General features: G+C 66.0%; 193 protein-coding genes, 2 tRNA genes, 3 rRNA genes and 1 riboswitch (1 of these 199 cut by a window edge). Of the genes, 111 read left to right on the top strand and 87 right to left on the bottom strand.

The window, feature by feature from the left end; all coding sequences use genetic code 11:
- From hpaD to AC1MB9_RS12365, 6 genes are all read right to left on the bottom strand, one after another.
- Positions 1-944, bottom strand: partial view of a 3,4-dihydroxyphenylacetate 2,3-dioxygenase gene (gene hpaD, locus AC1MB9_RS12390; RefSeq protein ID WP_479962251.1) — the 5' portion only. The gene continues 124 nt to the left of window position 1, outside the view; 944 of the gene's 1,068 nt are visible here — the first part of the coding sequence; its start codon is at positions 942-944; its stop codon lies off the left edge, out of view.
- 29 nt (positions 945-973) lie between these two features.
- The gene (gene hpaE, locus AC1MB9_RS12385; RefSeq protein ID WP_479962250.1) at positions 974-2,488 is read right to left on the bottom strand and encodes a 5-carboxymethyl-2-hydroxymuconate semialdehyde dehydrogenase; all 1,515 of its coding nucleotides are present in this window, start codon (positions 2,486-2,488) and stop codon (positions 974-976) included.
- The gene (dapA, locus tag AC1MB9_RS12380) at positions 2,485-3,435 is read right to left on the bottom strand and encodes a 4-hydroxy-tetrahydrodipicolinate synthase (protein WP_479962249.1); all 951 of its coding nucleotides are present in this window, start codon (positions 3,433-3,435) and stop codon (positions 2,485-2,487) included. The genes hpaE and dapA overlap by 4 nt, the downstream gene beginning before the upstream one ends.
- Before the next feature lie 49 nt (positions 3,436-3,484).
- Positions 3,485-4,171 (bottom strand): GntR family transcriptional regulator, encoded by a 687-nt coding sequence (locus AC1MB9_RS12375; protein ID WP_479962248.1) that lies wholly within the window; start codon positions 4,169-4,171, stop codon positions 3,485-3,487.
- On the bottom strand, positions 4,153-5,631 hold the full coding sequence (locus AC1MB9_RS12370; protein ID WP_479962247.1) for a fumarylacetoacetate hydrolase family protein: 1,479 nt from the start codon (positions 5,629-5,631) through the stop codon (positions 4,153-4,155). The genes AC1MB9_RS12375 and AC1MB9_RS12370 overlap by 19 nt, the downstream gene beginning before the upstream one ends.
- Positions 5,632-5,788: 157 nt before the next feature.
- Positions 5,789-7,129 (bottom strand): MFS transporter, encoded by a 1,341-nt coding sequence (locus AC1MB9_RS12365; protein ID WP_479962246.1) that lies wholly within the window; start codon positions 7,127-7,129, stop codon positions 5,789-5,791.
- 184 nt (positions 7,130-7,313) lie between these two features.
- Here AC1MB9_RS12365 and AC1MB9_RS12360 point away from each other — a divergent pair, with 184 nt between their 5' ends.
- The 6 genes from AC1MB9_RS12360 to AC1MB9_RS12335 all read left to right on the top strand — a co-directional run bounded on the left by AC1MB9_RS12360 (position 7,314) and on the right by AC1MB9_RS12335 (position 13,390).
- Positions 7,314-8,804 (top strand): NAD-dependent succinate-semialdehyde dehydrogenase, encoded by a 1,491-nt coding sequence (locus AC1MB9_RS12360; RefSeq protein ID WP_479962245.1) that lies wholly within the window; start codon positions 7,314-7,316, stop codon positions 8,802-8,804.
- A gap of 58 nt (positions 8,805-8,862) precedes the next feature.
- On the top strand, positions 8,863-9,669 hold the full coding sequence (locus tag AC1MB9_RS12355) for a TrmH family RNA methyltransferase (protein ID WP_479962244.1): 807 nt from the start codon (positions 8,863-8,865) through the stop codon (positions 9,667-9,669).
- Positions 9,670-9,860: 191 nt separating this feature from the next.
- A complete protein-coding gene (locus AC1MB9_RS12350; RefSeq protein WP_479962243.1) occupies positions 9,861-11,045 on the top strand; it encodes a thiolase family protein in 1,185 nt (394 codons plus the stop codon).
- Positions 11,046-11,837 carry an SDR family NAD(P)-dependent oxidoreductase gene (locus AC1MB9_RS12345; RefSeq protein WP_479962242.1) on the top strand — a complete coding sequence of 264 codons (792 nt, stop codon included), beginning with the start codon at positions 11,046-11,048 and terminating at the stop codon, positions 11,835-11,837. It begins immediately after the preceding gene.
- 69 nt (positions 11,838-11,906) lie between these two features.
- Entirely contained in the window at positions 11,907-12,221 is a 315-nt protein-coding gene (locus AC1MB9_RS12340; RefSeq protein ID WP_479962241.1) for a hypothetical protein, read from the top strand.
- Between the two features lie 185 nt (positions 12,222-12,406).
- The gene (locus tag AC1MB9_RS12335; RefSeq protein WP_479962240.1) at positions 12,407-13,390 is read left to right on the top strand and encodes a type IV toxin-antitoxin system AbiEi family antitoxin domain-containing protein; all 984 of its coding nucleotides are present in this window, start codon (positions 12,407-12,409) and stop codon (positions 13,388-13,390) included.
- A 104-nt stretch (positions 13,391-13,494) separates the two neighbouring features.
- Here AC1MB9_RS12335 and AC1MB9_RS12330 read toward each other — a convergent pair whose 3' ends face one another.
- On the bottom strand, positions 13,495-14,937 hold the full coding sequence (locus AC1MB9_RS12330) for a helix-turn-helix domain-containing protein (protein WP_479962239.1): 1,443 nt from the start codon (positions 14,935-14,937) through the stop codon (positions 13,495-13,497).
- Between the two features lie 156 nt (positions 14,938-15,093).
- Here AC1MB9_RS12330 and AC1MB9_RS12325 point away from each other — a divergent pair, with 156 nt between their 5' ends.
- Complete coding sequence (locus AC1MB9_RS12325) at positions 15,094-16,947, top strand: phosphoenolpyruvate carboxykinase (GTP) (RefSeq protein WP_479962238.1); 1,854 nt, start codon at positions 15,094-15,096, stop codon at positions 16,945-16,947.
- A gap of 79 nt (positions 16,948-17,026) precedes the next feature.
- A complete protein-coding gene (locus AC1MB9_RS12320) occupies positions 17,027-20,116 on the top strand; it encodes an alpha-mannosidase (RefSeq protein ID WP_479962237.1) in 3,090 nt (1,029 codons plus the stop codon).
- Here the strand turns inward: AC1MB9_RS12320 and AC1MB9_RS12315 are convergent.
- The 6 genes from AC1MB9_RS12315 to AC1MB9_RS12290 all read right to left on the bottom strand — a co-directional run bounded on the left by AC1MB9_RS12315 (position 20,113) and on the right by AC1MB9_RS12290 (position 26,855).
- Positions 20,113-22,083, bottom strand: coding sequence for an ABC transporter ATP-binding protein (locus AC1MB9_RS12315; protein ID WP_479964640.1), 1,971 nt, complete (start codon positions 22,081-22,083; stop codon positions 20,113-20,115). The two genes, AC1MB9_RS12320 and AC1MB9_RS12315, sit on opposite strands and share 4 nt — an antisense overlap.
- An 89-nt stretch (positions 22,084-22,172) precedes the next feature.
- Positions 22,173-22,643 (bottom strand): 6,7-dimethyl-8-ribityllumazine synthase, encoded by a 471-nt coding sequence (gene ribH / locus AC1MB9_RS12310; protein ID WP_479962236.1) that lies wholly within the window; start codon positions 22,641-22,643, stop codon positions 22,173-22,175.
- Complete coding sequence (gene ribA, locus AC1MB9_RS12305; protein WP_479962235.1) at positions 22,640-23,902, bottom strand: GTP cyclohydrolase II; 1,263 nt, start codon at positions 23,900-23,902, stop codon at positions 22,640-22,642. Before ribA ends, ribH begins: the two co-directional genes overlap by 4 nt.
- Positions 23,899-24,531: a riboflavin synthase gene (locus tag AC1MB9_RS12300; protein ID WP_479962234.1), complete on the bottom strand. Its 633-nt coding sequence runs from the start codon at positions 24,529-24,531 to the stop codon at positions 23,899-23,901. The genes ribA and AC1MB9_RS12300 overlap by 4 nt, the downstream gene beginning before the upstream one ends.
- A gap of 8 nt (positions 24,532-24,539) precedes the next feature.
- Entirely contained in the window at positions 24,540-25,559 is a 1,020-nt protein-coding gene (gene ribD / locus AC1MB9_RS12295) for a bifunctional diaminohydroxyphosphoribosylaminopyrimidine deaminase/5-amino-6-(5-phosphoribosylamino)uracil reductase RibD (protein ID WP_479962233.1), read from the bottom strand.
- A gap of 92 nt (positions 25,560-25,651) precedes the next feature.
- Positions 25,652-25,783, bottom strand: a riboswitch (FMN riboswitch).
- 82 nt (positions 25,784-25,865) lie between these two features.
- Complete coding sequence (locus AC1MB9_RS12290; RefSeq protein ID WP_479962232.1) at positions 25,866-26,855, bottom strand: sugar-binding transcriptional regulator; 990 nt, start codon at positions 26,853-26,855, stop codon at positions 25,866-25,868.
- Positions 26,856-26,953: 98 nt separating this feature from the next.
- Here AC1MB9_RS12290 and AC1MB9_RS12285 point away from each other — a divergent pair, with 98 nt between their 5' ends.
- From AC1MB9_RS12285 to AC1MB9_RS12270, 4 genes are all read left to right on the top strand, one after another.
- Entirely contained in the window at positions 26,954-28,690 is a 1,737-nt protein-coding gene (locus tag AC1MB9_RS12285) for a glycerol-3-phosphate dehydrogenase/oxidase (RefSeq protein ID WP_479962231.1), read from the top strand.
- Between the two features lie 180 nt (positions 28,691-28,870).
- Positions 28,871-29,629: an MIP/aquaporin family protein gene (locus AC1MB9_RS12280; RefSeq protein WP_479962230.1), complete on the top strand. Its 759-nt coding sequence runs from the start codon at positions 28,871-28,873 to the stop codon at positions 29,627-29,629.
- A gap of 44 nt (positions 29,630-29,673) precedes the next feature.
- Positions 29,674-31,188: a glycerol kinase GlpK gene (gene glpK, locus AC1MB9_RS12275; RefSeq protein WP_479962229.1), complete on the top strand. Its 1,515-nt coding sequence runs from the start codon at positions 29,674-29,676 to the stop codon at positions 31,186-31,188.
- A gap of 365 nt (positions 31,189-31,553) precedes the next feature.
- Positions 31,554-32,444: a hypothetical protein gene (locus AC1MB9_RS12270; protein WP_479962228.1), complete on the top strand. Its 891-nt coding sequence runs from the start codon at positions 31,554-31,556 to the stop codon at positions 32,442-32,444.
- A 117-nt stretch (positions 32,445-32,561) separates the two neighbouring features.
- Here the strand turns inward: AC1MB9_RS12270 and AC1MB9_RS12265 are convergent, their stop codons facing one another.
- The 9 genes from AC1MB9_RS12265 to AC1MB9_RS12225 form a co-directional block, all read right to left on the bottom strand.
- A complete protein-coding gene (locus AC1MB9_RS12265) occupies positions 32,562-33,308 on the bottom strand; it encodes an HAD family hydrolase (protein WP_479962227.1) in 747 nt (248 codons plus the stop codon).
- Between the two features lie 13 nt (positions 33,309-33,321).
- The gene (gene trpS, locus AC1MB9_RS12260; RefSeq protein WP_479962226.1) at positions 33,322-34,326 is read right to left on the bottom strand and encodes a tryptophan--tRNA ligase; all 1,005 of its coding nucleotides are present in this window, start codon (positions 34,324-34,326) and stop codon (positions 33,322-33,324) included.
- Between the two features lie 35 nt (positions 34,327-34,361).
- A complete protein-coding gene (locus tag AC1MB9_RS12255; protein ID WP_479962225.1) occupies positions 34,362-35,201 on the bottom strand; it encodes an exodeoxyribonuclease III in 840 nt (279 codons plus the stop codon).
- Positions 35,202-35,210: 9 nt separating this feature from the next.
- Positions 35,211-36,272 carry a YihY/virulence factor BrkB family protein gene (locus AC1MB9_RS12250; RefSeq protein ID WP_479962224.1) on the bottom strand — a complete coding sequence of 354 codons (1,062 nt, stop codon included), beginning with the start codon at positions 36,270-36,272 and terminating at the stop codon, positions 35,211-35,213.
- Positions 36,273-36,576: 304 nt separating this feature from the next.
- Positions 36,577-37,335: a succinate dehydrogenase iron-sulfur subunit gene (locus AC1MB9_RS12245; RefSeq protein WP_479962223.1), complete on the bottom strand. Its 759-nt coding sequence runs from the start codon at positions 37,333-37,335 to the stop codon at positions 36,577-36,579.
- A complete protein-coding gene (gene sdhA / locus AC1MB9_RS12240; RefSeq protein ID WP_479962222.1) occupies positions 37,335-39,152 on the bottom strand; it encodes a succinate dehydrogenase flavoprotein subunit in 1,818 nt (605 codons plus the stop codon). The genes AC1MB9_RS12245 and sdhA overlap by 1 nt, the downstream gene beginning before the upstream one ends.
- Before the next feature lie 17 nt (positions 39,153-39,169).
- Entirely contained in the window at positions 39,170-39,622 is a 453-nt protein-coding gene (locus tag AC1MB9_RS12235; protein ID WP_479962221.1) for a succinate dehydrogenase hydrophobic membrane anchor subunit, read from the bottom strand.
- Positions 39,623-39,632: 10 nt separating this feature from the next.
- Complete coding sequence (sdhC, locus tag AC1MB9_RS12230) at positions 39,633-40,052, bottom strand: succinate dehydrogenase, cytochrome b556 subunit (protein ID WP_479962220.1); 420 nt, start codon at positions 40,050-40,052, stop codon at positions 39,633-39,635.
- 113 nt (positions 40,053-40,165) lie between these two features.
- A complete protein-coding gene (locus AC1MB9_RS12225) occupies positions 40,166-41,320 on the bottom strand; it encodes a glycosyltransferase family 4 protein (RefSeq protein WP_479962219.1) in 1,155 nt (384 codons plus the stop codon).
- A 101-nt stretch (positions 41,321-41,421) separates the two neighbouring features.
- On the opposite strand from AC1MB9_RS12225, the gene AC1MB9_RS12220 reads away from it, so the two are divergent.
- From AC1MB9_RS12220 to AC1MB9_RS12190, 7 genes are all read left to right on the top strand, one after another.
- Complete coding sequence (locus AC1MB9_RS12220) at positions 41,422-42,543, top strand: mannose-1-phosphate guanylyltransferase (protein WP_479962218.1); 1,122 nt, start codon at positions 41,422-41,424, stop codon at positions 42,541-42,543.
- Between the two features lie 175 nt (positions 42,544-42,718).
- Positions 42,719-43,822 (top strand): BMP family lipoprotein, encoded by a 1,104-nt coding sequence (locus tag AC1MB9_RS12215; RefSeq protein WP_479962217.1) that lies wholly within the window; start codon positions 42,719-42,721, stop codon positions 43,820-43,822.
- 131 nt (positions 43,823-43,953) lie between these two features.
- A complete protein-coding gene (locus tag AC1MB9_RS12210; RefSeq protein ID WP_479962216.1) occupies positions 43,954-45,513 on the top strand; it encodes an ABC transporter ATP-binding protein in 1,560 nt (519 codons plus the stop codon).
- Positions 45,510-46,796, top strand: coding sequence for an ABC transporter permease (locus AC1MB9_RS12205; protein WP_479962215.1), 1,287 nt, complete (start codon positions 45,510-45,512; stop codon positions 46,794-46,796). Before AC1MB9_RS12210 ends, AC1MB9_RS12205 begins: the two co-directional genes overlap by 4 nt.
- Complete coding sequence (locus tag AC1MB9_RS12200) at positions 46,793-48,091, top strand: ABC transporter permease (RefSeq protein WP_479962214.1); 1,299 nt, start codon at positions 46,793-46,795, stop codon at positions 48,089-48,091. Before AC1MB9_RS12205 ends, AC1MB9_RS12200 begins: the two co-directional genes overlap by 4 nt.
- The gene (locus AC1MB9_RS12195) at positions 48,088-48,501 is read left to right on the top strand and encodes a cytidine deaminase (RefSeq protein ID WP_479962213.1); all 414 of its coding nucleotides are present in this window, start codon (positions 48,088-48,090) and stop codon (positions 48,499-48,501) included. Before AC1MB9_RS12200 ends, AC1MB9_RS12195 begins: the two co-directional genes overlap by 4 nt.
- Positions 48,498-49,802: a thymidine phosphorylase gene (locus AC1MB9_RS12190; protein WP_479962212.1), complete on the top strand. Its 1,305-nt coding sequence runs from the start codon at positions 48,498-48,500 to the stop codon at positions 49,800-49,802. Before AC1MB9_RS12195 ends, AC1MB9_RS12190 begins: the two co-directional genes overlap by 4 nt.
- Positions 49,803-50,166: 364 nt before the next feature.
- On the opposite strand, the gene AC1MB9_RS12185 is transcribed toward AC1MB9_RS12190, so the two are convergent.
- Positions 50,167-50,445, bottom strand: coding sequence for a hypothetical protein (locus AC1MB9_RS12185; protein ID WP_479962211.1), 279 nt, complete (start codon positions 50,443-50,445; stop codon positions 50,167-50,169).
- A 476-nt stretch (positions 50,446-50,921) separates the two neighbouring features.
- Between AC1MB9_RS12185 and AC1MB9_RS12180 the strand changes: the two genes are divergently transcribed.
- The 3 genes from AC1MB9_RS12180 to AC1MB9_RS12170 are packed head-to-tail and all read left to right on the top strand — an operon-like array spanning position 50,922 to position 52,775.
- Positions 50,922-52,016 carry an adenosine deaminase gene (locus AC1MB9_RS12180; RefSeq protein WP_479964639.1) on the top strand — a complete coding sequence of 365 codons (1,095 nt, stop codon included), beginning with the start codon at positions 50,922-50,924 and terminating at the stop codon, positions 52,014-52,016.
- Positions 52,017-52,050: 34 nt separating this feature from the next.
- A complete protein-coding gene (locus tag AC1MB9_RS12175; protein WP_479962210.1) occupies positions 52,051-52,503 on the top strand; it encodes a PTS sugar transporter subunit IIA in 453 nt (150 codons plus the stop codon).
- Positions 52,500-52,775, top strand: a complete 276-nt coding sequence (locus AC1MB9_RS12170; protein WP_479962209.1) for a PTS sugar transporter subunit IIB — start codon at positions 52,500-52,502, stop codon at positions 52,773-52,775. The genes AC1MB9_RS12175 and AC1MB9_RS12170 overlap by 4 nt, the downstream gene beginning before the upstream one ends.
- A gap of 78 nt (positions 52,776-52,853) precedes the next feature.
- Here the strand turns inward: AC1MB9_RS12170 and AC1MB9_RS12165 are convergent, their stop codons facing one another.
- A complete protein-coding gene (locus AC1MB9_RS12165; protein ID WP_479964638.1) occupies positions 52,854-54,629 on the bottom strand; it encodes a phospho-sugar mutase in 1,776 nt (591 codons plus the stop codon).
- A 341-nt stretch (positions 54,630-54,970) separates the two neighbouring features.
- Positions 54,971-55,804, bottom strand: a complete 834-nt coding sequence (locus tag AC1MB9_RS12160) for a purine-nucleoside phosphorylase (protein WP_479962208.1) — start codon at positions 55,802-55,804, stop codon at positions 54,971-54,973.
- A 143-nt stretch (positions 55,805-55,947) separates the two neighbouring features.
- Here AC1MB9_RS12160 and AC1MB9_RS12155 point away from each other — a divergent pair, with 143 nt between their 5' ends.
- Entirely contained in the window at positions 55,948-57,384 is a 1,437-nt protein-coding gene (locus AC1MB9_RS12155; RefSeq protein ID WP_479962207.1) for an NAD(P)H-quinone dehydrogenase, read from the top strand.
- Between the two features lie 94 nt (positions 57,385-57,478).
- On the opposite strand, the gene AC1MB9_RS12150 is transcribed toward AC1MB9_RS12155, so the two are convergent.
- Together AC1MB9_RS12150 and AC1MB9_RS12145 are read right to left on the bottom strand one after the other, a co-directional pair.
- Positions 57,479-59,266 carry an acetyl/propionyl/methylcrotonyl-CoA carboxylase subunit alpha gene (locus tag AC1MB9_RS12150; protein ID WP_479962206.1) on the bottom strand — a complete coding sequence of 596 codons (1,788 nt, stop codon included), beginning with the start codon at positions 59,264-59,266 and terminating at the stop codon, positions 57,479-57,481.
- Positions 59,267-59,395: 129 nt separating this feature from the next.
- Complete coding sequence (locus AC1MB9_RS12145; RefSeq protein ID WP_479962205.1) at positions 59,396-60,061, bottom strand: Maf family protein; 666 nt, start codon at positions 60,059-60,061, stop codon at positions 59,396-59,398.
- A 91-nt stretch (positions 60,062-60,152) separates the two neighbouring features.
- Here AC1MB9_RS12145 and AC1MB9_RS12140 point away from each other — a divergent pair, with 91 nt between their 5' ends.
- From AC1MB9_RS12140 to AC1MB9_RS12125, 4 genes are read left to right on the top strand one after another with little or no spacing between them, the layout of a single operon-like run.
- Entirely contained in the window at positions 60,153-61,469 is a 1,317-nt protein-coding gene (locus tag AC1MB9_RS12140; protein ID WP_479962204.1) for a class I SAM-dependent RNA methyltransferase, read from the top strand.
- Positions 61,470-61,505: 36 nt separating this feature from the next.
- On the top strand, positions 61,506-62,207 hold the full coding sequence (locus AC1MB9_RS12135) for a response regulator transcription factor (protein ID WP_479962203.1): 702 nt from the start codon (positions 61,506-61,508) through the stop codon (positions 62,205-62,207).
- Entirely contained in the window at positions 62,200-63,600 is a 1,401-nt protein-coding gene (locus AC1MB9_RS12130; protein WP_479962202.1) for a sensor histidine kinase, read from the top strand. Before AC1MB9_RS12135 ends, AC1MB9_RS12130 begins: the two co-directional genes overlap by 8 nt.
- Positions 63,597-64,631, top strand: coding sequence for a hypothetical protein (locus tag AC1MB9_RS12125; RefSeq protein WP_479962201.1), 1,035 nt, complete (start codon positions 63,597-63,599; stop codon positions 64,629-64,631). The genes AC1MB9_RS12130 and AC1MB9_RS12125 overlap by 4 nt, the downstream gene beginning before the upstream one ends.
- Positions 64,632-64,855: 224 nt before the next feature.
- On the opposite strand, the gene AC1MB9_RS12120 is transcribed toward AC1MB9_RS12125, so the two are convergent.
- Both AC1MB9_RS12120 and AC1MB9_RS12115 read right to left on the bottom strand, forming a co-directional pair.
- Positions 64,856-65,140: an acyl-CoA carboxylase epsilon subunit gene (locus AC1MB9_RS12120; protein ID WP_479962200.1), complete on the bottom strand. Its 285-nt coding sequence runs from the start codon at positions 65,138-65,140 to the stop codon at positions 64,856-64,858.
- 6 nt (positions 65,141-65,146) lie between these two features.
- Entirely contained in the window at positions 65,147-66,760 is a 1,614-nt protein-coding gene (locus tag AC1MB9_RS12115) for an acyl-CoA carboxylase subunit beta (protein ID WP_479962199.1), read from the bottom strand.
- Between the two features lie 218 nt (positions 66,761-66,978).
- Between AC1MB9_RS12115 and AC1MB9_RS12110 the strand changes: the two genes are divergently transcribed.
- Entirely contained in the window at positions 66,979-67,833 is an 855-nt protein-coding gene (locus tag AC1MB9_RS12110) for a biotin--[acetyl-CoA-carboxylase] ligase (protein WP_479962198.1), read from the top strand.
- A gap of 7 nt (positions 67,834-67,840) precedes the next feature.
- Positions 67,841-68,413: a PH domain-containing protein gene (locus AC1MB9_RS12105; RefSeq protein WP_479962197.1), complete on the top strand. Its 573-nt coding sequence runs from the start codon at positions 67,841-67,843 to the stop codon at positions 68,411-68,413.
- 14 nt (positions 68,414-68,427) lie between these two features.
- Here AC1MB9_RS12105 and AC1MB9_RS12100 read toward each other — a convergent pair whose 3' ends face one another.
- Positions 68,428-68,991 (bottom strand): GtrA family protein, encoded by a 564-nt coding sequence (locus AC1MB9_RS12100; RefSeq protein ID WP_479962196.1) that lies wholly within the window; start codon positions 68,989-68,991, stop codon positions 68,428-68,430.
- Positions 68,992-69,119: 128 nt separating this feature from the next.
- Here AC1MB9_RS12100 and AC1MB9_RS12095 point away from each other — a divergent pair, with 128 nt between their 5' ends.
- The 4 genes from AC1MB9_RS12095 to AC1MB9_RS12080 all read left to right on the top strand — a co-directional run bounded on the left by AC1MB9_RS12095 (position 69,120) and on the right by AC1MB9_RS12080 (position 73,981).
- Positions 69,120-70,256: a 5-(carboxyamino)imidazole ribonucleotide synthase gene (locus AC1MB9_RS12095; RefSeq protein ID WP_479962195.1), complete on the top strand. Its 1,137-nt coding sequence runs from the start codon at positions 69,120-69,122 to the stop codon at positions 70,254-70,256.
- A gap of 95 nt (positions 70,257-70,351) precedes the next feature.
- Entirely contained in the window at positions 70,352-70,819 is a 468-nt protein-coding gene (purE, locus tag AC1MB9_RS12090; RefSeq protein ID WP_479964637.1) for a 5-(carboxyamino)imidazole ribonucleotide mutase, read from the top strand.
- Positions 70,816-72,180 (top strand): LCP family protein, encoded by a 1,365-nt coding sequence (locus tag AC1MB9_RS12085; RefSeq protein WP_479962194.1) that lies wholly within the window; start codon positions 70,816-70,818, stop codon positions 72,178-72,180. The genes purE and AC1MB9_RS12085 overlap by 4 nt, the downstream gene beginning before the upstream one ends.
- Positions 72,181-72,385: 205 nt before the next feature.
- Positions 72,386-73,981 carry an ArnT family glycosyltransferase gene (locus tag AC1MB9_RS12080; protein WP_479962193.1) on the top strand — a complete coding sequence of 532 codons (1,596 nt, stop codon included), beginning with the start codon at positions 72,386-72,388 and terminating at the stop codon, positions 73,979-73,981.
- On the opposite strand, the gene AC1MB9_RS12075 is transcribed toward AC1MB9_RS12080, so the two are convergent.
- Entirely contained in the window at positions 73,954-74,391 is a 438-nt protein-coding gene (locus AC1MB9_RS12075) for a GtrA family protein (RefSeq protein ID WP_479962192.1), read from the bottom strand. The genes AC1MB9_RS12080 and AC1MB9_RS12075 overlap by 28 nt on opposite strands.
- 133 nt (positions 74,392-74,524) lie before the next feature.
- Between AC1MB9_RS12075 and AC1MB9_RS12070 the strand changes: the two genes are divergently transcribed.
- Both AC1MB9_RS12070 and AC1MB9_RS12065 read left to right on the top strand, forming a co-directional pair.
- Positions 74,525-75,541 (top strand): glycosyltransferase, encoded by a 1,017-nt coding sequence (locus AC1MB9_RS12070; protein ID WP_479962191.1) that lies wholly within the window; start codon positions 74,525-74,527, stop codon positions 75,539-75,541.
- Positions 75,538-76,503, top strand: a complete 966-nt coding sequence (locus tag AC1MB9_RS12065) for an NAD-dependent epimerase/dehydratase family protein (RefSeq protein ID WP_479962190.1) — start codon at positions 75,538-75,540, stop codon at positions 76,501-76,503. The genes AC1MB9_RS12070 and AC1MB9_RS12065 overlap by 4 nt, the downstream gene beginning before the upstream one ends.
- A 28-nt stretch (positions 76,504-76,531) precedes the next feature.
- On the opposite strand, the gene AC1MB9_RS12060 is transcribed toward AC1MB9_RS12065, so the two are convergent.
- The 3 genes from AC1MB9_RS12060 to rfbB all read right to left on the bottom strand — a co-directional run bounded on the left by AC1MB9_RS12060 (position 76,532) and on the right by rfbB (position 79,584).
- The gene (locus AC1MB9_RS12060) at positions 76,532-77,674 is read right to left on the bottom strand and encodes a glycosyltransferase family 4 protein (protein ID WP_479962189.1); all 1,143 of its coding nucleotides are present in this window, start codon (positions 77,672-77,674) and stop codon (positions 76,532-76,534) included.
- Positions 77,671-78,522 (bottom strand): dTDP-4-dehydrorhamnose reductase, encoded by an 852-nt coding sequence (gene rfbD, locus AC1MB9_RS12055; protein ID WP_479962188.1) that lies wholly within the window; start codon positions 78,520-78,522, stop codon positions 77,671-77,673. Before rfbD ends, AC1MB9_RS12060 begins: the two co-directional genes overlap by 4 nt.
- Positions 78,523-78,594: 72 nt before the next feature.
- Positions 78,595-79,584 (bottom strand): dTDP-glucose 4,6-dehydratase, encoded by a 990-nt coding sequence (gene rfbB, locus AC1MB9_RS12050; protein ID WP_479962187.1) that lies wholly within the window; start codon positions 79,582-79,584, stop codon positions 78,595-78,597.
- 329 nt (positions 79,585-79,913) lie between these two features.
- On the opposite strand from rfbB, the gene AC1MB9_RS12045 reads away from it, so the two are divergent.
- The 4 genes from AC1MB9_RS12045 to AC1MB9_RS12030 all read left to right on the top strand — a co-directional run bounded on the left by AC1MB9_RS12045 (position 79,914) and on the right by AC1MB9_RS12030 (position 84,862).
- Complete coding sequence (locus tag AC1MB9_RS12045; RefSeq protein WP_479962186.1) at positions 79,914-81,935, top strand: cell wall-binding repeat-containing protein; 2,022 nt, start codon at positions 79,914-79,916, stop codon at positions 81,933-81,935.
- 62 nt (positions 81,936-81,997) lie between these two features.
- A complete protein-coding gene (locus tag AC1MB9_RS12040) occupies positions 81,998-82,606 on the top strand; it encodes a dTDP-4-dehydrorhamnose 3,5-epimerase family protein (RefSeq protein WP_479962185.1) in 609 nt (202 codons plus the stop codon).
- 5 nt (positions 82,607-82,611) lie between these two features.
- Positions 82,612-83,481, top strand: a complete 870-nt coding sequence (rfbA, locus tag AC1MB9_RS12035) for a glucose-1-phosphate thymidylyltransferase RfbA (RefSeq protein WP_479962184.1) — start codon at positions 82,612-82,614, stop codon at positions 83,479-83,481.
- Positions 83,482-83,563: 82 nt separating this feature from the next.
- The gene (locus AC1MB9_RS12030; RefSeq protein WP_479962183.1) at positions 83,564-84,862 is read left to right on the top strand and encodes a hypothetical protein; all 1,299 of its coding nucleotides are present in this window, start codon (positions 83,564-83,566) and stop codon (positions 84,860-84,862) included.
- An 18-nt stretch (positions 84,863-84,880) separates the two neighbouring features.
- On the opposite strand, the gene AC1MB9_RS12025 is transcribed toward AC1MB9_RS12030, so the two are convergent.
- From AC1MB9_RS12025 to AC1MB9_RS12000, 6 genes are all read right to left on the bottom strand, one after another.
- Positions 84,881-85,804, bottom strand: a complete 924-nt coding sequence (locus AC1MB9_RS12025) for a hypothetical protein (protein WP_479962182.1) — start codon at positions 85,802-85,804, stop codon at positions 84,881-84,883.
- Entirely contained in the window at positions 85,801-86,646 is an 846-nt protein-coding gene (locus AC1MB9_RS12020; RefSeq protein ID WP_479962181.1) for a glycosyltransferase family 2 protein, read from the bottom strand. Before AC1MB9_RS12020 ends, AC1MB9_RS12025 begins: the two co-directional genes overlap by 4 nt.
- 48 nt (positions 86,647-86,694) lie before the next feature.
- Positions 86,695-87,927 carry an ABC transporter ATP-binding protein gene (locus AC1MB9_RS12015; RefSeq protein WP_479962180.1) on the bottom strand — a complete coding sequence of 411 codons (1,233 nt, stop codon included), beginning with the start codon at positions 87,925-87,927 and terminating at the stop codon, positions 86,695-86,697.
- 22 nt (positions 87,928-87,949) lie between these two features.
- A complete protein-coding gene (locus tag AC1MB9_RS12010; protein WP_479962179.1) occupies positions 87,950-88,852 on the bottom strand; it encodes an ABC transporter permease in 903 nt (300 codons plus the stop codon).
- A gap of 76 nt (positions 88,853-88,928) precedes the next feature.
- Positions 88,929-90,992: a glycosyltransferase gene (locus AC1MB9_RS12005; RefSeq protein ID WP_479962178.1), complete on the bottom strand. Its 2,064-nt coding sequence runs from the start codon at positions 90,990-90,992 to the stop codon at positions 88,929-88,931.
- Positions 90,993-91,054: 62 nt separating this feature from the next.
- Positions 91,055-92,392: a glycosyltransferase family 4 protein gene (locus AC1MB9_RS12000; RefSeq protein ID WP_479962177.1), complete on the bottom strand. Its 1,338-nt coding sequence runs from the start codon at positions 92,390-92,392 to the stop codon at positions 91,055-91,057.
- Positions 92,393-92,589: 197 nt separating this feature from the next.
- On the opposite strand from AC1MB9_RS12000, the gene AC1MB9_RS11995 reads away from it, so the two are divergent.
- Together AC1MB9_RS11995 and AC1MB9_RS11990 are read left to right on the top strand one after the other, a co-directional pair.
- Entirely contained in the window at positions 92,590-95,073 is a 2,484-nt protein-coding gene (locus AC1MB9_RS11995) for a glycosyltransferase (protein WP_479962176.1), read from the top strand.
- Positions 95,074-95,090: 17 nt separating this feature from the next.
- Positions 95,091-96,077 (top strand): glycosyltransferase family 2 protein, encoded by a 987-nt coding sequence (locus tag AC1MB9_RS11990; protein ID WP_479962175.1) that lies wholly within the window; start codon positions 95,091-95,093, stop codon positions 96,075-96,077.
- A 1,142-nt stretch (positions 96,078-97,219) separates the two neighbouring features.
- On the opposite strand, the gene AC1MB9_RS11985 is transcribed toward AC1MB9_RS11990, so the two are convergent.
- The 3 genes from AC1MB9_RS11985 to AC1MB9_RS11975 are packed head-to-tail and all read right to left on the bottom strand — an operon-like array spanning position 97,220 to position 99,956.
- Positions 97,220-98,845, bottom strand: a complete 1,626-nt coding sequence (locus AC1MB9_RS11985; protein ID WP_479962174.1) for a DUF2142 domain-containing protein — start codon at positions 98,843-98,845, stop codon at positions 97,220-97,222.
- The gene (locus tag AC1MB9_RS11980; RefSeq protein ID WP_479962173.1) at positions 98,842-99,222 is read right to left on the bottom strand and encodes a DUF2304 domain-containing protein; all 381 of its coding nucleotides are present in this window, start codon (positions 99,220-99,222) and stop codon (positions 98,842-98,844) included. The genes AC1MB9_RS11985 and AC1MB9_RS11980 overlap by 4 nt, the downstream gene beginning before the upstream one ends.
- Entirely contained in the window at positions 99,219-99,956 is a 738-nt protein-coding gene (locus tag AC1MB9_RS11975) for a glycosyltransferase family 2 protein (RefSeq protein WP_479962172.1), read from the bottom strand. Before AC1MB9_RS11975 ends, AC1MB9_RS11980 begins: the two co-directional genes overlap by 4 nt.
- Before the next feature lie 200 nt (positions 99,957-100,156).
- Between AC1MB9_RS11975 and AC1MB9_RS11970 the strand changes: the two genes are divergently transcribed.
- From AC1MB9_RS11970 to AC1MB9_RS11945, 6 genes are all read left to right on the top strand, one after another.
- A complete protein-coding gene (locus AC1MB9_RS11970; protein ID WP_479962171.1) occupies positions 100,157-100,927 on the top strand; it encodes a glycosyltransferase in 771 nt (256 codons plus the stop codon).
- A gap of 79 nt (positions 100,928-101,006) precedes the next feature.
- Positions 101,007-102,098: a glycosyltransferase family 4 protein gene (locus AC1MB9_RS11965; RefSeq protein WP_479962170.1), complete on the top strand. Its 1,092-nt coding sequence runs from the start codon at positions 101,007-101,009 to the stop codon at positions 102,096-102,098.
- Complete coding sequence (locus tag AC1MB9_RS11960) at positions 102,095-103,075, top strand: GDP-mannose 4,6-dehydratase (RefSeq protein WP_479962169.1); 981 nt, start codon at positions 102,095-102,097, stop codon at positions 103,073-103,075. Before AC1MB9_RS11965 ends, AC1MB9_RS11960 begins: the two co-directional genes overlap by 4 nt.
- A 108-nt stretch (positions 103,076-103,183) precedes the next feature.
- The gene (gmd, locus tag AC1MB9_RS11955; RefSeq protein ID WP_479962168.1) at positions 103,184-104,215 is read left to right on the top strand and encodes a GDP-mannose 4,6-dehydratase; all 1,032 of its coding nucleotides are present in this window, start codon (positions 103,184-103,186) and stop codon (positions 104,213-104,215) included.
- A gap of 2 nt (positions 104,216-104,217) precedes the next feature.
- Complete coding sequence (locus AC1MB9_RS11950; protein WP_479962167.1) at positions 104,218-105,207, top strand: GDP-L-fucose synthase family protein; 990 nt, start codon at positions 104,218-104,220, stop codon at positions 105,205-105,207.
- Positions 105,208-105,311: 104 nt separating this feature from the next.
- Complete coding sequence (locus tag AC1MB9_RS11945) at positions 105,312-107,105, top strand: cell wall-binding repeat-containing protein (protein WP_479962166.1); 1,794 nt, start codon at positions 105,312-105,314, stop codon at positions 107,103-107,105.
- 233 nt (positions 107,106-107,338) lie between these two features.
- Here AC1MB9_RS11945 and AC1MB9_RS11940 read toward each other — a convergent pair whose 3' ends face one another.
- From AC1MB9_RS11940 to AC1MB9_RS11920, 5 genes are all read right to left on the bottom strand, one after another.
- Positions 107,339-108,637, bottom strand: coding sequence for an O-antigen ligase family protein (locus tag AC1MB9_RS11940; protein WP_479962165.1), 1,299 nt, complete (start codon positions 108,635-108,637; stop codon positions 107,339-107,341).
- A 31-nt stretch (positions 108,638-108,668) separates the two neighbouring features.
- Entirely contained in the window at positions 108,669-109,970 is a 1,302-nt protein-coding gene (locus tag AC1MB9_RS11935) for an O-antigen ligase family protein (RefSeq protein WP_479962164.1), read from the bottom strand.
- Between the two features lie 100 nt (positions 109,971-110,070).
- Positions 110,071-110,505: an SRPBCC family protein gene (locus tag AC1MB9_RS11930; protein WP_479962163.1), complete on the bottom strand. Its 435-nt coding sequence runs from the start codon at positions 110,503-110,505 to the stop codon at positions 110,071-110,073.
- A gap of 13 nt (positions 110,506-110,518) precedes the next feature.
- Positions 110,519-111,982: a phytoene desaturase family protein gene (locus tag AC1MB9_RS11925; RefSeq protein WP_479962162.1), complete on the bottom strand. Its 1,464-nt coding sequence runs from the start codon at positions 111,980-111,982 to the stop codon at positions 110,519-110,521.
- 238 nt (positions 111,983-112,220) lie between these two features.
- Positions 112,221-113,387, bottom strand: a complete 1,167-nt coding sequence (locus AC1MB9_RS11920; protein WP_479962161.1) for an acyl-CoA dehydrogenase family protein — start codon at positions 113,385-113,387, stop codon at positions 112,221-112,223.
- A gap of 143 nt (positions 113,388-113,530) precedes the next feature.
- On the opposite strand from AC1MB9_RS11920, the gene manA reads away from it, so the two are divergent.
- The 7 genes from manA to AC1MB9_RS11885 all read left to right on the top strand — a co-directional run bounded on the left by manA (position 113,531) and on the right by AC1MB9_RS11885 (position 123,370).
- Positions 113,531-114,871 (top strand): mannose-6-phosphate isomerase, class I, encoded by a 1,341-nt coding sequence (manA, locus tag AC1MB9_RS11915; RefSeq protein ID WP_479962160.1) that lies wholly within the window; start codon positions 113,531-113,533, stop codon positions 114,869-114,871.
- Between the two features lie 100 nt (positions 114,872-114,971).
- Complete coding sequence (gene galE / locus AC1MB9_RS11910) at positions 114,972-115,994, top strand: UDP-glucose 4-epimerase GalE (protein ID WP_479962159.1); 1,023 nt, start codon at positions 114,972-114,974, stop codon at positions 115,992-115,994.
- Positions 115,995-116,148: 154 nt separating this feature from the next.
- Positions 116,149-116,466 carry a WhiB family transcriptional regulator gene (locus AC1MB9_RS11905; RefSeq protein WP_479962158.1) on the top strand — a complete coding sequence of 106 codons (318 nt, stop codon included), beginning with the start codon at positions 116,149-116,151 and terminating at the stop codon, positions 116,464-116,466.
- 131 nt (positions 116,467-116,597) lie between these two features.
- The gene (locus AC1MB9_RS11900; protein ID WP_479962157.1) at positions 116,598-120,353 is read left to right on the top strand and encodes a glycosyltransferase; all 3,756 of its coding nucleotides are present in this window, start codon (positions 116,598-116,600) and stop codon (positions 120,351-120,353) included.
- Positions 120,343-121,803, top strand: a complete 1,461-nt coding sequence (locus AC1MB9_RS11895) for a DUF5719 family protein (RefSeq protein ID WP_479962156.1) — start codon at positions 120,343-120,345, stop codon at positions 121,801-121,803. Before AC1MB9_RS11900 ends, AC1MB9_RS11895 begins: the two co-directional genes overlap by 11 nt.
- Positions 121,804-121,907: 104 nt before the next feature.
- The gene (locus AC1MB9_RS11890; RefSeq protein ID WP_479962155.1) at positions 121,908-122,474 is read left to right on the top strand and encodes a hypothetical protein; all 567 of its coding nucleotides are present in this window, start codon (positions 121,908-121,910) and stop codon (positions 122,472-122,474) included.
- Positions 122,475-122,896: 422 nt separating this feature from the next.
- Entirely contained in the window at positions 122,897-123,370 is a 474-nt protein-coding gene (locus AC1MB9_RS11885) for a PKD domain-containing protein (RefSeq protein ID WP_479962154.1), read from the top strand.
- A gap of 3 nt (positions 123,371-123,373) precedes the next feature.
- Here AC1MB9_RS11885 and AC1MB9_RS11880 read toward each other — a convergent pair whose 3' ends face one another.
- The gene (locus tag AC1MB9_RS11880) at positions 123,374-124,306 is read right to left on the bottom strand and encodes a DNA-3-methyladenine glycosylase family protein (RefSeq protein ID WP_479962153.1); all 933 of its coding nucleotides are present in this window, start codon (positions 124,304-124,306) and stop codon (positions 123,374-123,376) included.
- Between the two features lie 135 nt (positions 124,307-124,441).
- On the opposite strand from AC1MB9_RS11880, the gene AC1MB9_RS11875 reads away from it, so the two are divergent.
- Together AC1MB9_RS11875 and AC1MB9_RS11870 are read left to right on the top strand one after the other, a co-directional pair.
- Complete coding sequence (locus tag AC1MB9_RS11875; protein ID WP_479962152.1) at positions 124,442-125,311, top strand: MTAP family purine nucleoside phosphorylase; 870 nt, start codon at positions 124,442-124,444, stop codon at positions 125,309-125,311.
- Entirely contained in the window at positions 125,308-126,369 is a 1,062-nt protein-coding gene (locus AC1MB9_RS11870; RefSeq protein WP_479962151.1) for an NAD-dependent epimerase/dehydratase family protein, read from the top strand. The genes AC1MB9_RS11875 and AC1MB9_RS11870 overlap by 4 nt, the downstream gene beginning before the upstream one ends.
- Before the next feature lie 199 nt (positions 126,370-126,568).
- Here the strand turns inward: AC1MB9_RS11870 and AC1MB9_RS11865 are convergent, their stop codons facing one another.
- Positions 126,569-127,507 (bottom strand): sensor histidine kinase, encoded by a 939-nt coding sequence (locus tag AC1MB9_RS11865; protein ID WP_479962150.1) that lies wholly within the window; start codon positions 127,505-127,507, stop codon positions 126,569-126,571.
- Positions 127,504-128,298 (bottom strand): response regulator transcription factor, encoded by a 795-nt coding sequence (locus tag AC1MB9_RS11860; protein WP_479962149.1) that lies wholly within the window; start codon positions 128,296-128,298, stop codon positions 127,504-127,506. Before AC1MB9_RS11860 ends, AC1MB9_RS11865 begins: the two co-directional genes overlap by 4 nt.
- Before the next feature lie 102 nt (positions 128,299-128,400).
- Between AC1MB9_RS11860 and AC1MB9_RS11855 the strand changes: the two genes are divergently transcribed.
- From AC1MB9_RS11855 to AC1MB9_RS11845, 3 genes are read left to right on the top strand one after another with little or no spacing between them, the layout of a single operon-like run.
- Positions 128,401-129,069, top strand: a complete 669-nt coding sequence (locus AC1MB9_RS11855; RefSeq protein WP_479962148.1) for a glycosyltransferase family 2 protein — start codon at positions 128,401-128,403, stop codon at positions 129,067-129,069.
- Positions 129,066-129,737, top strand: a complete 672-nt coding sequence (locus AC1MB9_RS11850; protein ID WP_479962147.1) for a TIGR04282 family arsenosugar biosynthesis glycosyltransferase — start codon at positions 129,066-129,068, stop codon at positions 129,735-129,737. The genes AC1MB9_RS11855 and AC1MB9_RS11850 overlap by 4 nt, the downstream gene beginning before the upstream one ends.
- Positions 129,734-130,438 (top strand): class I SAM-dependent methyltransferase, encoded by a 705-nt coding sequence (locus AC1MB9_RS11845; protein ID WP_479962146.1) that lies wholly within the window; start codon positions 129,734-129,736, stop codon positions 130,436-130,438. Before AC1MB9_RS11850 ends, AC1MB9_RS11845 begins: the two co-directional genes overlap by 4 nt.
- On the opposite strand, the gene AC1MB9_RS11840 is transcribed toward AC1MB9_RS11845, so the two are convergent.
- Both AC1MB9_RS11840 and AC1MB9_RS11835 read right to left on the bottom strand, forming a co-directional pair.
- Positions 130,387-130,899: a hypothetical protein gene (locus tag AC1MB9_RS11840; RefSeq protein ID WP_479962145.1), complete on the bottom strand. Its 513-nt coding sequence runs from the start codon at positions 130,897-130,899 to the stop codon at positions 130,387-130,389. The two genes, AC1MB9_RS11845 and AC1MB9_RS11840, sit on opposite strands and share 52 nt — an antisense overlap.
- Positions 130,896-132,161: a molybdopterin-dependent oxidoreductase gene (locus AC1MB9_RS11835; RefSeq protein WP_479962144.1), complete on the bottom strand. Its 1,266-nt coding sequence runs from the start codon at positions 132,159-132,161 to the stop codon at positions 130,896-130,898. The genes AC1MB9_RS11840 and AC1MB9_RS11835 overlap by 4 nt, the downstream gene beginning before the upstream one ends.
- Before the next feature lie 120 nt (positions 132,162-132,281).
- On the opposite strand from AC1MB9_RS11835, the gene AC1MB9_RS11830 reads away from it, so the two are divergent.
- Entirely contained in the window at positions 132,282-133,703 is a 1,422-nt protein-coding gene (locus tag AC1MB9_RS11830) for a glycosyltransferase 87 family protein (protein WP_479962143.1), read from the top strand.
- Here AC1MB9_RS11830 and AC1MB9_RS11825 read toward each other — a convergent pair.
- From AC1MB9_RS11825 to AC1MB9_RS11815, 3 genes are all read right to left on the bottom strand, one after another.
- The gene (locus tag AC1MB9_RS11825) at positions 133,700-135,277 is read right to left on the bottom strand and encodes a glycosyltransferase family 39 protein (protein WP_479962142.1); all 1,578 of its coding nucleotides are present in this window, start codon (positions 135,275-135,277) and stop codon (positions 133,700-133,702) included. The two genes, AC1MB9_RS11830 and AC1MB9_RS11825, sit on opposite strands and share 4 nt — an antisense overlap.
- A 133-nt stretch (positions 135,278-135,410) precedes the next feature.
- The gene (locus AC1MB9_RS11820) at positions 135,411-136,091 is read right to left on the bottom strand and encodes a hypothetical protein (RefSeq protein ID WP_479962141.1); all 681 of its coding nucleotides are present in this window, start codon (positions 136,089-136,091) and stop codon (positions 135,411-135,413) included.
- A gap of 226 nt (positions 136,092-136,317) precedes the next feature.
- Positions 136,318-136,764, bottom strand: coding sequence for a metallopeptidase family protein (locus AC1MB9_RS11815; protein WP_479962140.1), 447 nt, complete (start codon positions 136,762-136,764; stop codon positions 136,318-136,320).
- A 124-nt stretch (positions 136,765-136,888) separates the two neighbouring features.
- Between AC1MB9_RS11815 and AC1MB9_RS11810 the strand changes: the two genes are divergently transcribed.
- Entirely contained in the window at positions 136,889-137,122 is a 234-nt protein-coding gene (locus AC1MB9_RS11810; RefSeq protein WP_479962139.1) for a DUF3499 family protein, read from the top strand.
- A 42-nt stretch (positions 137,123-137,164) separates the two neighbouring features.
- On the opposite strand, the gene AC1MB9_RS11805 is transcribed toward AC1MB9_RS11810, so the two are convergent.
- Entirely contained in the window at positions 137,165-137,608 is a 444-nt protein-coding gene (locus AC1MB9_RS11805) for a MarR family winged helix-turn-helix transcriptional regulator (protein ID WP_479962138.1), read from the bottom strand.
- Between the two features lie 115 nt (positions 137,609-137,723).
- Here AC1MB9_RS11805 and AC1MB9_RS11800 point away from each other — a divergent pair, with 115 nt between their 5' ends.
- The 5 genes from AC1MB9_RS11800 (at position 137,724) to rrf (ending at position 146,495) form a co-directional block, all read left to right on the top strand.
- Positions 137,724-138,914, top strand: a complete 1,191-nt coding sequence (locus AC1MB9_RS11800; RefSeq protein ID WP_479962137.1) for an MFS transporter — start codon at positions 137,724-137,726, stop codon at positions 138,912-138,914.
- 116 nt (positions 138,915-139,030) lie between these two features.
- Entirely contained in the window at positions 139,031-140,518 is a 1,488-nt protein-coding gene (ahcY, locus tag AC1MB9_RS11795) for an adenosylhomocysteinase (RefSeq protein ID WP_479962136.1), read from the top strand.
- Positions 140,519-141,161: 643 nt separating this feature from the next.
- Positions 141,162-142,695, top strand: a 16S ribosomal RNA gene (locus AC1MB9_RS11790).
- 432 nt (positions 142,696-143,127) lie between these two features.
- A 23S ribosomal RNA gene (locus tag AC1MB9_RS11785) occupies positions 143,128-146,255 on the top strand.
- Between the two features lie 123 nt (positions 146,256-146,378).
- A 5S ribosomal RNA gene (gene rrf / locus AC1MB9_RS11780) occupies positions 146,379-146,495 on the top strand.
- Together the 16S, 23S and 5S rRNA genes form the textbook arrangement of a ribosomal RNA operon.
- A 236-nt stretch (positions 146,496-146,731) precedes the next feature.
- Here the strand turns inward: rrf and AC1MB9_RS11775 are convergent.
- A complete protein-coding gene (locus AC1MB9_RS11775; protein ID WP_479962135.1) occupies positions 146,732-147,592 on the bottom strand; it encodes an RDD family protein in 861 nt (286 codons plus the stop codon).
- A gap of 17 nt (positions 147,593-147,609) precedes the next feature.
- Between AC1MB9_RS11775 and AC1MB9_RS11770 the strand changes: the two genes are divergently transcribed.
- On the top strand, positions 147,610-148,605 hold the full coding sequence (locus tag AC1MB9_RS11770) for a stage II sporulation protein M (protein ID WP_479962134.1): 996 nt from the start codon (positions 147,610-147,612) through the stop codon (positions 148,603-148,605).
- A 38-nt stretch (positions 148,606-148,643) separates the two neighbouring features.
- Here the strand turns inward: AC1MB9_RS11770 and AC1MB9_RS11765 are convergent, their stop codons facing one another.
- The 5 genes from AC1MB9_RS11765 to AC1MB9_RS11745 are packed head-to-tail and all read right to left on the bottom strand — an operon-like array spanning position 148,644 to position 154,115.
- Positions 148,644-149,951 carry a DUF58 domain-containing protein gene (locus tag AC1MB9_RS11765; protein ID WP_479962133.1) on the bottom strand — a complete coding sequence of 436 codons (1,308 nt, stop codon included), beginning with the start codon at positions 149,949-149,951 and terminating at the stop codon, positions 148,644-148,646.
- Positions 149,952-149,954: 3 nt separating this feature from the next.
- Positions 149,955-150,932 carry an AAA family ATPase gene (locus AC1MB9_RS11760; protein WP_479962132.1) on the bottom strand — a complete coding sequence of 326 codons (978 nt, stop codon included), beginning with the start codon at positions 150,930-150,932 and terminating at the stop codon, positions 149,955-149,957.
- Positions 150,929-152,230 carry a DUF4350 domain-containing protein gene (locus AC1MB9_RS11755; protein WP_479962131.1) on the bottom strand — a complete coding sequence of 434 codons (1,302 nt, stop codon included), beginning with the start codon at positions 152,228-152,230 and terminating at the stop codon, positions 150,929-150,931. Before AC1MB9_RS11755 ends, AC1MB9_RS11760 begins: the two co-directional genes overlap by 4 nt.
- A complete protein-coding gene (locus AC1MB9_RS11750; RefSeq protein ID WP_479962130.1) occupies positions 152,227-152,919 on the bottom strand; it encodes a DUF4129 domain-containing protein in 693 nt (230 codons plus the stop codon). Before AC1MB9_RS11750 ends, AC1MB9_RS11755 begins: the two co-directional genes overlap by 4 nt.
- Complete coding sequence (locus AC1MB9_RS11745; RefSeq protein WP_479962129.1) at positions 152,916-154,115, bottom strand: DUF7847 domain-containing protein; 1,200 nt, start codon at positions 154,113-154,115, stop codon at positions 152,916-152,918. Before AC1MB9_RS11745 ends, AC1MB9_RS11750 begins: the two co-directional genes overlap by 4 nt.
- A 156-nt stretch (positions 154,116-154,271) precedes the next feature.
- Here AC1MB9_RS11745 and mtrA point away from each other — a divergent pair, with 156 nt between their 5' ends.
- The 6 genes from mtrA (at position 154,272) to secA (ending at position 162,841) form a co-directional block, all read left to right on the top strand.
- Positions 154,272-154,952: an MtrAB system response regulator MtrA gene (mtrA, locus tag AC1MB9_RS11740; RefSeq protein ID WP_479962128.1), complete on the top strand. Its 681-nt coding sequence runs from the start codon at positions 154,272-154,274 to the stop codon at positions 154,950-154,952.
- An 8-nt stretch (positions 154,953-154,960) separates the two neighbouring features.
- Complete coding sequence (gene mtrB, locus AC1MB9_RS11735) at positions 154,961-156,631, top strand: MtrAB system histidine kinase MtrB (protein WP_479962127.1); 1,671 nt, start codon at positions 154,961-154,963, stop codon at positions 156,629-156,631.
- Positions 156,624-158,309, top strand: a complete 1,686-nt coding sequence (locus tag AC1MB9_RS11730; protein WP_479962126.1) for an LpqB family beta-propeller domain-containing protein — start codon at positions 156,624-156,626, stop codon at positions 158,307-158,309. Before mtrB ends, AC1MB9_RS11730 begins: the two co-directional genes overlap by 8 nt.
- Positions 158,310-158,389: 80 nt before the next feature.
- Positions 158,390-159,085 carry a ComF family protein gene (locus tag AC1MB9_RS11725; protein ID WP_479962125.1) on the top strand — a complete coding sequence of 232 codons (696 nt, stop codon included), beginning with the start codon at positions 158,390-158,392 and terminating at the stop codon, positions 159,083-159,085.
- Between the two features lie 100 nt (positions 159,086-159,185).
- Positions 159,186-159,908, top strand: a complete 723-nt coding sequence (gene hpf, locus AC1MB9_RS11720) for a ribosome hibernation-promoting factor, HPF/YfiA family (protein WP_479962124.1) — start codon at positions 159,186-159,188, stop codon at positions 159,906-159,908.
- Positions 159,909-160,033: 125 nt separating this feature from the next.
- Entirely contained in the window at positions 160,034-162,841 is a 2,808-nt protein-coding gene (secA, locus tag AC1MB9_RS11715; protein ID WP_479962123.1) for a preprotein translocase subunit SecA, read from the top strand.
- Between the two features lie 114 nt (positions 162,842-162,955).
- On the opposite strand, the gene AC1MB9_RS11710 is transcribed toward secA, so the two are convergent.
- A complete protein-coding gene (locus tag AC1MB9_RS11710) occupies positions 162,956-163,348 on the bottom strand; it encodes an Rv3235 family protein (protein WP_479962122.1) in 393 nt (130 codons plus the stop codon).
- A 136-nt stretch (positions 163,349-163,484) separates the two neighbouring features.
- Between AC1MB9_RS11710 and AC1MB9_RS11705 the strand changes: the two genes are divergently transcribed.
- A complete protein-coding gene (locus AC1MB9_RS11705) occupies positions 163,485-164,129 on the top strand; it encodes a hypothetical protein (protein WP_479962121.1) in 645 nt (214 codons plus the stop codon).
- Between the two features lie 23 nt (positions 164,130-164,152).
- Here AC1MB9_RS11705 and AC1MB9_RS11700 read toward each other — a convergent pair whose 3' ends face one another.
- The gene (locus tag AC1MB9_RS11700) at positions 164,153-164,455 is read right to left on the bottom strand and encodes a helix-turn-helix domain-containing protein (RefSeq protein ID WP_479962120.1); all 303 of its coding nucleotides are present in this window, start codon (positions 164,453-164,455) and stop codon (positions 164,153-164,155) included.
- A gap of 129 nt (positions 164,456-164,584) precedes the next feature.
- Between AC1MB9_RS11700 and AC1MB9_RS11695 the strand changes: the two genes are divergently transcribed.
- Together AC1MB9_RS11695 and AC1MB9_RS11690 are read left to right on the top strand one after the other, a co-directional pair.
- Entirely contained in the window at positions 164,585-165,298 is a 714-nt protein-coding gene (locus tag AC1MB9_RS11695) for a hypothetical protein (RefSeq protein ID WP_479962119.1), read from the top strand.
- Positions 165,299-165,300: 2 nt separating this feature from the next.
- Positions 165,301-166,560 (top strand): CpaE/TadZ family protein, encoded by a 1,260-nt coding sequence (locus tag AC1MB9_RS11690; protein WP_479962118.1) that lies wholly within the window; start codon positions 165,301-165,303, stop codon positions 166,558-166,560.
- 60 nt (positions 166,561-166,620) lie between these two features.
- Here the strand turns inward: AC1MB9_RS11690 and AC1MB9_RS11685 are convergent, their stop codons facing one another.
- Positions 166,621-168,318, bottom strand: coding sequence for a DUF5671 domain-containing protein (locus AC1MB9_RS11685; protein ID WP_479962117.1), 1,698 nt, complete (start codon positions 168,316-168,318; stop codon positions 166,621-166,623).
- On the bottom strand, positions 168,315-168,779 hold the full coding sequence (locus tag AC1MB9_RS11680) for an LpqB family beta-propeller domain-containing protein (RefSeq protein ID WP_479962116.1): 465 nt from the start codon (positions 168,777-168,779) through the stop codon (positions 168,315-168,317). The genes AC1MB9_RS11685 and AC1MB9_RS11680 overlap by 4 nt, the downstream gene beginning before the upstream one ends.
- A 69-nt stretch (positions 168,780-168,848) precedes the next feature.
- Here AC1MB9_RS11680 and AC1MB9_RS11675 point away from each other — a divergent pair, with 69 nt between their 5' ends.
- Positions 168,849-170,348, top strand: a complete 1,500-nt coding sequence (locus AC1MB9_RS11675; RefSeq protein ID WP_479962115.1) for a sensor histidine kinase — start codon at positions 168,849-168,851, stop codon at positions 170,346-170,348.
- Between the two features lie 243 nt (positions 170,349-170,591).
- Here the strand turns inward: AC1MB9_RS11675 and AC1MB9_RS11670 are convergent, their stop codons facing one another.
- On the bottom strand, positions 170,592-170,840 hold the full coding sequence (locus AC1MB9_RS11670) for a WhiB family transcriptional regulator (protein WP_035837005.1): 249 nt from the start codon (positions 170,838-170,840) through the stop codon (positions 170,592-170,594).
- Between the two features lie 185 nt (positions 170,841-171,025).
- Between AC1MB9_RS11670 and AC1MB9_RS11665 the strand changes: the two genes are divergently transcribed.
- Positions 171,026-171,475, top strand: coding sequence for a hypothetical protein (locus tag AC1MB9_RS11665; protein ID WP_479962114.1), 450 nt, complete (start codon positions 171,026-171,028; stop codon positions 171,473-171,475).
- Between the two features lie 2 nt (positions 171,476-171,477).
- On the opposite strand, the gene bcp is transcribed toward AC1MB9_RS11665, so the two are convergent.
- The 3 genes from bcp to aroA form a co-directional block, all read right to left on the bottom strand.
- The gene (bcp, locus tag AC1MB9_RS11660; protein ID WP_479962113.1) at positions 171,478-171,957 is read right to left on the bottom strand and encodes a thioredoxin-dependent thiol peroxidase; all 480 of its coding nucleotides are present in this window, start codon (positions 171,955-171,957) and stop codon (positions 171,478-171,480) included.
- A 104-nt stretch (positions 171,958-172,061) separates the two neighbouring features.
- Positions 172,062-173,123, bottom strand: a complete 1,062-nt coding sequence (gene rsgA, locus AC1MB9_RS11655) for a ribosome small subunit-dependent GTPase A (RefSeq protein ID WP_479962112.1) — start codon at positions 173,121-173,123, stop codon at positions 172,062-172,064.
- A complete protein-coding gene (gene aroA, locus AC1MB9_RS11650; protein WP_479962111.1) occupies positions 173,124-174,485 on the bottom strand; it encodes a 3-phosphoshikimate 1-carboxyvinyltransferase in 1,362 nt (453 codons plus the stop codon).
- Between the two features lie 109 nt (positions 174,486-174,594).
- Here aroA and AC1MB9_RS11645 point away from each other — a divergent pair, with 109 nt between their 5' ends.
- Positions 174,595-175,236, top strand: a complete 642-nt coding sequence (locus tag AC1MB9_RS11645; protein WP_479964636.1) for a sigma-70 family RNA polymerase sigma factor — start codon at positions 174,595-174,597, stop codon at positions 175,234-175,236.
- A complete protein-coding gene (locus tag AC1MB9_RS11640; RefSeq protein WP_479962110.1) occupies positions 175,236-175,478 on the top strand; it encodes a zf-HC2 domain-containing protein in 243 nt (80 codons plus the stop codon). Before AC1MB9_RS11645 ends, AC1MB9_RS11640 begins: the two co-directional genes overlap by 1 nt.
- A gap of 162 nt (positions 175,479-175,640) precedes the next feature.
- Here the strand turns inward: AC1MB9_RS11640 and AC1MB9_RS11635 are convergent, their stop codons facing one another.
- Positions 175,641-179,465 carry a multifunctional oxoglutarate decarboxylase/oxoglutarate dehydrogenase thiamine pyrophosphate-binding subunit/dihydrolipoyllysine-residue succinyltransferase subunit gene (locus AC1MB9_RS11635; protein ID WP_479962109.1) on the bottom strand — a complete coding sequence of 1,275 codons (3,825 nt, stop codon included), beginning with the start codon at positions 179,463-179,465 and terminating at the stop codon, positions 175,641-175,643.
- A 132-nt stretch (positions 179,466-179,597) separates the two neighbouring features.
- Here AC1MB9_RS11635 and guaB1 point away from each other — a divergent pair, with 132 nt between their 5' ends.
- From guaB1 to AC1MB9_RS11615, 4 genes are all read left to right on the top strand, one after another.
- Positions 179,598-181,037 (top strand): GMP reductase, encoded by a 1,440-nt coding sequence (gene guaB1 / locus AC1MB9_RS11630; RefSeq protein ID WP_479962108.1) that lies wholly within the window; start codon positions 179,598-179,600, stop codon positions 181,035-181,037.
- Between the two features lie 108 nt (positions 181,038-181,145).
- Entirely contained in the window at positions 181,146-182,528 is a 1,383-nt protein-coding gene (locus AC1MB9_RS11625; RefSeq protein WP_479964635.1) for a hemolysin family protein, read from the top strand.
- On the top strand, positions 182,525-183,562 hold the full coding sequence (locus AC1MB9_RS11620) for a hemolysin family protein (RefSeq protein ID WP_479962107.1): 1,038 nt from the start codon (positions 182,525-182,527) through the stop codon (positions 183,560-183,562). The genes AC1MB9_RS11625 and AC1MB9_RS11620 overlap by 4 nt, the downstream gene beginning before the upstream one ends.
- A gap of 23 nt (positions 183,563-183,585) precedes the next feature.
- Positions 183,586-184,467, top strand: a complete 882-nt coding sequence (locus tag AC1MB9_RS11615) for an ADP-dependent NAD(P)H-hydrate dehydratase (RefSeq protein WP_479962106.1) — start codon at positions 183,586-183,588, stop codon at positions 184,465-184,467.
- Between the two features lie 94 nt (positions 184,468-184,561).
- Here AC1MB9_RS11615 and AC1MB9_RS11610 read toward each other — a convergent pair whose 3' ends face one another.
- Positions 184,562-185,551, bottom strand: a complete 990-nt coding sequence (locus AC1MB9_RS11610; RefSeq protein WP_479962105.1) for an arsenic resistance protein — start codon at positions 185,549-185,551, stop codon at positions 184,562-184,564.
- A 79-nt stretch (positions 185,552-185,630) separates the two neighbouring features.
- Here AC1MB9_RS11610 and AC1MB9_RS11605 point away from each other — a divergent pair, with 79 nt between their 5' ends.
- The 4 genes from AC1MB9_RS11605 to AC1MB9_RS11590 all read left to right on the top strand — a co-directional run bounded on the left by AC1MB9_RS11605 (position 185,631) and on the right by AC1MB9_RS11590 (position 189,404).
- Positions 185,631-186,863, top strand: coding sequence for a glycosyltransferase 87 family protein (locus tag AC1MB9_RS11605; protein WP_479962104.1), 1,233 nt, complete (start codon positions 185,631-185,633; stop codon positions 186,861-186,863).
- Between the two features lie 10 nt (positions 186,864-186,873).
- Positions 186,874-187,182 carry a thiamine-binding protein gene (locus AC1MB9_RS11600; protein WP_479962103.1) on the top strand — a complete coding sequence of 103 codons (309 nt, stop codon included), beginning with the start codon at positions 186,874-186,876 and terminating at the stop codon, positions 187,180-187,182.
- 136 nt (positions 187,183-187,318) lie between these two features.
- Complete coding sequence (locus AC1MB9_RS11595) at positions 187,319-188,830, top strand: HNH endonuclease signature motif containing protein (protein ID WP_479962102.1); 1,512 nt, start codon at positions 187,319-187,321, stop codon at positions 188,828-188,830.
- Positions 188,831-188,840: 10 nt separating this feature from the next.
- The gene (locus tag AC1MB9_RS11590) at positions 188,841-189,404 is read left to right on the top strand and encodes a YdeI/OmpD-associated family protein (protein ID WP_479962101.1); all 564 of its coding nucleotides are present in this window, start codon (positions 188,841-188,843) and stop codon (positions 189,402-189,404) included.
- A 7-nt stretch (positions 189,405-189,411) separates the two neighbouring features.
- Here AC1MB9_RS11590 and AC1MB9_RS11585 read toward each other — a convergent pair whose 3' ends face one another.
- Entirely contained in the window at positions 189,412-189,903 is a 492-nt protein-coding gene (locus AC1MB9_RS11585; RefSeq protein ID WP_479962100.1) for a MarR family winged helix-turn-helix transcriptional regulator, read from the bottom strand.
- 91 nt (positions 189,904-189,994) lie between these two features.
- On the opposite strand from AC1MB9_RS11585, the gene AC1MB9_RS11580 reads away from it, so the two are divergent.
- The 3 genes from AC1MB9_RS11580 (at position 189,995) to AC1MB9_RS11570 (ending at position 192,560) form a co-directional block, all read left to right on the top strand.
- A tRNA-Gln gene (locus tag AC1MB9_RS11580) sits at positions 189,995-190,066 on the top strand.
- 55 nt (positions 190,067-190,121) lie between these two features.
- Positions 190,122-191,582, top strand: coding sequence for a bifunctional UDP-N-acetylglucosamine diphosphorylase/glucosamine-1-phosphate N-acetyltransferase GlmU (glmU, locus tag AC1MB9_RS11575; protein ID WP_479962099.1), 1,461 nt, complete (start codon positions 190,122-190,124; stop codon positions 191,580-191,582).
- Positions 191,583-192,560, top strand: a complete 978-nt coding sequence (locus AC1MB9_RS11570) for a ribose-phosphate diphosphokinase (RefSeq protein ID WP_479962098.1) — start codon at positions 191,583-191,585, stop codon at positions 192,558-192,560.
- A gap of 72 nt (positions 192,561-192,632) precedes the next feature.
- Here the strand turns inward: AC1MB9_RS11570 and AC1MB9_RS11565 are convergent, their stop codons facing one another.
- The 9 genes from AC1MB9_RS11565 to gndA form a co-directional block, all read right to left on the bottom strand.
- On the bottom strand, positions 192,633-193,970 hold the full coding sequence (locus tag AC1MB9_RS11565) for a patatin-like phospholipase family protein (protein ID WP_479962097.1): 1,338 nt from the start codon (positions 193,968-193,970) through the stop codon (positions 192,633-192,635).
- Positions 193,967-194,434: a hypothetical protein gene (locus AC1MB9_RS11560; RefSeq protein ID WP_479962096.1), complete on the bottom strand. Its 468-nt coding sequence runs from the start codon at positions 194,432-194,434 to the stop codon at positions 193,967-193,969. The genes AC1MB9_RS11565 and AC1MB9_RS11560 overlap by 4 nt, the downstream gene beginning before the upstream one ends.
- Complete coding sequence (locus tag AC1MB9_RS11555; RefSeq protein ID WP_479962095.1) at positions 194,431-194,931, bottom strand: hypothetical protein; 501 nt, start codon at positions 194,929-194,931, stop codon at positions 194,431-194,433. The genes AC1MB9_RS11560 and AC1MB9_RS11555 overlap by 4 nt, the downstream gene beginning before the upstream one ends.
- Positions 194,932-194,938: 7 nt before the next feature.
- A complete protein-coding gene (locus tag AC1MB9_RS11550; protein ID WP_479962094.1) occupies positions 194,939-195,919 on the bottom strand; it encodes an acetoacetate decarboxylase family protein in 981 nt (326 codons plus the stop codon).
- A complete protein-coding gene (locus tag AC1MB9_RS11545) occupies positions 195,916-196,986 on the bottom strand; it encodes an alpha/beta fold hydrolase (protein ID WP_479962093.1) in 1,071 nt (356 codons plus the stop codon). Before AC1MB9_RS11545 ends, AC1MB9_RS11550 begins: the two co-directional genes overlap by 4 nt.
- On the bottom strand, positions 196,983-198,848 hold the full coding sequence (locus tag AC1MB9_RS11540; protein ID WP_479962092.1) for a hypothetical protein: 1,866 nt from the start codon (positions 198,846-198,848) through the stop codon (positions 196,983-196,985). The genes AC1MB9_RS11545 and AC1MB9_RS11540 overlap by 4 nt, the downstream gene beginning before the upstream one ends.
- A 26-nt stretch (positions 198,849-198,874) precedes the next feature.
- Positions 198,875-201,319, bottom strand: a complete 2,445-nt coding sequence (locus AC1MB9_RS11535) for a GMC oxidoreductase (protein WP_479962091.1) — start codon at positions 201,317-201,319, stop codon at positions 198,875-198,877.
- A gap of 142 nt (positions 201,320-201,461) precedes the next feature.
- Positions 201,462-201,827, bottom strand: coding sequence for a hypothetical protein (locus tag AC1MB9_RS11530; RefSeq protein WP_479962090.1), 366 nt, complete (start codon positions 201,825-201,827; stop codon positions 201,462-201,464).
- A gap of 129 nt (positions 201,828-201,956) precedes the next feature.
- A complete protein-coding gene (gene gndA / locus AC1MB9_RS11525; protein ID WP_479964634.1) occupies positions 201,957-203,360 on the bottom strand; it encodes an NADP-dependent phosphogluconate dehydrogenase in 1,404 nt (467 codons plus the stop codon).
- 250 nt (positions 203,361-203,610) lie between these two features.
- Here gndA and AC1MB9_RS11520 point away from each other — a divergent pair, with 250 nt between their 5' ends.
- Both AC1MB9_RS11520 and AC1MB9_RS11515 read left to right on the top strand, forming a co-directional pair.
- Complete coding sequence (locus AC1MB9_RS11520; protein ID WP_479962089.1) at positions 203,611-204,150, top strand: gluconokinase; 540 nt, start codon at positions 203,611-203,613, stop codon at positions 204,148-204,150.
- 35 nt (positions 204,151-204,185) lie between these two features.
- On the top strand, positions 204,186-205,586 hold the full coding sequence (locus AC1MB9_RS11515) for a GntP family permease (RefSeq protein ID WP_479962088.1): 1,401 nt from the start codon (positions 204,186-204,188) through the stop codon (positions 205,584-205,586).
- Positions 205,587-205,593: 7 nt separating this feature from the next.
- Here the strand turns inward: AC1MB9_RS11515 and AC1MB9_RS11510 are convergent, their stop codons facing one another.
- A complete protein-coding gene (locus AC1MB9_RS11510; RefSeq protein ID WP_479962087.1) occupies positions 205,594-206,385 on the bottom strand; it encodes a FadR/GntR family transcriptional regulator in 792 nt (263 codons plus the stop codon).
- A gap of 137 nt (positions 206,386-206,522) precedes the next feature.
- Between AC1MB9_RS11510 and AC1MB9_RS11505 the strand changes: the two genes are divergently transcribed.
- The 7 genes from AC1MB9_RS11505 to mfd all read left to right on the top strand — a co-directional run bounded on the left by AC1MB9_RS11505 (position 206,523) and on the right by mfd (position 216,208).
- Positions 206,523-207,815: an ABC transporter substrate-binding protein gene (locus AC1MB9_RS11505; protein ID WP_479962086.1), complete on the top strand. Its 1,293-nt coding sequence runs from the start codon at positions 206,523-206,525 to the stop codon at positions 207,813-207,815.
- Between the two features lie 92 nt (positions 207,816-207,907).
- Complete coding sequence (locus AC1MB9_RS11500) at positions 207,908-208,831, top strand: carbohydrate ABC transporter permease (protein WP_479962085.1); 924 nt, start codon at positions 207,908-207,910, stop codon at positions 208,829-208,831.
- Positions 208,828-209,709, top strand: coding sequence for a carbohydrate ABC transporter permease (locus AC1MB9_RS11495; RefSeq protein WP_479962084.1), 882 nt, complete (start codon positions 208,828-208,830; stop codon positions 209,707-209,709). Before AC1MB9_RS11500 ends, AC1MB9_RS11495 begins: the two co-directional genes overlap by 4 nt.
- Before the next feature lie 73 nt (positions 209,710-209,782).
- Positions 209,783-211,039: a D-mannonate dehydratase ManD gene (manD, locus tag AC1MB9_RS11490; RefSeq protein ID WP_479964633.1), complete on the top strand. Its 1,257-nt coding sequence runs from the start codon at positions 209,783-209,785 to the stop codon at positions 211,037-211,039.
- 222 nt (positions 211,040-211,261) lie between these two features.
- Positions 211,262-211,870 (top strand): 50S ribosomal protein L25/general stress protein Ctc, encoded by a 609-nt coding sequence (locus tag AC1MB9_RS11485; RefSeq protein ID WP_479962083.1) that lies wholly within the window; start codon positions 211,262-211,264, stop codon positions 211,868-211,870.
- A gap of 38 nt (positions 211,871-211,908) precedes the next feature.
- Complete coding sequence (pth, locus tag AC1MB9_RS11480) at positions 211,909-212,493, top strand: aminoacyl-tRNA hydrolase (protein WP_479964632.1); 585 nt, start codon at positions 211,909-211,911, stop codon at positions 212,491-212,493.
- A 40-nt stretch (positions 212,494-212,533) separates the two neighbouring features.
- The gene (mfd, locus tag AC1MB9_RS11475) at positions 212,534-216,208 is read left to right on the top strand and encodes a transcription-repair coupling factor (protein ID WP_479962082.1); all 3,675 of its coding nucleotides are present in this window, start codon (positions 212,534-212,536) and stop codon (positions 216,206-216,208) included.
- Between the two features lie 80 nt (positions 216,209-216,288).
- Here mfd and nhaA read toward each other — a convergent pair whose 3' ends face one another.
- Positions 216,289-217,647, bottom strand: coding sequence for a Na+/H+ antiporter NhaA (nhaA, locus tag AC1MB9_RS11470; protein WP_479962081.1), 1,359 nt, complete (start codon positions 217,645-217,647; stop codon positions 216,289-216,291).
- A 157-nt stretch (positions 217,648-217,804) separates the two neighbouring features.
- On the opposite strand from nhaA, the gene AC1MB9_RS11465 reads away from it, so the two are divergent.
- From AC1MB9_RS11465 to AC1MB9_RS11425, 9 genes are all read left to right on the top strand, one after another.
- Positions 217,805-218,572, top strand: coding sequence for a nucleoside triphosphate pyrophosphohydrolase (locus tag AC1MB9_RS11465; protein WP_479962080.1), 768 nt, complete (start codon positions 217,805-217,807; stop codon positions 218,570-218,572).
- Positions 218,573-218,619: 47 nt separating this feature from the next.
- A complete protein-coding gene (locus tag AC1MB9_RS11460; RefSeq protein ID WP_479962079.1) occupies positions 218,620-219,153 on the top strand; it encodes a ferritin in 534 nt (177 codons plus the stop codon).
- A 51-nt stretch (positions 219,154-219,204) separates the two neighbouring features.
- A complete protein-coding gene (hisS, locus tag AC1MB9_RS11455; protein ID WP_479962078.1) occupies positions 219,205-220,467 on the top strand; it encodes a histidine--tRNA ligase in 1,263 nt (420 codons plus the stop codon).
- A gap of 80 nt (positions 220,468-220,547) precedes the next feature.
- On the top strand, positions 220,548-221,828 hold the full coding sequence (eno, locus tag AC1MB9_RS11450) for a phosphopyruvate hydratase (protein ID WP_479962077.1): 1,281 nt from the start codon (positions 220,548-220,550) through the stop codon (positions 221,826-221,828).
- Between the two features lie 72 nt (positions 221,829-221,900).
- Positions 221,901-222,380 (top strand): FtsB family cell division protein, encoded by a 480-nt coding sequence (locus AC1MB9_RS11445; protein ID WP_479962076.1) that lies wholly within the window; start codon positions 221,901-221,903, stop codon positions 222,378-222,380.
- Positions 222,377-222,907, top strand: coding sequence for a DUF501 domain-containing protein (locus AC1MB9_RS11440; RefSeq protein WP_479962075.1), 531 nt, complete (start codon positions 222,377-222,379; stop codon positions 222,905-222,907). Before AC1MB9_RS11445 ends, AC1MB9_RS11440 begins: the two co-directional genes overlap by 4 nt.
- The gene (locus AC1MB9_RS11435) at positions 222,868-224,187 is read left to right on the top strand and encodes a S8 family serine peptidase (RefSeq protein ID WP_479962074.1); all 1,320 of its coding nucleotides are present in this window, start codon (positions 222,868-222,870) and stop codon (positions 224,185-224,187) included. Before AC1MB9_RS11440 ends, AC1MB9_RS11435 begins: the two co-directional genes overlap by 40 nt.
- A 42-nt stretch (positions 224,188-224,229) precedes the next feature.
- On the top strand, positions 224,230-225,759 hold the full coding sequence (locus tag AC1MB9_RS11430) for an NAD(P)/FAD-dependent oxidoreductase (RefSeq protein WP_479962073.1): 1,530 nt from the start codon (positions 224,230-224,232) through the stop codon (positions 225,757-225,759).
- Between the two features lie 62 nt (positions 225,760-225,821).
- Positions 225,822-225,898, top strand: a tRNA-Leu gene (locus tag AC1MB9_RS11425).
- 14 nt (positions 225,899-225,912) lie between these two features.
- Here AC1MB9_RS11425 and AC1MB9_RS11420 read toward each other — a convergent pair.
- Positions 225,913-226,311: a MerR family transcriptional regulator gene (locus AC1MB9_RS11420; RefSeq protein ID WP_479962072.1), complete on the bottom strand. Its 399-nt coding sequence runs from the start codon at positions 226,309-226,311 to the stop codon at positions 225,913-225,915.
- Between the two features lie 189 nt (positions 226,312-226,500).
- Here AC1MB9_RS11420 and AC1MB9_RS11415 point away from each other — a divergent pair, with 189 nt between their 5' ends.
- Both AC1MB9_RS11415 and AC1MB9_RS11410 read left to right on the top strand, forming a co-directional pair.
- Positions 226,501-228,021 (top strand): SulP family inorganic anion transporter, encoded by a 1,521-nt coding sequence (locus AC1MB9_RS11415; RefSeq protein WP_479962071.1) that lies wholly within the window; start codon positions 226,501-226,503, stop codon positions 228,019-228,021.
- Positions 228,022-228,117: 96 nt separating this feature from the next.
- Positions 228,118-229,713 (top strand): ABC-F family ATP-binding cassette domain-containing protein, encoded by a 1,596-nt coding sequence (locus AC1MB9_RS11410; protein WP_479962070.1) that lies wholly within the window; start codon positions 228,118-228,120, stop codon positions 229,711-229,713.
- Between the two features lie 27 nt (positions 229,714-229,740).
- Here the strand turns inward: AC1MB9_RS11410 and AC1MB9_RS11405 are convergent, their stop codons facing one another.
- Positions 229,741-230,667 (bottom strand): Ppx/GppA phosphatase family protein, encoded by a 927-nt coding sequence (locus AC1MB9_RS11405; protein ID WP_479962069.1) that lies wholly within the window; start codon positions 230,665-230,667, stop codon positions 229,741-229,743.
- Positions 230,668-230,686 lie beyond the last annotated feature (19 nt).

Below are 230,686 nucleotides of genomic sequence, written 5' to 3'. Positions count from 1 at the left end.
GTGCCGTCGAGGTCGAGCACGAGGGAGGCATCCGTGTACCAGCTCGGCACGACGGGGTTGCCCCACCAGTCGCGACGCTGGTTGTCGTGTACGTCCCAGGTGACGACGGGGTTGTCGGGGTCGCCGGTGTAGTAGTCCTGGGTGTAGATCTCCACCCGGTGGCCGTCGGGGTCGCGAAGGTACAGGTAGAACGCGTTGGAGACGCCGTGCCGGCCCGGTCCGCGCTCTATCAGGTCGCTCTTGCGCAGCGCGCCGAGCTTGTCGCAGATATAGATGATGTTGTGCTTCTCGTGCGTCGCAAACGCGATGTGGTGCATCCGCGGCCCGTTGCCGCCGGTGAGGGCGGTGTCGTGCACGGTGTCCTTGCGCCGCAGCCACGCGGCGTAGGTGACGCCGTCGGAATCCTGGATGTCCTCGGTCACCCGAAAACCGAGGTCTTCGAGGTAGCCCCGGCCGAGGCCCACGTCGGGCGTGACCTGGTTGAAGTGGTCGAGTCGCACGAGCGCGCCCGGTCCCTGCAGGTCGTAGCGCCAGGCGAGACGTTCCACGTGCTCCACGGCGAAGAAGAACTCGTAGGGGAACCCGAGGGGGTCTTCGACGCGGACGCTGTCGCCGATGCCTTTCGTGAAACCGCCGCTGCGCCGTTCGGTGCGGCAGCCGAGCTGCTTGTAGTAGGCCTCGGCGAGGTCGACGTCTTCGGGGGAACGCACGCGGTAGGCGAACGCCGAGACCGCCGCGACCGGGCCGACGCGCAGCACGAGGTTGTGGTGGATGAATTCTTCAAAGCCGCGCAGGTAGATCTCGGTGTCGGTCTCCTCGGTGACGACGAGGCCGAGGATGTCGACGTAGAACTCGCGCGACTTCGCCAGGTCGGTCACGACAAGGTCCATGTAGGCGCAGCGGAGAATGTCCGGGGCCGGAACGGTGGGAGTGGGAATGGTCATTGTGTTCTCCTCGTTGAGATGTGGTGCGTTCAAGCGCCGAAGCGCGGGGTGTGTACCGGGCCGAGGCTGATGTGAACGGCCTGTTGGTCGGTGTAGAAGTCGATGGAACGGTACCCGCCCTCGTGCCCGAGCCCGGAGGCCTTCACACCGCCGAACGGGGTGCGCAGGTCGCGCACGTTATGCGAGTTGAGCCACACCATCCCGGCGTCGATGGACTGCGCGAACGTGTGCGCGCGCACGAGGTTGGTGGTCCAGATGTACGCGGCCAGCCCGTACTTCACACCGTTCGCGAGTTCGAGCGCCTCGGCATCCGTGTCGAAGGGGGTGATCGTCACGACGGGGCCGAAGATCTCCTCCTGGAACACCCGCGCCGTGGGCGGCACGTCGGCGAACACCGTCGGCGACACGTAGTTGCCCTCCGGCAGGTGCGACGGGCGGCCGCCGCCGGCAAGCAGGCGGCCCTCGGTCGCGCCGATCTCCACGTAGCTCATCACCTTGGCGTAGTGCTCCGGATGCACGAGCGCGCCCACCTCGGTCTTCGGGTCGTGCGGGTCGCCGACGACGATGTTGCGGGCGCGGGCGGCATAGCGGGCGCAGAAATCATCGTAGACGGAGCGCTCCACGAGAATCCGGCTGCCGGCCGTGCAGCGCTCGCCGTTGAGGGAGAACACGCCGAACAGGGTCGAGTCGATGGCGGCGTCGATGTCGGCGTCGGCGAACACGATCGCGGGTGACTTGCCGCCGAGCTCCATCGACATGCCCTTGAGGTTGACCGCGCAGTTGCGGTAAATCGTCTGGCCGGTGGTCGTTTCGCCCGTGAAGGAGATGAGCGGCACATCCGGATGCTTGACCAGCGCGTCGCCGGCCTCCTCGCCGATGCCGTTGACGAGGTTGAACACGCCGTCGGGCACCCCGGCGGCGGCGAAGATCCCCGCCCACAGGCTCGCCGACAGCGGCGTGAACTCGGCCGGCTTCAGCACCACGGTGCAACCGGACGCGAGCGCGGGTGCGAGCTTCCAGCTTTCGAGCATGAACGGGGTGTTCCACGGAGTGATCAGCCCGGCGACTCCGACCGGCTTGCGGTTGACGTAGTTGATCTGCCGGCCGGGCACCTTGTAGGTGTCGTCGGCCTGGGCCACGATCAGGTCGGCGAAGAAACGGAAGTTTTCGGCGGCGCGCTGCGCCTGGCCGAGCGCCTGTGTGATCGGCAGGCCGGTGTCGAAGGTTTCGAGCTCCGCGAGGCGGGCGTCTTGCGCTTCGACGGCGTCGGCGATGCGGTGCAGCACCCGGGCGCGGGCACGCGGCAGCATCCGGGGCCACGGCCCGTTGTCGAAAGCCTCTTTGGCCGCGGCGACGGCGAGGTCCACGTCGGCCTGCTGGCCGGCGGCCGCGGTGGCGTAGGTCTGGTTCGACACCGGGTCGAGCACGTCGAAGGTTTCGCCGTTGACGCTGTCGACGAATTGTCCGCCGATGAAATGACGGATGCTCGTGGGCAGGTCGGCGGGCACATAGTGCGCCTGGGTGGTCACGTCGTCGGCGCTCATTTGTGGGCTCCGGTGAGGGTGAAACCGGCCGTCGGCGTGAGGTACTCGGAACCGGCATTCATCAGTGTGCGGATCTTGTCGATGCCGCCCGGGGTGGGGTCAATCAGCGGGGGGCGCACGAAGCCGCTCTCGATCAGGCCGCGCTGCTGCATCACCCATTTGCCGGGGGCCGGGTTGGTCTCCACGAACAGCAGGTCGACGAGGGGGTGAAGGCCGTAGTGGATCTCGCGGGCACGGGCGAAGTCGCCCGATTCCCACGACTCGAACATCTCGGCGACGGCGGCCGGGGCGATGTTGGAGGTGGCGCTCACGAAGCCGGCGCCGCCGAGAGCCATCAGCGGCAGGCAGAGCAGTTCGAGGCCGCTCCACACGAGCAGCTCCGGGCCGCACAGGTGCAGCACGCGGGAGAAATGTTCGAAGTCCTTCGTGGTCTCCTTCACCCCCACGAAGTTGTCGAAGTCACGGAACAGGCGGTGCACGGTCTCGGGTGCGATGTCCACGGCCGTGCGGCTCGGCACGTTGTACGCCACGATCGGCAGGTCGGGGAACTCCTCGCAGACGGTCTTGTACCAGACGTACAGGGCCTCCTGGGTGGGGCGGGCGTAGTACGGCGTGATGATCAGGGCGGCATCGATGCCCGCGTCACGTCCGGCGGCGGTGAGTTCGAGCGTCTCGTCGAGCTTGGTCGACCCGGTGCCGGCCATGAAATGCACGCGCTCGTTGTTGGCGGCGGCGACGGTGCGGATCGCTTCGGCGCGTTCGGCGATCGTCTGCGAGCTCGGTTCGCCGGTTGATCCGCCGATGGAGAGACCGTGAGAACCGGATGCGATCTGCCAGTTCACGAGGTTGGTCAGCCCCGCGTGGTCGACGGCACCGTCCGCGGTGAAGGGGGTCATGAGCGCCGCGATGGATCCGCGGATCAGGCTCGGGTTGCTGCGAAACTTCATGGTGTTGTCCTTCCGGGGAGGGTGTCGGTTGCTGGTGCGGCGTGGCGGGTCATGGGGTCACCGGGGCGGCGTCACGTGAGGCGAGAAACGCGTCCAGGGTGGCGAGCCGGTGGTTGCGGGCGGCGAGTTCGATGTCGAGCGGGGGCGCACCGCGTTCAATCAGGTCAAGCAGATGTTCATGCTCGGCGACGGATTCCGCCGCCCGGCCGGGAACGAACCCGAACGTGGACTCGCGCAGCACCGTGAGCCGGTTCCAGCCGCGGTGCACGAGGTCGAGAATGTGCGGGTTGGGGCAGGCGCTGTACAGCTCGGCGTGGAACTCGCGGTTCAGGGCGGTGAACCGCACCGGGTCGAAGTGCGTGAGTGTCTCGGCGAGGTCGGCGTTGATGCGCCGGGCGCGAGCGAGGGCATCCGGGGTCAGCAGCGGGGCCGTCAGGGCCGTGGCCATGCCCTCGACGAGGCCGAGCGTCTGCATGGTGTGCTGGTATTCGGTGGGGTCGGGCATCGCGACCTGGGCGCCGACGTTGCGTACGAACGTCACGAGGCCCTCGGCCTCGAGTCGCCGGATGGCTTCGCGCACGGGCACGGGGCTCATGGAGATTTCACGGCCGATCTGGTCGAGCACCAGCCGGTAGCCGGGGCCGAACGTGCCGTCGTTGATGCGGGTGGTGAGCCAGTCGTAGGCGAGCTGCGCCTTGCCGACGACGGGCGGCGCCGTTATGACGTCGGGTGCCATGACCGGTACCGTTCCTTCCATGCCGCGTTCATCGGGTACAGGCCGTCGACGCCTTCGCCGCCGGCGACCATCTGGGCGATGAACGATTCTTCCCGCTCCTGTTCGATCGCGGCGGCCACGAGCTCCTCGACCAGGTGCGGCGGAATCACGAGCACTCCGTCCGCGTCGCCGACAATGACGTCGCCGGGCTGCACGGATGCCCCGCCGCACGCGATTGTCAGGTCGACGTCCCAGGGAACGTGCCGGCGGCCGAGAACGGCGGGGTGAGCGCCGGCGTGATACGCCGGCATCTCCAGGGCCTCAACCGCGGCGAGGTCGCGCACGCCGCCGTCGGTCACGATGCCGGCCGCACCGCGCACCTGCGCTCGGAGGGCGAGGATGTCGCCGACCGTGCCGGTGCCGGTCTCGCCGCGGGCCTCGATCACCAGCACGTCGTCGGGATTGAGGCCGTCGAACGCGCGCTTCTGCGCGTTGTAGCCGCCGCCGTGGGACGCGAACAGGTCTTCCCGGGTGGGGATGAAGCGCAGCGTGCGGGCCCGGCCCAACATCCGCTGGCCGGGATGGGTGGGGCGCAGACCATCGATGCTCATGTTGTTGAAGCCGCGTTTGCGCAGCTGGGCGCTCAGGGTCGCGGTTCCGACACTGTTGATTCGGGCCTTGGTCTCCGGCGTGAGCTGGAACGGCGCGGGGGCGTCGCCCGGTGCGGCAAGTCCCGCGGCCGCGGCCGAGCCCCAGGCCTCGGCGCGCTGGTGGTCGTCCACCCGGGGCCGGGCCCCCCAGGCGCCGAGCTCGACCTCACCCTCGACGACGGGAGTGACGAGTCGTCCGCTGCTGGGGGAGCCGGGCGCGTCGGGGGCGTCCACCTCCACCTCGACCACGTCGCCGGGCCGCACCACGGATGCACCGGCGGGGGTTCCGGTGAGGATCACATCACCGCGCTCCAGAGTGATGAGCTGGGCCAGGTCGGCCACCAGCTGGCCGAAGGGGAAGAACAGGTCGGCGCTCGTGTCGTTCTGCACGAGCTCACCGTTGACCCAGGTGCGCAGGCGCAGCGCAGTGGGATCGAGGGAATCCGCGGCGAGCACGAACGGGCCCACGGGGGTGAAGCCGTCGCCCCCCTTGGAGCGCAGGTTCGACCCTTTGTCGGCGTAGCGCAAGTCGTAGACGCCGAAATCGTTCGCGGCGGTGACGCCGGACACGGCGGCCCAGCCGTCTTCGGGGCGGATGCCGCGCACGCGGCTCCCGATGACCAGCGCGATCTCACCCTCGAAGGCGAGCAGTTCGCTGCCTTTCGGCCGCACGACGGCGGTGCCGGAGGAGGAGACGCTCGTGCCGGGCTTGAGAAAATAGGAGGGCTGCTCGGGAACCCGGCCGCGCTGGGCCGCGCGGGACGGATAGTTGACGTGCACGGCAATCACCTTGCCGGGCCGGCCGGTGAACGGATTCGGTTCGTCTGTCATGGCATCCTCTCGCAGCACTGCGGTTTATATATGAAACCATATACGATCCCCGGGGCGGTGTCGAGGTGTTAACGAAAGTCACCGCCCCCGATTTCGGTGGTCGCTACGCCGCTTACGGTAGCGACCGCCGAGAACGGGGGCGGTGAGGGTGGTGATGCTAGTCGTGACTGACGCCGAGCGGTATGCCGCGGGTCTCTTTCACGAGCGAGACCGCCACGAACGAGATCGCGGCGAGAACCATGAGGTAGATGCCGATCGACGTGCTCTGCCCGGTCTTGTCGAGCAGCAGCTGGGCGATCAGTGGCGCGAAAGCCCCGCCGAGGATGGCACCGATCGCGTAGCCGATGGAAACCCCCGAGTAGCGCACCTGGGCGGGGAACATCTCGGCGTACAGTGCGGCCTGCGGGCCGTACGAGAAGCCGAGTCCGCTGGCGAGCACGACCAGCGCCACGGCGAACCAGAGGATCTCACCGGTGTCGATGAGCAGGAACATCGGGATGGACCAGAGGAAGAGGAAGGCGTAGCCGAGCTGGAAGGTGCGGATGCGCCCGATCTTGTCCGAGAGGATGCCGCCGGCCATGGTGGAGGCGAGCCAGAAGACGGCGGCGACGGTGCTCGCCACGAGCACGGGTGAGCGGTCCATGCCCAGGCCGCCGACCTCGGCGGGCTTGGTGGCGTACGAGGCGAAGAAGGCGATCAGAATGTAGCCTGCCGCGTTGTTGGCGATGAAGATCAGGGCGGTGAGGATCACCTGACGCCAGTGTCCGCGGAACAGCTGCGCGAGCGGAGCGGCGGACTCCTTCTTGCGCGCCTGCATCTCCTTGAACACCGGGCTCTCGTCCACGGACTTGCGGATGACGTAGCCCACCAGGATGAGCAGCACGGAGACGAGGAACGGGATGCGCCAGCCCCAGCTGAGGAAGGCCTCCTCGCTCATCGACGTGGTCACGGCAAGCATCACGCCGGTGGCGAGGATCAGCCCGACCGGGACACCGATCTGCGGGTAGGCGCCGAAGAAGCCACGCTTGGTCACCGGGGCGTGCTCCACGCTCATCAGCGCGGCCCCGCCCCATTCGCCGCCGGCGGAGAAGCCCTGCACGATGCGCAGCACGATGAGCAGGATGGGGGCCCACACGCCGATCTGGTCGAACGTCGGAAGCAGTCCGATGAGTGCGGTGGCCGCACCCATCATGACGAGGGTGAAGACGAGCATGGCCTTGCGGCCGAGGCGGTCACCCAGGTGCCCGGCGACGACCGCGCCCAGCGGGCGGAACAGGAAGCTGATTCCGAGCGACGCCCAGGCGACGAGTTGCGCCAGCGGGGCATTGTCACCGGCGAGCGGGGCGAAGAAGAGCCCGGCGAGCACGAGACCGGCGGCCTGCGCATAGATGAAGAAGTCGTACCACTCGATCGTGGTGCCCACCATGGTGCCCGCGAGAACACGGCGCTCCTCGGAACGTTTGGCGCTCGTCGGCGCGAGTTCGGTCGTTAAGGCCATGGAATACTCCTATGTATTTCACTGGGGAACAAGGGGGGTGTTGTTGCAGCTCAAAGTCGTCCGGTGAAACCGGCACGTCGGCAGTATGGCACGCGCGGACCGAATTACCTACCCAACGGTAAGTATTGTTTTTGCGTACGGTCACACCCGGTAGATTTGAGTCACAGGATTTCGAGGAGGCAGAATGACACAGGTCACAGATTTGCGGGACGCCGAAGCAGAGCTGCTTGCGCACGTACCGAACAAATTGTTCATCAAGGGAGAATGGGTCGAGGCATCCGCCGGCCGCACCCTCGACGTCGTCGACCCGGCCACGGGCCGTGTCATCATGACGATCAGCGACGCGAGCGTGGCCGACGGCGCAGCCGCCCTCGATGCCGCCGTCGCGGCGCAGGCCGATTGGGCGGCAACGGCGCCGCGGGTGCGCGGCGAGATTCTGCGTCGCGCGTTCGACCTGTTGCAGGAGCGCAAGGAGCAATTCGCCCTGCTGATGACCATGGAGATGGGCAAGCCGCTCGCCGAAGCACGCGGCGAAGTCGCCTACGGCGGTGAGTTCCTGCGCTGGTTCAGCGAAGAGGCCGTGCGGATCAGCGGTCGTTACGGAGCGAACCCCGAGGGCACCGGTCGCATGATCGTGTCCCAGCAGCCCGTCGGCCCGTGCTTCCTGATCACCCCGTGGAACTTTCCGCTGGCCATGGCCACGCGCAAGATCGCCCCGGCTCTCGCCGCCGGCTGCACGGTCGTCGTGAAGCCCGCGGAGCTGACCCCGCTGACGACGCTGCTCTTCGTGGCGTTGCTCGAAGAAGCCGGGCTCCCCGCCGGCGTCGTGAACGTGATCACCACGTCGCAGTCGGCCGCCGTTTCCGGGCCGATCATCGCCGACCGTCGCCTGCGCAAGCTGAGCTTCACCGGGTCGACCCCGGTGGGCAAGGCACTCATCCGTCAGTCCGCCGAGAACGTGCTGCGCACCTCGATGGAACTCGGTGGAAACGCCCCGTTCCTGGTGTTTGCCGACGCCGACCTCGACAAGGCCGTCGAGGGCGCCATGGTCGCCAAGTTCCGCAACATCGGCCAGGCGTGCACGGCGGCGAACCGCTTCCTCGTGCACGAGTCCGTCGCCGACGAGTTCGCCCGCCGGGTGACCGAAAAGGTGAACGCGTTCGTTGTGGGCCGCGGCACGGAAGACGGCATCACGATCGGACCGCTGATCAACGCCGCGGCCGTCGACAAGTCCGACGCCCTCGTGCAGGACGCCCTGTCACGCGGCGCCGTGCTGCACACCGGCGGTGCCGCCATCGAGGGACCCGGGTCGTTCTACGCCCCGACCGTGATCAGCGGCGTCACCGCGGGCAGCGACATCCTCGAGGAGGAGATCTTCGGTCCCGTGCTCGCGATCACGACCTTCGCCGATGACGACGAGGCGGTGCGCCTGGCCAATGACAGTGACTTCGGCCTGATCGGTTACGTCTTCACCGCCGACTTCGCTCGTGGCCAGCGCATGATGGAGCGTCTGGAGACCGGGATGCTCGGGCTCAACACGGGCGTCGTGTCCAACGCGGCCGCACCGTTCGGCGGTGTCAAGCAGTCCGGGCTCGGCCGTGAGGGCGGCCTCGAGGGCATCCGCGAGTACCTCACCACGAAGTACACGCTCACGCCGGACCCCTTCCTGGGCTAGCCGTCGGTAGTACCGGCACCCTCCCGCGCGTCGGGAGGGTGCTCGGTAGACTGGGCGGATGCCCATAATCGAGATTGCCGACCTGAGCGATCCGCGGCTCGTGGACTATGCCCACCTCACCGATGTTGCCCTCAAAAAGGCGCGCGGCACCGAGCACGGGCTGTATATAGCCGAATCGGCATTGGTTCTGGAGCGCGCATTGCGCGCGGGGCATGAACCCCGTTCGGTGCTGGCCCTCGGCAACACCGCCGAAGAGGCCATGGCGGTGCTCGGGGACTGGGCGGACCGCGTGCCGGTGTTCGTCGGACCGGGCGATCTGCTCGCCGAACTCACCGGTTACATTCTGCACCGCGGCGTCATCGCCGCCATGCACCGCCCCGCGCTGCCAGACCCGGAGACGCTGCTGGCCGACGCCCGCCGCATCGTCATTCTCGAGAACGTGTCCGATCCCACCAATGTGGGCGCCATCTTCCGCTCCGCCGGGGCCATCGGTGCCGACGCCATCCTGGTGACGCCGCGCTGCTCCGACCCGTTCTATCGCCGGTCGATCCGGGTGTCGATGGGCACCGTGCTGCAGGTGCCGTGGACGCGTGTCGGTGACTGGGCATCCACCCGGGAACTGCTCAGCCGGCACGGTTTTCACGTGGCCGCGCTCGCCCTCACCGAGGATGCCGTGAGCCTGCGGGACTTCCACGGTCGCGACCACGAACGGCTGGCCCTGCTGCTCGGCGCCGAGGGCGACGGGCTCACCCCCGATGCCCTCGCGGCATCCGACAGCGTCGTGCAGATTCCGATGAAGCACGGCATCGACTCACTCAACGTGGCCGCGGCCAGCGCCGTCGCCATGTGGGCGCTCTCCGGCTGAGCATCCGTCTTCCGCGTTCCGGGTGGCTGCGTTCCGCGTGCCGAGTTCCGCGCGCGTTGCCCGTGTCCAACCGGTTCCGGGTACCTGGCACCGACGGGACAGCAGATCCCGCCGGTCGTCGCGACGGGGCCACCGAGGCCGACGGCACCGCCCCTGTTCGCGGACCGGCCTCACCGGCCTAGGCTGGTCGCATGAGCAACGAAGCTGTCATCGTCGATGTCGTTCGCACTCCCTCGGGCCGAGGCAAGCCGGGCGGTGCGCTCAGTACCGTGCATCCGGCCGACCTGCTCGCCGGAGTGCTCACCGACCTGCTGCACCGTAACAACCTCGACCCCGCCCTCGTCGACGACGTGATCGGCGGATGCGTCAGCCAGGTCGGCGAGCAGAGCTACAACGTGACCCGCACCGCCCTGCTGAGCGCGGGATTCCCCGATTCCGTGCCGGGAACGACCATCGACCGCCAGTGCGGATCCAGCCAGCAGGCCGCGACGTTCGCCGCGCAGGGCGTGATCGCCGGCGGCTACGACATCGTCATTGCGTGCGGCGTCGAATCCATGAGCCGCGTTCCCCTCGGCTCCTCGACGGGAGGGAACGACCCGTTCGGCACCCTGATGCACGAGCGGTATCCGTCCGGACTCGTGAACCAGGGCGTGTCCGCCGAGCTGATGAACGCCCGGTGGGGCCTCACCCGCGACGACCTCGACGCCTTCGCGGCACGGTCGCACCGGTTGGCCGCCGCCGCGGCGGCGCGGGGCGACTTCAGACGCGAAATCGTCGGCGTCACGACACCCGACGGGCGCACCATCACCGCCGACGAGACCATTCGTCCCGCCACGACAGTGGAGTCCCTCGCCGGCCTTAAACCGGCCTTCTACTCCGAGCACATGGCGGCCCGGTTCCCCGAACTCGACTGGCACATCACCGCCGGCAATTCCTCACCGCTCACGGACGGCGCATCCGCTGTGCTCATCATGAGCGCCAGCCGAGCAAAGGCGCTCGGCCTCACCCCGCGCGCCCGCTTTCATGCCGGCGTCGTCACGGGCAGCGACCCGCTCCTGATGCTCACCGGCGTCATCCCGGCGACCCAGCGCATTCTGCAGCGCACCGGCCTCGGCATCGACGACATCGACGTGTACGAAGTCAACGAGGCTTTCGCGTCGGTGCCGCTGATCTGGCAGAAGGAACTCGGCGCCGACCTGGAGCGGCTCAACCCGCGCGGCGGCGCCATCGCCCTCGGGCACGCGCTCGGCTCCTCCGGCACGCGCCTGCTCGGCACGCTGCTGAACGAACTTGAGGCCTCCGGCGGACGCTGGGGCCTGCAAACCATGTGCGAAGGCGGCGGCATGGCCAACGCAACGCTGATCGAAAGGTACTAAATGCAGATTGACGGATGCTCCGCTCTCGTTACCGGGGGCGCCTCCGGCCTCGGCCTGGCCACGGCCACTGCCCTGCACGCGGCCGGTGCCGCCGTGGTGCTGCTTGACCTGCCCGGGGCACCGGGGGAAGATATCGCCACCTCACTGAGCGAGACCGGACCCGCCGTGCGCTTCGTCGCCGGCGACGTGACGAGCGCCGGCGACGTGCAGACCGCCGTGGACGCGGCCTCCGCCCTCGCGCCGCTGCGCATCGTGGTGAACTGCGCCGGCATCGCTCCCGGCGCGCGCACCGTCGGACGCACCGGGCCGCTGCCGCTGCAGGATTTTGAACGTGCCATCCGCATCAACCTCGTGGGCACGTTCAATGTGATCCGGCTCGCCGCGGCGGCCATGCAGCTGACCGAGCCGATCGGTGGCACAGGTCAGCAGGGAACGGCCGAGCGCGGTGTCATCGTGAACACGGCATCCGTTGCCGCCTTCGATGGGCAGATCGGGCAGGCCGCGTACGCCGCGTCGAAGGGTGGCGTCGCGGCCCTCGCGCTGCCGCTCGCCCGGGAATTCGCGCAGACGCTCATTCGGGTGATGACGATTGCGCCCGGCATCTTCGACACCCCGATGCTGAAAGGCCTGCCGCAGCCGGTGCGCGATTCCCTCGGCGCGCAGGTGCCGCACCCGAGTCGCCTCGGGGAGCCCGACGAATACGCGGCCCTCGTGCGCCACATCGTCGAAAACTCCATGCTCAACGGGGAGACAATCCGCCTCGACGGCGCCATCCGCATGCAACCGAAATAGCCGCCCCGAGCGCCCGACCGGCGCGGCGAGGCCGGTTAGGCTCGGAGTAGCCGTTTAGAGGAGAAGTGCATGTTCATCGTGGGAATCATCATGATCGCGGCCAGCGCCGTGTGCTCGGTGGCCGCCGTGCGGCTGCTGTCGCGGGCGAACCCGGGCGCCCACATCCCGGTGTGGAGCAACCCGCCCACCCGCTCGCGGCTGGGCACCGGTCTCACGTTGGCGGCGGTCGCGCTGATGATCTGGGGCGGCAACCTCGCCGATGACGTGCTCGGCCCCTGGGTCTTCGTGACGTTGATCGTCGTCGTGATCGGTCCCTTCCTCGGGATGCGCGCCTGGCACAACCGCAAGGTCGCCTCCGCCGCCGCCGCCGCCGCCCACGTGTAGCCGCGCCTGTCTCGCCTCGTGCGCCCGAAACCGGCTCCTGCGGCCGGTATCGCGGCCGCACGTGCAGCTTTGGGCGCGCGTGCCGGGCCGCATCGCCAGTCCTCCATACGTGCCCGCGGCGGCAGTTCTGCACCGACGTCCCGCGCCCCGACGCCCGCGCGGCGACGCGGTGCGAACCTCGGGCCATGGATGACTTGCAGCGGGCACGTGAGTCCCTCATCTTCACGTGTGACATGGGGGCGCTCGGCCTCGACGACACCCGGCTGGGCCGCGCCGTGCGACGCGGCACCCTCGTTCGCCTGAAACACGGCGTCTACCTGGATCGCGGGGTCTGGGACGACCTGCGCGCGCCCGATCGCCATCGGATTCTGGCCACCATTGCCGAGCGCATGGCGGGTCCGGGCCTGGTGTTCTCGCACCACACCGCGGCCGCGCTGCTCGGGTTGCCGATTCTCGGCCGCTGGCCCGACCGGGCGCACGTGCTGCGCGATTGCGCGTCCGGCGGGCGGTCAACGACCGTTCTCTCCGTGCACACGGTCGGCCTCCGAGGGGTGCCCGTGCAAACCGTCGACGGCCTCACGGCGACCACGCCGCCCCGCACCGTGATCGATCTAGCCCTGACCCTGCCGTTCGATGCGGCCGTGGTGGCCACGGATGCCGCGGTGCTCGTCGATCGTCGCACCCGCCACTTCCTCACCACGGTCGACGACGTGCGTCACCTGCTCGAGGAGCTGTCCCCGCTTCGTGGAACGCGGCGTGTGCTGGCCGTGCTGGACGCCTCGACGCCGCTGTCGGAGTCGGTGGGTGAGACGCTCTGCCGGCTGATCATGGCCGAGCTCGGGTTCGCCCGTCCGGAGCTGCAGGTGGAGTTCCGGGATGCGGCCGGCCTGATCGGATTCGCCGATTTCAGTTGGGCCGGTCCCCGTCTCATCGTGGAGTTCGACGGCCTGGCCAAGTACAGCGATGAGCGGTTTCGACACGGGCTCAGCGCATCCGAGGTTGTGATCAGAGAGAAGCTGCGCGAGGACCGGCTGCGGGCGCTGGGCTATGGAGTCGTGCGCGTCATCTGGGAGCACTTGAAGGACCCGGCCCGGCTGTTCCAGCTGCTTATGAGGGCCGGGCTGGTGCCGGTGGGCCCGACCCGCATCGTCCGTCGCGGGTGGCTCTAACCGTGCCGACCGCTGGTGCGCCCGAAACCGGCTCGCGCGGGCGGTATCGCGGCGGCACGTGCAGGTTTGAGGCGCACGAGCCCCGCGGATGCCGCGGTGCCGCGCTACTCGGCGGCGTGGGCCTCCAGAAACTCGTAGACCTCCATGTCATCGACCCCGGGGAATGTGCCGGACGGCAGCGGGGACAGCACGTTCGCGTGCAGGCGCGCGCTCGGCCAGGCGCGTCCGGCCCAACGGGATGCCGCCTCCGAGTTGGGACGACGGCAACAGGATTCGTCGGGGCAGGTAGACACCGCCCGCTGCGTGGTTTCCCGCCCCCGGAACCACTTGGCGTGCGCGAAGGGCACGCCGACGCTGATGGAGAACTCACCGGCATCCGTCGCCCCGGTCTGCGTCGCCGACCAGAACGTTCCGGCCGGGGTGTCCGTGTATTGGTAGAACTCGGTCGTGCGGTTTGTGTGAGTGAACGCGCTGCGGCTCGACCACTGCTTGCAGACGAACTGGCCCTCGATTGAGCCGGTGACGTCGACCGGGAACGGCAGCCCGTCGTTTTCGTAGCCTTTCTGCAGCGCTCCGTCGTCGTTCACTCGCAGGAAGTGCAGCGGCATGTCGAGGTGTGAGCTGGCCAAGTTCGTGAGTCGCAGCGCCGCCGCCTCGTGGGTCACCCCGAATGCGTCCCGGAAGTCTTCGACCGAGAGCTCGCGTTCCGCCTTGGCGTGGGAGAGGAACGAGACGGCCGCGTCCCGCGGCATGAGGCACGCCGCCGCGAAGTAGTTGATTTCGAGGCGCTGCCACAGGAACTGGGCATAGCTGTCGGGGCGTTCGTGCCCGAGCAGCCGGTGCCCCATGGCCTGCAGCGCCATGGAGCGCAACCCATGGCCACCCGGGATCGAAGCCGGCGGCAGGTAGATGCGCCCGTTCACCAGGTCCGTCACCGACCGCGTGGAACTGGGCAGATCATTCACGTAGACCAGGCTGAAGCCCAGCTGTTCGGCCATCACGCTCACCTCGCGGTGGGTGAGGGCGCCGAACGTGTGACCGCTCATCTTCACCCGCTCCTCCACGAGCTCCTCAATCTCGGGCAGGTAGTTGCCGCGATCGCGCATGCGCTCGCGCAGTTCCGTGTTCGCGCGCCTGGCCTCCTCCGGTGTCGCGATGGCCTCGCTCGCGCGACGGGCGAGTTCGCGGTGCAATCCGAGCAGTGACTCGATTGCGGCCTGCGGCGTGCCCTTGGTGATCTTCACCTGCGGCAGCCCGAGCGCTCCGTAGAGGGGATTCTTCTGCGCGCGGTCGAGTTCGATCTCCATCGCCGCGCGGTTGTTGGGGGCCTCGCGGCTGAGCAGCTCGGCCAGATCAACGCTGAGCGCGGCGGCGAGGTCCTGCAGCGCCGAGAGTTTGGGTTCACGGCGCCCGTTTTCAATCAACGACAGCTGGCTGCCGGCGAGGTTCACGCGCTCGCCGAGCTGATCGAGGGTGAGGCCGCGTTGCGTGCGAAAGTGACGGATGCGATGGCCCAGGGTGACCAAATCGGATGCTTGAGGCGACATTCCTTAACAATAGCGAAAGAACACGTATTATTAACGCATGTTTTTCCGAATAGAAACAGAAAATGGGGGCAGTCTGGAGTCACGAGAGAAAATTACGCTCCCGAAGGCTTCCACTCGATCAATGTCGCTCGCAGGCGACATTGGAAAGGCCACACTATGACCCTGACCAGTTCATCCCCCCAGACCCACACGGAGACCGCAGTGAAGCGCACCGGAACCAGCGACCCCGCCCTTCAGTCCTGGGTACAGGAGATCGCCGCGCTCACGCAGCCCGACCGGATCGTCTGGTGTGACGGCTCGTCACGCGAGGCGCACCAGCTCTCCAAGGAACTCGTCGCCGCCGGTCAGCTCATTCACCTGAACCCGGAATGGCGCCCCAACAGCTTCCTCGCCCGCACCGACGCCAAGGACGTGGCCCGGGTCGAGGGACGCACGTTCATTTGTTCCACCGACGAAGCCGACGCCGGACCCACGAACAACTGGGCCGAGCCCACTGCGATGCGTAACGAACTCAAGGGTGTCTTCGACGGCAGCATGCGCGGTCGCACCATGTACGTCGTTCCGTTCTCGATGGGCCCGCTCGGCGGCCCCATCTCGCAGCTCGGCGTTGAGATCACCGACTCCGCCTACGTCGTACTGAACATGGGCATCATGACCCGCATGGGCGAGCAGATCATCAAGATGATCGAGGCCGGTGACCCCTGGGTTCACACCGTTCACAGCGTCGGATACCCGCTCGTCGACGCCAACGGCGTGTCGCGCCCTGAGGTGACGTGGCCCTGCAACGACACCAAGTACATCGTGCAGTTCCCTGAGGAGCGTGAGGTGTGGTCCTTCGGTTCGGGCTACGGCGGAAACGCTCTGCTGTCGAAGAAGACGTTCGCGCTGCGTATCGCGTCCGTCATGGGCCGGGAAGAGGGCTGGCTCGCCGAGCACATGCTGCTGATCAAGATCACCTCCCCGGAAGGCGGCACGTTCCACGTTGCCGCCGCCTTCCCGTCCGCGTGCGGCAAGACAAACCTGTCGATGTTGCAGCCGACCATTCCCGGCTGGAAGGTCGAGACCATCGGTGACGACATCGCCTGGCTGCGCAAGGGCGAAGACGGACGCCTGTGGGCGATCAACCCCGAGGCCGGCTTCTTCGGCGTCGCGCCCGGCACCGGCGAGCTCACCAACCCGACCGCCGTGAGCACCATGTGGGGCAACACGATCTTCACCAACGTGGCGCTGCGCGATGACGGAGACGTTTGGTGGGAGGGCCTCACCGAGAAGGCCCCCGATCACCTGATCGACTGGCAGGGCAAGGACTGGACACCGGCATCCGGTCGTCCGGCCGCGCACCCGAACTCTCGGTTCACGGTTGCCGCCTCGCAGTGCCCGTCCATCGCCGACGAGTGGGAAGCCGTCGACGGCGTGCCGATCGACGCGATCGTGTTCGGCGGGCGCCGGGCGACGAACGTTCCGCTGGTCGCGCAGGCGCGCAGCTGGAAGCACGGTGTGTTCATGGGCGCCACGATCTCGTCCGAGAAGACCGCGGCCGCCGATGGCATCGTGGGCGAGCTGCGCCGCGACCCGTTCGCGATGCTCCCGTTCTGCGGCTACAACATGGCCGACTACTGGTCACACTGGCTCAAGGTGGGCAAGTCCCTCGGCGCCAAGGCTCCCGCGATCTTCCAGGTGAACTGGTTCCGCAAGAGCGACGACGGTAGCTTCATCTGGCCCGGATTCGGCGAGAACGCCCGTGTTCTCGAGTGGATGGTTCGCCGCATGGAGGGTGACGCCGACGCCGTCGACACCCCCATCGGCCTGCTGCCCGCCGAGGACGGCCTCAACCTGGACGGTCTCGACCTGTCCGAGGAATCCCTGGAGCAGCTGTTCCACATCGACCGGACCAGCTGGTTGACCGAGTGCGACCTCACCGAGGAATACTTCGGCCAGTTCGGCGACCGGATGCCGCCGGCCCTGCTCGCCGAGCTGTCCAGCGTGCGCTACCAGCTCAAGAAGGACTAGCACCGCAGCACAAGGCCCCGTCACCTTCGTGACGGGGCCTTGTGCGCGCCCACGGGTGCGGCGGGCCTAGGATGCTGGCATGCACGACAACAGCGCGCTCGTTCTGCTCAGGATCACCCGTTTCGTCTCCGAGCGGCTGCATCCGGCCGTGTACCGCGACCGGATGCCGCTGCGCGTCGAGATCTGGGAGGCGCCGGGCGAGCCGGTGCCGTTCCCCGAGGCGGCGCACCAGCCCTTCCGACCGTTCCAGGCCGGCACGCCGTGGGGATCACCGTGGGGCACGACCTGGTTTCACCTGACCGGCACGGTTCCCGCGGACTGGGCCGGGCGGCCGGGCCTTCACCCCGAGCTGGTCGTGGACCTCGGCTTCAGTACCGCCGTTCCCGGGTTCCAGGCCGAGGGCCTCGTCTATACCTCGGATGGCGTCATCGTGAAGGCGGTCGAAGCCCGCAACCAGTCGGTCGGCCTGCGCGATTCCGCGGTCGATCTGTACGTGGAGGCCGCCTCGAACCCCAATATCGCCGCCGACTTCAGCTTCACACCGACCCTCCTCGGCGACCGGGCAACCGCGCCGACCGCCCCGCTGTACACGCTGCGCGCAGCGGATGCCGCCCTCAAAGACCAGGGCGTATGGGAACTCGCGCAAGACGTCGCCGCTTTGCGCGGGTTGCTGGGGGAGCTGTCGCCCACCTCGGCACGCTGGGGCGAGATCCTGCGCGCCCTGGAGCGGTGCATGGACACGGTCGACCCGCAGAATGTGGCCGGCACCGCGGCCGACGGCCGCGGTGCCCTCACCGGGGTGCTCTCCCGGCCGGCGAGCACCAGCGCGCACCGGGTACACGCGGTGGGGCATGCGCACATCGACAGCGCCTGGCTCTGGCCGGTGCGGGAGACCGTGCGCAAGGTGGCCCGCACGTTTTCGAATGTGCTCAGTCTCATGGACGAGAACGCGGACTTCGTCTTCGCCGCCTCATCCGCCCAGCAGTACGCCTGGCTCAAGGAGGCCTACCCGGAGCTGTTCGACCGGGTGAAGGCCGCCGTCGCCCGCGGCGCGTTCGTGCCCGTCGGGGGCATGTGGGTCGAGTCGGACACGAACATGCCCGGCGGCGAGGCGCTCGCCCGGCAGTTTGTGGCGGGCAAGCGCTTCTTCCAGCGCGAGTTCGGGGTGGAACCGCTCGAGGTGTGGTTGCCGGATTCGTTTGGGTACTCGGCCGCCCTGCCGCAGATCGTTCGGGCGGCCGGGTCGCGGTGGTTTCTCACCCAGAAGATCTCCTGGAGCGAAACGAACGTGTTTCCGCACCACACGTTTCTGTGGGAGGGCATCGACGGTACGCGCCTGTTCACGCATTTCCCGCCGGTGGCGGACTACAACGCCGAGCTCTCGGGCGCCGAGCTGGCGCGGGCCGAACGCAACTACGCGGAGAAGGGGCGCGCGAACACCTCCCTCGTGCCGTTCGGCTGGGGCGACGGCGGCGGCGGACCCACCGCGGAGATGATTGCGGCGGCCCGGCGCACGGCCGACCTGGAGGGCTCGCCGACCGTGCGGCTGTCCACTCCTCGCACGTTCTTCGAAACGGCGGAGGCGGAATACGCCGAGCCGCCGGTGTGGTCTGGCGAGCTCTATCTGGAGTTCCACCGGGGAACGTTCACCTCGCAGGCGCGCACCAAACGCGGCAATCGGCGCAGCGAGCACCTGCTGCGTGAGGCGGAGCTGTGGGCGACGACCGCCGCGGTGCGGGTCGGCGCCGAATACCCGTACACAGCGCTTGAGCAGGCCTGGCAGAGCGTGCTCTTGCAGCAGTTCCACGACATCCTGCCGGGCTCGTCGATCGCGTGGGTGCACCAGCAGGCCGAACACAACTACGCTGAGGTCGCTCGTGTGCTCACCGCGCTGATCGAGGCATCCGTGCACGCGCTGTGCGGCCGCGGCTCGGCCGCGGTCGACCTCAATGCCGGACCGTATGCCCTCGAGGGCGTCGCGGCCCTGGCCGGCGGCGCGGCCGTCCACGGGGACGAGGCGCGGATCACCCGCACCGCCGCGGGGATCGTGCTGCACAACGGGCTCGTCGCCGTGACGATCGACGCCGACGGGCTCTTCTCCTCGGTGCGGGACCTGGTGGCCGACCGCGAACTGATCCCCGCCGGTCGGCGCGGCAACCTGCTGCAGCTGCACCGGGACACCCCCACGCAGTGGGATGCCTGGGACATCGACGAGAACTATCGCCGCACCGTTGACGACCTCACGTCGGCCGACGAGGTCACGGTCGTGCTGGAATCCCCGGCGCGTGTCGTGGTGCGAGTGACCCGCACGTTCGGCTCGTCACGCCTGGAACAGCACGTGAGCGTCGCGGCCGGATCGCCCGCCATCGACATGCAGCTTGCAATCGACTGGCATGAGCGGCAGAAGCTGCTCAAACTCGGCTTCCCGCTCGACGTGCACGCCGACCGGGCCGCGTCCGAGATCCAGTTCGGCCACGTCTACCGGCCCACGCACGCCAACACGTCCTGGGACAGCGCCCGGTTCGAGACCTGCGCTCACCGCTGGGTGCACGTGGGAGAACCGGGCTACGGCGTGGCCGTCGCCAACGATTCCACCTACGGCCACGACATCGAACGCTCAACGGGCACCGGCGGCGCCACCCACACGACCGTGCGACTGTCGTTGCTGCGGGCACCGCTCTACCCCGACCCGTCCGCCGACCAGGGGGCACACACGATGACCGTGTCCCTGCGCGTCGGCGCCGGCATCGCCGACGCCGTCGCCGAGGGGTATCGGCTGAACCTCCCGCTCCGGCAGGTGACGGGCGTCGAGCGCACGTCGGTCGATCCTCTGCTGCTCGTCGACAACGCCGCCGTGGTCGTCGAGGCCGTGAAGCTGGCCGAAGACGGGAGCGGTGACGTGATCGTGCGGCTGTACGAGGCACACGGATCCCGCAGCCGCGCCCGGCTGCGATACCGGTTCCCGGCAACGGATGTCTACGCCACCGACCTGCTGGAACGTCGCCTCCCCGTCGCATCCGATGTCGCAGGCCACGATGCGGCGTACGCGGCACCGGCGCTCACCGCATCGGCGGACTCGCTCACCCTGGAGCTGCGACCGTTCCAGCTGGTGACCCTGCGGTTTCGCCGAGGCCAGGCGTCAGCTGCGCCGGTGCCCCCGGCGGGTTAGACGAGCAGTTGGTGCTTCGCGAGGTCCCGGTACAACGGGGTGGAGAGCACCAGTTCGGAGTGGGTGCCCGTGCCGATCACGGTCCCGTGGTCGAGCACCACGATCTGGTCGGAGTCGACCACGGTGGACAGCCGGTGCGCGATCACGATCAGGGTGCGGTCCTGCGCGACGGCATCGATCGCGGCGCGCATCTTCTGCTCGTTGGCGCCGTCGAGGCTCGAGGTGCTCTCATCCAGCAGCAAGATGGGCGGCGCCGAGAGCAGCGCGCGCGCAATGGCGAGTCGCTGGCGCTCTCCGCCGGAGAGCTTCACCCCGGACTCCCCGACGGTGGCACCGAGGCCGGCCGGGTCGCGATCGAGCACCTCGCCGAGGTTCACCGCGTGCAGCACCTCGATGCACTGCGCGTCGGTGGCGTTGGGGCTCGCGAGCGTGAGGTTGTCGCGCAGGGTGCCGGCGAGTACGGGGGCGTCCTGCTCGACGTAGCCGATCTGCGAGCGCAGCGAGGTGCGCTCGAGCGTGCGAATATCCAGGCCGCCCAGCCGCACGATCCCCGAATCGGCGTCGTAGAAACGTTCAATGAGCGCCAGGATCGTGCTCTTGCCGGCGCCGGACGGCCCGACGAGCGCCGTGCGCAGACCGCGCGGCGCCGCGAACGAGACGCCGTGCAGCACCGGGCGTGGCTCGGATGCGAGCGTCTCCGCGGATCCGGCGTCGGAGTCGACGGCAGAGTCCGCCGCGGCGTCGGCCGCCGCGGGGGGCACCTGATAGCCGAAGTGCACGTTTTCGAAGGAGATCGCCGGGGCATCGGGGAGCACCTTCGCGTTCGCGGCTCCCACGGTCATGGCGAGGGGGGCGATATCGCGGTCGAACTGGCTCTCGGACGGCAGTCCGATGATCTCTTCGATCCGGCCGAGCGCGCCGAGGGCCGAGTTCACGGAGGTGATCGCGCCGAAGAACTGGCCGAGCGGCATGATCATCATGAACAGGAAGAGGATGAACGCCACCAGATCCGCGATCGAGATCGCGCCGCTCGCCACCCGGAAACCGCCGACGCCGAGCACCACCAGGAAGGAAACCTGCATGGCAATCCCGGCGATCGGCACCACAAGGGCGGAGATCTTGGCGACCTTGATGCCCATGAGCCACGCGCCGCGGGCATCCGCTTCAATCACGGCCACCTCGCGTTCGGTGGCGTTGGAGGCGCGCACGGTGCGGATTGCGCTGATGGCCCGCTCGACACTGGCGGCGAGATCGCCGACCCTGGCCTGCGCGGCCTGGCTCGCGGTGCGGATGCGCCGTGACAGCAGCACGACGGTGACCACGGACACGGTGATCACGAGCACCGTCAGCCCCAGCAGCACCGGGTCGATCACGAGCATGGCGATGAGCGCGCCGAAGAAGGTCAGCGAACCGCCGATCGCTTCGACGAGCCCCTGGGTGAGCACGGCGCGCAGCAGCGTGGTGTCGCTCCCGACCCGGGAGACGAGATCCCCGGTGCGGCGGGCGTCGAATTCACTGATCGGCAGCCGCAGCAGCCGGCTCACGAGCTTGCGACGGCTGGAGAGCACGACGCCCTCGCCGGTGCGCTGCAACAGGTAGTGCTGGTAGCCGCTGATCAGACCCGAAACGACAACGAGGGCGATCAGGGCGATGACGAGCGAGTCAAGGGGAGTGTTCGCCTGAACCCGGGTGATCACCTGGCTCACCAGCAGCGGCTGGGCGAGGCTCGCGGCGGCGCCGAGCACGCTCAGCACGATGACGAAGCCGAGCACCTTCTTGTGCTCCAGCAGGTACGGCAGCAGCTGGCCGAAGCTCGCCCGCGGACCGGTGTCCGTGGGTGAGCCGCCGGGTCCGCGGCGTCCGGGGCGGGGGGTGCGAGCCTGGCGCGCGGCACGCGGCGGTCGTGCGGTGCGCCCGCCCCGCCCGGACCCGGGAGACCGTTCGCCGGGCGCCTGATCGTCGGACACGGGGCTGCTGGTGCTGCTGTTATGCGAAATGCTCACCCCACGATCTTAACCGCAGCGGATGCGCGCCGGCGCAGGGTTCCGGGGGCGGCTCAGTCGCGCAGGTCGCGCAGCAGCACGGCGGTGGCGAGCGCGGCGGAGGCGGCTTCCTCGCCCTTGTCTTCCTTCGAACCGGGCAGACCGGCACGGTCGAGTCCCTGCTGTTCATCGTCGAGGGTGAGAACGCCGAAGCCCACGGGTTTGCCGGTGTCGATGGCGACGCGAGTGAGGCCATCCGTTGCCGCGTTCGAGACGAACTCGAAGTGCGGGGTGCCGCCGCGAATGATCACGCCGAGCGCGACCGCCGCATCCGCGCCGTTCTCCAGCGCCGCCTTGCAGGCCACGGGCAGTTCGAAGCTGCCGGGAACGCGGATGACCGAGAATTCCGCACCGGATGCCTCCAGCACGCGAACAGCGCCCGCGATCAGGCCGTCGGTGATGACGTCGTGCCAGCGGCCGGCCACCACGACGACCCGCAGGCCCGTCCCGTCGACGGTGATGGTGGGGGAACCTTCGATGCTCATACGGTTGTGCCTTTCAGGAGGTCCTGCTCGTTGATGTGGTGGCCCATACGATCGCGTTTGGCCAGCAGGTATTCCACGTTGTGTGCGCCGATGCCGACGACGAGCGGTACCCGCTCGGTGACGGTCACGTTGTTGTCTTCGAGCTGGCGCACCTTCTCGGGGTTGTTGGTGAGCAGGCGCACCTCGGTGAGGCCGAGGTCGCGGAGAATGCCGGTCGCCGCCCCGTAGTCACGCGAGTCCGCGGGGAGTCCGAGAGCGAGGTTCGCGTCGAGGGTGTCGAGGCCGTCCTCCTGCAGGTGGTACGCGCGGAGCTTGTTGATGAGGCCGATGCCGCGCCCCTCCTGACCGCGCAGGTACACGACGACGCCGCCCTCCAACTGAATGGTGTCGAGCGCCGCGTCGAGCTGCGGCCCGCATTCGCACTTGAGCGAGCCGAACACCTCGCCGGTGAGGCATTCGGAGTGCACGCGCACGAGCGCGCCGTCCGTGGGGGTGCCGGAGATGATCGCCACGTGGTCGGCACCGGTCATCCGGTCGCGGTAGGCGCGCACCCGGAAGGAACCATGCCGGGTGGGGATGGTGGTCTCCACCTCGAAGTCCACGCGCGGGGCCTCGACGAGCGGCAGCACGGCCGGCAGCGGAGCCGTGCTGTGGTGCTCATCGAGGTACTCGATGAGGTCCTTGATCGTGATGACGGCGACGCCCTCGCGCTCGCCGAGCTCGAGCAGCCCGGGCAGACGCATCATCTCGCCGTCTTCGGCGACGATCTCGCTGATCGCGCCGACCGGAACCAGGCCGGCGAGTTTCATCAGGTCGACCGTGGCCTCGGTGTGGCCGGCGCGTTCGCGCACGCCGCCGTCGACCGCGCGCAACGGCAGAATGTGGCCCGGGCGGTGCAGGCTTCGTGGTGTGGATGCCGGGTCGGCGAGCGTGCGCAGGGTGTGGGCGCGGTCCGCCGCGCTGATCCCGGTGGTGACGCCGGCGGAGGCGTCGACGCTGACCGTGTAGTTCGTTCCCCGCGGGTCTTCGCTGTTGAGCACCATCACGGGCAGGTCGAGGGTGTCGGCGAGGTCGTTCGTCATCGGCGCGCAGATGAACCCGGAGGAATAGCGCACGGTCCACGCGAGCCACTGCTGGGTGGCGAGCTGGGCGGAGATGATCACGTCGCCCTCGTTCTCGCGGCCCTCGTCATCGGCGACGATGATGGGCTTGCCGAGCCGGAGCTCGGCGAGGGCGGTGGGGATATCGGCGAGGCTCATGCTGCACTCCTTGTGGATTCTGCGGAGGCCAGGGCGAGCATGCGCTCCACATGGCGGGCCAGAATGTCCGTTTCGATGTTGACGTGTTCGCCCACGGTGCGGGCGCCAAGCGTGGTGGCGGTGAGGGTTTCGGGGATGAGGGAGACCTCGAACCACTGGTCGACCTCGTCGGCCGGGCTGATGCTGCTCACGGTGAGGGACACGCCGTCGATGGCGATTGAACCCTTGCCCGTGACGAGCGGTGCGAGTTCGCGGGAGAGGCTGAACCGCAGCACACGCCAGGCCTCGCCGGGAACGACGGCGAGCACGGTGCTCGTGCCGTCGATGTGGCCCTGCACAATGTGTCCGCCGAGCCGGTCGCCGACGAGAGCGGCACGCTCGAGGTTCACCGGGGTGCCGGCCACGGCGTTCGAGAGCGTCGACATGCGCAGCGTCTCGGCCATGACATCCGCGGTGAACGTCTCGTCGGTGCGGTCCACGACGGTGAGGCAGACCCCGCTGACCGAGATCGAGTCGCCGTGGCGGGCGTCGGCGACGGCGAGCGGGGCTCGGATGGTGAACCGTGCGGCATCCGCGCTGCGGTCGATGCGCTCGACACTGCCGAGTTCCTCAATGATTCCGGTGAACATGCTGGTCCTTATCTGGGGCGGGCGACGACGAGGATGTCGTCGCCCAGCCGGTCGAGCGAATGGATGGAGAGGAGGCGTTGATCGTCGATGGTGTCGACGCCGATGTCACCGAGGGAGAGGCGGGAGCCGCCGAGAAGTGTGGGGGCGAGATAGACGAGGTATTCGTCGACAAGACCCGCCGCGACGAACGCGCTCGCGAGGGTGGGACCGCCCTCAATGAATGCGGTGCGGATGCCGCGGTCGTGCAACTCCGCGAGAACGGCCGGCAGGTCGTCGGTGGGCTGGAGGAGCGGGGCGTGCGGGTGGGAGTGCACGGCGGCATCCGTGGGGATGGGCCGCTCGCCGATGATCACGGGGAGCGGCTGGGCGGGGAGCAGGCTGCCGTCGTCGGCGCGAGCGGTGAGGGACGGGTCGTCGGCGAGTATGGTGCCGGTGCCCACCAGGATGGCGTCGGCGAGACCGCGGCGGCGGTGCACGTCGGCGCGGGCGGCGGGACCGGTGATCCATTGGCTGCTGCCGTCGGCGGCGGCGGCGCGGCCGTCGAGGCTGGATGCCCATTTGAGTGTCACGAAGGGTCGACCGAGTTGCGCGGCGACGAGCCAATCGCCGAGGAAGGCTGCACCCTCGTGTTCGAACAGCCCGCCGTCGACGTGGATTCCGGCCAGGCGCAGTCGGTCCGCGCCGCCGGAGGAGTGGAGCCCGGGGTCGTCGACGGCGTAGACGACGCGGGCGATTCCGGCCTCGATCAGCGCCGACGCGCACGGGCCGGTGCGCCCGGTGTGGTTGCAGGGCTCGAGGGTGACGACGGCGGTCGCGCCGCGGGCCTCGTCGGGGGCGAGGCGGGACAGGGCGTCGACTTCGGCGTGCGCGGTGCCGGTGCCGCGGTGCCAGCCCTCGCTGAGCGTGCGGCCGTCCGCGGCGAGGATGACGCATCCGACGCGGGGGTTGATGCCGGTCGCGGGGCCGTGGGCGGCCAGCGCGAACGCGCGCAGCATGGCGGCCTCGACGTCGTCGCGCGCTTCGCTCATGGTCACCCTCATTCGTCGATCGACAAACTCCGGGGACATTTTGGGTACCGCGCAAGCGAAAACCCGTCGGGGGACCGACTATGGTCACTCGACTCGTGCGCCTCTCATCCGGACTTTAACCGTCGGTGCTGGAATTTCACCAGCTCAACCGTTTCGTTCCGAGGAACTAACGGGTCGCGGACTTTCACCGCCGGTTCGGATTTTCACCGACCCCGGAGCACGTTTCTTACTTCTAGTATGACCCAACACGATGCTGCCCGCGTTATTCCCCTCCCGCCGGGGGCCGCTCGGGACCGCCCGGTGGCGTCAGGAGGCGGCGATGAGCGCTCGCGCGGTGCCTTCGTCGACGAAGAGGTCGGTGATCAGGTCGGCGCGCAACGCACCGTGCAGGCTGGCCAGCTTGGAGCTGCCGGCGACAACACAGATGCGCCGCGGTGTGCGCCGCAGCACCGTGAAGTCCGGGCCGGTGCCGCGCAGGTTGAGCGGGATACCGTCGGTCGAGCCGTCCGCGCGAAAGAACACGGTCGCCACATCGCCCACGGCGCCGGACTCGCTGAGCGACGCGTAGTCGGCCGGCTCGAGGTAGCCGCCCGCATATACGCGGCTGGGCACCTCGGAGAACGGGGAACCCAGACCGAACAGGGCCACGTCCATCCGCTTCTGCATCTCCAGCAGGCGGCTCACACTTCGCTCGCGCCAGAAGGCCTGCTTGGTGGCCGGATCGTCGAAGAACGCCGGAACGGGGAACTGCTGCACGTGCGCGCCGAAGGCGGTGCCGAAACGGCCGAGGATCTCACTCGCGTAGCCCAGACCGGTGGTGCTCATGTTGCCAGCGCCGTTGAGCTGCACGATCTGGGAATTGTGAGTGGCCTTGATCGTCACATGGCGGCTGATCGCGTTCATCGTCGATCCCCACGCGATGCCCATGGTCATATTCGAGTCGAAGTATTGGCCGAGCATTCGTGCAACCGACAGCGCCACGCGCTCCAACCGGTCCACGTCGCTCGCCCGGTCGGGAACCGGAACAACGTGCGCGGTGACCTGGAAACGGTCGAGGATCTCCCGCTCGATCCGGCCGGGGGCATCCATGGGCGAGTGGATGCGAATGTCGACGAGGCCGCTGGACCTGGCGTGGCTGAGCAGCCGGGAAACCGAGGAACGTGAGGTGTGGAGTTCGCGAGCGATCGCATCCATCGTGAGGTCCTGCATGTAATACAGGTGGGCCGCACGGAGCGCGTCGCGCGTGCGCTCGGACTGGCTCGGATCGTCGATCTGGAGAGCGTCTGGCTGGTGCACGTTTGTTCATTCCCGTTGAGAAATTGTGTCGGACTGTCAGGATTGATTCATTCACATCGCTTGCCGCGACGCAAGCCCCACACGACAGAGGTGACCGAATGGCGCAGTCCAATGCAGTGCAGGCTCAGGCAGCCCTCGTAGAACGTCCCCGTGCCCAGGTGCTTGTCATCGGAGCCGGAATCAACGGAATCGCGACCTTCCGCGACCTCGCCCTGCAGGGGGTGGACGTGGCCATCGTTGACCGCGGCGACTTCGTGTCCGGTGCGTCGGCGGCCAGCTCGCACATGATCCACGGCGGGGTACGGTACCTCGAAAACGGCGAGTTTCGGCTCGTCAAGGAATCCGTCGAGGAGCGCAACGGTCTGATCAAGATCGCGCCGCACTACGTGAAGCCGCTCCAGACGACCATTCCCATCTTTTCGACGTTCTCCGGGGTGTTGTCCGCGCCGATGCGCTTTCTCACACATAAGCAGGGCAACAAGCACGTTGAGCGTGGCGCGCTGCTGATCAAGCTCGGCATGGTGCTCTACGACTCCTTCTCCCGCGACGGCGGTACCGTGCCCCGTCACGTGTTCGCCGGTCGTAAGAAGGCCCTCGCCGCGCTGCCCCAGCTCAACCCGGGACTCAAGTACACGGCCACGTACTACGACGCGGCCATGCACGATCCGGAGCGCCTCGCCCTCGACGTGCTCCGTGACGGTCTCGAGGCCGGACGCAACGCCCGCGCCGCCAACTACGTCGAGGCCGTGGGCATGGACGAAGACGGCGTGCGCCTGCGCAACGCCGTCACGGGCGAAGAATTCAGTTTCGCGGCCGACGTCGTCGTCAACACCAGCGGCCCCTGGACCGACCTCACCAACGACGCCCTCGGCCAGCCGAGCGCGTTCATGGGCGGGACCAAGGGCTCGCACATCGTTCTGGACAGCCCGGAGCTGCTCGCCGCCACGGGCGGCCGCGAGATCTTCTTCGAGCACGAAGACGGCCGTATCGTCTTGATCTACCCGCTCAAGGGCCGAGTTCTGGTCGGAACAACCGACCTCGAACACGACATGACGAAGCCGATTCGTTGCACGGAGGCCGAGGTCGATTACTTCTTCGAACTCGTCGCGCACGTTTTCCCAACTGTCCCGGTCGATCGCTCCAACATCGTTTTCCGGTTCTCCGGGGTACGCCCGTTGCCGCGTCACGACGACGAGCAGCCTGGTTTCGTGTCCCGCGACTACCGCATCGAATCGCGCCCGCTGGAACGTCGTTCGGAGGACGGCCGCGCCGGCACCCTGTTGAGCCTCGTCGGCGGCAAATGGACCACGTTCCGTGCCCTCGCGGAGAACCTCAGCTCGCAGGTTCTTGAGCTGATCGGCATGCAGCGCACCGTCTCCACCGAGGGTCTCGCCATCGGCGGAGGTCGTTCCTGGCCCGCCACCGAGGCCGCCCACACGGTATGGGTCACCACGCACGGTGACGAGCTCGGCTCGGTGCGTGCCGAGCAGCTGCTGGCCCGCTATGGCACGCATGCGGCAGACGTGATCGACTTTCTGTCCCTCGAAGCGGATGCCCCGCTCGCCCACAACGCGGCCTACTCGCACCGCGAGATCGAGTACCTCGCGCAGACCGAATCCGTCGTGCGCCTGATCGACGTGCTGCTGCGGCGCACGAGCATGGCCTTCGTCGGTTCGGCCACCGGGCCGCTTGTGGACGAGCTCGCCGACATCGTGGCTCCCGTTCTCGGCTGGACGGCGCAACGCCGCGACCAGGAGGTGCTGCTCGCCGAGCAGATTCTGAGCGACGTTCACGGCGTGACGTTCGCGGCGCGGCCGGCACTCAGCCACGCGTAACCCGATGCCGTGGGCCCTCGCGGCCCCGCGGCATCCGCTGCCATTGTGGCGCAACTTGCACGAATGTGCAGCCAGATTCATGCCCACGGAGGTCCGTACCCGGATACGGTCTTAGCACGTACAGAGAAATCGTGCTGAAGCACGCTTTCGCTGAGTTTTTCTCCCATCAGAAAGGTCAATGTGGACAATCTCGGAGTTGTTTTTCTTTCGGAGGTAGTGGGAACTGCCATCCTCGTCTTGCTCGGTTGTGGAGTGGTCGCCAACGTTGCCCTGGCAAAGAACAAAGGTTTCGGCGGCGGCTTCCTGATGGTGACCATCGGCTGGGGCCTCGCGGTCTACGCCGGTGTCGTCGCAGCGTACAACTCGGGCGCCCACCTCAACCCGGCGGTCACGCTCGGGCTCGTCTCATCCGGCGCCACCGAATTCGGTGCCGGTGTTCCAGTCAACGTCATTTCGGTACTCGTTTACATCGCCGGTGAAATGACCGGTGCCATTCTCGGTGCCGTGGTCGTGTGGCTGGCCTACAAGCAGCACTTCGATCAGGAGCCCGAAGCCGCCAACAAGCTCGGCGTCTTCTCCACCGGCCCGGCAATTCGGTCCTACGGCTGGAACCTCGTCACCGAAATCATCGGCACCTTCGTGCTCGTGTTCGTCGTGATCGCGTTCGGACGTAACGGTGAGGCCGGCGGTCTCGCGGCCCTCGGTGCTCTGCCGGTCGCCCTGCTCGTTATCGTGATCGGTACCTCGCTCGGTGGGCCGACCGGCTACGCCATCAACCCGGCCCGTGACCTCGGACCGCGCATCGCGCACTTCTTCCTGCCCATCAAGGGCAAGGGCTCGTCCGACTGGGCGTACTCCTGGGTGCCCGTGCTCGGACCCGTGCTCGGTGGCCTGTTGGCCGGATTCGCGTCGACCGCGCTGCTTCCGATCCTCGCCTAGCTCACCCCGATTCAGCTCGATTTCTCTCAACAAAGGAGTTAAGAATGGCCAAGTACGTACTCGCGATCGACCAGGGCACCACAAGCTCACGAGCGATCATCTTCGACAAGTCCGGTTCGATCATTTCCAGCGGTCAGCTCGAGCACGAGCAGATCTTCCCGAAGGCCGGATGGGTGGAGCACGACCCCAAGGAAATCTGGGACAACACCCGTGAGGCCATCGGCCAGGCGCTGTCGAAGGCAAACATCACCCGCCACGACATCGAGGCCGTCGGCATCACAAACCAGCGCGAAACCGCCGTGGTGTGGGACAAGAACACCGGAGTCCCCGTCTACAACGCGATCGTCTGGCAGGACACCCGCACGCAGCCCATCGTTGACCGCCTGGCGGCGGACGGCGGCGTCGAGCGGTTCAAGCAGAAGGTCGGCCTGCCCCTGGCGACCTACTTCTCGGGAACCAAGATCATTTGGATCCTGGAGAACGTCGAGGGCGCACGCGAGAAGGCGGACGCCGGCGACCTGCTGTTCGGCACCACGGACTCCTGGGTGCTGTGGAACCTCACCGGCGGCACGGACGGCGGCGTCCACGCCACGGACGTGACCAACGCCAGTCGCACGATGTTCATGGACCTCGAGACCCTGCAGTGGGACGACGACATCCTGGCCGCGTTCAACGTGCCCAAGTCCATGTTGCCCGAGATCAAGTCGTCGAGCGAGGTCTACGGCACCGCGCACACGTCCAGCCTGCTGCGGGAGGTGCCGATCGCCGGCATCCTCGGCGACCAGCAGGCGGCAACGTTCGGTCAGGCCGCGTTCGACCAGGGCGAGGCGAAGAACACGTACGGCACCGGCAACTTCCTGATCTTCAACACCGGCACCGAGATCGTGCACTCGAAGAACGGGCTGCTCACCACGGTCGGATACAAGCTGGGCGATGAGCCCGTGCACTATGCCCTCGAGGGTTCGATCGCCGTGACGGGTTCGCTCGTGCAGTGGATGCGCGACAACCTCGGCATGATCAAGAACGCCTCCGAGATTGAGGACCTCGCCAAGACGGTCGACGACAACGGCGGCGCCTACTTCGTGCCGGCGTTCTCCGGACTCTTCGCGCCGTACTGGCGTTCGGATGCCCGCGGTGCTCTCGTGGGTCTCACCCGGTTCGTGAACAAGGGCCACATCGCCCGAGCCGCGCTCGAGGCCATCGCGTACCAGACCCGTGAGGTTCTCGACGCTGTGAACGCCGACTCCGGCGTACCGCTGACCGAGCTCAAGGTCGATGGCGGCGCCACGGCCAACGACCTGCTGATGCAGTTCCAGGCCGACATGATCGGCGTGCCCGTCGTGCGCCCCGTTGTCGCGGAGACCACCGCGCTGGGTGCCGCGTACGCGGCCGGCCTGGCCGTGGGCTTCTGGAGCGACCTCGACGACCTGCGCTCCAACTGGCAGGAAGACGCCCGCTGGGAGCCGTCGATGGACAAGGAAGAGTCCGAGCGACTGTTGCGCAACTGGAAGAAGGCCGTCACAAAGACCCTCGACTGGGTTGACGACGACGTGCGCTAACCTCGCCTGCCTCACCCGCTTCATCCGCCTCACCCGAAGCCCGGTGGCCGCTCTGCGGCCCCGGGCTTCTCGCGTCTCCCGCCGCCTTCTCCGTCCGCCTTCTCCCTCCGCCGTCTCCCGCCGTCCGTCCGCCCCCGCCGGCCTCTCCCCGTGGCTGTGTCCCTAGTTCAGGAGATCCGTCGCGATCGGGCGCCGCGGGCCCGGACCAGTGCGGCGGATGCGACGGCGGCGCCTGGATCTCCTGAACTGGGGACCACGGATGCCGGTGCCCATGGCATCCCTCCCCAGAAGACGCGGGCACGGATGCATCCACAGGGGTGTCTCGTCGGGGCGCTGGGTGCGCGGTTCGCGCGCACTCTGAGCCCATGACCTGGTCTGAATACTTCGCCGGCGCCAATCGAATGATTATCCAAACGGCAGAGCTGAAGGCGGCCGGTGCCACGGGCAGGGTGCTCCGAGAGGTGGTCGGGGAGGGCGCACTCGTTCGGGTACGGCGCGGGTACTACGCGCTGCCGGCCACCAGCCCGCACGTGCTCGAGGCCGTGCGAGTAGGGGGCCGGCTCGGGTGCATTTCGGCGGCAGCGGATGCCGGCGTCTTCGCCTTCGAGAATCGGTTCGCGCATATCCACGTCGACCCTGCGGCGTCCAGGCTGCGGGCACCCCACGACCGCTTTCAACGTTTCGCCAGTGAGAACCGCGACGGGGTGGAGCTGCATTGGGACCGGCTGCGGCGGCCCGACGAGGGCACTGAGTTTCGCATTGGGCTGTCGGATGCGCTGATTCAGGTCTTTCATTGTCAGGCACCTCGGTTTGCCCTCGCCACTCTCGAAAATGCGTTGCACCAGCGAATTCTTCCCCTCGGGGCGGTGGCCGGCATCTTCGCGGCTTTGCCCGAAGATTTGCAGTTCGTTCGCCGACGCATCGACAGGCGCAGTGAATCCGGTCAGGAAACCGTCCTGCGCTGGATCGTTCTCAATGCCGGCCTGCAGTGCGAGATCCAGGTAAGCATCGCACCCGTCGGACGCGTCGACCTGCTCATTGAGGGTTGCCTCGTCGTCGAGGCAGACAGTCGGCAGTTTCATGACGGCTGGGATCTGCATTCCGCCGACCGCACCCGGGACTGCGATCTCGCCATCCTCGGGTACCTCACCTATCGTGCCCTTTACAAGGACATCATGTATCGGCCGGAGCGGGTGATAGCCGCGATCCTGGGCCTGCTGGCGGCTCGCAGCCACTTCCGCACCGTCATCGTGTGAGGCGCGCGCGTCGCTACTTCAGGAGATCCGGGGTGGGCCAGCGCGTCCGCCGCACTGGTCCGGGGCCGGGCAGGCATGCGGGGGTGGATCTCCTGAACTAGGGACGCGGCCGGGGCGTCACGGGGCCCGAGAGGCGCCGAGAGTCGCGGCGAGGGCGGCGAGGCCGTGCAGGCGAATGACACCGAGGCGGTCCGCGTCAGCGGCGTCGGCTGCGGTCACGGATGCCCCGCGCCGGTCGATCCAGACCGCCCCCAGCCCGGCTTCCGCGGCGCCGATCGCGTCCGTGCGGATCCGGTCTCCGACGTAGACCGCGGCGTGGGGAGTCACCCCGAACACGGAACACGCGTGCCGGAAGATGCGCGCGTCCGGCTTCGCGTAGCCGAGCTCCCCGGACGCGATCACGTGCTCGACCCGGTCGGTGAGGCCGACGCGGTGCACCTTCTCGCTCTGGAACGCGAGGTCCCCGTTGGTGATCAGTCCCACTCGCACGCCGGGGAGTCGCGCGGCGAGCTCGTCGAGACACGGCAGGGCGTCGGCGTGCAGCCGCCAGCTGTCGCGGTAGTGCACGAAGTAGCGTTCGAACCAGAGCGTCGCCTCGGCATCGGTGAGCCGCAGGCCGTAGGCCGCCGCGAAGTCGCGGGATCGTTCCCGTCGCTGCCCGTGAAAGTCGAGAATCCCGGCCAGATAGGAGTGATAGTGCTCCTCTTCGAGACCACGCCAGAGCTCCTGCACCGCCGCCGGATCCGCGGCGAGAAAAACGCCACGAGCGACCGCGAGGTGGCGCAGAATGCCGTCTTCCACCGCCTCGCGATGAGCGAAGAGGGTGTCGTCCAGGTCGAAGAGCACGAGCTCGGGCGCGGACACCGGAATCATTGCTCTAGCGCGGGCGGAGAAAGCCGACGCGCTCGAAGACCGTGTCGAGCGTGGCGTTGGCCACGTCTGCGGCATGCGCGGCGTTGACGGCGAGCAGCCGGTCGAGTTCGGCCGGATCGTCGAGAAGCTCCTGAACGCGCGTCCGAATCGGGTCGAACGTGGTCGTGACGACCTCGGCGAGCCCCTTCTTGAGGTCGCCGTAGCCGCGTCCGGCGTACTCGTCCTCCAGGGACTGCACCGAGCGCTCGGCGAGCACGGAGTAGATCGTGAGCAGGTTGGCGACACCCGGCTTGTTCTCCCGGTCGAAGACCACGCCGCCGTCGGTGTCGGTGACCGCGCGCATGATCTTCTTGCGCGTCACAGCGGAGTCCTCCAGCACCCAGATCACTCCGGCATGGGACTCCGCCGATTTCGACATCTTCGAGAGGGGATTCTGCAGGTCGTAGATCTTGGCGGTCTCCTTCTGGATGGCCACCTCCGGCACCGTGAACGTCTCGCCGAACCGGGAGTTGAAACGAGCGGCCAGGTCACGCGTCAGTTCCACGTGCTGGCGCTGGTCCTCGCCGACGGGCACGATCGACGTCTGGTACAGCAGAATGTCGGCGGCCATCAGCGTGGGGTACGCGAACAGGCCCACCGTCGTGGCGTCGGCACCGTGCCGAGCAGACTTGTCCTTGAACTGCGTCATCCGGCTCGCCTCGCCGTAACCGGTGATCGTGTTGAGAACCCAGGCGAGCTGGGCGTGCGCGGCGACATGCGACTGCACGTACAGGGTCGAGGCCGACGGGTCGATGCCGGCCGCGATGTACTGCGCCGCGGTGCGCCGGGTGTTCTCGCGCAGGGCGATCGGGTCCTGCGGCACCGTGATGGCGTGCAGGTCGACGATGGAGAAGAATGCGTCATGCGTCTGCTGCAGCTCCTTCCAATTGAGGAGGGCTCCGATGTAATTGCCGATCTGCAGCGATTCGGCCGAGGGCTGCATGCCCGAGTACAGGCGTGTTTTCGTCATGGGTCATATCTCCAAAAAGCCAGAAAAGGGGGAAATCAGATGGCGTAGTCAACGACCACGGGGGAGTGGTCGGACCAGCGCTCGTCGTAGGCCGCGGCGCGGTCGACCGCGTAGTTCGTGACGGATGCCGCCAGTGCGGGGCTGGCGAGGTGGTAGTCCAGACGCCATCCGGTGTCGTTGTCAAACGCCTTCCCGCGCTGCGACCACCAGGTGTACGGCCCCTCAACGTCCCCGGCCCACTTGCGTCCGACATCCACCCAGCCGAGGCCGGCGCCGGTGTTGTAGTCCGCGTCGCCTTCGGCGCCCAGAATACGGTCGAAGTAGGCGCGCTCCTCCGGCAGAAAACCGGCGTGCTTCTTGTTGCCGCGCCAGTTCTTGATGTCGAGGGTGCGGTGGCCCACATTCAGGTCGCCGAGAACCACGGCGAGTTCGCTGTGGGCCGTGAGCTCGGGCATCCGCGCGAGCATCGCGTCGAGAAACTTGTACTTCTCCACCTGCTTGGGCGTGTCCGTTTCGCCCGAGTGCACGTAGGTGCTCACGACCGTGATCAGGCGGCCGTTCACCTCGTAGTCGGCTTCCAGCCAGCGGCCCGCGCTGTCGAAGTCTGTGGCACCGAGTTCCACGCGGTGAATGGTCGCGGCTTTCCGGCTCGCGAGAGCCACACCGGCACGACCCTTGGCCGTGGCACCGTCGTGCAGAATGCTCCAGTCGGGGCCGAGCAGGCCCTCGAGATCGTCGATTGACGCTCGCACCTCCTGGATCGCGAGGATGTCCACGTCACGGGCGGCGAGCCAGTCGCCCATCCCCTTGCGGTACGCGGCGCGAACCCCGTTGGTGTTGATGCTGGCAATGCGAAGGGGTTTGGCTGAAGGCATGAGTCAATTCTATCGAGGGGGTTCCGGCGGCAGGTTCTTAACCGCCTTCACCGCCGCGCGCACCCGGCGGGTGGCGCGGGATCGGCCCCACCATGGGAGTCCCGCGTAGGCCTCCCGCGCGGCCGCGAGTTCCGCCTCCGCCTGCTCCCGCAACTCTTGCGCCTCTCGCTGCGACGTGGCGGCGGCTTTCGCGTCGGCGCTGAGCGATTCAGGGGGGATGCCCGCGTCACTCATCCCCACGGAGATCCACGAGGCGGCGAGCAGAATCACGGTGCTCACGATGTTGAACCAGATGAGCAACCCGATGATCACGGCGAAGGTGGCCAGCAGGGGGTTCCGGGTCGCGCCTCCCAGCAGCGCGCCACCGAGGATCTTGAGCGCGCCGAGCGCCACCGCGCCGATGACCGACCCGATCAGGAGCCGCCGCGAGGGAATGCGCACGCGGGACAGCACCCGATACAGGGCCGCGAGCGTCGCGGTGTCGATCACGAGCACCAGTACGATTCCTATTCCGCGTGCGGTGACCTGATACCAGATCGACTGCTGGCTGATTCCGAACAGGCCGAACAGGGTTTCGAGGGCGGTCGAGCTGGCCAGGGACACCAGCGCAGACACGACGAGGGCGAGGCCGAAGAGCAACCCGAGGCCGAGCTCACGAACCTTCAGCAGCAGAAAAAACGCGTCCTGCTTCGGCATGCCAAACATGCGCCGCACCGCGAACGAGGTCGTGGAAAGCCAGCCGAGGGCGGTGAACAGCAAGCCGACAAGGGCGATGGCACCCGTCCATTGCAGGGTTCCCGACGTGTTGAGCTTGTCCGGGTCGATCACGCCCTTGGTGCCGATCAGGCCCGGCACGGAATTGTTGATCGTGGCGTAGAGCTGCTCGGTGACGACGGGGTTGTTCGTGATGAACAGTCCGGCGATCGAAAAGCCCACCCAAACCGCGGCGAATACCGCGAAGATGGCCTGGAACGACATCCCCCCGGCCAGGACAGATCCGCCGCGATCGGCGAACTCCGTGAAAACGCGCACGGGTCGCAGGGAGGTGATCTTGGCGATTATGGGTTTCACGCGCCCAGCATATACATACCGCGGCCCAATCCCGTGACTCACGTGACGACCAACGACCACGGATTCCGCGCCCCCCACTCCGGGGCGGGTCTCCACAAAGGTCTTGCGGCACTCCTTCGTGTCTGTCAACATGCACTATCGACGGGTCAGAGCCGGCCCGGGCGATTCGCGGGAGTCGGTGGTGCCGACCCGAACAGCGCCATCGGCTCCTCGTCGCCGGCTCGGGCCCGGGACACGAAATGACCGCCCCGCACAAGTGTGCGGAACGGCCATCCCGGCGCAGGCGCCGGCGGCGGCAGAGCTGCTAGACCTTGCCCCGCATGATGGCCTGCTTGACCTCGGAGATGGCCTGGGTCACCTGGATGCCGCGCGGGCACGCTTCGGTGCAGTTGAAGGTCGTGCGGCAGCGCCAGACGCCTTCCTGGTCGTTCAGGATGTCCAGTCGCACGGCGGCGTTGTCGTCGCGCGAGTCGAAGATGAAGCGGTGGGCGTTCACAATGGCGGCCGGACCGAAGTACTGGCCGTCCGTCCAGAACACCGGGCAGCTGGAGGTACATGCCGCGCAGAGGATACATTTCGTCGTGTCGTCGAAGCGCTCACGCTGGGCGACGGTCTGAATGCGCTCCTTGCCGTCCTTCGGCGCGCTCTGCGCCACGAGGAAGGGCTGAACTTCCTTGAAGGAGTCGAAGAACGGCTCCATGTCAACGATGAGGTCCTTCTCGAGCGGGAGGCCCTTGATCGCTTCCACGTACACCGGCTTGGTGATGTCGAGGTCCTTGATCAGGGTCTTGCACGCGAGGCGGTTGCGGCCGTTGATGCGCATGGCGTCGGAGCCGCAGATCCCGTGGGCGCAGGAGCGGCGGAAGCTCAGGCTGCCGTCCTGCTCCCACTTGATCTTGTGCAGGGCGTCCAGCACACGGTCCGTGGGGTACATCTCCACGTCGAAGTCCTGCCAGTGCGGCTCTTCGTCGGCCTCGGGATTGAAACGGCGGATGTTGAACGTCACCGTGAAGGACTGGATCGCCTCCGGGACGGCCGGCTGGCCAATCGTTGAAGTGCTCACTAGTACTTCCTCTCCATCGGCTGGTAGCGGGTGATGACGACCGGTTTCCAGTCGAGCGCGATGTGGTCAGCGGCGTCGGCGGACATCGGGTCGCCGGTGAGGTACGCCATGGTGTGCTTGAGGTACGTCTCATCGTCGCGGTTCGGGTAGTCCTCGCGCTGGTGCCCGCCGCGGCTTTCCTGACGGTTGCGCGCGGAGTACACGACAACCTCGGCCAGGTCGAGCAGGAAGCCCAGTTCCACGGCCTCGAGCAGGTCGGTGTTGAACCGGCGGCCCTTGTCCTGCACGCCGATGTTCTTGTAACGCTCACGCAGCAGGTGGATGGTCTGGGTCACGCCGGCGAGAGACTCGTCGGTGCGGAACACCTGGGCGTTCTTGTCCATCTCCTCCTGCAGCGTCTTGCGCAGCACGGAGATGCGCTCGGTGCCGGTGGACGAGCGGATGCCCTCGACGAGGTCGCGAACGCCCTTGGCCGGGTCGTCGGGCAGCGGAACGAAGTTCGCCGTCTTCACGTACTCGACCGCGTTGATGCCGGCGCGCTTGCCGAACACGTTGATGTCGAGGAGCGAGTTGGTGCCCAGACGGTTCGAGCCGTGCACCGAGACGCAGGCGCATTCGCCGGCGGCGTAGAGGCCCGGAACAACGGCCTCGTTGTTGCGCCAGACCTCGGCCTTGACGTTGGTGGGGATGCCGCCCATCGCATAGTGCGCGGTCGGCATGACGGGTACCGGCTCGGTGACCGGGTCAACGCCGAGGTAGGTGCGCGCGAACTCGGTGATGTCGGGAAGCTTGGTTTCGAGCAGCTCCTTGCCGAGGTGCGTGCAGTCCAGGTAGAGGTAGTCCTTGTCGGGACCGGCGCCGCGGCCCTCCGCGACCTCCTTCAGCATGCAGCGCGAGACGATGTCACGCGGGGCGAGGTCCTTGATGGTCGGGGCGTAGCGCTCCATGAACCGTTCACCGGAGGCGTTGCGCAGGATCGCCCCCTCACCGCGTGCACCCTCGGTGAGGAGGATGCCGAGTCCGGCGAGGCCGGTCGGGTGGAACTGGAAGAACTCCATGTCCTCGAGGGGGAGGCCCTTGCGCCACACAATGCCCACCCCGTCGCCGGTGAGGGTGTGCGCGTTGGACGTGGTCTTGTAGATCTTGCCGAATCCGCCGGTGGCGAAGATGAACGCCTTGCCCTGGAAGACATGGAGTTCACCGCTCGAGAGGTCCATGGCGACGACCGCCGACGGCTGGTCGACCCCGTCGACCTCGGTCATCACGAGGTCGAGCACGTAGTACTCGTTGAAGAAGTTGATGCCGTGCTTGACGCAGTTCTGGTACAGCGTCTGCAGGATCATGTGGCCGGTGCGGTCTGCGGCGTAGCAGGCACGACGCACGGGGCTCTTGCCGTGGTCACGGGTGTGGCCACCGAAGCGACGCTGGTCGATCTTGCCCTCCGGCGTGCGGTTGAAGGGCAGACCCATGTTCTCGAGGTCGATGACCGCGTCGATGGCTTCCTTGGCCAGGATCTCGGCGGCGTCCTGGTCAACCAGGTAGTCGCCACCCTTGATCGTGTCGAAGGTGTGCCACTCCCAGTTGTCTTCCTCCACGTTGGCGAGGGCGGCGGCCATGCCGCCCTGCGCCGCGCCCGTATGGGAACGCGTGGGGTAGAGCTTGGAGATGACGGCCGTGCTGGCGTTGGGGCCGGCTTCGATGGCGGCACGCATGCCGGCTCCACCCGCTCCCACGATCACGATGTCGAACTGATGGTAGTGAACTCCGTCAACGACGGTGGACGCTGTGGGCGCGGTGGAAGAGGCGGGCGATGTCATTAGTGAGGGGACAGCTCCTAGAGGGACGAGCAGAAAGTAGGCAGAAGGTCGGCGGGCTGGCCGGCCGGGCAGGGATCGAACGTGAAGACCACGAGCGTGCCGAGCACGATCAGAATGACGACGGCGGCGAGGATCGCGTACTTGAGGATCCCGCGGCTGATGCGGTTCGTCGCGTAGTCATTCACGAGCGTGCGCATGCCGTTGCCACCGTGGATCAGGGCGAGCCACAGCATGGCGACGTCCCAGATCTGCCAGAACGGGCTGGAGAGCTTGCCCGCGACGAAGGCGAAGTTGAGGGCGTTGACACCCTCGCCGAGCATCAGGTTGACAAACAGGTGGCCGAAAATCAGCACGATCAGGAGCACGCCGGAGACGCGCATGTAAATCCAGCCCCATTTCTCCCAGTTCGTGCCGCGCTTGGTGGTGTTGCGCGCGTAGGGGCTGCGGGGGGCGTCGATAGTTGTAGTCATATTCTTTCCCCTAGTGTTCGCTGAACACGTTGATGAGGTGGCGCGGAGCGAAACCGAGCATCGTGATGAGCCAGAGTCCGATCACCACATAGAACATGATCTTCTGGTACTTGGCATTCCAGAAGTCGATGAGGATGATCCGCAGCCCGTTGAACGCGTGGAACACGATCGCGGCCACGAGGGCGACCTCACCGAGCCCCATAATCGGCGTCTGATATTGCGAGATCACCGCGTTGTACGCTTCGGGACTCACGCGGACCAATGCCGTGTCGAGAATGTGGACCAGCAAGAAGAAGAAGATCGCGACACCGGTAATCCGGTGCAGGACCCATGACCACATGCCTTCGTTGCCCCGGTACAAGGTGCCGGCCGGGCGACGAGATGTCGTCTTCTGCTGAGATGTCAGGGTTCCTGCCGACTGATTTGGCATGAACAACCCTCCCTGGCTGAATAGATTTTTGCCTCAAACGAGACCCATCGGGCTCAACGAGCTCGCTAACAGTCTAGCCATGCGCGCAGGTGCGCTGGTGCCGCCTGCGCCGCTCAGCGCTGCAAAGAAAGAGGAATCACGGTCATCGCCCGAACGGCCGCCCGTTCGTCGATGACACCTTCATAGTGATCCAGCAGTGCGCCGCACACGGTAGGCCAGGAACGGCCGAGAACCGTGCGTCGCCCGGCCTCACCCATTCGGTTGCGCAGGGCGGGGTCACCGGCGAGCCGTTCCACGTGGCGCCGCAGGTCGTGCTCGTCGTCGGGTGTGAACAGGTAGCCGTTCTCTTCGTGCGTCACGAGGTCGAGGGGGCCGCCCGACGCGGGCGCCACCACCGGCAGCCCCGCGGCATGCGCCTCCTGCAGGGTTTGCCCGAACGTCTCTTCCGTTCCCGTGTGCACGAAGACGTCGAAGCTGGCGTAGGCCGTGGCCAGCTCGGCCCCCGCGAGGCGACCGAGCCAGGTGACGGGCATGCCCGCGAGCGCCCGTTTGATCTGCGGTTCCGACGGTCCATCGCCCACAATCACCACCCGGATGCCGGCGAGCCCGCGCAGCGCTCGAAGTCGCTCCACCTGCTTCTCGGGCGCGAGTCGCCCGACGTACCCCACAATGACCTCGCCACGAGGAGCGATCTTCCGACGCAGGGCGGCGACGTCCGCCGAGCCCTTGCGGTTGGGGTGAAAGCCCGTCAGGTCGACCCCGCGGGTCCACATCGCGAGGTTGGGAACGTGCAGGCGCTCCAGGTCGCGCAGCGACGAGCTCGATGGGACGAGCGTGCGGGTGGCGCCCTCATGCACCCACTTCACGTAGCGCCAGGCGAGGGCGGTCGCCTGGCCGAGGCGGTTTCTGGCGGCGTAGCCGGCAACATCCGTTTGATAGATGGCCACGGACGGGATGTCCAGCCGGTTCGCGGCCGCGATGCCCTGGGCGCCGAGCAGAAAGGGGCTCGCGGCGTGCAGCACATCGGGACGAAAATCGGCGAGCAGGCGTTGAACGTGCGGACTCGGCAGCCCCACCGGAAACTGCCGGTAGGCGATCGCCGGCACGGTATGCACCGGAAAGCCCGCGTACTGGCGGGGCGCGCCCGCAGGGGCGATGAGAATGGCCTCGTGACCGGCGCCGGCCAGGTGCTCCAACACCTTGCAGACGCTGGTGGTGACTCCGCTGATGGTGGGAAGGAAACTTTCGCTGATGACTGCGACCCGCATGCCCTGAGGTTAAAGGCGCAGGGTGGCCTCGGTGTGGCTCCGGAGTGAATGCCGGATGAACGGACTCGGGCCCGCTCAGCTCTGCGCGATAGTGTGGCCCCATGCCTCAGCCTCCCGCCGCCCTCGACCGCTTCTACAGTGTGATCCCGGCGGGCGGGATCGGATCGAGGCTCTGGCCCCTCTCCCGGGCCGACGCCCCCAAGTTTCTGCACGACCTCACCGGTTCCGGCCAGACGTTGCTGCGCGACACCTGGGATCGGCTCGTGCCCATTGCCGGGAACCAGCGCGTGATGGTTGTCACCGGACGCGCGCACCGCGCCGCCGTAGAACGCCAGCTGCCCGAGCTTCGCGACCCGAACGTCGTTCTGGAGAGCGAGCCGCGTGACTCCACGGCGGCGATCGGGCTCGCCGCCGCCATTCTGGAACGCCGCGAACCGGGCGTGATCATCGGATCGTTCCCCGCCGACCACGTGATCACCGGCGAATCCCTGTTCCGCACCGCGGTCACCGAGGCCGTCGTTGCCGCCGACGCCGGGTACATCGTCACGATCGGCATCCGGCCCACCGAACCGTCCATCGGTTTCGGCTACATCAAGAGTGACGGTGCTCTCGACATCCCAGGCGCCGAGAGCGCCCTGTCGGTGGACTCCTTCGTGGAGAAGCCCGACCCGGAGGTGGCCGAGCAATACCTCGCCGAGGGCACGTACCTCTGGAATGCCGGCATGTTCATTTCCCGAGCGGACCGCCTGCTGGAAGCGATCGGCGAGACCGAGCCCGAGTTGCTGGCCGGGCTGCAGGAACTGGCCGAGGCGTGGGATACGCCGCGCCGGGGCGCCGTCGTCGACCGGGTATGGCCGGGCCTGAAGAAGATCGCCATCGACTATTCGGTGGCCGAGCCCGCCGCCGCCGCCGGACGGCTCGTCGTGATTCCCGGTCAGTTCGAGTGGGACGACGTGGGTGACTTCGCGTCCATCGCCAAACTGCACTCCGGGGGGCGCAAAGCCAATCTCGCGATTCTGGGGGAGGGCGCTCGCGTGCTCGCCGATTCGAGCAGCGGAATTGTCGTCAGCCACACCGGCCGGATGATCGCGCTCATCGGCGTGGAAGACATCGTGGTGATCGACACGCCGGACGCGCTCCTCGTCACCACGAGCGCCAACGCCCAGAAGGTCAAGGCCGTCGTCGACGCGCTGAAGCTTTCCGGCAGCAGCGACGTGCTCTGAGACCTCGACGACCAGACTTCTGGCTGCTCAGATGAGCAAAACCGGGTCGCAAATGTCGCGGGTTGATAACCATTCGGTCTGCGCGCCACTTTGCTCTTCTGAGCAGCGAAACATTCTGTAACGTAGCGACCACGGCCCGAGCGAACCCCCGCGCGGCAGCATCCTGGAGGTCATTTTGACAATCACGACCCGTAAAGCCGCGCTCGGCGGTTTTGCCATGTTCGGCGTTATCGCCCTTCTCGCCGCCTGCGCCCCGGCACCGACCGATTCCGGTTCGAATTCTGACGCCGCAACGTCGGATTTCCTGCCTTGCATCGTTTCTGACTTCGGCGGATTCGACGACAAATCCTTCAACCAGTCGAGCTACGACGGAATGAAGGCGGCATCTGAGGAACTCGGCGTCGAGTTCAAGCAGGCCGAGTCCACCACGGAAGACCAGTACGCCAGCAACGTCAGCAGCATGGTCGACCAGGGCTGCAACTTCATTCTCACCGTCGGTTTCGCGCTCGCCAACGCCACGCGCGACGCCGCCCAGGACAACCCCGACGTTGAGTTCGCGATCATCGACTCCGCGCTCTCCAACGACGACTTCAGCCCGTTGTCTCTCGACAACGTGAAGCCCGTTCTGTATGACACGGCGCAGGCCGCGTTCCTCGCGGGTTACCTCGCTGCCGGCACCACCACAACCGGCGTCGTGGGCACCTACGGCGGGCTGCAGTTCCCGTCCGTCACCATCTTCATGGACGGTTTCGTCGATGGCGTGGCGTACCACAACGAGCAGAAGGGCACCTCCGTCACCGTCATCGGCTGGGACAAGGAATCTCAGACCGGAACGTTCGCCGGAAGCTTCGACGACATCAGCGCCGGCAAGACGATCAGCCAGAACCTGATCAACAGCGGCGTTGACATCATCCTCCCGGTCGCCGGACCGCTCTTCCAGGGCACCGCGCAGGCCATCAACGACTCCGGCAAGGATGTCGCCATCATCGGTGTGGACAGCGACCTGTTCGAGACCACGCCCGAGTTCGACAGCCTGTACCTCACATCCGTCATGAAGCAGATGGCGGATGCCGCACAGCAGATCGTCGTGGACGCTGCCGGCGGAGACTTCTCCTCCGACCCCTACGTTGGCACCCTTGAGAACGAGGGCGTGCTCCTCGCCCCGCTGCACGACTACGAGTCGAAGGTCGACCCGGCGCTGATGACCGAGATCGATGAGATCAAGGCCTCGATCATCTCCGGCGACATCGTCGTCACCTCGGACGCCACCCCGAAGTAGCAGCACCGCACTACCGCACCATTCGCACGACCGCAGTGATGCGAATCCGGGGAGGTCAGCTGTGCTGGCCTCCCCGCTTTTTGTTCGCTCAACCTGAACGGTTCCCTGGCCGCTCAATAGAATCGGGAAATATGAAGCTCGAACTTCGTGGCATCACCAAGCGCTTTGGTGCACTTGTCGCCAACGACAACATCAACCTGGTGATCGAACCGGGGGAGATCCACGCCCTTCTCGGCGAGAACGGCGCGGGCAAGTCCACCCTGATGAACGTTCTCTATGGCCTGTACCGGGCGGAAGAGGGCGAAATCCTTCTCGACGGCAAGTCCGTTCACTTCGCCGGACCCGGCGATGCGATGAGCGCCGGCATCGGCATGGTGCACCAGCACTTCATGCTCATCCCGGTTTTCACCGTGGCCGAGAACGTGATGCTCGGCAACGAAGAGACGAAGTCCGGCGGACGCCTCGACCTGACCGCTGCGCGTGCGCGTGTGCGGGAGATCTCCGACCGGTTCGGGTTCAACATCAACCCGGATGCCCTCGTGGAAGATCTGCCCGTCGGAGTGCAGCAGCGCGTCGAGATCATCAAGGCGCTCTCCCGCGACGCCCGGGTGCTCGTCTTCGACGAACCCACCGCCGTGCTCACGCCTCAGGAAACCGACGAATTCATGGTCATCATGCGCCAGCTGAAGGATGCCGGAACCTCCATCGTGTTCATCACGCACAAACTGCGGGAGGTGCGCGAGGTCGCCGACCGCATCACGGTCATCCGGCTGGGAAAGGTGGTGGGTGAAGCCCTGCCCACGGCCAGCAACGAAGAACTGGCCACCCTGATGGTCGGCCGCGCCGTGGACCTCACCGTGGACAAAGGCCCCGCAACGCCGGGCAAGCCGGCACTTGTCGTGAAAAACCTCACCGTGATCGACCCGCGCGGCCAGGTCGTCGTTGACGACGTGAGCTTCGACGTTGCCGTCGGGGAGATCCTCGCCATCGCCGGTGTGCAGGGAAACGGGCAGACCGAACTGACCGAGGCGCTGATGGGACTGCAGCCACGCGTCACGGGCGAGATCACGCTCGACGGCTCCTCGCTGCGTGGCCATTCCGTGCGCAAGGTGCTCGACGCCGGCGTGGGATTCATACCGGAGGATCGCAACCAGGACGGCCTGGTCGGGTCGTTCAGCATCGCCGAGAACCTCATGCTCGACCGCTCCAACCACACACCCTTTGTGAAGCACTTCAACCTGCAGCTGGACTACCTCAAGACCTTCGCCGAGGAGAAGGTGAAGGAATTCGACGTACGAGCGCAGGGCATCGAGACCCCGGTGGGCAAGCTCTCCGGGGGCAACCAGCAGAAGGTCGTGCTGGCGCGCGAACTCAGCCGCCCGTTGCGCCTGTTCGTCGCCGCGCAGCCCACCCGTGGGCTCGACGTCGGTTCCATCGAATTCGTGCACGAGCGCATCGTCGCCACCCGCGACGCCGGCACCCCGGTGATCGTGATCTCGACCGAGCTCGACGAGGTCGCGGCCCTCGCCGATCGCATCATGGTCATGTACGGCGGTCGCATCGTGGGCATCGTCCCCGGCGACACGCCTCGCGCCGTCCTCGGCCTCATGATGGCCGGGGTGGCACAACCCACCGACGCTGCACCAACGAACAACGAGCCCACCGACAGTACCGAAGGAGCTGCCGTATGAGCGACAGTCAGGTCCCCCAGGCCCCGCCCACCGCGCCCCCCACCGGTCCGACGCCGTCGGGTCACGTCGACGAGGAACCCGGACGCTGGCACTCGATGTTCCGCGAGATCACCACGGGAAGCGCCATCATCTCGGTGCTCGCCGTCGTGCTCGCCCTGCTCGTGGGCGCCGTCATGATCGCGTTCACGACCACCGAGGTGCAGGACGCGGCCGGGTACTTCTTCTCCCGGCCCGGCGACATGCTCGGGGCCATCTGGCAGGCCGTGTCCGGTGCCTACTCCGCACTCTTCCAGGGTTCGATCTACAACTTCCGCCGGGACAGCTTCGCCGACGGGATCAAACCGCTCACGGACACGCTCACCTTCGCGACACCGCTGATCGCCGCGGGCCTTGGCGTCGCGCTCGGCTTCCGCGTCGGCATGTTCAACATCGGTGGTCGCGGGCAGATGCTCATCGCCGCCGCGCTCGGCGGCTGGGTGGCGTTCGCGCTCGACCTGCCCTACGGGATCCACATGGTCGCCGCCCTCGTCGTCGGCGTGCTCGGCGGTGCCCTGTGGGGCGGGATCGTGGGCCTGCTGAAGGCGCGCACGGGCGCGCACGAGGTGATCACAACGATCATGCTCAACTACGTGGCGTTCTACCTCGTGAGCTACCTCCTGCGCGACGGGTTCCTGAGAACCCCCGGCTCCAACAACCCGAAGACCCCGGCCAGCAAGCCAACCGCAATCTTCCCCGACCTGCTCGGATCGAACTACAACCTGCACTTCGGGTTCATTCTCGTGATCGCGGCAACGATCTTCACCTGGTGGCTGTTGTCGCGTTCCAACCTCGGCTTTCAGTTTCGTGCCGTGGGAGAGAATCCGAATGCGGCCCGCGTGGCCGGTATCGGAGTGCAGCGCATCTACGTGTACGCGATGCTCATTTCGGGTGGGCTGGTCGGACTGGCCGGCATCAACCAGGTGCTCGGCACCACGACGAGCGGCTTCGGCGCCACCGTGGACTCGAGCATCGGCTTCGATGCGATCACCGTCGCCCTGCTCGGTCGTTCCAAGCCGTGGGGGGTGTTCGCCGCCGGGATTCTGTTCGGTGCGTTCAAGGCCGGCAGCTTCTCGATGCAGGCCGCCGAGGGCGTGCCTGTTGACATCATCGTTGTCGTTCAGGCCCTCATCGTGCTCTTCATCGCGGCACCGCCGCTCGTACGTGCCATTTTCCGCCTCCCGACGCCCGGCGCATCCACGCGCAAGCCTCGCCTGAACGTAACCCAGGAGGTGACGGCCAAGTGAGCACCATCGCCCCCGTTATTGACCCCACCCAGCCCGTTGAACCGGCCCGCGGACCCGCCGCCGGCGCGATCCGCAACTGGAAGGCGCCCATCGCGCTCGGCGTGTTCACGCTGATCGGCCTGCTGTTGCTCGTGGTGTTCGGCCGCGACGGCATCAGCACCATGCGCCTCTCCACCGGATCCGACCTGATCCAGCTGCCCGCGGTGGAGCTCCCCACCCGCGCGACCGGCGTGGCCATCACCCTGCTCCTGCTCGTGATCACGCTCGTGAGCGGCTGGCTCGTGTATCAGCGGTCCCGGGTGCCCGTGTGGCTGATCAGCGTGTTCGCCGTGCTGCTGCTCGTCGGGTTCCTGGCCTGGGCGTCGGCGGGGAGCACCATCCCCGTCCCCGGGCTGCTCTTCGGCTCGATCAGCCTGGCCGTGCCGCTGATCTTCGGTGCGCTCGGCGGCGTCATCTCCGAGCGGGTCGGTGTGGTCAACATCGCCATCGAGGGTCAGCTGCTCGCCGGCGCGTTCACCTCCGCGCTCGTCGCCTCGGTGACCAACCAGCCCCTGCTCGGTCTGCTCGCCGCCATGCTCGCCGGAATGGCCGTCTCCTTCGTGCTCGCCGCGTTCTCGATCAAGTACTTCGTCGACCAGGTCATTGTCGGTGTCGTGCTCAACGTGCTCGTCGTCGGTTTCACCGGCTTCCTGTACTCGCAGCTGCTAGCCCCCAACGCGGCAATGCTCAACCAGCCGCCGAAGTTCGATCGCATCCACATTCCGTTCCTGAGCGAGATCCCGATCATCGGCCCGGTGCTGTTTCGTCAGACGCTCATCGTGTACCTCATGTACGTGGCCGTGATCGCGGTGTACTTCGCCGTCTTCCACACCAAGTGGGGCCTGCGCCTCCGGGCGGTGGGAGAGCATCCGCAGGCCGCCGACACGGTGGGCATCAACGTGGCCCGCACCCGTTTTCTGAACGTGTCGCTCGCCGGCGCCATTGTGGGGCTCGGCGGCGCGTACTTCACCCTCGGCTCGGTGGGTGCCTTCGGCAAGGAGATGACGGCCGGTGCCGGGTTCATCGCCCTCGCGGCCGTGATCTTCGGCCGGTGGGACCCGATCCGCGCCACCCTCGCCGCGTTGCTGTTCGGCTTCGCGAGCAACCTGCAAAGCGTGCTCAGCATCATCGGGTCGCCGGTGCCGAGCGAATTCATGCTCATGCTCCCGTACCTGGTGACGATCTTCGCCGTGGCCGGCCTGGTCGGCAGGTCGAGGCCCCCGGCCGCGTCCGGCAAGCCGTACATCAAATCATGACCGTCGACTGGGCCAGGCTGCGCGAGGCGGCCGTCGAGGCGATGTCACACGCCTACGTGCCGTACTCGAAGTTTCCGGTGGGGGCCGCGGCGCTCGTCGATGACGGGCGCGTGATCAGCGGATGCAACGTGGAGAATGCGTCGTACGGCCTCACCCTGTGCGCCGAATGCGCCCTCGTGTCGACCCTTGCCCTGACGGGGGGCGGACACCTCGTGGCGTTCACCTGCGTGGACGGCAACGGCAACACGCTGATGCCGTGCGGGCGCTGCCGCCAGCTGCTCTACGAACATTCCGCAACCGGCATGCTGCTGCAGACCGTGTCGGGAACCCGCACGATCGACGAGGTGCTGCCCGACGCCTTCGGGCCGCGCCAGCTCGCCGAATACCGTAACTCAGGAGAGTCACCATGAGCAGCACCCTTGAAGCCTTCGACGCCGTCGACCTCATCCACGCCAAGCGTGACAAGGGTGAGCTGACCACCGCCCAGATCGACTGGCTCATTGACGCGTACACCCGTGGCTACGTGGGCGACGAGCAGATGGCCGCGATGACCATGGCCATCTTCCTCAACGGGATGAGCCGCAATGAGGTTCGTGCGCTCACCATGGCCATGCTCGACAGCGGCGAACGCATGAGCTTTGCCGGGCTCGGCAAGCCCACGACCGACAAGCACTCCACCGGCGGTGTCGGAGACAAGATCACGCTCCCGCTGATGCCGCTCGTCGCCGTGTTCGGCGCCGCGGTGCCGCAGCTCTCCGGCCGCGGCCTCGGGCACACCGGGGGCACCCTCGACAAGTTGGAATCCATCCCGGGCTGGCGCGCCAACCTCAGCAACGAGGAGATGTTCGCCCAGCTGCGCGATCACGGCGGCGTCGTCTGCGCCGCCGGCAGCGGTCTCGCGCCCGCCGACGGCAAGCTGTACGCATTGCGCGACATCACCGGCACTGTCGAGGCCATCCCGCTCATCGCATCGTCGATCATGTCGAAGAAGATCGCGGAGGGCACGAGTGCGCTCGTGCTCGACGTCAAATTCGGGTCCGGAGCCTTCCTCAAGGACATCGACCTCTCACGCGAACTGGCACGCACCATGGTGGAGCTGGGCGAGGACGCCGGAGTGGCGACATCCGCTCTGCTGACCAACATGAACGTGCCGCTCGGTTTCGCGATCGGCAATGCCAACGAGGTGCGCGAATCGGTCGACGTGCTCGCCGGCGGCGGCCCCGCCGACGTCGTCGAGCTCACCGTGGCGCTCGCGCGCGAAATGCTCGACCTCGCCGGCATCACCGACGTGGACGTGGAATCGGCGCTGCACGACGGCCGGGCCATGGACAAGTGGCGCGACGTGATTCGTGCCCAGGGCGGCGACCCGGATGCGGCGCTGCCGGTCGCGCGCGAAACTCACGTGGTCCTCGCCGATCGTGACGGTGTGCTCGTCGAACAGCAGGCGCTGCCGTTCGGCATCGGCGCGTGGCGGCTCGGTGCGGGACGCGCGCGCAAGCAGGACCCGGTGCAGCACGCGGCCGGCATCGACCTGCACGCGAAGCCGGGCGACACGGTGCGCCGTGGTCAACCGTTGTTCACCCTCAGCGCCGACGAACCGGAACGTTTCGCGCGGGCACTGGAGGCCGTTGACGGTGCCTGGCGCATCGGCGACGTGGGCGAACCGGTGCAGGACGGCGGTCCGCTGATCGCGGAGCGCATCACGCGCTGACCCCGCCCGTGCGGGCGAAATTGTCTCCTCGCGTCGCGACATGCCATCTTCCACCCCAGGGGCTCCGCGAGTAGCCAACTTTGGCTCCTTGCCCTGGTTTCATGGGTGGAAGTTGTCCCCTCGCGTACGACGGCGGGACTGTGGATAACCTGACCCCTTGTCGCAGATGGTGGCATTCTCACGCCATACATCATCAAACCCCGCTTCCTCCCGGCTTCGAGCACGGGCCGTTCACCGTGGCGCAGGCCCAGGCCGCCGGCGTGTCGCGCAAGCGCACTCGTTCGAGTGACCTCGAGCATCCCTTTTGGGGTGTGTGCGTGCCGGTCGGCAGCATTGAGACCCTCCGGGATCGCTGCCGAGCCTTTCAGCCGCGGATGGCCCCGGCGCGTTCTTCAGCCACGCGACGGCGGCCATTCTCTTCGGCATGCCGCTGCCTGCGCATCTCGAAACCGACCCGCGCATTCATGTCACCGTCCTGTCCCCGGAACGAGCACTCCGGGCAGGCGGGGTCATCGGCCATCGCGCCGAGGATCTCAAGCGTGTGTGCGTGCTGGCGAGGATGCCCGTGCTCGAGCCGATCGCGACCTGGTGCCAACTGGCAGCCGTACTGCAACGAGACGACCTCATCGCGGCGGGAGATCATCTGCTGCGGGGAGACCGGGCGTTGGCGACCGCCGCCGATATCGCCGCCGGGGTGACGCAGAACTCGGGGCAGCGTGGGGCCCGGAGATTACGCGAGGCCGCGGCGCTCATTCGCCCGCGCGTGGAGTCCCGGCGGGAGACGATGCTGCGACTTTTTCTGCTCGACTGCGGGCTTCCCGAGCCGGAGGCAAACAGGTACGTTCCGTTGCCGCCATGCAAGCAACGTGGGTGCGCGCCGCCGTCGAGGAGGCCCTGCGGTCGCGAGGCTGGCGACCGTAGGGGCCCCGTCGCACCTCGTGCACCGCGAGGGGACACCATCAGCCCCATGAACTGGATCCAAGGGGCGGATGTAGCCCAGTGACGTCCCGTGGGACGGTGCGATGCACGCACGTGCAGCGCATGATCAGCAAACATGGAGCCTCCAGGCGGGCGGGCCGGTAGATTAGAAGTGTGAATACGACTCCAGAGGAATTCCTGATGCCCGGTGGCGGCGTGAGCATCAACACCCTGCCCAAGATCTCGCTGCACGATCACCTAGACGGAGGCCTGCGCCCGCAGACCATCATCGACCTGGCCGAGACCATCGGGCTCGACCTGCCCGAGACGGATGCCGAGAGCCTCCAGAAGTGGTTCTACGACCAGTCGAGTGCCGGCTCTCTCGTGGAATACCTCAAGACCTTCGACGTGACGTGCGCCGTCATGCAGACACGTGACGGCCTCTTCCGTGTCGCCAAGGAATACGTGGAAGACCTCGCCCTCGACGGCGTAATCTACGGTGAAGTGCGCTGGGCACCCGAGCAGCACCTCACGCGTGGACTCACCCTCGATGAGGCCGTCGAGGCGGTTCAGGACGGCCTGGAGGCCGGCATCGAGCACGTCGAGTCCCAGGGCAAGAGCATCCGCACCGGCCAGCTCATCACGGCCATGCGCCACGCCGATCGCAGCCTCGAAATTGCCGAACTCGCCGTGAAATATCGATTCGACGGCGTCGTCGGTTTCGACATCGCCGGGGCCGAGGCCGGGTTCCCCGCGAGCAACCACAAGGAGGCCTTCGACCTGCTCGCCCGCGAATTCATGCCCACCACGGTTCACGCCGGGGAGGCCGACGGGCTGGACAGCATCCGCAGCGCCCTGTTCGACGGTCGCGCCCTGCGCCTCGGACACGGAGTGCGTCTCGCCGAAGACGTGACGATCGAGCGCCAGGACGACGACAACACCTTCGTCACCCTCGGCTCGGTGGCCCAATGGGTACGCGACCGGGAAATCACCCTCGAGGTCAGCCCGACGTCGAACCTGCAGACCGGCGCGATCGCGGCCTGGGGCGAGGACCTGCTCGATCACCCGTTCGACCTGCTGTACCAGCTCGGATTCAAGGTCACGGTGAATACCGACAACCGCCTCATGGGCGACACAACGCTGTCGCAGGAGCTGGCGCTGCTGAGCGATGCCTTCGGCTACGATCTCGACGACCTCGAGGTGTTCCAGCTCAACGCGGCCGCCGCGTCGTTCCTGCCGCTCGAGGATCGGGAGGAGCTCACGAACGCCATCATCGCGGGCTTCGCCGACGCATGATCCCGGCCTCCCCTCGCAACCTATGAAAGACACCATGTCGCTGCCGCCACTGCCTCCCTCCGCCATCACGATCGGTGCGCATGTCCATGATTGGCGCGCAGCGGTCACGGCCGCCGGGCTCGCCCTCGAACGATCGGGTGCGACGACCGCGGAATACACTGCGCGCATGATCAGCGTGATCACCGAGTTCGGTGCCTACATCGTGATCGCGCCCGGGTTGGCTCTCGCGCACGCGCGGCCCGGCGACGATGTACTCGCCGACGGTCTGAGCGTTGTCACTTTGGCCGAACCCGTCAACTTCGGGCACCCCAACAACGACCCGGTGAGCGTGATCGTCGGGCTCGCGGTCGTCAGCCGCGATGAGCACCTGGCGCACGTCGCCGAGCTCGCGAACGTGTTCAACGACGCGCAGGTGATTCCGGCACTCGCGGCGGCCACGGACGCCGAAACGGTTCGATCCCTGTTCGGGCTGAAGGCATCCTCATGAAGATCGTGGTCATGTGCGGCGTCGGCGTGGGAACGTCCGCGATCCTCAAGGTCAATGCCGAACGTGCCCTGGAGCGTCTGGAGATCGAGGCGAACGTTGTGGCCACGGATGTTGCGGGCGTGCGCGCCGAAGCGGCCGACGCCCAGGTGATTCTGACCTCGTCGGAGCTCGTCGACGCGATCGGAAAAACCAACGCCGATGTGATCGTGATCACCAACTACTTCGACGTCGACGAACTCGCCGCCAAACTGGAGATGGCGCTCGGCTCCTAACCGGTCACCGCGCGCCCGCGGACATCACCGACGAAACGCCGTCCCCGGTCGGGGAGGGCGTTTCGTGTCACGGCCGACCTACTGGATCAGGTCGCGCATGCCCCGTTCGAGCTCCGACAGCGCCGCGAGAGCCGCGACCTTGCGTTCCTCGACGGTGCCGTCGGTGCTGTGCGTGTCCAGGTACACCTTCAACTTGGGTTCGGTGCCACTTGGGCGCACCATCACACGCGAACCGTCGACGAGGCGGATGCGCAGCACATCACTCGGGGGAAGCGCGCCGAGGCCCCAGCGAAAGTCGTCGATCTGCTCGACGGCAATATTCCCGACGGACTCCGGCGGTGTGTGACGCAGCTGGGTCATCACCCGGGCGATCGTCGACAGGTCACTCACCCGAACCGAGATTTGACCCGATGCGAAGTGCCCGAATTTTTCGGTGAACGCGTCGAGATGATCACCGAGGGTGAGGCCCTCCGCCTTCAGATCCGTCACCAGCGAGAGTATCGAGACGGCAGCGGAGATGCCGTCCTTGTCGCGCACGGTGCCGGGGTTCACAAGGTAGCCGAGGGCCTCCTCATAGCCGTAGATCAGGCCGGGCGCGCGGGAGACCCACTTGAAGCCGGTGAGAGTGTCCGCGAAGTCGAGGCCGTAGGCATTCGCCACCGCGCGCAGCGCCGGCGACGACACGATGGAGCACGCGAGGGTGCCGACGAGGGGACGGTCACCGGCCGCCTGGGCGGCGAGCGACGCCGCGCGCCAGCCGAGGATCATGCCGACCTCGTTGCCGCTCAGACGGCGGTAGCCCGACGCCTCGTCGGGGTCGGGAATGGCGACCGCGAGACGGTCGGCGTCCGGGTCGTTCGCGATGATGAGCTCGGCGGTGACCTCTCGGGCGGTCTCGTAGGCGAGATCCATGGCGCCGGGCTCTTCGGGGTTGGGGAAGGCGACGGTGGGGAACGCGGCGTCGGGCGCGACCTGCGCGTCGACGAGGGTGGGCAGCTCGAAGCCGGCCTGTTCCAGCACGCGTCGGGTGGTGTCCCACCCCACCCCGTGCAGGGCAGTGTAGACCGTGTTCACCTGCGCGCGCGGCGTGTGGGCGATGCTCGCGGTCGCGGTGATGTAGGCCCGCACCACGTCTTCGTCGGCCGTCTCGTAGGCGGCGCGGGGCAGCTCGGATACGAGTTCCTCCGCGGCCACCCGCAGGATCTGCGTCGCAATCAGCTTGTCATCGGGGGCCACGATCTGGGCGCCCTCGTTCTGTCCGCCGAGGTACACCTTGTACCCGTTGTCGTTCGGCGGATTGTGGGATGCGGTCACCATCACGCCGGCACTCGCGTCAAGGTGACGCACCGCGAAGGCAAGCACGGGAGTCGGAAGCAGTCGGGGCAACAGGATGGCTCGAACCCCGACGCCGGCCATTATCGCGGCCGTGTCGGTGGCGAAGATATTCGAGTTCTTGCGTCCGTCGTAGCCGATCACGATGGAGGGCGTTACTCCCGGCTTGGCGCGGCTCATCAGATAACTGGCGAGACCGGATGCCGCCTGCGAGACCAGCACCCGGTTCATCCGGTTGGATCCGGCGGAGATTTCGCCGCGGAGCCCCGCCGTGCCGAACTCGAGGCGAGTGTCGAAGCGGTCGTGCAGCGACACGAGCGCGGCGGAGTCGCCGTCTCCGGCCGCGTTGATGAGCCCGCGTAGCTGGGCCTGCGTCTCGGCGTCCGGGTCCTGGCGCAGCCAGGCCCTGGCCGTTTCGATCAGCGCTGCGGTCGAATCCGCCGCGGAACCGCCGGCGAGCGCACTCACCGGCGGTTGTTCCCTGACCGTGGGCGTCGCGCCGTCGCTGCCGACCGCGGCCATTGCCGTCGTCGGCGCATCGTCGACATCCGCGTGGGCGACCGTCGTGGACGCGGGCGCCTCGGCGGGATCCGCGTCGGTCGCCGGCACGGACACCGTGCTGATCACGAGGGTGGGAGTGTCGCCGTCAGCATCGTCGCCGGCGGCGTCGTCCGCCAGGGGCGCGCTCACGGGGAGGGGAACGGCAACTGTCGGAAGCAGCTCCTCCTCGGGACTCAGGGTGACGTTGTCGTCCGAGTCGACCGGCGCGGCGGCATCCGTGTCGGGGCGGGTGTCGTCGGCACGGGCGGAATGACGGCCGCTCACGCGCACAGGGGGCACCTCGGGGGTGGAATCCTCGTGGCTCACAACGCGGCCACGATCCTGGCCAGAAGCGCGCTGATCACGGGCTCGGCGAGCTGGCCGGCCTCGATGACCTCACCGTGGCTCAACGGCGTTTTCTGGATGCCGGCGGCGAGGTTGGTGATGAGCGACAGCCCGAGCACCTCCATGCCCGTCTGACGGGCGGCAATGGCCTCCAGCGCCGTCGACATGCCCACAATGTCGCCGCCGATGGCCTTGGCCATCTGCACTTCGGCGGGGGTCTCGTAGTGCGGCCCGCGGAACTGGCAGTACACGCCCTCATCCAGCGTGGGATCGATCGACCGAGCCACGTCGCGCAGGCGCGCGGAATAGAGGTCGGTCAGATCGACGAACGTCGCGCCCTCCAGCGGCGAGTCCGCCGTCAGGTTGATGTGGTCGCTGATCAGCACGGGCGTGCCGGGAGTCCACGTCTCACGGATCCCACCGGCGCCGTTCGTGAGGATCATGGTTGTCACCCCGGCGGCCGCGGCGGTGCGCACGCTGTGCACGACACGACGCACCCCATGGCCTTCGTAGTAGTGCGTGCGGGCGCCGATGATGAGCGCGCGCTTGCCGTTGGGAAGCAACACCGATCGCAGGGTGCCCACGTGACCGGCCAGCGCGGGTGCGCTGAAACCGGTGATTTCCTGCGCGGGGATGGTGTGTGTGGTCTCGCCGATCAGGTCGGCTGCCTTGCCCCAGCCGCTGCCGAGAGTGAGGGCCACGTCGTGGCGCGCCACTCCTGTGAGGTCGGCAATCTGCTGCGCTGCTGTGCGTGCGACGTCGAACGGATCGGTTTCCGGCGCGTCTAACAGGTTAATGTCGGTTTTGAGCATTCACCCACTCTAAGCGACCCGCGAATTCGACGCAGATTTCGGGGGCAAACCGGCATTCGCCGGGCGGCCTTCCCGCTCAGTGACGCGAATGCGGGCGATGGCGCGGTTTGGCGGGGGCCGTGGGTATTGAGAGAATGGAGCACATGGCCTATGAGTTCGAACGCAAGCAGAGCATTGTTGTACTCGGCGGAGGGCCTGGCGGATACGAAGCGGCCCTGGCCGCCGCCCAACAGGGCGCCGAGGTGACTCTGGTTGAAGCCGTCGGCGTGGGCGGCTCGGCCGTGATCACGGATGTTGTTCCGTCGAAGTCCCTCATCGCAACGGCGGAAGCCTCCAACTCCATCGGCGAGGCCACCGACCTTGGTGTGCAGTTCTTCGTGCGCGGGGACACAGGCAAGCCCCTCCGGCCCGAAGTGGCGATCAATCTCGCGGCGGTCAACAAGCGCCTGCTCGCCCTCGCCCGACAGCAGTCCGAAGACATGAAGGCCACACTTATTCGCGCCGGCGTCACGTTCGTGCAGGGACACGGCCGTCTGGACGGAACGACGGCCGTGATCGTGGCGACCTCCGGTGACAGCTCGGCAACCGACTTCGACCGCATCGACGCTGACACGATCGTCGTCTCCGTGGGGGCAAGCCCGCGCGTTCTCTCCTCCGCCATGCCCGACGGACAGTACATTCTCACCTGGACGCAGCTGTACAACCTGCGCGCCGTGCCCGAGCACCTCATCGTGGTCGGATCCGGTGTCACCGGCGCCGAGTTCGCTTCGGCTTACCGTGCCCTGGGCGCCAAGGTCACACTCATCTCGAGCCGCGACCAGGTGCTGCCCGGCGAAGACGCCGACGCCGCCAACGTGATCGAAAACGTTTTCAAGCGCAACGGCATGATTGTCATGTCAAAGTCGCGCGCGGCATCCGTGGTGCGAGACGGCGACGGGGTTCTCGCCACCCTCGAAGACGGCCGAGAGGTCAGGGGCAGCCACTGCCTCATTGCCGTCGGTTCGGTGCCGAACACAGAGAGCATCGGCCTTGAGCAGGCCGGCGTGCAGCTCACCGACAGCGGGCACATTCAGGTGAACCGCGTGGCGCGCACGTCGATCCCGAACATCTACGCGGCCGGGGACTGCACAACCGAGCTCCCGCTCGCATCGGTCGCCTCGATGATGGGACGCACGGCCGTGTTCCATGCGATGGGCGACACGGTCAACCCGATCGAGATTCGCAACGTGGCCGCGAACATTTTCACGCAGCCGGAGATCGCGACGGTCGGCTGGACCCAGAAGCAGATCGAAGACGGCCTCGTCCAGGGCGACGTGTACAAACTGGCGCTGGCGTCCAACCCTCGTGCCAAGATGATGGGCATCAAGGACGGCTTCGTGAAGCTCATCGCCCGCACGGGCAGTGGAACCGTCATCGGCGGCGTGATCGTGGCGCCGAAGGCGAGCGAGCTTATCTTCCCGCTCGCACTCGCCGTCGAGCACCGGTTGACCGTCGATGAGGTGGCCCAGGCGTTCCCGGTCTACCCCTCGCTCACGGGGTCCATCACCGACGCCGCCCGCGCCATGCACGTGGTGCTGTAACGGCCCGCTGAGCGCACGCACAAACGCACCCCGCCGGATCTCCGACGGGGTGCATTTGTGCTTGCGTGCGGGCAGCGGATGCGCCGCGGCGGAACTACGCCGCGTCGGTGACCAGGGCGGACTCGGTGACCGTGAGCAGCAGCGCCCCCGACGAGACGGTCGTGCCGACGACGGCGGTGAGGCCCCCGACGACACCGTCGCGATGGGCGGTCAACGGCTGCTCCATCTTCATGGCTTCGAGTACGAGGAGCAGGTCGCCCTTGACGACCGTGTCGCCGTCGGCGACGAGCAGCTTCACGATCGTGGCCTGCATCGGTGCCTTCACGGCGTCGCCGGTGTCGACCGAAACGGTGCTGGAGCCGCGACGCCGCGGAGCCGGCCCGACGGAGGTGTCCCCGGGGGCGCCGGGCAGCAGTCGGGTGGGGAGACTGACCTCGATGCGACGTCCTTCCACCTCCACGACGACGTTGTGACGCTTCTGCGCGGGCGTGGGGTCCTCGAGGGTGCCTGTCCAGGGTTCGATGGTGTTGTCGAATTCCGTTTCGATCCACCGAGTGAACACCGAGAACGGTGCGCCGTCGGCGGGAGCGAAGGCAGGATCCCGAACGACAGCGCGGTGGAACGGCAGAACGGTGGGCAGCCCGGTGATTTCGAACTCGTCCAGGGCACGCCGGGACCGTTCGAGAGCTTCCTCGCGGGTGGCGCCGGTCACGATGAGTTTGGCCAGCAGCGAGTCGAAGGAATCGGAAACGACATCGCCGGACTGAACCCCGGTATCGACGCGTACGCCGGGTCCGCCGGACGGCTTGAACAGGTGGACGGGGCCGGGGGAGGGGAAGAAGCCGCGACCGGGATCTTCACCGTTGATGCGGAATTCGAAGGAGTGACCCACGGCGACCGGGTCGGCGTAGTCGAGAATACCGCCGGCCGCGATGCGGAACTGTTCGCGCACGAGGTCGATCCCGGTGACTTCTTCGGAGACCGTGTGCTCGACCTGCAGCCGCGTGTTGACCTCGAGGAAGGACACCGTTCCGTCCAGACCGATCAGGAACTCGCAGGTACCGGCACCCACGTAGCCGACCTCGGTGAGGATCGCCTTCGACGCTCGGTACATTTCGGTGGTCTGCTCCTCGGTGAGGAACGGCGCGGGCGCCTCTTCGACGAGCTTCTGGTGCCGGCGCTGCAGGGAGCAATCGCGGGTGGAGACGACGACGACGTTGCCGTGCGCGTCGGCCAGGCACTGGGTTTCCACGTGCCGGGGGTTGTCGAGGTACTTCTCCACGAAGCATTCCCCGCGCCCGAAGGCGGTGATGGCTTCCCGGGTGGCGGAATCGAAGAGCTCGGCCACCTCGGCGCGTTCGCGGGCGACCTTGAGGCCGCGCCCGCCGCCGCCGAAGGCCGCCTTGATGGCCACCGGAAGCCCGTGCACGTCGACGAAGGCGAGCACCTCCGCGGCATCCACGACGGGGTTGAGCGTGCCGGGTGCCATGGGGGCACCGACCTTTTCGGCGATGTGCCGAGCCGACACCTTGTCGCCCAGTTGGTCGATTGCCTCCGGCGAGGGACCGATCCAGGTGAGTCCGGCCGCGATGACCGCGCGGGCGAAGTCGGCGTTCTCGGCGAGAAAACCGTAGCCGGGGTGAACGGCGTCGGCCCCGGAGCGGCGGGCGACGGAGAGGATTTTGTCGATGACAAGATACGTGTCCGCGCCGGTGGTGCCGTCCAGGCCGTAGGCCTCGTCGGCGAGGCGGGCGTGCAGGGCGTCACGATCCTGATCGGCGTAGACGGCGACAGAGCGGATTCCGCTGTCTTTGGCGGCGCGGATCACCCGGACGGCGATCTCGCCCCGGTTAGCGATGAGGACCTTCGATATGAGTGACACAATTCCCAAGCTTATGGGGCAACGACCGCGACCTTTTAGCCGACCCCCACAAAAAGTGACCGGGAATCAGTGCGGATGTCTACAACCGGGAGCTGTCGTTCGCTGTCGAAGGGCACATCGGCGGCCAAATCAGAGCGCGCCGCGTCGATTCCACAGGTCGGGCCAGTGGTGACCGAGCCGGGACACCAGTCGGCGCAGAGTCGGCAGCGACAGGCCGACGACCGTGGAGGGGTCACCCACAATTCGGGTGATGAACGGCGCCCCGAGGCTGTCGATCGTGAACGCACCCGCGACGAAGAGCGGCTCGCCCGTGTCGATATACGCGTCGAGTTCGGCATCCGTGATGTCGTCGGCGAAGCTCACCTCGGCGACCGCCACCGCGCCGACGGCTCGGCCGGGTACGCCGCCCACGACCTCAATCAGCCAGTGCCCCGAATACAGCATGCCCGTGCGTCCCCGCTGCAGCTGCCAGCGCTCACGCGCCTTCTCGGCGGAGTGCGGTTTGCCGTAGATGACATCGTCAAGCACGAAGACCGAGTCCCCGCCGAGGATCAAGGACACATCGGATTCCCCGCTCTCGTCTGTCCCGGTGCAGAGCGCGGCGGCCGCCTCGGCCTTGGCCCTGGCGAGCAGTTCCACGACTTCGTGCGCGCCGAGGGTCGCCCCGGCATTCGTGTTCGCCTGCGCGGCAACTGCGTCCTCATCAACGTCGGGTGACGCGAGGGCCGGCTCGATACCGGCCGCCCGTAACAGGGCGAGGCGGGCGGGGGACGTTGACGCCAAAATGAGGTGCATGGTTCACTTTCTCATCCACACGAGGGTGACGCCTGTCACGGAGTCGACCGGGAAGGCCTCACTTTGGGGGGCGATGTGGGATTATCGAGGAATGGGCATCAGCAAGAGCACGCAGTCGGACAACCAGAGCGCGGTAGAGACACCGGTGGGCACCGAGATCGAACTCGACATCACCAACGTAGCTCACGGTGGCATCTTCGTGGCCCGGCACGAGGGCCGGGTGGTCTTCGTCAGTGACACCCTGCCGGGCGAACGCGTGCGCGCCCGCCTCACCGAGGCCAACCACAAGAGCTTCTGGCGCGCCGAGACGGTGGCCGTGATCAACGAGGCGCCCGAGCGCCAGCCGCACGTGTGGGCGGCCGCTGCCCTCGATCGTGCTCCGGAAGACCGAGCGGGGGGTGCCGAATTCGGTCACATCGACCTGCCATTCCAGCGTGAACTCAAGCGCCGCGTTCTCGCGGACGCGTTGCAGCGCATGGCCGGCCTGGACAGCCCGGTCACGGTTGAGACCGTGGCCGCCGGGGAGAACGCGAGTCCCGGCGACTCCATGGACGGCACCGGCTGGCGCACCCGAATCAGCCTGCACGTCGACGAACACGGAACGGTCGGGCCCTACGCCGCCCGCTCGCACCGGGTCATCCCCGTGAACGACCTGCCGCTGGCCGAACACGCGATCGAAGAGATCGCCCCGCTCGACACCCTCTTCCACAATGCGGCGACCGTGAACCTCGTCGCCCCCTCCGAGGGGCCCGTGCGCGTTCTCGTCGCCGAGAAAGACAAGTTCGGCAAGCCGCGCCGGGCGGAGCGCAGCGTCATCCGCGAGCGCGTCGGCGACCGAGAGTTCGAGCTGGACGTCTCCGGATTCTGGCAGGTGCATTCCCGCGCCGCCGAGACGCTTTTCACGGCCGTGCAGGATGCTATCGACCCCGAGCTTTTCGACCCGCGCGCCACCAACCTCGACCTCTACGGAGGCGTCGGCCTGCTCGCCGCGGCCGTGGGCGACCGTTTCGGCGGAAAGGTGCGCATCACCTCGGTGGAGAGCGACCCGGACGCCGTCAATTTCGCCGCCACGAACCTCAAGGAGTGGGTGGGGGCGACAGCCGAAACCGACCGTGTCGACCGCTACCTGCAGCGCGTGATCCGAGAAGCGGATGCCGCGCAGCGCGCCCGGTTGCAGGCCGCCACCGTGGTGCTCGACCCGCCGCGGTCGGGGGCAGGTAAGGTCGTTGTCGACCAACTCGGTGCTCTCGCCCCGGCCCAGATCGTCTACGTGGCCTGCGATCCCGTGGCGCTCGCGCGCGACGTGGCGCTGTTTGCCGGGTACGGCTACGAGCTGAAGAATCTCCGCGCCTTTGATCTTTTTCCGAACACCCATCACGTCGAAGCCGTCGCCGTGCTGGCCAAATAGCTATCGTTGAGACCTAGACCCAGGAAAGCAGAAATTGTGACGCAGGAATCACCCGAGGCACCGGCATCCGATCAGAAGCCGATTCGAGTCGCCATTATCGACGACCACGAATCGGTTCGGCTGGGACTCAAGGGGGCGTGCGAGAACTCCGGATACACCGTGATTCTCACTGCGGCAACCGTGCGGGAGCTGGTGACGGGGCTCGACGGCCGTGTGTGCGACGTGATCGTGCTCGACCTCGCCCTCGGCGACGGGTCGGTTGTGACCGACAACGTGAAGCTCGCCCAGAGCACCGGTTCCGCGGTGCTGGTGCACAGCATCGCCGACCGGGTCGCATCCGTTCGCGAGGCGCTCGCCGCCGGTGCCGCCGGGGTCATCCCCAAGTCGTCGCCGACGACCGCCGTGATGGCGGCCGTGGCCGCCGTCGCCCATGGCGAGGTGCTCAACAACCTGGAGTGGGCGACAGCGATCGACGCGGACCGCGACTTCGCCAAGGCTCAGCTCGGCCGTCGTGAGCGCGACGTGCTGCACCTCTACGCCTCCGGTTTGCCGCTGAAAATGGTGGCGCTGCAGCTCGGCATCGCTCACTCCACAGCGCGGGAGTACCTCGACCGCATTCGCGTGAAGTATGTGGAGGTCGGCCGCCCGGCCCCCACCAAGGTGGACCTCTTGCGACGCGCCGTCGAAGATGGAATCCTGCCCGGACTCGACACCGACGCGACTGACGGCCGTGTCTAAACGAAGCGCGAACATGGGCCGCGCCGACGCGGCCGCACCTGACCGACGTCAGGAGGAATCGGCCAGTGAGAGACTGCTCGGGGAGGGATCACGCTCCCGGAAACCGCTGAGCCGGGCGCAGATCGAGAGTGTGCTGTCTCGCTCCGTCGCGGGAATTTCGGTGATCTTCGCGCTGCAGAACGTGCCGACCGTGCTGCAGCAGTACGAGGAACATCGCGCTCTGGGTACGGCGACGATGGCGCTTGTCCTCGGCCTCGCGATTGCGTTCGTCGTCGTCGCCACCGTCGTGAAGGCCTGCGTACGCGTCAGCACGAGCCTGGTGGCGATCTTCTACCTGGTCGCGATCGTGGCCTGGCCGTTCGCGATCGCCCATGTGCCGGAAGATGTCAGCGACAAGCCGTGGCTCTGGTATCTCTGCACCGTCGCCACCTCGTGTGCCGCGATAGGGTTCCGCCTGCGCTGGGCCGCCGTGTACACCGTCGTCGCACCGGTCGCGTACGGTGTGGTGCGTATGCATCCGTCCGGTGGCGGGGCAGACGTTCTGCTCGCCTCGCTCGACGTCATGTACGCCGTGTTGCTGGGGCAGGTGGTGCTCATCATCATCACGCTTCTGCGCACGGCGTCCAGCAATGTCGACCTCGCCCAGAGCAACGCGCTCGCCCAGTACCTGTACTCGGTGCGCCAGCATGCCACCGAGGTCGAGCGCGTCGAGGTGGACTCGATCGTGCACGACAGCGTGCTCGCCACGCTGCTCTCGGCCGCCGGCGCGCGTACCGACAAGGGAGCGGAACTGGCCGCAACAATGGCCGGCAACGCCGTTTCCCGCCTGCTGGAAGCCGGCGTGGCACGGCCTGACGACGAGGCCCGCGTACCCTTCTCCCGCCTCAGCACGCGCCTGCGGCATGAGGCATCGGCATCCTCTGCGCCCTTCTCGTTCATTGACCACAGTGAGCCTCGGGTGGCGGTGCCGGAGCAGGTCAGCGAGGCCCTGTTCGCGGCCGCGCTGCAGGCCATGGTCAATAGCGTGCAGCACGCCGGCACGGCGGATGTGCGCGTGGCACGAACACTCACCCTCAGCGCGTCGACGGCGGAGGGATGCCACGTCGAAATCGCCGACACGGGCGTGGGATTCGACGCCTGCCTCGTACCGGAAGGGCGCCTCGGCCTGCGCGTCTCGATTCAGGAGCGTGTGGCCAGCGTCGGCGGATTCGTGAACGTGCGCACCAGCGTCGGGCGGGGCACGATCATCACGCTGAGCTGGCCGCGCCCCCTGGACCAGGCGCGCGCCGAGGTTGAAGCCGTCGCCGGCTTCCCCTCGATGGATATGCAGAGTGACGGGCCCGCTGCGCCGGACGATCCCGCCCAGCGGCCGATGCCGGGAGCCGCGTCATGATGGGCCATTCGCGTGCCCTCATGCTCGGGCTGGCGGCACTCTTCTCGGGCTACCATATTCTGCTCGGCATCTACTCGATCAACCAGCCGCGGTCGGCGGCGCCGATCGTCGCCGTTATGGTGCTGTATGGCGTGGCGAGCATCGCGAGCCTGTGGCCGACGAGCCCGACGCGGATGTCTCTGGGCCTGGCGTTCTTCAACGTCGCCGTGTGCGGGGCGCTGCCGCTCGTGGTGGGTAGTCAGCTCGACGGGTCCGTGAGCAACGGCTACGCCACGTGGTACGTGGCGGCCGTGGGAACCCTGCTCACCATCACGGCGACCCGCAAACGGCCGGCGCTGGCCTGGATCGGTGCCGGCGTGCTCGTGGTGCACACCGTGTTCTGGGCCGGCGCGGGGGCACTGGGATCGATGGGCGTGATCGGAAGCGTGGTGTGGGTCGCCGCGGCGGCGCTGTTGTCGCGCGCGCTGGCAAAAGCGGCCCGCGACGCCCAGCAGTTCTCCCGAGCGGAGCGGGAAGCCGCCCGCTGGCAGGCGGCCCAGGAGGCGCACCTCTACGAACGTCAGGTTCGTCTCAAGCTCACGAACAGCCTCGCCCTCGATATGCTGCACCAGATCGTCCAGCGCGGCGGCGTGCTCGATGAGGAGCAGCGACAGGAATGCCGCTACCTCGAAGCGGCGATCCGCGACGAGATCCGCGGGCGGCGGCTGCTCAACGATGCCGTGCGGGAGCAGGTCATGCTGGCCCGCCGGCGGGGCGCCAACGTGACGCTGCTCGACGAGGGGGCAATGGACGATATTGTCGGCGACGAACTCGAGCGCGTGCACAACCGGCTCGCCGAAGCCATAGCCGGCACGTCAGCGGACAAGATCATCGTGCGCACGGCTGCGGATGGATCCGACACCGCCGTCACCGTGGTGGGCCTGCGGAGCGTCGATCCCGCGCATGTGGTGCCCGGTGGCGACGACTCGGGCGACGAGGTCGACCTGTGGCTGGAGATCCCGCGGTCGACAGGGGTGGCGCATCAGCTGTAGCCGAACCGTTCGGAAATGCGAAAGGGACCAGCCGAGGCCGGTCCCTTTCTACATTCCGAGCAAAGGTGACAACCCGAATGCCACCGTGCTCGCCCCCATATTCTCGCCTCAATACCCTAGTCGGCGAGAATCTGGTGGTGTAACTCTTTGAGCAACACCGAGCAATTACTATTCTGTACGTTCGACGGGGATTGCACAGTCGGCATTTAGGGGGACAGTGCCGGTCAGCCGGAAAAACTGCGCCAGCGGCCCGGCCCGGGAGTGATCGGCCGGCGAACGGATCGTTGGTTGATCTGCCAGGCGCTCTGCCCGAGGCCCGGTGCCGTGCGCCGCCCATCGGACTCCTCGCGCAGCAGACCGCGCAGAACTGCCATGACCGACGAGGCTTCCGTGTCGGTGACGCCCTGGGTGATGAAAACGATCTCCGACGGGTCGAATTCCGACGCGAGCGGCGTTGTTTGCGCTCGTTCGGGGGAGTTGGTGCCGTCTGCGCGCTGTGTGTGTGTCATGGCGCCCTACAGCGGGATGTTCCCGTGCTTCTTGGCCGGAAGCGACGCGCGCTTGGTGCGCAGGGCACGCAGGGCCTTGGTGACGGACACGCGGGTGGCGGCCGGTTCGATCACTCCGTCGAGTTCACCGCGTTCCGCGGCCAGGAACGGGCTTGCGACGTTGTAGGTGTACTCGTTCGCGAGCCGGGTGCGCACGGCAGCCACGTCTTCACCGTCGGCCTCGGCCTGCTTGATCTCGGCCCGGTAGAGGATGTTGACGGCGCCCTGCCCGCCCATGACCGCGATTTCCGCCGTCGGCCAGGCGAGGTTGATGTCCGCACCGAGCTGCTTGGATCCCATCACAATGTACGCGCCGCCGTAGGCCTTGCGCAGGATGACGGTGACGAGGGGCACAGTGGCCTCCGCATAGGCGTACAGCAGCTTTGCGCCGCGGCGGATGATGCCGGTCCACTCCTGGTCGGTGCCGGGGAGGAAGCCCGGCACGTCGACGAGGGTGAGGATCGGAATAGAGAAGGCGTCGCAGAATCGAACGAACCGGCTCGCCTTCTCGCCGGCCTCGATGTTCAGGGTCCCGGCCATGGCGCTCGGCTGGTTCGCGACGATGCCGATTGAACGGCCCTCGACGCGTGCGAAGCCGACGACGATGTTGGGGGCGAAGAGCGGCTGCGTCTCGAGGAAGTCCCCGTTGTCCACGATGTGCTCGATCACCGTCTTGACGTCGTAGGGCTGGTTGGGGGAATCGGGGATGATGAAGTTGAGCTTCAGGTCGGCATCCGTCGTCTCCAGCTCGACCTCGCTGTCGAACACGGGCAGTTCGGCGAGGTTGTTGTCGGGCAGGTAGCTGAGCAGGGTGCGGGCGTAGTCGAGCGCGTCGGTCTCGTCGGTCGCGAGGTAATGCGAGACGCCGGAGACCTTGTTGTGGGTGAGGGCGCCGCCGAGCTCCTCCATGCCGACGTCTTCACCGGTGACGGTTTTGATCACGTCGGGTCCGGTGACGAACATCTGGCTGGTCTTGTCGACCATGATCACGAAGTCGGTGAGGGCGGGGGAGTACACGGCGCCACCGGCGGCCGGGCCGCAGATGATGGAAATCTGCGGGATGACACCGGAGGCGGCGGTGTTGCGGCGGAAGATCTCGCCGTACTTGCCGAGGGCCACCACACCCTCCTGGATGCGGGCTCCACCCGAGTCGAGGATGCCGATGATCGGCACCCCGGTTTTCAGGGCGAGGTCCATTACCTTGATGATTTTCTCCCCGGCCACCTCGCCGAGGGATCCGCCGAAGATGGTGAAGTCCTGCGAGTAGACCGCGACCTGGCGACCGTGGATGGTTCCCGTTCCGGTGACGACCGCGTCGCCGTAGGGACGCTTCTTCTCCATGCCGAACGCCACCGTGCGGTGGCGCACGAACTCGTCGAGCTCCACGAACGAGCCGAAGTCGAGCAGCTGGTCGATGCGCTCCCTCGCCGTCATTTTGCCCTTGGCGTGTTGTTTCTCCACGGCGGCGGCCCCGCTTGCGGTCACGGCCTCGTGATAACGCAGCTTGAGGTCGGCGAGCTTTCCAGCCGTCGTGTACAGGTCGGGGCCCGGCGAGGGCGTCTTGTCAGTCACGCGTTTCACTCTACCGGCCAGCCCCGTCGGCCGAGCGTTGACGAATGGGAACAAAGAACCACCGTTTCACTGGTGGTTTCCCTGCCCACCGTCGCTAATTCAGGAGATCCGGGTCAAACCGGCCACAAGACACGTGCCTGCGGGCCGAATCGGGAGAATATCCTGAACTAGCGACGCGGAGAGCCCGACGGCCGAATCTCTTCCCGCCACAAGCCAAAGGGGTGCGCATGGAATTACCGCTCAGTCAACAGGTTGTCGCCCGTTTGGAGTTTCTCGCCGAGGCGGGATCGACAAACGACGTTCTGGTCGAGCACGCGCGGACGGATGCCGGCGGCTGGCCCGACCTGTCCGTGGTCGTCACCGACAACCAGACCCGCGGCCGAGGCAGGCTCGGCCGCACCTGGCTCGCCCCGACGGGAAAATCACTCGCCATCTCGGTGCTGGTGCGTCCCGGCCTTCTCGGAGGCGGCGTCTTCCCCCCGCAGCGGCTCGGGTGGTTCCCGCTTCTCGCCGGGGCCGCCATGACGCAGGCAGTGCGTGACGCCGTGCAGACGGGCGTCGTGGCCCACCCGACGGACACGGGTGCCCTGCCGGAGGAGAAACCGCCCCGCCATGACGTGGCGCTCAAATGGCCCAACGACGTGCTCATCGACGGCTACAAGGTGTCCGGCGTTCTCAGCGAGCTGCTGCCGGACGCGGCCGGCCTTGTCATCGGAACCGGGCTCAACCTCTCCCTGTCCGAACACGACCTGCCCACTCTCACCTCCACCTCCCTGCTTCTGGTGACAGGAAAGCCGCCGATCACGGACGTTGTGCTGGCCGGCTATCTCACGCATTTCGCCGCGCTCTACCGCGCGCTCCTCGCGGCGAACGGGGACCCGCAGGTGAGCGGTCTCCACGACACCGTGAACGAGCTGTGCGGAACTCTCGGTTCGACGGTGCGCGTGGAACTGCCCGGAGGAACGGACATCATCGGCACGGCGCAGCGGATCGACGACGACGGTCGCCTTGTGGTGCAGAACGACGCGGATGGGGAAGTTCAGGCTGTCGCCGCCGGCGATGTCACCCACCTGAGGTATTAATAGATACATGGGCAAGAAGAAGAACGCCGGCGCCTCCACCGCACCGATGCCCACGCATGCCGCGCCGCCGGAACGTGTTGTGGCGCGGGTGCGGCCGCACGCACGTGTGCTGTTCTGGCCCACGGTGCTGCTTTTCCTCGTGTGCGGCGCCACGGGGTACTATGCGGGCAACCTGCCCGAGCCGTGGCAGAATTCGCTGCTTATCGTTGCCGCGGTGCTGCTCGTGATCGTGGGGTGGCTGCTGCCGCTCGCGTTCTGGCTCAATCACCGGTACACGATCACGACCCGCCGCATCATCTTTCGCCGGGGATTCTTCGTGCGCACCCGTCAGGAACTTGTGCACAGCCGCGGCTATGAGGTGACGGTTCGCCAGACCTGGCTGCAATCGTTGTGGCGCTCGGGGACGGTCAGTATCAATACCGGCCTGGCGCATCCGCTGCTGGCCAAAGACATCCCCAACGCCGAGCTTGTGCAGCAGGTGCTCCATGACCTCATGCACGAATCGCGAAGCATGATCGGAACGAGTCGTGAGGAGCAGTGGGCGCTCGCGCCCGAGACGAGCGGCTGGGGCCGCCGATAGCCTCTGCGGGGCGGTCAGCCGCGGCTGACCGCCTGCGGGCGCATGGCGTGCAGCTCCGCCGCGCCCGGTTCCATCGACGTGGGTGCGGATGCGGCGAGGTCGGACTCAAGCTGCACCAGGGCTCCGCGGCGACCGGGCGAAAAGACCCAGTACCGGTACAGCACGAAGCGGAAGACCGATCCGAGCGCCAGGCCGACCACGTTCGAGGAGATGTTGTCGGCCAGAACACTCGTGTACCCGAGTACATAGTGGCTCAGCCACAGGCACGCCAGGCCGATTCCCATGCCCACGAGACTCACGGCCAGGAATTCGAGGCCTTCGCGCACCGCCCGGCTCTGCCGATGTTCGCCGAATGTCCAGTAGCGGTTGCCGATCCAGTTGGCGATGATCGCCAGCGAGGTGGAGACGATCTTGGCGTAGATCGGCCCGGCGTGGATGTTCTCCGGCGTGAAGATCGTGGTGCGCAGCAGTAGGAAGACGCTCATATCCACGACAAAACCGATGATCCCGACCGCGCCGAACTTGCCGACCTGGGTCGCGAGACTCAGGAGGCGGCTACGGTTGATCGAGACTGTCACACGCATCCGTTCGTCGATCGTAAAATTACAGTTGGTGTGCAAGCAGCTCGCAGTCTATGACGAGCTCGATTGCGCAACCTGAGAATCAACCTGTTGTCTGAGCGTCCGCACGAAGGAATGGTGAACACATGGCTTTGACCGTTGGTGTGATTGGTGGTGGCCAGCTGGCCCGAATGATGATCCCCGCAGCCGTGGCGCTCGGGATCGACCTGCGGGTGCTCGCCGAGCATGAGGGTATGTCGGCCGAACTCGCGGCGAGCGGCGTTGGCGATTACCGGGACCTCGACACGGTCGTGGCCTTCGCCGACACCGTTGATGTGATCACCTTCGACCACGAGCACGTTCCGCAGGAGATCCTGCGCGAACTCGTGCGGCGAGGCGTGCAGGTGCATCCGGGCCCCGACGCCTTGCTCTACGCCCAGGACAAGCTGCTCATGCGGGAGCGCCTCACCGAGCTCGGACTGCCCGTCCCTGACTGGGCTCGGGTCGAGAACTCGGAGCAGCTCGGCGCCTTTCTTTCCGAGCACGGCGGGCGCGCCGTGGTGAAGACGGCCCGCGGCGGCTACGACGGCAAGGGCGTGCGCGTCGTCGCGCACGAGCACGAGGCCGATGACTGGTTCTCCGCGCTCGCCGAAGACGCCAACGGCGGGGCGCTGCTCGTGGAGGAGCTCGTGGAATTCCGTCGCGAGCTCGCCCAGGTGGTGGCGCGTCGTCCCTCCGGAGAGACGGCGCTGTGGCCGGTCGTCGAGACGGTGCAGCGCGGCGGCGTGTGCGCCGAGGTCATCGCCCCGGCACCACGTTCGGCCGGGCGCGTCGCCGACGTCGCCGCGGACATCGCCATCGCCGTCGCCGAGGGCATCGGTGTCACGGGCGTGCTCGCGGTGGAGCTGTTCGAGACGACGGATGATCGTTTGCTCGTGAACGAATTGGCCATGCGTCCCCACAACAGCGGCCACTGGTCCATTGACGGGGCCACGACGAGTCAGTTCGAGCAGCATCTGCGCGCCGTGCTTGACCTTCCGCTCGGCGCCACGGGTGCCAGGGACATCTGGTCGGTCATGGTGAACGTCTTCGGCGGGCCGGCCGACGGCACGCTGGGCGACCGCTACGGGCAGGCCCTCGCGGAGCATCCGACCGTCAAGGTGCACAATTACGGCAAGGCGAGCCGCCCCGGTCGCAAGGTCGGGCACGTGACGACCGGCGGCGACGACCTCGACGACGCCATGTATCGCGCGCGCGCCACTGCGGCGTTCTTGCAGGACTGAGCCATAAGATCGTCTCCGTGCTAGACAACTCCGCGTCAGACCTGCCCGAGACCACTGTTCCCGCCGATTCAGGGCCCCCGCTCGTGGGCGTGGTCATGGGGTCTGACTCCGATTTCACCGTGATGAGTGCCGCTGTGCAGGTGCTGCGCGATTTCGGCGTGCCCTGTGAAGTGCAGGTGGTGTCTGCGCATCGCACGCCGCACGAGATGATCGCCTACGGCGAGACCGCTCACGAGCGTGGTCTCCGGGTGATCATCGCGGGTGCCGGCGGGGCCGCGCACCTCCCCGGTATGCTCGCCGCCGTGACGACGCTGCCCGTTGTCGGCGTTCCCGTGCCGCTCGGGCTGCTCGACGGCATGGATTCGCTGCTGTCTATCGTGCAGATGCCGGCCGGTGTGCCGGTGGCGACCGTGTCGATCGGTGGCGCTCGCAACGCCGGGCTGCTGGCCGTGAAAATCCTCGCCACATCCGACGGCTCCCTGCGGCTCAAACTTGAAGAGTTCACTCGCGGCCTCTCCGAGCAGGCCAGGCAGAAGAACCGCGACTTGCAGGCGCGCCTATGAGCCAAATAACCAACCCCATTCGATACCCGGACTTCGGGTCGACAGAAACAATGACCAAGCGGGCCTGGTGGCTTGTCGTACTCAACGTGGCGCTGCCCGGTTCGGTGCAGGTGCTCGCCGGAAACCGCCGCCTCGGCCGTTTCGGCCTGGGCGCCACAATCGCCTTCGTCGCCCTCGCCGCGGCGACACTGGCCGTGTACAAGTTGCTGCCGGAACTCTTCCTGACGATCTTCACCAGCACGTACGGTCTGTGGGCGGCCGCGTTCGCGCTCGCCTTCTACGGGGCGGTCTGGTTGACGCTCACGCTGGACACGCTGCGGCTCGTGCGGCTCGTGCGCACCGGCCCCCGCGCCCGACCGACCATCGCGGTATTGACCACCGCCGTCATGCTGCTCGTTAGCGGCACGGCCGGATACGGCGCGTATGTCGCCGTGACCGCGAGCGGGTTCCTCTCCTCGGTGTTCGTCGCCGGGCCCACGGAACCGCCCGTCGACGGTCGGTACAACGTGCTGTTGCTCGGCGGTGACGCCGGGGCCGATCGCGAGGGGCTCCGCCCCGACAGTCTGACCGTGGTCAGCGTCGATGCGACCAGCGGACAGGCGACGACGATCAGCCTGCCACGCAACCTGCAGAACGTGCCGTTCTCGGCCGGATCGGCGCTCGGCGAACTGTACCCGGAGGGCTACGGCGCCATTGACGGCTGTGACACGGACGCCTGCCAGCTCAACTCCATCTACACCGAAGCCGAGTTGAAGCGGTCCTTCCTGTACCCCGACGCCGCCGCCCAGGGCAGCAGCCCCGGAATCCAGGCCACCATCGAAGCGGCGCAGGGCATCACAGGGTTGACGATCCAGTACTTCGTGTTGATTGATATGCAGGGCTTCTCCGACCTGATCGACGCTCTCGGCGGGATCGATATCGACGTGCAGAACCGGGTTCCGGTGCACACCGACGAGACATTCACGGAGGTGCTGTTCTGGTTCGAGCCCGGTATGCAGCACATGGACGGCTATCACGCGCTCTGGTTTGCTCGCTCGCGCCACGGCACGAGCGACTACGACCGCATGCAGCGCCAGACTCAGATGCAAGAGGCGTTGCTCGCACAGGCGAGTCCGGCGAATGTGCTGACGAAGTTCCAGGCCGTGGCGAAGGCCGGCAAGCAGGTAGTGAGAACGGATGTCCCGCAGGGAATGCTCGGGTACTTCGTGAACCTGGCGGCCAAGACGAAGACCTTGCCGATCAATTCGGTCCCGCTCATCCCACAAAACGGGGTGGATCCCGAGAATCCCGACTACGCCGCCATCAAGGTGCTCATCGACACCGCGCTGGCCTCTCCGACGACGGACGCCCCGGCCCAATAGGAGAATTGCCCTGACGACAGAGCGCGAGGCCCGGCGCCCGCACGACGGCAATCCGCGATTGATCGTCTTCATGAAAGAATCGGCAAGGGCGATCGAATGGCGCTCAAGCTAGCAGCAGAAGCCAGGGCAAACAGCGGAGCGTCCTAACCGATCGTTTGGCGATCTCCAAGGTGAAAGAACTCGAGAGAAGTAGATGGCCCGCTGGATGAGTACGAAAGTCAACTGGAGAATTGCGGTTGTGGCGTGCGCAGTTACTATCGGGATCGCACTGCGCTTCCTCGGACTCTGCTGGGGCTTGCCCCAGCAGCTGAACCCTGACGAGTGGGTCATCGTGACCGGCGCCCTAGACCTGGCACAACGAAATTCCTTTGAACCGTCGCTGTATTTTCGACCTGACCACGTCGAGATTCAACTCAGCTACCTTGCGTACCAGGCGTATGCGCATCTGGTCGTTCATGTGCCCGTCGAAGCGGCGTATGCGGCCGATCCCGGAGTCTTCTTGTTCATATCGCGTGCCATCACGGCACTCTTCGGTGTGGCCTCTATTGTCCTGGCATATCTCATCGGGCGCCGTTTCAATCGGAGTATCGCGCTTATCGCCCTTGTCCTGTTCTCTATTTTTCCGGTTCTCGTTGAGCACTCGCACTTCGCAAGCCCAGATGTTCCACTAACGACCGCGCTCATGGCCGTGATCCTCGCTTTGATGTATTACACGGAACGAGCGAGTTATTCGAGTCTGATTGTCGCCAGCGCCGCGACCGCCGTCGCCATAGCCATCAAGTACCCGGGAGCCATCGCCACGGTTATGATCGCCGTCGTCGTTGTCTTTGCCGCCGTCAAGGATCGGCGCTACAGCAGGATAGTGACGCATGGAGCCACAGCAGTCTCCGCCGTCGTAGTCTTTCTTTTTTCTATCTCGCCCGTCCTCTTCACAAACTCGCAGGCTGTGGTGGCATCTATCCGCCAGGAATCTCGGTCCGTCCACCCCGGTGCGGACGGCCTCAGTTGGGGTGGAAATCTCGGCTTCTATGCCATTGAATTCGTCGAAGTCAGCGGGATATTGCTGTCGATCATGGTCTTGGTGGGCTTGGTGACCGTCGCTCGAAACCGCATGTTTGCAGCACTGCCCGCGCTTCTGGGTTCCGTCTTCTGGGTGATTATGAGCGCCGTCCCGCTGCATTGGGAACGCTGGGGCGTTCCCATGGTCATCAGTCCCCTGATCCTCAGCAGCATCGGAATTTACTACTCCTGGACTTATGCTGCCGAGCACCTTTCGAACAGTCGTTGGCGCAAACCAGGCGTCGCGGCTTTTGTGGTCGTCGTCGTTGCCAACCTCCTGGGCGGGTCACTGGGGCTGGTCGTGGCGTTGCTCGCCACCGACACGCGGATCGCCGCCGCAAGTCGATTTGCAGAAATCGGGATCACGGAAAGCAACACCATCTATGAGGGCTACTCGCCGTTCATACCCGGAGGGCCCAAAACCATCTTCGATGATTTCACGACCGTCAGTGGTCGGCTGGTGGCCGTGGATCCAGACCGTAAATATGTCCTAACTAGTAGCTGCATGAACGACCGCTACTTCCAGCAAGCGAAGTTTGGCGAAGAACGGCGCTTCTATGACGAGATAGATTCACAATTGGACCTGGAGCTGCGAGTCACACCCGAAGTTTCAGCAGAGGACGGCACAGGCTTCGAACCGCTGAACGTCCTGCGCGGGACCGCAGCCGTTCAGGCGTTCGCCGCCGGCGGGTCATCCGGATGTACCCTGTCCGTCTACCGGATTGTCCCTTCGCCATCCTGAGCCCCGTGCGTCGCATGTTCACCGGGTCCGCGCCTGAAGGAAAACTTCTTGTGACCGATGAAGCTGAGCAATGTCGTGGCCAGCAGGATAACGGTCTGCGCGACGAGGGGAGGAACGGTCATCACCTCGACGAGTAGGGGAAGTGTGGCCGCGTTCACTGCGATGGCAACCAAATATACACTCGCGAATCTGGTGAAGTCTCTAAAGAAGTATCCGCGCACTTTGAAGACGAATCGCCGATAGAGCGCGAAGGCCAGGGAGATTCCTATTGTGTAGGAGACCCCGAGGCTGAAGAGATATCCCAAATACACGTCGTGGAAAACCCACAGGGTGAGCGCCGAAAAAGTTGCAAATCCTACAACGGTGTTTGTGGCACCCACGAGCAGAAAACCCACGCGCTGGTCAGCCAAAAGTCTTGTCAATCGAGTGTGCATTCGCCTCTCATGGGTTGCCGGTCGCCGCGCACGTTCATTCATTCGTCCCTGATATTATCGACTCTGGGCCTTCTGCGGCCATTACCTCAAGCTTAGGATCGTTGTTTCTATGCCGTCATCAGACCAGAACAATCCTACGGTAGCTCCCCACGAGGTGTCGGTGGTCATCCCCGTCTACAAGGGCGAAGGGACACTCGATGACCTCCTGCTTGAGATGCTGCCCTTGACCGCTGTGGGGAGAACCCCCCGGGGGGCGAAGTGGCGTATCGCCGAGGTGATCCTGGTCTTTGACAACGGTCCGGACGGATCAGCCGAAGTTATTCGGAAACTTCAGGTGAAATACAGCTTTGTGCGGTCGGTCTGGCTCAGCCGCAATTTCGGCCAACACTCGGCAACGCTCGCCGGCATGGCTTCAAGCGGTTCGGAGTGGATCGCTACGCTGGACGAAGACGGCCAGCACGACCCCGCTGACATCGGGGCGCTGCTTGACGCCGCGCTCGCCGAAGGGGCGCCGTTGGTCTACGCCAGACCGACTAATGAGGCGCCGCATGGCATGGTGCGCAACGCGGCCTCTCGTTCCGCCAAGGTCATTGTCTCGAGACTTTCCGGCAACCCGTCCATGATCGATTACCAGAGTTTCCGTCTCGTACTCGGCGACGTTGGGCGCAGCATTGCGGCGTACGCTGGGGCTCAGGTATACCTTGATGTGGCCTTGGGTTGGGTCGCGTCCAAGTACGCGACAGCCGCGGTTGAGTTGCGTCAAGATACCAGGCGCGCGTCGGGTTACTCCCTGCCGACCCTCTTCAGCCACTTCTGGAAGCTGATACTGTCCAGCGGAACTCGGGGCCTTCGACTCGTTAGCGTCCTGGGAGCCGTCTTTGCCCTCGCGGGGCTGCTGCTCGCGATGACCTTCGCGATCCAGCGCCTGACGTCGGGAGGCCTCCCAGTCGGTTGGACGTCTCAGATCACCGTTATTCTGATCGCGTCAGGGGCAATACTTTTCTCGCTCGGTGTAATTGCCGAATACATCGGGGTTGTCGTGAATATGGCCCTCGGCAAGCCCCCGTATCTCATCTTGAGTGATCCCGAGAACGGCCCGCTGGGGCGTAGGACTTTTCCTCTGTGACGTCCACAAGCTGGGTCATCGGCGCAGGCGGCCTGCTGGGATCGGCGATGGTCAGGGCTCTGGCGAAGGACAAGCTGAGCACCTTCACGTCGCGACCCATCGGATGGGATGGACCCCATGCCTCCCGTGACTTGGCGTCGGGGATGGCTGGCCTGCTTCGCGCGGCGGGGACGGGCTCTTGGCAGATCTTCTGGTGCGCCGGCGCGGGAGTAACAGACTCTGATCCGGTCAAGCTGGCGGGGGAGCTAACAACTCTGCGGTCATTTCTTGCGTCAGTCGCAGGTTTAGCGGCCTCGACCCTGGCGCGCGGTTCAATTGTCCTCACCTCGTCTGCAGGTGCCGTTTATGGCGGTTCGACCGGCGCGCCTTTTACGGAGCGCTCCCAAGTCCGACCGCTGGGGCAGTACGGCGCCAGTAAGCTGCGAGCTGAAGAGGAGCTTCAGCAGTTGTCCAACAAGACCGGAGTTTCGATATTCGTCGGCCGGATAGCCAACCTGTATGGTCCGGGACAGAGGCTGAATAAACGTCAAGGTCTCGTCTCGATGCTGTGCTTTTCAACGGTGACTCGGACGCCGATCTCCATCTTCGTCCCACTCGACACGTTGCGGGACTATATCTTCGTCGACGACTGCGCGCGAATCCTAGTTTCCTGTGGTCAGCGTTTGATCTCCCAACGCGGCGCTCAGACCGTACGTATGAAGATAATCTGTTCGGGTCGTGCGGTGAGTGTTGCGGCGGTGCTCGGGCAATTTCGCCAGGTGAGCGGGTCCAGACCGTTGGTTATTATGGGAACGTCGCGGGCAGCGTCACTGCAGAGCCGCGACTTGCGCCTCCGTTCGGAGTGCTGGCCCGATCTGGATCTTGTGCCCCAGATGACGTTCGCCGCAGGGATACGAAGCACTATCGATCACATGCGACTCGAATGGTTGCAGCCGGGGCGCTTGTCACGGCTTCAGGCATAGCGGGCCTCTCTCCAAGTTCTATCGGTTCCTAGAGGTCGGCGTGCAGCTGCCAGACGCGCTCGGCGGAATCCCGCCAGCTGAACGCCTTGGCTCGGTCGCTGCCGAAGATGCGCAGACGCTGCTCCAGCTCGGTATCGGTCAGGACCCGTGACAATGCGGCGGCCAACCCGTCCGCGTACCCGTCGGCATCCGCCCGCGCCACGACCAGGCCGGCATCGCCGGCCGCCTCAACGAGCGCGGGAGCGTCGGAGTGCACGACCGGTGTGCCCAGGTGGAACGCCTCGATGATCGACAATGCGAAGCCCTCTTCGAGGCTCGGGTACACGAACACCGCGGCGCGGGCGATGACAACGGCGAGGTCCTCATCGCTCAGCCCAGACACCGCCCGCACCCGGCCGGGCTCGAGCCCGGCCTCATCGGCGACCGACGCAATGTCGAGTTCGCCCCAGGAATCGGGGCCGATCACAACCAGGGGCAGATCGGGGGCGCCGGGTCGGCCGAGCGCCGTGATCAACGCGGTGATGCCCTTGCGCGGGTCGAGCGATCCCGTCGCCGCAATGTACTCCGTTGGAAGCTCCAGGGCGGCCGCACGGCTTGCCGCACGCGACTCGGGCGGGACAACCAATCCGCTGCCCACCGCGCCGCCAATCACGCGCACACGGTCGCCGAAGTCCATGATCTCGCCGAGCTGGGTGGCGACCGCGTGGCTGGGCACCACGATGGCGTCGGCGTACTTGCGGGCGCGTTTCGCCATGGCTTTCGTCCACGCCACCGTGGCAGGCGTGAGCGACTCCGGATGCGTCCACGCCAGCACGTCGTGAACGGTCACGGCCACCTGCGTGCCGTCGATCATTCGATCGTGACGGCGCAGCGGCGCGAGCAGTGACGGCGCATGGATCATGCCCGAACCGGACGACGCCGTGACACCGAGGCTCCACGCCACGGACAGTTCCCGGCGAGCGAGGGTCGTCTTCGCGAGGGACACCAGGCCCGGCAGCGCGGCCTCGATTTTCTCATACTGGTCGGGGGGAGACGACGAGACGATGCCTTCCACCTCGCACCCGGCCGGGGCCGTCGCGATGAGCGCGCGGGTGAGTTCCTCGGTGTAGCGGCCGACGCCACCGGGAACGGGCGCGACCATCTGATCGACGACAACACGAAGGGTGATCATTCGGTTCGGAGCGCTCCTTCGGCTGCGGCCTGGGAGAGGGCTTCCTCCCACGGGCGCATTGGTTCGAGGCCGGCCGCGCGCCAGGCGTCGTGGCCGAGCACGGAGTACGCCGGACGGGGCGCGGGGCGCACGAACGCCGAGCTGTCCGTGGGCAGTACGCGCGCGGGATCGAGGCCGGCCGACGCGAACACGGCCCGTGCGAAGTCGAACCACGTCGTCTTGCCGGAGTTGGTGCCGTGGTAGATGCCGGCGGGGGCATCCGCGTCGAGCAGATACACGATCTGGGCTGCGAGGTCGCTGGTCCAGGTGGGCTGACCGAACTGGTCGTTGACCACGCTCACCGTGTCGTGCGTTTCTGCCAACCGCAGCATCGTCTTGGCGAAGTTGGGGCCGTGCTGGCCATACAGCCACGCGGTGCGCACGATGTAGGACGCGGGCGCGTTCTTGGCGAGCACGAATTCCTCACCGGCGGCCTTCGTGCGCCCGTATGCGCTGATCGGGTCGAGCGGCGTGTTTTCGGCGTACGGGGTTGTGGCGCTGCCGTTGAACACGTAGTCCGTTGACACCTGAACGAGACGCGCACCGGCAATGGAGGCTGCGACGGCCAGGTTCCTGGCCCCCACCGCGTTCACGGCGTACGCCGCGTCTTCGTTTGTTTCGGCGTCGTCCACCTTTGTGTACGCCGCCGCATTGATCACCACGTCCTGACCCTCAACCACGGCCGTGACCGCGTCGAGGTCGGTCACATCGAGGTTTTCGCGCGCGAGCGCCGTCACGGTGTGTCCGGCCAGGGCCGCCTGCAGATCGCGGCCAAGCATGCCGGATGCGCCGGTGATCAAATACTTCATAGAGCTCCTCTAAACAATGAAAACGGTGGATCTACCCGTTCGAAAATACCGCGAAGGCGGAATTGACGGGGGCTAGTTGTCCAGGGCGGCGCGAGCCTTGAGGGGCTCCCACCAGCTGCGATTGTCGCGGTACCACTGCACCACATCGGCGAGCCCCTGTTCGAACGGAACCTCGGGCGCGTAGCCCAGCTCGGCCTGGATCTTGGAAATGTCCACCGAGTAGCGCAGGTCGTGGCCGAGACGGTCCGCGACGCGGTCCACGTACGACCAATCCTTGCCGGTGGAGTCGAGCAGCATCTGGGTGAGCTCCTTATTGGTGAGCTCGGTTCCGCCGCCGATGTTGTAGATCTCACCGGCGCGGCCGTCCACGAGCACCATGGCAATGGCGCGGGTGTGGTCATCGACGTGCAGCCAGTCGCGGATGTTGTTGCCCTCGCCGTAGAGGGGAACGTGCCTGTCGTCGATCAGGTTGCTGACGAACAGCGGGATGACCTTCTCGGGGAAGTGGTACGGGCCGTAGTTGTTCGAGCAGCGCGTGATCGACACGTTGAGGCCGTGGGTGCGGTGGTAGCTGCGGGCGAGCAGATCGCTGCCGGCCTTCGACGCCGAGTAGGGGGAGTTGGGTTCCAGTGCGCGCTCTTCGTCCCACGAGCCTTCCGCGATGGAGCCGTAGACCTCGTCGGTGGAGACGTGCACAAAACGCTTCAGGTCGTTGCGCAGGGCGGCGTCGAGCAGCTGCTGTGTGCCGAGCACGTTGGTCTCCACGAAAATGGAGGCGTCGCGAACCGAACGATCCACGTGCGACTCGGCGGCGAAGTGCACGACCGCGTCGATGCCGGGGAACAGGGTATCGAGCAGGGCGCCGTCGCGGATGTCCCCGTGTACGAACGTGTAGCGCGCAGAGTCGGCGACGGGAGCCAGATTCTCGAGGTTGCCCGAGTACGTGAGCGCGTCCAGCACCACGACCTCGGCACCTTCGAGGCCCGGGTACTTGTCTTCAATCGTGCGGCGGACAAAGTTGGAGCCGATGAAACCGGCGCCGCCGGTGACGAGGATCTTCATATGTGGTGTTGACCTGTCTCTAGTCGTTTGGGAGGCGACGCTATTCTAACCGGCGCCCTTGCGGGTGTGTGCCGAGCAGACTCCAGCACGGCGGCTCTGCGCTGAACGGCACAGTCGCGTCACCGGACCTGGCCGACGCGCGGGCTGTTCGACCCGGAACGGGCGAGCGCACCACCGCCGCGAAACTCCTCCGCGGCTCCCGTTGGAATCAAACCCCCCGTTTGGGACCGAATGAGCGGAGTATATGGGAGACTTTCTGTCTAGTGGTAAATATCGCGCGCGCAGGCGAAAGCCTGGCGACTCGCACAATACAGGGATGCAGGACGCACATGCGTGGGATTAACCGGTTTGCAAGATTAGCACTGGCAGCACTAGTCGTGGCGGTGGGACTCGTCGCGGTACAGGCACCGCCGCAGGCGGAGGCCATCTCAGGCTCGGATTTCAACCCGGGCTACATCATCGATGACTCGAAGTTCTATGCCAAGGATGCCATGACGGAGGCCCAGATCCAGGCCTTCCTGAACGCAAAGATCGGCACCTGCCTAAACTCCTACTGCCTGAACGTCCTCCGCATCGACACCCCCACGACTACTCTGTCCTTCGGCACCTGCGCCACCTATCCCGGTCAGGCAAATGAGTCGGCCGCGCGGGTGATTTACAAGGTCCAACAAGCCTGCACGATTAGTGCCAAGGCGATTCTGGTCACCCTGCAAAAGGAACAGGGGTTGGTGACAAAGAGGGCGCCGACAGCGCAGAATCTTCGCGCAGCCCTGGGGCAGGGCTGTCCTGACACCGCAGCATGTGACTCTGCTTTTTACGGCTTCTTCAACCAGGTGTACTCCGGGGCGCGCCAACTCGCCTGGTACGGCAACCCTGCGGGTTCGCACACGTCCATCAAGGTCGGTCAGGTGAATGCCGTCAGGTATCACCCGAATGCGGCCTGCGGCTCATCCAATGTGCTCATCCACAATCGAGCCACGGCGGCGCTCTACTACTACACCCCGTACCAGCCCAACAAGGCTGCTCTGGCCAACCTGGGCGGCACCGGCGACGGCTGCTCCTCCTACGGCAACCGCAACTTCTGGGATTACTACAATTCCTGGTTCGGTTCTCCCACCGGTGACCCGATGGGCAAGGTTCAGGCCGTCACCGCCGGAGTCAACGCGGTTAGCATTTCCGGTTGGGCAGTCGATCCGGACAATATGTCTGGCCCGGTCAGCGTGCGCGTGCACGGGGCCGGATGGAGCCAATACGTGACCGCCAACGGTTCCAACCCCGAGTCCGAAGCCAAATTCCCCGGGTCCGGCACGAACCACGGTTTCTCCATCATGCTCAATGCCGCCGTGGGGCAGCAAGACGTGTGCGTTGACGTCGCCAATCAGGGGCAGGGCCGGGATATCTCGCTGGGCTGCACATCGGTCAACGTGCCTTCCTCCGCAACGGTCTCGCGAACGTCCGGCACCGATCGGTATGAAACGGCGGCGAACATCTCCCTGAACAACTACGCACCTGGTATTGCTGTGGCGTACATCGCGGCAGGCGAGAACTTTCCCGATGCGCTGAGCGTCATTCCGGCTGCGGCCGCGGCAGGCGGCCCCGTGCTCCTGACGCCCAAGGGTTCGCTGCCACCCGCCGCCGCCACAGAGCTACAAAGATTGAAGCCGCAGAAGATCGTCATCGTCGGCGGGACGTCGGCGATCTCAGGGGACGTGGGCAGCCAGCTGAAGGCGCTCCCGAGCGCTCCAGAGGTCTCCCGCGTGGGAGGAATCGACCGCTGGGACACGTCGCTGCAGATCGGCGAGACGTTGGGCGCGCTTCGTTCCGGCAAGGCATTCATCGTGAGCGGGAATGATTTCCCTGACGCGCTGTCCGTTGCTTCCGCGGCCGGTGCCCAGGACAGCCCCGTTCTGTTGCTCGACGGAGTCGCATCTAACATTCCGGGCGATCTGTCGAGGGCCCTCCAAAAGTGGGGAGTGACCCAGCTCACGGTAGTGGGTGGGACGTCGGCAATCTCCGCTCGACTGGAGCAACAGCTTCGTGCGGTTCCGGGAGTCACCTCCCTGACCCGCCTCTCGGGCAGCGATCGATTCGCCACGTCTCTGGCGGTCAACACGGCGATGTACCCCACCGCGACCACCGGATATGTGGCCAGTGCCGCCGCATTCGCCGATGGGCTGACGGGCGGGGCACTAGCGGGGCGCGACTCAGCGCCCCTGTATCTGGCGCAGCCCAACTGCGTTCCGTCGGGCGTTATCGCGCACTTCCTGCAGGCAAAGGTGGCGAGCCTGAACCTCCTCGGCGGTACCGCCGCACTGGGCAACGGTGTGGGCTCCTTGACCCCCTGCGCCTGATCTCCCGGCCTCGGCCGCGCTGATACGCGCGAGCCGGGCCGGGCCCTTGTTAGACTGCGGGAGTGCAAATTCGAGAGCTTTCTGTCCCCGACTCCTACGAGATCACGCCGAAGCAGTTCGGCGACACTCGCGGGGTGTTTCTCGAGTGGTATCGCTTTGACGAACTCGAAAATGCGATCGGTCACCGCTTCGATATAGCCCAGGCGAACACATCCGTGTCCAAACGCGGGTCTGTTCGCGGGATTCACTTTGCGGATGTTCCGCCGAGCCAGGCCAAATATGTCACGGCCGTGCATGGTGCGGTACTCGACTACATCATCGACATCCGGGTTGGCTCGCCGACATTCGGGCAGTGGGACAGCGTGCTCCTGGACGATCAGGACCGCCGCGCCGTGTACATTGCCGAGGGGTTGGGACACTGCTTTGTGGCGTTGACCGAGGATGCCACCGTCAGCTACCTCGTGAGCAGCAAGTTCAACCCTGGTCGTGAGCACGGGATCAACCCCCTCGATGAAGAGATCGGTCTGGTATTCCCGGAAGAGGCCGGCGAATTGCTGTTGTCGCCTAAGGACACGGAGGCGCCGAGCCTGGCCGCCGCCGCCGCCGCCGGCCTGCTCCCGACCTGGGACGCTGCCCGCGCCTACTACGCCACTTTGAACGACAGGAACTAAGACTTATGCGCGGAATCATTCTGGCCGGCGGTTCGGGCACGCGCCTGTGGCCGATCACCAAGGGCATCTCGAAGCAGCTCATGCCAATTTACGACAAGCCGATGATCTACTACCCCCTGTCAACGCTGATGATGGCCGACATCAAAGAGATCCTGATCATCACGACCCCCGAGTACAACGAGCAGTTCCGGGCGCTCCTGGGTGACGGTGCGAGCCTGGGGATCCGGATTGAGTATGCCGTTCAGGCTTCGCCCGATGGTCTCGCCGAGGCGTTCATCATTGGCGAAGAGTTCATCGGAGACGAGACCGTGGCTCTTGTTCTGGGCGACAATATCTTCCACGGCGCCGGTCTCGGCGCATCCCTTCGGGGGAATGCTGAGCTTGAGGGGGCGCGTATTTTCGCCTATCACGTCTCCAACCCCACGGCCTATGGCGTGGTCGAATTCGACGAAACGTTGACGGCCGTCTCTATCGAGGAGAAGCCCGCCAAACCCAAGAGCAACTATGCCGTGCCCGGTCTCTATTTCTACGACAACTCTGTCGTGGAAATTGCCAAGACGATCGAACCCAGTGCTCGCGGTGAACTCGAAATCAGCACCATCAATGAGCGCTACCTGGAACAGGGCAAGCTTCACGTTCAAATTCTTGACCGTGGAACCGCATGGCTGGACACGGGAACGTTTGAATCGATGATGCAGGCTTCCGAATATGTGCGCGTCATTGAAGATCGTCAAGGGTTCAAGGTTGGTTGCATAGAAGAAATCGCATGGCGCGCGGGTTGGATCAACGATGAAGAGCTCGCTGTGCTCGCGGCTCCGCTGATCAAAAGCGGGTACGGAAAGTACCTCGGTAGTCTGCTGGTTGGGCCCGAATAGCATGAATACTGCGGCTGCGCATGAGCCCGAAACAGATGACTCAGCGTCGACGTCGGCCGCTACCCCGGCAGGAAACGACCGCTTGTCCGGTGTGCTTCGCTGGATTCGCCGGTCGTGGATCCCGATCGTTCTGGTCCTGGTCGCGTGTGTCAGCGGTGGCATCTCGACCGCGAACCATTCCGACCAGCTGGCGCCCTTCGATGAGTGGGTGTACTACGACTACGTTGTGAAGATTCCAGCGCAGGGAATCGTGCGCCAGGGCGAGTACATGGGGCACGAGGCGCTGACGGCGATGGCCTGCGACGGCGACTCCTTCGGACCACGCGGAGAGCCGTGCGACGCCGTCGAGGACACGTATGCGCAGTATCCGCAACAGGGAAAGACGTCCGCCGATCTCTACACGCCGATCTACTTCGCGATTACGTGGGCTCTGGCGAAGGGGGTTCAGTTCCTGACGGGGGCAGAGTTCCTCATGGCCGCCCGGGCGACCGGAATATTCTGGCTGGTCGGTGGGCTGCTCGTTTTCTACAAACTTCTGGCCCTGCTGAAGGTGCCTCGGCTGGTGAATCTGGGGCTGGGACTGGCCGTTATCGGTGCCCCGACGACGTTCTGGGCCAACACGTACATCTCCACGGATGCTCCGGTGTTTTTCATCGGCGCATTGCTCCTGCTGGCCGGAGTCGGGGCAGCGCTGGGACGAAGCTCACCATGGTGGCTGGTCCCGATCGCGATATTCGGCATCCTGCTCAAGGTGACCACGGTTCTCGCTCTTGGCCTGGTCGCGCTCTTCCTCCTGATCTTTGTCTTTTCCTCGTGGAGGGCACTCGGCCGTTCTCGGCGAATGAAGCTCCTCGCCGCCACCGTGGTGGCTGTTGGCGGAGCGGCGCTGTCTGAGGTGGCCTGGCTGCTCGTCCGGTCACAATTGTCGGTCGGGCCCGGACCGGATCAGGGGCTCACGACCGATTTCCTGTGGCGGGATATACTTGCGCAGTTGACCCTTTTCCTGAACCCGGGTGCGTTGGGTGGAGGCTACGACCCGATCCTTCGGCTCCCACCGATGCTCGGTGCCCCGCTGGTGCTCGTCACCGTGGCCGGTGTGGTCGCCTTCGTATGCATGAAACACGCGGACCCCCTCAATCGCTCGCTGTCCATTGCCACGGTGGCCGCCGCGACCGTCTTTGCGCCGATGCTTGCCATCACCATGTACGTGCTGCTTGGAGATGTTTTCCCCGTCATCGCACGCTATGCCATGACCCTGCTGCCGGCGTTCCTGCTTGCCGCCGCGTTCATGCTGCAGAACAAGTTCGCGCAGTGGGCCACTGTTGTTTACGGATCGCTGCTCGTTGTCACCGTCACGGTGTGCACGGTCATATTCGCGTAGCGCCACGGAAAGAACGGCCTACCGGGCGAGGTAATCCCGGAACTCGTTCTTGAGAACGGCCAGGGAATGGAACTGGTTGGTCTCATCGAGAACGAAGGTGATGTCCACATCGGCCTTGCGCACAGCCCAGCCTCGTTTCTGGGCGTAGCTGCACAACCACTGGTCCTCCAGAAAGGCGAAGCGTTGCGGAAGGTCCGTGAAGAACGACTTGTCCTGCACGATCTCCACATCGAGAATCGCGCCGCCTGTACCGGCATAGTCTGCGACGTGGCCGGGTTCCGTTTTGGTCCGGTTCCAGTGCGAGTCGATGTAGTTGTATGCCCACCAACCGGCGATCTCTCGCGGCTTCGCGTAGCGCAGCATTGATGCGGTGAATTCGCTTGTGACGTTCTCGTCATCGTCAAGCAGGACGATGTGCCCGCGGTACCCGTCTCGGAGCAACTGTCGGGCGAGGAAGAACCGAGCCAAGCCCCCGAAATTGCGTGAGCTGCACACGTATTCCACGCTGGAGAGTGAGCCGGCGCGTACGTAGCCTCCGATCTTGGCGCGGTAGTACTCGTCATCGCGAGGCTGGTTGTTCCACAGCAGGAGGCGGACGGGCCTGGAGCCGCTTTGGGCATCCAACTGCCCGAGAATATCATCGATGCGCTGGGGGCGATTCCAGAGACACATGACGACGGGCAGCGCCGTCGCATCCACCTCGCCTGTGAGCCGGTGCACGGTGAACCTGCCGGTGCGTCCTCGGTAGACGCCGAGGCGCCACTGGCCGGCCAGCCCCAGCGCCGCTGTGCGACCGGCGACGCGCGTGGCCGAAGTGAGCGCGGCTGTCTGTGCGCGCCCAACAGCTCCCCGCGCCACCCGGCGGGCCCGGCCCGCCTGCCGGCGCAGGAACCGAGTGCCTCGAGGAGGGACCGCCGCCAGGGTCGCCAGCAGCCCATTCACCGGGTCACCCACCAGCCCCGCACGGCAAGCCCAACCCGGAGCACCACCCGAACAGGCGCGAGGTACCAGGCGGAGTATTTCTGGGCGAGATAGATGTATGCGCTGTTGTGATGTACGCGCTCCATACGCTTTGCGCTGCCAGCGGTGGAGTGCGCTCCCGTATGCGTCACCACGGCCGCGGGAATGTACATATTCGTCCACCCCGATTTTCCGAGGCGGGCACCCAGATCGACGTCCTCGAAATACATGAAGAACCGGGGGTCAAAGCCGTCAACGGTCTCATACGCGCTGCGTCGAACCAGAAGGCACGCCCCCGAGAGCCAACCGGCTGCGCGGCGTTCGGTGCCGTAATTCTGATCGGACCGATACGTGGCGGACCATGGATTGCCCTTCCACAGTCGGGCGAAGACAGCGTGCCCGATGCCGGTTCGGAGGGACGGGAGGTTGCGGGCCGAGGGATATACCTGTCCCAATGCATCCAGGATCCTGGGTCCGAAGGAGCCGCAATCGGGAAGCTCCTCGGCCGCGAGCACGAGTGCATCGATCGCCCCGGGAGCGAACGTCACATCCGGGTTGGTGATGAGAAAATAATCGACGCCATCGCCGCAGGCCTTGATCCCCGCGGTGACACCCGCTCCGTAGCCCAGGTTGTCGGCCATTTCGAGAAGGCGGGCCCCGTGAGCCGCCGTCGCGGCTCGTTCCTCGGTGAGGTCGCGTGAGGCGTTGTCCACAATCACGACAGACAGCGGGCGCGTGCTTGCCTCGGAAAGCGAGTCAAGAAACGCCGTCAGTGTGGCACCTGTGTTGTGAGTAACACTGACGACAAGCACGGAGGAGGACATGGGGCCTTTCTAAGGTCATACGGTGCGAAGCTCGCTCGAGGTCCGTGGCTAACGCGTTGGTGCGAGCTCGAAAAATTCGGGAACCGAATACGTCGATCCGACCGCGAGTTCCATGTCCACCACGTCAAACGAGCAGGCTTGGGGAAGGTCGGCGAAGTGACGACCCGTGGAATCCATGAGGGAGACGTTGACGAAGTACTTGCCGCCGCCAAAATGGGTATCGCGAAGACGGAACCAGATGGTTCGGCGGCCCTCCAGCGGCTTCAGGCGCAGTGACAGGCGTTTTGTCGTTGTGCCGTAAGCAACTTGCCCGAGCGTGTTGTCAATTTGGATGGCGCACATCCAGTCTTCGGTGATGCCGAAGTGTTCGATGTCCATCTCGATGAGCAGGTCGTCGCCTTGATGCAGGGCCTCGTCTGGGCCGCGAGCCTCAGGGCGCGCACTGGCAGCATGAACGACTGCCTCTCTTTCCGTCTCAACGGACACCGGTGTGACCTGTGCCAGGCGGCGATCTTCGAGGATGTCGCGAAACTGGGCGACGGCGATGCGGGGTTCGCCGTCGAATTCGATGGCTCCCTTGTTGAGGAGGATGGCGCGGTCACACAATTCCACGACTTGGCTCAGCGCGTGTGTCACCAGAATGATGGTCCGTCCCTCCTCCTGGAAGGAGCGGATCTTGTCGAGACATTTCCGCTGGAAGGCTTCGTCCCCGACCGCGAGTACCTCGTCGACCAGGAGCAGGTCCGGGTCCGTGTGAACGGCGACGGCGAACGCGAGGCGCACGTACATTCCGGAAGAATAGAACTTCACTTGCGTGTTGATGAAGTCCCCGATGCCGGAGAACTCGAGTATGTCGTCGAACCGGGCCTCGGTGACAGAGCGGCTCAGCCCCATGATCGAGGCGTTGAGGAAGACGTTCTCTCGGCCGGTGAGGTCGGGGTGGAAACCGGCCCCGAGTTCCAGGAGCGCGGCGACACGGCCACGCCGCGTGACGCTTCCTGAAGTCGGGTCGATGATCCCCCCGATGACTTTCAGGAGGGTGCTCTTGCCCGAACCGTTGTGACCGATGAGTGCGACCGTGTGACCGGCCTGGATGCTTGTCGTCACACCGTTCAGGGCCCAGAACTCCTCGCGGTGTCGGCGTCCCACTCGCCCGAGGGTGACGAGGCGTTCCTTGAGAGAATTGTCCTTGCGCAAAACGAAGCGCTTGGAGACGTCGTCGATCACAATGATGTCCGGGGTGTCGCCGACGTCGCGTGAATTTTCCTGCTGCTGCATCATCCTGATTTCCGTGATCTGTCGTCTAGAGGGCCTGGGCGAAATTGCCCTGAAGTCTGGCAAAGACGCGCTGAAAGATCACCAAGAGGATGCAGCCGACGACGAAGGCTATCCCGAGCCGCATCATCAGATCGGCTGGACTTTCCACGATTCCCTGGCCGGCCGTCCACATCGCCCGTTGGAAGCCGAGCACGCTCAGTGTGATGGGGTTGTTCGTGTAGATTTCGAGCGCGATTCCGCTTCCGAGGAAGTCCTTGACCATTTCCCACGAATAGACGATGGGCGACGCCCAGAGGGCGAGGAGCAGCAGCACTTCCACCAGATACTGCATGTCGCGCAGGTACACGTTGACCGCGGCGAGGAGTACTCCAAATGCCGTTCCGAACACCAGCAACACCAGAAGTGCAGGTACGAGATACACGATGTCCGGGGTCGTCGGAAACGCGCCAAGCAGGATCGTTGCGACGATCAGAATCAGGAATTGATTGAAGAAGTTGAACAGGGCGGAACCCACGCTGGCCAACGGGAATATCTCCCGAGGCAGGTAGATCTTCTTGATCAGACCGGCATTGCCCACGATCGAAGACGTCGCACTCGACAAGATCTCGCTGAAGAGGCCGTAGGCGGTCAGGCCGGTGAAAACGTAGATCGCGAAGTCCGGAATGCCGCGCTCAGCGGAGAGAAACTTTCCAATGACGATGTAGTAGATGAAGAGCTGGGTGAGCGGACGAACGAGCGTCCAGACAAAACCCAGCGCGCTGTCCTTGTATCGGGATTTGAGGTCGCGACGCACCAGCAGAGCGAGCATCTCGCGATTGCTGAATACCTCACGCAAGGTCGCCCGGAGACCGCGGCCTTTACCCGGGCCTGAACCGACCGTCACCAGGTCCTGCGAGGCAAGATTGGCGAAACGCTCTTGAGCTGACATTCACATTCATTTCATTACGGGGACGAGGACGAAGACTGAGTAAGTATAGTGACCTGCCCTGATGGCTCCGTCGGGGCTAGGAGCTGGGGACGGTTGTGCCCTCCAGATGGCGCAGCCAGCGATCACTGAAGATGCGCTCGTTGCTCTCCACCGCGGCGAACCGGCCGGGGCTGAACACCTGAAGGTGTTTGACGATCGAATGGCTCACCAGAAAAAAGGTGCAGCCGGACCTGTCTCGCATTCTCAGCGAGATGTCCGCGTCTTCGCACCCGTTGGAGAAGAGTGGATCGAATCCTCGGACTCCGACGAATTCTGCCGCGCTGAACATTACGGAGACAGCCGATACGGCATCGACGCGCTGGTTGTGCTCGGAGCGGTCAGTCCGCGCGCGGGGCAGAAAGTGCGGAGGGGGGAAGGTAATTCCGGTGTCCAGCGTTTCCTGGCTCTCGCCGATGATCACCGATTGCGCTGCGCCGGTGTGTTCCTGTCCCGCGAAGGCTGCCGCCAGGGAGTCCAGCCAGCCAGGAGTCACGCACGTGTCGTTGTTGAGGAATGCCACGAGCGCACCCGACGTGAGCGAGAAGCCCATGTTTGACCCCAGGGCAAAGTTCACGTTCCTGATGAGCGAGACACACGTCACGCGCGCATCGCCGAGGAGCCCCGCGGACAGAATCTCACCAACCGAAGACGGAGACCCATTGTCGACGACCACGAGCTCGAAAGGCCGCGATCCGGCGCACTCGAGGATGGATCGGACGGCGACCAGAGTCATCCGCCAGTCGGCGTAGGTCAGCATCACGATGGAAAGGACATCTGAACGTCGGGTACCGAGGCCGGTCTCAAGAGCGGTCCAGTCCATCAGGTACTTACTGAGTACGACTTGTTCCCAGCCGGCCGGCTCAGTGGTGCTGATCCGGCCCGCTTCCTTGTTGTGGCTGTAGGCAACACCGATGAAATTCAGAAATACCGGGCGTTCTATCGCGAAAAGCCGGATGACGAGATCGTAGTCAACCCACCTCTTCAGCGTTTCGTCGAAACCGCCGATGGCGAGGAGGGCCTCACGCCGTGATATCAGGGTATTCAGGTCGACAAAATTGCCGCCGGCCAGGAGATCTTCGCGGTCTCCTGCGAAAGCCAGGTATTCACTTTCCCCATGCTCGTCTACGAGCTGCACGGCGGAATGAACGGCCACGGCCTGCGTTTGCCCGAGTGCGTGCACACTGCGCTCCAGGATCCGTTCCGTCCACGCGTTGTCGGAGTCGATGAAGGCGACGTATTCACCAGTTGCGGCGCTGAGACCCGCATTGCGGGCAGCCGAGACTCCGGTAGGCGGCTGGCGAAGCAACCGGATCCTGGGATCGGCGGTTGCGAAAGTTGACACGACCGACGGCGTGTCATCTGAGGATCCATCGTCGACGACCAGGAGCTCCCAATTGAGGTACGACTGAGCGAGGACGGACTGAATTGCCGTCGGCACCAGATGCGCCCGGTTGCGGACAGGAAGAACCACCGTGACCAGCGGCATGAGGCGGCCATCCGACTCGGTGTCTTCGGTGTTCACAATCGGCGCGGTGGACAGTCGTGGTCGCAGCAGGCGGGCCCGTTTATTGTTGTGCTCCGCAGTCACGAGCGCCTGTTCTCGCGCCTGCCCCACCGTTGGTGTTCCTGCGCACCACTGGTGAACGGGCAAAGGCGACGTCTCTGAGGCCTGGCGAAGAAAATGCTCGAGCGCGATTCGGGCGGTGACCGGCGTGCGACCCGTCGGGTTCAGCTGTTCAGCGTAGCGCTGGGCGTCGAACGTGGGTGCCGTGGACGCCGGGCGATCGCCACCAAACAGGAAAGTCTCGAGCGTGCGGTCGTGCTCCGGTGACGCGTGAAACGTGTACCACTCGTGCTGAAAGAACGGTGAGGGCGACAGTCCCTGCGCAATCCCAGCATCCACGAAGTGCTCAACCGCGCTTTCCACGGTGGAGAAATACACCCCCGCCTGCAACTCGTAGTACTCCCAGTCGAATATCGGCGAACGGGATATCGAACGGATCTGGCGACGGCGTTGACGCATCGATGCTCGCGCGCGTGCAGATCGCCAGGGCAGGAAGCTCATCGCCCGAGACACTGGCACGTGCGGGTCACCGTCCATTGCCACTCCCACTTTCGCATGAACTCGTTCTCAGATGATGGACGCACCCCACTGTTGCCGTGTTACCGACGGGCTGACAGGGTCTTGAGCCAACGAACGGGGCGGGTGAGCCGCCAGGACGTGCTGCGTTCCATGCTCTCGATGCGGAACACAAGATCCGCCACGTGCTGGTTCCGAGGGGATCGAACCCCGGCGACGATGTCTGCTGCGCGTCGAGGAGCGGTGCAGAACTCGATCAGTGGCTTCAACATGTCGCTCCACTTGAGCTGCTGCGCATAACGGATCACGTTTTGCCTGGCGGCATCGCGCTCGCCGTCGGCGTAGAGCAGGCCTTCAAGCGCCGCCTCCAGGGCGACTGCATCCTTCGGCGGCACAACTCGTCCCAGGCCGTTGTCCGCGATAATTGTCGCGAACGTGTCGCCTGCTGTGCTGACAATGGGGAGCGAAGCCCACAGGTAATCCAGAATGCGGGTTCGGAAGCTGAAGGAGGTTTCAAGGTGGTCGAAGTGTGTGCTCACACCGATGTCCGCGTCCAATAGGAAGTTGGCGCGCTCCTGGTAGGGAACCCAGCCCTCATTGAAGAAGACGACCGTGTCCAACAGTCCCAAGTCAATGGCCAGCTGCCGGGCCTTCAACGACACCTCCATCTCCGGGACATTCGGGTTCGGGTGTTTGACGCCGAGGAAGAAAAGCCGGAGCTCGGGGTGGCGCTGCGAAAGCGCGTGCACTGACGTGATCAGCGTCAGCGGGTCAAACCAGTTGTAGATCCCGCCGCCCCACAGGATGACCGTGTCGGTCTCGCTGATGCCCGGGACAACGCCCTTGATGCCCCGCCGTACCTGAACGGGCGGCTCGTCTTCAATGCCGAACGGCGCGATTGCCAGTAGTGAACGAAGGCTGGCGTCTTCGTCGTACGTTGCAGGATTGATGCGGCTGAGGGCAGCGAGGTGGCCGAGCCAAAAGTCCCGCTGCTTTTCAGACGCGCAGAGCATGAAGTCCGCCCGTTCGATCTGCCCGTTGAGCACCTCAACGGTGTGCAGCGACTGTTCCAGCCGAGCCGGCGGTACGAGACCCTTGCCCTGTTCGAGCACCTCAAGGTGCATCGGATCGTAGATATCAGCAACGAGGATGTGGTCGCTCTCGCCCAGCCACGGAAATCCGGCCAAGATGTGGCCTTGGAAGACGATGACGTCCGCCCACTCTGCGTGGCTGCGAAGCACCGAGTCGTCCGCGTAGCCGACCTGAAAGTCCGTGCTGAGCAGCTCCGAACTCACCGTCGAGACGAGTCTGACATCGGCCACGCGTGACAACGCCTTCGCCATCTCGAACGCGCGGATCGCCGGACCTGCCATCAGGATGCCCAGTGTGTCGGGCGTGATGATGAGAACTTTTCGCTGCACGTTTCCTCTTCGATCTGCAAGTGAGTGCATGGTTGGCCGCAATGTCCCGGCACTGTCTGTGGCGGGACGCGGCTGATTATGGAGATTACCACGGCCGCTTTTGAGACTCCGGGCCGCAAGGGCCAGATGGCGAGGGACCGGAGCAAAAGAGAGCTTTGATAGAATCGCACTCGGTGTTCCGCTATCGAGAGGTTTGCATGCCAACGCAGCGCGCAAATGTTGTTTCTGTCGTCCTCGTCAACTACAAGGGGACCGACGACACAATCGCCGCCATTCAAAAGCTCGGCGAACTCGATTGGCCGAGCGAACTACTCGAAATCGTTGTCGTCGAGAATGCGTCTGGAGACGACAGTGTCGCGCGTATTCGGGCAGCTGCGCCCCACGTCATTCTGATTGAGTCGCGTGAGAATCTCGGATTCGCCGGCGGCTGCAACCTTGGCGTCAAATCCTGCACGGGCGAGTTCCTCGCATTTCTGAACAACGACGCCAAGCCGGACTCGGCCTGGGTGCGTGCCGCCGTCGATCGCTTCGCCGAGAGTCCCAACATCGGCGCGGTCGCGAGCAAGGTTGTGGACTGGGATGGTGTCCTGGTCGACTACATCGGATCGGCCATGACCTGGTTCGGTCAGGGGTACAAGCCGCTGACCGCCGCCCCGTTGCCCGGTACGCCAGACCGCGTGACCGACGTGTTGTTCGGCACGGGCTCCGCGATGTTCGTTCGCCACTCCGTTTATGTGGAACTGGGCGGATTTGACGAGAGATTCTTCATGTTCTTCGAGGACGTCGACCTCGGTTGGCGACTCAACCTCCGCGGGTGGCGTTTCGTGTACGAGCCAGCGTCCTTCGCCTACCACAAGCACCACGCGTCGATGTCCTCCTTCGGAGCCTTCAAGGAGGCCTACCTCTTGGAGCGCAACGCGCTTTTTGCACAGTACAAGAACCTCGGCGAAGAGGCTCTGAACCGCACGTTCGCCGCCACCGTGCTGTTGGCAGTGCGTCGCGCGGTCGCCCGCGGCGAACTTGACTCGACATCCTTCGACCTGCGCAAGGGCGGCGACGACGGCCCCGTGATGTCGGTGGCCAAAGACACGCTCGCCGGCGTGTACGCCATCGATCAGTTCGTTGAGGACCTGCCCGCGCTCACGAAATCACGCAACGAGGTGCAATCAAGTCGGGTTGTCGCGGACAACAAGCTGTGGTCCCTTTTCGGGGAAACCGATGCGCCATCCTACTCGTCCGAACATTACCTTGAGGGTTACGACAAAATTGTCACAGCCTTTGGCGTGACAGAGGCCCCCGTCGTCACGCGTGTAATGATCATTACCGGCGATCCGATTGGTGGAAAAATGGCCGGCCCGGCTATCCGCGCCTGGCACATGGCAGAGACGCTGGCGAAGGACCATGCCGTCACCCTCGTTACTTTGGCCGGAGCGGAAGCGGTGTCGGCGCCCTTCGACATCACGCACGTGCGGCCCGGTGATGACCGGGCCATGCGCAAGCTCGAACAAGGCGCTGACGTGATTATTTTTCAGGGATTGGCCATGGCGCTTTTCGAGTCCCTGAGAAAAACGGACAAGATCATCGTGGCCGACATCTACGATCCGATGCACCTCGAACAGCTTGAGCAAGGTCGGGAGCTGGGCCCGGAACAGTGGAGCCGGCAGGTTTCTGACGCGACCGATGTGCTCAATGAACAGCTGGCACGCGGGGACTTCTTTCTCTGCGCCTCCGACCGTCAACGCCACTTCTACCTGGGTCAGCTCGCCGCCCTGGGGCGGGTCAACCCAGCGAACTATGCCGACGACCCGGACCTGACGAAACTCATCGATGTCGCCCCGTTCGGCCTCAACCGCGTCTTCCCGCCCGCAACGCGGCCGGTGCTGAAGGGCGTTCGCCCCGGTATCGGTGCCGACGACAAGCTCCTCCTCTGGAGCGGCGGCCTGTACAACTGGTTCGATCCCAAGACTCTCATCTCGGCCGTGGCCGAGCTGTCCCAGACGCACGACAACATTCGACTATTCTTCCAGGGTACGAAGCACCCGCACCCCGGCGTACCGGAGATGGGTATCGTCGCTGAATCTCGGGCGCTTGCCAGCGACCTGGGCGTGCTCGACTCTGCCGTCTTCTTCAACTCGTCGTGGGTTGACTATGGCGACAGGCATAACTACCTCGGCGAAGCGGACGCCGGCGTCAGCACGCATTTCGCGCATGTTGAGACAACGTTTTCCTTCCGCACCCGTATCCTGGACTATCTGTGGGCCGACCTCCCCATGGTTGTGACGGAGGGCGATCATTTCGCCGAGATCATCGCCGCGGAGAATCTGGGAATTGTGGTTCCGTCCCAGGACGTGTCGGCGCTGGTGGCGGCCATGGAACGCGTTCTCTTTGACGAGGAGTTTGCGGCGACGGCCCGAGCGAACATTCGGCGTGTCCGCGAACGGTTCGAGTGGGAGACTGCCCTTGCGCCCCTCGTGGCCTTCATTGCGAACCCGAGGCATGCTCCCGACCTGATCGCGAGCGGCGTTGTCGCTCCCGGCACGGCCTCGGCGCGGCGACCCGTCATCCGCCGCCGCAAGCACGGGCTGCGGCATGACGCCGGTCTCGTGGTTCACTACCTTCGCACCGGGGGTCCTCGGGTCGTGGTGAAGAAGGTGCAGAGCCGCCTTCGGCGCCTCCGGTGACGGACTCGCGGGTCTCCGTGGCGCTGTGCACCTTCAACGGTGAGCGCTTCGTCGAGGAACAGGTGCGGAGCATCCTCGTCCAGGGCGATGTCGTCGGCGAGATCATCGTGGCTGATGACGGGTCCAGTGACGATACGGTGCGTCGAGTTCGCGCCCTGGCAGATCAAGCTACAGCCGCAGGGGCGCTGACCGAATTCCGGTTCCTGGCCGGTGGCGGCTTCGGCGTGACGGCTAATTTTGAACGCGCGGTGGCGGCCTGCAAGTTCGACTTGATCGCGTTGGCCGACCAGGACGATGTTTGGCGGGCGGACAAGATGACGCGCATGATCGCCGAATTCGACAGGCGGCCTGATCTGTTGTTTCTGCATACCGATGCTCGCCTCGTCGACGCGAACGGTCTGCCCACGGGGCGCCTCCTGCTCAGTAGCCTTGAGCTCAGCGAGGCCGATGCAGCCGCCATTCACGGAGGCGATGCCTTTCGTGTCTTGTTACGGCGAAATCTGGCCACCGGTGCCACCAGCATGATCCGACGCGGCCTGCTGCGGAGTGCATTGCCATTCCCGCCAGGTTGGGTGCACGACGAGTGGCTGGCAGCCATCGCGTCGGCCATCGGGGACGTCGACTTTATCCCCGACCAGCTGGTCGACTATCGCCAGCACGGCGGCAACCAGATCGGAGTTCTCGTTCCGACGTTGGGAATCAAGATCCGCCGGGTGCTCGAAGACCGCGGCTCGCGCAACCGAGTACTGGCGGTTCGCTCCGGCGGCCTTGTCGACCGTTTACGTGAACTCGGATCCGCCGTCTCTCAGGACCGCGTCTCCGCGGCAGGCGCAAAGGCCTTGTTCGAGAGGTACCGGGCGAATCTCCCGACGAACAGAATCCGGCGGATCTCACCCGTGCTGCGCGCTGCGTATTCAGGGCAGTACTCACACTTTGCCAGTCAGGGCGCACTCGACATCGTGCGTGATCTGGTTCAACCTGCGTCGCAGAGGAATGCGCCATGACGACACGAATGGCTCGGACACCTTCGATGCCGGCGCGCACGGGGCTCAGCTTCATCCTGCTCGCGACAGCCATCGGCGGACTCACCGGATACGCGGTCCAAGCCGTGGTTCTTGCTCACCTTGACCCGCCAGACTATCTTCGGTTCGGCGTCTTCTGGTCAGCGTTGTATCTTGTCGTCAGCGGCCTGGCCGGAATCCAGCAAGAAATCACGCGCGCGACGAAGATCCGGTCTGAACGCGCCTCGGTCGCGGCTGCGAGCACGACTGCCCGACAATTCGGTGCGATGGCAGTAGTACTCGTTTTTGGGGCGCTCGCGTCCACGGGCGCCCTCTGGGGCCCGATGGTCTTTTCGGGGGCCTCATCATGGTCGTTGGTCCTGGCGGTGGCCGTCGGCGCGTCGTCCTACGTCGTGGTCGCGGTGTTCTCCGGGACCATGTACGGTCTTCACCGGTGGCGCACCCTCGCAGTGATGATTTCCATGGATGCGCTGTTGCGCCTCGCGTTTGTAACTCTGTCCCTCTCCCTCGCACTGACCAACGAGCTGCTGTCCTGGGCCGTTGTGCTCCCGTTTCCGCTGACGATTCTGATGGTGTGGCTGGTCGTGCGCCGCAGCATTGCCGGACTTGCCGTGCTGGATGTCGGCGTCAAGCAAGTCTCCTGGAATTCCGTCAGAACCGTGACGGGTTCTGTAGCCACGGGAATCCTGATCAGTGGTTTTCCGCTCTTCCTCAGCGTTTCCTCGCACAGCGACTCGGCCACAGCCGTTGGCACCCTGATCGCTGTCGTGACGTTGACCCGGGCTCCGCTCGTCATCCCTTTCCTTGCACTGCAGAGCTACCTCATTGTGTACTTCCGGGATCATACTCAGACGTTCTGGCGGTCGTTCGCGATCACTCTTGGCGCCATCGGCGCGGCCACGGCGGTCGCCTCCCTGCTGGCATGGTGGATCGGTCCCGAAATCCTCGCGCTGTTCGGCCCCAAGTATGCGATCGACGGGGTGACGATGGGGCTTGTCGTCGCGTCCGCGGGATTCACGGCCGCTTTGTGTGTCAGCGGGCCGGCCGTCCTTGCACGGGGCGCGCACTCGATCTACTCCATCGGATGGGCCACCGCCGCCGTGGTGGTGGTGCTGTCGCTTTATCTACCTCTGGGACTCAACGCCCGCAGTATCCTTGCCTTGGCACTCGGTCCGTTCGTCGGCCTCGTGATCCACACCGTCTATCTCCTGCGAGCAGAACGGCGCATCGCGGGTGCGAGCGAATAGAGCGACATCCATCGACTCGTCGCCAGCGTCCCCGGACAGCCACCGCTGAATCAGGATGCAGCATGCGATGAGTACGAGCATGAAGACGCCCAGCGACATCAGAACGCCACCCGGCGGCTGCCAGTACGGTGCCAGGTAGAAGTCACGGAGGCTGCCGGACGCTCCAACGGCATACCTCTGAAGCACGACCGCGAAGGCCAAGAGTTGGCCGCTTGCGCTGACTAACAAGATCACTCCGGTGCTTCGAGCGCGAAGTGGCGCCGATGTCCAGGACACCCGGGCGGCGACGAGCGCAGCCGTGCCGACGACGAGGCAAACGTACAGGGGGAGTGCGTATCGGCCCTGCCAGATGAAGCCGCCCTCCGTGACGTACAGCCCCTGGACAATGGCGGGGGTGAGCACGAGAGCGGCAAGCAACAGCGAGAACGCGACGAGAGCGCGTCCGCGCAGCAGAGCCATTCCGGTGAGGAAGAGGGCTCCCGTCATGGTCGCCCACGCGTACAGGGTGGCGGCGGGAGCGGGAGTGTCGAGCCAACCGAACTGTCCGATCAGACCGTGGGCGTAGCCGAACGTTTCCCGAAAAATCGTGATGAACCCCGTGAACACGCTTGCACCCACCCCCGGATAGGGAGGTTCTGCGGTGCCGGGCGCGGCGTCGGCGGTCAAGGAACTCGTGGCGAAGGTCCACGTCGCCGCCAGCGCGACGAAAGCCAGAACGCCGCTGATCGTGAACAGCACGGCGCGACGACGAAGAAGTACAGACAGCTGTGGTCCCGTGAGAAGCGTCAGCGGAATGGCCAGTGCGATCGCGACCCAGAGTGGTGAGAGTCCTCGCGCATTCACGGCAAACGCTGCTGAGACCGCGAGGATGACCAATCGGACCCGGAGCAGCCGCTCGTCTTCCTCCAGCACGACAGACAAGAGCGCGATAAATGCCGCGAGCGTTGCCGCCGTCTCCAGCCCACTCGGATTCACGATTCCGTTGAGGAAGAGCACCATCGGTGTAGACGCAATCACGAGGCCCAGGATCGGAATCTCCCGGCGCGTCCAGCTGGACATCAGGGCGAAACAGGCGGCGAGAAATGCGGAAGCCAGAATGCCACTGACGATTCGCATCACGTAGATGCCGACCCCATCGTCCCAGAACAGTGTGGGCCATCCGACCAGAGCGTAGTACGCCGGGTTGTAAAGTCCCGCGGATGTTTCCGCCCGCACAATTTCTGCGGAGTCAAAAGTCGTGGAATTCGCGCAGTCGGCAGAGACGTCAGGCTTGAACGCGAAGCAGGTCGCGGTATGAGTCTCGGCGATATATTGGGGAACGCTGACCGTGTGGCCATGCTCGGACGGGGTCCCGATGAATTCGCCGCGAGCTACCGACGCGGCCTTGACCAGGTGGGCAGGTTCATCGGGTCCGCCTGAGATCGGAGTGGCTATCGCCCACGCCCCGGACAAGAGCGACAGCAGCATCCAGGAGCTGAAGAAAACCTTCCACAAGTTTCTCACCGGTCCTCGGAGCGCGCTCCCGCATCTGCCTGTTGTTCGAGAAGACGTATGCGCAACTCAAGTAGCGAGGACTGCTCAGCGAGCGTTCGTGTTTCCTCATCGAGTTCGGTCAGCTCGGCACTGTGCTGGATGCAAACCAGAAACAGGATGAACACGCTGACAAAGAACACCAGATTGAGAGGAATGGCCACTCCGGCAACGGCAGCCGCCCATTCCAAGGTTTGCGGGACGACTCCGACGATAAGAGCGAGCACCCCGGCAATCAACCACCAAATGGCGTGCCGTTCACGAAGTCGGCGCCGACGAAGCATCTCGACTACGACGGCCAGGGTGAAAACGGCGGCCAGGATTCCGAGAACATAGCTGGTGGGCGTCACGATTTCGTTTCCAGATTGGTGAGTGCAAGCTTGGGACGCATCAGGGCGAAAACGAGCGCCATGCTGGCTCGACCCAGGTACGCGGCCGCCTTCAATGAATCGTGGGAAGGAACCCCGCCTGCCCGAGGTCTCATGGCAACGGGGACCTGTTTCACCGTGCAGCCCGCCCTGGCCGCGATGACCAGGGATTCGATGGTGTCACCCAGATACTCCGCGGGATAGTGGTCGGCAAAAAGACGCACCGCCCGCGGGCCGCTGGCCCGAAAACCGGAGGTCGTGTCCGTCAGGGTCGTCTTCGCCAGCCGGCTGATTATGCCGGCGAGTACCACCATCGCCCAACGACGTGGCCCTCGGGCCTCGTACTCGCCCTCACCGGCAAATCTGGCGCCGAGCACGACATCGGCATCCTCGAGCGCGTCGACGAGGGAAAGGACACCCGCCGGATCGTGCTGACCATCGGCATCCACCTGTACGACGTTGCGGAACCCGTTCTCCACCGCGTATCGGAAACCCACTCTCATTGCCCCGCCGACTCCGAGGTTGAAGGGAAGACGGGCAACCTGAGCGCCGGCACCGCGAGCGACGTCGGCGGTGCTGTCGCGTGATCCATCGTCAACGACCAGAACGCGAGCTCCGGGAAGAGCGGCGAAGACTTCGGCAAGTACGGCCGCCACCGACTCTTCCTCGTTGAAAGCGGGCAGGACGATCAAGGTCTGCTCGAGGCGGGTGTGCATGATATGAAATCCTACCAACCGTTGAACCGAACAGAGGACTGCAGCTCGCGCGTTGATTCCTGAACGGAGAGATCGAGGGGTCGGGGCGTTGGATAGACTCGTGTCGACTGGGAAGAGTCACAGGAGCCTCGTATTAGCCTGTGTACTACTTTCCCGACAACCCTATTCTCCCTTGAAAGGCACGCGGTTTCCGCCAGCTCATGAGCAGTTCAGACATCCTTGTCGTATTACCGACACTTGGTGACAGAATCGACAGCCTCCGCGAGACGCTTGAAGCAGTCAAGCGTCAGCGCGAAGACGTTGCACTCACCCTCGCCGTGGTCGCTCCGATTGGCGCCACCGAGGCTCGTGTGATGGCCGCAGAATATGGCGCCGTGGTGATCGACGACCCCAAGACCGGCATTTCGGCGGCCATCAATTGCGGACTCGCCGCGCGCACGCACGAACGCTACTACGCATGGATCGGCGACGACGATCTGTTTCGTCCCGGCGGTCTCAAGCGGCTGCAGGACATGCTCGACAGGGACGCGACCGCTGTCTTGGCCTTCGGCGGTTGCGAATACATCGACCCCACAGGCAAGAAGCTTGCACTCAGCAATGCCGGCGGCCTGGCAACGTTTCTGCTCGCGTGGGGCCCAGACCTCATCCCGCACCCCGGCACCATGATTCGCCTCGACGCGCTGGAAGCGATCGGCGGATTCGACGTGAGGCTCAAGTACGCCATGGACCTCGACGCGTTCCTGAAACTGCGCAAGTATGGCAAATTCATCTCGACGCGGGTGCCGGTTTCGGCCTTCCGCTGGCATCCGGACTCGCTCACCGTGGCAAATCGACTGAGCTCCAGCCTCGAGTCCGAAGCCGTCAAACGACGCCACCTGCCGGCCGGGCTGCGCCCGCTGAGCCCGGTATGGAACTACCCGATTCGTTGGGCGTCGGCGTTCGCGGCGCGGCGCGTGAGCGCTCAGGCCTGAGAATCCGGCTGCGGTAGGCTCGACGGTGGCCTTGCGCCGCGTCTTTGCCGCAGGTCCATCGAACCGTGGAGTGAACCAAATGAAGGACACACTGCGCGTGGCGCTTTCCATGCTCACCCTGGTGCGCGGAGGTATGGGCGGAAGTGAAACGTACGCCCGCGCCCTCACCGGGCAGCTCAACAACACCGATGCGGTGACCGCGAAGGCCTACCTGCCGCAATCTGCTCGAGGATTCAGCGAAGGTATTCCCGAGCGCGTAGTCCAAAACGTGCACGTCGGGCCGAGCACGCGCGAGCGCCTGATCGGCCTCGCACAGATCACCGCTCGAACCGGTTCCATTCGGCGCAGCATGGCCGGCGCCGACGTTGTTCATTTCCCCTTCACCGTCCCTGCGCCGACCCCGCGTCGCGCGCAGGCATCCGTTCAGACGCTTCTTGACGTGCAGCACCTCGAACTGCCGCAGATGTTCAGCCGACTGGAGCTGCTGTATCGACGGCGTTTCTATGAGGGATTCGCGGCCCGCGCGGATGCCGTGATCACCATCAGCCACTTCGCCAAGGCACGAATGATCGACAGCCTGGGACTCGACCCTGAGCGCATCCACGTGGCCCACCTCGGTGTGGATACCGCTCGCTACACGCCCAACCTCGGCGCCCGGGAGAACTTCGTCCTGTACCCCGCGCGAGGCTGGCCGCACAAGAACCACGCCCGGCTCATCGAAGCGATGACGCTGGCGCGACGCGAATTGCCCGACCTGCGTCTGGTACTGACGGGTGGAGGTCTCGACGACCTGGGAGATCTCCCCGACTGGGTCGACCGCCGTGGACTGGTCGAACAAGAGGAACTGCTGCGGCTATACCAGACCGCCGCGGCGCTGGTGTTCCCCAGCCTCTATGAGGGCTTCGGCCTGCCTCCTCTCGAAGCCATGGCCTCGGGGTGTCCCGTCGCAGCGTCTCACGCCGGATCGTTGCCCGAAGTCGTCGGCGACGCTGCCGTGCAATTCAATCCGCATGACCCCGAGGCCATCGCGGCGGGGATCGTCGAAGCAGTGGCGAGCGGCGACGAACTGACCCAAGCCGGCCTGCTGCAGGTGAAGAAATTCACTTGGGAGAAATGTCGCGATGTTCACGTGCAGGCCTACCAGGCTGCTCACCGAAGGAAGAACTCATGACTCACCACGAGGAAAAACAGCGCGCCCTGGTGACCGGTGCGAACGGACAAGACGGCATGTACCTCGTGAGACGGCTTGTCGCCGAAGGTCACGACGTGCACGGCATGTGCCATTCCGCCGAGGGTGCGGCACGTCTGACCGCGCAGGTGCCGGAGGTATCCGCGCACAGTTGCGATCTCAGCGATCCTCGGGGTATCAATGCACTGATTGAACTCGTGCGCCCCACCATCATCTTCAACCTGGCCGGAAACACTTCCGTGGCCCGATCCTGGGATTTCCCAGCGGAGACGGCCGATGTGCTCGGCGTCGGCCCGGTAAGGCTCTTGCAGGCGGCGTGGACGCTGGGTGAGCGCACCGGAGAAACCGTGCGTTTCGTTCAGGCGTCGAGTGCGGAGATCTTTGGTGACGCCACGGACGTGCCCCAAACGGAGAAGACGTTGCGAGACCCGGTCACTCCGTATGGGGCGGCAAAATCCTTCGCCCATGAAATGATCAGCGTCTATCGCAAACGAGGCATGTTCGCGAGCTCGGCCATCCTCTACAATCACGAGTCACCCACGCGGCCCGAGTCCTTCGTGGCTCGCAAAATCTCCCGCGAAGTCGCCCGCATTTCTCTGGGGCTCTCCGACCGGCTGACCCTGGGCAACATCGACGTCTTCCGCGACTGGGGCTACGCGCCGGACTACGTGGATGCCCTCGTGCGGATCTCCCGTGCCGATATGGCAGACGACTTCATCGTGGCGACCGGCGTCGCGCACAGCGTACGGGATTTCGTGGACACGGCGTTCGCACACATCGGTGTGACGGACGCGAGCAAGTTCGTCGCTATCGACCCGGCGTTCTACCGGCCGGCCGACCCGAAGGAACTCGTCGGTGATCCGAGCCGACTGAAGGCACTGGGCTGGGAGCCGAGTGTCAACTTCGAGCAGCTCGTCACACTCATGGTCGACGCGGACATCGAGTCGCTGCAGCCGTAGGTCGTCGATGCATTGATTGATCGGTAAGCTCTATGGGTCGAGGGTTTGGCCGCAGCGGATGACCGCGTGCACGGCCGGGCCCTACCAGCCAGACAGTAAGGGAACTCCATGGCCAAGCGCGCTTTTATTACCGGGATCACCGGGCAAGACGGTTCTTACCTCGCGGAGCTGTTGCTCGGTAAGGGCTACGAGGTTCACGGCCTGATTCGGCGGGCGTCGACGTTCAATACGTCTCGCATTGATCACCTTTATGTTGACCCGCACGATACCGGCGCGAAGCTCTTCCTGCACTACGGCGACCTGAGTGATGGGTCGCGTTTGTCGACGCTGCTGGCGGAGATCAAGCCGGACGAGGTGTACAACCTGGCTGCGCAGTCGCACGTGCGGGTGTCGTTCGATGAGCCGGAGCACACCGCCGACACGACGGGTATGGGCACGATTCGCCTGCTGGAGGCGGTGCGCATGTCGGGCATTCATTGCCGGTTCTATCAGGCGTCGAGTTCGGAAATGTTCGGTGCGACGCCGCCGCCGCAGGACGAGGATACCCCGTTCTATCCGCGTTCTCCGTATGGTGCGGCGAAGGTGTACAGCTACTGGATCACGAAGAACTACCGGGAGGCGTACGGCATGTTCGCCGTGAACGGTATTTTGTTCAACCACGAGTCGCCGCGTCGTGGCGAGACGTTTGTGACGCGCAAGATCACTCGCGCTGTTGCGGCGATCAAGGCCGGCACGCAGGACCAGGTGTACCTGGGGAACCTCGATTCGATCCGTGACTGGGGTTACGCGGCCGAGTATGTGGAGGGCATGTGGCGGATGCTGCAGGTTGATGAGCCGGAAGACTTCGTGCTCGCCACCGGCGGCAACTTCACCGTGCGTGACTTCGTGCAGACGGCGTTCGAGCACGCGGGCCTGGACTGGGAAAAGCACGTGAAGTTCGACGAACGGTACCTGCGCCCCACCGAGGTCGACGCCCTCGTCGGCGATGCCTCCAAGGCCGAAGCGAAGCTCGGCTGGAAGGCCACCGTTGACACGGCGGAACTGGCCCGCATCATGGTCGATGCCGACATCACCGCGCTTGAGCACGCCGGCGGGCGTTGGATCGATGAGGTCAAGCTCGCGAGTTGGGGCACCAAGTAACGATGACTGACATCGACGACCGCGACCACGTGGACTTCATTCCCGGACCGTTGGACCGCACCGGCACGTTCTATGTGGCCGGGCACCGTGGCCTCGTGGGTTCCGCCATTTGGCGGCGCCTGCAGGCGGAGGGGTTCACGGACCTCGTGGGCCGGTCGTCGGCGGAACTGGATTTGAAGGACCGTGATGCGGTGTTCGCGTTCTTCGCCGAAACGAAACCGCGTTTCGTGGTTCTCGCGGCGGCGAAGGTCGGCGGGATCCTCGCCAACAACACCTACCCGGTCGATTTTCTGAGCGACAACCTGCGTATTCAGGTGAACGTGCTCGACGCCGCGCTGAAGTACGGCGTGGAGCGTCTGTTGTTCCTCGGGTCGAGCTGCATTTACCCGCGCCTCGCGGAGCAGCCGATCCGCGAGGATTCGCTGCTCACGGGGCACTTGGAGCCCACGAACGACGCCTACGCCATCGCGAAGATCGCGGGCATTCTGCAGATTCAGGCCGTGCGCCGCCAGTACGGGTTGCCGTGGATCTCGGCTATGCCGACGAACCTCTACGGCCCGGGTGACAACTTCTCTCCGGCCGGGTCGCATGTGCTGCCCGCTTTGATTCGTCGCTACGACGACGCCGCGAGGTCCGGCGCCGCCTCGGTGACGAACTGGGGTACAGGGACACCGCGCCGCGAGTTCCTGCACGTGGACGACATGGCCGAGGCCTGCCTGCACCTGATGGAGCACTACGACGGCCCGGAACAGGTCAACGTGGGTACCGGGCGTGACGTGACCATCAAGGAGATCGCCGAGACGATCGCCCAGGTCGTGGGATTCACCGGCACCACTGAATGGGACACGACCAAGCCCGACGGCACCCCGCAGAAGCTTCTCGACGTATCCAAACTGGCCGCGGCCGGGTGGCGCGCGACGATCGACCTGGAGGCGGGGCTGAGTTCCACCGTGGAGTGGTATCGCGAGCACGTGGACACCATCCGCCAGTAGCTCTTCTCGAGGCCGTACGCGAGTTGCGGGCTGCCTCTGCCAGTCGTCGAGCACAGCTTCCGTACGATTTAGCCCGTTCACGCACCACTGGACCGATCGGCCCCATGCGCTCTCGTCTCACCGTCCTAACAGTTGCCGTACTTGCGGCGGCCTCGCTCCTCGTCGTGCAACCGGCACCGGCGATCGCGATCGAACTTTCCGGCACGGCATCCGTGTCCTCTGTGCTCGCTCAACTCACCGTCGTTCCAGAGACAGCGTCCGGCTATAACCGCGACCTGTTCGTGCACTGGGTGGACGCGGACAGCAATGGGTGCAACACCCGCGAAGAGGTGTTGATCCAGGAATCGCTGGTCCCCGTGGTCAAGAACTCCGGTTGCACCATCGTAAGCGGCCAGTGGTTTTCCTGGTACGACGGTGCCGTGTGGACGAACCCCTCCGACGTGGACATCGACCACATGGTTCCGCTGAGCGAGGCATGGAAGTCAGGGGCGTACTCGTGGACCGCCGAGCAACGCCGGGCCTTCGCCAATGATCTCGGTCTGGGCGCCTCGCTTGTGGCCGTGACCGACAACGTAAACCAGTCCAAGGGCGACTCCGACCCTGCGTCGTGGATGCCACCGGTGTCCTCGGTCACCTGTCGCTACGCGACCGACTGGGTGCTCGTGAAGTATCGCTGGAATCTGAGCATCGACAGCGCCGAGAGCACCGTGCTGAACGGAATACTCGACGGAGGTTGCGGTACCGCAAGTGTCGACATTCCGGCAAAGGGCGGAACACTCGCTGCAGGCGGGAGCGTGCAGCGTGTTTCCGGTGCGGACCGCTATGCCACGGCAGTGGCCGTCGCGGGACAGTACCCGACCGATGTGCCTGTGGTCTATGTCGCCTCGGGTGCTAACTTTCCCGATGCACTCAGCGCCGCACCGGCCGCAGCAATGCAGGGTGGCCCGCTACTACTCACCGCACCTACGGCCCTTCCGGGCAATGTGGCAGCGGAGATCCGGCGTCTGGCCCCGGCACTGATCGTTGTCGTCGGCGGGCCCGCGTCGATCACCGAGAATGTCTACACTGAGCTATCGGCTCTGGCGCCATCGATTCGCCGGGACGCCGGCAGCGACCGCTACGCCACCTCACGCGCCGTGAACGCGGCCGCCTTCGGCAGCGGAGCGACGAGCGCGTTCGTCGCAACCGGCAAGAACTTCCCCGACGCTTTGAGCGCATCGGCCGTCGCGGGCGGAGACACCAGCCCGGTACTGCTCGTCGACGGGGCCATAGCCACCGCTGACCGCGCCACCCTCGCCTTGATGGCGTCACTGGGCACCGTGGACGTCACCGTGGTAGGCGGGCCAGCGGCCGTCTCAGCAGCTATCGAAAGCGACTTCGACCGAGTATTCGGGGCCGCAAATGTGAAGAGACTGTCGGGCGCCGATCGGTACCTGACCTCCAGCGCGATAAACCGTGGCTCTTTCACGTCATCGCCGGTGGTCTACCTGGCCACCGGAACCGGCTTCGCGGATGCCCTCGCCGGAGCCGCCCTCGCGGGACGGGACGATGCCGCACTGTATGTAATACCCGGAAATTGTGTGCCCGACTACGTCATCAGTGACCTGCAGGCGCTCGGCACGACCCGTCGCATTCTGCTTGGCGGTGTGAACGCCCTGAGCCCGGCAATTGAAGCAATGACACCGTGCGCGCCGCCGCCCGCTCCGGCACCGCCCGCTCCACCAGCGCCGCCATCTGGTCCGGCGAATCCCGGGGACATAGTGAACTGCAGCAGCTTCAGTACCTGGTCCGCTGCGCAGGCCTGGTTTGACACTTACTACCCGTACTATGGCGATGTCGGGCGGCTCGACGGTGACAACGATGGGGTGGCATGCCAGTCCTTGCCGGGGCATCCGTAGATCAAGCTTGATCGGGACGTGCCACCCCGGCTTCATCCGAGGCCGCCACACGAGCATCGGATCCGGACGCTTTCGTCCAACGGGCAACTTGTGAGGAGGGGAATGCAGACGGCACCAGGGGCAAAGGGGTCACTAGGCGCCCGCTCAGCGGGCCGCACGCGGAGAGTCGGTCGTCCTCGTCGCGACCGTGCTGACCGTCAGCCGCGGGCATCCGTCGGGCTCGCGGAGCAGGCTCAGCTCGCGTCGGGCTTGAACGCGAGCGTGCTGCGCCAACTCATGCCCTGGGCGGCCTTGACCGAGCAGATGCACAGCAGCAGCCAGCCGAACTCCACGAGCACCGTGCTTTCGGCGGCGCTGGTCACAAGCAGCACCACGAGAATCAGCGCGGGCCACACGTAGACGAGGGAACGTTTGTTGCTGGCCAGCAGCCAGGAACGTACGAGAGCGAGGGTGACGAGCACGAGGAAGGCCAGGAACCCGATGAGGCCCACCTGGAAATAGACGTCGACGTAGGCGTTGAGACCCGAGGCGTGCCCGCGACCGGTGGTGAAGTCGAGCCAGCCGTATGGGCTCACGTCGCTGGGCCAAATTCCCGCCCAACCCCAGCCTTCCAGCGGGTGAAGCTTCACGAGTCGCCACATCTCGGTCCAGAGTTCGGAGCGCACCTCGAACTCGCTGCCCGCGTTGAGCTGGGTGATGAGCACGCCGCGTCCGAACCACACGCCCAGCAGGGTGAGCAGCGTTATCCCGAGCAACACCAGCTGCAGGCGCCAGCGCGCGCCAACGGACGTGCGGCGCAACCACGTGAGTGCGAGGGCGGCGAGCACGACCACGAGGCCCACGACGACGATCACCGGTGATCGGGTGAAAATCAGGCAGATCGTCGCAAGCCACAACGATGCGATGCCCCTGCCGCGGGGGATCGATCGGGCGCGCAGTTCCACGGCGAAGGTGATCAGAGCGATGAGGGCCATCAGACCGAAGACATTCCGCGAACCGAATACCCCCTGCAGGGGGCCGAGCCCGGCCATGTCGCCCTTGATTCCGAGGAAGGTGATCGGCAGGTCGAGGAGCACCCCGGAGAGCACTTCGAGCGCAATCGACAGTCCCAGCAGTATTCGCAGCACATCGCCGGAGGCCCGCACCACCTGGAAGGTGTCGCGCACGAGGGCTATGTAGATCGCGAGAAAGGCGAACGCGACCTGATAACCGACACCGGCGAGGGTGTGCAGCGTGTACCCGCTCCACACGAGGGAAATCGCGCACCAGACCACGAACACGATGATGGAGATGGGCAGCAGTCCGTGCCACTCGACAATCGGTCGGCGCGCCAGCAGCGAGAGCGTCGCCAGCAGCACGAGCCCCACGATGATGCCGTCGAGGCCGGCCCAGCCCATCATGCTGCGGAGCAGATGCGTGGAGAATGCCACCCCGACAATGATCAGGGTCAGGGACGCCGCGAACTTGGGCGATGCGAGCACACGTTTGATCGCCTCGGGAAGGACGGGGGGAGTGGGGCGTGGCGACGTCATGGATCTACCAATTTACCTGTCTTGGTCGGCGCTACGGCATCGGCGCGGGCGTGCCCTGCTGCCGCTTGGTCATGACGGCCATCACGATAAGCAGCAGCCATCCGTATTCGATCAGCAGCCGGCTCTCCGCCACGCTCTGCGCCAACAGCGCCGCCATGATCAGCACCGGCAGCAGGGCGGACGCGCGAAAGGGCGCGGTGTTGGAAACACCGAGCCGCGGGCGGTCGATGGCGAGAAACCACGCACGCCACATCGTGGCCGACACGAGCGCCGTGAACAGGACGAGGCCCACGATGCCCAGCTGCAGCCACACGTCCAGCCATGCGTTGTGCGCCTGCAGGTACGTGACGCCGTTGCGTACGGCCAGCCCCTGGAACGGTTCGACCCAGGGCACCCAGTACCCCACCCACCCCCAGCCGAACCCGGGGCGTTCGCTCGCGAGCTCGGTGACACTGCGCCAAATATCGAAGCGACCTGTAAGGTCCGAGCTCTTGCCGAGCAGCTGCGTCAACAGGGGGAAGAACGTCAGCACCGCGGTCACGCCGACCACAACGGATGCGGCGGCCACGAGATACACCGGCCGTCGGGCCTGGTGGTGCACGCTTCTGGCCCACAGGGCGAAGCCGAGCACCACAAGCACGACGAGGGTAGCAAAGGTGACCGTGGCGGATCGGGTGAGCAGCAGCGTCGCCACGGCGAGGGTCAGCCAGACGATGCCCCAGCCGCGTCTGACGGTGCGGGCGGCGAGCTGCACGGCGAACACGATCACGGCGATCAGCGCCACGAAGCCGAGGAGGTTGCGGTTGGCGACGATGCCCTCGATGGGCCCACCGTCGAGGAGCAGCCCGCGGGACCAATAAAACGCGAGCGGTATTTTGCCCTCGTACTCCACGAAGAAGGGAAGAACGGGCTGCTGGATCACGACGCTGACGAAGAGTTCGAAGGCGAGGGACAGCGCGAGGATCCACCGCAGCGCCACCCCGAGCGTGCGCAGGAGCTCGGTCCAGGTGAGCACGAGGGCCACGAACAGGGCGGCGACCGTCGCGCTCCACTGCAGGGCGACGCCGAGAAGGCTCGCTCCCTGATAGAACGACCACAGGACCGACAGGGTCGCGAGCAGCATGAAGAGAATCAGGGATTTGGGGAACCGGCGCCATTTCCAGTCGGGCTTCTGCAAAATCAGGCCCACCACGCTGCCGGCGACCACAATCACGGCGACGGCGCCGAACCCCCACCAGCCGCCCAGATTGCGCCAGAATTGGCCGGCCAGCACCGTGAACAGCACAAACGTCGCAAAGGTGCGAACGACGAAACGACTGCGAACGGCGGGCATGGTCCTAAGGTTACCGGGCTGGTTGGTTCCGGCCCGTTCGCCTGGTGTCATATTGTGGGGTCGGCGGGCAGCGAGGGTGGCCGATTCCGCGCAACCCGGCTCAGGCTCGCCCCTCGGCGAGGAAGGCCAGTCGCTGCAGCGTCTCCACGTTGCGCACGCGCAGGGCGGGGTCGCTGACGTAGCGGGGAACCAGGCGTGCCGGCCCGGCGGTGCCGACCTCACGGATGCGGATGACGCATCCGTTCTCCCTCTGCTGCACGTCAACGGCGACGCTCGCCTCACCGAGCGGCCAGCCGCGGGCCTTCAGGAGCGCGTGACGGGGCGGATCCCACTCGAGTACCGAGGTCGTGTCGTTGATCACGAGGGGCCAGACGCCTACCGAGTGGTGCAGGGCGCTGCCCGGGGCGGGCCAGGTGTCGTCCACCCGGCGCATGCGCGTGGCTCCCACCACCCAGCTCGGATAGAGCCAGCCGTTCGCGAGCACGGCGAAGACGTCGGCCGGCGTGCAGGAGACAAAACGGTAGTTGACGGCCACGGGCGTGCCCTTCTCAGATGTGGGCGGGGGACAGTTGCGGCGGCTCTTGCACGTTGTACTCGTGCCGGAGGGCGCTAAGGGCGGCGCGGTAACCGGCCAGACCGTGCACGCCCGGCCCCGGCGGCGTGGACGAGGAACACAGGTACACGCCCGGCAGCGGAGTGCGCCACGGGTCGGGTGTGAGCACAGGGCGGGCGACAAGCTGCAGCATCGACACGTCCCCGGCCGCGATATCCCCGCCCACGTAGTTCGGGTTGTAGTCGGCAATGTCGTGTGCGGTACGGCTTGCCGAGGCCAGGATCAGGTCGCGAAAGCCGGGTGCGAAGCGTTCAATCTGCCGGGTGATGGGCTCGGTCTGATCGTTGTCGGAGCCGCGTGGCACGTGCGTGTACGCCCAGAGCACGTGTTGTCCGGCCGGCGCGCGCGTGGGGTCGACGATGCTCGGCTGGGACACGAGCACGTAGGGCTCGGCGGCATGCTTGCCGCGTGACACCTCGTTCTCGGCCCGGGCAATCTGCCCCCGGGTGCCGCCCACGTGCACCGTGGGGGCGTTGCGAAGTTCGGCGGCGCTCCACGGCACGGGTCCGGAGAGAGCGAAGTCGACCTTGGCCACGGCGTTGCCGTACCGAAATCGGGCGAGTCGGCGCGCGTAGGCGGTCGGCAGGGCGCCGTCGGCGAGCTCGATGAGGGCCCGCGGGGTCACGTCGAGCAGCACGATCCGGGCTGTCGGCAGGTCGCTCAGCCGCCGAACGTAGCTGTCGGCGTAGATCTCGCCCCCGTGCGCGAGCAGGTCTTCGACCAGGGCGCCCGTGATCGCGCTGCTTCCGCCGATCGGGATGGGCCACCCCTTCGCGTGGCCGTACGTCGCGAGCACGAGCCCGGCGCCGGCGGTCGAGGGGCTCGGCAGGGAGCGGATGGCGTGCGCGTAGACCCCCGTGAGCAGGGCCGGTGCCCGGTCTTCGCGAAACCGGGAATTCCAGAGCGGGCTGCCCTGTTCGAGCACCCGGAGGCCGAAGCGGGCCGCGGTGAGCGGATGCCGCGGCACCCTGAGCAGCTGGTTGCCGATGAGCTCGGACACCTCGTCGACGTGGCGAACCAGCGGACGGAACAGCCGCAGCCACTCCCGCCCGTCAACGCCGAGCCCCGCTGCGGTGCGCTCAAGGTCGCGGTACGCGACGGCGGCCTCGCCCTGCGGGAGCGGATGCCCGTAGGACACGTCGGGTGTGACGAGGTTGATCCGCTCCTCGAGGCCGAAACGCTGGAAGAACTCCGAGGAGAGCGCCATCGGATGCACGGCGGAGCACACGTCGTGACGAAACCCGGGCAGGGTGAGCTCCGCGGTTGTCGCGCCGCCGCCGATCAGGGAGTTCTTCTCATACACCCGCACCTTCAGGCCGGCGCGCGCGAGCGTGACGGCGGCGGCCAGGCCGTTGGGGCCGGAACCCACGACGACCGCGTCGAGATCGTCGTCACTCAACGGATGACCGGTTCGTCGGTACGGGGCTGCCCACGTGTGTCATATCCGAGACGGTAGCGCCTGCGCATCCGCTTCTGCAAGCCGCCTGTGCGCCCGCGCCCGGCAGACCGGCCCGCCGCAAAACCGGACTATCTGGGACACGCCGAACCGAACCGCCCCCGAAACCGGTGTGGCACGAAATACACCGGTTTTGCGGGCGGGGCGGGCGGGCGAGGTGGGCGGGGCACGAGGACGGGGGTCAGACGAATGCGGCCTCACCGGTGATCGCGCGGCCCACGATGAGGGTGTTCATCTCCTGGGTGCCCTCATAGGAGTAGAGAGCTTCGGCGTCGGCGAAGTGCCGTGCCACGTCGTATTCCAGGGCGATGCCGTTGCCGCCGAACAGTTCCCGGCACCACGCCACGGATTCGCGCATCCGACTGGTCGTGTAGGTCTTCGCGAGGGCGGAGTGCTCGTCGCGCTGGGTGCCCGCGTCGAGCATCTGCGAGACCCGCACGACCATTCCGAGGCTCGCGGTGATGTTGCCGAGGCTTTTGACCAGCAGATCCTGCACCAGCTGGTGGCCGCCGATCGGCTTGCCGAACTGCATGCGCGTCTTGGAATACGCGACGGCCGCGTCGTAGGCACCCACCGCGTTGCCCACAGCAGACCACGACACCTCGGCGCGGGTGAGACGCAGGACCCGGGCCGTGTCCTTGAACGAGTTCGCGTTCTGCAGGCGCATGCTCTCGGGAACCGAAACGTTGTCCAGGGTGATGTCGGCGTTCTGCACGGTGCGCAGGCTGATCTTGCCCTCGATCTTTGTGGCCTGGTAGCCGGGGGTGTCGGTGAGCACCATGAAGCCCTTCACCTGGCCGTCGGCCTCGTCGCGTGCCCAGATGATCGTCATGTCCGAGAAGGTGCCGTTGCCGATCCAGCGCTTGGCGCCGTTGAGCACCCAGGTGTCGCCCTCGCGCCGGGCCGTGGTCTGCAGACCACGCGCCGCGTCGCTGCCCGATAGCGGTTCGGTGAGGCCGAACGCGCCGATCAGATCGCCCGACGCGATCTTCGGCAGCCACTCGGCGCGCTGCTCAGCTGAACCGCAGGCCGCGATCGAGCCGGCGACCAGTCCGTTCTGCACGCCGACGAACGTGGCAACGGATGCGTCGACGCGCGCGAGCTCGAGCGCCACGAAGCCACGAAACACGGCCGAGTTCTCGAACGGGACGGTCTCGGGCCACGGGAATGAGTACATGCCCAGCTGCGCCAGCGGCTTGATGATCTGCCGGGGAAATTCGGCGCGTTCCCAGCATTCGTTGACGATCGGACGCACCTCGGCGTCGAGGTAGGCGCGCAAGTCGCTGAGGGCGGACTGCTCGCGGTCGGTCAACAGATCCTGGTATCCCAGGAAGTCGCTCGTGGTCATGTGTTGCTCCATCCGTCCGGTTGGCCGCGGTCGACGCTCATCAGGCGAATCACGCTGGCAAATGCGTGCGAGCCTAGGGCGGTGCCGAGGTGCCGCCAAACGGATTGGTAGTTTGGTCTAAACGCCGAGGGAAAGAGTCAGCCATGTTTGTGGGCATCACCAATACACCGCGGAACTACGCTTGGGGATCGGCCACCGCGATTGCCGATCTGCTCGGCCAGGAGCCGTCCGGTCAGCCCGAGGCCGAGCTGTGGCTCGGTGCGCACGCCGGATCACCGTCCGTGATCGCCGATCCGAACCAGACGGGTGGTGCCACGACCCTCGCCGAGTGGATCGCCGCCGCCCCCGAGGTGGCGCTGGGTGCCGCGCTCGCCGGAGGCAGCTCTGCGGGTGCCGTGGGCACTGCCCCGCTCGCCGGTGGGGCCGGCGCAACCGCGGCGTCGCCGCGCCTCCCGTTCCTGCTCAAGATCCTCGCCGCCGACCATCCGCTCTCCTTGCAGGCGCATCCCACGCCGGAGCGCGCGCTCGCGGGCTTCGCACTGGAAAACGCCTCGGATGTGCCCGTGGATGCCGGCAACCGTAACTATCGCGACCCGTTCCACAAGCCTGAGCTCATTTTTGCGCTCAGCGACACCTTCGAAGCACTGAGCGGATTCCGCGACGTGGCCGAGGTGCGTCGCCTTATCGACGAGCTGCGCGCACTCGACGTGGCGACCGAAGACCCGCAGGCCAGCGCTCTTGACGCGCTCGAGAACCGACTGACCGGTCCCGATGCCGTGCGTGACACCGTCGACTGGTTGCTGCGCGATGGCCGCGGCGGCGACTCCGGTGAAGTGAAGTGGCTCGTGGAGCGCGTGGTGGCGCTCGCCGAGTACTCGGTCTTCCTCGCCGAGGGTGGTGCGGTAGTCAGCTTCGCCCGCGAACTCGAAACCGTGCGTTCGCTCGCCGCCGAGTACCCTGGCGACCCGGGCATCGTGATCGCCCTGCTCGTGAACCGGGTGTCGCTGAAGCGTGGCGAGGCGTTGTATCTTCCGGCTGGCAACATCCACGCCTACCTCTCGGGTCTGGGCGTGGAAGTGATGGCTGCGTCGGACAACGTGCTCCGCGGTGGCCTTACCCCCAAGCACATCGATATCGACGAGTTGCTCGCCGTGCTCGACTTCACGCCCGTGGCGCCGCCGTACCTGGTGCCGACCGAAGAGTCGGCCGGGGTCTCCGTCTTCCGCCCCGACGTGCCGGACTTTCAGCTCGTGCACATTGTGGCCGAGGCGACAGCGGATGCTGCGGTGCCGGTGATGCGGCAATTCACGCTCACCGGTCCCGGTATCGCGGTCTGCACGGCCGGCGGATTTCTGGTGGCGGGAGCGGGAGCGGGGGCATCCGTGAAGCTGAAACGTGGCGAATCCGTGTATGTGACGCCCGACGAAGGCACGCTGACCTTCGCGGGCACGGGCGAGGTCTTTCTCGCGACGACGGGCGTCTGACCGCTGCCGGCGCAACCGGCAGGCACCCCCGCGAAGACCGCGCGGTAGTCTGAAGGCGCGTCGGCATGCGGCTGCGCACAAGTCTGTTGCGAGGGTGAATATGGCCTGGTTGGTCACTGGTGGAGCCGGATACATTGGATCGCACGTCGTGCGGGCGTTTCTGGCCGAGGGAATCAAAGTCGTCGTGTTGGATGACCTGTCGAGTGGTCACGCCAATTTCGTGCCATCGACGGTGCCTTTTGTGCACGGAGATGTGCTGGACGGCACCCTGCTCATGAACCTGTTCGCCGACCACCAGATCGACGGGGTCGTGCATGTGGCGGGATTCAAATACGCCGGGGTCTCGGTGCAACGTCCGCTGCACACCTACGAGCAGAACGTGACGGCCACCGCCAGGCTGCTTGCCGCCATGGAGGCCGCCGGGGTCGCCCGCATCGTGTTCTCGTCCAGCGCCGCCGTGTACGGCACACCGCACACGGATCTCGTGACGGAGGATACGACCAAAAGCCCCGAGTCGCCCTATGGGGAGTCGAAACTGATTGGTGAGTGGCTGCTGCGCGATCAGGGCGTGGCCACCGGACTGCTGCACACCTCCCTGCGCTACTTCAACGTTGTCGGCTCCGGCGCACTCGATCTGCGTGACACGAGCCCGCACAATCTCTTCCCGCTCGTGTTCACCGCTCTCCGGGAGGGCCGCACGCCCCGCATCAACGGCAACGACTACGCAACTCCCGACGGCACGTGCGTGCGGGACTACATTCACGTCGCCGATCTGGCCGCCTCACATGTCGCTGCCGCCCGACGGCTGGCGGCGGATGAAGCCATTGCACCGGTCTACAACCTGGGCAGCGGTGATGGAGTATCGGTCGGCCAGATTATGACGACGGTATCCGCCGTGACCGGCATCGGTTTTGAGCCCGATCTGGGCCCGCGCCGGGCCGGGGATCCGGACCGGATCGTCGCCTCCGGGGAGCTGGCGGCGCGTGACCTGGACTGGAAAATGCGTCACACGCTCGAGGACATGGTGCGCAGCGCCTGGGACGCGGAGCAGGCGGCGGCCTCGGTCGCGCCGCAAGCAAACGCGGGGCCGGAAGGCGCAGAATTCGTTCATTCGAAGGCATAACCTCCCAAACGACCAACTTTGATTGTTTGGGCGCGTCGCAACTATCGATCGAGTATTGAGGGTTTACGATCTGCGACTTGACGAATTGGAACTACAACGGTGTAATTAGGGAGTGGCGCGCAACCGGGGTGTCACCTGATCGCTGGGAGACGATATGGCTGAATCCGATTATCGTTCTGGGGTCCCCGAGGACTGGTTCGTAGACCCTGTTCGACTGGGTGTTCCTGGTGTACGACCGGACGAGGGCGAAGGTAATCCGCTCTCCTGGCAGACGGATTCCCTATGCGCCCAGACGGACCCGGAGGCGTTCTTCCCGGAAAAGGGCGGATCGACCCGCGATGCCAAGAAAATTTGCGCATCGTGCGAGGTGCGGGCGCAGTGCCTGGAATATGCGCTGGCCAATGACGAGCGCTTCGGTATCTGGGGCGGGCTGTCCGAACGCGAGCGTCGGAAGCTCCGCAAACGCGCCTGACCCAGCGCGGTTCACTGCACGCGGTTCACTGCGCGCGGCGTGTGTTGCTCGCGGCGCTCCGGCACCCAATTTTGAGGCGCGCCCTCCCACATGACCTCTGTCGGCCATCGCCGACCTAGGCTGTCTACGTTATGCAACCGCGAGTCACTGCCATCCTTGTCGCCCGGAACGGTGCGAAGCACCTTGAGCGAACTCTTGAGGCGCTCGCTCGCCAAACCCGCCAGCCCGACATTGTGATCACGGTCGACGGCGGGTCAACGGATGCCACGGCCAAGCTTCTCGGTGACTTCGGACCGACAAAATTCATCGCAGCATCCGCCGGCCTGAGCTTCGGTGCGGCGATTGCGGCCGGGGTGCGCGAAATTGCGCCCCCCGAGCACGACCGCGAGATGCTCTGGTTGCTCGCGCAGGACAGCGCCCCGGAGCCGGGCGCCCTCGCGGCGCTGCTGGCGCAGCTCGAGATCTCCCCGTCGGTGGCCGTTGCCGGGCCCAAGGTGATGGAGTGGGAGGCCCGGGAATACATTCACGACTTCGGCCTGACCATGACACCCGGCGGAACGACGGTGTCGCTCGTGGAAAGCGAACTCGATCAGGGCCAACACGACGGCGTCAGCGACGTGCTGGCGGTCAGTGCCGGCGGCATGCTCGTGCGCCACACGGTTTGGAATCAGCTTGAGGGCTTCGATCCGGCTCTGCCCGCTGTCGACGACTCGCTGGACTTCTGTGTGCGGGTTCGACTCGCCGGATTCCGCGTTTCGGTCGTTGCGGCCGCCCGCGTCGCGTCGGCGGGAGACGGCGTGGCCGGCCCCAACCAGTCCTCTCGCGGACGCTTGCGGCGCCGCCGCGTGCGCGCCGAACGCGCGGCACAGCTGCACCGACGACTGGCGTATTCGCCCGGCTGGGCGCTGGCCTTCCACTGGCTCTCCCTGATCCCGCTCGCTTTTCTCCGCTCCATCGGGCAGCTCCTCCGTAAGGAGCCCGGCGCTGTGCTGGGCGAATTTGCAACCGCGCTCGGTGCGGCCTTTCATCTGGGACGAGTCGCCAGGGCTCGCCGGCGGCTCGCCGCCACTCGCACCCTCGGCTGGGCGTCGATCGCGAGTCTGCGGGTGACGAGCGCCGAGATGCGGCGGCGCCACGCGCTGCAGCGTGAAGCGAGCCTTGCGGGCATCCGCGGCGATCGTCCCGAGATCCGCTTCTTCGCCAGCGGCGGAGCGTGGACGCTGCTCGCCGCCGGTTTGCTCGCGGCGATCGTGTTCGCCCCGCTGCTCAATGCCCGCACCCTGACCGGCGGCGGTATGCTCCCGCTCTCGGCGAATCTGACGAACCTGTGGAGCAGCGCCGCCTACGGCTGGCGCGACGTCGGCCTCGGGTTCGTGGGCGCCGCCGACCCGTTCGGCGGGGTGCTCGCCGTGTTGGGTTCGCTCACCGCCTGGGCCCCCTCCTTCTCCCTCGTTCTCGTCTACCTGCTCGCCCTGCCCCTCGCCGCAATCGGGGCGTGGATGGCGTCGACGCGTCTCACCGAGCGTGGCTCGCTGCGTGCCCTCACGGCCGTGATGTGGGTTTTCGCGCCCACGTTCCTGAGCGCGCTTTCCACCGGGCGCCCCGCCGCGATCCTCGTGCACCTGCTTCTTCCCTGGCTGTTCTTCGCCGCATTCTCGGCTGCGCGCTCCTGGTCGGCGTCGGCATCCGCCGCCCTGCTCTTCGCCGCCATCGTGGCGTGCGCCCCGTCGCTCGCGCCCGCGCTTCTCGTGTTGTGGGTTGTCGCCCTGGTCACCAGCGGACGCAGCGTCATGCGCTTCATCGGCATCCCGCTGCCGGCATTGGCGCTCTTCGGGCCGCTGATCATCGACCAGGGCCGGCGCGGCAACTGGCTCGGCCTGTTCGCGGACCCGGGATTGGCGGTGTCCACCACCCCCGTGAGCGGTGCGCAGCTCGCGCTCGGCTTCCCGCTGGGCGAGTTCGGCGGATGGATCCCGCTGCTCGACCGACTCGGATTGTCGGCCGTGAACGCCGAGCTTCTGGTGCCCGTGCTGCTCATCCCGCTGGCGCTGCTGGCCCTCGTTGCGCTCTTGCTCAATGGTGCCCGCAGCGGGGCCGTTGCCCTGCTGCTCGCAGTGCTCGGCTTCGGCACCGCTGTAGCCGCCAATCATCTCAGCCTGGTGTCGGTTGGCTCCGAAACGATCGGCGTGTGGTCAGGTACCGGCCTCAGCTTGTACTGGATGGGTATTGTCGGCGCTGCGATCATCGCCCTGCGCGGCATGCGCCGCGTGGCACTTGCTCCCGGCCTCACCGCCGCGTTTGCCCTGACGCTCGTGGCTATTCCTCTGCTGGCCGCGTACCCGCTCGGCACGTCGGTGGTCGAGAAGGGACAGGGGCGCACGCAGCCCGCGTTCGTTGACGCCGAGGCCCAGATCAACCCCAGGGTCGGCACGCTGCAGGTCACGCCGCAGGCCGACGGTGGCATCCGTGCTGCTGTGGTGCGAGGGACCGGAACAGTCCTCAACCAGCAGTCGACGCTGGAGAACACCGACCAGACCCCCACCGCCAACCAGCGTGAACTCGCGGCACTCGCCGGCAACCTCGCCTCTCGGAGCGGCCTGGACTCGGCCCAGGGACTGGCCGATTTCGGCATCCGTTTTGTGGTGCTGCAGGTCGAGCCCGGAGCCGAAAATGGAGTGCTGGCCGCCGCGAGCCCCGCGGCCGCAGCCACGGCTATTCGCACCGAGACTGCGCTCGACGGCAACGCGGCGCTCGCTCCCGTCGGCGACACAAACTTCGGGCGGCTGTGGCAGCACGAAGCAACGTCCGAGGACCCGGGAGCATCCCAGATTCCGGCGAATGCCGGCGGGCTGTACGGCCTGCTGGTGACGCTGGCGGCCCTCGTCGTGATCGGCGTCACCGTATTGCTCTCCATTCCGACCGGCGCCGGGCGGGAAGCCGTTCGCCAAGCCAACCGGGAAGCGATTCGGCGCGCCGCGCGCGAGAATGCCAAACGGGCCAAGCCCAGGCGGCGCATCGGCCGCACCAGGGTTGTGACCTCGGATGCCCCGGTGTCCGCGGCCGCCCCGGTCACCGTCACAGCCGTCCCGGCCGAACCCACCGACTCCCCGTCGGGCGGGTCGTACACGGGGGCATCGCCAAGTCTCTCTCGTGCGGAGTCGAAGGCGGCCGCGAACGCTGCGAAGACCGCCATGAAGTCCGACGCCATCGCGACCAGGTCGGCGACCCGGACGGACGCCAGCGCAGCGAAGGTCGCCGCGACGGCGGCGAAGATTGCCGCGAACGACGAGACAGCGGCCGGAAAGGCCGCGACCAAGACGAACGCCAGCAGGACGAAAGCTGATGCGGCGGCAGCGAAGCAGGCAGCGAAAGACGAGGCCAGGGCAGCGAAAGACGAGGCCAAGGAAGCGAAGACTGCGGCAAAGCGCAACGCCCTCGCAGCCAGGACCTCAGCCAGGGCGGACGCCACCGCGGCCAGGGGCGCGGCCAAGGAGGAACGCCTGTCCACGGCCCCCGCCGCCGCCTCGAACGACCGGGCGTCCGAAACCGTCTCGCCGGCCGGCGCCGCGACGACCAATCCGGGCCAGAACACTCCGCCGGAGCCGGCCGCGGCAGATGAAACACCGCGCAAGGCCGAGTCGGTGACACCCAACACAGACCGGTGGGCACCGCCCGCACGCGAGGCAGCGAGTCCCGAGGCACCCGTGCTACCCGCCGGCCCGCGCCGATCGACGTTCGAATCGCCGGCCGACAGACTCGAGCGCAAACGGCAGCAGGCCTTCGCGCCGCCTCAGCGGCCGCAGATCGCCGACGAGGACGCCACGAATCCGGAAGCCGGCTCCGACACACCCCCGACGAAGCCAGAGGCGACCGACAATGCCCAGTAACTCCTCACCGGCCCGCATCGGCAAGCGTGCAGTCACCGCCACCGTCGGCATCATCGGCGCCGCCCTCGCCGTGGGGATCGTGGGCGGCGGCGTCACGGTGCCGTGGCCGACGATCACCGCAACTCCGGTAGCGGAACTCGTCACGCCCATGCCGAGCGAGCAGAAACGGGTATGCCCCGGACCTGTGCTGCACCTGGCGGAAGATTCGAGTCAGGCGCAGGCGGCGACATCCGTTGGCGAAGCAGCGTCCGTGCACACGGCACGCACCACGGCCGCGAGCGACGATACCCTCCCCGTCACCGCACGAGACCTCACCGCGGTCGACAACTCCTCTGGAGACGCCGCGCCGCTCATGCTGAGCCTGCTCGCCGAGGACGGAGCGACGGAAGCGCCGCTGATCGCGGGCAGCCAGTCGCAGACGGTGGCGACCGAGACCCTGGCCGGATTCACCGCGGACGCCTGCGCCGAAGCAACCAGCGACGCGTGGCTCGTCGGCGGCTCAACCGATGTGGGCCGCACGAGCCTCGTGCTGCTGAGCAACCCCACAACCGTGCTTGCCACCGTTGATATCAGTGTGTTCGGTGAAGCCGGCATCGTCGATGCACCCGGAGCAACCGGCATTCTCGTGCAGCCGGGCGAGCAGCGCGTCGTGTCGCTGGCCGGCCTCGCGCCGAACCTCAAGTCTCCCGTCGTGCACGTGCAGTCGAGCGGCGGACAGACGACGGCCACGCTCGAGCAGAGCAGCATTCGCGGCATTGAACCGGACGGCGTGGAGCTCATCGCTCCGTCGACCGGTCCGGATGTGCGCCAGCTCATATCGGGCGTGCGCCTGTTGGCGTCACCCGCGGCCGAAGACAACGGCACGGATGCCGGAGTGCCGGAGGGGACGCCGAGCGTGCGCGTTCTCGTCACCGGCATTGAGCCGGCCACCGTGCAGGTCGGCGTCGTCAGTACCACCGCGGGCACGGCAGGAACGTCGACCGAGGTGCAGCTGGAGCCCGGCATCGCCACCGACATTCCCCTGCCGTCGCTCACCGAGGGAACCTTCTCGATCGAGGTCACGTCAGACCAGCCCGTCGTGGCCGCCGCACGCACCGAAACCACGGGCACCACCAGCAAGGACTTCGCGTGGTTCACCGCCTCGGAGGCCCTCGCCGATGACTTTCTGTTGAGCGTCGCACCCGGCCCCGGTCCGGTGTTGCACCTCTTCAACCCCGCCACGACGGGTGCCCGCGTCACGCTGGCGCCGGAGGGCGGTGCCCGATTGACCATCGCCGTGCCCGCAGGCACGCCGGTGGACGTGCCCCTTCTCGCCGGCACGAACTACGCGGTATCCGGGCCCGACGCCGTCGTCGCCGCCGTGGGGTACTCCGGCGACGGCGCACTCTCTTCCTTCGCGGTACGGCCGGCCGGTCCGCTCGCGGCACCCATCACCGTCTACGTGCACTGATCCGCCCGCGCGGCCGGTCGCCGCGCGGCGACCGGCCCGACTGATACACGATCTGGCCCTGTGGATAACTCCCCAGGCGTTCCGGAGTGTTCTACATTGACCGCATGCGCGCTTCTACTCGTGGGTTTGTGGCCGGTTCGATGGTGATGGCGGCGATGACCCTCGGCGGATGCGCCGCTGCCCCCGTTCCCGTATGGACGAACGACCCCGACCCGGTCGTCGCTCCGGTCTTCGCCTCGAACGACGAGGCCCTCGCCGCGGCCGCGGCGACGTACGGGGAATACCTGGCGCTGACCGATGAGATCAACCATGACGGCGCGACCGATCTAAATGTGATCTCCCACCTGGTGACACCTGAATATGACCCGGTCGTGCGGGGTGCACTTGCGGGGATACGCGAGAGCGCGCGCAGGACAACGGGTGCGTCTAGTTTCGACACCGTTTCGCTCGCTCGGTACCATGACGACGCGGTCGGTCGCGCTTCGGTGGCCGTGTATCTGTGCATTGACGTCAGTCAAGTCAGGGTTCACGATGCGCACGACGCGGATGTGACGCCTGCGAACCGGGGAGACCGGGTCGCCTTCCGAGTCTCATTTGTTTCCAGCGACAAGAACGCGATTGATCTCCTCGTTGACAAGGAAGAACCATGGTCCGGCGCCGACTTCTGCTAGCAATTCTTGTGGGGAGTCTACTCGCGCTTGGGCAGGTCTCGGCCGCGCTTGCCGACAATTGTGTAGCCGGCTCCGTGCAAGTCGAAGTCTGCCCAGTCAGGGGCGCGGTTACCGATCACGGGACGGTCGACCTGTCTGCCGGTTGGAACACGTCGACTCCCGGCACGGGGGCGTCCGGCGGCTCGCGCGGCGGGGGCCAGGAGGGCGCGAGTCGTGGCGGCGATCAGAACCGCCCAGGTCAGAGCGGCCCAGGTCAGGGCGGCGGCGGGAACGCGTCGGGTAACGTCACCGTCGCGCCGCCCGGTTTCGTCCCGGCGAGGTTCGGAATCGGCGGGTCCTTCGGCGCTCCGGATGCGGTGTCCGCGATCCCGGTGGCGGTGGTGCCGGGTTGTGCGACGTGTACGGCACCGACGATCACCAGCGTGAGCGATCTTGCGGGGTTCGCCCCGCTCGCCCCAACGCAGTCCATGGAGCCCAACGGGGTGGCCCTGGTGGGATTGGCGGCGAACTTCGTGGGTGCGGCATCCGTTCATGAGGTGTCTGGAACGTTGCTGGGCAGTGCGGCGCAGGTTCGGTTCACACCGGTCGCGTTTCACTGGGATTTCGGAGACGGTGGCCGGCTCACGTCGGGGACCGGCGGCGCGACGTGGGCGGACCTCGGCGTTCCGGAGTTCTCGGTCACCGACACGAGCCACATCTATGACGTGCGCGGGGATGTCGTGGCAGGCGTCACGGTGGAGTACCGGGCGCAGTATCGAGTGGGCGGTGGCTCGTGGACCGCGGTGGTCGGCACGGTCGCGGCGGCCGCACCACCCTTACCGGTGGCCGTGCGGCACATCAAGACGGTGCTCGTGGCTCACGACTGCCTGCAGAATCCCGCCGGCATCGGCTGCTAGTGCTCAGTGATTGCGGTGGTCGACGAACGACATTCGCGGGCCGTGCCGAGGCTTCTGCGCGGTGCCGCTGGCTTGCAGCAAGCGCACGACCCGATAGCGGTGAGGGCGCCACTTCTCCATGGCCTCCACCATCTGCTCGTCGGTGAAGGGACGCCCGAACAAAGAGTGCCCAATGACGTCGGACAGATGATAGTCACCCACTGACAGCGCATCGGCATCCCCGAACGCGCGCTGCGCAACTTCCGCGGCCGTCCACGCTCCTATGCCCGGCACGGCACGGAGGCGAGCAGATGCATCCGCTGCGCTCAGCAGTGTTGCGGCCTCGAGCTGGCGGGCAAGGCCGAGGCACTCCTGCACGATCCCGGCGCGACGCGGATCGACGCCTGCCTTGTGCCATTCCCAGGACGGGATGAGCTGCCAGGCGCGATTGGCCGGGACGACCATCATGTTCAGGGGCGCCGGCCCGGGCGCCGCCGTGCCGTAGGCGCGAACAAGCCGGCGCCAGGACGCGGTCGCCTGCACCCCGACCACTTTTTGTTCAAGCACGGCAGGGATAAGCGACTCCAACACCCGGCCCGTACGCGGGATGCGCAACCCCGGCCAGCGTCGGTGCGCGTCACTCAACCGTGCATCCCCGGGCCGGAAGGTCGAGGGATCGTCGAGGGCGCCGACCATCTCCGGCGCAGCCTCCACCGCGGCACGGGCGCCGGGTCCCCATGACTCGCACCGAATCGTGTGCAGTCCGGACTGGGTGAAGCGCAGCGACGCCGGCCCGTCGTGGGTGAGCGTCGTGCGCCACACGGCGCCGTCGCCGGCCACTGCGTGCGTGGGGTCTGACATGCCATGGCGCAGGCTCGAGAGAGTGAGCACGAGATTGGTCGCAAACAGAGCTTCCCACGTGGAGGAAGCGTCGGCGTGCGGCGGGGAGGCGAGCATATGTCCTTCGAATCGTCCCTTCAAGAATAGGCACCGGCGGCGAAATAGCACGGCCTCGACCCCCGCAATAACGGACGGACTGCCACCCGGCGTGAAAGACTGAATCCACACAATTACGACTTCTGGGAGCCATCTGTGACCATCACCACCCCCGCGAAAGCGGAGGTCGCCGTCATCGGCGGCTCGGGACTGTACGAGCTCTTCGGCTCGAGCCTGTCCACCACGCATGAGATCGACACGCCCTACGGAACGGCGCAGGTCACCGTCGGTGAGCGCGCGGGCCGCACCGTCGCTTTTCTCCCGCGGCACGGTTCCGGGCACAGCGAAGCACCGCACCTCATCAACTACCGCGCCAACATCTGGGCTCTCGCCTCGGTCGGTGTGCGCGCCATTATCTCGTCCGCGGCCGTCGGCGGCGTGAGCCCGGAGTACCCGCCGGGAATGCTCGTCGTGACCGACCAGTTCATCGACCGCACCACCGCGCGCGCCGACACCTTCTTCGACCAGGGATCGGTGCAGCACCTGGCCGCAGCAGACCCGTTCGACCCCACCCTGCGACGCATTGCCATTGAGGCGCTCACAGTGCTCGGCGAAGACTTCTCTCCCACAGGTACCGTCGTTGTCATCCAGGGCCCGCGCTTCTCGACCCGCGCAGAATCCACCTGGTTTCGTTCCATCGGGGCGCACATCGTGAACATGACGCAGTATCCCGAAGTGGTCCTCGCCGCCGAACTCAACATGGGCACCGTCAACCTGTCCTTCGTTACCGACGCGGATGCCGGACTGACCCCGCTCGAGGCGACCGAAGCCGTCTCGGCATCGCTCGTGTTTCATCGGTTGAGGGCGGCGCAGCCGCGCATTCTCACGGCGATCGACGCGATCCTGCGTGGACTGCCCGAGAACTTCGAGCCGCGAGAACTCGTCGCCAGTGCCGAGGTGAGCGCCGCGTTGGCTCGCGGCGTTGTGCGCCCCGAGGCGGTACCGGCCGGTTTGGCCACAGAATGACGCATCTTCTCGTCACGGGTGGCGCCGGATTCATCGGTGGCGCCATCGTGGAACAAGCCCTTGAACGTGGCTGGCGCGTGCGTGTGCTCGATTCGCTGCGCGCCGATGTGCATGGAGCGCCGCCCGCGATGGACGCGAGAGTGGACTTCATTCACGGTGACGTCACCAACCCCAACGATGTGGCGGACGCCCTCGCCGACGTCGATGTGGTCTGCCACCAGGCCGCCAAGGTGGGTCTGGGCGTCAACTTTGCAGACGCCCCCGACTACGTCACCAGCAACGAGGTGGGTACGGCCGTGCTGCTCGCGGCAATGGCTGTTGCCGGGATTGATCGACTGGTGCTGGCCTCGTCGATGGTCGTTTACGGCGAGGGGAGCTACGTCGGACACCACGGCCCGGCCCGCCCCGGACCCCGCCGCGCGATCGACCTCGATGCCGGCCGCTTCGACCCGGTCGACGAGGTTACCGGGGACCGCCTGCACCCGGCGCTGATCTCCGAAGATGACCCGCTTGACCCCCGCAATGTCTATGCCGGTACGAAGCTCGGCCAGGAGTACATCGCGACCTCGTGGGCCCGAGCAACCGGCGGACGTGCCATCGCGCTGCGCTACCACAACGTCTACGGTCCGGGCATGCCTCAGAACACGCCCTACGCCGGTGTCGCGTCGCTCTTTCGCTCGGCGTTGGAGCGCGGTGAAGCCCCCAGGGTGTTCGAGGACGGCGCCCAGCGCCGCGATTTCGTGCACGTGCGCGACATCGCATCCGCTAACCTCGCCGCGATCGATTTCACTCGGGATGCCACGGAGGCCCTGTTTCGCCCGTTCAACGTGGGCAGCGGAACCGTGCACACCATCGGTGAAATGGCCGAGGCGTTGAGCTCGGCGTCGAACGGTCCCGCTCCCGTGGTCACGGGGGAGTACCGGCTCGGCGACGTGCGCCACATTACGGCGTCATCGGAGCGCGTGCGCCGGGAACTGCAGTGGATGCCCGCCATCACCTTCGAAGACGGCGTGCGTGAGTTCGCCTCGGCCCCGCTCCGCGCCGCCGTGCAGCACTAGCGCGCCGCAGCCGGGGATCCCTCCAACCTCGCCCGTGGTTGCTAGTTCAGGAGATCCTCGGGCTGGTGCCGGCAGATCCGCGTCGTTCCGGCACCTCCGCGCCCCGCGGGAGCGGATCTCCTGAACTAGGAACCGTGCGGCCGGGCGGACGACGGGCGGGATCAGCCGGAACCGGGCGGCAGGGCGGACGCCGGCGGGATCACGCGGGGGCGACGGGCAGCAGGACCTCGAAGCGGCATCCGTCGGCGGTGTTCAGAACCGAGACTTCTCCGCCGTGCGCCCGCACAATGCCCTGCACGATGGCGAGGCCGAGGCCCGCGCCGCCCGTCGGCAGTCCCGACTCGGCCGGTGTTCGCGGTCCACTGGCCCTCCACCCGGCTTCGAAGACCCGTGGGAGGTCGTCGTCAGGGATGCCGCCCGCAGAATCGAGCACGGCGATCGACGCGAGCGCGTGGTCGTGGCGGGTGGCCGAGACGACAATGCGGCTGCCCGGCGGCGAATGCTGGATGGCGTTCATCACGAGGTTGCCCACCACCCGGGACAGCTCTCGCGGGTCGGCGTGAATGGACAGGCCTCGCTCGCCCTCGAATCGCAGGTCAAGCCACTTCGCGGTCGCCACCGGCGCGAGTTCCGCCACCGCGTCGCTGATCAGGTCGTAGAGCGGCACCTGCTCCAGGGTGAGGTGAAGCGTCCCTGCGTGAATACGCGATAGTTCGAACAGGTCGTCGACCATGCCGGTGAGCTGGTCCACCTGACCGCGAATCTGCCGGTAATACCGCTCCGGGTCGGGTGCCATGCCGTCTTCGAGCGCCTCGGCCATCGCTCGAATTCCGGCGAGCGGCGTGCGCAGGTCGTGCGAGATCCACGACACGAGTTCTCGGCGGCTGGCCTCGACCCGCACTTCGAGCTCTCGAGCCTCGGCCAGCCGCCGTGCCGTGCGGGCGAGTTCGGCGCGCACCTCGGCCAGCGGCGCCGAGTCGGTGTCGGCGGTGACCGTCTGTGACACCGAATCCTCCGCCACATGCCGAGAGCGGATGCGCCGCGCCGCCACCACCAGCGCGCCCAGTGCCAGCACGCTCAGCAGGCCCGCGCCGACCAGGGCGACGGTGGCGACGCTCGCCAGATCGCCCGGTGTCATTCTTCGGACCCTGCCGCGGGAGCGGGCGCCACGGATCCCTCTGGCGGCGCGCTGCCCTGGCCGCCCTGTACGGGGTCGAAGCGGTAACCCACACCCCACACCGTGTTGAGCAACAGCGGATGTGCCGGGTCGGCCTCGATCTTCTCGCGCAGGCGGCGCACGTGCACGGTCACCGTGGACAGGTCGCCGAATTCCCAGCCCCACACCGAACGGAGCAGGTCTTCGCGGCTGAACACCGTGGTGGGGTGTCCGATGAGGTGCGCGAGCAGGTCAAACTCGCGGCCGGTGAGCACGAGCGGGATGCCGCGCAGCCGCACTTCGTGTGCCGCGAGGTCGAGCGTGAAGTCCCCGGCCGAGATGACGCCCTCCGGTGTCGGTTCCTGGCCGGTGCGGCGCAGCACGGATTGCACGCGCAGCACCAGTTCGCGCGGTGAGAACGGCTTGGTGAGGTAGTCGTCGGCGCCGGCCTCCAGGCCCTCGATGCGGTCTTCTTCCTCGCCGAGCGCGGTGAGCATGATGACCGGGATCGACAGCGACGCTCGGATTCGCCGGCAGACCTCGATTCCGTCCAGCTGGGGGAGCATCCGATCAAGAATCACGAGGTTGGGCCGCATGTCCTCGGCGTGCCGCAAACCACTGGCACCATCGGAGGCCTGATTCACCTCGAACGCGGCCGCGCGCAGGTAGCGACACACCACTTCGGACACCATCTGGTCGTCATCGATCACGAGAATGCGGCGCCCGGCAAGCGGATCGGTGCGCACGGATCCGGAATGCGGGGTGAGTGTCACCCTCTCAGGATAGGTCAGACGCTGCCGCCGACTGCGGGCGCATTCGGCTTCCGTGCCGGGGCTTACAGCGTTTCACCAGATGTTCCCACCTAAAGTCGATCTATGACTCAGACAAGGGTAGATGTGGTTTTTCCCTGCCTGAACGAAGCCGGCGCCCTCCCGTGGGTGCTCTCTCGGCTGCCGGAAGGATACCGGGCCATCGTGGTGGACAACGGTTCAACGGATGGTTCCGCCGACGTTGCCCGGGAGCACGGCGCCCTGGTGGTGAACGAGGCCCGTCGCGGCTTCGGCGCCGCCGCCCATGCGGGGCTCCTGCACTCCACCGCCCCGGTCACGGCGTTCTGTGACGCCGACGCGTCCATGGACCCCCGCGATCTGCCGCGCCTCGTCGATCCGATCGAGGCTGGAACCGACGATTTGATGCTCGGGCGCCGCCGTCCCACCACCCGCGGCTCCTGGCCCGTGCACGCACAAATAGCAAATACCTATCTTTCCTGGCGACTGCGCCGAATAACCGGTGTGAGCATCCATGATCTCGGCCCGATGCGGGCCGCCCGGCGCGAAGCGCTACTGACCCTCGACCTGCAAGACCGTCGCAGCGGATACCCGCTCGAAATGTTTCTGCGGGCGGCGGACGCACACTGGCGCATCCGGGAGGTCGACACCCCCTACGCCCCGCGGGTGGGGCGCAGCAAGGTGACCGGCACCGTTCGTGGAACAATCACCGCCATTTCCGACATGTCCAAGCTGCTGCGGGAGACCCACTCATGACCGTTCTCGTTGTCATCGCCAAGGAATGCCTGCCCGGCCGGGTCAAGACCCGGCTGCACCCGCCGCTCAGCCTGGAGCACGCGGCCCTGCTCGCCGCCGCGAGTCTCGATGACACGCTCATCGCCGCTGCGACTCTGCCGGCCACGCGCCACGTTCTTGCGTTCGACGGCGACGTTGCTCCGGCCACAGCCACCGGCTGGGAGATACTGCGGCAGGTGAGCGGCGGCCTCGACGCGCGTCTCGCCGCCATTTTCGACTCCTTCGACGAGCCCACCGTGCTCATCGGCATGGACACCCCGCAGGTGACCGCCGAGCTTCTCGCGCCCGTCTTCGACACGGCCGTCGACACGGATGCCTGGCTCGGCCTCGCCGAAGACGGCGGCTTCTGGGCGCTCGCCATGAACAAGCCGGACGGCTCCCTGATCCTCGGGGTACCCATGTCCCAATGCGACACGGGCGCGCACCAGCTCGCCCGCCTCACGGATGCCGGCCTCCGGGTGAGCCACCTGCCGCCGCTCGTGGACGTCGACACGATCGACGACGCACATTTCGTCGCGTCCGAGGCCCCGAACGGGCGCTTCGCTGCTACTCTCGCTACAATTCTGGCCGCAGCACCGATTTCTGCCCCTCTCGACCCGTTCCTCGCCCAGAAGGGATCACGCCGATGACGCTCACTTCAGCTCGTGGCTATCGGTCGCCCGCGCAGACCGACGCCACCTTCGGTGCCGGAGGCGCCGAACCGTATGCCGAGGCCCTGCTCGGCACCTCACACGTGCTGTACCTGCACGGCGTGCGCTCGCCGGACAGCTCCGCCCCCGCCGCGATGAATGCCGCCCGGTGGAGCGCCGATGCCGACGACACCGACCATTCGCTGCTGATCGGCGCTGCCTCCCCGGTGCTCGACATCGGTTGCGGCCCCGGCCGGATGCTGCGCGCGGCGTCCACGCTCGGCCTGTCCGCGGTGGGCGTTGACGTATCAGCGACGGCCGTGCGGATCGCCATCGCCGCCGGGCTGACGGTGCTCAACCGCTCCGTGTTCGAACCCATCCCGCTGGAGGGTACCTGGGGAACCTTGCTGCTCGTCGACGGCAACATCGGCATCGGCGGCGACCCTCGCGCGCTGATGCACCGGTGCGCCGCCCTGTTGGCGAGCGGAGGTGTTCTCGTCATCGAGGTGAGCGCCGACCCTGATCAGGAGCTCAGCTATGAGGGCACCCTCGAAGACGCCCAGGGGCGCCGCAGCGCCCCGTTCCCGTGGTCCGAAATCGGGGCACGGGCGCTGCGACCGCACGCCGAAACAGCCGGCCTTCGCTTGGTTCAGGAGTGGCGCGTGTCCGGTCGTTCATTTGTGCGCTTTGCGCGCGAGTAGAGCCACCCGGCCAGGCCCGCCGTCAACACGGCGAGCACCAGCCAGAAGACGGCCAGGTTGAGCCCGTAGTTGAGGGGCAGAACGGTGGGGTTGGCGCTCTTGTAATTGACGGCCACGATCACGGGAACGACGACGAGCGACACGATCGAGCCCACCACGATGAATCCCTGAATCACGACGACGACGGTTGCGCCGAGCCGCTGGCCGCCGCGGCGCAGCAGAACGCCGATCAGGAACACGATCGGGGCGAGAATCGCGTCGTGCAGAATGATCGCGGCGATGATCCACAGGGCCACGCCGGGCAGCCGCGTCACCCGCACCGTGTCGAGCATCACGTAGGCGCCCCAGGCGAGGAGAGCGACGCCCAGGCCGATCAGCCCCAGACGGATGCCGCGCATCAGGCGTGTCTCGTGGGCCTCCGGCGCTCGGCTGCCGCTGCCGGTTCTCAGCTGATCGCTCATGCGTCTATTGCCTCGATTCGGCTGAGCCATTTGGTTTGCAGCACACCGGGACGGCCCGGCGCGATCATACGAGCCGGGTAGCCGTGTTCCAGATGGAGGGTCTCCCCGTTGAGCTCAAGTGCGACGACGGTGAGCGGGTCGCGCACGTATTCGTAACCCATCTGGGTTTTGCTGAAACTGCCGCGTTCTTCAAGGCTGATCAGACGGAACGAGGTGCCGGCATCCGCTCCCACCGCGTCGGCGAGGTCCCGGAGACGAACGCCGCGCCAGGTGGCCATCTGGCTCCACCCCTCGACGCACGCGATCGGCAGTCGCACCTCCGTCTGTTCCATGGCGAGCAGTTGCGCGCGCGTGAACGTGTGTTCCGTCCCTGCGGAGACGACGGTCAGCGCCCAGCCGGCGTCCATGGCGGCGTCCGAAACCTTGGCCTGCGTGGAGGTGCGGTTCACGGGGACGCCCTGCGGGCCGACGCCCTTCTTGCGCGGGGCGAACACGTTCGCGGCGTCGAGGGGGGTGACGGTCTGGCCGGCGGTGAGGCCCACGACCGCGGTGGCACTGACGGCCACGGTGGTGAGGAAGCCGCGCCGACTCACCCTGCTGCGGCTGGCGGGGGTCGCATCAATGTAGTCGAGCAGGCGTCCGGTGACGCCGGTGGGGCGAGTGCCGCCCCACCGGCGTACTTCTTCGAGATTCTTTGACCGATCCGGGGACGCGGCTTCGGAGAGGTTCTCGGGTTCGCTGCCGTCCGGCGCCTTGCGCCAGTAGCGGGTGATCAGCGGGAGTTTCATGCCGATGTGAATGACCAAGAGACCGATGAGCACCCAGCCGAGCGCGAAATGCACCTGACGGAACGGGAACGGCCACGGGTACCACTGGTAGGTGTTGAGCAGGCCGATGGCAATCTGTACGAGCGAAATTCCCACGAACAGGGCGATGGACGCGCGTTCGAGAAAATTCCAGAACGACCTCACCGGCGGCCAGGCGAAGAGCGCCGGAAACACGATGTAGAGCTTGGCGAGCAGCAGCGGCAGGCAGGCGATGCCGGCGATGATATGCGTGCCCTGGGTGAACTGATACAGGTAGGCGGGGCGCGTCGCGAAGTGCATGCCGGGGAGGGGCTCCTGCAAAAAGTGGCTGTACAGCCCGGTGCCGAAGCAGATGAGGAAGGCAGCGCCCAGGAGTCGCCCGATGACCGTGGCCATCCGGGGGTTTCGCACCGGCGACGCCAACGCTCGCTGGGCCTCGTACATCAATCGCCGCATGTATCCAGTTCACACCACTTGCGCGTGTCAGGAGGGCCGTAATCATTACGGTTGGGTGACAGGGCGTATGCACGGCGCCGGGTGTACCCGCCGACGCCCGAAGTCGGCGAGTATTGCAGGGTGCGAATTGTTCTGGTTTCTGTGCTCCTGCTGCTGAGCACTGCCCTCACCGGATACACGGTTCTCAGCTACGACAATTTTCGGCCGAACCCGGATTCGGCCGCGCTTATGGCCTGCACGGGAGGGCTGTGGCTGTTGTTCGTTCTCGCTCTGCTGGCGTTGCGCGGGGTCAGCGGGCGAGCCGTGGTGGTGCTCGTTCTCGTGGGTTCGGTCGCCATCGGTGGTGCCGCCATGGTGGGCCCGCCGAATACCAGCACCGATTCCGCCCGCTACGCCTGGGATGGCATCGTGCAAAATGCCGGCATCTCGCCCTACGCGTATCCGCCGACGGATGAACGTCTCGACGACCTGCGCCCCGAGTGGCTGTTTCAGGAGCCGGTCGTCAATAAGCGTGGCGACGCCGTGTGCCCGGGAGAACGCATCCAGCGTGCGCACAAGGACCAGTCCGGTGACCTGTTCTGCTCGGCGTTGAATCGCTCGAACGTTCCCACGATCTATCCGCCGGCGAGCGAAATCTTCTTCGCCGGGGTCCGAGCCGTCACCGGACCGAGCGCCCGGTACTGGCCGCTCCAGCTCGCCGGACTTCTGTTGAGCGTGGGCACGACGGTGATGCTGCTGCTGGGGATGAAACGCCGGGGCATTGATCTTCGCCGCGCCGCCCTGTGGGCGTGGTGTCCTCTGGTGGCCACGGAGGCGGTCACGAACTCCCACGTCGACATGCTCGGCGTGGTGTTCACGCTCGCGGCCGTGTTCTTCGTCAGTTCCGGGAGCCACTGGCGGGGCGGAATCATGCTCGGCGTCGCGATCGCCACCAAGCTCATCCCCGTCATTGCCGCACCTGCGATGCTGCGTCACCGAGGGTGGAAGGTGATCATTGCCTCGATCGTCACCTTCGCCCTGCTGTACGTGCCCTATGTGCTCGCAACGGGCATCAGTGTGCTCGGGTATCTGCCCGGGTACCTCAGTGAGGAGGGCTATCAAGACGGCTCGCGCTTTGCCCTGATCTCTCTGTTCGCTCCGGGCGAGTCGGCCATTGTCGTCGCCGGTGTGCTGCTCGTCGGGATCGCCTTGCTCGTGTTCTTTCTGACCAACCAGGCCGAGCCGTGGGTGGGTCAGCTCGTGATGATCGGCAGCACCTTGCTCATCGTCAGCCCGCGCTACCCGTGGTACGCGCTGCTGCTGCTGCCGTTCGTTGCGCTCAGCGGTCGGTGGGAATGGCTCATGGTGCCGCTTGCCCTGAGCCTGCGCCTGCTGGAACCAACGCCTGAGGTCACCCAGATTGCGATGGCGCTGGCCGCAATCGTGATCGTGGCCGTTTCCCTGCGTCGCGCCGGCCCGGGGGCCACCGGGCGTTTGGTGCGCGCACCCAAGGTCTGGTTGGACCGGCGCGCTTCGGCCAGGTCGTCAGCCGGTCGCGTCTAACGAACGAAACGCAGCACGTTGGTGCCGGTCAGATTCCATTCCTGATCAACGTGCAGCCCGAGCGCGGCGAGCTTCGTGGTGATGCTCGGACGCCAGTCCTGCTTGTCGCTCGTGACGAGCCACACTTCGTCTTGACCGTCGATTCGATCTGTCACCTCGGCCAGGGGATATTGCGTGGCCCAGAGCGTGCCGGCGTCGGCGCCCGGGGTCTTGAGCTTAACGTCGACGAGTCCCGTGAACGCATCCGGATACGCGAGGGCGATCAGGCGGCTGTTGGCTGCCGGGTGGTGTCGCACCGGGCCGTAGATGACGGCCCCGTCGGTCGGGTGCAGCGCTCGTTCACTGGCGACGAGGGCGGCGACCTCGCTCCACGATGAATTCTGCTTGGCCTGCGGCATCCGCTGGGCAACGTACTGGGGTGCGGCGAGTGCCACCAGCACGGCGATGGCGAGCACTTGCGGCCAGGTGCGGCGCAGGGAGCCGAGGGCGATGCCCATGAGCAGGGCAACGGCGGGCGCGCCGAAGGTGAGATACCGCGGGGAGTAGAGCGGGGAAATCAGCAGCGAAACCACGATGAGGCCCAGCGTCGGAATGACGATCCACGGCACGGTTACGGCTAGGAGGCTCGGCATGGCAGACACCGGTCGCTCACGCGCGCGGTCGCGCCGGGCATCGTGAACGAGCACCCCCAGCCCGGCAAGAACGAGGGTCCACCCGGCCACGGCGAACGCCGGATTGAGGGCAAACCACTGCCACACCACCACGTCGTTCAGCGTCTGTCTGCCGACCGGCGGAATCCAGCTCACCTGCTTGCTCTGCGCAGAGACGGCCAGCGCGAAGGGCACGAGCAGCAGGGCGGCGCCAGCGGATGCCGCGAGCCAGCCGAGCAGGCCGGCGCGGCGCCCCGCCGCGGGCGAATCGGAACGCCGCCGGCTGAGCCACGTCCAGATGGCGGTCACACCGTGGGCCGCCACGAGGAGTGCGAGGTAGAGGAAGACCGCGGTGCTCACCACGGCGATCGCGAAGTAGAGCGCCCACCAGCGGGCGCGCACCGCGCGGGGTGCGCCTCCGCGGCGCCATGCGGCGAGGAACACCAGTGTGAGCAGAACGGCCAGAGTCGTGCCGAGGGCGAAGGACCGGCCCTCTTCGCCGGCCCAGGTGATGCGCGGCAGCACGCTGAAGGCGAGGCCGGCGAAGAGAGCAGTGCGGCGGGAGGTGAAGGATCCGGCGAGCCACACGATCAGTGCGGCGGCGAGGCCGGTGAAAATGGCGGAGGGAAGACGCAAGGTGAAGGGTGAATAGGGCACGAGGTCGAACCACACGTGCATGGCCGCGTAGTACACGCCGTGCACGAGGTCGACGCTGCCGAGCAGGCGGAAGAGCTCGGGCCAGCTTCGGGTCGACGAGGTGATGGTGGCGGCCTCATCGAACCAAATGGACGGAACCCAGGAAAATGCCGCGGCGATGAGAAAGGCGACGGCGCCCACGACCACGGCGTCGCGCGTGCGTGTTCCGCCGAATCGGCGGGGCGTCAGCGCGCGAAGAGGCCGGGCGGTCTCGGGAGATGCCGTCATGGTCTTGTCCTTGATATGGGTGCGAGAGAACTCACCCCCGAGAGTAGCCCGATGCAGCTGACACCTGGCCGGGTGTGGGGTGTGAAAGAGGGGCCCGTCGCGTGTGCGACGGGCCCCGTGGGGGTGGTGCGGGTTACTTGGTGGCGACGGTGATGGTCGCGATGCCGACGAGGAGCTGGTCGGCGACGGCGTCGGTTTTGAATGTGGAGTTCAGCAGTCCGGCGGCGTCAGCGGAGATGTGCACCGTGGTGCCGGTGAGGATGGCGTTGTCGCCGTCCATCTCGAGGGGCTTGAGGGTTCCACCGTAGAGGTCGAAGAGCAGAACCTGCGTCGCGGCGGACTCGCCGTTGACGCTCACGTCACCGAACAGTTCGGAGGTTCCCGGGTCGATCGTGAAGTTGGTCAGTTCGACAACCGTGTCACCGGCGGTCAGTGAGAAGCCGGACCCCTCGTGCTCGAGCGAGCCCTGCACGTACGGGCGCACGGTGCCGTTCGGGTCGAAGTAGTCCACGTTTCCGCCGGTGATGGGGAAGTGCAGGCTGCCCTCTTCGAGCGTCGCGTCCCCGACGGTGCCCGGCGTCAGGCCCAGGCTGCCGAGGGCGGCCGCGAAGTCGGCGTCAAGCAGAACCGCGGTGTCCACACCCGAGAGGCTGGGGATCGAGGCGAGAGGCGCTTCAGCGGTCGGGGCGCTGGACGAGCTCGACCCGGAACCCGACTCGGCGGTGGCCGTGGTTCCGGTGGAGCAGGCGGCGAGGCCGGCAACGAGAATTCCAGCGGAAGCGAGGCTGATCATGGTCTTGGAGAATGTACGCATGAGGTGGGTGTCCTTGTCTGAGTTGCTGTGATTGGTGGTGGTGATGAGGTCTGCATGGTGTTCGGTCTCATCCCCGAAAAGGTTTGGAACCCACACGTTCCGTTACCATTCCGTTACCAGACACAGCAGCCAGCCCGTCGCACACGGCGCAATCATGCGGCAGTGTCGTCCATGCATCCGCCGCGAAGCGCCGCCGACCGGCCCGGCTCGAGGCGACTTGGGTGTTCTAGAAGTGGCGGAAGCGATCGGGAGCAAGCTCCCAGGGATCCTTGCCGAGCAGTTCGGCGATGCCGCGGAACACGCAGGTCTCAATAATCATGCGCTGGTGCACCTCGTCGTTGCTGTGCAAACGAGAAAGGCGCTGAATGGGCAGCCGGTAGAAGATCACTCGACGAGATGCGGGGGTGACCATCCACCGTTCGACGCCGACGTCGCTGACCACGGAATGCGGGCCGGCGGCAACTTCGAACACGGCGTCGGCGAGTTCCTCGGCCCAGACGCCGCGCAGGTAATCCACCGTCGACGTCACCGTCAGCTCAAAGAGGTCGATGCGCGTGCGTAGCGGCGGCAGAAAGGGGCCGGTGACCGAGCTGCGCACGCCGCGTCCATGACGGTCGCGACCGCGACCGCGAACCGTGGGCTCGGGGATGGCGGACCGGCGGGATCTGGACATGCGCCCATCCTACTTCTGTCGGTGTGGGGCGTGCCGGTCGTGCGTGCCACCGCATTCGGGCGTGACATCGGACAAGCCGCCGCGCCAACGACAATGCGTCCCCGCACGAGGTTAGCCTGAGGGCATGTCTAATCGGCCGTGCTCTCGAATCGCCTGCGGCGAACCCTCCGTGGCCACGCTGACCTTTGACTATGCCGATTCGATGGCCGTTCTGGGCCCGCTGTCGATCGACCACGACCCGCACAGCTTCGACCTGTGTGATCGTCACTCGGCGCGGACGGCCGCGCCCCAGGGGTGGCAGCTCGTGCGTCACCGCGTCTTCACCGACCAGGCCGAGGCGGAGGGCTCCGCGATCTGACGGGGCCGTCCTCCTGCGGGGCCGTTCCGCAGAGAAACCGCGCTAGACGGTTACGCCGTGTAGTGCGTCGACAAGCGGGGCGAGTTCGGGTGCCTCGCGTGCGGCGGCCAGGGCTCGTTCCAGCGCCGCGTCGTGAACGGGGCGGGCCGTGAGCAGCAGCGTCTCGCCCGCGAGAGTGAGCTCGGTGTAGATTCCCCGACGATCGTCCGCGCAGAGAATGCGCGTGAGCAGGCCACGGTCCTCGAGCCGATTCACGAGCCTTGTCGTGGCGCTGCTCGAGAGCGCGGTTGCACCGGCGAGCTGCTGCATGCGCATGTGCCAGCCGTCCTGGCGACTCAGAGCGTCCAGAACGGTGTATTCCACCACCGACAGGGCGGCGGATGCCTGCAGTGCGCGCTCCAGTTCGGTTTCGATCGCGGCGTGGAGGGCCGCGAGCGTGCGCCATCCCTGGGCGCGCAATTCGACGGCGTCGTCTCTGATGCTCATGGTTGACTCCTCTGTGCTTGCGCCGATAGCGGGCGTGTGCAACTATATAAACCGCGCTTGCAATAGCCAGCGTACGCGGCATATCGTCCGCGCACCACTTTCTTTGGAGTCTTTCATGCCGATCAGTCTTATTGCCCTCGCGCTCGGAGGGTTCGGCATCGGGCTCACGGAATTTGTGATCATGGGGCTGCTGCCCGAGGTGGCGGCAGATTTCGCCGTGACCCCGGCCGTCGCGGGCTGGCTCATCTCGGGATACGCACTCAGCGTGGTTGTCGGCGCCCTCGGCCTGACGGCCGCGGTCACCCGCTTCTCCCGCAAGCGGGTGCTGCTCGCCCTGATGGTGCTGTTCATCGTGGGAAACATGATTTCGGCACTCGCGCCGACGTACGAGCTCATGCTCACCGGGCGTATCATCGCGGCACTGTGCCATGGTGCCTTCTTCGGGATTGGCTCCGTCGTGGCCGCCGGCCTGGTGCCGGAGCGCAAAAAGGCCGGCGCCATCGCGATCATGTTCACGGGACTGACCACCGCGAACGTGCTCGGCGTTCCCTTCGGCACGCTCCTCGGCCAGGCTCTGGGCTGGCGCTCCACGTTCTGGGCGATCACCATCATCGGTGTGGTCGCGCTCATCGGGCTGGCCGTTCTCGTTCCGGCCACGCCCCCGGCGCCAGCCGGCGGCTTGCGCGGTGAACTCCGGGCCTTCCGCTCCTCGCAGGTGTGGCTCTCACTCGGCGTCACCGTTCTGGGCTTCGGTGGCATGTTCGGTGCCTTCACCTACATCGCCTTCACCCTCACAGAGGTGTCCGGTTTTGCCGCCGCAACCGTGCCGTGGCTGCTCGTTCTGTTCGGCGCCGGCTTGTTTGCTGGAAACGTGCTCGGGGGCAAGGCCGCGGACCGCGCCCTCGATCGCTCCCTGCTGGTTCTGCTGGCCGGCCTCACCCTGGTGCTCCTGTTCTTCGCTGTCACCGCCACCAACCAGATCGCCACCCTCGCCTCGCTCGTGCTGATGGGCGGCTTCGGCTTCGGAATCGTTCCGGGTCTGCAGATGCGTGTGATGCGCTACGCGCCAGGGGCGTCCACCCTCGCGTCCGGTGCCAACATCGGCGCCTTCAATCTTGGCAATGCCCTCGGGGCTTTCCTCGGCGGTACCCTCATCACCATGGGCGGCGGATACACGGCTCCCATCTGGGCCGGGTCCGGTGCCGCGTTCCTCGCCGCCGTGGTGATGTTCGTAGCCGCCCGCCGCGCCCCCGCCGTCGCCCCCGCCGCGGTTTCGGCCGCCGTTCCCGAACCGGCGCTGATTTAGAGATCGACTTCTGCTTCGGGCGGATGCCCGTGGCCGGAGACCCGACCCGAGGGCTCGCGGCGACGCCATCCGTCATTTTCCCTCGCCATCGGGACGGAAACTGGCAAGATAGGGCCATGACTGTCGCCTCGCCGTCCACGTCCGCTGCCTTCCGGTACAAGATCGCCGACATTTCGCTCGCGGAGGCGGGTCGGCACCAGCTGCGTCTCGCCGAAAACGAGATGCCGGGCCTGATGGCCCTGCGCACCGAGTTCGGCGAATCGAAGCCGCTCGCCGGGGCCCGCATCGCCGGCTCGCTGCACATGACCGTGCAGACGGCGGTGCTCATCGAAACGCTGGTGGCACTCGGCGCTCAAGTGCGGTGGGCGAGCTGCAACATCTTCTCCACCCAGGACGAAGCGGCTGCCGCCATTGCGGTCGGCCCGACCGGAACGGTGGATTCCCCGGCCGGCGTGCCCGTGTTCGCCTGGAAGGGGGAGACGCTCGAGGAATACTGGTGGTGCACCACCCAGATCTTCGACTGGAGCGATGAGGCCGCCGTGGCGGGGGAGACGTGGACGGGGCCGAACCTCATCCTCGATGACGGGGGAGACGCCACCATGCTCGTGCATACGGGGCGCGAGTTTGAGCAGGCCGGTGTCGTTCCCGCCGATGCGGCCTCCGACAGTCAGGAGTATGGCGTGATCCTGGCCGCCCTGCGCGTGTCTCTGGCTTCCTCGTCGGATCGCTGGACAAGGGTTGCCGCGGATCTGCTCGGCGTTACCGAGGAGACCACCACGGGAGTGCACCGATTGTATGAGCTCGCTGCAGGAAAATCCCTACTGTTCCCGGCGATCAATGTGAACGATTCCGTCACCAAGAGCAAGTTCGACAACAAATACGGCATCCGTCACTCGCTTCCGGACGGCCTCAACCGCGCGACGGACGTGCTGATCGGCGGCAAGGTCGTGTTCGTCGCTGGTTATGGGGATGTGGGGAAGGGAGCCGCCGAGGCGCTCAAAGGCCAGGGCGCCCGAGTGATTGTGAGCGAGATCGACCCGATCAACGCGCTCCAGGCCGCGATGGACGGGTTCCAGGTGGCCAAACTCGAATCCGTGGTCGACGAGGTGGACATCTTCGTGAGTGGCACGGGAAACTTCAACGTCATCCGTACCGAGCACATGCTGCGCATGAAACACCTGGCCATCATCGCCAACGTGGGGCACTTCGACAACGAAATCGACATGGCCGCCCTCGAGGTGCTGGCCGGAGCCGAGAAAGTACAGATCAAGCCACAGGTCGACGAGTGGCGGCTGCCGAGTGGGCGCAGCATCCTTGTGCTGTCCGAGGGACGGCTGATGAATCTGGGCAACGCCACCGGGCACCCCTCGTTTGTCATGAGCAATTCCTTCACGAATCAGGTTCTCGCCCAGATTGAGCTTTACTGCTCACCGGAGAAGTATCCGGTGGGCGTGTACGTGCTGCCCAAGTACCTCGACGAGAAGGTGGCACGTCTGCACCTGGACGCGCTCGGCGTGGAACTCACCGTGCTCTCGCCCGAACAGGCCGAGTATCTCGGTATCCCCGTCGACGGTCCGTACAAGGTCGACCACTACCGCTACTAGCCGACGGATGCCGGGGGGCCCGGGGGTGCGGCGCGCCCGGGATGTGGGGGGATTGGGGGTGGATTTGCGTGGCCTGGGGAATGGCCGTAATGTCTTCTAAGTCACCCCACAGGTGCGGAAAGCTGCTTAGCTTTTCGGCCTCATGCGGGACCATCTCGAAGCCGTGAAGACAGCCGTTGTTCATCTTGTATGAACGTTGTCTCGTGGTTAGAATTGTAAGTCTCCCATCTCGCTGGTTTCCAGGTCTGAGTCGTGGGTTTTGTGGTGTGCTTCGGCGGCTGCGAAACCGGCGTTTCGCTCGACTTGACAGCGGCGAGCAGGGTGGCTAACTTAGACAAGTTGCCTCAGCGAGAGTGCCCGTTAGGGTGTGAAGCTGGGTGCGTCCGATCCTTGAGAACTCAACAGCGTGCACAATGTCAAATGCCAAATACCTCGTGGTTGTTGTCCCGTTTCTAGCGGGTACGCAGCCGGGAGATTCCTTTGGAATATGAAGTGAAAGTCGTGGTTTCGATCACGCAAAATAACAAAAGCAAGTCAGTAATGATTTGTTCTTGCTAGTTTCAAACTTGCATCTTGTTCGCCTATTCCGGCGACTTGGTGCACTAGATGGGCACTCGATTTCGGTTGGGTAGCTATTCAAACATTTACGGAGAGTTTGATCCTGGCTCAGGACGAACGCTGGCGGCGTGCTTAACACATGCAAGTCGAACGGTGATGAGGAGCTTGCTTCTTTGATCAGTGGCGAACGGGTGAGTAACACGTGAGCAATCTGCCCTTGACTCTGGGATAACTGCGGGAAACTGTAGCTAATACCGGATACGACCTTGGAAGGCATCTTCTGGGGTGGAAAGAATTTTGGTCAAGGATGAGCTCGCGGCCTATCAGCTAGTTGGTGAGGTAATGGCTCACCAAGGCGACGACGGGTAGCCGGCCTGAGAGGGTGACCGGCCACACTGGGACTGAGACACGGCCCAGACTCCTACGGGAGGCAGCAGTGGGGAATATTGCACAATGGGCGCAAGCCTGATGCAGCAACGCCGCGTGAGGGACGAAGGCCTTCGGGTTGTAAACCTCTTTTAGTAGGGAAGAAGTGACTGGGTTTTCCTGGAAGTGACGGTACCTGCAGAAAAAGCACCGGCTAACTACGTGCCAGCAGCCGCGGTAATACGTAGGGTGCAAGCGTTGTCCGGAATTATTGGGCGTAAAGAGCTCGTAGGCGGTTTGTTGCGTCTGCTGTGAAAACCCGAGGCTCAACCTCGGGCCTGCAGTGGGTACGGGCAGACTAGAGTGCGGTAGGGGAGATTGGAATTCCTGGTGTAGCGGTGGAATGCGCAGATATCAGGAGGAACACCAATGGCGAAGGCAGATCTCTGGGCCGTAACTGACGCTGAGGAGCGAAAGCATGGGGAGCGAACAGGATTAGATACCCTGGTAGTCCATGCCGTAAACGTTGGGAACTAGATGTGGGGACCATTCCACGGTCTCCGTGTCGCAGCTAACGCATTAAGTTCCCCGCCTGGGGAGTACGGCCGCAAGGCTAAAACTCAAAGGAATTGACGGGGGCCCGCACAAGCGGCGGAGCATGCGGATTAATTCGATGCAACGCGAAGAACCTTACCAAGGCTTGACATATACCGGAAACGGCTGGAAACAGTCGCCCCGCAAGGTCGGTATACAGGTGGTGCATGGTTGTCGTCAGCTCGTGTCGTGAGATGTTGGGTTAAGTCCCGCAACGAGCGCAACCCTCGTCCTATGTTGCCAGCACGTAATGGTGGGAACTCATGGGATACTGCCGGGGTCAACTCGGAGGAAGGTGGGGATGACGTCAAATCATCATGCCCCTTATGTCTTGGGCTTCACGCATGCTACAATGGCCGGTACAAAGGGCTGCAATACCGCAAGGTGGAGCGAATCCCAAAAAGCCGGTCTCAGTTCGGATTGAGGTCTGCAACTCGACCTCATGAAGTCGGAGTCGCTAGTAATCGCAGATCAGCAACGCTGCGGTGAATACGTTCCCGGGCCTTGTACACACCGCCCGTCAAGTCATGAAAGTCGGTAACACCCGAAGCCGGTGGCCAAACCCGTAAGGGATGGAGCTGTCGAAGGTGGGATCGGTGATTAGGACTAAGTCGTAACAAGGTAGCCGTACCGGAAGGTGCGGCTGGATCACCTCCTTTCTAAGGAGCACGTGCAATCCCGTCTGTATACAGCGGAATACGATTGCCAGTCATACGGAAACGAACGTTTTCGATGGCGCTCATGGGTGGAACATTGACATTGATGTAAGAACGGCCAGTTCGGTTCAAGTACGCTTCTTCGGAGGTTGGAAAAGATTGGGGTGGAGAGACTTGCATGAGCACGCTGTTGGGTCCTGAGGGACCGGAACGGATCACTTCGGTGGTTTGGACCTTCCTCTGGACTTCTTGTTGTGGGCATTAATCGCCGGCTTCGAGGGGTACCGCCCGTACTTTGAGAACTACACAGTGGACGCGAGCATCTTAAATTTGTGGGACTTCGGTCCCCAAATTACAAAGATCTAAGCAATTAGATCATTGGTCAATTTCTGCCGCGAATTTATTCGTGGCACCAATCGATTCAAACTCATGTGATTTCAAATTTTTAAGAGCAAACGGTGAATGCCTTGGCATGTAGAGCCGAAGAAGGACGTAGTAATCTGCGATAAGCCTCGGGGAGTTGATAAACGAACTGTGATCCGAGGATGTCCGAATGGGGAAACCCCGCCAGGCCCGTGAGGTGACCTGGTGACTCCCGCCTGAATATATAGGGCGGGTAGAGGGAACGTGGGGAAGTGAAACATCTCAGTACCCACAGGAAGAGAAAACAATAGTGATTCCGTTAGTAGTGGCGAGCGAACCCGGATGAGGCTAAACCGATCATGTGTGATAGCCGGTAGGCGTTGCATGGTCGGGGTTGTGGGACTTTTCAGCTGATTCTACCGAATGGCAAGGGTTAGAGCGTTGTATAGACGAACAGGATTGAAAGCCTGGTCATAGAGGGTGCGAACCCCGTAGTCGAAATGCAGCAATCACCCGAAGAGTATCCCAAGTAGCACGGGGCCCGAGAAATCCCGTGTGAATCCGTCAGGACCACCTGATAAGCCTAAATACTCCTACATGACCGATAGTGAACAAGTACCGTGAGGGAAAGGTGAAAAGTACCCCGGGAGGGGAGTGAAATAGTACCTGAAACCGTTTGCTTACAATCCGTTGGAGCCAGTCTGATTCTGGTGACAGCGTGCCTTTTGAAGAATGAGCCTGCGAGTTAGTGATATGTGGCGAGCTTAACCCGAGAGGGGAATGCGTAGCGAAAGCGAGTCTGAATAGGGCGATTCAGTCGCATGTCCTAGACCCGAAGCGAAGTGATCTATCCATGGCCAGGTTGAAGCGACGGTAAGACGTCGTGGAGGACCGAACCCACTTCAGTTGAAAATGGAGGGGATGAGCTGTGGATAGGGGTGAAAGGCCAATCAAACTTCGTGATAGCTGGTTCTCTCCGAAATGCATTTAGGTGCAGCGTTGCGTGTTTCTTGCCGGAGGTAGAGCTACTGGATGGCCGATGGGGCCCAAAAGCTTACTGACGTCAGCCAAACTCCGAATGCCGGTAAGTGAGAGCGCAGCAGTGAGACGGTGGGGGATAAGCTTCATCGTCGAGAGGGAAACAACCCAGACCACCAACTAAGGTCCCAAAGCGCGTGCTAAGTGGGAAAGGATGTGGAGTTGCACAGACAACCAGGAGGTTGGCTTAGAAGCAGCCACCCTTGAAAGAGTGCGTAATAGCTCACTGGTCAAGTGATTCCGCGCCGACAATGTAACGGGGCTCAAGCACGCCACCGAAGTTGTGGCATTGATATTTTTGGTTAGCCGCACCCTTGTGGTGTTGGTTCAGCCGTGTTGATGGGTAGGAGAGCGTCGTGTGGCCAGCGAAGCGGCGGTGTAAACCAGCCGTGGAGGCCACACGAGTGAGAATGCAGGCATGAGTAGCGAAAGACGGGTGAGAAACCCGTCCTCCGAAAGATCAAGGGTTCCAGGGCCAGGCTAATCCGCCCTGGGTAAGTCGGGACCTAAGGCGAGGCCGACAGGCGTAGTCGATGGACAACGGGTTGATATTCCCGTACTGACGAAAAACCGCCCAAGCTAATCCAGTAATGCTAAGTATCTGAATCCCCTAGACCGATCCCTTCGGGGTGAGGCGTGGGGCCTAGCGTACGACCCTATTCTGGTGCGGTTAGCGTATTAACAGGTGTGACGCAGGAAGGTAGCTGAGCCGGGCGATGGTTGACCCGGTCTAAGGATGTAGGGCGAACGATAGGCAAATCCGTCGTTCATATAGCCTGAGACCCGATGGGTAGCCCGTAAGGGTGAAATCAGTGATCCTATGCTGCCGAGAAAAGCATCGACGCGAGGTTTTAGTCACCCGTACCCCAAACCGACTCAGGTGATCAGGTAGAGAATACTAAGGAGATCGAGAGAATCGTGGTTAAGGAACTCGGCAAAATGCCCCCGTAACTTCGGGAGAAGGGGGGCCTGAGGCGTGAACGGACTTGCTCCGGGAGCGTTCGAAGGCCGCAGAGACCAGTGGGAAGCGACTGTTTACTAAAAACACAGGTCCGTGCTAAGTCGCAAGACGATGTATACGGACTGACGCCTGCCCGGTGCTGGAAGGTTAAGAGGAACGGTTAGCCGCAAGGCGAAGCTGAGAATTTAAGCCCCAGTAAACGGCGGTGGTAACTATAACCATCCTAAGGTAGCGAAATTCCTTGTCGGGTAAGTTCCGACCTGCACGAATGGCGTAACGACTTCCCAGCTGTCTCAACCGCGAACTCGGCGAAATTGCATTACGAGTAAAGATGCTCGTTACGCGCAGCAGGACGGAAAGACCCCGTGACCTTTACTACAGCTTGGTATTGGTGTTCGGTGTGGCTTGTGTAGGATAGGTGGGAGACTTTGAAGCTTGGACGCTAGTTCAGGTGGAGTCATCGTTGAAATACCACTCTGGTCATATTGGATACCTAACTTCGAACCGTGATCCGGTTCAGGGACAGTGCCTGGTGGGTAGTTTAACTGGGGCGGTTGCCTCCTAAAAAGTAACGGAGGCGCCCAAAGGTTCCCTCAACCTGGTTGGCAATCAGGTGTCGAGTGTAAGTGCACAAGGGAGCTTGACTGTGAGACTGACAAGTCGAGCAGGGACGAAAGTCGGGACTAGTGATCCGGCAGTGGCTTGTGGAAGCGCTGTCGCTCAACGGATAAAAGGTACCTCGGGGATAACAGGCTGATCTTGCCCAAGAGTCCATATCGACGGCATGGTTTGGCACCTCGATGTCGGCTCGTCGCATCCTGGGGCTGGAGTAGGTCCCAAGGGTTGGGCTGTTCGCCCATTAAAGCGGTACGCGAGCTGGGTTTAGAACGTCGTGAGACAGTTCGGTCCCTATCCGCTGCGCGCGCAGGAAATTTGAGAAGATCTATCCCTAGTACGAGAGGACCGGGATGGACGAACCTCTGGTGTGTCAGTTGTTCCGCCAGGAGCACCGCTGATTAGCTACGTTCGGAATGGATAACCGCTGAAAGCATCTAAGCGGGAAGCCAGCTTCGAGATGAGATTTCCATCCCTTCGGGGGAGAGGCTCGCAGCTAGACTACTGCGTTGATAGGCCGGATGTGGAAGTGGGGACTAAAGACCCATGAAGCTGACCGGTACTAATAAGCCGATAATTTGATAACACTCAGTTTGAAGAAGCTGCTTTAGCGTCCACTATGTGGTTCTCGATGTACGGTCGAGAACAACCGCTTCTACGGAAGCACTATAACTAAAAAATATAGGTTCGAAACACGCATCACAGGTGTTTCGGCGGCTATAGCAAGAGGGAAACGCCCGGTCACATTCCGAACCCGGAAGCTAAGACTCTTTGCGCCGATGGTACTGCAGGGGGGACCCTGTGGGAGAGTAGGACACCGCCGGACTTAACTTAGCAACACACTAATGGCCACCCCGCACGGGGTGGCCATTTTTGCGTTAACCCGCCCGGTGCCGCCGGTGCCGCGGGTCGAGGCGCGAGAATCGAGACCAGGTGAGACGCCCCTGAGAGTGGAGTCGGGTCTGAGAACGGGGTGCGTGGTCTCGATCGCTCCTTCGTCGCGCCTCGACCAACGCAACCGCGGCCGGCTGGTCGAGACCGTGGATCCCGCGGGCGGCGACGCTAGCGGCTGGGAAAGTCGTGGGGGAGACCGTGCAGCACCGGCGCGAGACGCTCCAGGCGGCCGCGCTCAAGCATCAGGGCGGCGTACTCGCGGTCACGGCGCACCGCGGCGACAGCGATCAGGAACGCCTCTGCCGGGGCGGCCGGAACCGGGGAGACAAACGGTGTCACCTCGGCGGCCAGCGACGCGGCGAGGCGCTCCCGGGTCGCCGGGGTGAACTTCGCCGACTGCCGGAGGAACTGCGCCACCCGACGCGCCAGCGGGTCGGGCAAGCGGGCCACGTCGACGGTCTGTGCCCACTCGAGCAGCGGCACAGGAACCCCGGCGACGGGCGCCGAATAGGCGGGCACCCGCTCGTGCTGACTGTACGTGCCGGCTAGCAGGTCACCGAGACGTTGGGACCGCGCGTTCAGCAGCCCAACGGTCGCAGCGAGACCGCCGAGGGTCATGAAGATTTCCAGGATTGCGGTGAGGGCGCGGATGAAGGCATGCCGCAGCGAGATCGCGCCGCCGTCCACGCGCACGATTCGCGCGCCGATGGCGAGTTTGCCGAGGGAACGGCCGCGGGTGGCCGTCTCAACTACCATGGGCGCAACCACAAGGGACACGACGAGGCTGGCGATCATCACGGCCTGGGTGAGTGCCGGATCCGCCGCGTCGCCGAGCACGTACAGCACGGACAGAATCAGCACGGTGAACAGAATGCCGTAGGCCACGACGTCAATGGCCGCGCCCGCTCCGCGAAGGATGAGGTTGGCCGGGAGCACATCAAGTGCGACAGCCTCGCCCGTGAGAAGTCCCTCAGTGGAGCTGTCGGAGCCGTCGTGGGCCGGGTCAGTGGACTGAACGGTCTGCACCATGTCTACTATTGAAGCAGATGGATCTCGACGCCTACACGGCAGCACACAAACAGGAGTGGAGCCGCCTCACAGAGCTTGGCTCACGGCGCCGGCTTTCCGGCGCCGAGTCCGACGAGCTCATCGAGCGCTATCAGGCGGGCGCGACGCACCTGTCTGCCATCAAGACGACCGCGGGGTCAACGGTGCAGGGCGACCGCCTGTCCGTGGCGTTGTCCAGGGCGCGGTTGCGATTCACCGGAACCAGCGCCAATCTGTTGTCCCTGCTTCCCGAGTTCTTCGCCCTGCAGCTGCCGGCGGCCCTGTACCGGATTCGGTGGCTCACCCTTGCGGTGGCTCTCGTCACCGTCGTGGTGGCAGGGCTCTATGCGCTCTGGGCGCTCAGCGACGTGCAGGTGTTGGCGAACCTCGGCACGGACGAACAGTTGGCGCAGGTCGCCAACGAGGACTTCGTGGGGTACTACTCGGCCAACCCCGCGGCATCCTTCACTGGTTTGGTCTGGACCAATAACGCGTTCATCGCGGCACAGTGCATTGCGTTCGGAATCGTGGGCGTCTATGTGCCCTTCATCATCCTGCAGAACGCCCAGAGTCTGGGACTGACCATGGCGATCATGTTTTCGCAGGACAAGGGGGACGTCTTCTTCCTCTATATTGCTCCGCACGGCCAGCTAGAACTCACGGCCATCTTCGTGGCCGCCGCGGCGGGCCTGCGTATCTTCTGGGCCTGGATCGCACCCGGCGCCCGCACCAGGGGGCAGGCTCTCGCGGAAGACGCCCGAGCCCTGTTCACGGTGGCCATTGGCCTCGTTCTTGTGCTGTTCGTGTCAGGCATCATTGAGGGATTCGTCACACCAGCGCCGTGGCCCTGGCCGGTGAAGATCGGCATCGGAACCCTCGCGCTGGCGGCATTCCTCACCTACATGACCGTCGTCGGAGGGCGTGCCACGCGTCGGGGCGAGACCGGCGACCTCGGGGAATACGAGGCCGGAAGCACCCGCATCTACTCGGCGTGATATCCGCGGCCCATCGAGGCAGCGGCCTGGCGCAAGCCCTACAGGCGGCCGGTGGCCTTGAGCAGGATGTACCGGTCGGCGAGTGCAGGCGGCAGATCGGCCGGCGAACCGGTCACGACCTCCCCGCCAAGCCTGCGAATGGCGGCGGAAACCCGGGACACATCGAGCATGGCCCGCTCGGCCGCGGCCGCCCGGTACACCTCGGTGCGGGTTGACCGTTCCTCGACGGCCGCGGCCGCGACGGGATCGGTCACGGAGGCGACAACGACGGTGTGCCGCGCGGTGAGCTGGGGAAGTACCGACAACAGCCCTGTGGATGCCCCGGCGGCGTCGATCGAGGTGATGAGCACGACGAGCGCGTGCTGGCTCGTGATGCTGCGAACCTGCGCCGGAACGGCGGCCCAATCCATCTCGATCAGCTCGGGTTCGATGAGCGCCATCGAATCGACCATCTGCGACAGCAACGCCGCGCCCTTGGCGCCGGCCACGCGACCGCGAACGCGACGATCGAACGCGAGAAAGTCAACGCGGTCCCCGGCAGGGTCGGCGAGAGCGGCCAGCAGCAGACTGGCCTCAAAGGCGGTGTCCAGGCGAGGCTCATCATCGACGCGCACCGCCGAGGTGCGCGCCGTGTCGATGAGAATGACGACTCGTCGGTCACGTTCGGGCCGCCAGGTGCGCACCATCACATCGTTGCGCCTGGCCGTGGCGCGCCAGTCGATCGAGCGCACGTCGTCGCCGCGCACGTACTCACGCAGGGAATCGAACTCCGTACCCGGACCGCGCACCATCACGCTCGTGCGGCCGTCGAGTTCCTTGAGCCGCTGGATGCGGGAGGGCAGATGTTTGCGGGAATGGAACGGTGGCAGCACTCGGATGAGGCCCGGCGCATTCAGCGTCGCCTGGCGGCTCCACAACCCCAGCGGACCGTGGCTCCGTGCCGTCACCTGGCCGACCCGACGCTCTCCCCGCCGAAACGGCGTCAGCGTGTTCGCCACGCGTCGGCGTTCGCCCGGCGGGATCGAAACCGCTGATCGGTTGTTGCCGGCGCCGGCCGACGGCTGCCAGGCATCCCGGATCACCGCGTGCAGGTGACGGCGACCGGCGTTCGTGACGAAGAGTTCGCTTGTGACCGTTTCGCCCAGACGCACCCTTGAGGGCAGCACGCGTTCGAGAACCAGGCTGCGCGGGGATGCGGCCAGAAGCAGATCGAGGCCGCCGACCAGGACGGTGGCGAGGAACCACAGTCCCAGCACCGCGAATCCGCGCGCGGGCGTGTCGCCGAGCAGCACCACGGGGATGATGCCGAGCGCGAGCAGAAGCACATATCGACCGGAGAGAGTCATGGGCTAGATCGGAACCTGCACCTGCTGGAGCACGCCGCGCAGGATCGCATCGACTGAAACACCCTCGAGCTCGGCCTCCGGCTGCAGCACCATGCGGTGGCGCCACACCGGCAGCACCATCGCTTGCACGTGGTCGGGCGTGATCGACTCATAACCGCTCAGCCAGGCCCACGCCTTGGCCGCCGCGAGCAGGCCCGTGGTTCCCCGGGGGCTCACACCGAGCTTCACCGATGGGCTGGCGCGGGTGGCACGCGCGAGGTCCACGACGTAGGCGAGCACGTCAGCGCTGGCCCCGACGGATGCCACGGCCGCCTGGGCCGCCGCCAGCTCGGCGGCGCCGAGAACAGGTGTAACGCCCGCACCGGCAAGGTCCCGAGGGTTGAAACCGGCCGCATGTCGCCGCAGCACCTCCACCTCGTCGTCGCGCGCCGGAACATCCAGAACCAGTTTGAGCAGGAACCGGTCCAGCTGCGCCTCCGGCAGCGTGTAGGTGCCCTCGTACTCGATCGGGTTCATCGTGGCGGCCACGATGAACGGGACCGGCAGCGGGCGCGTGGCACCGTCGACGCTCACCTGGCGTTCCTCCATCGCTTCCAACAACGCCGACTGTGTCTTCGGGGGAGTGCGGTTGATCTCGTCGGCGAGCAGAATGTTGGTGAACACCGGCCCGGCCCGAAACTCGAATTCTCCGGACGTGGCGTCATAAATGAGAGAGCCGGTCACGTCGCCTGGCATCAGGTCCGGCGTGAACTGGATGCGTTTCGTGTCGAGGTTGAGGGCGTGGCTGAGCGTGCGCACGAGCAGCGTCTTGGCCACGCCGGGAACGCCCTCCAGCAGCACGTGGCCTTTGGCGAGCAGAGCGATGATCAGCCCCGTCACGGCGCCGTCCTGCCCCACGACGGCCTTGCCCACTTCGGCACGAACCCGGGTGAGTGACTCGCGCAGTGAATCGGTGCTGAGGGCGCTGTCGGGAGTGATCATGAGTCCATTCTGCCGTGAGGCGGGAGATCGGGAGATGCCGGGGCGGGAGGGGGAGACGGCCGGGACGCCGGGTTCGGAGACACCGCGGACCTCGTCGTCCGTTCAATCTCCTGGAGGCGGTTGGCCAGGCGCAGCAGATCGGCGTCACCGGTCGGCTGCTCCTGCACGAGCGCATCTCGCACCTCGGTGACGGCCAAACCGGTGAGCGCGGCGACTCTGTGCACCACGTCGTCCAGGCGCGCGCGGCGGCCGAGCCCGACCTGACCGGCCAGGCGCTGCACGGTGCCGATGCGCAGAGCGTCGAGGGCGCGCAGGCGCGTGCTTCCGCGGGCGTAGAGCCGTGCCCGCCCCTCCATGGTCTCGCTCGCCTTCACCGTCACGGGCAGATTCTCAGCCACGAGCGGCCCGAAGCGACGACCTCGCCAGAGCGCCGCCGCCACGGCGACGAGTCCAAGCAGGATGAGTGCCGGTGTCAGCGCCCCGGGAGCGAGCTCGGCGATCGACGGCGGCCCCGTGCGTGGCACGTCGGCCAGCGTCGGCAGGTACCAAACGACGGTGTCGGTCGCTCCCAGCAGGTTCAGGGCCAGGGCCGCGTTGCCGAAGTCGGCGATCGCCTCGTTGCTGAATACGGTCGCGTCGGGCACGAGCGTGAGCGACCGGTCCGCCGCGGATCGCTCGATCATCGAAAAGGTGGTGTCGCTGCTCGGGAAGCAGCCGGTGAGCGTGGCCCCGGATGCCGCGACGCCCTCCGGGATGCTGAGCGTGCCTCCGCCGGGCGAAAGCGACCCCGCCCGCGTCGCCGCGGGCACCGAGCACTGCGCGGCGAGAGAGTCCGCGGCCGACAATCCACCGAACCCGACCTCGGGCGCCAGCGCCTGCAGGCCGGCGAAGTTGGGTGCGGCGACGACCGTGCGCGTGGCGAGGGACCCCATCGCGGTGAGTGCCGCCGCGTCCAGGAAGTTCCCGTTGTCGAAGAAGAAGAGTGTGGCGGCATCGGCGGTGCGGGTCGCCGCACGTGCCTCGGCCAGGGTGTCCGCGGTCACGACGGTGACCCCCTGCTCCCGCAGAACCGTGGCCAGGGCCATGCCACCGGAGGGTGCGGCGCTGTCGGCGGCGAGCCGGCGACCGGCTGCGGGGCCTCCGACGAGCAGGGTCACCGCGAACGTGACCAGAACTGCCCCCGTGGCGGCGATGACCCAGAAGCCGGATCGACGCACGGAGGTGCGCACCGTGGGTGTGACGGCGGTGGCCGCCGAGTCGTGCAGCGGATGCCGGTCGGCGGTGATCGACCCGCTCATGAGTCGTCCCGCGCGGTGATGATGCCCGACTCAGAGGCCGGCGCGAGCCGGGTGGGTGTGGCGGTGCGCAGCTCGTCCGCAAGCGCGTCGAGGGCGCGGAAGTCGGCCTCGGCCCCCGACACGCCCAGATAGCGCACCCGGTCGAACACATCGGCCGCGCGTGCAAGCCGCGAGCGTGCCGCCGGAAAAGTCGTCGCGGCGCGCTCGGAGAAGCCGTGCGCGGTCGTCCCGGGCGTCACACTGACCACGGTGCGTTCGAAGAGGTCGGCGGCGATCGCCCGGAACGTTTCCTCGGCGGCCAGGCTCCAGTCGCGCGCTTGTGCGGCGGTCTGTGCGGCGCGACGCATCTCGGCGGCGCTGCGCCGGTCGTCCGCGCCGAAAAGGTCGGCGCTCGCCCTGGCACGTCGCCGATTGCGCCTGGGGACTCCGAAGATCAACCATGCGGCCCCGATCGCGACGAGGACAACGGCGATCACGACGGCGGGCAGCCAGCTGGTCCACCCGGCGCCGTCGGGAAGAGTCAACGACCCGAGCCAGTCGAAGAACGCCTGTGACAAGCGGTCGAACCAGGTGGGCCGAGCCGCCTCGTATCTGGCGTTGAGAAGTTCATCCTGCAACCAGCGTCGCGCCTCTGGTCCGTCTGGCGTCACCGGAATATCTGCCGGTGCCCGGAGCACGCGGCCGATCATGCCTGGGGTGGGGTGTGGACGGTGAGGTACGGATCCCCGATGACGGAACCGGCCTGCCGAGCCTCGACGAACCGGGCAAGTTCCAGGTCGAGGCCCTCTTTGCGCATTCGAAGGTCGAGATAAATCAGCGCGACCGTCGCGGAGGTGATGACGGAACCGACGGCGCCCGCCACGAACGTGACCAGGATGACGCCGGCATAGGAGATGAAGGCGGGAATATACGCATCGACGGACGCGGTCGGGTCGACCAACGACATCAGGATGGAGAACACCAGGGTGAAGGGGGTGGTGACGATTTGCACCAGCAGATTCACCGCGATGGACACGAGGGCGAGTACCCCGAACGTGCGCCAGAAGTAACCGCGGGTGAGCGACCACGATCGTCGGATCGCGGCCCCCATGGTGAGCCGCTCCAAAACAATCAGGCTGGGCACCACGGATGTCTTCGTCGCGATCCAGACGGTGACCGCGAGCAACGTGAGCCCACCGATGACGCCGGTGACGATGGACAACACCAGTCCGAGTGTGTCTCCGAGCGCCGCGAGCAGCACGATCGCGAGAACGAGGACGGCGAGGCCAAGGATCAGCGCCGTGAGTACGAGCAGGGTCCAGAGCACCAGCTTCCACAGGCGCGGCCGTGCCGTACGCCACAGGCGTCCCAGCCGAAGCTTTTCTCCGAGCGTCGCCCGGGCCACCTCCGTGACGATCACGCCCTGAAGCACGGCGGCGGCGATCACGCTGAGAAAAAGGGGCACGAGAGTCGACAGCAGGATGATCACAAGCCCGCCGGATTCGATCTCCGCCTGCTGGTCGGACGGCGCGCTGGCGACCCGGTTCGCCACCCAGTACGTGACGGGCAGCACAACAGAGAACGTCGCGAGCAGCACAATGCCCTGAATGATCAGGGCACTCCCGAATGTCGCACGGGGGTTGCGCCGCAGCACTCGGAACGGAGCGAACAGAAGGGTACCGAAACCGAGGGGGCGCAGCGGGATGAGGCCCGGCTTCGGCGGCGGCGTCCAACCCGACGGAGGGCCGCCGAGCGGGGCGCCGAGCGGGGCGCCGACGGGCGGGGGAACGGGCGCGCCGGTCGGTCCGCCACCCGGAAGCCCGGTAGGCGGGCCATACTGGGGTGCCTGCGGGGGCGCTGGGAACGTGGGTGGTTGCCAGTTCTGCGGGTCGGTCACGAGTCCCATGCTGGCACACCTCGGTTGGGAGCGCGTTTTTTGGTCTCGCTCGACTATTCTGGAGACCGGAATGAACTACTCACCGGGCAATCCGCAGCTTCAGGGGGGCGGCGACGTTGAGGCGTCGAAGCCGACGAAACGCACGATGATGGCAAAGAGAGAACAATGACCTCACGTATTTTGGTCGTCGACGACGACACCGCGCTGTCCGAGATGATCGGCATCGTCTTGCACAGCGAGGGATTCGAGCCAAGCTTCTGCGCGGACGGGGCGCTGGCTGTTGAGGCTTTTCGCACGACCAAGCCCGACCTGGTTCTACTCGACCTGATGCTGCCCGGCATCGACGGAATCGAGGTGTGCAGCCGCATCCGTGCGGAGTCCGGCACACCGATCATCATGCTGACCGCGCGCACCGACACCACAGATGTCGTGCGCGGTCTGGAATCCGGCGCCGACGACTACATGGTCAAACCGTTCAACCCCAAAGAACTCGTGGCTCGGATTCGCACCCGGCTGCGTCCCACGCCCGTCGTCTCGACCCTCAGCCTGCAAATCGGTGACGTTGTCGTCGATGCCGCGGGCCATGAGGTGAAGCGCGGCGATCGCAGCATCAACCTGACCCCGCTCGAATTCGATCTGCTGCTGGCCCTGGCATCCAAACCCCAGCAGGTGTTCACTCGCGAGATGCTTCTCGAACAGGTGTGGGGTTACCACTACAAGGCGGACACGCGCCTGGTGAATGTGCACGTGCAGCGGCTCCGGGCAAAGGTCGAAGAAGACCCCGACAACCCGAAGATCGTGATGACCGTTCGCGGTGTCGGCTACCGGGCCGGCGCGGTCGGCTAGGTCCTTTGATGGCTCTGACACCGGGTGCGGACGTCACGTGGCGTTCGAGAATGCAGGCGAGGAACTGGCGGTCCTGGCCCCGAGCCGTCGTCACGTCCTGGCGCGCGTCCCTGCATTTTCGTACCGTCACCATTTCGGTTGTCCTGTCGGGGATGGCCATCCTCGTGGTCGGCGTCTACATGTCGGTGAGCATCGGCAACGATCTGTTCCAGTCGAGACTCAATCAGGTGTTGCTCGACTCGAACCGGGCCACGAACGCCGCGCAGGGCATCCTCGACGCGTCAGACGCGGTGGATCGTGTACAGGTTCGAGCGCTGGTCGGCTCGGCGCGCACGTCGATCACCGCGGCGTCCTCAAGCCGGCTCATCGCCGTGCTGCGCGTTCCCGACCAGGAAGCGTCGACCGTGGCCCCGCAGGACTCGTCGACCTTCGGGGAGGAAACGGGAGTTGTCTCGAACGAGCTGCGCGAGGCCGTGCAGGCGAGTTCCGACGAACAGTTTTGGCAGTCCGTGACCCTCACCGACGACCTCGGCACCGAGATTCCCGGCATCGTCGTGGGGTCACAACTGACCGTTCCGGTCGCCGGGCGGTATGAGCTCTACATCGGCTACAGCCTGCAGGATTCGGAGTCGACGTTGCTCTTCGTGCAGCAGACACTCGGCGTCGCCGGCGTCGCCCTCGTGCTGCTGATCGGCGGTGTCAGCTGGGTGATCGTGCGTTTCGTGGTGACGCCGATTCGGGTCGCCGCCGAGACGAGCGAGAAACTCGCCCGCGGCGACCTTGAGGTGCGCATCCCCGAGAAAGGACAAGACGTCATCGCCACCCTCGCCCGGTCCTTCAACGGCATGGCCGACAGCCTGCAAAGCCAGATCCAGAAGCTTGCCGACCTCTCCGAGGTTCAGCAACGCTTTGTGTCGGATGTCTCCCACGAGTTGCGCACACCGCTCACGACCATCCGCCTCGCCGGCGACGTGCTCTACGACCAGCGCGCCAGTTTCCCGCCGGCGACCGGACGCACAGCGGAGCTCCTGCACATGCAGGTGGAACGTTTCGAGGTGCTGCTGAGCGACCTGCTGGAGATCAGCCGGTACGACGCCGGATCCGTCGAGCTGGAGAGCGAGCCGACCAACCTCGTGCACCTCGCGGAGGACGCCGTTGACGGGTTGCGCAGTCTCGCCGAGTCCAAGGGCAGCGACCTGAGGCTCGTCGCCCCCGGCGGGTACCTCAACGCGGACGTGGACCCCCGTCGCATCCGTCGTATCCTGCACAACCTGATCGGCAACGCCATTGAGCACGGTGACGGCAAACCGGTGGTCATCTCGGTCGACAGCAACAGTGATTCGGTGGCGATCGCCGTGCGCGACTACGGGATGGGCATGAGCCAGTCCGAGGTGGCGCACGTGTTCGACCGCTTCTGGCGGGCCGACCCCAGCCGCAAACGCACCATCGGGGGCACGGGCCTTGGCCTGTCGATTGCCCGCGAAGATGCCACCGTGCACAATGGTTGGTTGCAGGTCTGGTCATCACCCGATCACGGCGCCTGTTTTCGCCTGACCCTGCCGCGTTTGTCCGGGGGAATGCTCACCGCGTCACCGATCCCACTTCCGCCGACCGATGCCACGTCAACCCTCGGCGAGCTGGGGCCCGAGCACGGACTCACGGAGGGAACGCATGCGTAGAGCATCCAGTCGCAACGTCGGCCGCGCGCTCGCCGCTATCGTGGCCGCCGTCATCGTCCTGACCTCGTGTTCCGGGATCCCGCGGGACGGAAGCGTGCGCGCGGGACAGGCCGACATCGACGACGAGAGCCCGGCCCAGGTCTTCTTGCCGTCCGGCCCGCAGCGGGACGCCGGCGTGGACTCGATCCTGCTCGGCTTCATCGACGCGGCGTCAAGCCCGGACAGCAATTACGAAATCGCCCGCGAATTTCTCACCACCAGCTTCAGCTCGGAGTGGGACCCGACGGCCGGCGTCATCGTGGATGACGGCATCGGACGCATTGTCACCTCCCAGGACGAGCAGACGATTCAGGTGACCGTGACACCGATCGCGGTGCTGAGTGCCGCGGGGGAGTACCGGGAGTCCGATTCAACGCCCGTGCCGCTTAGTTACGAGTTCGTGCAGGTCGACGGACAGTGGCGCATCCAGTCCGCCCCGAATGGAACGCTGATCGACGAGACCACGTTCAACGACGTCTTCAGCGCATCCGCCCTGTACTTCTTCGACCCCGGCTTCGATACGCTCGTGCCCGACCTGCGCTGGTTCCCACGCGGAGCGTCCGCTCCGACCAAGATCGTCAACGCCGTGTTGAGCGGGCCCAGCGACTGGCTCGGGGGCGCCGTCGCCACGGCGTTCCCGGCCGGGACGAAGCTCACCGCCGACGCCGTGCGGGTCGTGGGCCGCAGCGCCATGGTCGATCTCAACAGCGAGGCGCTCAACGCGGACCGCGTCACCCTGGAGCGGATGAAGGCGCAGCTCACGGAGAGCCTGCCATCGGGAATGAGTGTGAGAATCACGATCGACCAGAACCCGCAGGACATCGCTGACCTGGGACCTGCCGTGAACCCGCGCGTCGACGCGCGGGCGTTGATCCTGCGTGACGGAAACTTCGGGTTTCTGGCCGCGAGCGGACAGTCTCTGACCGCGGTCGAGGGTATTTCAGCCGCCATCGTGGGCCTCGCGCCCACCGCGGTCTCCCTGGCGGCCGGCCAGCAAACGGCCGTCGCCCTCGCGGCCGGCGGGGTCTGGCGGGTGAGAGCGGGGAACGATCCCGTGCTGGTCGACTCACGTGCAGGCCTGATCGCACCGTCGATTGACACGGACGGGTACACCTGGTCGGTGCCGATGAACGAACCGAGCGACATCGTCGTGACCGCCGCCGGTTCGGCCGCGGTCAGTGTGGCCTCGCCCTGGCCGGAAGCCACGACGATCCAGGCCTTGAAGGTCTCCCGCGACGGCACCCGCATTGTCGCGGCGTACACGATCGGCGCCGAGCCCCGACTGGCCGTCGTGGGGATTCTTCGCAAGGACGGGTTGCCGGTCGGGCTCACCGCGCCGCTGCAGCTCATGGCCGACGCGACGCCCGCCCTTGACGTGGCCTGGGTGGATGAATTGACGGTGGCCTCGCTCAGTACCCTGGCGGCCGGGGCGAAACAGATCACCGCCCGGGAGATCGGTGGCGCCAGTGTCGTACTGGAGTCGCCCCCGGACGCCGTTGCGCTCGCGGGAAGCAACTCGCTGCGCGACCTTCGCGCGATCACCTCATCCGGCGGCCTGCACGTGCAGCGGGGCGTGGGCTGGCAGAAACGCCTCGACGAGGTGACGGTGCTCGCCACGCAGCAGGGCCTCAACAAGTAGAGGTCCTCCCCACCCCCTGACTGTGCACCGTGGCAGGACCGGGACGCACGGGCGCGGCGCCGCAGGGCACCATGGCCAGCATGCGCGGCACAGCACTGATTGCAGCACTGCCTGCGGCGCTTCTCGACGCCTGGGCCGTTCTCATGCCCACGGAGTGCGCGGGGTGCCGTGCCGTCGATCGCGCGCTGTGTTCCGCCTGCCGGCACGGCCTGAGTCCCCAGGTGCACGAGGCGAAGCGAGAGGGGGCCTCCGTCTGGTGCGGTCTCGATTATTCCGGTGTGGTGCGGCACGTGATCGGGTCGTACAAAGACGGCGGCAGAACGGATGTCGCCGGCGCGCTGGCCACGCCCCTCCGGTTGGCCGTGGCGGCCGCTCTCGACGCCGCGCCTCCGGCATCCGCGGCGGGAGTGCACCTCGTCGTTATTCCGTCGTCTACGGCCGCCTGGCGCACCCGAGGATTCCATCCCGTCGAACTGATGCTGAGACGCGCGGGCCTGGCCAGCACCACGGCGCTGCGCACGGTCGCGCCGGTGGCCGACCAGGTGGGTCTCGGCCGGGAGGAGCGCGCCGCGAATCGACGGGGGTCGCTCCGGGCCATTCGAGCGCTAGACGGGTTCACCTGCATTGTGGTTGACGACATCCTCACCACCGGTGCCACCGTTCTCGAGGCGCGACGCGCCGTCATGGACGCGGGCGGACAGGTTGTCGGGATGGCCGTTCTGGCGGAAAGACGGCGACTCCATCCGGTAACCGAACGTCCGCTGAAAACCGATTGACAAAAGCGGTGACTTATCGGGTCCGCCCGGCTACGGTTGAAAACACAGGCGCGCAATGATCGCCCATATACCGGGCGATCCGCCAGATCAGGAGGTCGTCATGGAAACTAACATCGTCGGACGAAACCTAGGGATCACTGATCGCTTCCGGGAATATGCCACGGAAAAGGCCGAGAAGATAGCCGGTCTTGCCGACAAGGCGCTCGCTCTCGAGATCAAGGTAAGCCGTCACCACGAGAAGAACGGTGCCGCGGTCGGAAATGATCGGGTCGAATTGACCCTCATCGGTAAGGGTCCTCTGGTTCGGGCCGAAGCTGACGGCTCCGACAAGTACGCGGCGTTCGACATTGCATTGGGGCGTTTGCTCGAACGCGTACGCCGCGCGAAGGACCGTAAGAAGGTTCACCGAGGCGGGGCGCACCGGCCCACGTCTCTGCAGGAGGCCGCGTCCGTCGCCTTCAGCGTGATCGACATCGTTCCGGCCTCCGGCGAGACCCTTGAGCGTGTTCGTACCGGTACAGCTCCGATCGTGTCCCCGGACAGCGTCGATGACGACGCCAATGCTGAGGCCGAAGCGGAAGAGGAATACTGCCCCGTCGTCATCCGCCGTAAGGTTTTCGCCGCGGCGCCCATGACCGTCGACGACGCTCTCTACTTCATGGAGCTCGTCGGGCACGATTTCTACCTGTTCCAGGACGCGGAAACGCACCGGCCGAGTGTGGTCTACCGCCGCAAGGGATGGGACTACGGCGTCATCGAACTCGACGATTCCGCGGCTGAATTGCGGGAGGCCCCTGCTGAAGCCGCTGTTCGGAGTAACTGACCACCTGGCATTGCTATAGTTGCCGGTTAGGTCGGCGTTCCGGCGTCGGCCGGACGACAGGTGATGGCTGCGCGGGGTGAAAACACTGCGCAGCCACACACCGTGACGACTACTGGAGTGCATTCGTGGCCTCAATTTTGGAAAAGGTTCTTCGTGTTGGCGAAGGGCGCGTTCTTCGGCGCCTGGAAAACTACGCGAAGGCGATCAACGCGCTGGAGGATGACTTCAGCCACCTCACCGACGACGAACTCAAGAACGAGACCGTCACGCTGCGGGAACGCTATTCGGCCGGGGAGTCGCTCGACGACCTGCTGCCCGAGGCCTTCGCCGCCGTGCGTGAGGCGAGCAGTCGCACCCTCGGGTTGCGTCACTTCGACGTTCAGCTCATGGGTGGCGCCGCGCTTCACCTCGGCAGCATCGCCGAGATGAAAACCGGTGAGGGCAAGACGCTCGTCGCCACCACGGCCGCGTACCTCAACGCCATCACGAGCCGGGGCGTGCACATCATCACGGTGAACGACTACCTCGCGAGCTACCAGAGCGAGCTGATGGGCCGCGTCTTCCGTGCCCTCGGCATGACGACCGGATGCATCGTCTCCGGCCAGACGCCTCCTCAGCGTCGCGAGATGTATGAGTGCGACATCACATACGGCACGAACAACGAGTTCGGTTTCGACTACCTGCGCGACAACATGGCGTGGCAGGCCTCCGACATGGTGCAGCGCGGGCACTCCTTCGCCATCGTCGACGAGGTCGACTCGATCCTGATCGATGAGGCACGGACGCCGCTCATCATTTCGGGTCCGGCATCCGGCGAGGCAAACCGCTGGTTCACCGAGTTCGCGAGTCTCTCCAAAAGGCTCGTGCCCGACGAAGACTTCGAGGTCGACGAGAAGAAGCGCACCATCGGTGTGCTCGAACCCGGCATCGAAAAGGTCGAGGACTACCTCGGCATCGACAACCTCTACGAGTCGGCGAACACGCCGCTCATCTCATTTCTGAACAACGCCATCAAGGCGAATGCCCTGTTCAAGAAGGACAAGGACTACGTCGTCATGAACGGCGAGGTGCTCATTGTTGACGAGCACACCGGCCGAATCCTGATGGGACGCCGCTACAACGAGGGCATCCACCAGGCCATCGAAGCCAAGGAGGGCGTCACGGTCAAGGCCGAGAACCAGACCCTGGCGACGGTCACGCTGCAGAACTACTTCCGCCTGTACTCGAAGATTTCCGGCATGACCGGTACCGCCGAGACCGAGGCGGCCGAATTCATGAGCACCTACAAGCTCGGTGTGGTCGCGATCCCCACGAACAAGCCGATGCAACGCATCGACCAGGCCGACCTCATCTACAAGAATGAGGAGGCGAAGTTCAACCAGGTGGTCGAGGACATCGCGGCCCGTCACGAGAAGGGCCAGCCCGTTCTCGTGGGGACCACGAGCGTCGAGAAGAGCGAATACCTCTCCCGGCTGCTCGCCAAGAAGGGCGTGCGCCACGAGGTGCTCAACGCGAAGAACCACGCCCGTGAAGCCGCCATCGTCGCGCAGGCCGGACGCCTCGGATCGGTGACGGTCGCCACGAACATGGCCGGTCGTGGAACCGACGTGATGCTCGGCGGCAACGCCGAGTTCATCGCCGTGGCCGACATGCACGCCAAGGGCCTCAGCCCGGTGGATACCCCCGAGGAATACGAGACGGCCTGGGACGATGTCTTCGAGGCCGTCAAGGACACCGTGCGCGAGGAGGCCGACAAGGTCATCGCGGCCGGAGGTCTCTACGTGCTCGGCACCGAGCGCCACGAATCCCGCCGCATCGACAACCAGCTGCGTGGACGCAGTGGCCGCCAGGGCGACCCGGGCGAGAGCCGCTTCTACCTCTCGCTCACGGATGATCTCATGCGCCTCTTCAACGCCGGCGCCGCGGAAAGCCTCATGGGTCGTCAGGGCGTGCCCGACGACATGGCGATCGAGTCCAAGGTCGTCAGTCGCGCCATCCGCAGTGCCCAGGCGCAGGTGGAGGGACGCAACGCCGAGATTCGTAAGAACGTGCTCAAGTATGACGACGTGCTCAACCGCCAGCGCGAGGCGATCTACGGTGACCGTCGTCACATCCTCGAGGGCGATGACCTGCACGAGCGCACCCAGAAGTTCCTGGAAAACGTCATCGACGAGGTGCTCGACGTACATGCCGGTCAGGGCAACGGCGATGACTGGGACTTCGACGCCATGTGGGTCGAACTCAAAACGCTGTACCCCGTGGGCATCACCATCGACGAGGTCGTCGCCGAGGCCGGGGACAAGGGACGGATCAACCGCGACTTCATGCGCCGCGAGATTCTCTCCGATGCCCGGCAGGCCTACCAGCGCCGTGAGGAATCACTGGGTTCTCCCGCCATGCGTGAACTCGAACGACGCGTCGTGCTATCGGTCATTGACCGTCGCTGGCGCGACCACCTCTACGAGATGGATTACCTCAAGGACGGCATCGGCCTGCGCGCCATGGCCCAGCGTGACCCGCTCGTTGAGTACCAGCGTGAGGGCTTCGCCATGTTCCAGCAGATGATGGGTCAGATTCGCGAGGAGACCGTCGGGTTCTTGTTCAACCTTGACGTGGAGGTCACCCAGGGTGCCGGAGCCGTATCGGCCCCGGTCGTTGCGGCCAAGGGCCTTGCGCCCGCCGATCAGGCAGACGCGAAGCTCAGCTACACGGCGCCGAGTGATTCCGGCGGAGTGGAGGTGCGAAACCAGCGCGGCCAAATCCAGCAGGCGGCGACGGATCGTGCGCGCCGCACCACCTCGGAGAGTTCTGCTCCCGCCGCCGAAGCCCCGGCCGAACCGACACCGGCCCAGCGCGGTGCCTTCGGCCAGCGCGACAGCTCCGACGCGGCACCCGTGAACCGGGCCGAGCGTCGTCAGGCCAAGAAGAAGTAGCGCCCGCGCGGGCTTCTCTGCCGCACGCGCCGGAACACCCGTCGCCCCCTTCCGCCTCCGCGGGACGGGGCGATGCGTGTCTGTTCGGAGTACGTTGATTCGGAGTGCGTTGATTCAGAGTACGTTGATCGCGCTCGCCCGCCACCGGGAGCCGACGGTCTCCAACCTCAGGGCCACGCACTGCACGCGAGCCCGGCCGTGAACCATGACCACCGCCTCAACGACACCGGGGCGGGGCTCGAAGATGTGCACGCGACCAATGGAAATGTTGGGCCGCCGGGCGGTGCGCCCGGTCACCGCCCGCGCCCGCGCGGAGAGCACAACGCGTCTCAGCAGGTGTTTGTAGACATCGTCGCTCACCCATCGGGCGAGCTGGTCGAGTTCACGCGCCCCGGCAAGAACCTCCATCACTCCGCGCGTCAGGTTGATCAGCAGCGGCTCCGGGTCCGGCAGGGGCTCACCGTGCGCGGGGAGGGCGTCGGGTGCTGGCTCTGGATACAGGCTCATGACTACTCCGCTGTGGGTCTGGTGCCCGGGGTGTCTCCGTGGCGATCACTCAACCAGTCAGAGCTCCGGCTGTCCAGCGCTTTTATCCCCTGTGGATAACCCGGTGACACCGCAAGCGGCGGGTTAGGTTCGTCCTGTGCGCTGGGACAACCTCTTTGACGACCTTGAAGGTCAGCTCGAACGCGAGCTGACGGCCGAGGAGAGCGACCTGCGTGCGGAGGAGGAACGGCATCGTCGCGGGCGACTCACCCTGCGATCACGTCTACTGAGCCTGAGCCTCGGTGCGGCCGGCCCGGCAGTGATCCGGGTCGTTCTGACCACCGGAGACACCCTCGTCCTACGGCCAGCAAGCTTTGGACGGGACTGGTTTACGGCGGACCTCTTCGCCGCGGACGCCTCGAACTCCGAGCGGGCGGCCGGGCTGCCGAGCAGCACGCCGCGGGGTGTTGCCCAGTGCGTGGTGCCGCTGGCCGGTATCGCCGGGCTCGCGCTCACGGCCGACCAGGTGGAACGGTCCCTGGGCCCCGAATCCGAGTCGCCATCGGCCGCGCGCTTGTCGGACCGTATCGGGCTGTCCTTCGTGCTGCGAGACCTGTGTCGTCGCCGAGCCGGCCTCGAGCTGCACACGCGGACAGGCCTGCTCACCGGCACGATCGATCGGGTGGGGCGCGACCACCTCGACCTGGCCGTTCATCCTCCGGGGACGCTGCGCCGCACACCGTCGGTGGAGCACTACCGCGTCGTCCCCGTGGACCACCTGGTGTTCATCCGGCTGGTCTGAGCGCCGCCCCCGCCGGCGGCCGACTATGTCCGCGGGTCGGTACGCGATGGGGGACGTATGACGCGACCTCCCGACAACTCCGGAATGTTGCCGAAGTCTGACTGTTCCCACAAGGAAAGCCGTCGCGCCTCTTCATACTTCGCTTCGATGTACGACTCGAGCATGAAGCGCTCGACCCGCCACACATGCGAGGGGCCGATGCGTATGGCCGGCAATTCGTTGCTGCGCACGAGGTCAAGCGCCTCGGCGGGCGTGATGGCCAGGATTTCGGCGGTGTCCGACAGAGTCAGAAAACGCCCCAGTGCGGTTGCGTCTGAATCGTCCATGCGTCGATTATCCGTCGAACCATCCCGCTTGGGTGGAAACAATTTGCCCTGTGGATAAGTCTCACGCCGCGCCCGAACCCGGGCACGATAGAGCGAGCCGGCAGGCGGTGACAAGGAGTGAGGACGCGCATGACCAACTCGGCAGGCACACGCACACGAGCACGACTCTGGTTCGACCCGCGATTCGGCATCGGCCTGGTACTCGTCGCGGCATCCGTTGCGGGGGTGGCGGCAATCGTCACGACCGCGGACCGCACAATCGAGGTGTACCTCGCATCGTCCGCGCTCCTCGCGGGTGACCACATCGATGCCGGCGACCTGCGGGTGGCGCATGTGCGGCTCGGGGACTCCGCGCCGAAGTACCTGACGCCGGGGCGCCTGCCGTCCGACGGTCTCATCGTCACGCGCACGGTGCAGGCGGGTGAACTGGTACCGGCCGGCGCGGTTGGAACTGTCGTGGGGGCATCCACGACGAGTGTTGTTGTGATGGTGCACCCGAACCTGGCCGAGTCGATTGAGCCGGGGTCACTGGTCGATGTGTGGTCGGCTCGCAAAATCGCCGCCGCCCAGTACGCCCCGCCCGGTGTGCTCGTGCCATCGGCAACGGTGGTGCGGGTGATCGCGGCGGCCGGTCTGATGGCTTCGTCGGAGGGACAATCGGTGGAGATTTTGGTGCCGAAGGGCATCGTCGGACCGGTGCTGGAGTCGATTGCCAACGGTGACGTCGTCTCCGTTGTGGCGATCGACACGCCGCTGGACGAGTCGGCCGCCGGCAGTTCCGGTACGCCGCAGACGCCAACGCCGAGCGCGACACCCGACGGCGCCGCGACCGGGGGGAACTGACCGTGGCCGCGCTTGTACTCGTGCTCGACCGGCACACCGAAGACCGCCTGCTGGCAGACATCGTGGAGCACGGCCACTCGATCCTCGCCCAGGTGCGCACGGCCGCCGAGTTCGTGCCCTCCCTCCCGCAGGTGCGTCCGGATGTTGTCGTGGTGGGGGCGCGGCGTGAGTCGCTGACCGGGGAGCTGCTTGCCGCGTGTGACACGCGGGGCATCCGAGTGATTGCGCTCGCCGCGTCCGACCGGGATCGGCGCTACGCCGCCACGCTCGGATTGCTCGAAGTGCTCGATGCCGCGGTGGGCTGGCCGGAAATTGATGCTCTGGTGCGCTCCGGGGTCGTGGTGCCGCTGCGCGTCGGCGACCGCGCTCATGCGGGCGGCACCCCGCACTCCGGACGCGTCGTGGCGGTCTGGGGGCCCACGGGGGCGCCCGGTCGAACGTCCCTGGCCATCAACATCGCGGCCGAGATCGCCGCGGCCGGGCACACCGTCGCGCTGGCCGACGCCGACACCTACAGCGGGTCCGTCGCGGCGAGCCTCGGGATGCTTGACGAGGCCCCCGGATTCGCCGCGGCCTGTCGTCTGGCCGGATCGGACAGCCTGACTCAGACGGAGTTCGAGCGCATCGCGCAGCGCTACAACTCGCCTCAGGGGGCCTTCTGGGTGCTCACCGGAATCGGTCGGCCTTCGCGTTGGCCGGAACTCTCGGCGGAACGCGTGACGCGAACGATTGAGGCGGTGCGGCAGTGGGTGGACTACGTCGTCATCGACACGGGGTTCAACCTGGAGAGCGACGAGGAACTCTCCAGCGATATTTTCGCGCCGAGACGCAACGCCGCGACGGTGACGGCTCTGCGTGCCGCGGACCACGTCGTGGCGTGCGGGCTTGCCGATCCGGTGGGCATGGCCCGGTTCCTGCGTGCCTGGAGCGACCTGACCGACGTGATCAGCGACACCGCGGTGAGTGTCGTGATGAACAGGGTGCGATCCAGTGCGGTGGGTCTCGATCCGGCCGGGCAAGTGGTCGGTGCCCTACGTCGCTTCGGTGCCATCGAGTCGCCCGTACTGGTGCCGAACGACCAGGCCTCGCTCGACGTCGCCGTTCTCACGGGGCGCACACTGCGCGATGCCGCCCCGAAGTCGCTCGCGCGGGCGAGCATCCGTCGTTTCGTGCTGGCGAAACTCGTCACTGCCCCGGTAGCGGTCGAGCCGCGCCGGAGACGCGCCCGGTCCCGGGATCGTGCCCTCGCTGCACGCTTGTGACCGCCGCACCGGCACATTCGGCGGCAAGAACCGTGGCGCCCGCCGCGCGTGGAGAGCCCGTCAGTCCTGCAAGGGAATGACCTCGAGCCCGCTGTGCGGGCCGGTCACGACGAGGACCCGGCCGGCCCTCACACCGGAGAGGGCTGCCGTGACCTCGTCGACCGTCGGGCCTTCCGGGTTCGCCGGTCCGGAACGCTTCCACACGGTGACCGGGGCGCCGGTCGCGTCTGTGATGGCCTGCGTGAGAAGATCCGGCTCGGCACCGGTCACGAGGATGACCCGGCCGATGGGGCGCTCCGGCGTGGGCGGGGCATTCGATCGATCCCGCCGCCAGACGGCGAAGTGGTAGCCGGCGGCAAGGCCCGTGGCCACGAGCAGCCCGAGCGGCGCGCGCATCCGATCCACCACGCTTGCACCGGTCGTGTCCCCGAGCGCGAATTCGAAGAGGCGATAGCCGATGACGAGCAGCGTGATGATGGCCACCACGGCGCTCACGCCGAATACCAGGATGAGGTAGAGCCGTCGCCCGGTGTTGCCGGCCTCCGACGGGTCAACGGCGGCGGTCGGTTTCCAGGACACCCACCACACCGGGCCGCCGACGAGGAGGGCGCTGATCCCGCCGAGTAGCAGCGTGCGGGCGTCTGAGCCGACGAACACGGCCGTGAGGCTCGCGAGGAGGGCGTTGACGACCACGCCGAGGCCGGAGGCCGCGGTGATGAGTCCCACGCCGGAGGTCACGAGCACCCTGGCGCGTCGCGTCGCTGGTGAGCGAAGCCGGGACTGGGCGCGGTGGTAGTTCCAGACCAGGGCGCCGAAGCCCGCTGCGGCCACGGCCACGCCCAGGGGCTCCAGCATGAGTGCGATCGGCTCAGTGCGATCAAACGCCAGGCGAAGCAGCACGAACAGTGTGGTTGCGGCCCCGGCGACGGTGACGACGGCGGCCAGAACAATCCCGACGGCGACGAGCGCGACGTCTGCAAGCCCCCCACGCAGGCTGCGGGCATCGTCGTGGATCCAGAACCACCACCAGACGGCCAGGCCGCCGAGGCCCCAGATCAGGGCCTGCAGGGGGGAATGCCACCACGGCTCGCCAAACGAGGCGGTAGCAGTGACCATGGTTACGGCAGCGTCGATCAGCGCTCCCAGGGATGTGACGCCGCCGCCGAGGCCGAGTAGCAACCCGAAAACCGCGCCGAGAATCGGAGCCACCGTCGTCAATCGGGTGGGCCCCTGTCGCGTGTGCCCGCTCATCCAGCGGTGCCAGGCCCACACGGCGGCCCAGACGACTCCCGTCGCCACCAGTCGTGGTTGCCCGTCGCCGCGCACGAGCGACGCGGCGGCGGTGAGCAGGCTCACGCTGAAGGTGATGAGGGCGACGGTGCTCATGGCGGCCACATACAGGCCCCAGGCGACGGAGGCGCGTTCATCGCCGCCGATCCGGCGCCACTGAACCCACCAGAGCACCGCGGCGAACGGGCCCGCGATCAGGGTGAACGCGAGAGAGCGGGCGAGACCGGAGACGTCGTTGGAGGCGATCACGTTCCCGGAATCGAGGAGCCGTCCGAGCAGCCCGCTCATCCCGATGGCGGCGATCACGACGAGGGCGAAGAGCAGAATGAACACCACCACCCGGCGTGCGGAGGGCTGGGCGGTCGTGCCGGGTCCCGACTGTCCGACTCGAGCGGATGCGCGAACGCCGATCACGATGCCCGCGCCGATCACGAGGATCACGCCCACCAGAACAATGCTGCCTATCATTCGATCACCTTCGGGTTCGGGCAGATGGTGAGTTCCCAGGGGGCGTTGTCGATCAACCAGGAACCGTCGATTCGGACCAGGTCGACGATGGCGTCGGTCTCGTAGTCGGAACCCCCGAAAGGTCCGCTCCCGTACGACGTCGTGATCGACACCTTCACATCCGCGGTGTCGTCCCGAATCGTCGACGACATCAGGCTGATGCTGATGTTGTCCGCCGAGGGGCGCTCGACCCTTTCGCACGAGTCGAGGGCGGCCTGGCTGAGATAGCGGGCCGCGGTCTTCTCGTCACCCGCGAGCACGGCAGTCGCGTACCGCTGAACCGTGCCTTCCGGCGTTGACGGGTCGAGCAACTCGGGCGCCCCGCGGGAGAAAACGACCGCCAGGGCCACGACGACGAGCGCCCCGATGATTCCCAGGATGACGACCAGCATCCGGTCCGGTCGTGCACGTGTCTCACTCATGTCTACAGGATGGCCTATCCCGAGCCTCGATGGGGAAAGTGAGGCAATCGCTGGCCTAGGCTATTGATCGTGTCGACGCTCAGTGATCTCGTACTCGCCCATGGCCACAGCTCGGCTGAAGACGTGGACTGGCTGCACATGCTCGTCGCGGACGGCCAGCTGCTCGCCGACCTTGCCTTCGCCGATATCGTGGTGTGGGTCCCCACCGAGAGCGGCAGCTTCGTGGCCGTCGCCCACGCGCGCCCGTCGAGTGCCGCGACACTGTTCTACCGCGACTTCGTAGGACAGAACATCAAGGTCGACTGGCGCACGCAGGTGACCGAAGCCTTCGAAACAGCGAAAATCGTCGACACAACCGTGCCGGATTGGTACGAAGAGACGCCCACCCGCGTTCGAGCCATCCCCGTGCTGCGCCGCCTGAGCGTGACGGGCACCGAGGTCGCGCCCGTTCCGGTGGCCGTGCTCACCAGACACACGAACCTGAGTGAGTCGCGCACGCCGAGCCGCCAGGAGCTCACGTTCAACGACTGTGCCAACGACCTGTTCGACATGATCGCATCGGGTGATTTTCCCGATCTCGGCGCACCGACCGGCCCCCGTCGCGGCGCCCCGCGCGCCTCCGACGGGCTGATCCGCGTCGACGTCGACGGGCTGACCACCTTCGCAAGCCCCAACGCGCTCTCCGCCTTCAACCGCATGGGATTCGCCGACGAGCTCGAGGGAGAGTCCCTTGCCGAGGTCACCACAAGCCTGCTCTCGGGCACCGGGACCGCCGTGGTCGACGAATCGCTGCCGCTCGTCGTCACCGGCCGTGCGCCCTGGCGCACCGACATCGAGTCCCGCGGCGTGACCGTCTCGCTGCGCGCCATCCCGATCCGCAATCATGGCCAGCGCGTTGGCGCCATCGTGCTGTGCCGCGATGTCACCGAGCTGCGGCATCAGGAACGCGAACTTATCACAAAGGACGCGACCATTCGGGAGATTCACCACCGGGTGAAGAACAACCTGCAGACTGTCGCCTCCCTGCTGCGCATCCAGGCACGCCGCACCCAGTCCGACCGCGCCCGCGAGGCGCTCACCCAGGCGATGCGCCGGGTGGCGGCGATCGCAGTGGTGCACGACACGCTGTCGGAAGGGCTGAGTCAGATTGTGGACTTCGACGCCGTGTTCGACCGGGTGCTGCTGCTCACGGTTGAGGTCGCATCCGCGCACAATACGACGGTGCACCCCAAATCAACGGGCACCTTCGGTACGCTGCCCAGTGCCTATGCCACCCCGCTGGCGCTCGTGCTCACCGAACTCGTGACCAACGCCGTGGAGCACGGGCTTGCCGGCCGCGAGGGCGAGGTCTCCATTGAGGCGCAGCGCACCGACGAAACCCTCACCGTCATGGTGCGCGACACCGGTTCCGGCCTGCCGGAGGGTAAGGTCGGGTCCGGGCTCGGGACCCAGATCGTGCGCACCCTCATCCAGGGCGAGCTCGGCGGCACGATCGACTGGCACACCATGATGGGTAGTGGCACCGAGGTCACGATCGAGATTCCCCTGCGCTTCATGCGCGAGGGGTAACAGATGCGTGCTGTGCGCCGGGACCAGCCGCACGGCGCGCTCGGCGCGCGTTGCTACTTCAGGAGATCCGCGACCGGCACCGCCCGGCAGCCCCGAAAATCTGCGGCAGAACGGATGCCGACGGCCGGATCTCCTGAACTCGCGACACGGACGGCGGGGTGTCGGGGCAACACAAAGAGCCTGCGTCCACCGGTCAGACCGGGGAGCGCAGGCTCGAAATGCGTGGTGCGGGTGCTGCGGTGCCTAGGAGGCGCGGCGGGCGCGTGCGGCGCGACGCTTCAGGGCGCGACGTTCGTCTTCGCTCAGTCCGCCCCAGACGCCGGAGTCTTGTCCGGTTTCCAGCGCATACTGGAGGCACACCTCAGTGACGTTGCAGCGAGCACACACCGACTTTGCCTTCTCGATCTGGTCCACAGCGGGTCCAGTGTTGCCAACCGGAAAGAAAAGCTCCGGGTCGGCGGTGAGGCAGGCAGCTTTATCGCGCCAGTCCATATAGATGCTCCTTTATTGCGGGGTGCACGGCCGAATGGCCAGATTTGCAGGGCTCGGCCGGTTGCAGGAAAAAGCTCAGATCTAAACACATAGAAAAGCTCACGTCCCTGTGAGCGTCAACCGGACCTCAAATATCGTCCCATAATAGGGGTGTCAAAATCAATACTTTGGGATGGAATGAACCTGTGAATCAGCGTGAAGAGCCAGATCAGGACCCGTTGACTCGTGGTCGACCGCACGAGAGCGACCTGGCGCGTTCGCCCGGGCTGACGGTCTTCACCGCCCTGCTGGCCGTCGAGGCCGTGGTGCTTTGGATTCTCGCGGGCTGGCTCGTCGTCGAGCTGCTCACGCAGACGCCGGCTTCACTCGGCGGCGGGCTGGCGATCATCGGTTTGGCCGCGCTGGCCGCCGTGTGGGTGAGCGCCATCACCGTGGGCGCCGTACGCCGCCGCCCGTGGATCCGCGGCGGTGCCATCACCTGGCAACTCGTGCAGATCATGGTGGCGGTCGGTTGTTTTCAGGGTCTGTATGCGCGCCCCGATGTGGGCTGGGCCATTCTGCTGCCGTCACTGGTGGTTCTCGGGCTCGCATTCACCCCGAAGGTCGTCGCGGCCACGAGCCACCCGGTCGAGTAGGGTCAGGCGTCGATGCCGAGCTTCTTCCGCAGGCTCGCGACATGCCCGGTCGCCTTCACGTTGTACAGCGCGAGCTGCACGATTCCGGCCTCATCGATCACGAACGTTGACCGCAGCACCCCGGTGACGACCTTGCCGTAGAGGTTCTTTTCTCCCCAGGCGCCGTAGGCATGATGCGCGTCGAGGGCGGTGTCGCTCAGCAGCGGAAAGTTGACGGCGTCATGTTCTTGAAAGTCCTTGAGCTTGCCGGGCGTGTCCTTCGACACGCCGAGCACCTGGTAGCCCGCCGACGCGAGCGACCCGAGACTGTCGCGGAAGTCACAGGCCTCAGTCGTGCATCCGGGCGTCATGGCCGCCGGGTAGAAGTACACGACGACCTTGCGGCCCGCGTAGTCGGCGAGCGACACGGATGCCCCGTCCTGGTCGGTCAGGGTGAACTGGGGGGCCGTGTCGCCGGCTGTGAGGCGCGTGGATTCCGTCATGACTCCACGCTAGCCGGGTATTCCGGGCGGCGCCGCGTCGGCGCCGCGCCCGAAATGGGTCGTCGCTGCGCCCGTTACCGTGGCGGCCACCGATTCGGGGCGCGTCAGCGGGCCGGCGCGAAGGTCGCGAGGAGCCGCTGGAGCGAATCCAGCCGCACCCGTCCGGTGTCGCCGAGTTCACCGGCCTCCACGGCTTCGATGATCGCGCAGTCGGGGGAGCTCGGCAGGTGGGTGCAGCCGCGCGGACAACGTTCGGAAATCAACGCGAGGTCGGTGAACGCCTTGAGGATGTTGGCCGTGTCGATGTGCCCGAGACCGAAGGACCGCACGCCGGGGGTGTCGATGACCCAGCCGCGGCCGGCATCCGTTTCGAGGCGCAGGGAGACCGTGGACGACGACGTGTGCCGCCCGCGCCCGGTCACGGTGTTCACCACACCGATGGCGCGGTTCGTGCCCGGCACAAGCGCGTTCACGAGTGTTGACTTGCCGACCCCCGAATGCCCCACGAAAACCGTGTCATGGCCCACGAGAGCGGCGGCAATGGCCTCAACAGGCATCTCGCCCTCGCTGCTCTGGAATACCGGCAGGTCCAGGCCGGCAAAATTCGCCAGAAAATCGCTCGGGTCGGCCAGGTCCGTCTTGGTGATGCAGAGAATCGGGGAGACGCCCGCGTCGTACGCGGCCACGAGGTAACGGTCGACCAGGCGGATGCGCGGCTCCGGGTTGGCCGCGGCGACCACGATGAGCATCTGGTCGGCGTTGGCCACGATCACACGTTCGACCGCGTCGGTGTCATCTGCGCTGCGGCGGAGCAGGGTGTCACGGTCGACGATGCGCACGATGCGGGCAAGCGTGCCCTCATCGCCGGTGGTGTTTCCCACAATATCGACGCGGTCGCCGTTGACGACGGCTTTCTTGCGCAGCTCGCTCGCGCGGGCGGCCGTGACGCGTCGTTCCGTGGGCAGGTTCTCGTCGAGCATCACGGTGTAGCGACCGCGGTCCACGGTGAGGATGCGCCCGGTCAGGGCATTCTCGTGCTGAGGACGAGTCTTGGAGCGCGGCTTGGTGCCCTTTCGCCCGGCGCGTACCCGCACATCAGACTCGTCGTAGAGAGGCTCGTCGTCGTCGGGCGTTGACCACCAGGCGTCCGCGTCAGGCTCGTGCATTTAGAGCTGGGCCTCCGGCAGCATGGCGTGCCACAGCTCGGGGAATTGCGGCAGCGTCTTGGCGGTAGTGGCGATGTTGTCCACGAGTACGCCGGGAACGGCGAGCCCGATCAGGGCGCCCGCCGTGGCCATGCGGTGGTCCTCATAGCTGAGCCATTCCCCGCCGGTGAGGGGACGCGGTTCGATGCGCAGGCCGTCGGGCAGTTCGGTGACGTTGCCGCCGAGTCGGTTGATCTCGGTTGCGAGCGCCTCGAGGCGGTTCGACTCGTGGTGTCGCAGGTGTCCGATGCCGGTGATCGTGCTGGGGGAGTCGGCCAGAGCCGCGAGGGCCACGAGGGTGGGAGCGAGCTCGCCGCCCGCTCCCAGGTCCAGTTCGACTCCGCGGATGCCGCTGCCCGCGGTCACCGTGAGGCGATCGCCGTCGAGGGTCACCGTGGCGCCGAAGAGCGGCAGCAGCTCCTGCAGGTGCGCGCCCACCTGGGTGGTGTATGCGGGCCAGCCGGACATGGTGACGCTGCCCCCGGTGACGAGCGCGGCCGCCAGGAACGGTGCCGCGTTGGAGAGGTCAGGTTCGATGTCAACCTCCGCGCCGCGGATGGTGCCTGGCTCGACCACCCACTCGCCGACCGTGGGGCTGGTGACGGTGACTCCGCGATTGGCGAGGGTGGCACGGGTCATCTCGATGTGCGGCAGGCTCGGCAGGCGCTCGCCGGAGTGATGCAGGTGCAGGCCCTGATCGAAGCGTGAGGCGGCCAGCAGCAGGCCGGAGACGAACTGGCTCGAGGTGCCGGCGTCGATGGTGACCTCGCCGCCGGCAACGGCTCCCCGGCCGTGCACCGTGAAGGGCAGGGCGCTCCGGCCGTCGTCGTTGATGTCGGTCCCGAGGTCGCGGAGGGCGGTGATCATGGTGGACATGGGACGCCGGCGGGCCCCGGCATCGCCGTCGAAGGTGGTCGGGCCGAGCGCGAGCGCGGCGAGGGGCGGCACGAAACGCATAACGGTTCCGGCGAGGCCGCAGTCCACCGTGGTGGAGCCGAGTAGTTCTTCGGCCGGGGTGATGCGGAGGTCGCTTCCGAAGGCGCCTGTTCCGGGCACAGCCTCGATCGTGGTCCCCATCTGGCGGAGCGCATCCACCATGAGATCGCTGTCGCGGGAGTGCAGGGGGCTGCGCAACAGGGACGGGGCGTCGGCGAGGGCCGACAGCACGAGCTCGCGGTTGGTCAGTGACTTCGACCCGGGCAGGGACACGGTGCAGGCGAGCGGTGCGGCGGCCGTGGGCGCCGGCCACCAGGCATCCGTCTCAACGGGCACATTGTCGCCGTAGGGATCGAATTCTGGCTTGGAATATCTGGAGATCAACATCGGTTATCAGAATAGTCGGGTTATGACGCAACGGAAGGAATCCATGACGGTGTCGATGCTGCTGGAGCGAACCAGCACCGCCCAGATTGACGGCCTAGAATTGCCGGTGATGACTTCAGACGCGCCCGTGGGTGCTGATCTGGCCGAAACGCCGGACGCAGCTCGCGAAAAGAACCGGAACCTGTTCGAAGAGCAGGCACTTCCCTTTATCGACCAGCTTTACGCGGCGGCCATGCGCATGACGCGCAACCCGTCGGATGCCCAGGATCTCGTGCAGGAAACATTCGTGAAGGCGTTTGCCGCCTTCGCGCAGTACGAGCAGGGCACCAACCTCAAGGCCTGGTTGTATCGGATCCTCACCAACACGTTCATCAACATCTATCGCAAGAAGCAACGTGAGCCGTACCAGGGCACGATTGACGAACTCGAAGACTGGCAGATGGGCGGCGCCGAGTCGACCACCGCGATGTCGGGGCGCTCGGCCGAGGCCGAGGCGATTGACCACCTGCCCGACAGCGCCGTGAAGGACGCCCTGCAGTCCATTCCCGAAGACTTCAGACTCGCCGTGTACTTCGCCGACGTCGAAGGCTTTTCCTATCAGGAGATCGCCGAAATCATGAAAACCCCCATCGGCACCGTGATGAGTCGCCTGCACCGTGGCCGGCGACTGCTTCGCGAGTTGCTGGCCGAGTACGCGAATGGTCGCGGACTCGGTACCGGGACCGCACAGAATTCCAGGAGCGCAAAATAATGACTGATTGTGGATGCGAGAGGGCCAAGGCCGAACTCGAGGAATACCTGCACAACGAACTGCGCAAGGAGGAGGCCGCCGACATCCGCGACCACCTCGCGACGTGCACGGACTGCAACAGCGAGCATCTCGTGGGGCTGACCCTCACCGACGCGGTGCAGCGAGCCTGCAAGGAGACCACGCCGGAGGACCTGCGCGACCAGGTTCTGCTGCGCCTGCGCTCCATCCAGTCGACGCACTGACCGGCCGTATCCCGGCGCGGTAGCCCGGGAAGGATGACGCCGGCCGAATCGGGCTGAATCGGGGAGGGCGCGGCCTGATCCGGTAATCCCCGCACGACGGCACCGAAAAGGCCCCCTCGCGAAACCGGAGTTTCGCGAGGGGGCCTTTTCGGTGTGTGCGTGTTAGAGGGTCAGGGCGTCGCGGATCAACGCCGCCTGCTCCGTGGCGTGACGCTTGGCCGAACCGGCGGCCGGTGACGCCGATGCGGTCCGCGAGAACAACCGCACCGGGCGCGGGCCCAGCTTGTTCGTCTCAAGGTAGAAGAACGGCCATGCGCCCTGGTTCTCCGGCTCGTCCTGCACCCAGGCGAGCTCCGCCGCCGGGTACTGGTCCGCCACATGCTTGAGCTCCGCGGCGGGAAGCGGGTAATACTGCTCCACGCGAACGAGGGCGATCTCGGGGTTCGGGTTCTTCTCGAGGTCGTTGATCAGGTCGTAGTAGATCTTGCCGGCCAGGAACAGCACGCGCTTGACCGCGCTCTTGTCCTGAATCCGAGCATCGTCAATGACCGGCTCGAACTTGCCGCTCGTGAGGTCTGCGACAGAACTCGTCGCTCCGCGCAGACGCAGCATCGACTTCGGGGTGAAAACGACGAGCGGGCGGCGCGGCCGCATGTACGCCTGGCGGCGCAGCAGGTGGAAGTACGACGCGGGCGTCGACGGGCGGGCCACGGTCATGTTGTTTTCGGCGCAGAGCTGCAGGAACCGTTCGATCCTCGCCGAGGAGTGGTCGGGGCCCTGACCCTCGTAACCGTGCGGCAGCAGCAGCACAACGGATGACCGCTGGCCCCACTTCTGCTCGGCCGACGACACGAACTCGTCGATGATCGTCTGGGCACCGTTGGCGAAGTCACCGAACTGGGCCTCCCAGAGAACGAGCGCGTCAGCACGTTCCACCGAGTAGCCGTATTCGAAGCCCATCGCCGCGTACTCGCTCAGCAGCGAGTCGTAGATCCAGAACCGGGCCTGGTTGTTCGTGAGGTTGGCCAGGGGCAGCCATTCCTGACCGTTGACCCGGTCGTGCAGCACCGCGTGGCGCTGAACGAAGGTGCCACGGCGGGCGTCCTGTCCGGCGAACCGAACGGGGGTGCCCTCGAGCAGTAGTGAACCCAGGGCGAGCAGCTCACCGAAGCTCCAGTCGATGCTGCCGTTGCGGCTCATGTCGAGGCGCTTCTGCAGTAGCTGCTGCAGTTTGTTGTGCACGGTGAAGCCCTCGGGCTTGTTGTTGAACGCGTCACCGATCAGGTGGATGACGGCCTCACCAACTCCGGTCGTCGCCGGTTCGCCGGCGGCCTCCTCCTTTTCGATCGCGCGCTTTTCGGCTTCGGCCTTCGCCGCGATCTCCGGGGTGATGATGGGGATCGACGAGGTCTGGGCGGCGTGCGTCTCCATGAAGGCGCGTTCGAGGCGGTCCTGGAAGTCGCGGTGTGCGGCCTCGTACTCCTCCTCGGTGATGTCGCCACGTCCGACGAGCGCCTCGGTGTAGAGCTTCCGAACGGAACGCTTGGCTTCGATCAGGTTGTACATGAGCGGCTGCGTCATCGAGGGGTCATCGCCCTCGTTGTGCCCGCGGCGGCGGTAGCAGATGAGGTCGATGACCACGTCGCGCTTGAACTCCTGGCGGTACGCGAACGCCACCTCTGCGGCGCGTACGACGGCTTCGGGGTCGTCGCCGTTCACGTGCAACACGGGCGCCTGGATGGTCTTGGCGACATCCGTGGAGTACACCGAGGACCGCGCGTCGCCGGGCGTCGTCGTGAAACCGAGCTGGTTGTTCACGACGATGTGGATGGTTCCACCGGTGCGGTAACCGCGAAGCTGCGACATCTGCAGCGTCTCGAGCACAACGCCCTGACCGGCCATGGCCGCATCGCCGTGGATGAGGATCGGGAGAGTGGAGAACGTGCCCATCGGCTTGCGGTCCTGCTTGGCACGAACGATGCCTTCGAGTACGCCGTCACCGGCCTCGAGGTGGCTCGGGTTGGCGGCAAGCGAGACGGGGATCTCGACGCCGTCGTCACCGTGGAACGTGCCCGTGGTTCCGAGGTGGTACTTCACATCACCGGAACCGTGAACGGTGCGCGGGTCCTGGGTTCCCTCGAACTCGCGGAAGATCTCGCCGTACGTCTTGCCGGCAATGTTCGTCAGCACGTTGAGACGACCGCGGTGCGCCATGCCGATCGCGACCTCGTCGAGGCTGTGCTCGGCGGCACTCTGCAGGATGGAGTCGAGCAGCGGGATCGTGCACTCGCCGCCCTCAAGGCTGAAGCGCTTCTGGCCCACGTACTTCGTCTGCAGGAAGGTCTCGAAGGCCTCGGCCTCGTTGAGCTTGGCAAGGATACGCATCTGCTCGACGTGAGTCGGCTTGACGTAAGCCTTCTCGATCTTCTCCTGCACCCACTTGCGCTGGGCGGGATCCTGAATGTGCATGTACTCGATGCCCGTCGTGCGGCAGTACGAGTCACGCAGCACGCCGAGGATATCGCGCAGCAGCATCAGGCGCTTCTCGCCGAATCCTCCGGTCACGAACGACCGGTCGAGGTCCCAGAACGTGAGGCCGTGGGTGGCGATGTCCAGGTCGGGGTGCGAGCGCTGCTTGTACTCGAGCGGGTCGATGTCGGCCATCAGGTGACCGCGCACGCGGAAGGAGTTGATGAGCTCCTGCACACGGGCGGTCTTGTCGACGGCGCTCGCGAGGTCGACGCTGATGTCCGGTGCCCAGTGGATCGGCTCGTACGGGATGCGGAGGGCCGCGAAGATCTCCTCGTAGAAGTTGTGCTGCCCGATGAGCAGTTCGTGCACGATCTTGAGGAACTCGCCGGAACCGGCACCCTGGATCACCCGGTGGTCGTAGGTGCTCGTGAGGGTGATGGTCTTCGAGATGGCCAGGCTGGTGAGTGTCTTGACACTCGCCCCCTGGAACTCGGCGGGGTAGTCGAGGGCGCCGGCCCCGATGATGCAGCCCTGCCCCTTCATGAGGCGGGGGACGGAGTGAACCGTGCCGATGCCGCCCGGGTTGGTGAGCGAGAGCGTGGCGCCGGCGAAGTCATCCGCTGTGAGCTTGTTCAGACGGGCCCGGGTGACGAGGTCTTCGTATGACGAGAGGAATTCGCCGAAGGTCATCGTGTCGGCGCGCTTGATCGTGGGCACCAGGAGCGCGCGGGTGCCGTCGGGCTTGGGCATGTCGATCGCGAGACCCATGCCGACGTGTGCCGGGGCGATAACCGACGGCTTGCCGTTGACCTCGTCGTAGTACACGTTCTGACTCGGGAACATCTTGAGCGCACGAATCAGCGCCCAGCCGATCAGGTGCGTGAACGAGACCTTGCCACCGCGAGCGCGCTTCATGTGGTTGTTCATCACGATGCGGTTGTCGATGAGCAGCTTCGCCGGGATCGTGCGCACACTCGTAGCCGTTGGCACGGTGAGGCTCGCCGCCATGTTCGTGGCGAGGGCCTTGCCCATGCCGCGGAGCGGGGTGATCTTGTCTTCCACGACGGTGGCCTGGGGATCCGTCGCCACCGGCATCGGGCTGGTGACCGGGGCGTCGGCGGGAACCGGAACCGGGTTCGGGGCCCGTGAGGTCGTGCGCGCGGTCGGCTGGACCGACGCGGCGGGGGCCGCGACCGGGGCCTGCACCGCGGGCGCTGCCGGGGCGGGCGCTGCCGGGGCGGGCGCTGCCGGAGCGGTTGCTGCCGGGGCGGGCGCTGCCGGAGCGGTTGCTGCCGGGGCGGGTGCTGCCGGAGCCTGCCCGGCGGGAGGCGTTCCGGCATCAGCCGGAGAGTTCGCCGTCTGGTGGTAGCTCTCCAGAACGGGCCACCACGACTCGTCCACCGAATCCTTGTCGACGAGGTACCGCTCGTAGAGCTCGTCTACGAGCCACTCATTAGCTCCGAATTCGCCCGACGTCTTTTCATCAGAAGCTCCACCGGTTACCTGGCTTGACACCGTCCGATCGCCCACTCTCCGCGTTGATTTTGGATGTCCCTGACGATGACACTCGCCGGGTCAGTCTTCCTATCAAGCCTAATCCCATTACTGACGGCTGCGTTCCCCCGCGCCAGCGGCTAGCGTTCTGGTATGAGGTTCTATGGAACACCCCCCACCAGCGATCTGACGTACTCCGACGTTTTTCTCGTACCAGGCCCCTCGGACGTGACGAGTCGGATGGACGTCTCGCTCGCTCCCGGGGACGGTACCGGAGCCACGCTGCCGATCGTGTCGGCGAACATGAACTCCGTGACCGGCCCCCGCCTCGCCGCGACGCTGGCCCGTCGCGGGGGACTGGGCGTGCTGCCGCAGGACATGCACCTGCAGGACCTCGACGCGGCCATCCGCTGGGTGAAGGCGCAGTCGGTGCGCTTCGACACTCCCTTCGTTTTCGGTCCGGACGACACCGTGGAACAGGCGCTGCGTCAGGTTCCCCCGGTCGACGGGCAGGGACTGGTCATTCACACCGAGAAGGGCGAATACCTCGGCTGCATCGTCGCCTCGCGCCTGCGTACCGCTCTCGGCGACGCGCGACTGGGTGACCTGCTGCGCGGTTCCATGGCCTCGCTCGACGCTGACGACGTGGACGGGCCCCGCCGTGCCTTCGACCTGATGACGGACGCCGAGCTCGACTTCGCTCCCGTTCTGCACCACGGCCTGGTCGTCGGCACGCTCAGTCGCAAGAGCGCTCTGCGCTCCACGCTCTACGACCCGGCCGTTGATTCCCAGGGCCACCTGAAGGTCGCTGCCGCACTCGGCATCAACGGCGACGTGGCCGCGAAGGCCAAGGCTCTCGCGGCCGCCGGTGTGGACGTGCTGGTGATTGACACCGCGCACGGGCACCAGGCAGGCATGATTCGCGCCCTCAAGATCGTCGCCGACCTGAACCTGGGCCTGCCCATCGTGGCGGGCAACGTCGTGACGGCGGAGGCCGTTCAGCATCTCGTGACCGCGGGGGCCACCATCGTCAAGGTCGGAGTGGGGCCGGGAGCGATGTGTACTACGCGCATGATGACGGCCGTCGGTCGTCCCCAGTTCTCGGCGGTACTGGAGACGGCCGCCGCGGCGTCCGAACTCGGCGCGCACGTGTGGGCCGACGGCGGGGTGCGTTACCCCCGGGATGTGGCGCTCGCCCTCGCCGCGGGCGCGGCATCCGTCATGATCGGATCCTGGTTCGCCGGCACGACCGAGGCCCCCGGCTCGCTCAACACGGATGCGTCCGGTCGCCTCTACAAGGAAAGCTGGGGGATGGCCTCCACGAAGGCCGTGCAGAGCCGCTTCGACCGACTCGACGCCTACGAGCTGGCCCGCAAGACACTCTTCGCCGAGGGAATCTCCAGCTCGAAGATCTACCTCGACCCGCAGCGACCGTCGGTCGAAGACCTGCTCGACATGATCACGGCGGGCGTGCGCAGTTCGTTCACGTACGCCGGGGCGACGTCGGTGAGCGAGTTCCACGCCAAGGCGCGGGTGGGATTGCAGTCCGCGGCCGGGTACGACGAGGGCAAGGCGCTCCCGGTCTCCTGGTAGCGCAGTCGACTATAGTTATGGGAATAATGGACGACCCCCCAGCATCATCAGAACCCACACATAAACCTTCGCCCGTGAGCGACGGTGGTGACCGTGCTTGAGTGGATAATGCTCGGGTTTGGTCTGCTTCTCACCGTCGGCACGGGCATCTTCGTCGCGAGCGAGTTCGCGCTGGTCAACCTGGACCGCTCCGAGCTTGAGGCGCGCCGGGACCGCGGTGAATCGAGGCTCGGCCTGACCATCGCGGCCCTCAGAATCACGTCGACCCACCTCTCAAGCGCCCAGCTCGGGATCACCCTCACCACGCTGCTCACCGGTTATGCGATGCAGCCGGCCCTGACCACGCTGTTGTCCGGTCCGCTCACCGCGATTGGGCTGCCCGCCGTGACCGTGCCGGCGATCGCGACGACGGTGGCGATCATTGTCGCCACGCTGCTGTCGATGATCATCGGTGAGCTGATTCCGAAGAACTTCGCCCTTGCCCTGCCGATCCAGACGGCGAAGCTCGTGATCCCGGCGCAAACCGTGTTCACGACCGTGTTCAAGCCCGCCGTCCTGATGCTGAACGGCAGTGCGAACGGCCTGCTGCGTGCCGTGGGGGTCGAGCCCAAGGAAGAACTCTCGGGGGCGCGTTCCGCGGAGGAGCTGTCCTCGCTCGTGCGCCGTTCGGCGCAGGCGGGACTGTTGGAGAAGGACACCGCCACGCTTCTGCACCGCACGCTGCTTTTCTCCGGGCACACGGCATCCGACGTGATGACGCCGCGTCCGCGGGTCGCGGTCATTTCGCGCACGGCTTCTGCTCAGGACGTCATTGAGCTCACCCGCCAGACGGGGTACTCGCGTTTCCCCGTGATCGATGAGAGCGCCGACGACATCGTAGGCATCGTTCACGTGAAACAGGCCGTGGCCGTGCCGCGGCAGCGCCGCGCCGGCGTGCCCGTGTCGGCGTTGCAGACCGAAGCCGTTCGAGTGCCGGAAACGATGAAGCTCGACAGTCTGCTCGGCGACCTGCGCGGTCGCGGCTACCAGATGGCCATTGTCGTGGATGAGTACGGCGGAACGGCGGGCGTGGCCACCCTGGAAGATCTCGTGGAGGAGATCGTGGGGGAGGTCGCCGACGAGCACGACCGCACCAGGGCCGGCGTTGTGCGCTCGCCCGGTTCGATGACGTTCCCCGGTATGCTGCGTCCCGATGAGCTGCTCGAGCGCGCGAGCCTGAGCGTTCCCGACGACGGCCCGTATGAAACCGTGGCCGGATTCGTGATGAGTCTGCTCGGCCGCCTGCCGGTGGTGGGGGACACCGTGGCCATGGAGGGCGGGGAGCTGCGGGTGGAACGCCTCGATGGCCGCCGGATCGACCGCCTCCGGTTCACTCCGCTGGCGGCGGCGTCGGAGCCGGAGCGCGAACCTGACCGTGAGTCGAAGAAAAAGAAAAGGTATGCCAGGAATGCCGCCGGCAAGAACGACGATGAGAGCGAGGTGACGAAATGAGCGATTGGGCGGGAATAGCCTGGCTGGTTGTGCTGCTCGCAGCCAACGCCTTCTTCGTGGGTGCCGAATTCGCGGTCATCTCCGCGCGTCGCTCTCAGATCGAACCGCTTGCGGAAGCCGGCAAGCGCAGCGCCAAGACCGCGCTGTGGGCGATGGAACACGCCACTCTCATGCTGGCCACCACGCAGCTCGGCATCACCGTGTGCTCGCTGCTGATCCTCAACGTTTCCGAGCCGGCGATCCACCACCTGATCGAGGTTCCCCTCGAGTTGACCGGTCTGCCGGGGGAGGCCATCAGCACACTCGCGTTCCTCGTCGCCCTGGTTCTCGTGTCGTACCTGCACGTGGTCTTCGGCGAGATGGTGCCGAAGAACCTGTCGTTCTCCGTGCCCGACCGGGCGGTGCTCATCCTGGCGCCGCCCCTCGTATTCATCGGGCGCATCTTCTCTCCCGTGATCGTGGCCCTGAACGCCACGGCCAACGCCGTGTTGCGCCTTTTCGGAGTGCAGCCTAAGAACGAGGCGACGAGCACGTACACGCTCGACGAGGTTGCGACGATCATCACCCAGTCCAAGAAGGAAGGGGTGCTCTTCGACGGGACGGGGGCACTCACCGCCACTTTCGAATTCACCACCCGCAAGGTGCGTGACGTGGCGGTGCCGATCGACAGGATCATCAGCCTGCCGGAGTCGGCTACCCCGGCCGACGTCGAGAAGGCGGTCACCCGTCATGGTTTCTCCCGCTTCGTTCTCGTGAACGAGGCCGGCGACTCCACGGGTTACGTGCATCTGAAAGATGTGCTCGACATCGAGTCGGCGGAGTACCAGACGCAGATCCCCGGCAAGCGGATCCGTCAGCTCGCGTCCATCTTCGAGGACACCGATCTGGAAGACGCCCTCGCCACCATGCGGCGTTCCGGCGCGCACGTGGCTCGCTCGTTCACCGAACTTGGTGAAACCACCGGCATCCTCTTCCTGGAAGACATCATTGAAGAACTCGTGGGCGAGGTTCAGGATGCCACCCGCCGGGAGTGACACAGACGTCTATCGTGGGGGGCATGGCGAAACCCCGTAGGTGGCTGGAATGGAACGTCGACCAGGCGAGAGACTGGATTCGCGTTCCCGGCCCGGCAGACGACAAGTACACGCATGGCGTGCTCGGAATGCTCACGGGATCGAAGGACTACCCGGGCGCCGCCGTGCTCGGCGCCGAAGCCGCCGCGCGTACGGGAGTAGGCATGGTGCGTTATCTTGGCCCGCGGCGGGCCGGCGACCTCGTGCTGCAACGGCGGCCGGAGGTCGTGACGGTGGCGGGCCGCGTGCAGGCGTGGCTGCTCGGCTCCGGCCTCCTTGCGGACACGCGCAGTGACAGTGTCACGGGCGCCCTCGACGCGGCGCTCGCCGAGGGCCTGCCGACCGTGTGCGACGCTGGCGCCCTCGATCGTGTGACGGCCGGGACGGGCTCCCGCCGACCGATCGTGATCACCCCGCACTACCGCGAGCTCGCTGCCCTGCTCACGCTGCGCGGCGAAGGCGCAGAAACCGTCACCGCGGAACAGATCGCGGGCGACCCGGGCGAATGGGCCGCTCGCTCCGCTCGAAACCTCGGAGTCACGGTTCTGCTCAAGGGCGGCGTGACCCATGTCGCCGCCCCGTCCGGTGTCAGGCTCACGGTGTCACACGCGCCGGCCTGGCTGGCCACGGCCGGTTCCGGGGACGTGCTCGGAGGCATCCTTGGGGCGCTGCTCGCCACGAACGCCGAGCGAATCGCAGCGGATGCCGACGCGCTGCCCGCTCTGGCCGCCACCGCCGCGCTCGTGCACGCCCACGCCGCCGGACTGGCGTCGGCCGGGGGGCCGCTAGCGGCACTCGACGTGGCCGAGGCCGTTCCCGCCGTTATTCGCGCGTTGCTCGCGGTTCCCTCGGAGGGCCGGCACTAGGTAAGGCGGGCCAGTGGCGTTCGAGCCCCGACTCGATGACCGAGTGGCCTCTGTCGGAATGCCGGTTCTGGTGTGCGACTCCAGCCGAATCGAGCTAAGCCGCGGCCGGCGTCCCGCCCGCCTGGCCCAGCGGAAGCAGCCGCGGGATCTGCCGAACCAGGACGACCATCACGAGCAGCTCGACGAGGGTCTGCGTGACGACGACGAGAGGAGCGAGGTCGAACTTTGCGGGCAGGGCGAGCACGAGGGGGAGGACGACGAGCGAATTTCGGGTGACGCCGCTGAACACGATTGCACGGCGCCCGGGCACATCGAGCCGCGCGACACGACTGGCGATAGCACCCAGCGGGACCATGCTCACGGCGAAGAGGATGAAAACGGGCACGGCGAGGACCAGCGCGGTGATCTGTTCACCAACGCCGTAGATCTGTGAGGCAACGACGACAGCGAGTGTGAGCATCATCAGCGGCACCATCGCGCCCAGCACGACGTTCTGCACGATGTGCCCGGCGCGGGTGCGGGCCGCGGCCAGTTGGGTGAGGCCGGCGGCGGCCAGCGGGAGGAGGATGAGCAGCACGAACGCCTCGATGAACGGTTCGAGGTCGATGCTGTGGACGAACTCGGGTCCGATCATGAGCCACAGGTAGACCGGGAGCAGAAGAATCTGCGACAACATCAGCAGGGGCGCTGCGGCCAGCAGCCGGCCGTTCGCGCCGCCGGCGAGGCCGGTGAACACGATGACGTAGTCCACACACGGGGTCAGCAGCACGAACAGCACCCCAACCAGCAGGACGTGGTCGGCCGCGACGAACCGCGACAGTGCAAACACCACGATCGGAGCAACGACAAAGTTGACGACAAACACGGTGGCCAGGAATCGCCAGTCACGGAACGCCTGCCCGACCTTGGCGAACGGAACACCCAGGAACGTCGCGTACAACAAGCTCCCCAGCACCGGATTGATCGCCGCTGCCGACGGATGTGCCACGGCCGGGATCATCAGGCCCACGACGACGGCAAGCACGATGGCCGCGAGGTAGAGCGGCACCTGATGTCGTTCCAGCCACTCCACGCTCGGGTTCATGATCCCAGTCTTCCAGTCTTCCGGCCCTTCACCAGGTCACGGGCGAGGCGACGCCGATCCCGGCCGCTACAGTGATCAGGTGCCGCGCCCCCTCCTGCAACGAACCGTTCCGCTGTGGGGCGCGTTCGTGCTCGTGCACCTCGTCATCGTGGCCCTGGCACTGTTCGGACCGGGCAACGCGATCGGCGACATCGGGGTCGTCTATCGCGGCTGGGCGGACGGGCTGCGCACCGGCACGATCGTGGGCATCACGACACCGTTCGTCTACCCGGTACTTGCCCTGGTGCCGATCGCGGCCGCCTCGGTGTTGGGCGATGCCGCCTACGTCTACACCTGGTTCGCCCTCGTCACGGTGGTCGACGCGGTGGCCTTCCTCGTGCTCGTGCGGGGCCGGCGTGCCCGGCGCGTGCGGGCCGCGTGGTGGTGGCTGGCATTGCAGCTGTTGCTCGGCCCGATTGCACTGGCTCGCATCGACTCCATTACCGTTCCGATGGCGATCATCGGCCTGCTCTGGCTCGGCTCCCGGCCGTTCTGGGGAACCACCCTTCTGGTTCTCGCCACCTGGGTGAAGGTGTGGCCGGCCGCGGCGCTCGCGGCGCTCCTCGTGGCGTCGCCACGGCGCTGGCGGATGCTGCTGCTCGCGTCGGGCCTCAGCGTTGCGATCGTCTCTCTCGCGCTGGTCCTGGGCAGTGGCGCGAATGTGCTCAGCTTCATCACCGCGCAGACGTCGCGCGGCATCCAGATCGAGTCACCCGTCGGGGGCGCCTGGATGTGGCTGACCGCGCTGCACGTGCCCGGGAGCTCGTTGTACTACGACAGCGACATTCTCACCTTCCAGGTGCGTGGTCCCGGCGTGGCCGCCGCCGGCGCACTGATGACCCCGTTGATGGCGGTGATGGCCGGCGTCGTCGTGCTGCTCGGTGCCCGGGCCACGCGGGCCGGCGCGGCTTTCTCGACGGTCTTTCCCCCGCTGGTGCTCGCTCTCACGGCGACGCTGATCGTCTTCAACAAGGTGGGTTCGCCCCAATTCATTTCCTGGCTCGCGGCACCCATCGTCCTCGGGCTGGTGTGGCACGGCTCGGGCTGGCGCACGCCGGCTCTGCTCGTCGCCGGGATGGCCGCCCTCACGCAGGTTGTCTACCCCTACCTCTACGACTGGTTGCTCGTGGCGGACCCGGCGCTCGTGCTCGTGCTCACCGTGCGCAATCTGCTTGAGATCGTGCTGCTGGGGTGGGCGGCTCGTGACTTGTGGTCGTACGATCGCAGGAGCGAAAGCTCGCCCGCATCCGCCCGGGTGTCACGGCATTACTGAAGGAGTTCTCATGTTGGTCGCATTCTCGGTCGCCCCGTCCGGAGCCCAGGACGAGGAGGGGTCGGTGCACAACGCGGTTGCCGCCGCCGTCAAGGTGGTGCGTGACTCCGGGCTGCCCAACCACACCGATTCCATGTTCACGACCATCGAGGGCGACTGGGACGAGGTGTTTGCCGTGATCAAGGCGGCCACCGAGGCCGTCGGTGCGTTTGGGCCGCGCGTCTCGCTCGTGCTCAAGGCCGATATTCGTCCGGGCCACACCGGTGAACTCACCGGCAAGGTCGAGCGGCTCGAGGCCGCCCTGGGTTCGGACGCCTAGCTCCCCAAACCGCGGCCACTTGGAACCAGTGCAGAGCAGCACTGGGGGCCGCTGGCTGTGAAAGTTATTCCGAAACTCCCCAATAAATACATGAGCAACTCTCGCCTAAACCTTCGAATCGGGCTAAAATGGGGGTATGTTCACGACGGTGAAGTCCGGAGCTGAGATGGTCGCCCTGCTGGCGCAGGCCGACGAACTGGTCACGAATGCTCTGGCCGGGGTGCAGTTCGCGCTCCTCGACGACGACGCGGCGCTGGCCGTGTTGGGGGCGTTGGAGGCGGTGGGGCGACGGGTGGACGGCGGCCGGATCGGGTCCGCGGCGAATGTTGCGTGCCGGGCGGATGCGGGGTTGGGGCATGAATCGCTCGCGTGGAAGAACGGGTGCCGGGGCAAATTCGAACTGATCACCGGCGTGACGCGTATCTCCAGCAGCGAGGCGAAGCGGCGGATGCGGCTCGGCGGTTTGATCGCCGGCACCGCGAGCGCGGCGAGTGGGTTGCTGGGGCAGAGCGTTCCGGTGCGGCACCCCGCCGTCGCCGACGGCCTTGCCTCCGGCCAGCTGGGGGTGGATGCGGCGGAAGTGATCGTCAGCGTGCTGGAGCAGATCGGTTCCCGGGTGGCGGTGGAGGATCTGGACCGGGCCGAACGGGCTCTCGTCGCGTCGGCGACCGGGGCGATCACCGCGGAGACCGCGGGGCTGCCCGGGGCGGGGATCGCATTCGGCGCCGACCTGATCCGCGCGCAGGCGCACCAGTGGGAGGCGGTGCTTGACCCGGACGGCGCCGCCCCGAGTGATGACGAGCACGCGGCGACAAGCACGGTGGGGTTCGGCGTGCTGCGTAACGGGCTGTACCCGTTGCGTGGCGGGGTGACGCCGGACCTTCTCGGGGTGATGAACGGTGTCTTCGCCACGTTCCTCTCCGCGCACGCGGCGCCGGCGTTCCCCACCGCCGACGAGCAGGCGCGGATGGAGGCCGGGGAGCTCGTGCCCGGGGCCGAGGCGGCGGCGGTGGACGAGCGCACCGGTGGAGAGAAACGCGCCGACATCCTCCGTGCCGTGTTCGAGAAAACTGCGCGGGACCCGAAAACGCCCACTATGGCTGGTGCGGCGCCGGTGGTGATGGTGCATGTGAACGCTCGCGACCTGAAGACCGGCCGCGGCGTCGGCTGGATCGACGGGGTGGACGCCCCGATCAGCCTCTCCACCGTGCAGCAGCGCTTATGCAGCGGCGGGTACCAGCAGGTGGTCATCGGTGACGACGGACAGGTGCTGCACCTCGGCAGCAAAGAACGCTTCTTCAGCCCGGCGCAGCGCCGGGCGATCGCCGCCCGCGACGGCGGCTGCGTCATCCCCGGCTGCACCATCCCCGCCGCCTGGTGCGAGGTACACCACGTGATCCCGTGGCAATCCCACGGCGCGACCGACGTGGAGAACGGGGTGCTGCTGTGCTGGTTTCATCACCACAGCATCGACACCAACGGGTGGAACATCCGCATGGTCAACGGGCGCCCGCAGCTGCGCGGCCCCGTACTCTTCGACCCCACCCGAACCTGGCGGCCCGCCGCCACCCACCGGGCCAACACCCCCAGCACCGACCCACCCTGGAACAGATCGACGGCAGTTCGCCCCGGCCGCGCCCGACAGTAGGATGGCTGCCATGTCTGAGAGAACAGCCGAGCGTGAGGCTCCCGGTACGCGCGCCATCCGCTTTGAAGCGACGCTGCTGAGGATCGCCGACCGGCCCCTCGTGCGACTGCCGAAGGAGGCCAGCCTCGAGCTGCCGTCCCGCGGACAGGTCGCCGTCACCGGCACACTGAACGGCCACGCATTTGAAAGGGTGCTCGAACCGGATGGCATGCGGGGCCATTGGCTTGATGTGGACACGTCGCTGCAACAGGCCGTCGCTTTCAGCGACGGTGACACCGTGGAGGTCGAGCTCGATGTGTCCACGGCGTGGCCCGAGCCCGAAATGCCCGATGACTTCCGGGAGGCACTGGCCGATACTCCCGATGCCTCCGCCGTCTGGCGGGACATCACTCCGATGGCGCGCTGGGAATGGGTGCGGTGGATCAACGCGACCAAGAACATGCAGACGCGTCAGCGGCGCGTCGAGGTCGGTCTGTCGAAGCTACGGTCCGGCAAGCGACGACCCTGCTGCTTTGATCTCGCATCGTGCACGGACCCGGAACTCTCGAAGAGCGGCAAACTCATCGACGCCTGACGCGGGATCAGTCGAAGCTGAGGCTCAGCTTGCGGAGCAGGGTCGAGAGCCTGTCCTGCTCGCTCGCGGAGAGAGTGCTGAGCAGCGCCGCCTCGGCATCCACGAGGCGGGTGATGGCAGCGTCCACGCGGGTGAGGCCCGCGGACGTCATTCCCACGAGCACGCCGCGACCGTCGTGCGGATCGGTGTGCCGCGTCACGAGGCCGCGTTCGGCGAGGCCGTTGATGCGATTGGTCATGGTGCCGCTCGACACGAGTGTCTGTTGCAGCAACGCCTTAGGACTGAGCTCGTACGGTGCTCCCGCACGGCGCAGGGCGGAAAGCACGTCAAATTCCCAGGATTGCAGCTCTGACCGGGAGAAGGCCGTGCGGCGGGCACGGTCGAGATGCTTGGCCAAACGGGCGACGCGGGAGAGCACCTGCAGCGGGGCGAAGTCGAGATCGGGTCGTTCGCGCAGCCAGGAAACTACGATTCGGTCGACTTCATCATGGTCAGGCATTGGTCCATTATCCCGGGTGTGGCCGTGGGGGAGCGTGCGGGCCCCGTCATCTGGCACACTTGAGGGTGTCGTCACCTCGCGGTTGACGCGTTCCGCCGTGGTGTAATGGCAGCACGACAGCCTTTGGAGCTGTTAGGTCTAGGTTCGAGTCCTGGCGGCGGAGCATCTTTTCCACAGGTCGACATCCCCCCGTTACACACGCAGAGGACACCACCCCCGTGACAGACTCCCACCTCGCCATCATCGTGCTCGCCGCCGGACAGGGCACGCGCATGAAATCCAGTCTTCCCAAGCTGCTGCACCCGCTGGCCGGTCTCCCGATCGTAAGCCACGTTCTCGCGACGGCTCGCGCGCTTGAGGCGGCGCACGTTGTGACCGTCGTGCGTCACGAGCGCGATCGCCTCGCCGCCGTCGTCGCCGCGGAGCTGCCGGAGAGCCTCATTGTTGACCAGGACGACGTTCCGGGCACCGGTCGCGCCGTGGAGCAGGCCATCGCCGCCCTGCCCGCCGACTTCGACGGTGACGTGCTCGTGATCAACGGTGACGTGCCCCTGCTGGACGCCGCAACCCTGGCCGCGTTCATCGACGCGCACCGGGGGAGCGCCGCCGCCGGAACGGTGCTCTCCGCCTTTCCGGACGATTCGACCGGCTACGGACGCATCGTCCGGTCGGCACAGGGCGCATTCGACCGCATCGTGGAGCAGAAGGACGCCAGCGACGCGGAGCGGGCGATTGACGAGATCAACGCGGGCGTCTACCTGTTCGGGTTCGCGGCGCTGCGCGATCAGCTTGCCCAGCTGACCACCGACAACGTTCAGGGTGAGAAATATCTCACCGACGTGATCGGCTTGCTGCGTCAGGCCGGCGTCGAGGTTGCCGCGGTGCCCGTTGAGGAAGCCTGGCTCGTGGCCGGCATCAACGATCGTGCGCAGCTGAGCGATGCGGCCCTGACCCTCAACGAACTCATTGTGCGCGGCTGGCAGCTTGCCGGGGTCACAATCCAGGACCCGGCCACGACGTGGATCGATCTCAAGGCCACGCTCGCGCCCGACGTCACCATCCTGCCGGGAACGCAGATCCTCGGCGCCACCGTGGTCGAGACCGGTGCCATCATCGGCCCGGACACCACCCTGCTGGACTGCGAGATCGGTGAGAGAGCGGTCGTGAAGCGCACCGACGCCACGCTCGCGGTGATCGCGGCCGGGGCATCCGTTGGCCCCTTCTCCTATCTGCGGCCCGGCACGTTGCTCGGCGCCGACGGCAAGATCGGCGCCTTCGTGGAGACCAAGAACGCCACGATCGGTGCGGGGAGCAAGGTGCCTCACCTCAGCTACGTGGGCGACGCCGTGGTGGGCGAGGGCTCGAACATCGGAGCCGGAACCATCTTCGCCAACTATGACGGTGTGGCCAAGCACCACTCGAAGATCGGGTCGCATGTGCGCACCGGGTCGCACAACGTCTTCGTGGCGCCGATTACAATTGGGGACGGAGCATACACGGGTGCGGGCACGGTCGTTCGAAAGGACGTACCGGCGGGGGCGCTGGGCATCAACGTTGCACCGCAACGAAACATGGACGGTTGGGTTCACGCCAACCGCCCCGGCACGGCCGCTGACGTGGCCCAGGCCGACAGCACGAGCGCAACTGAGCGTCAGAGCAGTACCGAGAGCGGAGAATAAGTGTCTGAAATCAAGACCAGCGGCGACAAGCGACTTGTATTGGTCTCGGGGCGGGCGCATCCACAGCTTGCTGTCGACATCGCCACGGAGCTTGGCTCGGAACTTCTGCAGACCGACGCGCGCACCTTCGCCAACGGTGAGCTGTACGCCCGGTTCGACGAAAGCGTTCGTGGCTCCGACGCATTCGTGATCCAGTCGCACACGGCGCCGATCAACGAATGGTTGATGGAACAGCTCATCATGGTCGACGCCCTCAAGCGCGCCTCGGCGAAGCGCATCACCGTCGTCGCCCCGTTCTACCCCTACGCCCGGCAGGACAAGAAGGGCCGCGGCCGCGAGCCGATCTCGGCCCGGCTGGTCGCCGACCTGTTCAAGGTTGCCGGAGCCGACCGCATCATGTCGATCGACCTGCACGCCGCGCAGATCCAGGGCTTCTTCGACGGCCCCGTCGACCACCTGTTCGCGATGCCGGTGCTGCTCGAGCACTTCCGTGAGAAGCTCGACCCCGCAACCCTCACCGTTGTCTCGCCCGACATGGGCCGCGTTCGCGTGGCGGATATCTGGAGCGACCGGCTCGGAGTGCCGCTCGCCATCATTCACAAACGTCGCGACCCGCTCGTACCCAACCGCGTCTCGGTGCACGAGATCGTCGGCCAGGTCGAGGGACGCGTCTGCCTGCTCGTCGATGACATGATCGACACCGGTCGTACGATTGCCCTGGCCGCCGAGGCGCTGCGTGAAGCCGGCGCCATCGGCGTTGTCGTCGCCGCCACGCACGCCGTGTTCAGCGACCCGGCCGTCGACATGCTGCAGAACCCCGCCATTTCGGCTGTCGTCGTCACCGACACGCTGCCGATTCCCGAGGAGAAGCGTTTTCCGACCCTCACGGTTCTGCCGATCGCTCCGCTGCTGGCGCGTGCGATCCACGAGGTCTTCGACGAGGGTTCCGTCACCTCGATGTTCGACGGCGCCGCGTAACCCTCTCATTCTGCCCAGAGGGGCTGGTCATCGGTTTCGATGCCCGGCCCCTGTTTTGTGTGCGGCGCCGGACTAGTCCCGGCCGAGGACCTTCGCGAGCACCCGCCGAATCGCGTCGGCCCGGCTGACGAGCCCGTGGGTGCCGACCGGCTCGACGCTGGCGACGAGACGCCGCAGGCCGCTGACCCCGAGTGTCAGGGCTGAGGAGAGCACGAGCGCGCCCTGTGCATCCTGGAGCGCGAACTCCACCGTGTTCACATCGCCCCAGGCGTCCCATCCGGGATCGTCCGTCAGGTCCCGTCGCGCCGTCAGGCGCAGCCAGGCTCCCTCATGCAGAACGCGCGCGGAGTAGGTCACCCTCGCCCCGTCGATGTCGACGGTTCCCTCGGCCAGGAACATCCGTGCGCCCCACGGCGCGTAGTCCAGGAATCCCGCAAGCTCCGGAACGGCTGATTCTCCGGGCAGTGGCAGAACGACGGTGACCGTGAGCCTCAGCCGGGCGCCCTGCACCTCGGCGCCGAGCCGTTCAACGTAGCGGATGCCCGGCGCGTGTTCGGTCATGGCGGTGCACCCGGCATCCGCCGGAACCCCGGTCGGGCTCGCCCCGCTCAGGTAGGCGCGGGCGTCGCGGTATCCCATCGCGATGAGCGAATCGGTGCTGATGCGGCCGAGGAAATACTCCGGATCCAACGGCAACGGATGCTGCGGCTTGACCACGTGCAGCACGAAACGCCGCTCGGCCGCTTCCGCCTGCGCGAAGTCCGCGAGCAGCGCCCCGGTGGCGCTCATCTCGATCATGTGCACGTACTGCTCGAGCGGCCCATCCCCGTAATAGCCGGAATTGCCGATGCACCACACCAGCCAGATCTCCTCCGCGCCGCGACGGAGAGCCTCCGCCACGTTGGCATCGCGAATCCACACGGCATCGGTGTACACCACGCCGTCCCGGCGCAGCGGCGTCATGAAGATGGGCAGCGACATCCCTGCGGCGAGCAGCTCGGCGTCGACCAGGGCCGCTTCGAAGGCGATCGATTGCTTGTGCGTGAAGTCGGCCACGTTGAACGTTCCCGCAATGGTGGCTTGACGGATGCGTGCCACGTCAATTCCCAGCCCGGGGAACACCCGGTCCCGAATCCCGTCGGCATCCCCGAAGGCCGGAAGTGACCACGGCCCCTTCAGATACTCCTTCACGGGCAGTCCCGACGCGAAGTCGGCCACGTCGAGCGCGCTCCACCGCCGCACCATCTCGTCGGCGGGCAGCCCGGAGAGCAGCATCCCGGCTGTCAGGATGCCCCCACTCGTCCCGTCGATGTGGTCGAAGGTGAGACCCTCCTCGGCGAGGGCCTTGACCACCCCGGTCTGCCACGCCACGCGCATGCCCCCGCCGGCCAGAATCAGTGATCGTGTCATGCGCGGTCATCCCGGCCGGTGCGCCGGGCCCCGCGCTGCACGGCCGGTCGCAGCTGCGCCCAGTACAGGGCGAGAAGCCCGGCGGTTGCCAGATCGAACAGGGCCACGAGCAGGGCGATCGGGCCGAAGAGGTCGTTGGCAACGGCGATCGAGACGGCCACGACGGCACCGAGCTTCTGCACGCCCGCCCAGAGCACCACCTCACGGCTCGGCACGGGGCCGAGGAGCGACTGGGCGAGCAGGGCGCCCACCACGAGCATGAACAGCCCGACGGTGCCGAAGAGCTGAGCGGCCAGCGGTGTGGGGCTCGCGCCCAGCAGCGTCAGCATGCCGTGCGGTGCAAGAATCTCCGCGACGCCGGTGAGAGCCGTGATCAGACCGAGCGCCACCAGCACGGCCCGGAGCGGGTGTTCCCCCAGCCAATTGCGCACCGTCATCCACGGCGGCGCAACCCGCCCGTTCATGAGAACGCCGCCGCGAGCTGTCCCTTGTCGACGATGTACGCCACAATCACCAGCCACAAGAGGGTGGATCCGTAAAACCGCAGGTCGTTGAGCCACATCCAGCGCCGGAGCAGCGCACGCAGCCCGTCGACCCCGTCGTAGCTGCCGGCTCGAATCTTCTTGTTGATGGGGATGATCAATCCCTGCCCGACGTAGGTCAGGAAGACGATTCCCGCCACGCACGCCCAGCAGAACCACACCAGGGGACCGCCCCACTCCGACACCACGAGCACCCCGCCGGCCACCAGCATGAGCGGCACGATGACGGTGAAGAAGCGCGTGGCCGCGAGGGTGGGAATGGCGAAGTGCACCGGTTCGGTATCGGGGGTGAGCCCGCGCCAGGTGGGATACAGAAAGAACTTCAGCACCCACATGGTGCCCATGTACATCGTCGCCCCGAACAGGAAATACAGCGCGGTGACCAGCAGAAGCCAGCCGCCGACCCCTGCCTCGTTCATCTCGTCCTCACAGCTCTACGTCGTTGCCGCGTTCGGAGGCGTCCCGCCGCGGCGGTGTGAGCCACTGCTGGCTGTTGGTGAGGTGCACGACGCTTCCGAGTCCGTCACCGCGATGGCCGGACGCCGCGGCCTCGCCGGTGTCCGCGGTGAGGAACCAGCCCTCGTAGTGGTCGTCGAGCACGCCGTGCGCCTGTGGCATATACGCGGTGAAGAGCGGTTTGCGGGCCACATGCAGCGTCTTCAAGGGCTGAACGCCGGGCGCGTCGCCGAACACCAGCCGCGCCTGCGCGCGACGACCGAATGCGACATCCGCTTGCGCCTCGAAGTAGATGGAGGACTTCATCAGCTGGCCGCGGAAGGCGCAATAGTTGACCGCCGCGAGTTTCAGCGGGAGGTTCGTGCGCGGCGGACGTTTGATGTCAATCGTGCACCCATGCATGCCGTTCACGGCATACATCGCGGAGACCGTGGTCGGCGTCACGAGAAAATCCAGGTTGGCCTGATGCTTGGGCATGCCCCAGATGCCCTTGCCTCCCTTCACCGAGATCTCCGAGCTCACCGGGAGATCGACCACGTACTGGCCCGTGCCGAAGTGTCCCATGCGTAGTGCCGGCAGCAGCGGTGGGGCCGGTTTCGACCCGTGTGTCACCGCAATGGCGAGGGAGTACTCGATGTACTTGCCGATGTCGGTGGAGCGGTAGTTGACCACCGTGACGACGAGCAGTCCGCGGCCGAACCCGATCCCGACCGGATGCAGCTCCGTACCGGGCAGGAGACGCGCGGCGGCCGAACGACGGATGGGAAAGGCCGCCATTAGCACGGGGGAGTCGTCGGAATTGACCGGCATCGTGTACGGGATGCCGTCGACGAGCGCGTGCTGACCGGTGAGCCGCGTCTGACGCTCCGGTACGGGAGAGGGCAGGCGTCGAAGCGCGGCCTGGAGGAGACCCTGAAATGAACGGCCCAGGGCCGCGGTGACGGCGTTCATGATGCCAGCTCCCTTTCGATGATCGGATAGGTGTCCCGCCACGCGTTGACCCCGAAGAACACGTCGAGGTGCCCGTAGCCGGGCAGCAGGTGAAAGGCATCCTTTCCGGGGCGGTGCCGGTTGAAGAATTCGTAGCTGCGGCGTTGGCTTGCGGGTAGGAAGCAGCGGTTATCGGCCCCGGTGAGGAACACGAAACGCGCGTCGGTTTGCGGCGCGTTCGCCACGAGGTCGACGGGTAGCTCCGGGTGCAGGCCCGAATGGACAAGGTGTCCGGCGTCGAGGCACTTCTTCATCTGGGCGAAGAACGTCATCGGTGATTCCGCGAATTCGCCGGTGATCCAGTCGTGGGTGGCCTGGTCGAGATTTCGGTGTGCCCAGAGCGCCGGGTGCCCGCTGCCGTAGGTGAAGCTCACCATGCGGCAGACCGTATTGTCGCACTCGGGGTGGCTCGCCCGCACGAGGCCCCGCACGATGCGGGAGAAGTACCCGTTGGACTTGTAGCCCCACGCCGTGTTGAGGTACGGGCTGAATGCGTTCACGATGGGCGCGAGGCGGGTGATCTTGAACTGCGACAGGCGGGGAACGACGGGGTGCAGGGACACGGAGTTGGTGATGATCGTGTCGACCCGGGGAAGAAGGCCGGCAACGGCCGCCATCGTGAACGACGTGGATCCCTGACAGTGCACCACGGCCTTGAGCGTGTCGGCGCCCGTGACACGCAGGATATGCGCGACGGCCGTGGGATGGTCGTACACGGCTGCGTCGTCCAGTGTCCACGGCAGCGGGTCGAAGTCGATGGATGCGCGCCAATTGAACATCCACACGTCCCAGCCCTGATCGAGCAGGGCATCCACGAGTGTGCGTCTCAGGGGCGGACGGAACAGCTCCGCGCGTACGCCGGCGCCGTGCACGAGCATGACCGGCCCCCGCGGTGGGTGCCGGCCGACGCCCTCTGTTGTGACGTGCACGAGGGAGAGCGGCGCGCCGTCGGGAGCGGTGAGGGGAATGACCTCCGTCACATGGTCGGCGCGGGTGACGGGTGCGGGGGCGGCGAGTGGGGAGGTCATGCGCGGAAACCCTTTCGGGAGACGAGGATGGGTGCCTCAAGGAGTCGAGGCGTCAGGGGGGAGGTGGGGACGGGCCGCTTCTGACCGTTCGCGGCATCGACGAGGGTCCAGTCCCGGCACACGGTGTCGATGACGAGAGGAAAGATCTCCAGGTCGCCGTTACGGTGCAGTCGCATGCGCAGGAAGCCTTTGTGGTCTTCGACCGCCTGGCTGGACATCTGCCAGTTGAAGATATCTCCGGAGTTCTGGGTCAAGGTGAAGAGCGCGAACATTTCGGTTCCGAGCAGCGCTCCGCCTACGCTGACGATGGCCGCGGCGACGACGACGTTTTCCCCGCCCGACCAGGTGTCGGGCCAGGGGACCAGGAGCGTGAGGATCACCAGAGTGAGAAGGACGCTGATTTGGAATCCCACACCGGCCACCGCTGCGGCGGTGCGCGGCAGCCATCCGCGTGGAGACACGGCGGCGACGATCGAGAGCAGCAACACCACCACCGCCAGAATCGTGAGAACGCCGCTCACTTCGAGACGGCTCGTTGCGACGTCACCGTTCAGTCTCGGGGTTAAGGTGCTGCCCGGCTGCGTGATGCCGAGCGCCCAGACGAACGGCAGGAAGACGAGCAGGTGTACGGCACCGAGCAACGGCGGGAAGGAGGGATTGCGCCAGCCCAGCCAGAATCGGCTGAAGGGGTTGGCCGTGCGCGCGGTCATCCGCAGGGAGCCGGCCTTGTCCGGGTAGGTGGTGGGCGCCTGCCGGTAGTCGGTCCCCCGTTGGTCTTTGTCGCGCATGCGCGAGTGCGGAGAGGGGAGGGTCAGCTTGGCCGGCAACTGGTGTGTGGCGGCGAGGAAGGCCCCGCCGAGTCCGCACGTGATCAGTTGGGTGGGGCGAGGGTCCCGGCCGGTCCCTGGGTCGGACCGGCTCGAGGCGGTACGACGAGGCGCCACCTCTTCGTACCGCGTGTAGTGGTGCGAGTCGCCGCTGAGCCAGACGCGCACATGTGCGCCGGTGGGCCGGGACGTGCCCGTGTCGGGGTTGACGCGGTTGCGCAGAAAATGCCGGTCGAAATAGTGCAGCTGGTTGAACGCGTCCGGGTCGCGCGTCTTGGTGCGAACCCAGGTGGGCGACGCCGTGCAGAGGATGATCGCGTCTCCCGGGCACAACCGGTTGGTCAGCTGCTCCCGAAAATAGTTCAGCTGCGGTTCGTCCACGTATTCGCCCAGCTGGCTGTCCAGGCCGGCCAGCCACCACCCTCGGCCGAGTCGCAGCACGAAGTAGCTGCGCGTCTGAATGGTGTGCCAGGCCCCGAGTCGTCGCGGGCGGGTGAAGATGCGCAGAAACGCGCTGAGCCCGTCGTACCAGTCGTGGTTGCCGGGCAGGGCGAGCAGGCTCGGATGCTGATTGCCTCGGCGCAGGACGGCATCCGCTGGCAGGGCCGCGGCATAGGGGCCCAGTGTGCGGTTCTCGTAGCCGGTTGCCGACGCGGTGGGATACACCTCGTCGCCGCCGAGGATGAGCAGGTTTCCGCGCGGCAGGGTCGCGGTTAGTGCGGCGTCGTCGGGCGAGACCACGGACAGCTCATCCTGCCCGAGCAGCGACGCGACGCTCGCGGTGGCGTCGAAACCGTCACCGAGGTCTGCCGTGAAGTCGATCCACAGATCGCCCCGGGGACGTTCCCTCAGCCGCAAGCGGCGCTTGGAGAAGACCTCCTGCAGCTCCCGTTTGTCCCCGTAGTTGGCGAAGATTTCGGCGAGTACGACCTGCACGGCCGTGCGCAGCAGCTGACCGGGCGCGAGCCAGCGCACACGGCCCTCCGGCAGGAAGCCGAGATCCTTCTCGTGGCGAGCAAGACCGCGTCTCTTCATCGGAGCCTTCTTTCGTGCATGATCGGTTAGTTCGTGTCGAGGGGCTTCCGGGCCCTGAGGTAGACGCGCACGAGTTCGGCGAGGAACAGTCGGGCAAAGGCCCAGATCGCGCCGCGGCCGGTGGGACCGGTGACGCGGAACGTCGTCAGTTGCCGCGCGAGGGCCCACGGCGAGATGTGCAGGATCCCCGCGGCTCGAATGCCGTGCTCGGGGGCGAGGAACGCGGCCTGCCCGCTCAGGCCGGCGAGGGCTTCCGGCGGCGCCACGTGGCCGTCGAGCACGTGGGTGAAGAGGGTCGTCGTGTCCCGCCACGGCGTGAAGCCTGCCCGGTTGGTCACGTTCTTGTACCCCACGAGGGTCAGCGGCGTTCCCCCGACATCGCGCAACCAGAGCCGGTAGAGCATGCGGCGGCCTGTCGATCCTGCCGGCCGAACGAACAGGTTGAACCACCCCCGTTCCACGTCGAGGCGCCCGCCGAGCACATCACACATGACGTAACCGTCAGCGCGAGCCGGGTGCAGGGGATCCCGCGTGAACGCGGCGATGTCGGTTGCCGTGATGGTGAGCTCGAACATGAGATCGTGCCCGCGAATGCGGCCGGTGAGCGCACCCCGGGCCGGGTCGCCCACGCCCGTCGTCGCGGCGCCGCGCATCCGCTCCGTGAAGCTCAGTGACGTGGGCGTGAACGAGCGGGTTGCGGTGGTCGGTGGCGGACCCGGGGGTTCGGCGCTCGCCGCGGCCGGCGCGGCGGCCGCCGCACGTGAAGCGGATGCCGCCCATTTCGTGTCGAGCATATGCTCGCTGGCCCGGTCGGAGAACGCGGCGATCGTCAGGGAGGGATTCGCCCCCACCGGACCGGGCATGGCGGCCCCGTCGAGCACGTAGAGACCCGGGTAACCGAACACCTCCCCGAAGGGATCACAGACGCCCTCCTCAATGTGCCGAGCGGCGGGCGCGCCTCCGAGCGGGTGCACGGTGATCACCCGCTTGGCCCACCACAGCGGGTTATCTTCAAACCGGGCCTGCAGCGCCGTCGCAATCTCCGCCATGGTGGAGCGCAGGCGATCGTAGTAGCCGAGTGATGTGGCGAGGGTCCAGTTGATCTGGAGCCGCCCCTGGGAGAGCGTCATCACACCGTCGGGCACGTCACGGCCCATGCCCAGCAGCGGGAGTGCGCTCGCCGAGGCGTGCCCGTCGCCAAGCGCCGCGGCGAGGTCCCGGGAAATGTTGGAGCGCTGCCCGTGAAAGAGCCGGTTCAGAAACAGCTGCCAGGCCACGGGGCCCATACGGGCAACGACCTCGGGCAGCTGCGCCGTCTCAAGCAGCCAGTTCAGGAACCCGGGGTAGCCGGCGTCTTCGATGTAGAAGCCTCGCCCGGAGCCCCCGTCCACGGTGTCCGGCACGCGGATGGCCGTGGTGATCACCGGGCCGCGGTCGCCGGTGAGGCTGCGCACGCCGCCGGACTCGGTCTTCGCGTTGAGCAGGAGCGTGAGCAGGTCGCCGTTGCCGCTGAACCGGGTGCCGAGCAGCGGGCTGATGCCGGGAAGGGATCCCCGATTGCTCAGCAGCAGAAACGTGGAGCCGAACGTGCCGGCGCCGAGGATCAAACGTCGGCAGCGGATGCTCCGCACGGGCAGCCCGGATGTGGCGCCGGGGCGTACGGCCGCTGCCTCCGGGTCGTGCACCACATACCGCACCTCATAGCCGCCTCCGTCGAGGGGACGGAACCCGCGCACCTCGTGCAGCGTGCGGATGTCCGCATGGTGGTGCGCCGCGGCCGACAGGTACGTGTGGTCCAGGGTGTTCTTCGCCCCGACGTTGCAGCCCACGTCGCACTCGCCGCAGAGCAGGCAGGTGACCCGCCGGTGCCCGTGCAGGTTGCCGTAGGCCGCGTCGGGAATCTGCAGGTTCGGTTCGGCATCGGCATACCGGGTGGGACCGAATGTGACCGCGATGGGCGGTCTCTCGATGGGGAGGCCCAGTTTTCGGGCGGCCATCTCCATGGCTTGGGTCTTGGGCGTATCCCGGTACGGATACGGCACCGGGTTCAGCATCTCCTCGACGTGCGTGTAGTGCGGATCGAGGTCCGCTCGGTTGAACGCCCAGTCCTCGTAGCCGCCGCCCGGCACCGGTGATTCGCGCACGAACCACTTCTCGTCTTTGCGCAGCAGCACATTCGCGTAGATGAGCGAACCGCCGCCGAGGCCACTGGACACGATGCCCTCAAGTCCGCGGAAGGTCCACGCGTCGAACAGGCCGAACATGCCGGCGCTCGGGTCCCAGAAGTTCCGCCCCATCTGGGCGGGCGTTCGCGCGAAGCTGCCGGGCGGGTAGGGTTTGCCACGCTCGAGCACGACGACGGATTTCCCGGCGGCGGCCAGCCGGAAGGCGGCGACGGATGCTCCGAAGCCGGATCCCACGACCACGGCATCCACGAATTCCGAACCAGACGATGCGTTCGTCAGGGCCACCCCCTCGGGGACTTTCAGGCTCTGGCTTCCTCGGTCAGGCCCGCACGGGCCGGCGCACAACTCGCACCGGCATTTTGCTCAGTATTGTGCCACCGGGTCGACGAGTTGTCCAGCGCTCGGCACCAGGCGGCCCGGTGAGGCCTCAGCTGGGTTGGCCGGGCGCCACGGCGTGCGGTGCCGAGGGGATGATGCCGAGCTGGGTGACGAACGTCTCCCGCTCGTTGCGGTCGATGGCATAGCACTGCCAACCGAAACCGCCCTGCCCGCTGAGCTCGAAGCGAGCGTCGGCACCGGAGGAGAACGGGTAGTACCGGGCCACGTTGACGTTGCAGGCGCGGCTGGCGGTGTTGGAGGCTACGTTCACGGTGGTCAGCACGCCGGGAATGACGAGGGCCAGCAGGCCCAACACGACGACGATGCGCATCAGGCGCGTCACATGTTTGCTCCGCAGGGGGCGCTGGCGGTCATTCGGCTCATAGCCGGAGAGTTCGGGATAGTTGTCGCTCATGGTTCCGTCCAGTATTCCAGACGGCGCCGCCCGTACGACAAACGACGGAGATTCCGGGCGTCGCGCGCCTTCCGGATGGTAAGGCACTGCGGAGCGGGAATCCCCGTCGTTGTGACAAAGAGACGGGCGTTAGTGCGTCGACGCCTCGGTCTCGATCTCCGTGCGGTCGCCGGACCACAGGGTGTGGAAGGTGCCAGGCACGTCGGCGCGCTTGTAGGTGTGCGCCCCGAAGAAGTCGCGCTGACCCTGCACGAGGGCGGCCGGCAGGCGCTCGCTCGCGAGGGAGTCGAAGTAGCTCAGCGCCGACCCGAAGCCGGGAACCGGGATGCCTGACAGCGCGGCCGTCGAGACGATCCGGCGCCAGGCCGCTTCGCCGTCGGCAACGGCCTTGGCGAAGTACGGGTCGGCTAGCAGCGTCGGAATCGACGGGTCGTTCGCGTAGGCGTCGACGATGCGGTTGAGGAACTGCGCGCGGATGATGCAGCCGCCGCGCCAGATGGTAGCGATGGCACCCTTGTCGATGCTCCAGCCGTACTTCTGCGCACCGGCGATGATGGCATCGAAGCCCTGGGCGTAGGCGACGACCTTGGAGGAATAGAGCGCCTGGCGCACATCATCCTCGAAGGTGTGGCCGACCACGGAGATCTCCGGGCGGGCGTCGACGATGGCGCGAAATGCGACGCGCTGCTCCGGGTGGCTGGACACCGCGCGGGCGAAGACGGCCTCCGCGATGCCACCGACGGGTACGCCCAGGTCGAGGGCGTTCTGTACCGTCCAGACGCCCGTGCCCTTCGAGCCGGCCTCGTCGAGCACGATGTCCACGAACGGCTTGCCCGTCTTCGCGTCGACCTGACGCAGCACCTCAGCGGTGATCTCGATCAGGTAGCTCTCGAGGTCACCGGAGTTCCACTCGGTGAACACCTCTGCGATGGCGGCGGGGGAGTGCCCGCCCACCTTGCGGAGCAGGTCGTAGGCCTCGGAGATGAGCTGCATGTCGGCATATTCGATGCCGTTGTGGATCATCTTCACGAAGTGGCCCGCGCCGTCGGTTCCGACGTGGGTGACGCAGGGAACGCCGTCGACGACGGCGGCGATGGATTCGAGGATCGGGCCGAGCGTCTTGTACGCCTCCACCGAGCCGCCGGGCATGATGCTCGGGCCCTTGAGGGCGCCTTCTTCGCCGCCGGAGATGCCGGCGCCGACGAAATTGAGGCCCTTGGCGCTCTGTTCCTTTTCCCGACGGATGGTGTCGGTGAAGTCGGCGTTGCCACCGTCGACGATGATGTCGCCGGGCTCAAAAAGCTCCGAGAGCGACGTGATCACGGCATCGGTTCCGGCGCCGGCCTGCACCATGATGATGGCCGTACGAGGCTTCGAGAGCGACGCGACGAAGTCGGCGATCGTCTCGGAGGCCACGAAGCCGGCCTCGGGGTGCTCGCTCATGAGCAGCTGGGTGCGCTCGGGGGATCGGTTGTACACGGCGACCGTGTTCCCGTCGCGACTGGCCAGGTTGCGGGCGAGGTTCGAGCCCATCACCGCCAATCCGACGACGCCAATGTTTGCCTGTGTTGCACCGGTTTCTGACACGTTTGCTCCTTTGGGGCTGATATCTCCAGACCAATCTAAAGGTTAGTCCTTGGCCTGCGTGGCCCGCACCCCGGCGACTGGTCGCTTGACGGAGCGGACATAACGAGTATTGTTGATTCATGTAATCAGACTTATTGCGCACTCAGTGCACAATGGTCCGATGTAATGAAGCAACGGCCCATGTAGCGGAGCGTCAATGACTGATGAAATCCTGAACGAGACAGCCCACACCGTGTCTTCCCGGCCACCGATCGTGGTGATGGGAGTGCAGGGCTGCGGTAAATCGACCGTGGGTCAGCGCCTCGGCGACACCCTCGGGCTGCGTTTTGCCGACGGTGACGACCTACACAGCACCGAGGCTCGCGCCAAGATGGCTGCCGGGCATCCGCTCACCGATGTCGACCGCATCCCGTGGCTCACCCTCATTGCCGAAACGATTGCCGCGTCGCTCGCGAACGGCGAGCCCATCGTGGTGGCCTGCTCGGCGCTGAAGCGCAGCTATCGCGACCTGCTCCGCGGCATCGTGCCGACGCTCGTGTTCGTGGAATTGTTCGGCGACCAGGAGCTCGTCGCCGAGCGGCTGACGCACCGCAACCACGAGTACATGCCGGCCGCATTGCTCGATTCGCAGTTCGCCGCGCTCGAGCCGCTCGCGGCCGACGAGGCCGGGGTGCGAATCAATCTCACCAATACTCCCGACGAAATTGTCGACCTCGCTGCTGCCTTCCTGCAGTAACGGCACTCACCCGACCAAGAAAGAGATAGACCCGCATGACCGATCTTGAACTGAACTGGGTGTTGTCGACACCCGCGCTGCTCGGCGTTGCCGCCGGCGCCATCGCCCTCCTGCTCGTTTTGATCATGAAGTTCAAGGTTCACGCCTTCGTCTCCCTGATCATCGTGAGCATGCTGACCGCCGTTGCAACCGGCATTCCCACGGCGAGCCTCATGCCGACACTTCTCAGCGGATTCGGCGGAACGCTCGCAAGCGTCGCTCTGCTCGTGGGTCTTGGCGCGATGCTCGGTCGGATGCTTGAAACGAGTGGCGGTGCGCAGGTGCTCACGGACGCCCTGATCAGCCGGTTCGGCGAGAAGCGGGCCCCGCTCGCCCTCGCCGTGGCCTCCCTGATGCTCGGCTTCCCGATCTTCTTTGACGCGGGCCTCGTGGTGATGTTGCCCATCATCTTCGCAGTCGCCCGTCGCCTCGGCGGCTCATTCCTCGGCTATGCCTTCCCCTCGGCGGTGGCCTTCTCGGTGATGCACATCTTCGTACCGCCGCACCCCGGGCCCGTCGCGGCCACCGGGCTTCTCGGCGCCGATGTCGGCCTCGTGCTCATCTTCGGTCTGATCGTCGCCCTGCCCACCTGGTATTTCGTCGGTCACCTTTTCGGCCGCTACGTGGGACGCAAATACGACATTCCGGTACCGTCCATCCTGAGCGGAAGCACCGGCAACTTCGCCGAGTTCGAGTCGACGCCCAAGGTCGGAACCGTTCTCTCACTCCTGCTGCTTCCGATCGGACTGATCTTCCTCAATACCGGCCTCAACATGGCCGCCAGCGCGGATCTGGTCTCCCTCGACAGCCCGTGGGTACAGATCCTTCGAGCGTTCGGTGAAACCCCGGTCGCTCTGCTCATCACCGTACTGCTCGGAATGATTCTGCTCGGCTGGAAGAAGCGCAAGTCCGCCAACCTCGTGGAAGCCGTCGTCGACAGCGCGCTCGGCCCGGTGTCTTCCGTCATCCTCATCACCGGCGCCGGTGGAATGTTCGGTGGAGTGCTCCGTGCCAGCGGCATCGGTAACGCGATCGCCGAGTCCCTCGACACCATCGGGCTTCCCGTCATCGTCGCCGGATTCGTCATTGCCGCCGTGGTGCGCATCGCGCAGGGTTCGGCGACCGTTGCGTTGACGACAGCCGCTGCTCTCTTGCAGCCCGTCGTCATGAGTGACACGAGTTTCAACCCGGTACAGCTTGCCGCGATCGTCCTCGCGCTCGCCGCCGGTTCCGTGTTCGCCGGCCATGTCAATGACTCGGGTTTCTGGCTGGTCAGCCGGTTCTTCGGCATGGACACCAAAACCACGCTGAAGACCTGGACCGTGGGCCAGGCGCTCGTGGGAGTCATCGGCTTCGCGATCGCCCTGGCGATCTACATCGTGGCCGGGCTGTTCTAAACGCAGCCTAGTGCGGCTCGTCGGCCGCCCAGATCGAACTCATCTCGTCAGATGCGCGTTGCATGATGCCGAGCATGGCGGCCTGGGCGGCCGCGGCGTCGCCGCGCTGAATGGCGCTGGCGACATCGACGTGCATCTGCAAAGCATCGTTGTGAGGATGCTGCGGCATGAGCCCGTAGTGGGTTCGGCCGGTGAGAACCTCGGCCACGAGCGAGTTGAGTTTGGCGAACATCTCGTTGCCCGAACTCGCGAGCACCAGCCGGTGGAACTCGATGTCCAGAACGAGAAAGGCCGCGGGGTCGTCGGCCTGTCCGGCGGCCCAGAGCTTGCCGGCCAGGCCCATGAGCTCGCTCGCGTCGGCCAGGGGTGCCCTGGTGGCCGCCAGGCGCGCCGCTTCCGGCTCGATGGCGGTGCGCAGCTCGGTCAGGGAGCGCAGCTGGTTGCTCCGGGCCGGGGACGCCAGACGCCAGCGAATGACCTGAGGGTCGTAGAGATTCCAATCGGTCTCCGGCAGAATTTGCACGCCCACGCGACGGCGTGAGGCGACCATGCCCATCGAGGCAAGGACCCGAATAGCCTCGCGCACGACCGAGCGGGAGACGCCGTAGCGTTCCTCCAGCTCTTCAATACGAAAGACCGACCTCGTCGGCAGCTCGCCGGCGCAGATGGCCAGGCCGAGCAGATCGAGAATCTGGGCGTGCAGCCCGTGCAGGACGGAGTTGTCGCCGAGCGCCCGGGGGAGGGCGTCCAGTGAGTCGGGCTCCGTCGCCCTCGCCACTGCGTTTACGTTATCCGTCATGCCACACATCATATCGTTTTGGCAACGGTCTTGAATAAGTATGTTTTAATCGGTAATGTCTCTCATCGAGACAGATGTAAAGATGCATCGGTTGGGGATCTGTGTGACGACGCACAGGTCTGCGAATTGGAGACACAGTGAAGCGTCATTCAGTTATTCGCGTTGCGGCAATCGCCGCAGCGACAATTATCGCGGCGGGCACGCTCAGCGCGTGTAGCACCGGCGCCGCCGACGACGGAGCCTCCAAGACTCTCCGGGTTACCCTGGCGAACCACGTCTGGACCGATACCATCAAGGACAAGCTGCCCGAGTTCGAAGCGGCCACCGGCCTCACTGTGGAGCTCAGCCAGTACGGGGAAGACCAGCTGTCGGACCAGTACAACGTCAAACTCAATGCGGGTACCGACGAAATCGACGTCATGATGTACCGCCCGCTCCAGGAGGGCAAGCTGTTCGCCAAGAACGGCTATCTCGCCGACCTCAGTGACGACGTCGAGTCGAATTCAGACTGGGACTGGAGCGACTTCCAGCCGGGTCCGGTGGGGTCGACGACATATGAAGACAACGTGGTCGGTATCCCCATCATCACCGAGCAGGAAGTGCTGTACTACCGGAAGGACCTCCTCGCCGCAGCCGGCCTCGAAGTGCCGACCACCATGGTCGAACTCGAAGCCGCAGCCCAGGCCATCACGGAGCAGAACCCCGGAGTGGCAGGATTCGTCGCCCGCACCGGCAAATCTGCCGCCGTCACCCAGTTCTCGAGCTTTCTCTACAGCTTCGGTGGCGACTTCATCGACAAGAACGGCAAGTCCGGCATTGCCAGCCCTGAGGCCAAGGAAGCGTATGCGTTCTACGGCAAGCTCATTCGCGAGTACGGCCCCGAAAACGTCAGCACCGACATGAGCTGGCCGGAGGCAATGGCCATCTTCACGCAGGGCCAGGCCGGTTTCTACACCGAAGCGGACAGCCTCTACAAGAACGCAACCGACCCCGAAACCTCCAAGGTGTCCGATACGGTCGGCTTCGCACCGATGCCGGCCGGCCCCGGTGGCTCCGTCGCCTACAACGTGCCGTCCTGGGCGCTCGGCATCAACGCCGAATCGACCCACTCGGATGAAGCATGGAAGTTCATCGAATGGGCGACCAGCCAGGACCTGACCCTGGCTGTTCAGCAGGATGGCGTTCCCGGTGCCCGCCAGTCGGTGTGGGAAGACCCGGCCGGCACCTCAACCTACCCGGCCGACCTCGCCGCTGCGATCGCCACGAGTACGAAGAACGGTGTCGGTCATGACCGCCCGCTCGTCATCAAGGTGCCCGAAGCCCGCGAGATCGTCGGAGACCCGATCGTCGTCGCCATCACGGGTGGCGACTCCGACGCGGCGGCCGATGCCGCAGACGATGCCTTCCAGGGCATCCTCGACGACGAGTAGTCATCGAACGGCGGGGGCGGGCGACCGGCATCGGTTGTCCGCCCCCGCACCCCCATCCTTCTGAACGTGCAACACCAAGTGTGAGGTGAAAGATGACCACGATGGTCACCACCAAGCCCTCCGTGTGGAAAAACTATTCCACCTGGGCAAACCGGAATCGGAAGTGGCTCTTCGCCTCTCCCGCGATGATCTTCGTCGGCCTTCTTATCGCTGTTCCGCTGGGCTGGACCCTGTATCTCAGCGTGACCGACTCCGAAGGCTCCGTCCGCGCCAAGTCCAACCTGGTCGGACTCAGCAACTATTTTGAGGTTCTCACCGACATGGAGCGCTTCTGGCCGGCCGTGATGCGCACGTTCGTGTTCACCGGCGGATCACTCGCGATCGAATTGATCCTGGGCATGTGCATCGCACTGCTGCTCTGGCGTCCGTTCCGCGGGGAGAAGTGGGTGCGCGTGGCGATCCTGCTTCCCCTGGTCGCAACCCCGGTCGCCGTCGGCATGATGTGGCGCCTCATCTTCGACCCGAACATCGGCTTCGCCAACCAGCTGCTCAGCTGGATCGGAATTCCGGCCCAGCCCTGGCTCTCCGGCCAGTACACCGCGCTGCCCACCCTCATGTTTGTGGACATCTGGCAGTGGACACCGATGGTCGTGCTGATGCTCCTCGCCGGCCTCACCTCGCTCTCCGACGAACCCGATGAAGCAGCTCGCATCGACGGCGCCAACTCCTGGCAGCGATTCTGGTTCGTCACCCTGCCCTTGATGCGCGCCACCGTCGTCGTGACCATCGTGCTCCGCGGCATCGACGCCCTGAAGACCTTCGACCTCCTGTATGCGACAAAGGGCAAGGGCGGCGGCTCGTTCCACGAGGTCGAGACGCTCAACATCTACGCCTTCGGCCTGAGCTTCGACTACAACGACTACGGGATAGCGTCCACCGTGCTGATCCTGTTCTTCCTACTCATCATCGCGATCATGTGGGCACTCACCTACCGCAGAAAGGCGAACCGGTCATGACCACGACACTGCCCACTCGTCCCGTCACCGAGACGCCACGCCGGGTCGAAAACGCCCCCCGGCGTCGCAAACCGCGCGCCTACAAGATCTTCCGAGTGGTGGCACTCACCCTCACCGTGCTGCTGTTCATCGCCCCGCTGGTCTGGATGTTCATCTCGTCGCTCAAAACCAACGTCGACATTTACGACGCGAGCAAGACGATTTTCTTCACCCCGACCTTCGACAACTACGACAACGTGCTCGGGCGAAACAACTATTTCGGATTCATCTTCAACAGCTTCTGGGTGGCGTTCGCCTCCACCGTCTTCTCCTTGATCATCGGTGTGCCGGCGGCCTACGCGATGAGCCGTTTCACCATGCATCGCTCCGCGCTCGTCGTGCTCATGGCCCGAATCATCCCCGGCGTCAGCCTGCTTGTGCCGTGGTACTTCATTTTCGCCAACATGCGCATGGTCGGCGGATTCGGCGTGCTGATCCTGTCGCACATGTTCGTAGCCCTGCCGCTGATCGTGTACATCATGATCAGCTACTTCGACTCGACGCCTCTCGAGCTGGAGGAGCAGGCGCAGGTTGACGGCCTCACCCACATCGGAGCGTTCCTGCGCATCACCCTGCCGTTGTCGGTCCCCGGACTGGCGACCGCCGGCATCCTGTCGTTCATCTTCTCCTGGAACAACTTCATGTTCGCCCTCGTGCTCTCCGGAGCGAATACCAAGACTCTCCCGGTGGCGATCTTCAACTTCGTCTCGTACGCCAGCATCGACTGGGGGAGCCTGATGGCCGCGGCCGTCGTCGTCACCGTGCCCATCATGGTGATCGCCCTCTTCACCCAGAAATACATCGTGTCGGGCCTCACCGCCGGTGCAACAAAGGGATAAGCGTGGCGTCACCATGGCGCACCGTTGAGCACGCATCGCGTGTGGCTTTAGTGGCGCGAGCCTCACTATTCGCATCGAGCGCACAACCAAGGAGTCCCCTATGAAGATCGACAGAGCAGAAGTCATCGTCACGAGTCCGGACCGCAACTTCGTGACACTCCGACTCACCACCGACGACGGCCTGGTCGGTCTCGGCGACGCAACCTTGAACGGTCGCGAACTGGCGGTCGTGGCGTACCTGCAGGAGCACGTCGTGCCGTTGCTGCTCGGTGTCGACGCGCACCGCATCGAAGACACGTGGCAGTTTCTGTACCGCAGCGCCTACTGGCGGCGGGGACCGGTCACCATGGCCGCCATCGCCGCCGTCGACGTGGCCCTGTGGGACCTCAAGGCGCAGGCCGCGGGCATGCCCCTCTACCAGCTGCTCGGTGGTGCCAGTCGAGACAAGATCCTTGCCTACGGCCACGCTTCGGGGAGGGACCTGCCCGAACTTTTTGACTCCATCCGCAAACATCAGGCGCTGGGGTACCAGGCGATTCGCGTACAGACTGCGGTACCAGGGCTCAAGGCCGTCTACGGTGTTGCCGCTCAGACGCAAAAGAGCGGCAAGCGCTACGACTACGAGCCTGCGCAACGCTCGGCCAGGCCGGCCGAGGAGGATTGGGACACCCGGGCCTACCTGAGGCACTTGCCCACCGTGTTCGAGGCCGTGCGCGCCGAATTCGGTCCTGAACTCCCGCTGCTTCACGACGGGCACCACCGCATGACGCCCATCCAGGCCGCGAAACTCGGAAAGTCACTCGAACCTTATGATCTCTTCTGGCTGGAGGATTGCACCCCCGCCGAAAACCAGGATGCCCTGAGATTGGTGCGTTCGCACACCACGACACCACTGGCCATCGGTGAGATTTTCAATACCGTCTGGGACTACCAGACGTTGATCACGGACCAGCTCATCGACTACGTCAGGTCGGCCGTGACACACACGGGCGGTATCTCCCCCATGAAGAAGATCCTGGACTTCGCGGCGCAGTTTCAGATCAAATCCGGGATTCACGGACCCACCGATATTTCGCCGGTCGGGATGGCGGCCGCACTCCACCTGGACCTGGCGATCCACAATTTCGGAATCCAGGAGTACATGCAGCACGGCGACGCTACGAATGCCGTCTTCGACCAATCCTTCAGCTTCACCGACGGGTACCTGCACCCGGGCGACAAACCGGGGCTCGGAGTCGAATTGAACGTCGACGAGGCGGGAAAATACCCCTACCAAACGGCATACCTCCCGTTCAACCGCCTGGCCGATGGAACCATTCACGATTGGTAGCCCACCCCCGGCTACACGTTCGAACTGCGCGCGTTCGCCGAAACGTGTAACGTTGGGATTTGAACTTCGGCGAGGGATGTCGCCATCTGGGTTTCGACCCGCGGCATCCGTTATCGACGCGGCGGACGAGACTTTGGGCTTTTCCTCACGCTGACATGCGTTCGAGTTGAACACTGCACCAGACAACGACCAGGGCCCACGCGGTCCGCAAGGAGACACATCATGGCTACGAAGGCTAAAGACATCAACAAGGTTCAGGTTGACCTGCGCGAGAAGTTCGGCAAGGGCGCGGCCCGCAAGCTGCGCGTGCTGGGCATGATCCCCGCCGTCATCTACGGCCACGGCACCGAGCCGGTGCACGTGTCCCTCCCCGCCCACCGCATGGGGCTGCTGCTTCGTCGCGCGAACGCGATCCTTGACCTCGACATCAACGGCAAGAGCCAGCTCGTTCTCGTGAAGGATGTGCAGAAGGACCCGGTTCTCGCCATCATCGAGCACGTCGACCTCATCGTCGTGCGCAAGGGCGAAAAGGTTCAGGTTGAGGTTCAGGTGCACATGACGGGCGAGACCGCCCCGGGCACCCTGGCCGACTTCGACACCAAGACGCTCCTGCTCGAGGTTGCCGCCACGGACATCCCCGAGAACGTCACCGTCTCAATCGAAGGTCTCGAAGACGGCGCCCAGATCCACGCATCCGACATCATTCTGCCCGAAGGCGCCGTGCTCATCTCCGAGCCCGACACCCTCGTCGTCGTCGTGTCCACGCCGCGTGGCGAGGGCGAGGACGCGACCGAGGCTGCAGCCGAGGCCGCCGCCGCTCCCTCCGCGTAGTCATCCCTTTCTGGTTCCGTCGTAAGCGGAGGATTCCACTGGACGAGAATCTCTGGCTGGTAGTCGGGCTCGGTAACCCCGGGCCCGACTACTCCGGTAATCGCCACAATGTCGGCCAAATGGTGCTCGCGCAACTTGCCGAGCGCATGCGGGCGAATTTCAAGAACCACAAGACCGCGTCGTCGGTCGCTGAAGGTCGCAGCGCGCCCGGCGGCCCCAAGCTCATCCTGGCCAAGCCGAACACGTTCATGAACGTCTCTGGCGGACCCGTCGCCGCATTGCTGCGTTTCTACTCGCTGGCACCCTCGCACCTCATCGTCGTGCACGATGACCTCGACATCCCCTTCGACACCCTCAAACTCAAGGTCGGCGGCGGTCACGGCGGCCACAACGGTCTGCGCGACATCATCGCCGCCACCGGAACGGGCGATTTCATGCGCGTGCGCATGGGAGTCGGCCGGCCTCCCGGCCGACAAAGCGCCGCGGACTTCGTGCTGCACGACTTCACCGGCGCCGAGCGGGGCGTACTGCCCAATATCCTCACGGACGCCGCCGACGCGATCGAGCTCATCGCGACGGACGGTCTCACCGCCGCCCAGCAGCGGTTTCACGCCCCGTCCTGACGCAGCGGACACGGAGTCCGAGCGGGCGTAGACTCGACCGGTGATCCTTCAGGGCTTAATTGCAGCGCTCAAGCGCGCCTCCACGTTCGACAACGCCCTCACCTACGCGAGTCGGGACGCCGATTTCTCCCTCACCGAGGGGCTCCGCGCGCCTCTCCTCGCCGCCCTGCTTGAGCAACGTCACGATGAGGCCCAGGCGCTGTTCGTGATCACGGCGACGGGGCGCGAATCCGAGGCCCTGCGCGACAACCTTGCCTCCTTCGCCTGCGATGCCGAGATCATCGACTTCCCGGCCTGGGAAACCCTCCCGCACGAACGGCTGAGCCCGAGCGCCGAAATCGTCGGAAACCGGCTGCATGCGCTTCGCCGCATGCGCGAGTGGGAGGGTGCCCCGACGGCCGATCGCCGCCCTCTCATCGTTGTCGCCTCGGTGCGCGCCGCCCTGCAGCCCGTGGCTGACAACCTCACCGACTACGAGCCCATCGAACTGCGCGTGTCGGGGCGGGGGCACGACCTGGCGGCCATCGCCCTGCAACTGGTGAGTGTCGCCTACGCCCGAGTCGACATGGTCACCCGTCGCGGAGAGTTCGCCGTGCGCGGGGGAATCCTCGATGTGTTCCCGCCGGTTGCCGCGCACCCGTTCCGGGTCGAATTCTTCGGCGACGAGGTCGAGCAGATCCGCGAGTTCTCCGTAGCCGATCAGCGGTCCCTGCCGGAACCCGTCGACGTCGTGAGCCTGCCGCCGAGCCGGGAACTGTTGCTGAGCCCCGCCGTGCGCCAACGCGCCCGCGAAATGGAGCACGAATTCCCGAGCCTGTCGGGCATGCTCGCCAAGATCGCCGAGGGCATCCCGGTGGAAGGCATGGAGTCTCTCGCGCCCGCCCTCGTCGACCGCCTCGTGCCCGTGACGAACTATCTGCCTTCCCGCGCGGCGGTGGCCGTCATCTCGCCTGAACGCGTCGCCAGCCGCGCCATCAGCCTCGCCGAGACCAACCAGGAATTCCTCGGGGCGGCCTGGAGCGCCGCGACCGCCGGCGCCGACTCACCGATCGACCTGGCCTCCGGAGACTTCCTCACCCTCGGCCGTCTGCGTGAGAGCGTCACACACACGGCTCCGGGAGCGCCGGCATCGGCACACAGCTGGTGGACGCTCAGCTCGTTCCAGGCCGCTCCCACCGACACCGATGTGCCGTCGGATTCGAGGCAGGCTCGAGAACCGATTGACATCGATGACATGCTCAGCATCCGTATCGAGGCCGACACGGTCCCGAGCTTCCAGGGCAACGTCGAGGGAGCGGTCGGTCACGTCGCAAGCCGGCTGAAGGACGGCTGGACTGTCGGAATTGTGGCCCAGGGCGCAGGTCTGGTGGAACGCGCCGGCGATGTCCTCGCCGAACACGAGCTGCCGGCGCGCGTGGTCGAGGCCTGGCCGGACGACCCGGAACCGGGGATCGCCTACCTGCTCAAGGCAGGCGTCGACCACGGCTTCGAGCTGGCCCAGACCAAACTCACCCTGATCAGCGAATCCGAATTTTACGGACGCACCGCCGGCTATTCGCAGCGTCAGGTGAAAAAACTCGCGAGCCGACGCAAGAACGTCGTCGACCCGCTGCAGCTGAAGACCGGCGACCACGTGGTGCACCAGACGCACGGCATCGGCCGTTTCCTCGAACTCACCCAGCGCGAGGTGTCCAGCGGAGGACGCAACCCGATCAAGACGACCCGCGAATACCTGGTGCTCGAGTACGCCCCGTCCAAACGCGGGCACCCGGGCGACAAACTGTATGTGCCCACCGACCAGCTCGACCTCGTCAGCCGTTACGTGGGCGGCGAGGCCCCCGCCCTCAGCAAGATGGGCGGGAGCGACTGGTCGGCGGCGAAAACGAAGGCTCGCAAGGCCGTGCGCGACATTGCCGTGGAGCTCGTGAAGCTCTACTCGGCGCGCATGGCGAGCAAGGGCCACGCGTTCCCGCCCGACACTCCGTGGCAGCGGGAGCTCGAGGAGTCTTTCCCCTTCGTGGAAACCCCCGACCAGCTCACCACGATCGACGAGGTCAAGGCCGACATGGAACGGCCCATCCCGATGGACCGGCTCCTGTCGGGCGACGTCGGATTCGGCAAGACCGAAGTCGCCATTCGCGCCGCCTTCAAGGCCATCCAGGACGGCAAACAGGTGGCCATGCTCGTGCCAACGACCCTGCTTGTGAGCCAGCACATGGAGACGTTCAAGGAGCGCTTCGCCGGCTTCCCGGTACATCTGCGCGCCCTCTCCCGATTCCAGACCGAGAAGGAATCGAAGGAGACCATCACCGGAATGCTCGACGGTACCGTGGACATCGTCATCGGCACCCACCGCCTGCTGTCGCCCTCGATCATCTTCAAGAGTCTTGGACTTGTCATCATCGACGAGGAGCAACGATTCGGCGTTGAGCACAAGGACGCCCTCAAGAAGCTCAAGACGAACGTCGACATTCTCGCCATGAGCGCGACCCCGATTCCACGTTCGCTGGAGATGGCCGTCACCGGTATCCGGGAAATGTCGACCCTCGCGACGCCGCCCGAAGATCGCCACCCGATCCTGACCTTCGTGGGTCCGTACTCCGAGCGGCAGGTGGGCGCCGCGATCCGCCGGGAGCTGTTGCGCGAAGGTCAGATCTTCTTCGTGCACAACCGGGTCACGAGCATCAACCGGGTCGCCGCGCAGCTTGCCGAACTCGTTCCTGAGGCGCGCATTGCGGTGGCGCACGGTCAGCTGCCCGAGGCCCAGCTCGAGCAGGTCGTCGAGGACTTCTGGGAGCGCAAGTTCGACATTCTCGTCTCCACGACGATCATCGAAACCGGCCTCGACATCGCGAACGCGAACACGATCATCATCGACCGCGCCGACAGGTTCGGGCTGAGCCAGCTGCACCAGCTGCGCGGACGAGTGGGACGCGGCCGTGAGCGCGCCTACGCCTACTTCCTGTACGACGGCAACAAGCCGCTCTCCGAAACGGCGCACGACCGGCTGTCCACGATCGCCGCGAACAACGAGCTGGGCGCCGGTATGCAGGTCGCTCTGAAGGACCTGGAGATTCGCGGCGCCGGCAACCTGCTCGGTGGTGAGCAGGCCGGTCACATCGCCGGCGTGGGCTTCGACCTGTACCTGCGCATGATCGGCGAAGCGGTGAGCGCCTTCCGCGGCGACGTCGCCGAGGGACAGACCGAGCTGAGGCTGGAGCTTCCCGTCGACGCGCACATCCCGCACGACTTCGTCGACAGCGAGAGGCTGCGCCTCGAGGCGTACCAGAAGCTGTCGAGCGCGAGTGCCCCGGCCGCCGCGGCCGGCCAGATCGATCTGGTGCTGGACGAGCTCACCGACCGGTACGGTGAACCGCCGGTGAGCGTGCAGAACCTCGTCGCGGTGTCGCGGTTGCGCTGGCACGCGCAGCAGGCGGGGCTGAGCGAGGTCGTGGCGATGGGACCGAACCTGCGCCTGGCCTCGGCCGACCTGCCCGATTCGATCCAGATCCGACTGCGCCGCATGTACCCCGGGGCGAAGTACATGCCCACGAACGGGGCCCTCATCGTGCCGTTGCCGCGCAGCAGCTCTGACGCCCGCACGAGCGAGCCCGTGGACGACACCACGCTGATCGCCTGGACGGACACCCTGCTCGGTGCCATCTTCCCGCGGCCGTTGGAGTCCGAGACGGTGACGCCCGCCCCCGGGCGGTAGTCCTCCGCGCATCCGCCGGAACGAGACAGCACCCCGTTGGATAAACGGGGGTGCTGTCGTGGGGCGGTGAGGTGTCGCGGCTACTTGCCCGTCTCGTACACGTCGGGAATACCGTCTTCGTTGGCGTCGATCGCGTCTTTCTCGGCGATCTCCGCGTAGTGGCGGTTGCGACCGCGCAGGATGGCGGTGGCCAGCAGCGCGGCGAGCAGCGAACCGACCAGGATGGCCACCTTCGCGTGGTCGTCGTGAGGGCTGCCCTGGCCGAACGCGAGCTCGCTGATCAGCAGGGACACGGTGAAGCCCACACCGGCCAGCACGGCAACTCCGGTGACGTCGATCCAGGCAAGGTCGGGGTCGAGGGTGGCCTTCGTGGTCTTGGTGACGATCCACGTCGCCAACAACACACCGATCGGCTTGCCGACCACGAGTGCGACGACGATGCCGATGGCGACGGGGTCCGTGATGGCGCGTAGCATGCCCTCGGGGCCGCCGATCGTGACCCCGGCGGAGAAGAACGCGAACACCGGAATGGCGAAGCCGCTCGAGAGCGGACGCAGGCGGTGTTCCAGCGTCTCGGCGAGTCCCGGGCCGGCATCAGGGCCGCCGCCGCGCCTGCTGCGCATCACGGGAACGGCGAATCCGAGGAGCACACCGGCAACCGTCGCGTGCACACCGGAGCCGTGCAGGAGCGCCCACATGATGAAGCCCAGCGGGAGAAGAATCAGCCAGGCGCTCCAGTCGCGGGTGCCGAAGAAGTGCGAGAACGTGTGGGACAGGAACCAGTACAGGGCCAGCGGGACGAACGAGAGGAACAGGAGGGGGAAGGAGATTTCGCTGGTGTAGAAGAAGGCGATGATCGCGATGGCCAGGAGGTCATCGACCACGGCCAGGGTCAGCAGGAAGATTCGCAGCGCCGCCGGCAACTTGGATCCGATGACGGCGAGAACCGCCACGGCGAAGGCGATGTCCGTCGCGGTGGGAATGGCCCAGCCCCGGAGCGCTTCCCGGCCACCGTTCAGGTTGATCAGCGTGAAGATCACCGCGGGAACGATGACCCCACCGACCGCGGCCGCGACCGGGACGATGGCCCGGTTGACGCTGCGCAGGTCACCGGCGACGAACTCGCGTTTGAGTTCCAGTCCGGCCAGGAAGAAAAAGACGGCAAGCAGCCCGTCGGCGGCCCACGTGCCGAGGCTGAGCTTCAGGTGCAGCGACTCGAACCCGATCTCGAAGTCCCGCGCGGCGAAGTAGGCATCCGCAAGGGGGGTGTTCGCCATGATGAGGGCGGCGACGGTTGCCAGCAGCAGGATGCCGCCGCCGACGGTCTCCTTGCGCAGGATCGCGGAGATGCGCACAAATTCCGCATAGCCGCCTCGGCTGAAAATCGGGCCGAAGTTGGTGCTGCTACCGGACGGGGCAGGAGGGGGGGATTGTGACACTACGAATCCTTACGAGGTGTATGGCGCTACAGATTGACTACCGACCAGGCTTCCCGGCTCACCCCAGCCAGAATACACGAGGCCGCCGCGCCTTCGGGGCCGAATCGGGCCGGCCCCGACGGGTAGAGCCTACGATTGGATCGACGAAGGAGACGCCGTGACCGACGCAGCACCCACAGCACCCGACACCGCAGACGAGACCCCCGCGAGCTCTCTCGACACCCTGATCGCGACCGTCGCCCGCCTCCGCGGACCCGGCGGCTGCGCGTGGGATGCGGAGCAGACCCACGAATCCCTTGTGCGGTACCTCGTGGAGGAATCCCACGAGCTGCTCGAGGCGATCGAGTCGGGCAGTCGCAACGACCTGCTCGAAGAACTCGGCGACGTGCTCTATCAGGTGCTTTTCCATGCGGACCTTGCCGCGCATACGAGTGGCGAGAACTTCGATATTCAGGATGTGGCGCAGCATATGAACGCCAAGATGATCGGCCGGCATCCTCATGTCTTCGGTGACCTGCGCCTCGAGACGGCGGCGGACGTCACCGCGGCGTGGGACGGGTTCAAGGCCGAGGAGAAACCGGAGCGCACGAGTGTGCTCGATGGGATCCCGGTCGGCATGCCGTCGCTGGCCCTGGCCGACAAGGTTCTCGGTCGCGCCGAAAAGATCGGTTTGCTCGAGGCCGGAGACTCCTTCCCGCTCCCGATCGACAGTGAAGATCAGCTCGGGCCGCTCCTGCTTGCCATCGTTTCGACGGCGAGGTCGCAGGGCCTCGACGCGGAGCGGGCGCTGCGCGGAGCCCTCCGCGACCTGCAGGGCGAGATTCGGGAGGCCGAAGCCGCCATGTCCCCGAACACGGAACGCGCGGCCGACGTCGATTCCTTCGATGCCGGCATCGTCGCCCTGCCCAGCTCGATCCAGCATTAGGGTGCCCATGCTGGTGCATCCCGCCGCGGTGCGGGTAGCGTCACTGTATGAGCGAGACATCCTTCAACGCACTCCTGTCCACCCAAATCGGCAATGAGTTTGCCGCATCGCAGCAGTACATCGCCATCGCCGTGTGGTTCGACACGCAGGCGCTGCCCCAACTGGCCGGCCACTTCTACCGCCAGTCCATTGAAGAGCGCAACCACGCGATGATGCTCGTGCAGTACCGCATGGACCGCGACCTGGAGGTTGTGATCCCGGGCATCCCCGCCGTGCAGAACACCTTCGGAAACGCCGTCGAACCGATCGCCCTCGCCCTGGGGCAGGAACGCCAGGTCACAACGCAGATCGAGGCACTGTTCCGTGCCGCACGTGCCGACGGGGACGCGCTCGGGGAGCAGGCCATGCTGTGGTTCCTCAAGGAACAGGTCGAGGAGATCGCCTCGATGTCGACGCTCCTCACCATCGCCGAGCGCGCCGGCGACAACCTCTTCGACATTGAGAACTACATCGCACGGGAGACGGTCGGTGACGGGGGAGCCGAAACGGGCGCACCCGGGGCGGCCGGCGGCGCCCTCTGACCGTTGCCTGACCCGCACGAGCGGGGCGGCGTTACCTGACAGAATTGGGGCATGGCCTCACCAGTAACCCCGCCCCGTGGCATGCGCGACTTCCTTCCGGCCGACAAGGCCTCCAGGGAGCGTGCCCTCGGAGTGATTCGCGAGAGTTTCGCCCTGCACGGTTTCGACGAGATCGAAACCCCGGTCATGGAGGACGCCGCTCGTCTGCATTCCGGCCTCGGGGGCGACAACGAGAAGCTCGCCTTCGCGGTGATGAAGCGGGGCCTCCAGGCGGCGGATGTCGCGGCCGCCGTTGCAGACGATGACGTCCTGTCGCTGGCCGATCTGGGCCTTCGGTTCGACCTGACGGTTCCGCTCGCGCGGTTCTACGCCAGCCATCGCGCCGAACTGCCCGCCGTCTTCCGCTCCATTCAGATCGCGCCCGTCTGGCGTGCCGAACGCCCGCAGAAGGGGCGCTACCGGCAGTTCGTGCAGTGTGACATCGATGTGATCGGCGAGGCCGGCCCGCTCGCCGAGATCGAACTGATCACCGCGACCGCGGCGACCCTCGACAAGCTCGGGCTCGGCGGCTGTTCCATCCGCATCAACGACCGGCGCATCCTGTCCACGATGCTCGCCCACTGGGGCGTGGCCTCCGAGCTCACCGAGCGCGCCCTCATCACGATCGACAAGCTGGACAAGATCGGCGTGGACGGGGTCGTCACCGAGCTGGGTGCACTCGGAGTCGGCACCGACGGCATTGCGGAGGCGCTGGGCGCCCTCAACGGGATAGATGGTTCCGGCTGGGGCATCGGCGCCGCCAAGCCCGACTGGCTCGATGGGGCGGCCTTCGCTGACCTCGGCGCCCTGCGCCAGGCGATGCCGGGCGTGGACCTCGTCTTCGACCCGACCCTGGTACGCGGGATGGGCTACTACACCGGCACCATCTTCGAGATCTCGCACCCCACCCTCGGCTACTCGCTCGGAGGCGGCGGCCGGTATGACGGCATGATCGGACGCTTTCTCGGCACGGATGTTCCGGCGTGCGGGTTCTCGATCGGTTTCGAGCGCATCGTCGACCTGCTCGGTGCCGACGAGGCATCCGCCGCCAACGCCGTCGTGCTGGTGCACGACAAGGACGCAGATCCGGCTCACCTCGTGGCGCTGAAGACCTCCCTCGTCGCCGGGGGACTGCGTGTGCGGTTGGAACGGCGCACCAAGAACCTCAAGGCGCTGCTCGACCGGGCAGCCGAGGCCGGATTCGGCCGATTCGCATTCGTGACGGCCGGAACCGTGAGCGCCGCGGACCTGGACTTCAAGGCCCTCGGCACCTGAAGACACTGACGGTTTCGGCCACTGGCTTTGGATAGACTGACCGAGGATGACACCATCACCCCAAGCTTTAGGAGACAGTTGTGGCCCTGATTGAGGCAGTAGACGCACGCGAAATTCTCGATTCCCGAGGAAACCCCACTATCGAGGTCGAGGTCCTGTTGGACGACGGCACCGTGAGCCGCGCCGCCGTTCCCTCTGGCGCATCGACCGGAGTGTTCGAGGCGTACGAGCTTCGCGACGGCGACAAGGGCCGCTACCTCGGCAAGGGCGTGCTCCAGGCGGTTGACTCCGTCATCGAAGAGCTCGGCCTCGCCGTCGAAGACATCGACGCGACAGACCAGCGAGTCGTCGACATGGTTCTCAACGAAACCGACGGCACCGACAACAAGGAGCGCCTCGGCGCCAACGCCATTCTCGGCGTGAGCCTCGCCGTGGCCAAGGCCGCAGCGAGTTCCGCGGGACTGCCCCTGTTCCGCTACCTCGGCGGCCCGAACGCGCACACCCTGCCGGTGCCGCTGATGAACATCATCAACGGCGGCTCCCACGCCGACAACGACGTGGACATCCAGGAATTCATGATCGTTCCCCTCGGTGCCGACTCCTTCCGCGAGGGACTGCGCTGGGGCGTCGAGACGTACCACGCGCTCAAGGGCCTGCTGCAGTCCAAGGGACTCGCCACCGGCCTCGGCGACGAGGGCGGCTTCGCGCCGAACCTGCCGAGCAACCGCGCGGCACTCGACCTGATTGTCGAAGCCATCGAGATCGCCGGTTTCGTTCCCGGAAAAGACATCGCCCTGGCCCTCGACTGCGCGGCGAGCGAGTTCTTCGCCGATGGCGTCTACACGTTCGAGGGCAAGAAGCTCTCGGCCGAGGAACTGTCCGCGTACTACGCGGAACTGGTCGCCGCGTACCCGCTCGTGTCGATCGAAGACCCGCTGGAAGAAGACGACTGGGACGGCTACGTGCACCTCACGCAGCAGCTCGGCGACAAGGTGCAGATCGTCGGAGACGACCTGTTCGTCACGAACCCGGTGCGCCTCGCGAAGGGCCTCGAGCTGAAAGCCGGAAACTCCATCCTGGTGAAGGTCAACCAGATCGGCACCCTCACCGAGACCATGGATGCGGTGTCGCTCGCCCAGCGCAGCGGATACACCGCCATCATCTCGCACCGTTCGGGTGAGACCGAAGACACATTCATCGCCGACCTCGCGGTGGCAACGGACTCCGGCCAGATCAAGACCGGCGCACCGGCCCGCAGCGAGCGCGTGGCGAAGTACAACCAGCTGCTGCGCATCGAAGAAGAGCTCGGCGAGGCCGCGGTCTACGCGGGTCGCTCGGCTTTCCCGCGCTTCACGGCGTAATCGTTCGACAGCCGCGTCTCGACAGGCTCCACCGCCTCGACCGGCACGGCAACTGACAGAAGGGAGCTCCCGTTGGCCACCAGACCCACGGTCCGGGAGCTCCCGACCGCCGAACCGGCCGAAACGCCGGTCGGCGGCTGGCTGCGCGGCATCCACTTCTCCGGTTTCTCACTGGTGATGATGATCATCCTCGTGTTGGCGGTTGTCGTGCTCGCCCCGAGCCTGCGCACCTATGCCGAACAGCGCCAGCAGATCAGCGCCCTCAACGCGGCGGTGAGCGAGCAGCAGGCCACGGTCGACAAGTTCACGGCCGAACGGGAACGATGGAACGATCGCACCTACGTCACGACGCAGGCGCGGGACCGGCTTTCGTATGTGAAGCCCGGCGACATAAGCTTTCTGGTGATCAACGATCTACCGGTTCCCGTGGTGGGAGCCGACGCGCCGGCGACGGTGAGCACAGACATTCAAGACACAAAAATCGATTGGTTGGGATCCCTGTTCGCCTCCGCGATGACGGCCGGTCTTGCCCCGAAGGCGGCAGCGCAATGACCACACCACCGTTCGACCCGTTTACCGAAGCCGACATCGCCCTCGTGACCGCCCAGCTGGGACGCCCGGCCCGCAACGTCGTCGGCATCGCGGCCCGCTGCGTGTGTGGCGCGCCCACGGTCGTGGCGACCGCGCCGCGTCTGGCCGACGGCACCCCGTTCCCCACCACCTACTACCTGTGCCACCCCGCAGCCACCGCCGCCATTTCGCAGCTCGAGGCCACCCAGGTGATGAACGAGTACAACCAACTGCTCGCGGACGATGAGAGCGTTCGCATCGCCTACCAGGCCGCCCACGAGAGCTTTCTGGCCGATCGTGCACTGCTCGGCGACGTGCCCGAAATCGCCGGTGTCTCGTCCGGTGGAATGCCTGTACGCGTCAAATGCCTCCACGCTCTCGCCGGCCACGCCCTGGCGGCCGGTCCCGGGGTCAACCCGATCGGCGACCTCGCACTGGAACGCTGCACATGGACGCCCCTCGTGTGTGAGTGCATCGACTACTCGGCGGCGGATTCGGCAGCCGAGTGACGGGAGCGTGGCGACGGCTCGGCGTGGTGCTCGGCGTTGTACTGGCGGCCTCTGTCGTCGGCGGCTCCGTCGTTCTTGACGCCCCGGCCGCCCACGCCGACCAGATACGCGACCTGGAATACTGGCTCGCGGACTACGGTTTCTCCGAAGCGTGGAACACCACCCGGGGAGCCGGGGTGACCGTGGCCATCATCGATACGGGCATCGACGGCAGTGTCGTCGAGCTCAGCGGAGCCGTGATCGGGGGCACGGATGTCTCGGGTCTGGGCTCCAGCAATGGTCAAACTCCGGTGGGCGGCGACGCCCAGGACAGCGGACACGGCACGATGGTTGCCTCACTGCTCGCCGGTCGCGGCACCGGCGACGGAGCCGGTTTGATCGGAGTCGCGCCCGAAGCGACTCTCCTGTCGGTCTCCGTGGCCTTTGGCGAGTCGTCGTCCGCGGTGAGCAACGACGACCAGATCGCCCAGGGCATCCGTTGGGCCGTGGACAACGGGGCAGACGTCATCAACATGTCCCTGACCCGCAACACACTCTTCTGGCCGCAAAGCTGGGACGACGCCTTTCTCTATGCCTTCGAAAACGACGTCGTCGTGGTCGCGGCGGCCGGCAACCGTGGCAGCGGAACCACGGAGGTCGGTGCCCCGGCGACGATTCCCGGGGTGCTCACGGTCGCCGGTGTCGACCGCGACAAGACGGCCAGTTTTGACGCCTCTTCGCAGGGAATCACCATTGCCGTAGCGGCCCCCAGTGAAAAACTCGTGGGCGCGGTTCCGGGCGGCAGCTACGTGCTCTGGGACGGCACGAGTGCCGCCGCACCGATCGTGTCGGGCCTGGTGGCCCTGGTCCGCGCGGCGCACCCCCAACTGTCCGCGGCGGAGGTGATGAATCGCGTGATCGAGTCGGCGAATCCGAACGGACATGACACACCGAGCCCGATCTACGGAAACGGCCTGATCGACGCCACGGCGGCCGTCACCAGCTATGTGCCCCCCGCAACAGTGCAGACTCCGGCGGAACTCCTGACGGAGTGGATTCACCTGCATCGCCGGGCCGAGATTGCGGTCCAGCCCACCGAAACACCCTCGGTCGCGGCACCGGTCATGCCGAAGACAGACCCGGCGCTTCCCGCCCGGAACCTCGCCGCGGCGTGGCTCCCGAACCCCCTCACCCTGACCTATATCAGCCTGCCGCTCGCCGTCCTCGTGGGATTTGGTATCCTATTAGGATTGCTCGGCATTGGCGCCACTCGGCATATCAAGCGAATTCGCCGCAAATAGCCAGTATTTGCGCAAAATAATCATGTAGGAGGCCCACTCATCGTGCCCAAAATTCTCATTGTTGGTGGCGGCTACGCCGGTTTCTATACGGCCTGGAAGCTCGAGAAATGGCTGCGATCCGGCGAGGCAGAGGTCACCATCGTTGACCCGCTGCCGTACATGACCTACCAGCCGTTCCTGCCAGAGGTCGCCGCCGGGTCCATTGAACCGCGCCACGCGGTCGTCTCGCAGCGTCGCCACCTCAAGAAGACCAACGTCGTCACCGCCAAGGTGACCCACATCAACCACGCCGAGAAGAAGGCCACGATTACGCCGACGATCGGCGAGCCGTGGGACTTCGACTACGACATCGTCGTTGTCACCGCCGGTGCCGTGTCGCGCACCTTCCCGATCCCGGGCGTCGCCGACCAGGCAATCGGCCTCAAGACCATCGAGGAAGCGGTCGCGATTCGCGATCGCGTGCTGACGAACTTCGACAAGGCCGCCGCGCTTCCCGCCGGACCCGAGCGTGAGCGTCTGCTCACCTTCGTCGTCGTCGGTGGTGGATTCGCCGGTATCGAGGTCTTCGCCGAGCTGCGTTCCTTCGCGACATCGCTGCTCACCTCGTATCCCGAGATCAGCTTCGATGAGGTGCACTTCCACCTGATCGAGGCCATGGGACGCATCATGCCCGAGGTTTCGCTCAAGACGAGCCTGTGGGTCATCGACAACCTCGCCGCCCGCGGCGCACAGATCCACCTCGACACGCAGCTGTCCAGCGCCGTCGATGGTGTCGTCGAGCTCTCCACCGGAGAGAGCTTCGCAACCGATCTCATCGTATGGACCGCCGGCGTCATGGCGAACCCCACCATCGTGCGCCACACCGACCTTCCGATCGAGGAGCGCGGACGTCTGCAGGTGCGGGCCGACCTGCGCGTCGGAACCGAAGACGACTTCATCGTCGACGCGTGGGGTGCCGGAGACGTCAGCGCCGTTCCCGACCTCAGCGGTGGCGGAGTGGGCGGCAACTGCGTTCCCAACGCCCAGCACGCCGTACGCCAGGGCAAGCTGCTCGCCAAGAACATCGTGGCGGTGCTGCGTGGCGAAGGCCCCAAGGAATACCTGCACAAGAACCTCGGAGCCGTCGCCGGTCTCGGCGTCGGAATCGGTGTGTTCCAGTCCGGCACAATCGCGATCACGGGCCTCCCGGCGTGGTTCGCGCACCGTGGATACCACGGCATGGCCATGCCGAGCTGGGAACGCAAGCTGCGCGTCGTGTGGGGCTGGGTCAACAACTTCTTCCTCGGCCGCGACATCGTGTCCCTGAGCGCCGTTCAGACCCCCCGCGCCGTCTTCGAGGAATTCGCCTCACGCCCGAAGCCCCCGGCCGAGGCAGCTGCCCCCGCGGCAGCAGCGCCGCGGGCACCCCGTGCGCCGCGCGCCCCGCGCAAGCCCACGGCCAAAAAGGCCGCAAAGCCTGCCGAGGCGGGCTCCGCGACCCCGTCGGCGGCACCCGAGTCGGCCGAAACCGACGCTGTTGTGGAAGAGATCATCGCCGAGCGCGCCGCCGCCGAGGCATCCGCCTCGAAGTAACGCCCGTCACGGTGTGCGTGGCGCACCGTTTACGCTAGAAGCGTTCGAGAACGTTCGAACGCGCCCCCGTAGCCCAATCGGCAGAGGCAAACGACTTAAAATCGTTCAAGTCTGGGTTCAAATCCCAGTGGGGGCACCACCGAGAATCGACGGTCACCGGCCGAGGGCCTCGAGCGTTGCGATGATCTCGTCGCCGCGAGCGAGGTAATCCTGGAGTTTCCTGCGTCGCTCCAGCGCCTGCCCGATATACCCGTCGAGTTCGCCGCGGACGGCCGGCGTGCCTGCCGCGGTGTCGTCGCTGCGCAGGGTGGCGATGAGCTGCAGGATGCCGGCCATGTCTTCCAGCGAGAATCCCAGGGCCTTGATCTGCCGGATCAACAGGAGACGGTCCAGATCGTCGGCGGTGTAGAGACGGAAGCCGCCCTCGGACCGGCCGGAGGGCTTGAGCAGTCCGACGTCGTCATAGTGCCGAATCGTGCGCAGGGACATCGTGCTCTTCTCGGCCAGTTCGCCAATGTGCATGATCATGTTCGGCGCTTGCTCCGTTGTCATTCGCGGTTTCCGACTTTCTCTCGTGTCGACTCTACCCTTACGTTAGGGTAGAGTGCGTATCAGGCCGAAGTTTCACAGTAAGCCAGTCTTTCCACGTACTGCCTCCGGCGCTCGTGGCGCGCTCGTCGAAGAGCGAAATCCGCATCCCCGTTCTGATTCCGATCGGACGCTCGTTTACTGGAGATTTTCATGGCAATCGCCCCACGGCCAGGCACGGCCAGCCGCTACGCCCCCAATCCGTCCGTGATGACCGCGCTGCGGTCGCCGCGGTTGCTGACCCGGGAGGTGCTGGCCGGCCTCGTCGTGGCGATGGCGCTCATTCCCGAGGCGATCGCGTTCTCGGTCATTGCCGGCGTCGACCCGCGACTGGGATTGTTCTCGTCGTTCGTCATGGCGGTGTCTATCGCGTTCCTCGGTGGGCGCCCGGCGATGATCACCGCGGCGACCGGTGCCGTTGCGCTGGTGATCGCCCCGGTCGCCCGGGACTACGGCATGGAGTACTTCATCGCCACGGTGATCCTGGCGGGAATCTTCCAGATTCTGCTCGCGGTTCTGGGCGTGGCGAAGCTGATGCGCTTCATTCCGCGCAGCGTCATGGTGGGTTTCGTGAACGCCCTGGCCATTTTGATTTTCACATCGCAGCTGCCGCAGCTGCTGAGCGTGCCGTTCATGGTCTACCCGCTCGTGGCCGTGGGGATCATCATCATGATCGTGATGCCGCGCATCACCAAGGTCGTTCCGGCGCCGCTCGTGGCCATCGTGGTGCTGACCATCGCGACGGTCGTCATTGCCATCAACGTGCCGACCATCGGTGATCAGGGTGAACTGCCCACCACATTGCCGCAGTGGATTTTCCCGGACGTGCCGCTGACCCTCGAAACCTTCCGGATCATCGCGCCGTTCTCCCTCGGCATGGCCCTGGTCGGTATCCTCGAATCCCTGATGGCGGCCAAACTCGTCGACGAGATCACCGACACCCACTCCCGCAAGACCAGAGAGGCCTGGGGCCAGGGCGTGTCGAACATGCTCTCCGGCTTCTTCGGCGGGATGGGCGGTTGCGCGATGATCGGCCAGACGATGATCAACGTGAAGGCGTCCGGTGCCCGCACCCGCATCTCCACGTTCCTCGCCGGGGTCTTCCTGCTCGTGCTCGTTCTGGGTCTGGGCGACCTGCTCGCCGTCGTGCCGATGGCTGCCCTGGTGTCGGTGATGATCATCGTGTCGTACCTGACCTTCGACTGGCACAGCATCCGCCCCTCCACACTGAAGCGGATGCCCAAGAGCGAAACGACCGTCATGGTCGCCACCGTCATCGTCATCGTCGCCACGCACAACCTCGCCATCGGTGTTGTCGTCGGCGTGATCATCGCCATGGTCGCCTTCGCCCGCCGGGTCGCGCACCTCGTGACCGTCGAGCGCACCCTGCCCGAGGCGGCAGAGGTCCCCACCGCGCTGTACACGGTGGACGGGGCCCTGTTCTTCGCGTCGAGCAACGACCTGACGACGCAGTTCTACTATCACGACGACCCCGACCACATCGTGATCGACATTTCCGCGTCGCACATCTGGGATGCCTCCACCGTCGCCGCCCTCGACGCGATCACCACGAAGTACGACCGCCAGGGTAAAACCGTCGAGATCATCGGCATGAATGAGGCCAGCAGCAAACTGCACACCCGTCTCGGCGGCCACCTCGCCGGCGGACACTGATTCTGCCCTTTCGGGCGGGCTGTAAGCTGAATCTTTGTCCCGGGGCGCAGCGCCTGACGGACACCGCCGCGCGATGCGGCCGCTCGAAAGGAAACCATGAGCCTGATCAGGCTGAATGACGTCAGTGTTCGATTTGAAAAGACCCAGATCCTGCGCGAGGCGTTCCTCCGCCTCGAACCGGGTGATCGCGTGGGATTGATCGGCAAGAACGGGTCGGGCAAGTCGACGATTCTCAAGCTGATCCTCGACCAGGTTTCGCCCGACTCAGGCACGATCACGCTGGAGCCGGGCACCCGCGTCGGCTACTTTTCACAGTTCTCCGAGCTCAACGGTGCGTCGACGATCACCGACGTGCTCGACGCCCTGTTTGTCGACGTCAAGGCGGTCGAGGCGGAGCTCGCCGCCATCGATGCGGCGGTCGCCATCGATTCCTCCGCCGGCGCCGCTCTGGACGACCTGATCGCGCGTCAGGCCAGCCTGTTCGAGGACATGGACCGGCTGGACGGCTGGGACTACAAGCGCCACATTGACACGGCGCTTACGACGCTCGGCTTCGATCAGGCACACCGGGTGTGCGCCATCGACGACCTGTCCGGTGGATGGCGCAACCGCGCCGCCCTCGCCAAGCTCGTGCTCGAGGCGCCCGACGTGCTCCTGCTCGACGAACCGACCAACTACCTCGACGTTGCCGGTGTGGAGTGGCTTGAGGCCTGGTTCCGTGACTTCCGTGGCGCCGCCATCGTGGTCTCGCACGACCGCAAATTCCTTGACGCCATCGTCACACGCATCATCGAGGTCGAAAATTATCACCTGCACGAGTACCCCGGAAACTTCGGCGAGTACGTGGTGCAGAAGCAATTCCGACTCAAAACCCTCGATGCGCAGTTCGTGCACGAGTCAGAGCTGCTCGCGTTCGAGGCAGAGGGAATCTCCGACCGTCGCGAAGCCGCCAAGGCGGAAAGCCGCAAGCTCGGCAACAAGCTCGCCCACATCAAGAAGTCCAGGGCTCCCCGCCCCGTTGACCAGATCATCACCGAGATCTACGGGTCTCTTCACGTCAAAGACGCCCTGTGCCGGGTGGAACAGCTGAACAAGTCCTACGGGGACAAGGTGCTGTTCACCGACCTGACGTTCGAGATCCGCCGAGGCAATCGCATCCTCGTGCTCGGCCCCAACGGCAGCGGCAAGACGTCGTTGTTGCGGGTGCTGACCGGCGAGGAGCCCGCCGATTCCGGTTCCGTCAACTGGGCGTCCGGCGCGGGAGTCGTCTCGTACAACCAGGTTCTCGCCGAACTTGACGAGACCGACACGGTCAGTCACGCGGTCAACGCGATGCCGGGGAGCCTGGCCCTCATCGCCACACGCAAGTCGGTGAACCGCTTCCTCGCGATGTTCCAGTTTTCGGAGGCCGACCTCAAGCAGAAGATCGGCAACCTGTCCGGTGGGCAGCGAGCGCGGGTGGCGATGGCGCAATGCCTGCTCTCCGGCGCCTCCGTGCTGCTGCTCGACGAACCGACCAACCATCTGGACATGTCGAGTACCCAGGTGATGGAACGCGCCCTGCTGCACTTCCCGGGGGCCGTCGTGGTCGTGAGCCACGACCGCTTCTTCAGCGACAAAATAGCCAACCGGTATCTCGTCTTCGGTGCGGATGCGGCAGAGCCGGGAGAGATCGACGTTCGGGTCGCGTAGGACTGAGCGTTGCCGTTTCGGTGTCGCTCAGCTCAACCGGTCGAGGTAGCGAAGGATGATGCCCTCGCGCAGTGCCCACGGAGACACTTCCAGCTCCTCGGCCTTGAAGGCCGACATTGCCTCACCCAGCACGATGCCGCCGGCGACGATTTGGAATGTGCGATCCGCGGTGATTCCCGGAAGCGCCGGCCGGGCATCGGCCGGGATGCGGGCCAGCCGAGGGACCCAATCGTTGAGCTGTGCACGTCCGAGGCGCAGCCGATCGCCGGAACCGACCGCGTCGGACGTGGAGCCGGCCAGTCGAGCGAGCGAGCGGATGGTCTTGGACGAACCGACGATGTGGTGCGGCGCCCGGAGCGCGGAAAACTCGCCGACAGACTCCTTGAGCACCTTCGCGGCGTGATGCCGGAGCGCGGCGGCCTCGTCCGGCATCGGCGGGTCATGGTGCAGAAAACCGATGGTGGACCGGCCGGCGCCGAGCGGCAAGGACAGGGCGACATCGGGGACTTCCCCGGCACCGGATGCGATCTCGAGGGAACCCCCGCCGATGTCGAACAGGAGAATGTTCTCTGCCGACCAGCCATACCAGCGTCGAACCGCGAGGAACGTCAGTCGCGCTTCGTCGGCTCCGGACAGTACCTGGAGCGTGACGCCGGTTTCGCGTTCCACGCGATCCAGCAGCTCCGGTCCATTGGTGGCTTCGCGCAGCGCCGATGTGGCGAAGGGCAGGAGTTCGTCAATGTCATGCTGAGCGGCGAAGTCGGCCGCGTTTTGCACGGCCGTGAGCACGGCTGCGACACCCTCGTCGCTGATGGCACCGTCCGGCGTGATGTATCGCATCAGTCGCAGCACCGCTTTGTCGGCGGCCATCGGCACAGGAGGTGCGCCCGCGTGGGCGTCGACGATGAGTAGATGGACGGTATTCGACCCGACGTCGAGGACTCCTAAGCGCACATGTGAACGATAGCGCCTG

Source organism: Cryobacterium sp. AP27, from assembly GCF_056680495.1.
Note: the sequence above shows the minus strand (reverse complement) of the source record. Positions and strands in the feature narration are given on the sequence as shown.

Coding starts and splice junctions, on each gene's coding strand:
- AC1MB9_RS12335 (WP_479962240.1), top strand. CDS start 12,407: ATGGATGACTTGCAGCGGGCACGTGAGTCCCTCATCTTCACGTGTGAC.
- AC1MB9_RS12350 (WP_479962243.1), top strand. CDS start 9,861: ATGAGCAACGAAGCTGTCATCGTCGATGTCGTTCGCACTCCCTCGGGC.
- AC1MB9_RS12125 (WP_479962201.1), top strand. CDS start 63,597: ATGATGGGCCATTCGCGTGCCCTCATGCTCGGGCTGGCGGCACTCTTC.
- AC1MB9_RS12155 (WP_479962207.1), top strand. CDS start 55,948: ATGGCCTATGAGTTCGAACGCAAGCAGAGCATTGTTGTACTCGGCGGA.
- AC1MB9_RS11745 (WP_479962129.1), bottom strand. CDS start 154,115: ATGGGACTCGTGACCGACCCGCAGAACTGGCAACCACCCACGTTCCCA.
- AC1MB9_RS11440 (WP_479962075.1), top strand. CDS start 222,377: ATGACCACACCACCGTTCGACCCGTTTACCGAAGCCGACATCGCCCTC.
- AC1MB9_RS11615 (WP_479962106.1), top strand. CDS start 183,586: ATGGCGAAACCCCGTAGGTGGCTGGAATGGAACGTCGACCAGGCGAGA.
- AC1MB9_RS11750 (WP_479962130.1), bottom strand. CDS start 152,919: ATGATCGGCCGCGTGCTCCGGGCACCGGCAGATATTCCGGTGACGCCA.
- AC1MB9_RS11800 (WP_479962137.1), top strand. CDS start 137,724: ATGCCGATCAGTCTTATTGCCCTCGCGCTCGGAGGGTTCGGCATCGGG.
- AC1MB9_RS11590 (WP_479962101.1), top strand. CDS start 188,841: ATGTCTGAGAGAACAGCCGAGCGTGAGGCTCCCGGTACGCGCGCCATC.
- AC1MB9_RS11895 (WP_479962156.1), top strand. CDS start 120,343: ATGCCCAGTAACTCCTCACCGGCCCGCATCGGCAAGCGTGCAGTCACC.
- AC1MB9_RS11945 (WP_479962166.1), top strand. CDS start 105,312: ATGCGCTCTCGTCTCACCGTCCTAACAGTTGCCGTACTTGCGGCGGCC.
- ribA (WP_479962235.1), bottom strand. CDS start 23,902: ATGAGCCTCGCCGATATCCCCACCGCCCTCGCCGAGCTCCGGCTCGGC.
- rsgA (WP_479962112.1), bottom strand. CDS start 173,123: ATGCACGAGCCTGACGCGGACGCCTGGTGGTCAACGCCCGACGACGAC.
- rfbB (WP_479962187.1), bottom strand. CDS start 79,584: ATGAAGATCCTCGTCACCGGCGGCGCCGGTTTCATCGGCTCCAACTTT.
- AC1MB9_RS11530 (WP_479962090.1), bottom strand. CDS start 201,827: ATGAGCGACAACTATCCCGAACTCTCCGGCTATGAGCCGAATGACCGC.
- AC1MB9_RS12175 (WP_479962210.1), top strand. CDS start 52,051: ATGTCGCTGCCGCCACTGCCTCCCTCCGCCATCACGATCGGTGCGCAT.
- AC1MB9_RS11870 (WP_479962151.1), top strand. CDS start 125,308: ATGACGCATCTTCTCGTCACGGGTGGCGCCGGATTCATCGGTGGCGCC.
- AC1MB9_RS11900 (WP_479962157.1), top strand. CDS start 116,598: ATGCAACCGCGAGTCACTGCCATCCTTGTCGCCCGGAACGGTGCGAAG.
- ribD (WP_479962233.1), bottom strand. CDS start 25,559: ATGAGCGAAGCGCGCGACGACGTCGAGGCCGCCATGCTGCGCGCGTTC.
- AC1MB9_RS12095 (WP_479962195.1), top strand. CDS start 69,120: ATGGCTTTGACCGTTGGTGTGATTGGTGGTGGCCAGCTGGCCCGAATG.
- AC1MB9_RS11700 (WP_479962120.1), bottom strand. CDS start 164,455: ATGGACGATTCAGACGCAACCGCACTGGGGCGTTTTCTGACTCTGTCG.
- galE (WP_479962159.1), top strand. CDS start 114,972: ATGGCCTGGTTGGTCACTGGTGGAGCCGGATACATTGGATCGCACGTC.
- AC1MB9_RS11890 (WP_479962155.1), top strand. CDS start 121,908: ATGCGCGCTTCTACTCGTGGGTTTGTGGCCGGTTCGATGGTGATGGCG.
- AC1MB9_RS11775 (WP_479962135.1), bottom strand. CDS start 147,592: ATGGTGCAGACCGTTCAGTCCACTGACCCGGCCCACGACGGCTCCGAC.
- bcp (WP_479962113.1), bottom strand. CDS start 171,957: ATGACGGAATCCACGCGCCTCACAGCCGGCGACACGGCCCCCCAGTTC.
- sdhA (WP_479962222.1), bottom strand. CDS start 39,152: ATGACATCGCCCGCCTCTTCCACCGCGCCCACAGCGTCCACCGTCGTT.
- AC1MB9_RS11560 (WP_479962096.1), bottom strand. CDS start 194,434: ATGAACGGGCGGGTTGCGCCGCCGTGGATGACGGTGCGCAATTGGCTG.
- hpaE (WP_479962250.1), bottom strand. CDS start 2,488: ATGAGCGCCGACGACGTGACCACCCAGGCGCACTATGTGCCCGCCGAC.
- AC1MB9_RS12020 (WP_479962181.1), bottom strand. CDS start 86,646: ATGTCCTCCTCCGTGCTTGTCGTCAGTGTTACTCACAACACAGGTGCC.
- AC1MB9_RS12085 (WP_479962194.1), top strand. CDS start 70,816: ATGAGCCAAATAACCAACCCCATTCGATACCCGGACTTCGGGTCGACA.
- AC1MB9_RS11640 (WP_479962110.1), top strand. CDS start 175,236: ATGACTGATTGTGGATGCGAGAGGGCCAAGGCCGAACTCGAGGAATAC.
- AC1MB9_RS11880 (WP_479962153.1), bottom strand. CDS start 124,306: ATGCTCGCCTCCCCGCCGCACGCCGACGCTTCCTCCACGTGGGAAGCT.
- glpK (WP_479962229.1), top strand. CDS start 29,674: ATGGCCAAGTACGTACTCGCGATCGACCAGGGCACCACAAGCTCACGA.
- AC1MB9_RS11755 (WP_479962131.1), bottom strand. CDS start 152,230: ATGAGCGGGTCGATCACCGCCGACCGGCATCCGCTGCACGACTCGGCG.
- AC1MB9_RS11695 (WP_479962119.1), top strand. CDS start 164,585: ATGACCAACTCGGCAGGCACACGCACACGAGCACGACTCTGGTTCGAC.
- gmd (WP_479962168.1), top strand. CDS start 103,184: ATGGCCAAGCGCGCTTTTATTACCGGGATCACCGGGCAAGACGGTTCT.
- AC1MB9_RS12120 (WP_479962200.1), bottom strand. CDS start 65,140: ATGACACACACACAGCGCGCAGACGGCACCAACTCCCCCGAACGAGCG.
- AC1MB9_RS11645 (WP_479964636.1), top strand. CDS start 174,595: ATGACTTCAGACGCGCCCGTGGGTGCTGATCTGGCCGAAACGCCGGAC.
- mtrB (WP_479962127.1), top strand. CDS start 154,961: ATGGCTCTGACACCGGGTGCGGACGTCACGTGGCGTTCGAGAATGCAG.
- AC1MB9_RS11520 (WP_479962089.1), top strand. CDS start 203,611: ATGACTGATGAAATCCTGAACGAGACAGCCCACACCGTGTCTTCCCGG.
- rfbD (WP_479962188.1), bottom strand. CDS start 78,522: ATGAAGTATTTGATCACCGGCGCATCCGGCATGCTTGGCCGCGATCTG.
- AC1MB9_RS12340 (WP_479962241.1), top strand. CDS start 11,907: ATGTTCATCGTGGGAATCATCATGATCGCGGCCAGCGCCGTGTGCTCG.
- guaB1 (WP_479962108.1), top strand. CDS start 179,598: ATGAGGTTCTATGGAACACCCCCCACCAGCGATCTGACGTACTCCGAC.
- rfbA (WP_479962184.1), top strand. CDS start 82,612: ATGCGCGGAATCATTCTGGCCGGCGGTTCGGGCACGCGCCTGTGGCCG.
- AC1MB9_RS12205 (WP_479962215.1), top strand. CDS start 45,510: ATGAGCGACAGTCAGGTCCCCCAGGCCCCGCCCACCGCGCCCCCCACC.
- AC1MB9_RS12330 (WP_479962239.1), bottom strand. CDS start 14,937: ATGTCGCCTCAAGCATCCGATTTGGTCACCCTGGGCCATCGCATCCGT.
- AC1MB9_RS12170 (WP_479962209.1), top strand. CDS start 52,500: ATGAAGATCGTGGTCATGTGCGGCGTCGGCGTGGGAACGTCCGCGATC.
- AC1MB9_RS11920 (WP_479962161.1), bottom strand. CDS start 113,387: ATGACCACGAGCGACTTCCTGGGATACCAGGATCTGTTGACCGACCGC.
- AC1MB9_RS11835 (WP_479962144.1), bottom strand. CDS start 132,161: ATGCGGCGATTGATGTACGAGGCCCAGCGAGCGTTGGCGTCGCCGGTG.
- AC1MB9_RS11935 (WP_479962164.1), bottom strand. CDS start 109,970: ATGCCCGCCGTTCGCAGTCGTTTCGTCGTTCGCACCTTTGCGACGTTT.
- AC1MB9_RS12190 (WP_479962212.1), top strand. CDS start 48,498: ATGAGCAGCACCCTTGAAGCCTTCGACGCCGTCGACCTCATCCACGCC.
- AC1MB9_RS12355 (WP_479962244.1), top strand. CDS start 8,863: ATGCCCATAATCGAGATTGCCGACCTGAGCGATCCGCGGCTCGTGGAC.
- AC1MB9_RS12225 (WP_479962219.1), bottom strand. CDS start 41,320: ATGCGGGTCGCAGTCATCAGCGAAAGTTTCCTTCCCACCATCAGCGGA.
- AC1MB9_RS11500 (WP_479962085.1), top strand. CDS start 207,908: ATGACCACGATGGTCACCACCAAGCCCTCCGTGTGGAAAAACTATTCC.
- AC1MB9_RS12285 (WP_479962231.1), top strand. CDS start 26,954: ATGGCGCAGTCCAATGCAGTGCAGGCTCAGGCAGCCCTCGTAGAACGT.
- gndA (WP_479964634.1), bottom strand. CDS start 203,360: ATGGGCTCGAACCTCGCCCGCAACCTGGCCAGTCGCGACGGGAACACG.
- AC1MB9_RS12060 (WP_479962189.1), bottom strand. CDS start 77,674: ATGATCACCCTTCGTGTTGTCGTCGATCAGATGGTCGCGCCCGTTCCC.
- AC1MB9_RS11555 (WP_479962095.1), bottom strand. CDS start 194,931: ATGAACGAGGCAGGGGTCGGCGGCTGGCTTCTGCTGGTCACCGCGCTG.
- AC1MB9_RS12300 (WP_479962234.1), bottom strand. CDS start 24,531: ATGTTCACCGGAATCATTGAGGAACTCGGCAGTGTCGAGCGCATCGAC.
- AC1MB9_RS11965 (WP_479962170.1), top strand. CDS start 101,007: ATGAAGGACACACTGCGCGTGGCGCTTTCCATGCTCACCCTGGTGCGC.
- hpf (WP_479962124.1), top strand. CDS start 159,186: ATGGAAACTAACATCGTCGGACGAAACCTAGGGATCACTGATCGCTTC.
- ribH (WP_479962236.1), bottom strand. CDS start 22,643: ATGAGCATCGAAGGTTCCCCCACCATCACCGTCGACGGGACGGGCCTG.
- AC1MB9_RS11765 (WP_479962133.1), bottom strand. CDS start 149,951: ATGACTCTCTCCGGTCGATATGTGCTTCTGCTCGCGCTCGGCATCATC.
- AC1MB9_RS12320 (WP_479962237.1), top strand. CDS start 17,027: ATGCACGACAACAGCGCGCTCGTTCTGCTCAGGATCACCCGTTTCGTC.
- AC1MB9_RS11845 (WP_479962146.1), top strand. CDS start 129,734: ATGACGCTCACTTCAGCTCGTGGCTATCGGTCGCCCGCGCAGACCGAC.
- AC1MB9_RS12045 (WP_479962186.1), top strand. CDS start 79,914: ATGCGTGGGATTAACCGGTTTGCAAGATTAGCACTGGCAGCACTAGTC.
- AC1MB9_RS12345 (WP_479962242.1), top strand. CDS start 11,046: ATGCAGATTGACGGATGCTCCGCTCTCGTTACCGGGGGCGCCTCCGGC.
- AC1MB9_RS11905 (WP_479962158.1), top strand. CDS start 116,149: ATGGCTGAATCCGATTATCGTTCTGGGGTCCCCGAGGACTGGTTCGTA.
- AC1MB9_RS11540 (WP_479962092.1), bottom strand. CDS start 198,848: ATGAAGAGACGCGGTCTTGCTCGCCACGAGAAGGATCTCGGCTTCCTG.
- dapA (WP_479962249.1), bottom strand. CDS start 3,435: ATGAAGTTTCGCAGCAACCCGAGCCTGATCCGCGGATCCATCGCGGCG.
- AC1MB9_RS11460 (WP_479962079.1), top strand. CDS start 218,620: ATGAGCGAGACATCCTTCAACGCACTCCTGTCCACCCAAATCGGCAAT.
- AC1MB9_RS11815 (WP_479962140.1), bottom strand. CDS start 136,764: ATGTCCAGATCCCGCCGGTCCGCCATCCCCGAGCCCACGGTTCGCGGT.
- AC1MB9_RS11730 (WP_479962126.1), top strand. CDS start 156,624: ATGCGTAGAGCATCCAGTCGCAACGTCGGCCGCGCGCTCGCCGCTATC.
- AC1MB9_RS12160 (WP_479962208.1), bottom strand. CDS start 55,804: ATGCTCAAAACCGACATTAACCTGTTAGACGCGCCGGAAACCGATCCG.
- AC1MB9_RS12365 (WP_479962246.1), bottom strand. CDS start 7,129: ATGGCCTTAACGACCGAACTCGCGCCGACGAGCGCCAAACGTTCCGAG.
- AC1MB9_RS11725 (WP_479962125.1), top strand. CDS start 158,390: ATGCGCGGCACAGCACTGATTGCAGCACTGCCTGCGGCGCTTCTCGAC.
- AC1MB9_RS12070 (WP_479962191.1), top strand. CDS start 74,525: ATGCCGTCATCAGACCAGAACAATCCTACGGTAGCTCCCCACGAGGTG.
- AC1MB9_RS11550 (WP_479962094.1), bottom strand. CDS start 195,919: ATGAACGCCGTCACCGCGGCCCTGGGCCGTTCATTTCAGGGTCTCCTC.
- AC1MB9_RS12110 (WP_479962198.1), top strand. CDS start 66,979: ATGGAATTACCGCTCAGTCAACAGGTTGTCGCCCGTTTGGAGTTTCTC.
- AC1MB9_RS11970 (WP_479962171.1), top strand. CDS start 100,157: ATGAGCAGTTCAGACATCCTTGTCGTATTACCGACACTTGGTGACAGA.
- AC1MB9_RS12360 (WP_479962245.1), top strand. CDS start 7,314: ATGACACAGGTCACAGATTTGCGGGACGCCGAAGCAGAGCTGCTTGCG.
- AC1MB9_RS11415 (WP_479962071.1), top strand. CDS start 226,501: ATGGCAATCGCCCCACGGCCAGGCACGGCCAGCCGCTACGCCCCCAAT.
- AC1MB9_RS11805 (WP_479962138.1), bottom strand. CDS start 137,608: ATGAGCATCAGAGACGACGCCGTCGAATTGCGCGCCCAGGGATGGCGC.
- AC1MB9_RS11680 (WP_479962116.1), bottom strand. CDS start 168,779: ATGAGTGAGACACGTGCACGACCGGACCGGATGCTGGTCGTCATCCTG.
- AC1MB9_RS12270 (WP_479962228.1), top strand. CDS start 31,554: ATGACCTGGTCTGAATACTTCGCCGGCGCCAATCGAATGATTATCCAA.
- AC1MB9_RS12015 (WP_479962180.1), bottom strand. CDS start 87,927: ATGATGCAGCAGCAGGAAAATTCACGCGACGTCGGCGACACCCCGGAC.
- AC1MB9_RS12140 (WP_479962204.1), top strand. CDS start 60,153: ATGGGCATCAGCAAGAGCACGCAGTCGGACAACCAGAGCGCGGTAGAG.
- AC1MB9_RS12180 (WP_479964639.1), top strand. CDS start 50,922: ATGCCCGGTGGCGGCGTGAGCATCAACACCCTGCCCAAGATCTCGCTG.
- AC1MB9_RS11940 (WP_479962165.1), bottom strand. CDS start 108,637: ATGACGTCGCCACGCCCCACTCCCCCCGTCCTTCCCGAGGCGATCAAA.
- AC1MB9_RS11625 (WP_479964635.1), top strand. CDS start 181,146: ATGCTCGGGTTTGGTCTGCTTCTCACCGTCGGCACGGGCATCTTCGTC.
- AC1MB9_RS12375 (WP_479962248.1), bottom strand. CDS start 4,171: ATGGCACCCGACGTCATAACGGCGCCGCCCGTCGTCGGCAAGGCGCAG.
- ahcY (WP_479962136.1), top strand. CDS start 139,031: ATGACTGTCGCCTCGCCGTCCACGTCCGCTGCCTTCCGGTACAAGATC.
- AC1MB9_RS11850 (WP_479962147.1), top strand. CDS start 129,066: ATGACCGTTCTCGTTGTCATCGCCAAGGAATGCCTGCCCGGCCGGGTC.
- AC1MB9_RS11685 (WP_479962117.1), bottom strand. CDS start 168,318: ATGATAGGCAGCATTGTTCTGGTGGGCGTGATCCTCGTGATCGGCGCG.
- AC1MB9_RS11670 (WP_035837005.1), bottom strand. CDS start 170,840: ATGGACTGGCGCGATAAAGCTGCCTGCCTCACCGCCGACCCGGAGCTT.
- AC1MB9_RS11770 (WP_479962134.1), top strand. CDS start 147,610: ATGGATCTCGACGCCTACACGGCAGCACACAAACAGGAGTGGAGCCGC.
- AC1MB9_RS11820 (WP_479962141.1), bottom strand. CDS start 136,091: ATGCGTACATTCTCCAAGACCATGATCAGCCTCGCTTCCGCTGGAATT.
- AC1MB9_RS11515 (WP_479962088.1), top strand. CDS start 204,186: ATGACCGATCTTGAACTGAACTGGGTGTTGTCGACACCCGCGCTGCTC.
- AC1MB9_RS11600 (WP_479962103.1), top strand. CDS start 186,874: ATGTTGGTCGCATTCTCGGTCGCCCCGTCCGGAGCCCAGGACGAGGAG.
- AC1MB9_RS11760 (WP_479962132.1), bottom strand. CDS start 150,932: ATGATCACTCCCGACAGCGCCCTCAGCACCGATTCACTGCGCGAGTCA.
- AC1MB9_RS11510 (WP_479962087.1), bottom strand. CDS start 206,385: ATGACGGATAACGTAAACGCAGTGGCGAGGGCGACGGAGCCCGACTCA.
- trpS (WP_479962226.1), bottom strand. CDS start 34,326: ATGACGAAAACACGCCTGTACTCGGGCATGCAGCCCTCGGCCGAATCG.
- mtrA (WP_479962128.1), top strand. CDS start 154,272: ATGACCTCACGTATTTTGGTCGTCGACGACGACACCGCGCTGTCCGAG.
- AC1MB9_RS11840 (WP_479962145.1), bottom strand. CDS start 130,899: ATGAGCGATCAGCTGAGAACCGGCAGCGGCAGCCGAGCGCCGGAGGCC.
- hisS (WP_479962078.1), top strand. CDS start 219,205: ATGGCCTCACCAGTAACCCCGCCCCGTGGCATGCGCGACTTCCTTCCG.
- manA (WP_479962160.1), top strand. CDS start 113,531: ATGTTTGTGGGCATCACCAATACACCGCGGAACTACGCTTGGGGATCG.
- AC1MB9_RS11620 (WP_479962107.1), top strand. CDS start 182,525: ATGAGCGATTGGGCGGGAATAGCCTGGCTGGTTGTGCTGCTCGCAGCC.
- AC1MB9_RS11960 (WP_479962169.1), top strand. CDS start 102,095: ATGACTCACCACGAGGAAAAACAGCGCGCCCTGGTGACCGGTGCGAAC.
- AC1MB9_RS11565 (WP_479962097.1), bottom strand. CDS start 193,970: ATGACACGATCACTGATTCTGGCCGGCGGGGGCATGCGCGTGGCGTGG.
- AC1MB9_RS11495 (WP_479962084.1), top strand. CDS start 208,828: ATGACCACGACACTGCCCACTCGTCCCGTCACCGAGACGCCACGCCGG.
- AC1MB9_RS11710 (WP_479962122.1), bottom strand. CDS start 163,348: ATGAGCCTGTATCCAGAGCCAGCACCCGACGCCCTCCCCGCGCACGGT.
- AC1MB9_RS11810 (WP_479962139.1), top strand. CDS start 136,889: ATGTCTAATCGGCCGTGCTCTCGAATCGCCTGCGGCGAACCCTCCGTG.
- purE (WP_479964637.1), top strand. CDS start 70,352: ATGGGGTCTGACTCCGATTTCACCGTGATGAGTGCCGCTGTGCAGGTG.
- AC1MB9_RS11610 (WP_479962105.1), bottom strand. CDS start 185,551: ATGAACCCGAGCGTGGAGTGGCTGGAACGACATCAGGTGCCGCTCTAC.
- AC1MB9_RS11995 (WP_479962176.1), top strand. CDS start 92,590: ATGCCAACGCAGCGCGCAAATGTTGTTTCTGTCGTCCTCGTCAACTAC.
- AC1MB9_RS11595 (WP_479962102.1), top strand. CDS start 187,319: ATGTTCACGACGGTGAAGTCCGGAGCTGAGATGGTCGCCCTGCTGGCG.
- AC1MB9_RS11545 (WP_479962093.1), bottom strand. CDS start 196,986: ATGACCTCCCCACTCGCCGCCCCCGCACCCGTCACCCGCGCCGACCAT.
- AC1MB9_RS12325 (WP_479962238.1), top strand. CDS start 15,094: ATGACCCTGACCAGTTCATCCCCCCAGACCCACACGGAGACCGCAGTG.
- AC1MB9_RS11825 (WP_479962142.1), bottom strand. CDS start 135,277: ATGACGGCATCTCCCGAGACCGCCCGGCCTCTTCGCGCGCTGACGCCC.
- AC1MB9_RS12220 (WP_479962218.1), top strand. CDS start 41,422: ATGCCTCAGCCTCCCGCCGCCCTCGACCGCTTCTACAGTGTGATCCCG.
- AC1MB9_RS12370 (WP_479962247.1), bottom strand. CDS start 5,631: ATGACAGACGAACCGAATCCGTTCACCGGCCGGCCCGGCAAGGTGATT.
- AC1MB9_RS11585 (WP_479962100.1), bottom strand. CDS start 189,903: ATGCCTGACCATGATGAAGTCGACCGAATCGTAGTTTCCTGGCTGCGC.
- AC1MB9_RS11865 (WP_479962150.1), bottom strand. CDS start 127,507: ATGACACCGGGCGATCTGGCGAGCGTCGCCACCGTCGCCCTGGTCGGC.
- AC1MB9_RS11485 (WP_479962083.1), top strand. CDS start 211,262: ATGGCTACGAAGGCTAAAGACATCAACAAGGTTCAGGTTGACCTGCGC.
- AC1MB9_RS12080 (WP_479962193.1), top strand. CDS start 72,386: ATGAGTACGAAAGTCAACTGGAGAATTGCGGTTGTGGCGTGCGCAGTT.
- AC1MB9_RS11855 (WP_479962148.1), top strand. CDS start 128,401: ATGACTCAGACAAGGGTAGATGTGGTTTTTCCCTGCCTGAACGAAGCC.
- AC1MB9_RS11975 (WP_479962172.1), bottom strand. CDS start 99,956: ATGCACACCCGCCTCGAGCAGACCTTGATCGTCCTGCCCGCTTTCAAC.
- AC1MB9_RS12210 (WP_479962216.1), top strand. CDS start 43,954: ATGAAGCTCGAACTTCGTGGCATCACCAAGCGCTTTGGTGCACTTGTC.
- AC1MB9_RS11420 (WP_479962072.1), bottom strand. CDS start 226,311: ATGACAACGGAGCAAGCGCCGAACATGATCATGCACATTGGCGAACTG.
- AC1MB9_RS12185 (WP_479962211.1), bottom strand. CDS start 50,445: ATGATCTCCCGCCGCGATGAGGTCGTCTCGTTGCAGTACGGCTGCCAG.
- AC1MB9_RS12010 (WP_479962179.1), bottom strand. CDS start 88,852: ATGTCAGCTCAAGAGCGTTTCGCCAATCTTGCCTCGCAGGACCTGGTG.
- AC1MB9_RS11950 (WP_479962167.1), top strand. CDS start 104,218: ATGACTGACATCGACGACCGCGACCACGTGGACTTCATTCCCGGACCG.
- aroA (WP_479962111.1), bottom strand. CDS start 174,485: ATGTTGATCTCCAGATATTCCAAGCCAGAATTCGATCCCTACGGCGAC.
- AC1MB9_RS12195 (WP_479962213.1), top strand. CDS start 48,088: ATGACCGTCGACTGGGCCAGGCTGCGCGAGGCGGCCGTCGAGGCGATG.
- AC1MB9_RS12255 (WP_479962225.1), bottom strand. CDS start 35,201: ATGCCTTCAGCCAAACCCCTTCGCATTGCCAGCATCAACACCAACGGG.
- sdhC (WP_479962220.1), bottom strand. CDS start 40,052: ATGCCAAATCAGTCGGCAGGAACCCTGACATCTCAGCAGAAGACGACA.
- AC1MB9_RS12145 (WP_479962205.1), bottom strand. CDS start 60,061: ATGCACCTCATTTTGGCGTCAACGTCCCCCGCCCGCCTCGCCCTGTTA.
- AC1MB9_RS12005 (WP_479962178.1), bottom strand. CDS start 90,992: ATGGACGGTGACCCGCACGTGCCAGTGTCTCGGGCGATGAGCTTCCTG.
- AC1MB9_RS11410 (WP_479962070.1), top strand. CDS start 228,118: ATGAGCCTGATCAGGCTGAATGACGTCAGTGTTCGATTTGAAAAGACC.
- AC1MB9_RS12235 (WP_479962221.1), bottom strand. CDS start 39,622: ATGACTACAACTATCGACGCCCCCCGCAGCCCCTACGCGCGCAACACC.
- AC1MB9_RS12165 (WP_479964638.1), bottom strand. CDS start 54,629: ATGGCCGCGGTCGGCAGCGACGGCGCGACGCCCACGGTCAGGGAACAA.
- AC1MB9_RS12105 (WP_479962197.1), top strand. CDS start 67,841: ATGGGCAAGAAGAAGAACGCCGGCGCCTCCACCGCACCGATGCCCACG.